Annotated in this window: 162 protein-coding genes and 2 pseudogenes (1 of these 164 running past the window's edge); 114 read left to right on the top strand and 50 right to left on the bottom strand. The window is 63.9% G+C overall.

Annotated elements, in window-relative coordinates:
• Positions 1–507, top strand: a 507-nt coding sequence (locus BRA1253DRAFT_RS16325; RefSeq protein WP_007596114.1) for an aldo/keto reductase, incomplete at its 5' end; no start/stop codon positions are given.
• A gap of 1,086 nt (positions 508–1,593) precedes the next feature.
• Here BRA1253DRAFT_RS16325 and BRA1253DRAFT_RS16320 read toward each other — a convergent pair.
• Both BRA1253DRAFT_RS16320 and BRA1253DRAFT_RS44485 read right to left on the bottom strand, forming a co-directional pair.
• Positions 1,594–1,977 carry a hypothetical protein gene (locus tag BRA1253DRAFT_RS16320; protein WP_007596113.1) on the bottom strand — a complete coding sequence of 128 codons (384 nt, stop codon included), beginning with the start codon at positions 1,975–1,977 and terminating at the stop codon, positions 1,594–1,596.
• A gap of 302 nt (positions 1,978–2,279) precedes the next feature.
• Positions 2,280–2,528: a hypothetical protein gene (locus BRA1253DRAFT_RS44485; protein ID WP_007596106.1), complete on the bottom strand. Its 249-nt coding sequence runs from the start codon at positions 2,526–2,528 to the stop codon at positions 2,280–2,282.
• 233 nt (positions 2,529–2,761) lie between these two features.
• Here BRA1253DRAFT_RS44485 and BRA1253DRAFT_RS44480 point away from each other — a divergent pair, with 233 nt between their 5' ends.
• From BRA1253DRAFT_RS44480 to BRA1253DRAFT_RS43615, 7 genes are all read left to right on the top strand, one after another.
• On the top strand, positions 2,762–2,941 hold the full coding sequence (locus tag BRA1253DRAFT_RS44480) for a hypothetical protein (RefSeq protein ID WP_007596105.1): 180 nt from the start codon (positions 2,762–2,764) through the stop codon (positions 2,939–2,941).
• Positions 2,942–3,012: 71 nt separating this feature from the next.
• Entirely contained in the window at positions 3,013–3,693 is a 681-nt protein-coding gene (locus tag BRA1253DRAFT_RS16310) for a response regulator transcription factor (protein ID WP_035993491.1), read from the top strand.
• 9 nt (positions 3,694–3,702) lie between these two features.
• Positions 3,703–5,127 (top strand): ATP-binding protein, encoded by a 1,425-nt coding sequence (locus BRA1253DRAFT_RS16305; RefSeq protein WP_007596103.1) that lies wholly within the window; start codon positions 3,703–3,705, stop codon positions 5,125–5,127.
• A 60-nt stretch (positions 5,128–5,187) separates the two neighbouring features.
• Positions 5,188–6,111 (top strand): RNA polymerase sigma factor RpoH, encoded by a 924-nt coding sequence (rpoH, locus tag BRA1253DRAFT_RS16300; protein ID WP_007596102.1) that lies wholly within the window; start codon positions 5,188–5,190, stop codon positions 6,109–6,111.
• A gap of 79 nt (positions 6,112–6,190) precedes the next feature.
• Entirely contained in the window at positions 6,191–9,373 is a 3,183-nt protein-coding gene (locus tag BRA1253DRAFT_RS16295) for an efflux RND transporter permease subunit (protein ID WP_007596100.1), read from the top strand.
• On the top strand, positions 9,370–10,641 hold the full coding sequence (locus BRA1253DRAFT_RS16290; protein WP_007596099.1) for an efflux RND transporter periplasmic adaptor subunit: 1,272 nt from the start codon (positions 9,370–9,372) through the stop codon (positions 10,639–10,641). The genes BRA1253DRAFT_RS16295 and BRA1253DRAFT_RS16290 overlap by 4 nt, the downstream gene beginning before the upstream one ends.
• Positions 10,642–10,652: 11 nt before the next feature.
• Complete coding sequence (locus BRA1253DRAFT_RS43615; protein WP_007596098.1) at positions 10,653–11,354, top strand: hypothetical protein; 702 nt, start codon at positions 10,653–10,655, stop codon at positions 11,352–11,354.
• A 39-nt stretch (positions 11,355–11,393) separates the two neighbouring features.
• On the opposite strand, the gene BRA1253DRAFT_RS16280 is transcribed toward BRA1253DRAFT_RS43615, so the two are convergent.
• The 4 genes and pseudogenes from BRA1253DRAFT_RS16280 to BRA1253DRAFT_RS16265 all read right to left on the bottom strand — a co-directional run bounded on the left by BRA1253DRAFT_RS16280 (position 11,394) and on the right by BRA1253DRAFT_RS16265 (position 17,706).
• Positions 11,394–12,602, bottom strand: coding sequence for an ABC transporter substrate-binding protein (locus tag BRA1253DRAFT_RS16280; RefSeq protein ID WP_007596097.1), 1,209 nt, complete (start codon positions 12,600–12,602; stop codon positions 11,394–11,396).
• A gap of 2,669 nt (positions 12,603–15,271) precedes the next feature.
• Positions 15,272–15,550, bottom strand: a pseudogene (locus BRA1253DRAFT_RS46215) (transcriptional regulator); the annotation flags it as partial.
• A 488-nt stretch (positions 15,551–16,038) separates the two neighbouring features.
• Positions 16,039–16,266, bottom strand: coding sequence for a hypothetical protein (locus BRA1253DRAFT_RS44475; protein ID WP_007596095.1), 228 nt, complete (start codon positions 16,264–16,266; stop codon positions 16,039–16,041).
• 174 nt (positions 16,267–16,440) lie between these two features.
• The gene (locus BRA1253DRAFT_RS16265) at positions 16,441–17,706 is read right to left on the bottom strand and encodes an ABC transporter substrate-binding protein (RefSeq protein ID WP_007596093.1); all 1,266 of its coding nucleotides are present in this window, start codon (positions 17,704–17,706) and stop codon (positions 16,441–16,443) included.
• An 811-nt stretch (positions 17,707–18,517) separates the two neighbouring features.
• On the opposite strand from BRA1253DRAFT_RS16265, the gene BRA1253DRAFT_RS16255 reads away from it, so the two are divergent.
• Complete coding sequence (locus BRA1253DRAFT_RS16255) at positions 18,518–18,799, top strand: hypothetical protein (protein WP_007596089.1); 282 nt, start codon at positions 18,518–18,520, stop codon at positions 18,797–18,799.
• A 115-nt stretch (positions 18,800–18,914) separates the two neighbouring features.
• Positions 18,915–21,767 (top strand): winged helix-turn-helix domain-containing protein, encoded by a 2,853-nt coding sequence (locus BRA1253DRAFT_RS16250; RefSeq protein ID WP_088940987.1) that lies wholly within the window; start codon positions 18,915–18,917, stop codon positions 21,765–21,767.
• Positions 21,768–21,876: 109 nt separating this feature from the next.
• Here the strand turns inward: BRA1253DRAFT_RS16250 and BRA1253DRAFT_RS16245 are convergent, their stop codons facing one another.
• Complete coding sequence (locus BRA1253DRAFT_RS16245) at positions 21,877–24,750, bottom strand: winged helix-turn-helix domain-containing protein (protein WP_245285933.1); 2,874 nt, start codon at positions 24,748–24,750, stop codon at positions 21,877–21,879.
• Between the two features lie 197 nt (positions 24,751–24,947).
• Complete coding sequence (locus BRA1253DRAFT_RS16240; protein ID WP_007596085.1) at positions 24,948–25,832, bottom strand: SDR family NAD(P)-dependent oxidoreductase; 885 nt, start codon at positions 25,830–25,832, stop codon at positions 24,948–24,950.
• Positions 25,833–26,183: 351 nt separating this feature from the next.
• Between BRA1253DRAFT_RS16240 and BRA1253DRAFT_RS16235 the strand changes: the two genes are divergently transcribed.
• The 9 genes from BRA1253DRAFT_RS16235 to cydB all read left to right on the top strand — a co-directional run bounded on the left by BRA1253DRAFT_RS16235 (position 26,184) and on the right by cydB (position 33,374).
• Positions 26,184–27,239, top strand: a complete 1,056-nt coding sequence (locus tag BRA1253DRAFT_RS16235; protein ID WP_007596083.1) for a catalase family peroxidase — start codon at positions 26,184–26,186, stop codon at positions 27,237–27,239.
• Positions 27,236–27,799 (top strand): cytochrome b, encoded by a 564-nt coding sequence (locus BRA1253DRAFT_RS16230; protein WP_007596080.1) that lies wholly within the window; start codon positions 27,236–27,238, stop codon positions 27,797–27,799. Before BRA1253DRAFT_RS16235 ends, BRA1253DRAFT_RS16230 begins: the two co-directional genes overlap by 4 nt.
• Before the next feature lie 63 nt (positions 27,800–27,862).
• Positions 27,863–28,363 carry a Dps family protein gene (locus tag BRA1253DRAFT_RS16225; protein WP_007596078.1) on the top strand — a complete coding sequence of 167 codons (501 nt, stop codon included), beginning with the start codon at positions 27,863–27,865 and terminating at the stop codon, positions 28,361–28,363.
• A gap of 218 nt (positions 28,364–28,581) precedes the next feature.
• Positions 28,582–29,247 (top strand): HdeD family acid-resistance protein, encoded by a 666-nt coding sequence (locus BRA1253DRAFT_RS16220; RefSeq protein ID WP_245285932.1) that lies wholly within the window; start codon positions 28,582–28,584, stop codon positions 29,245–29,247.
• A 3-nt stretch (positions 29,248–29,250) separates the two neighbouring features.
• A complete protein-coding gene (fdhD, locus tag BRA1253DRAFT_RS16215) occupies positions 29,251–30,087 on the top strand; it encodes a formate dehydrogenase accessory sulfurtransferase FdhD (RefSeq protein ID WP_035993483.1) in 837 nt (278 codons plus the stop codon).
• Positions 30,011–30,463: a YoaK family protein gene (locus tag BRA1253DRAFT_RS46210; protein WP_371261322.1), complete on the top strand. Its 453-nt coding sequence runs from the start codon at positions 30,011–30,013 to the stop codon at positions 30,461–30,463. The genes fdhD and BRA1253DRAFT_RS46210 overlap by 77 nt, the downstream gene beginning before the upstream one ends.
• On the top strand, positions 30,345–30,776 hold the full coding sequence (locus BRA1253DRAFT_RS45270; protein WP_245285930.1) for a DUF1275 family protein: 432 nt from the start codon (positions 30,345–30,347) through the stop codon (positions 30,774–30,776). Before BRA1253DRAFT_RS46210 ends, BRA1253DRAFT_RS45270 begins: the two co-directional genes overlap by 119 nt.
• Positions 30,777–30,975: 199 nt before the next feature.
• Positions 30,976–32,385, top strand: a complete 1,410-nt coding sequence (locus BRA1253DRAFT_RS16205; protein ID WP_007596071.1) for a cytochrome ubiquinol oxidase subunit I — start codon at positions 30,976–30,978, stop codon at positions 32,383–32,385.
• 2 nt (positions 32,386–32,387) lie between these two features.
• Positions 32,388–33,374 carry a cytochrome d ubiquinol oxidase subunit II gene (gene cydB / locus BRA1253DRAFT_RS16200; protein WP_007596062.1) on the top strand — a complete coding sequence of 329 codons (987 nt, stop codon included), beginning with the start codon at positions 32,388–32,390 and terminating at the stop codon, positions 33,372–33,374.
• Positions 33,375–33,457: 83 nt separating this feature from the next.
• Here the strand turns inward: cydB and BRA1253DRAFT_RS16195 are convergent, their stop codons facing one another.
• On the bottom strand, positions 33,458–34,705 hold the full coding sequence (locus tag BRA1253DRAFT_RS16195) for an oxalate decarboxylase family bicupin (RefSeq protein WP_007596061.1): 1,248 nt from the start codon (positions 34,703–34,705) through the stop codon (positions 33,458–33,460).
• Positions 34,706–34,954: 249 nt separating this feature from the next.
• Here BRA1253DRAFT_RS16195 and BRA1253DRAFT_RS16190 point away from each other — a divergent pair, with 249 nt between their 5' ends.
• Entirely contained in the window at positions 34,955–37,246 is a 2,292-nt protein-coding gene (locus BRA1253DRAFT_RS16190) for an FdhF/YdeP family oxidoreductase (RefSeq protein ID WP_007596060.1), read from the top strand.
• 14 nt (positions 37,247–37,260) lie between these two features.
• Here the strand turns inward: BRA1253DRAFT_RS16190 and BRA1253DRAFT_RS45265 are convergent, their stop codons facing one another.
• A complete protein-coding gene (locus BRA1253DRAFT_RS45265; RefSeq protein ID WP_245285929.1) occupies positions 37,261–37,974 on the bottom strand; it encodes a sensor histidine kinase in 714 nt (237 codons plus the stop codon).
• A 15-nt stretch (positions 37,975–37,989) separates the two neighbouring features.
• Here BRA1253DRAFT_RS45265 and BRA1253DRAFT_RS45260 point away from each other — a divergent pair, with 15 nt between their 5' ends.
• Positions 37,990–38,820, top strand: coding sequence for a hypothetical protein (locus tag BRA1253DRAFT_RS45260; protein WP_245285928.1), 831 nt, complete (start codon positions 37,990–37,992; stop codon positions 38,818–38,820).
• A gap of 31 nt (positions 38,821–38,851) precedes the next feature.
• On the opposite strand, the gene BRA1253DRAFT_RS16180 is transcribed toward BRA1253DRAFT_RS45260, so the two are convergent.
• Both BRA1253DRAFT_RS16180 and BRA1253DRAFT_RS16175 read right to left on the bottom strand, forming a co-directional pair.
• Complete coding sequence (locus BRA1253DRAFT_RS16180; RefSeq protein ID WP_007596058.1) at positions 38,852–41,995, bottom strand: efflux RND transporter permease subunit; 3,144 nt, start codon at positions 41,993–41,995, stop codon at positions 38,852–38,854.
• Complete coding sequence (locus BRA1253DRAFT_RS16175; protein WP_007596057.1) at positions 41,992–43,164, bottom strand: efflux RND transporter periplasmic adaptor subunit; 1,173 nt, start codon at positions 43,162–43,164, stop codon at positions 41,992–41,994. Before BRA1253DRAFT_RS16175 ends, BRA1253DRAFT_RS16180 begins: the two co-directional genes overlap by 4 nt.
• A gap of 27 nt (positions 43,165–43,191) precedes the next feature.
• Between BRA1253DRAFT_RS16175 and BRA1253DRAFT_RS42825 the strand changes: the two genes are divergently transcribed.
• Positions 43,192–43,614: a hypothetical protein gene (locus tag BRA1253DRAFT_RS42825; RefSeq protein ID WP_245285927.1), complete on the top strand. Its 423-nt coding sequence runs from the start codon at positions 43,192–43,194 to the stop codon at positions 43,612–43,614.
• Between the two features lie 266 nt (positions 43,615–43,880).
• Here BRA1253DRAFT_RS42825 and BRA1253DRAFT_RS16165 read toward each other — a convergent pair whose 3' ends face one another.
• Positions 43,881–44,222 (bottom strand): hypothetical protein, encoded by a 342-nt coding sequence (locus BRA1253DRAFT_RS16165; protein ID WP_007596049.1) that lies wholly within the window; start codon positions 44,220–44,222, stop codon positions 43,881–43,883.
• Positions 44,223–44,537: 315 nt separating this feature from the next.
• Between BRA1253DRAFT_RS16165 and BRA1253DRAFT_RS16160 the strand changes: the two genes are divergently transcribed.
• From BRA1253DRAFT_RS16160 to BRA1253DRAFT_RS16115, 10 genes are all read left to right on the top strand, one after another.
• A complete protein-coding gene (locus BRA1253DRAFT_RS16160; protein WP_007596047.1) occupies positions 44,538–45,323 on the top strand; it encodes an alpha/beta hydrolase in 786 nt (261 codons plus the stop codon).
• 98 nt (positions 45,324–45,421) lie between these two features.
• Positions 45,422–46,288, top strand: a complete 867-nt coding sequence (locus tag BRA1253DRAFT_RS16155; protein WP_007596044.1) for an MBL fold metallo-hydrolase — start codon at positions 45,422–45,424, stop codon at positions 46,286–46,288.
• Positions 46,285–47,931, top strand: a complete 1,647-nt coding sequence (gene mdcA, locus BRA1253DRAFT_RS16150; protein ID WP_007596043.1) for a malonate decarboxylase subunit alpha — start codon at positions 46,285–46,287, stop codon at positions 47,929–47,931. The genes BRA1253DRAFT_RS16155 and mdcA overlap by 4 nt, the downstream gene beginning before the upstream one ends.
• A 10-nt stretch (positions 47,932–47,941) precedes the next feature.
• On the top strand, positions 47,942–48,259 hold the full coding sequence (gene mdcC, locus BRA1253DRAFT_RS16145; protein ID WP_007596039.1) for a malonate decarboxylase acyl carrier protein: 318 nt from the start codon (positions 47,942–47,944) through the stop codon (positions 48,257–48,259).
• Complete coding sequence (locus BRA1253DRAFT_RS16140; protein WP_007596038.1) at positions 48,256–49,194, top strand: biotin-independent malonate decarboxylase subunit beta; 939 nt, start codon at positions 48,256–48,258, stop codon at positions 49,192–49,194. The genes mdcC and BRA1253DRAFT_RS16140 overlap by 4 nt, the downstream gene beginning before the upstream one ends.
• Positions 49,181–49,903 carry a biotin-independent malonate decarboxylase subunit gamma gene (mdcE, locus tag BRA1253DRAFT_RS16135; RefSeq protein ID WP_007596036.1) on the top strand — a complete coding sequence of 241 codons (723 nt, stop codon included), beginning with the start codon at positions 49,181–49,183 and terminating at the stop codon, positions 49,901–49,903. Before BRA1253DRAFT_RS16140 ends, mdcE begins: the two co-directional genes overlap by 14 nt.
• Positions 49,878–50,558 carry a malonate decarboxylase holo-[acyl-carrier-protein] synthase gene (mdcG, locus tag BRA1253DRAFT_RS16130; protein WP_007596035.1) on the top strand — a complete coding sequence of 227 codons (681 nt, stop codon included), beginning with the start codon at positions 49,878–49,880 and terminating at the stop codon, positions 50,556–50,558. The genes mdcE and mdcG overlap by 26 nt, the downstream gene beginning before the upstream one ends.
• Positions 50,555–51,436 carry a triphosphoribosyl-dephospho-CoA synthase MdcB gene (gene mdcB / locus BRA1253DRAFT_RS16125; protein WP_007596034.1) on the top strand — a complete coding sequence of 294 codons (882 nt, stop codon included), beginning with the start codon at positions 50,555–50,557 and terminating at the stop codon, positions 51,434–51,436. Before mdcG ends, mdcB begins: the two co-directional genes overlap by 4 nt.
• Entirely contained in the window at positions 51,433–52,383 is a 951-nt protein-coding gene (locus tag BRA1253DRAFT_RS16120) for an AEC family transporter (RefSeq protein ID WP_007596033.1), read from the top strand. Before mdcB ends, BRA1253DRAFT_RS16120 begins: the two co-directional genes overlap by 4 nt.
• Before the next feature lie 9 nt (positions 52,384–52,392).
• Complete coding sequence (locus tag BRA1253DRAFT_RS16115; protein WP_007596032.1) at positions 52,393–53,340, top strand: ACP S-malonyltransferase; 948 nt, start codon at positions 52,393–52,395, stop codon at positions 53,338–53,340.
• A gap of 203 nt (positions 53,341–53,543) precedes the next feature.
• Here BRA1253DRAFT_RS16115 and BRA1253DRAFT_RS16110 read toward each other — a convergent pair whose 3' ends face one another.
• From BRA1253DRAFT_RS16110 to BRA1253DRAFT_RS16080, 7 genes are all read right to left on the bottom strand, one after another.
• Positions 53,544–54,554, bottom strand: a complete 1,011-nt coding sequence (locus BRA1253DRAFT_RS16110; RefSeq protein WP_007596031.1) for a helix-turn-helix domain-containing protein — start codon at positions 54,552–54,554, stop codon at positions 53,544–53,546.
• 265 nt (positions 54,555–54,819) lie between these two features.
• Positions 54,820–56,112 carry an HlyD family secretion protein gene (locus BRA1253DRAFT_RS16105; protein WP_007596030.1) on the bottom strand — a complete coding sequence of 431 codons (1,293 nt, stop codon included), beginning with the start codon at positions 56,110–56,112 and terminating at the stop codon, positions 54,820–54,822.
• An 11-nt stretch (positions 56,113–56,123) separates the two neighbouring features.
• The gene (locus BRA1253DRAFT_RS16100; RefSeq protein ID WP_007596028.1) at positions 56,124–56,327 is read right to left on the bottom strand and encodes a DUF1656 domain-containing protein; all 204 of its coding nucleotides are present in this window, start codon (positions 56,325–56,327) and stop codon (positions 56,124–56,126) included.
• On the bottom strand, positions 56,324–58,228 hold the full coding sequence (locus tag BRA1253DRAFT_RS16095; RefSeq protein ID WP_007596026.1) for an FUSC family protein: 1,905 nt from the start codon (positions 58,226–58,228) through the stop codon (positions 56,324–56,326). Before BRA1253DRAFT_RS16095 ends, BRA1253DRAFT_RS16100 begins: the two co-directional genes overlap by 4 nt.
• 174 nt (positions 58,229–58,402) lie before the next feature.
• Positions 58,403–58,783 carry a response regulator transcription factor gene (locus tag BRA1253DRAFT_RS16090; protein WP_007596023.1) on the bottom strand — a complete coding sequence of 127 codons (381 nt, stop codon included), beginning with the start codon at positions 58,781–58,783 and terminating at the stop codon, positions 58,403–58,405.
• A 103-nt stretch (positions 58,784–58,886) separates the two neighbouring features.
• Positions 58,887–59,558 carry a response regulator transcription factor gene (locus BRA1253DRAFT_RS16085; RefSeq protein WP_007596020.1) on the bottom strand — a complete coding sequence of 224 codons (672 nt, stop codon included), beginning with the start codon at positions 59,556–59,558 and terminating at the stop codon, positions 58,887–58,889.
• Positions 59,555–61,465: an ATP-binding protein gene (locus tag BRA1253DRAFT_RS16080; RefSeq protein ID WP_007596018.1), complete on the bottom strand. Its 1,911-nt coding sequence runs from the start codon at positions 61,463–61,465 to the stop codon at positions 59,555–59,557. Before BRA1253DRAFT_RS16080 ends, BRA1253DRAFT_RS16085 begins: the two co-directional genes overlap by 4 nt.
• Before the next feature lie 459 nt (positions 61,466–61,924).
• Here BRA1253DRAFT_RS16080 and BRA1253DRAFT_RS16075 point away from each other — a divergent pair, with 459 nt between their 5' ends.
• Together BRA1253DRAFT_RS16075 and BRA1253DRAFT_RS16070 are read left to right on the top strand one after the other, a co-directional pair.
• Positions 61,925–62,776 (top strand): AraC family transcriptional regulator, encoded by an 852-nt coding sequence (locus BRA1253DRAFT_RS16075; protein WP_007596017.1) that lies wholly within the window; start codon positions 61,925–61,927, stop codon positions 62,774–62,776.
• Positions 62,773–62,982: a hypothetical protein gene (locus tag BRA1253DRAFT_RS16070; protein ID WP_007596015.1), complete on the top strand. Its 210-nt coding sequence runs from the start codon at positions 62,773–62,775 to the stop codon at positions 62,980–62,982. Before BRA1253DRAFT_RS16075 ends, BRA1253DRAFT_RS16070 begins: the two co-directional genes overlap by 4 nt.
• A 120-nt stretch (positions 62,983–63,102) precedes the next feature.
• Here the strand turns inward: BRA1253DRAFT_RS16070 and BRA1253DRAFT_RS40490 are convergent, their stop codons facing one another.
• The 3 genes from BRA1253DRAFT_RS40490 to BRA1253DRAFT_RS16060 all read right to left on the bottom strand — a co-directional run bounded on the left by BRA1253DRAFT_RS40490 (position 63,103) and on the right by BRA1253DRAFT_RS16060 (position 66,207).
• Positions 63,103–63,534, bottom strand: a complete 432-nt coding sequence (locus tag BRA1253DRAFT_RS40490) for an MFS transporter (protein ID WP_083869863.1) — start codon at positions 63,532–63,534, stop codon at positions 63,103–63,105.
• Between the two features lie 20 nt (positions 63,535–63,554).
• A complete protein-coding gene (locus BRA1253DRAFT_RS40485; RefSeq protein ID WP_051058431.1) occupies positions 63,555–63,797 on the bottom strand; it encodes a hypothetical protein in 243 nt (80 codons plus the stop codon).
• A gap of 1,003 nt (positions 63,798–64,800) precedes the next feature.
• Entirely contained in the window at positions 64,801–66,207 is a 1,407-nt protein-coding gene (locus BRA1253DRAFT_RS16060; protein WP_007596014.1) for a DHA2 family efflux MFS transporter permease subunit, read from the bottom strand.
• 197 nt (positions 66,208–66,404) lie between these two features.
• On the opposite strand from BRA1253DRAFT_RS16060, the gene BRA1253DRAFT_RS16055 reads away from it, so the two are divergent.
• Together BRA1253DRAFT_RS16055 and BRA1253DRAFT_RS16050 are read left to right on the top strand one after the other, a co-directional pair.
• Positions 66,405–66,713, top strand: coding sequence for a hypothetical protein (locus tag BRA1253DRAFT_RS16055; protein ID WP_007596012.1), 309 nt, complete (start codon positions 66,405–66,407; stop codon positions 66,711–66,713).
• A gap of 20 nt (positions 66,714–66,733) precedes the next feature.
• Positions 66,734–67,621, top strand: a complete 888-nt coding sequence (locus tag BRA1253DRAFT_RS16050; protein ID WP_007596009.1) for a sigma-70 family RNA polymerase sigma factor — start codon at positions 66,734–66,736, stop codon at positions 67,619–67,621.
• Between the two features lie 205 nt (positions 67,622–67,826).
• Here BRA1253DRAFT_RS16050 and BRA1253DRAFT_RS16045 read toward each other — a convergent pair whose 3' ends face one another.
• Complete coding sequence (locus tag BRA1253DRAFT_RS16045) at positions 67,827–68,354, bottom strand: helix-turn-helix domain-containing protein (RefSeq protein ID WP_007596008.1); 528 nt, start codon at positions 68,352–68,354, stop codon at positions 67,827–67,829.
• Positions 68,355–68,569: 215 nt separating this feature from the next.
• Between BRA1253DRAFT_RS16045 and BRA1253DRAFT_RS16040 the strand changes: the two genes are divergently transcribed.
• A complete protein-coding gene (locus tag BRA1253DRAFT_RS16040) occupies positions 68,570–69,307 on the top strand; it encodes an SDR family oxidoreductase (RefSeq protein WP_007596006.1) in 738 nt (245 codons plus the stop codon).
• A gap of 54 nt (positions 69,308–69,361) precedes the next feature.
• On the opposite strand, the gene BRA1253DRAFT_RS16035 is transcribed toward BRA1253DRAFT_RS16040, so the two are convergent.
• Entirely contained in the window at positions 69,362–70,255 is an 894-nt protein-coding gene (locus BRA1253DRAFT_RS16035; protein ID WP_007596005.1) for an SMP-30/gluconolactonase/LRE family protein, read from the bottom strand.
• A gap of 33 nt (positions 70,256–70,288) precedes the next feature.
• On the bottom strand, positions 70,289–70,948 hold the full coding sequence (locus tag BRA1253DRAFT_RS16030; RefSeq protein WP_007596002.1) for a GntR family transcriptional regulator: 660 nt from the start codon (positions 70,946–70,948) through the stop codon (positions 70,289–70,291).
• A 230-nt stretch (positions 70,949–71,178) separates the two neighbouring features.
• On the opposite strand from BRA1253DRAFT_RS16030, the gene BRA1253DRAFT_RS16025 reads away from it, so the two are divergent.
• The 9 genes from BRA1253DRAFT_RS16025 to BRA1253DRAFT_RS15990 all read left to right on the top strand — a co-directional run bounded on the left by BRA1253DRAFT_RS16025 (position 71,179) and on the right by BRA1253DRAFT_RS15990 (position 78,781).
• Positions 71,179–72,195 carry a TRAP transporter substrate-binding protein gene (locus BRA1253DRAFT_RS16025; RefSeq protein WP_007595999.1) on the top strand — a complete coding sequence of 339 codons (1,017 nt, stop codon included), beginning with the start codon at positions 71,179–71,181 and terminating at the stop codon, positions 72,193–72,195.
• 76 nt (positions 72,196–72,271) lie between these two features.
• Entirely contained in the window at positions 72,272–72,781 is a 510-nt protein-coding gene (locus BRA1253DRAFT_RS16020) for a TRAP transporter small permease (RefSeq protein WP_007595997.1), read from the top strand.
• Between the two features lie 61 nt (positions 72,782–72,842).
• Complete coding sequence (locus BRA1253DRAFT_RS16015; RefSeq protein ID WP_007595995.1) at positions 72,843–74,123, top strand: TRAP transporter large permease subunit; 1,281 nt, start codon at positions 72,843–72,845, stop codon at positions 74,121–74,123.
• 31 nt (positions 74,124–74,154) lie between these two features.
• Positions 74,155–74,649: a type II 3-dehydroquinate dehydratase gene (locus BRA1253DRAFT_RS16010; RefSeq protein ID WP_007595994.1), complete on the top strand. Its 495-nt coding sequence runs from the start codon at positions 74,155–74,157 to the stop codon at positions 74,647–74,649.
• Between the two features lie 14 nt (positions 74,650–74,663).
• Positions 74,664–75,320 carry a hypothetical protein gene (locus BRA1253DRAFT_RS16005; RefSeq protein WP_007595993.1) on the top strand — a complete coding sequence of 219 codons (657 nt, stop codon included), beginning with the start codon at positions 74,664–74,666 and terminating at the stop codon, positions 75,318–75,320.
• Positions 75,320–76,138, top strand: a complete 819-nt coding sequence (locus BRA1253DRAFT_RS16000) for a sugar phosphate isomerase/epimerase (protein ID WP_007595992.1) — start codon at positions 75,320–75,322, stop codon at positions 76,136–76,138. The genes BRA1253DRAFT_RS16005 and BRA1253DRAFT_RS16000 overlap by 1 nt, the downstream gene beginning before the upstream one ends.
• A gap of 29 nt (positions 76,139–76,167) precedes the next feature.
• On the top strand, positions 76,168–77,889 hold the full coding sequence (locus tag BRA1253DRAFT_RS15995) for an FAD-dependent oxidoreductase (protein WP_007595990.1): 1,722 nt from the start codon (positions 76,168–76,170) through the stop codon (positions 77,887–77,889).
• 159 nt (positions 77,890–78,048) lie between these two features.
• Positions 78,049–78,210: a DUF2934 domain-containing protein gene (locus BRA1253DRAFT_RS41555; protein WP_007595988.1), complete on the top strand. Its 162-nt coding sequence runs from the start codon at positions 78,049–78,051 to the stop codon at positions 78,208–78,210.
• Between the two features lie 283 nt (positions 78,211–78,493).
• Positions 78,494–78,781 carry a DUF2934 domain-containing protein gene (locus BRA1253DRAFT_RS15990; RefSeq protein ID WP_007595986.1) on the top strand — a complete coding sequence of 96 codons (288 nt, stop codon included), beginning with the start codon at positions 78,494–78,496 and terminating at the stop codon, positions 78,779–78,781.
• A gap of 276 nt (positions 78,782–79,057) precedes the next feature.
• Here BRA1253DRAFT_RS15990 and BRA1253DRAFT_RS15985 read toward each other — a convergent pair whose 3' ends face one another.
• Complete coding sequence (locus BRA1253DRAFT_RS15985) at positions 79,058–79,789, bottom strand: DUF3750 domain-containing protein (RefSeq protein ID WP_007595984.1); 732 nt, start codon at positions 79,787–79,789, stop codon at positions 79,058–79,060.
• Between the two features lie 121 nt (positions 79,790–79,910).
• Here BRA1253DRAFT_RS15985 and BRA1253DRAFT_RS15980 point away from each other — a divergent pair, with 121 nt between their 5' ends.
• Entirely contained in the window at positions 79,911–80,171 is a 261-nt protein-coding gene (locus BRA1253DRAFT_RS15980; RefSeq protein WP_007595982.1) for a hypothetical protein, read from the top strand.
• A gap of 168 nt (positions 80,172–80,339) precedes the next feature.
• On the opposite strand, the gene BRA1253DRAFT_RS15975 is transcribed toward BRA1253DRAFT_RS15980, so the two are convergent.
• A complete protein-coding gene (locus BRA1253DRAFT_RS15975) occupies positions 80,340–80,570 on the bottom strand; it encodes a hypothetical protein (RefSeq protein ID WP_035993475.1) in 231 nt (76 codons plus the stop codon).
• On the opposite strand from BRA1253DRAFT_RS15975, the gene BRA1253DRAFT_RS15970 reads away from it, so the two are divergent.
• Positions 80,569–83,679 carry a DEAD/DEAH box helicase gene (locus BRA1253DRAFT_RS15970; protein ID WP_035993472.1) on the top strand — a complete coding sequence of 1,037 codons (3,111 nt, stop codon included), beginning with the start codon at positions 80,569–80,571 and terminating at the stop codon, positions 83,677–83,679. The genes BRA1253DRAFT_RS15975 and BRA1253DRAFT_RS15970 overlap by 2 nt on opposite strands.
• A 3-nt stretch (positions 83,680–83,682) precedes the next feature.
• Here BRA1253DRAFT_RS15970 and BRA1253DRAFT_RS15965 read toward each other — a convergent pair whose 3' ends face one another.
• The 4 genes from BRA1253DRAFT_RS15965 to BRA1253DRAFT_RS15950 form a co-directional block, all read right to left on the bottom strand.
• Positions 83,683–84,954: a DUF892 family protein gene (locus tag BRA1253DRAFT_RS15965; RefSeq protein WP_007595978.1), complete on the bottom strand. Its 1,272-nt coding sequence runs from the start codon at positions 84,952–84,954 to the stop codon at positions 83,683–83,685.
• 142 nt (positions 84,955–85,096) lie between these two features.
• A complete protein-coding gene (locus tag BRA1253DRAFT_RS15960; protein ID WP_007595967.1) occupies positions 85,097–85,390 on the bottom strand; it encodes a hypothetical protein in 294 nt (97 codons plus the stop codon).
• A gap of 99 nt (positions 85,391–85,489) precedes the next feature.
• On the bottom strand, positions 85,490–87,727 hold the full coding sequence (gene glgX, locus BRA1253DRAFT_RS15955; protein WP_007595964.1) for a glycogen debranching protein GlgX: 2,238 nt from the start codon (positions 87,725–87,727) through the stop codon (positions 85,490–85,492).
• 19 nt (positions 87,728–87,746) lie between these two features.
• Positions 87,747–88,028: a DUF3606 domain-containing protein gene (locus BRA1253DRAFT_RS15950; protein ID WP_007595963.1), complete on the bottom strand. Its 282-nt coding sequence runs from the start codon at positions 88,026–88,028 to the stop codon at positions 87,747–87,749.
• A 276-nt stretch (positions 88,029–88,304) separates the two neighbouring features.
• On the opposite strand from BRA1253DRAFT_RS15950, the gene treZ reads away from it, so the two are divergent.
• Both treZ and BRA1253DRAFT_RS15940 read left to right on the top strand, forming a co-directional pair.
• Positions 88,305–90,116 (top strand): malto-oligosyltrehalose trehalohydrolase, encoded by a 1,812-nt coding sequence (treZ, locus tag BRA1253DRAFT_RS15945; RefSeq protein ID WP_007595961.1) that lies wholly within the window; start codon positions 88,305–88,307, stop codon positions 90,114–90,116.
• A gap of 63 nt (positions 90,117–90,179) precedes the next feature.
• Positions 90,180–91,037 (top strand): SDR family oxidoreductase, encoded by an 858-nt coding sequence (locus BRA1253DRAFT_RS15940; protein WP_007595960.1) that lies wholly within the window; start codon positions 90,180–90,182, stop codon positions 91,035–91,037.
• Between the two features lie 76 nt (positions 91,038–91,113).
• Here the strand turns inward: BRA1253DRAFT_RS15940 and BRA1253DRAFT_RS41545 are convergent.
• Positions 91,114–91,227: pseudogene (locus tag BRA1253DRAFT_RS41545) on the bottom strand (DUF892 family protein); the annotation flags it as partial.
• Positions 91,228–91,342: 115 nt separating this feature from the next.
• Here BRA1253DRAFT_RS41545 and BRA1253DRAFT_RS15930 point away from each other — a divergent pair.
• From BRA1253DRAFT_RS15930 to BRA1253DRAFT_RS15925, 4 genes are all read left to right on the top strand, one after another.
• Positions 91,343–91,537 (top strand): hypothetical protein, encoded by a 195-nt coding sequence (locus BRA1253DRAFT_RS15930; RefSeq protein ID WP_007595958.1) that lies wholly within the window; start codon positions 91,343–91,345, stop codon positions 91,535–91,537.
• A gap of 122 nt (positions 91,538–91,659) precedes the next feature.
• The gene (locus tag BRA1253DRAFT_RS43610) at positions 91,660–91,842 is read left to right on the top strand and encodes a hypothetical protein (protein WP_157158600.1); all 183 of its coding nucleotides are present in this window, start codon (positions 91,660–91,662) and stop codon (positions 91,840–91,842) included.
• Positions 91,843–91,861: 19 nt separating this feature from the next.
• Positions 91,862–92,098: a hypothetical protein gene (locus tag BRA1253DRAFT_RS43605; RefSeq protein ID WP_157158599.1), complete on the top strand. Its 237-nt coding sequence runs from the start codon at positions 91,862–91,864 to the stop codon at positions 92,096–92,098.
• A 79-nt stretch (positions 92,099–92,177) separates the two neighbouring features.
• Complete coding sequence (locus BRA1253DRAFT_RS15925; RefSeq protein WP_007595953.1) at positions 92,178–92,363, top strand: hypothetical protein; 186 nt, start codon at positions 92,178–92,180, stop codon at positions 92,361–92,363.
• A gap of 38 nt (positions 92,364–92,401) precedes the next feature.
• Here the strand turns inward: BRA1253DRAFT_RS15925 and BRA1253DRAFT_RS15920 are convergent, their stop codons facing one another.
• Together BRA1253DRAFT_RS15920 and BRA1253DRAFT_RS15915 are read right to left on the bottom strand one after the other, a co-directional pair.
• Positions 92,402–94,189, bottom strand: coding sequence for a peptide ABC transporter substrate-binding protein (locus BRA1253DRAFT_RS15920; protein ID WP_007595952.1), 1,788 nt, complete (start codon positions 94,187–94,189; stop codon positions 92,402–92,404).
• A 195-nt stretch (positions 94,190–94,384) separates the two neighbouring features.
• Positions 94,385–94,969, bottom strand: a complete 585-nt coding sequence (locus tag BRA1253DRAFT_RS15915; protein WP_035993465.1) for a TetR family transcriptional regulator — start codon at positions 94,967–94,969, stop codon at positions 94,385–94,387.
• A gap of 136 nt (positions 94,970–95,105) precedes the next feature.
• Between BRA1253DRAFT_RS15915 and BRA1253DRAFT_RS15910 the strand changes: the two genes are divergently transcribed.
• Positions 95,106–96,551 carry an MATE family efflux transporter gene (locus BRA1253DRAFT_RS15910; protein ID WP_007595950.1) on the top strand — a complete coding sequence of 482 codons (1,446 nt, stop codon included), beginning with the start codon at positions 95,106–95,108 and terminating at the stop codon, positions 96,549–96,551.
• 7 nt (positions 96,552–96,558) lie between these two features.
• Here the strand turns inward: BRA1253DRAFT_RS15910 and BRA1253DRAFT_RS43600 are convergent, their stop codons facing one another.
• Positions 96,559–96,771 carry a hypothetical protein gene (locus tag BRA1253DRAFT_RS43600; RefSeq protein WP_157158598.1) on the bottom strand — a complete coding sequence of 71 codons (213 nt, stop codon included), beginning with the start codon at positions 96,769–96,771 and terminating at the stop codon, positions 96,559–96,561.
• A 72-nt stretch (positions 96,772–96,843) separates the two neighbouring features.
• On the opposite strand from BRA1253DRAFT_RS43600, the gene BRA1253DRAFT_RS15905 reads away from it, so the two are divergent.
• The 9 genes from BRA1253DRAFT_RS15905 (at position 96,844) to BRA1253DRAFT_RS15865 (ending at position 105,898) form a co-directional block, all read left to right on the top strand.
• Positions 96,844–97,638: a MetQ/NlpA family ABC transporter substrate-binding protein gene (locus tag BRA1253DRAFT_RS15905; RefSeq protein WP_007595949.1), complete on the top strand. Its 795-nt coding sequence runs from the start codon at positions 96,844–96,846 to the stop codon at positions 97,636–97,638.
• 136 nt (positions 97,639–97,774) lie between these two features.
• Positions 97,775–98,809 carry a putative FMN-dependent luciferase-like monooxygenase gene (locus BRA1253DRAFT_RS15900; protein ID WP_007595948.1) on the top strand — a complete coding sequence of 345 codons (1,035 nt, stop codon included), beginning with the start codon at positions 97,775–97,777 and terminating at the stop codon, positions 98,807–98,809.
• 33 nt (positions 98,810–98,842) lie between these two features.
• Positions 98,843–99,466, top strand: coding sequence for a CMD domain protein (locus BRA1253DRAFT_RS15895; RefSeq protein WP_007595947.1), 624 nt, complete (start codon positions 98,843–98,845; stop codon positions 99,464–99,466).
• A 13-nt stretch (positions 99,467–99,479) separates the two neighbouring features.
• Complete coding sequence (locus BRA1253DRAFT_RS15890; protein WP_007595946.1) at positions 99,480–100,064, top strand: alkylhydroperoxidase domain protein; 585 nt, start codon at positions 99,480–99,482, stop codon at positions 100,062–100,064.
• 60 nt (positions 100,065–100,124) lie between these two features.
• The gene (locus BRA1253DRAFT_RS15885; RefSeq protein WP_007595945.1) at positions 100,125–101,282 is read left to right on the top strand and encodes an ABC transporter substrate-binding protein; all 1,158 of its coding nucleotides are present in this window, start codon (positions 100,125–100,127) and stop codon (positions 101,280–101,282) included.
• 13 nt (positions 101,283–101,295) lie between these two features.
• The gene (locus BRA1253DRAFT_RS15880; RefSeq protein WP_007595943.1) at positions 101,296–103,119 is read left to right on the top strand and encodes an ABC transporter permease; all 1,824 of its coding nucleotides are present in this window, start codon (positions 101,296–101,298) and stop codon (positions 103,117–103,119) included.
• Positions 103,119–103,952 carry an ABC transporter ATP-binding protein gene (locus BRA1253DRAFT_RS15875; RefSeq protein WP_007595941.1) on the top strand — a complete coding sequence of 278 codons (834 nt, stop codon included), beginning with the start codon at positions 103,119–103,121 and terminating at the stop codon, positions 103,950–103,952. Before BRA1253DRAFT_RS15880 ends, BRA1253DRAFT_RS15875 begins: the two co-directional genes overlap by 1 nt.
• Positions 103,949–104,689, top strand: a complete 741-nt coding sequence (locus tag BRA1253DRAFT_RS15870) for an ABC transporter ATP-binding protein (protein ID WP_007595939.1) — start codon at positions 103,949–103,951, stop codon at positions 104,687–104,689. Before BRA1253DRAFT_RS15875 ends, BRA1253DRAFT_RS15870 begins: the two co-directional genes overlap by 4 nt.
• A 177-nt stretch (positions 104,690–104,866) precedes the next feature.
• Positions 104,867–105,898: a HoxN/HupN/NixA family nickel/cobalt transporter gene (locus BRA1253DRAFT_RS15865; RefSeq protein WP_007595937.1), complete on the top strand. Its 1,032-nt coding sequence runs from the start codon at positions 104,867–104,869 to the stop codon at positions 105,896–105,898.
• 16 nt (positions 105,899–105,914) lie between these two features.
• Here BRA1253DRAFT_RS15865 and BRA1253DRAFT_RS15860 read toward each other — a convergent pair whose 3' ends face one another.
• The 3 genes from BRA1253DRAFT_RS15860 to BRA1253DRAFT_RS15850 form a co-directional block, all read right to left on the bottom strand.
• Entirely contained in the window at positions 105,915–107,426 is a 1,512-nt protein-coding gene (locus tag BRA1253DRAFT_RS15860) for an ATP-binding protein (RefSeq protein ID WP_007595935.1), read from the bottom strand.
• Positions 107,427–107,529: 103 nt separating this feature from the next.
• Complete coding sequence (locus tag BRA1253DRAFT_RS15855; protein WP_035993459.1) at positions 107,530–108,348, bottom strand: YkgJ family cysteine cluster protein; 819 nt, start codon at positions 108,346–108,348, stop codon at positions 107,530–107,532.
• A gap of 530 nt (positions 108,349–108,878) precedes the next feature.
• Positions 108,879–109,943: a ketopantoate reductase family protein gene (locus BRA1253DRAFT_RS15850; protein WP_007595931.1), complete on the bottom strand. Its 1,065-nt coding sequence runs from the start codon at positions 109,941–109,943 to the stop codon at positions 108,879–108,881.
• An 861-nt stretch (positions 109,944–110,804) separates the two neighbouring features.
• On the opposite strand from BRA1253DRAFT_RS15850, the gene BRA1253DRAFT_RS15845 reads away from it, so the two are divergent.
• Positions 110,805–111,887, top strand: a complete 1,083-nt coding sequence (locus BRA1253DRAFT_RS15845) for a hypothetical protein (protein WP_007595924.1) — start codon at positions 110,805–110,807, stop codon at positions 111,885–111,887.
• A gap of 77 nt (positions 111,888–111,964) precedes the next feature.
• Here the strand turns inward: BRA1253DRAFT_RS15845 and BRA1253DRAFT_RS15840 are convergent, their stop codons facing one another.
• A complete protein-coding gene (locus tag BRA1253DRAFT_RS15840) occupies positions 111,965–112,444 on the bottom strand; it encodes a MarR family winged helix-turn-helix transcriptional regulator (protein WP_007595922.1) in 480 nt (159 codons plus the stop codon).
• A gap of 506 nt (positions 112,445–112,950) precedes the next feature.
• Here BRA1253DRAFT_RS15840 and BRA1253DRAFT_RS15835 point away from each other — a divergent pair.
• The gene (locus BRA1253DRAFT_RS15835; protein ID WP_007595920.1) at positions 112,951–114,534 is read left to right on the top strand and encodes a porin; all 1,584 of its coding nucleotides are present in this window, start codon (positions 112,951–112,953) and stop codon (positions 114,532–114,534) included.
• Between the two features lie 1,204 nt (positions 114,535–115,738).
• Here BRA1253DRAFT_RS15835 and BRA1253DRAFT_RS15830 read toward each other — a convergent pair.
• From BRA1253DRAFT_RS15830 to BRA1253DRAFT_RS15815, 4 genes are all read right to left on the bottom strand, one after another.
• Complete coding sequence (locus BRA1253DRAFT_RS15830; protein WP_007595918.1) at positions 115,739–116,374, bottom strand: MarR family winged helix-turn-helix transcriptional regulator; 636 nt, start codon at positions 116,372–116,374, stop codon at positions 115,739–115,741.
• 840 nt (positions 116,375–117,214) lie between these two features.
• Positions 117,215–118,540, bottom strand: coding sequence for a flagellar protein export ATPase FliI (fliI, locus tag BRA1253DRAFT_RS15825; protein WP_007595917.1), 1,326 nt, complete (start codon positions 118,538–118,540; stop codon positions 117,215–117,217).
• 36 nt (positions 118,541–118,576) lie between these two features.
• Entirely contained in the window at positions 118,577–119,305 is a 729-nt protein-coding gene (flgF, locus tag BRA1253DRAFT_RS15820) for a flagellar basal-body rod protein FlgF (RefSeq protein ID WP_007595915.1), read from the bottom strand.
• 3 nt (positions 119,306–119,308) lie between these two features.
• Positions 119,309–120,097, bottom strand: coding sequence for a DUF1217 domain-containing protein (locus BRA1253DRAFT_RS15815; protein WP_007595912.1), 789 nt, complete (start codon positions 120,095–120,097; stop codon positions 119,309–119,311).
• Positions 120,098–120,239: 142 nt separating this feature from the next.
• On the opposite strand from BRA1253DRAFT_RS15815, the gene motA reads away from it, so the two are divergent.
• From motA to BRA1253DRAFT_RS15630, 37 genes are all read left to right on the top strand, one after another.
• The gene (gene motA / locus BRA1253DRAFT_RS15810) at positions 120,240–121,139 is read left to right on the top strand and encodes a flagellar motor stator protein MotA (RefSeq protein ID WP_007595905.1); all 900 of its coding nucleotides are present in this window, start codon (positions 120,240–120,242) and stop codon (positions 121,137–121,139) included.
• Complete coding sequence (locus BRA1253DRAFT_RS15805) at positions 121,136–122,074, top strand: flagellar motor switch protein FliM (RefSeq protein ID WP_007595903.1); 939 nt, start codon at positions 121,136–121,138, stop codon at positions 122,072–122,074. Before motA ends, BRA1253DRAFT_RS15805 begins: the two co-directional genes overlap by 4 nt.
• Positions 122,055–122,369 carry a hypothetical protein gene (locus tag BRA1253DRAFT_RS15800; RefSeq protein WP_007595901.1) on the top strand — a complete coding sequence of 105 codons (315 nt, stop codon included), beginning with the start codon at positions 122,055–122,057 and terminating at the stop codon, positions 122,367–122,369. The genes BRA1253DRAFT_RS15805 and BRA1253DRAFT_RS15800 overlap by 20 nt, the downstream gene beginning before the upstream one ends.
• A 76-nt stretch (positions 122,370–122,445) precedes the next feature.
• The gene (gene fliN, locus BRA1253DRAFT_RS15795) at positions 122,446–122,826 is read left to right on the top strand and encodes a flagellar motor switch protein FliN (protein ID WP_007595899.1); all 381 of its coding nucleotides are present in this window, start codon (positions 122,446–122,448) and stop codon (positions 122,824–122,826) included.
• A gap of 2 nt (positions 122,827–122,828) precedes the next feature.
• Positions 122,829–123,869 (top strand): flagellar motor switch protein FliG, encoded by a 1,041-nt coding sequence (locus BRA1253DRAFT_RS15790; RefSeq protein ID WP_007595897.1) that lies wholly within the window; start codon positions 122,829–122,831, stop codon positions 123,867–123,869.
• Between the two features lie 13 nt (positions 123,870–123,882).
• Positions 123,883–124,968: a flagellar biosynthesis protein FlhB gene (flhB, locus tag BRA1253DRAFT_RS15785; RefSeq protein WP_007595896.1), complete on the top strand. Its 1,086-nt coding sequence runs from the start codon at positions 123,883–123,885 to the stop codon at positions 124,966–124,968.
• Between the two features lie 85 nt (positions 124,969–125,053).
• Positions 125,054–125,434 carry a flagellar basal body rod protein FlgB gene (flgB, locus tag BRA1253DRAFT_RS15780; protein ID WP_007595895.1) on the top strand — a complete coding sequence of 127 codons (381 nt, stop codon included), beginning with the start codon at positions 125,054–125,056 and terminating at the stop codon, positions 125,432–125,434.
• 11 nt (positions 125,435–125,445) lie between these two features.
• Positions 125,446–125,862: a flagellar basal body rod protein FlgC gene (gene flgC / locus BRA1253DRAFT_RS15775; RefSeq protein WP_007595894.1), complete on the top strand. Its 417-nt coding sequence runs from the start codon at positions 125,446–125,448 to the stop codon at positions 125,860–125,862.
• A gap of 2 nt (positions 125,863–125,864) precedes the next feature.
• Positions 125,865–126,194 (top strand): flagellar hook-basal body complex protein FliE, encoded by a 330-nt coding sequence (locus BRA1253DRAFT_RS15770; protein WP_007595893.1) that lies wholly within the window; start codon positions 125,865–125,867, stop codon positions 126,192–126,194.
• A 15-nt stretch (positions 126,195–126,209) separates the two neighbouring features.
• Positions 126,210–126,998 (top strand): flagellar basal-body rod protein FlgG, encoded by a 789-nt coding sequence (gene flgG, locus BRA1253DRAFT_RS15765; RefSeq protein ID WP_007595892.1) that lies wholly within the window; start codon positions 126,210–126,212, stop codon positions 126,996–126,998.
• A gap of 13 nt (positions 126,999–127,011) precedes the next feature.
• The gene (gene flgA / locus BRA1253DRAFT_RS15760; protein WP_083869858.1) at positions 127,012–127,488 is read left to right on the top strand and encodes a flagellar basal body P-ring formation chaperone FlgA; all 477 of its coding nucleotides are present in this window, start codon (positions 127,012–127,014) and stop codon (positions 127,486–127,488) included.
• Positions 127,485–128,615, top strand: coding sequence for a flagellar basal body P-ring protein FlgI (gene flgI, locus BRA1253DRAFT_RS15755; protein WP_007595884.1), 1,131 nt, complete (start codon positions 127,485–127,487; stop codon positions 128,613–128,615). The genes flgA and flgI overlap by 4 nt, the downstream gene beginning before the upstream one ends.
• A 64-nt stretch (positions 128,616–128,679) precedes the next feature.
• Entirely contained in the window at positions 128,680–129,438 is a 759-nt protein-coding gene (locus BRA1253DRAFT_RS15750; protein ID WP_007595880.1) for a MotE family protein, read from the top strand.
• Complete coding sequence (flgH, locus tag BRA1253DRAFT_RS15745) at positions 129,439–130,134, top strand: flagellar basal body L-ring protein FlgH (RefSeq protein WP_007595879.1); 696 nt, start codon at positions 129,439–129,441, stop codon at positions 130,132–130,134.
• Positions 130,135–130,176: 42 nt separating this feature from the next.
• Entirely contained in the window at positions 130,177–130,620 is a 444-nt protein-coding gene (locus BRA1253DRAFT_RS15740) for a flagellar basal body-associated FliL family protein (protein ID WP_007595878.1), read from the top strand.
• On the top strand, positions 130,617–131,357 hold the full coding sequence (fliP, locus tag BRA1253DRAFT_RS15735) for a flagellar type III secretion system pore protein FliP (protein WP_007595877.1): 741 nt from the start codon (positions 130,617–130,619) through the stop codon (positions 131,355–131,357). Before BRA1253DRAFT_RS15740 ends, fliP begins: the two co-directional genes overlap by 4 nt.
• A 263-nt stretch (positions 131,358–131,620) precedes the next feature.
• Entirely contained in the window at positions 131,621–132,529 is a 909-nt protein-coding gene (locus BRA1253DRAFT_RS15730) for a flagellin (RefSeq protein WP_007595876.1), read from the top strand.
• A 267-nt stretch (positions 132,530–132,796) separates the two neighbouring features.
• Complete coding sequence (locus BRA1253DRAFT_RS15725; RefSeq protein WP_007595875.1) at positions 132,797–133,708, top strand: flagellin; 912 nt, start codon at positions 132,797–132,799, stop codon at positions 133,706–133,708.
• A gap of 304 nt (positions 133,709–134,012) precedes the next feature.
• Positions 134,013–135,644 (top strand): flagellar basal-body MS-ring/collar protein FliF, encoded by a 1,632-nt coding sequence (gene fliF / locus BRA1253DRAFT_RS15720; RefSeq protein WP_007595874.1) that lies wholly within the window; start codon positions 134,013–134,015, stop codon positions 135,642–135,644.
• The gene (locus BRA1253DRAFT_RS15715) at positions 135,641–136,348 is read left to right on the top strand and encodes a hypothetical protein (protein ID WP_007595873.1); all 708 of its coding nucleotides are present in this window, start codon (positions 135,641–135,643) and stop codon (positions 136,346–136,348) included. Before fliF ends, BRA1253DRAFT_RS15715 begins: the two co-directional genes overlap by 4 nt.
• Positions 136,349–136,354: 6 nt before the next feature.
• A complete protein-coding gene (locus BRA1253DRAFT_RS15710) occupies positions 136,355–137,704 on the top strand; it encodes a MotB family protein (protein WP_007595871.1) in 1,350 nt (449 codons plus the stop codon).
• Positions 137,701–138,903: a chemotaxis protein gene (locus BRA1253DRAFT_RS15705; protein ID WP_007595869.1), complete on the top strand. Its 1,203-nt coding sequence runs from the start codon at positions 137,701–137,703 to the stop codon at positions 138,901–138,903. The genes BRA1253DRAFT_RS15710 and BRA1253DRAFT_RS15705 overlap by 4 nt, the downstream gene beginning before the upstream one ends.
• The gene (locus tag BRA1253DRAFT_RS15700; protein WP_007595864.1) at positions 138,900–140,231 is read left to right on the top strand and encodes a flagellar hook-length control protein FliK; all 1,332 of its coding nucleotides are present in this window, start codon (positions 138,900–138,902) and stop codon (positions 140,229–140,231) included. Before BRA1253DRAFT_RS15705 ends, BRA1253DRAFT_RS15700 begins: the two co-directional genes overlap by 4 nt.
• Positions 140,182–140,763, top strand: coding sequence for a transglycosylase SLT domain-containing protein (locus BRA1253DRAFT_RS15695; RefSeq protein WP_007595862.1), 582 nt, complete (start codon positions 140,182–140,184; stop codon positions 140,761–140,763). The genes BRA1253DRAFT_RS15700 and BRA1253DRAFT_RS15695 overlap by 50 nt, the downstream gene beginning before the upstream one ends.
• A gap of 90 nt (positions 140,764–140,853) precedes the next feature.
• A complete protein-coding gene (locus BRA1253DRAFT_RS15690) occupies positions 140,854–142,089 on the top strand; it encodes a flagellar hook protein FlgE (protein WP_007595860.1) in 1,236 nt (411 codons plus the stop codon).
• Between the two features lie 34 nt (positions 142,090–142,123).
• Positions 142,124–143,602: a flagellar hook-associated protein FlgK gene (gene flgK, locus BRA1253DRAFT_RS15685; RefSeq protein ID WP_007595858.1), complete on the top strand. Its 1,479-nt coding sequence runs from the start codon at positions 142,124–142,126 to the stop codon at positions 143,600–143,602.
• A 3-nt stretch (positions 143,603–143,605) separates the two neighbouring features.
• A complete protein-coding gene (locus BRA1253DRAFT_RS15680; RefSeq protein ID WP_007595855.1) occupies positions 143,606–144,652 on the top strand; it encodes a flagellar hook-associated family protein in 1,047 nt (348 codons plus the stop codon).
• 67 nt (positions 144,653–144,719) lie between these two features.
• A complete protein-coding gene (gene flaF, locus BRA1253DRAFT_RS15675) occupies positions 144,720–145,064 on the top strand; it encodes a flagellar biosynthesis regulator FlaF (RefSeq protein ID WP_007595854.1) in 345 nt (114 codons plus the stop codon).
• Positions 145,064–145,474 (top strand): flagellar biosynthesis repressor FlbT, encoded by a 411-nt coding sequence (flbT, locus tag BRA1253DRAFT_RS15670; protein ID WP_007595853.1) that lies wholly within the window; start codon positions 145,064–145,066, stop codon positions 145,472–145,474. The genes flaF and flbT overlap by 1 nt, the downstream gene beginning before the upstream one ends.
• A gap of 12 nt (positions 145,475–145,486) precedes the next feature.
• Complete coding sequence (gene flgD, locus BRA1253DRAFT_RS15665; RefSeq protein WP_007595852.1) at positions 145,487–145,909, top strand: flagellar hook assembly protein FlgD; 423 nt, start codon at positions 145,487–145,489, stop codon at positions 145,907–145,909.
• Positions 145,906–146,172 (top strand): flagellar biosynthesis protein FliQ, encoded by a 267-nt coding sequence (gene fliQ, locus BRA1253DRAFT_RS15660; protein ID WP_007595851.1) that lies wholly within the window; start codon positions 145,906–145,908, stop codon positions 146,170–146,172. The genes flgD and fliQ overlap by 4 nt, the downstream gene beginning before the upstream one ends.
• 97 nt (positions 146,173–146,269) lie before the next feature.
• Complete coding sequence (gene flhA, locus BRA1253DRAFT_RS15655) at positions 146,270–148,351, top strand: flagellar biosynthesis protein FlhA (RefSeq protein WP_007595850.1); 2,082 nt, start codon at positions 146,270–146,272, stop codon at positions 148,349–148,351.
• Entirely contained in the window at positions 148,348–149,100 is a 753-nt protein-coding gene (fliR, locus tag BRA1253DRAFT_RS15650) for a flagellar biosynthesis protein FliR (RefSeq protein WP_007595849.1), read from the top strand. The genes flhA and fliR overlap by 4 nt, the downstream gene beginning before the upstream one ends.
• Before the next feature lie 5 nt (positions 149,101–149,105).
• The gene (locus BRA1253DRAFT_RS15645; RefSeq protein WP_035995241.1) at positions 149,106–149,525 is read left to right on the top strand and encodes a hypothetical protein; all 420 of its coding nucleotides are present in this window, start codon (positions 149,106–149,108) and stop codon (positions 149,523–149,525) included.
• Positions 149,522–150,001 carry a rod-binding protein gene (locus BRA1253DRAFT_RS15640; protein ID WP_007595848.1) on the top strand — a complete coding sequence of 160 codons (480 nt, stop codon included), beginning with the start codon at positions 149,522–149,524 and terminating at the stop codon, positions 149,999–150,001. The genes BRA1253DRAFT_RS15645 and BRA1253DRAFT_RS15640 overlap by 4 nt, the downstream gene beginning before the upstream one ends.
• A 42-nt stretch (positions 150,002–150,043) precedes the next feature.
• Positions 150,044–150,556 carry a flagellar biosynthesis protein FlgN gene (locus tag BRA1253DRAFT_RS15635; protein ID WP_088940978.1) on the top strand — a complete coding sequence of 171 codons (513 nt, stop codon included), beginning with the start codon at positions 150,044–150,046 and terminating at the stop codon, positions 150,554–150,556.
• Positions 150,553–151,011, top strand: a complete 459-nt coding sequence (locus BRA1253DRAFT_RS15630) for a hypothetical protein (protein WP_007595846.1) — start codon at positions 150,553–150,555, stop codon at positions 151,009–151,011. Before BRA1253DRAFT_RS15635 ends, BRA1253DRAFT_RS15630 begins: the two co-directional genes overlap by 4 nt.
• Positions 151,012–151,187: 176 nt before the next feature.
• On the opposite strand, the gene BRA1253DRAFT_RS15625 is transcribed toward BRA1253DRAFT_RS15630, so the two are convergent.
• Complete coding sequence (locus BRA1253DRAFT_RS15625; RefSeq protein WP_007595845.1) at positions 151,188–151,958, bottom strand: response regulator transcription factor; 771 nt, start codon at positions 151,956–151,958, stop codon at positions 151,188–151,190.
• 817 nt (positions 151,959–152,775) lie between these two features.
• On the opposite strand from BRA1253DRAFT_RS15625, the gene BRA1253DRAFT_RS15620 reads away from it, so the two are divergent.
• Positions 152,776–153,780, top strand: coding sequence for a hypothetical protein (locus BRA1253DRAFT_RS15620; protein ID WP_007595843.1), 1,005 nt, complete (start codon positions 152,776–152,778; stop codon positions 153,778–153,780).
• A 14-nt stretch (positions 153,781–153,794) separates the two neighbouring features.
• Here the strand turns inward: BRA1253DRAFT_RS15620 and BRA1253DRAFT_RS15615 are convergent, their stop codons facing one another.
• On the bottom strand, positions 153,795–154,373 hold the full coding sequence (locus BRA1253DRAFT_RS15615) for a MarR family winged helix-turn-helix transcriptional regulator (RefSeq protein WP_007595842.1): 579 nt from the start codon (positions 154,371–154,373) through the stop codon (positions 153,795–153,797).
• A gap of 426 nt (positions 154,374–154,799) precedes the next feature.
• Here BRA1253DRAFT_RS15615 and BRA1253DRAFT_RS15610 point away from each other — a divergent pair, with 426 nt between their 5' ends.
• Positions 154,800–156,089 carry an MFS transporter gene (locus BRA1253DRAFT_RS15610; RefSeq protein WP_007595841.1) on the top strand — a complete coding sequence of 430 codons (1,290 nt, stop codon included), beginning with the start codon at positions 154,800–154,802 and terminating at the stop codon, positions 156,087–156,089.
• Positions 156,090–156,201: 112 nt separating this feature from the next.
• The gene (locus BRA1253DRAFT_RS15605; protein WP_007595840.1) at positions 156,202–157,089 is read left to right on the top strand and encodes a dienelactone hydrolase family protein; all 888 of its coding nucleotides are present in this window, start codon (positions 156,202–156,204) and stop codon (positions 157,087–157,089) included.
• Between the two features lie 7 nt (positions 157,090–157,096).
• Here BRA1253DRAFT_RS15605 and BRA1253DRAFT_RS15600 read toward each other — a convergent pair whose 3' ends face one another.
• Positions 157,097–157,951 carry an SDR family oxidoreductase gene (locus BRA1253DRAFT_RS15600; protein WP_007595839.1) on the bottom strand — a complete coding sequence of 285 codons (855 nt, stop codon included), beginning with the start codon at positions 157,949–157,951 and terminating at the stop codon, positions 157,097–157,099.
• Between the two features lie 145 nt (positions 157,952–158,096).
• Here BRA1253DRAFT_RS15600 and BRA1253DRAFT_RS15595 point away from each other — a divergent pair, with 145 nt between their 5' ends.
• Positions 158,097–158,813 (top strand): HAD family hydrolase, encoded by a 717-nt coding sequence (locus tag BRA1253DRAFT_RS15595; RefSeq protein ID WP_007595838.1) that lies wholly within the window; start codon positions 158,097–158,099, stop codon positions 158,811–158,813.
• A gap of 66 nt (positions 158,814–158,879) precedes the next feature.
• Here the strand turns inward: BRA1253DRAFT_RS15595 and BRA1253DRAFT_RS15590 are convergent, their stop codons facing one another.
• Together BRA1253DRAFT_RS15590 and BRA1253DRAFT_RS15585 are read right to left on the bottom strand one after the other, a co-directional pair.
• Positions 158,880–159,287 (bottom strand): nuclear transport factor 2 family protein, encoded by a 408-nt coding sequence (locus BRA1253DRAFT_RS15590; protein WP_007595837.1) that lies wholly within the window; start codon positions 159,285–159,287, stop codon positions 158,880–158,882.
• 100 nt (positions 159,288–159,387) lie between these two features.
• Positions 159,388–160,872 (bottom strand): mannitol dehydrogenase family protein, encoded by a 1,485-nt coding sequence (locus BRA1253DRAFT_RS15585; RefSeq protein ID WP_007595836.1) that lies wholly within the window; start codon positions 160,870–160,872, stop codon positions 159,388–159,390.
• A 145-nt stretch (positions 160,873–161,017) separates the two neighbouring features.
• Here BRA1253DRAFT_RS15585 and BRA1253DRAFT_RS15580 point away from each other — a divergent pair, with 145 nt between their 5' ends.
• The 7 genes from BRA1253DRAFT_RS15580 (at position 161,018) to BRA1253DRAFT_RS15550 (ending at position 168,440) form a co-directional block, all read left to right on the top strand.
• A complete protein-coding gene (locus BRA1253DRAFT_RS15580; protein ID WP_007595834.1) occupies positions 161,018–161,827 on the top strand; it encodes a FadR/GntR family transcriptional regulator in 810 nt (269 codons plus the stop codon).
• A gap of 104 nt (positions 161,828–161,931) precedes the next feature.
• On the top strand, positions 161,932–162,891 hold the full coding sequence (locus tag BRA1253DRAFT_RS15575; protein WP_035969018.1) for a sialic acid TRAP transporter substrate-binding protein SiaP: 960 nt from the start codon (positions 161,932–161,934) through the stop codon (positions 162,889–162,891).
• 135 nt (positions 162,892–163,026) lie between these two features.
• Entirely contained in the window at positions 163,027–163,605 is a 579-nt protein-coding gene (locus BRA1253DRAFT_RS15570; protein WP_007595831.1) for a TRAP transporter small permease, read from the top strand.
• Between the two features lie 4 nt (positions 163,606–163,609).
• Positions 163,610–165,016, top strand: a complete 1,407-nt coding sequence (locus BRA1253DRAFT_RS15565; protein WP_007595829.1) for a TRAP transporter large permease — start codon at positions 163,610–163,612, stop codon at positions 165,014–165,016.
• Positions 165,013–166,062, top strand: coding sequence for an L-idonate 5-dehydrogenase (locus BRA1253DRAFT_RS15560; protein ID WP_007595827.1), 1,050 nt, complete (start codon positions 165,013–165,015; stop codon positions 166,060–166,062). The genes BRA1253DRAFT_RS15565 and BRA1253DRAFT_RS15560 overlap by 4 nt, the downstream gene beginning before the upstream one ends.
• Positions 166,063–166,075: 13 nt before the next feature.
• Positions 166,076–167,266, top strand: a complete 1,191-nt coding sequence (gene uxuA / locus BRA1253DRAFT_RS15555; RefSeq protein WP_007595825.1) for a mannonate dehydratase — start codon at positions 166,076–166,078, stop codon at positions 167,264–167,266.
• A 262-nt stretch (positions 167,267–167,528) separates the two neighbouring features.
• On the top strand, positions 167,529–168,440 hold the full coding sequence (locus BRA1253DRAFT_RS15550) for a lipase family protein (protein WP_007595823.1): 912 nt from the start codon (positions 167,529–167,531) through the stop codon (positions 168,438–168,440).
• A gap of 61 nt (positions 168,441–168,501) precedes the next feature.
• Here BRA1253DRAFT_RS15550 and BRA1253DRAFT_RS15545 read toward each other — a convergent pair whose 3' ends face one another.
• Positions 168,502–169,235, bottom strand: the 3' portion of a protein-coding gene (locus BRA1253DRAFT_RS15545) for a LysR family transcriptional regulator (RefSeq protein ID WP_007595822.1). It continues 205 nt past the right edge of the window; the window shows 734 of its 939 coding nt (coding positions 206–939); the start codon falls outside the window, past its right edge; the stop codon is at positions 168,502–168,504.

Here is a 169,235-nt window from a genome sequence, read left to right as displayed (position 1 = left end):
CTTCGTTCCGAAGGTGTGGTCGCGGGCATCGGGATCGGCGTCAACGAGGCCGAGATGTGCGTGCGCTTCGCGCAGGCCGGATCCTTCGAGGTGATGCTGCTCGCGGGGCGCTATTCGCTGCTGGAGCAGCCAGCACTCGAAGAGTTCATGCCGCTGGCGCTGAAGCAGGGCATCGCGGTGCTGCTCGGCGGCGTGTTCAATTCGGGAATTCTGGCGACGGGCGCCACCAAGGGCGCCAAGTACAATTATCAGGACGCACCGCCGCATATCCTTTCGAAGGTTGCCGAAATCCAGCGTATCTGCGCAGCTCATGACGTAGCGCTGCCGACGGCCGCTCTACATTTTGCGCTCGGTCATCCCGCAGTCGCGAGCGTGGTCCTCGGGGCGCATAATGCGCAGGAGGTCGAGCGCAACGTGGCAGCGCTGACCACCACAGTGCCAGCCGCGCTCTGGAGCGATCTCAAGGCCGCGTCCCTGCTGGAATCGGAAGCCCCTGTTCCGAGCTAGACCGGATGAACGCGCTTGAATCGGTACAAGGCGAGGACTCGGATCACCTCTCTCCGCGGGGGAGAGGTGATCCGAATGATACGGTCGGAATCGTGAATTTTTGCATCGATGCGCGGGCGCGCGTGGACCGCGTAAGAACGGCGGCTTCTGGCGGGCTATCAAGGCACGAGGCCGGGGGTTAAGCTGCCCTCCGGTAAGCGAACAGCGCCTCCACAGTAGTGGGTTTGGCACCGTAGCGGTCTCCCGCTACGATTTCCCCGAGCTTCGCATGTGCGGCTTTGACCTATGGGAGGACTACCCGTCGGGCAAAACACCCGCCACCCCGTCAACCCCTCCCCACAAAAATATTCCACTTTACCGAAATTCGGAATGACCGTATGTGTCGTCCATCCCGGCTCATTCTTGAGGGGCGATCTTGTGGTCGTCACGTTCGCGAGCCGGGCTTGCGATGGACGCGGCAGCGTTCGGGTGCAAGAGGCGTGGGGCAGGGCGGATTGCTCTCCGTGAGCCCAAGGCTTCGTTCCGACGAGCGGCGCTGCTAGGCTTCGTCTCGTCATCAGGTCGGCGGCAAGGTGCACAACGTCGTCGAAACCGGTGGTGAAATGGCGGGCCGTGCGTACGGTAAAACCGTGTGGTCCTGGCCGTCGTTGCTACGGTCAAGCCCTGGCGAATGCGGCATCTGCGTCAACCGGCGTGGTGTCGGTGAATTTCGCTGGGGTGAGGGAGGCCAGAACGAACTCGGCTCCCGGGAGAGCACGGCATAAGCCGTCCAACCATCGCGCAGGGAGGGCCGAGTGATTGGCTACACCTGTATGCTGCTGTGCGGTTCTTTTGCGCACCATCTTCGCGCAGCGGACCGCGGGTGCCAGCCGGCACCCGGCCTTCCCTGCGCCCTCTTGGACAAGAGGGTGGAGTGACCAAGCAAAGCTCGGGCGAAATGCGCCGCGAGGATGCGAAGCTATGCCTGTTAGGCCGTAGGATGGGTAGAGCACTTGCGAAACCCATCATGCTTCCGCGCGGATGAAACATGATGGGTTTCGCTTCGCTCTACCCATCCTACCAGCGCTGCTACAAGTGCGTGACTGGCTAGCTGCAGCTCAGCGGCACCGGCTGGCCGGGATGCAGCTCGTACCAATCATAGCAATCCGGACCGGCGCCGTAGAATCCATATCCGGGGCGGAAGCGGCCATCGCGGTGAAACGCGTGCTGGCCGAAGCCGCGGGTTGCGGCATGATCGCCGAAGCCTAGGTGCTCGCCGCCGAACCGGGCGCCGCCGCCGAAGCCGCCCTCGTGCCCCATGCCGCCGAAATGCGCGCCGCCGCCAAAGCCCGCATGTCCGCCGCCGAATCCGCCACCGCCAAATCCGCCGTGGCCGCCGCCACCACCACCGCCGCCGTGCGCGTCGGCCGTGCCGATGGCGAGCGTCGAGGCGAGCGCCGCTGTTGCCAGAATCATGATCACTCGTTTCATGGAAAACTCCTCTCGTGTTGAGCCCGGCCATCCCTGAAGCCCGCTTCCGCGCCGCGCGGTACGCGCGAGGCTGCTTGATGGCCGGGTGTGTGACGCTGGAGAGGTAGGAGCGCTGCGCGGCAATCCAACTGAATTCGAGGTCAGACATTGGGGTCAGACATCGTGCGCGCCGCGCACGAAGGTGATTGCGCCGCGCGTAGCCGCGACGCACGCAAAGGAGCGGGCTGACGAGATCAGTCCGCTCCCTGTCATTCGATACGCGTCCGGCCGGCGAAGTCACCCGGCCGGATGCGTTGGCGCGATCAGAAGAAGCTGCCGGTGCCGGGCTCGCAAGGCACGTTGTTGCCGGTCCACGGCGCGGTGGCGAAGGCGCCGACGCGCGGCGCCGGCACGCAGCCACGTTCGCCCTGATAGACCGGCGCGCTCGTTGCGACCGTGTCGGCCTCCATCGCGGGCTGCCGCACGAGGCGGTGATGCTCGCGTGCCATGGCGGGGCCGCCGAGCATGGCGGCCGCAATCAGTCCCATCGACAACAGTTTGGACGTGGTCATTCGCTCTCTCCTTTGATGACATCAGGCCGACCAAGCCGGCTGGTCGTCGAGGTGTGCGCGATCGGGCCCGATTCAAATGCACGATTTGCTCACCGCAATTCAACGGCCCGTGAGCCGATGTGACGTCGCAACCACGATCGTGCGAATCCATAACATCCGTTGTCCCCCGGACGACTGCGAGCGCGTCGAGCTCATATGTTCGATGCAGCGCAGTTCGGAGCGGAGCCCACAAGATGATCACGACATTGGCAACACGCATTGCACTGGCGCTGCTGGCGCGACGCGCAGCCTGCATCATGAACTGCAATTCAATGGCGCCCCATGCGCCGCAAGCCTATCCCGTACCGCAGCGAGTGGCCGGCAACAGGCGACATCAAGGCCGCGCGTTCGACGAGCACGGGCATCGCACATGACCCAACGCGTCGCCGAGCCCACGCGCCCCTACCGCGCGCCGAGACGCCGCGTGGAACGTGGAGCGAGGGTCATGAACCGGATTCTCCTGATCGAGGACGACGCCGAGACCGCCGAGGCGATTGTCGCCGAGCTTGCCGACCGCGGGTTCGAGGTGCATTGGTCCGCCGACGGCGTCGACGGCCTCGACCGCGCGCGCGTGTCGAGCCCCGATGCCATGATCGTCGATCGCATGCTGCCGGGAATGGATGGGCTGACCGTCATCGAGGCACTTCGCAACGACCAGGTCAGGACGCCCGTTCTCGTCCTGAGTGCGCTCGGCGCGGTGGACGACCGGGTGCGCGGATTGCGAATGGGCGGAGATGATTACCTCACAAAACCGTTCGCGATCATCGAGCTGGTCGCGCGGATAGAGGCGTTGCTGCGCCGTCCGATCGACAGCCGCGAAACCATCCTGCATGTCGGACCGCTCGAGCTCGATCTGATCGAGCGGACCGCGCGGCGCGGCGAACGCCGGCTCGAGTTGCTGCCGCGCGAATTCCGCCTGCTCGAATACATGATGCGCCGGAACGACCAGGTGCTGACGCGTGCGATGCTGCTGGAGGAGGTCTGGAACTACAAGTTCGTTCCGGCAACCACGAACCTGATCGACGTGCATATGGGCCGGCTCCGTCACAAGGTCGACGGCCCCGGAGAGGTGCCGCTCATCCACAACGTCCGAGGCTCCGGCTTCGTCCTGCGTTCGCGGCAATAGGGGCCGGCGATGCGTCAGATCCAGCTGATCCGCTCCAGCACGTTCCTTTCGGCCCTGGCCATGGCGGCCGGCTTCGCGCTGTTCGTGGTCGGCCTGTTCGCATTCATCTATTGGAAGCTCGACAACTATCTGGTCGCGCGATCCGATCGCATGATTACCACCCAGATTCACTTCATCTCAGACCTGTCGCCGGCCCATCGCATCAGCGCGATCGCGGATCATCTCGATCAGGATTCCAGGGGCGTGCAATACGCGGGACTGTTCGATGCCGCGGGCACCCGCCTTGCCGGCAACATCGACCACGTGCCGCGCGAGCTCGGGCTCGATGGAGCGGTGCAGGGCGTGCGCCTCGATCTCATCAAGTCGCCGACGGTGCACAATCCTGTCGTCAGGGTGGTTGGCAAGCGCCTCGACGGCGGCGATGTCCTGGTGGTCGGACGGAATGTCGATGAGACACGCGAGATCTCGAGCGTGGTGGGGCAGGCGCTGGCCCTGGGCCTGCTGCCGGCCTTCAGCCTCTGCCTGCTGGCCGGTGCCTGGCTCAGCCTGCGCGCCCAGAGGCGCGTCGAGGAGGTGAACCAGCGGGTCCAGCGCATCGTGGCCGGCGAGCTGCGCGAGCGGCTTCCGCAGGACGGGACGGACGATCCGTTCGCGCGGCTGGCCGGGATCGTCAACGGCATGCTCGACGAGATGGAGGCGATGATCAATGCGCTCGCCGGCGTCGGCAACGACATCGCCCATGATCTCAGGACGCCGCTCACGCGCGTCCGCCTGGCGCTGGAGCGCGGGCGCTCCCATGCGGCCACTCTGGAGGAGCTGCAGGAGACCATCGACAAAGCCATTGCCGGCATCGACCAGTCGCTCGCGATCGTCACCGCCCTGCTGCGCCTGACCGAGATCGAGAACAACCGCCGCATGGCCGGCTTTGGCGAGGTCGCGCTCGACGAGATTCTGCGGGAGGTGTGCGATGTCTACGAACCCATCGCCGAAGACAAGCGCGTGGGGCTCGGTGTCGTCATCGAGCGCGATGTGCTTGTGTGGGGCGACCGGGACCTGCTGTTCGAGGCGGTCGCCAATCTCGTCGACAATGCCGTCAAGTTCACGCCGTCAGGCGGTCGGGTCGAGCTGGCCCTGGAAGCGGACGACGACACTGCGCTGGTGCGCGTCAGCGATACCGGGCCCGGCATCAGCGAGCAGGAACGCGAGGCGGTGCTGCGGCGGTTCTATCGCTCCGACAAGATGCGCCATACGCCGGGCGTCGGCCTCGGACTGAGCCTGGTCGCCGCCATCGTCAAGCTGCACGACTTTCGGCTGATCGTCGGTCCCGCCCCTGGTGGACGGATCGAGATCCTTGCCTGGACCGGACGGATGGGCAAGGCCGCCACGCGCCGGTCGCGGACATTGCTGCGCGCAGACGCAGACCAGATGGGATGAGCCACATGGTCCACGATGCTTTCGAGATTGATCAGCCGGCCTGGAGTGCGGGAGCGACAGATGCAGACTAGCCACGAAGTGATGAGGATCAATCCCCCTGCGACGCCGGTCGCACCGGTGTCGGCGCCGTTCCTCAGCGCGTATTCCGCGGCCATCGGGCGCTACGACTTCCTTGAGCCCGGTCAGGAGCAGCAGCTTGCACGCCGCTGGCAGCAGACGAGGGACCGAAGCGCAGCAGACGCGCTCGTCACCAGCCATCTCCGGCTCGCGGCCAGGCTGGCGCGAGGCTACAAGGGATACGGCCTTCCGATGGTCGATCTGATTGCCGAGGCTAATCTGGGCCTCGTAATCGCAGCGTCACGCTTCGAACCCGGCCGCGGCGCGCGCTTCTCCACCTATGCGGTCTGGTGGATCAAGGCCGCCATTCACGAATACATCCTGCGGTCCTGGTCCCTCGTCAAGATCGGCACGACGGCCGCGCAGAAGAAGCTGTTTTTCAAGCTCCGCGGCGAGATCAGGAAAGCCACCGGCAGCGCGATGTCGGGGCTCACGCCTGACGTTGCCGAACTGATCGCCGGGAGGCTCGAGGTCACCGCGCGTGAGGTGATCGAGATGGACGCGCGGCTGCATGGCGACATGTCGCTGAACGTGCGCATCGGTGGCGAGGACAGCGGAACCGAGCTGGAAGCCTTGCTGGTCGACGGGGCGGGCGACGCCGAGACGGTGCTGGTCGATCACGAGCAGACCGAGCGGCGTGCCAGCGCCTTGCGTGTTGCGCTCGGTGGGCTTGCGGCGCGGGAACGTCGCGTCTTCGAGGCGCGGCGGCTGACGGAATGCCCCGTCACGCTCGATCGGCTGGCCCACGAACTCTCCATATCCAGCGAACGTGTCAGGCAGATCGAGATGCGCGCCTTTGCCAAGGTCAAGCGCGCCGTGATGCTTGCCGTGCAGGATGCGCCACGGGGCACCGCATGCAGCGTCTGAATTCGTTTTCATTTGAACGCAGGTCCGGCCGCTCTCATCTGTCCGACGATCCCGCGTAACTCCCTCCAGGCAGACCCCCATGGGAATTGTTCGCTTCGCGCTACGGCTTCCGCACACATTCTATGTGCTTGCTGCGCTGATCCTGTTCCTCGGCGGGATCGCAATCCGGTCGATGCCGACGGATATTTTCCCGGAGATCCGGATCCCCGTGGTCACCGTGATCTGGAGCTACACCGGCCTGTCCACGCCGGAGATGGAGCAGCGCGTCAGCACCTACAGCCAGTATTCGATCAGCGCCAATGTCAGTGGCATCAAGAATATCGAAGCGCAGACCCTCAACGGCCTCTCGATTCAGAAAATCTACTTCCAGCCGGACGTCAATCTCGATCTCGCGATCTCGCAGATCGTCTCGGGGACCAATGCCATCCGCGCCCTGATGCCGCCGGGGATCCAGCCGCCGATCATCGTGCAGTTCAATGCCTCGAGCGTCCCGGTGCTCCAGCTCAGTCTCCAGTCGAACAGCCTGAACGAGCAGCAGCTCTACGATTTCGGCATTTACCGCGTCCGCCAGCAGCTGGCTCCGGTTCCGGGCGTGACCCTGCCCACGCCTGCCGGCGGCAAATACCGCCAGATCATGGTCGACATCGATCCGAACAAGCTCCTGTCGCGCGGATTGACGCCGCTCGACATCGTCAATGCGGTGAACACCCAGAACCTGACGCTGCCGACCGGCACGACCAAGATCGGCGACACCCAGTACACCGTTCGAACCAATGCGACGCCAGCCACGATCCAGGATCTCAACATGATCCCCGTCAAGTTCGTGAACGGGGCCACGATCTTCCTGAAGGACGTCGCCCAGGTCCGCGACGGGGCCCAGGTCCAGCAGAACATCGTGCGCGAGGACGGCCACCGCGCCGTCCTGCTCAGCATCATCAAGAACGGAAATGCCTCCACGCTCGCTGTCGTCAACGGCGTCAAGGCGGCGTTGACGTCTATCCGCGCGGCGGCTCCGGCGGGGCTGAAGATCAACGAGCTGTTCGACCAGTCGATATTCGTGACCCATTCGGTCAATGGCGTGCTGCGCGAAGGTGCGATCGCCGCCGGCCTGACCGCGCTGATGATCTTGGTGTTTCTGGGATCGTGGCGGTCGACGCTGGTCGTCCTGATCTCGATCCCGCTGGCGATGCTGTCTTCGCTGATCGTGCTGTATTTCCTCGGCGAGACCCTCAACACAATGACGCTCGGCGGGCTCGCCCTCGCGGTCGGTATCCTCGTCGACGATTCGACGGTGACGATCGAGAACACGCACCGGCTCTGGACCGAGGAAGGCATGCCGTTGCCCGAGGCGACCCTGCACGGAGCCGCTGAAATCGCCATCCCGACGCTGGTCTCGACGCTCGCGATCAGTTGCGTGTTCACCTCGGTCGTGTTCCTGGAGGGCCCGGCCAAATACCTCTTCACGCCGCTCGGCCTGGCGGTGGTGTTCGCGATGTTGGCGTCCTACGGGCTGTCGCGAACGCTCACGCCGATCACCATCGGCCTGCTGCTGAAGGGCGAACGGCGTCATGGCGAGAGCGCGCGCCCGTCAGGCATCTTTGCGCGCGCCTCCGCTGCGTTCGAGCGCGGGTTCGAGCACCTGCGCGAGGGCTATTCCGATCTCCTGCAAAAGTTGTTGCGGCGTCGTGCCGTCGTGCCCGTCGTCGCCGTGCTTGTGCTGGCGCTCGGAGCCACCATGTTCGCCTATGTCGGCAGGGATTTTTATCCCGTCATCGACGGCGGCCAGATCCAGCTCCATGTTCGCGCGCCAGCGGGTACGCGGATCGAGCGTACGGAAGCGATCTTTCAGGCGGTCGAGGACAAGGTCCGCGAGGTCATTCCGGAAGGCGACCGGGCGTTGATCGTCGACAATATCGGTCTTCCGGCGCGGGCCTACAATCTCGCATTCACCGACGGCTCGACGATCGGAGTGAATGACGGCACCATTCTGGTATCGCTGAAGGATGGGCACAAGCCGACGGCGGATTACGTCAGGAAGTTGCGGCAGGTGCTGCCAGCGGCGTTCCCGGAGGACACCTTTTATTTCCAGGCGGCCGATATCGTCACGCAGATCCTGAACTTCGGGCTTCCCGCGCAGATCGATGTCCGCACGGTCGGTTACGGCAGCAACAATCTGGCCGTGGCCAAGGAGCTGCAGAAGAGCCTCGCGGCGATCCCCGGCGTGGTCGATGCGCATCTGCAGCAGGAGGTCGATGCTCCCGCGTTCTACGCCGACATCGACCGCACCCGCGCCGCACAGCTCGGCCTCAATGCGAGCACGGTGGCGACCAATATCAATGTCAGCCTCAGCTCGTCCGCGCAGGTCTCGCCGAATTTCTGGACGGACCCGACGTCAGGCATCCCCTATTACCTTGCGGTGCAGACACCCGAATACAGGGCTGATTCGCTGAACGCCTTGGGCAACACGCCAGTGTCGGCCTCGGCTGCCGCAAGCGGTCAGACGGTGCCGGGCTTGCTCAGCAATGTCGCGACGTTCAAGCGGGGGACCGTTCCCACCAATTCGAACCAGGCCAATGTCCAGCCGGTGTTCGACGTCTATGCGAGTGTCCAGGGCCGCGATCTCGGCAGCGTAGCGGCCGATATCGAGAAGGTGACGTCAGCCCTGCAGAAGCAGCTCCAGCCAGGCAATTCGATCCAGGTTCTGGGACAGATCCAGAGCATGCATCAGTCGTTCCGCGATCTCGGGATGGGACTGCTGTTCGCCGCTATCCTGGTCTACCTGCTGATGGTCGTGAACTATCAGAATTTTGGCGATCCCTTCGTCGTCATCCTGGCGCTGCCGGCGACATTTTGCGGCATCGTGACGATGCTGTTCATTACCGGGACGACGCTGAACGTGCCATCGCTGATGGGAGCCATCATGGCGATCGGCGTTGCCTCGGCAAATTCCATCCTGCTCGTGACCTTCGCGCGTGACGAGCAGTTGAAGGGGCATTCCGCGTTCCAGGCGGCGCTGAGCGCAGGCCGTACGAGGATCCGGCCCGTCCTGATGACCGCGGCCGCGATGATCGTGGGCATGATCCCGATGGCGATCGGCGGTCCGGGCGAGGAGCAGAACGCGGCGCTCGCGCGGGCGGTCATCGGCGGGCTGCTGTTCGCAACCCCGACCACCCTGCTGATCGTGCCGTATCTCTTCGCCATGCTGCGCAAGAGCAACGATGGCAAGCCTCGGCACGGCGTATTTGAGGAGCAACCGGAATGAGCGACGTTCGCGCAAGAACCGATGACGACGGTGCGAGAGATCGCCCCGGGGCGGAAAACCTCCGGGTTGTGGAGCTGCCGAGCAAGGGCGCACGATCCGGACGCCCTTATGGTGGGGCGCTGCTGGGCGGAAGCCTGCTCCTGCTGCTTGCGGGCGGTCTCGGCATCGGCGGCTGGCGGCACTACGAGGTTGCGCGTCAGGTGGCCGCCGTGGCCGAACAGGTTCGGACCAACATTCCGGAAATTCGGGTGGCGACGGTCAAGCCCAGCGGCGACATCATGAAGGTCAGCCTGCCAGCGACGACGACTGCATTCGAGGCGGCCAACATCTTCGCGCGGACCAGCGGCTACATCGAGAAGCGCCACGTCGATATCGGCGATCGCGTGAAGAAGGGCGATCTCCTCGCGGAAATCACCGCTCCCGAGCTGGATCAGCAGATCGCGCAGGCGCAGGCGACGCTCGCCCAGGACCAGGCTGCGCTTCAGCAGGCGCAAGCCAGCCGGGAGCTGGCCGACGTCACCAACTCGCGCGACAGCAATCTTGTCAAGCAAGGCTGGTTAACGGCACAGCAGGGCGACAACGACCGTCTCACCCTGCGCGCGCAGCAGGGGGCTGTGGGCGTCGCCCAGTCGAACATCACGGCGCAGGAGGCGCAGATTCGCGTTCTCCAGCAAGAGAAGTCCTACCAGCGTGTGGTGGCGCCGTTCGATGGCGTGGTCACGCAGCGGAACGTGGACAATGGCAGCTTGGTGCAAGCCGGCTCCACCTTCATGTTCACGATGATGCATTCCGATGTGGTCCGAACTCAGGTCTTCGTACCGCAGGACGAGGCTTTCGGAGTTGCCCCGGGCGTCGATGCGGACATCCGCGTTCCCGAGATTCCGGGGCGGACGTTTGCGGGCAAGGTCACGCGGATCGCAACCGCGCTGCAGCCGGGGAGCCGAACGCTGCTGACCGAGATCGACGTGCCCAATCCAGATGGTCTGCTCAGTCCCGGCATCTATTGCACCGTCGAGTTATCGATACCGCGCAAGACGCCATCAATGACGATCCCGTCCGACGCGCTCGTCTTCGATCAGAATGGCCTCCACGTCGCGGTCGTGCGGAACGGCACGGTCCACTTACAGCAGGTCTCGATCTCCAGGGATTTCGGCACCACGGTGGAAGTGCGCGACGGCGTGCAGCCCGGCGATCAGGTCGTGCTCAATCCTGCGGTCACGCTGGCAGAAGGCAGCAAGGTCACCGTTCGCAAGCTTGAGACGAGCTAGGGACACGAGAGATGATACGGTTCGCGTTTGCAATGATGGTCGCTTTCCTGCTCGGCTTCTCTCCGGGCCAGGCACAAATCGCAACGACCGGCAGCACCGCAATGGATCTGCCGACGGTGCCGGGCGCGATCGTGATCTCGCCGCTCAACAGTCCGGGGCCGTTTTCCGCAACGACTGTGCCGGGTGCTCCGGATACGACGCTGGCGCCCGTTCCGCTGGCGTCGGATCCGGTGACGCCGGGGACAGTGGTCATCTGCGCGCCGCCATCGTCATCGCTGTCGCCGGTGCCGGCGACTCCAGCTGTATCGCCCACGGGTCTTTCGCCTCCGGGCATCGCGGCTCCGATCCTGCCGCTCACGGGACAGAGCGGTAGCTCCATCGGGACGATTCCCGCGGCCGCTCCGGCGGGAACAGGTGCAACAGTGGCCTGCAGTTCAACGCCGGGAGGACAGGTGACCAGCGCTGCGTCTCTGCCGCTTTCGATTTCGCAAGTGCCTGCAAGCCCCGCGCCCGGCACGATCCCGGCGGACGCCAGCAACGCCGGCGGCACGGGCATCGACCCGAACGCCACCGTCGTGCCGAGCCCTAACAGCTCGGCTTGCGCTGAAGGGGTCTCTATGAACCTGGCGGAGCCCGCGACGGTGGTGCCGGCGAACGCCTCAGGCGCTGCGCCGACGCCGGGCGTATCGCCGATCCTGCCGCCGGGATGCTGAGGTGGACTTGCAGGGCTTCCGTGTCACCGCATTCGCCAGTCATATTGCCGGGCGCAACTTGCGGACTTCGGCATCCGGGGGAAGCACGCTTCCACCATCCCTATATTTCCAGTCTACCATGACGGCCTTGTTGCCCCTGACCGCGGTGCGACCGACGAATGTTCCCATCGTGCTTTGATGATCGATCGAACGCCAAATTGCCGGTCCAAACGGTGTATCGAAGCTGACATTGCCAAACCCATCCGCCATCGTTTCGGTATCGAGGCTCCCGAGCCGCTCGATCGGAGCCACGATGGAGCTGATCATGGCGTGACCGACCACGGAGCCCATGGTGGGAGCCTCGCCATATCGCGAGGAATACGCCGATGCGAATGAACTGTTGGCGCGGTCCAGGATCTCGGTCACGGGATAGCCGGTCACGATCCAACCTGTCGGCGCGTCCTCTCCGAGCGGATGGAGATATTCGGGTTCGCCTGTCGTGAACGACACGACATCTCGTCCTTCGAACAGGCCGCGATCCTTTCCCTGCCGGACGAATTTGGTGAGATCGGGCCCGAAGGTGATATTGAGGATCGCCTCGGGATTCTGCTGTGCGAGCGCGTTCACGACCACGCCGGCATCGATGGCAGCCAGCGGCGGCCATTGACTGCCAACGAACGCGACATCGGGGCGACGTTGGCGGAGAAGCTGCATGAACCACCTTACGGCCGACTGCCCGTACTCGTAGTTCGGAGCGATTGTCGCCCATCGTGTCGCCTTGAGTTGAGCGGCCTCCTCAACCAGCATCGCTGCCAGCATGTAGGTCGAGGGGCGGAGCCTGTAGCAATATCGATGTCCCCGCTCCCAGACGAGGGCATCCGTGAGCGGCTCGCTCGCCACGAACAAGACCCGGTTCTGCCGGGCGAAGTCGCTGATCGCGAGGCCGACATTCGACAGATATGCGCCAGCCAGCAGATCGACGTCGTTCCTGCGCACGAGCTCCTCTGCCGCGCGGATCGCGACGCTGGGTTTGCCTTCGTCGTCCCGGCTGACGACCTGCAGCTCGCGACCGAGAAGGCCGCCTTTGGCGTTGACCTGCTCGACCGCCAACTGCCAGCCGCGACGATAGGGCAGGGTGAACGCGGGGGCGCTGCTATAGGAGTTGATCTCGCCGATCCTGATCGGTCCCGTGCCCTGCGCACGGATGATGCCGGGCGAAAACACCGAAGCGCCGATGCCGCCCAAAATCTGTCGTCGAGAGACGTTCATCACGCAAGGTCCGGAAGATGGAGTGAAGGGCAGTGTCGGCCGAAAGGCATCGCAACCTAATGGCAGGTGCAGGATGGGAGCCGGTCGCCGTCGGATGTCGAAAGCGAGATGCCCGGTATTTCAGCCAGAGTGCGGGCAAAGGCGAGTGCGGGAAGGTCAATCTCCTGATCGAACAGCGCGCTCACCGGGCCCACAAGATCAAGGGCCGTCTGCTGACGGTTCGATTTCGCCATGATCCCTGCCCACGCAGCCGCAACTTTCAACTCGTAGAAGCGGCATTGCTGGTCCCTGGCGATGGACAGTCCCTCGGCGAACAGCACCTCGGCTCGCGAAAGATCGGATGGTCCGTTGGCCAGGAGAATCTCGGCCTTGATCCGCAATAGGTCCGCAAGGCACCACAATTGCCGGCCTTGCCGCGACATCGACAAGGCCTCTTCCACCGCGGCCAGGGCCTGCGCAGCCTCACCGATCGCGAGCAGGCCTTCGGCGAGCGATCCGAGAAACTCGGGATTGCGCATCAGCCAGCCGTTCTCGGTCCGCGCCTTCAGGCCGCTGCGCAGCAGCGCTATTCCGTCGTGATGCTTGCCTTGCAGAACCAGCAATTGTCCCTTCAGGCAGGACGTCCAGCTGGTCCAGAAAGCTATTCCCTCGCGCGTGACGAGTTCGAGAAGGGAGGATATCGCCTGATCGGCGGCGGCAAGATCATGCGTCATCAGCGCGATCGGGCAGACGGCATTGCGGAGTGCATAGGCGATCGCAAGCTTGTCCTTCTCGCGCCGGGCCTCCTCGAGGCACTCGGCGGCCAGAGATCTGCTCTGGGTGATCCTGCCCTGCAGCAGCAGGACGCGCGCCAACATCGCCTTGGCGAGGACACTCTGGTTCAGCAAAAACCACATCTGGTTCGCACCGCCGTTCAATCCGTGAGCCGAATGGTCCAGGGACAGCGTCAGCTCGCGTCGTGCATCCTCCTGCATTCCAAAGAAATGCGTGGCAGCGCCGATCAGGCGACGACCTACCGCCTCGTTGGCGGGATTTCCGGTGCGCAGCGCGATCTCGAGGTAGCGCTCGCCGACCTCCCTGGCCGCGGCATATTGGCCCGAGTTTAGGTTATAGCTCCACAACGTCCAGACCGCCTTGAGCTGAAGCTCGAGGTCGGACAATTCCTCAGCGAGCGCGAGACCGATGCTCAGCGCCGCCTTCATGCGATCCGCTGTTCCCGCCGTGTTGAGAAGCGCGAAACCCAACGCGACATAGAGCTGCGCCTTGAGCTTCGGAACGCAGGTGAACCCGGGACTGAAATGCGCAAGCGCGTGCTCGATCCGCGTCGAGCATTCCACGAAGGACAGCAACTGCATCCATACCGGAACGAATCCGGCCGTCAGTTCGATTCCAAGCGCGGTCTCTCCACCGGGCGAGAACGCCCAGTCGAGCGCGGCGTGCACGTTGCCGATCTCCTGAGCGAAACGGGAGATGTCGTCGGGAGCGGGAGAGGCATCGCCGAGCGGTGCGATGATCTGCCTGAGAAAGCCGGCCTGCCGCCTTGCCGCCCGTTCGACGAGGCCTGCCTCTGCGAGCTTCTCCAGCGCATAAGCGCGGGTGCTCTCCAGGAGCCGCCATCGTCCCTCGAATGAGGGGTCCAGCGACACCAGCGATTTCCCGACCAGATTGAACAGGGTTTCGATGACGTCCGACCGCGACAGAGTGTCTTCCATCATCGCACTGGCCGCATCGAGCGTGAAACCGGCCGGAAACACCGCGAGTTGGCAAAGCAGGTTCTGCTCTGCCGGGGCCAAAAGGTCATAGCTCCAGTCCAGGGTGGCCCGCAGGGTCTGGTGTCGCGGCAACTGGTCGCGGCGGCCGCCGCTCAGGAGCTCGAAGCGCTTGTCGAGACGGAGCAGTACGGTATCGACCCCGAGATTGGCGGCCCGGGCCGCGGCAAACTCCAACGCGAGCGGAATGCCGTCGAGGCGGCGACAGATGGCGGCGATCTTCCGGAGTTCCTCCGCGCCCGCAACGAAACCTGCACGCAGGGCCTGCGTTCGCGCGACGAACAGCTGCACTGCGCTTGCCCGCAGCAGCAAGTCGGGATCGTGCATCTCGGGATCAGGAACCGACAGCGCCGGAATGGCCGCAACATATTCGCCGTCGATGCGGAGGCCTTCGCGGCTGGTCGCGAGAACGGTGACGTTCGGACAATAGCGAAGCACTGCACTGGCGATCTGCGCGGCTACTTCGATCACATGTTCGCAATTGTCCAGGACAAGAAGCAGACGGCGCGTTCCGATGGCCTGCGCAATGCTTGCGGCCGAGGCTTCCTTGTCGCTCGAGGCGAGCTTGAGTGCACGGGCGCATGCGGATGCCGCAAGTGCCGCATCCTGCAGGGTCGCAAGTTCGACCAGCGCCACGGAATCGTTGAACGCGGGCGCGACGCTGCGCGCCAGCTCGATTGCCAGCTTCGTCTTTCCGATGCCGCCGGGTCCGACGAGGGTCACTGCCCGATAGGCCGAAAGCACATCGACCAATTGGCTCATGCAATCCTCGCGACCGATAAGAGGCGCACGGATACTCGGCAGGTTGCTTGAAAAGGGCACGTCGGCCGCAATCGTTACCGGCGCGGCCGCAGGGTGCTCCAGATGCCCGCTTCGCCAACTCCCGGCGAGCGTATAGCCGCGGCCCGAAACGGTCTTGAGGAGATTGCGATCCTCGCCGAGTGCCTTGCGGACGGCCGAGATATGGACCTGAAGCGTGTTGTCTTCGACGGTCAGGCCCGACCAGACGCTTCCGATCAGATCATCCTTGGTGACCAGGAGACCCGCGGAGCCGACCAGCCTCTCGAGAACCTCGAACGCGCGGCTTCCGATCGGCACCGTGACGTCGTTGTGCCTCAACTCTCTTCGTTGGCAATCGATATGCCATTGTTCGAAAGAGTAGGTGCGATCAACCGACATAAGGGGGCCCGTGATTCAATTCCGCCGTCGTGATCCGGGGGAAATCACGAGCCCGCCCCTTGAGGTCACCGATCCCTGGCATGGATTTGAAAGCGTCAATGCGGTTGGGTCTCCTACAGGGGAGATCGTCAGCGTGTCAAGAAGGCCCGCTCAGTCGCCGGGGCTTCGTTCATTATCAATGCTGACACCCGACACGTTGGTGATCGATACACGAATTCGTGACGACGTTCGGGCGCGTGTCAGAATGGAAAGGGTCCCTCGGAGGGAACCTGATGCCATCAAAGGAAGCATCATTTACTCGGCATCGCCGAGAATCGTCAGCGCAAGAACTCCGGAGCCCAAATGCTTCCAGGAGACGTGCACCAGTCGCAAGAACGGCGGCCTGGTCGTGAGCCGCCGTCCTTCCTTCCGCCGAGAGGTCAAAATCCGGAACGTTGAGGCGATCAACTTCCGGTCGGCGTCAACCGGACTTGCTCCGGTTCGCGAACTCAATAGCCCGAGGTGGGCTCGCAGGGCGGCCGGCGCCAGGGGGCGGTCGCGTACGCACCGACGTCGGGAGCACGGGCGCAGCCGCGCTTGGCGGAGGCCGGCACGCGCTGAGCCGACGCATAAGCCTCGACATTGGTACGCTTCGCGTTGCCTTCGCGGGCCATCGCGGGGGAGACAATCATGGCCGCGACAACGAATCCGGCCGACAAGAACTTCAGTGTCGTCATCGAACATCTCCTTGAGAAAGCGACGCCAAGAACGCCTCGGCCCGCACCTGAGACATGTGCATGCGTGCGCCGGATCCGCAGTATCGATCGAACGAACATTTTCCTCTTTGCACGAAGCCGTCGCGGTGCGTTGAATTCATACATCGACGGCTCATCCGACAGGAGGTTCGCGCGCTAGTTTGGTGAGGACGTCGCCTGGTCAGTGCGTCCATCCAGCAGTGGGCCAAACCATTCCCATCTTTCGCCGGTGAAGCGCATCATCCGGAGCTGCTCGATCGGACGAAAGTCCCTCGGTGATGTCTTTATGCGAACACCGGGAATGTAGGCTTCGAGGTCGAGATCGAGATCGGTGGCCACGCGCATGATCCTTTCGTGCGTGAGATCGTCGCCGCAACGCCTGATCACCTCCACGAGTGCACTCGACATGTTGAAGGCCACCAGCGGCCCGCTCTCCGATCGATCTGCCTCCGGATAGTATTTCGCCATGAACGCGCGAAAATGCTGCATGCCCGGATGGCTGTCCCACTGCGGATCAGTCACGTCCATCTGATACCCCGCGCTGAGAATTCCTTTCGCATTGTCCAGTCCGGCGGGCTTCAGCACCGCGCCGACCGAGACCGAGACGTTCGTCACGATGTGGATGGGATGCCAGTCCAGTTCGGCGAGCGTCCTGATCGCCTGCGCGGCGAATTTGGGTGTTGCGATGTCGATGAATATGTCGGGCGCAGCGGCCTTGATCGCGGCGACCTCGGAGTCGATCGTCGGGGTGCTGACCTCATATGATTGGCTGGCAATCACCATTTGCGCGTACTGGTCCTGCAGCACGTCCTTCAGGCCGAGCAGATAGTCGCGTCCAAAGTCGTCGTTCTGGTACAGGATACCGATCCTTGCCCCCGGATGGTGCCGCAGAATGTAGTCCGCATAGATGCGTGCTTCGGTTCGGTAGCTCGGTTGCCAGCCGATGGTCCACGGAAAGTGCTCGGGATCCGCCCAGCGCGATGCTCCGGTGATAACGAACAATTGCGGCACATGCCGGCTATTCATGTATTTCTGGATCGCTGCGTTGCTGACCGTGCCGAACGGAGCGAAGATCGCAAGCACCTCGTCGTCCTCGACGAGCCGTCGCGCTTGCTCGACCGCTTTGGATGGACTGTAGGCGTCGTCGTATGAAATGAAATTGATCTTCCGGCCGTTGATCCCGCCATTGTCGTTGACCATGCGGAAATACGCGCTCATCGTCCTGCCGATGATGCCGTAAGCAGATGCCGGGCCACTGTAGGGCATGATGTTGCCGATCCGGATCTCGGTGTCGCTTGCGCCGGGATCATATCGTGGCTCCGCGGAAGCGCTGCCGACTGCAAGCGCAGCGCAGGAGATGAAGAGCTTTCCCAGGCGCCACGCGTTGCCCGAAATCGAATAACCAGTCCTGCCTGCGATCAAGCGATGCCTCCATGGCGCTGCCGGTCTTTGCACATGCCAACCCTGACGAGGCGTGGCTCGGCCGCGCCCGCTCGAGGCGGCGGACGAGCGCGTGCAGCAGTCGGCGTAGCGACTATAGCGCGGACGGCGCTGCGCGCCCGGTTGCGGATGCTGAAGAACTGTTAAGTTTCGCAGTTTTTGGGTCGGCTATCCGAATCGATGCAATCGGCCCTGCCGCGAAGCCGGCAGGGTGCGCCGCATGGCGCGGTCGCACTCCCGGATTACGGGCACCATCATCCGCACCTGCAGAAAGCAGAATACTGGATTGTGGTATCTCGTCATCGATGCCAGTTGTGGTCGCGAAATTGGCCTATGCCGAAGACGGGCGCGGCACCGCCCGGCCGTTCGAGACCCATTCGCCCGGCGGGCGTCAGTGCGCCGCCATTCAGCACGTCGCGATCGGGGTACATCGATGCAAAGGCTGCCGGCTCCTGATCAGCGAAAGACCAGGCTGCGGACGCCGACGATATCGTTGCCGTTGAGAGTAGCGCCGCTGCGATTAGAATCTTGAATACACTCATAGCGATTCTCCATTGTTTGCTCCGTGCGGAGAGTCGCTTGGCGATGATCGCTGCTCGGCTGGTGGCGTTTCCGAAGTTTTTTTGATGAAAATGATCTAGGTCGTCGGAGCGGAAAGTCCCGGTGGATCTGCATCACTCCTGCGGGAAGAGTCTGTCACGATTGTCAGGATTCTCGCGCGTTTGTGCGTAGTCAAACGCGTCCGGTGTCCGTTTCTGGGAGGCGGATAGTTTGAATACCTGGAGTGTGAGCAATGAAATCATTTGCTGTTGTTTGCGTCCTCGCCTGCGTTGCGCTTTCGGGCACCGCGTCCGCCCGCGGCGGCATGGGATCGCATATGTCGATGGAGAGCGGCGGTGCGCTCGGGACGAGCGCCGCCGCGCCGGGCACGAACTCGCTGGGCACTGCGCTTTCGTCGTCCGACGGCGGTGGTCACGCGATGAAGGGGCCGTTGCTTGGCACAGACCAGACCATCGACAAGGAAGATGCCCGGCTTGAGAAGATGCTGGAAGGATCGATCTGCCGCGGCTGCTGAACGGCGCGCATTGCGAGACAGGGGCCGGCGGCCGCGCCGCCCGGCTACCTGTGTCTTTCGACGGGGTTGGTGCTAAGCTGGACTGAAAATGACGAAACCGCTTGGGGCTGTCCCAATGATGGCTGAGCCGGGCCAGCGTCCCGTCTACATTTGCGCGGAATGGGAAATCGATCTTGCCAGACGCGAATTGCGCTCGAACGGCGAACTCGTTCCGTTGGGGGGGCGTGCCTTTGAGATTCTTGCGGAATTGGTTCAGGCGCAGGGCCAGCTCGTCACCAGGGACGACCTGAAGGAGCGGGTCTGGCGGGGCGTCTTTGTCGAGGAGAGTGCACTTCGCGTGCATATCGCTGCGATCCGAAAGGCGCTCGGTTCCGACCGCGACATGTTGTCAACCAGCGTTGGCCGCGGTTATCGTTTGCTGGGAGCATGGCGGGTTCAGCATACGGACACCCCGCTACAATCTGCCGCAACCGGCCTGCTGCCGTCGATCAACATTCCCAGCGCATCATTCGATCTCATCGGCCGAACGGCTGCGATCGCACATTTGTGGCGGCTCCTGTCGGCCTATCGCATCGTGAGCCTGGTCGGGCCTGGCGGCATCGGAAAGACGTCGCTCGCGCTAGAGGTCGCCAGAACGCCGCCGCCCGGCTTTGTGGCTGACCGGTTGCTGGTCGAGCTGGCCCCACTGTCCGATCCGAAGCTCGTCTGCTCGGTCATCGCCAGTGTCCTCGGCACCAAGCTCGAGGGCGAGGAGATCTCGCCTGATGCCATCGCGCGCGCGATCGGCTCTCGGCCATTGCTGCTCATTCTCGACAATTGCGAACATGTCATCGACCCCGTGGCGCAGGTGGCCGAGTTGGTTGTCAGCCACTGTGCGGGGACGGTCATTGTTGCGACAAGCCGGGAGGCGCTGCGTATCGAGGGGGAACATGTCTACCGCGTGCCTCCTCTGGGCGTACCGCCTGAAACCTGGCACGAGCCCACTGACGCTTCCGCGTATAGCGCAGTGGAATTGTTCACGAGCAGAGCGAAGGCGCTGGGTTCGAGTTTTGTACCCGACGAGGAGAACATCGGCGCTATCGCATCCATCTGCCGCCGGCTCGACGGCATTCCGCTGGCGATCGAGTTTGCGGCGGCGCGCGCAGTCATGCTTAGCCCGCCGAAGATCGCGTCACTTCTCGATGACAGGTTCAAATTCCTGACGACCGGCCGGCGCACGGCGTTGCCGCGGCAGCAAACGCTACGCGCAACGCTCGACTGGAGCTACGACCTCTTGCCGGACGACGAGGCGTGGCTGCTCCGGCAGCTCGGCATATTCGCCGGCGAGTTCCAGCTCGATGCAGTGATTGCTGTTGCTGGCGAGAACATCGGCGATGTGACCGGCCAGCTTGCCAGGCTGGTGGCAAAGTCGCTCGTTCTCGCGGATATTTGCGGCGACAGCCCGCATTATCGTCTGCTGGATACGACGCGTGCCTATGCATTGGAGAAGCTGCGTGCCGGCGGAGAACATCCCGGCGCAGCCTACCGCCAGGCGAAATACTACTGCGGATTCTTTGCCAGCGCCGAAGCCGACAGCGAAGTGAGGCCGCAGGCGGAGTGGCTCACCCTCTATGGCCGACACATCGACAACGTGCGAACTAGTCTCGATTGGGCCTTCTCCCCCGGCGGGGACTCGCAAGTCGGGGCCGCCCTGACGGCGGCCGCGGTCCCGCTCTGGGTGCAATTGTCGCTGCTCGCCGAATGCCGCGAGCGGACCGAACTCGCTTTGGCGCGCCTCGATCCGTCGGCTGCAAACGCGCCGCGACTTCGGATGCAGCTGTCGGCCGCGCGCGGCTGGTCACTGATGTACGGTGTTGGCAGGGCCCGGGAGGCCGGTCCCGCCTGGGCTGCGACCCTACAGCTTGCCGAGCAGCTCGGTGACAGGGATTACCTGCTGCGCGCGCTGTGGGGGCTCTGCATCGATCAGTTCAATAACGGCGAATTCCACAAGGCGCTTGAATTTGCTAATCGCTTCGCGGAGGTCGTGGCCGATTCCGGCAATCCCGTCGATCGCATGATGGCCGACCGCCTTCTCGCAACCACGCTGCATTATCGCGGCGACCAGCGGCTCGCCTATCATCATATCGGCCGAACCCTGTCGCGGCTCTCGGAACTTGCGGCAAAGCCGCAGGTCATTCGTTTCCGGTTCGACCTGCGGGTCTCGACGCGCTATTTCCAGGCGCGGATCCTGTGGTTGCTCGGCCTCGCGGATCAGGCCTTGAGCGTCGTCGAGCACAACGTCGAGGAAGGCCGGACCAGTGGTCACGCACTCACGTTTTGCAGCGTCCTCGGCCAGGGTGCCTGCCCGATTGCGTTCCTGGCCGGCGATCTCGACGCCGCCGAGCGCTATTGTACGATGCTGCTCGAACACACCGAGCGACATCCGATCCGCCTGTGGAATCTGTGGGCGCGCGCCTTCAGAGGAATGCTGATCTCGCGCCGGGGTGACCTCGCGACCGGATTGCCCCTGCTGCGCAAGACGTTTGAGCTCGCGGGCGAGGCGCGCCACCTGCCGCGCTTTCTGCTTCCCCTCGGTGAACTCGCGGTATGTCTCGGCGACGCCGGCGAGGTATCGCAAGGCCTTGCGACCGCCGACGAGGCGCTCGCGCGATGCGAGGCCAGGGACGAGGGGTGGTACGTCGCCGAACTCTGGCGCATCAAGGGCGAATTGCTGCTGCTTCCCGGCGAGCACCGCTCGGCGATCGCCGCCGCGCAGGCCTTCGACAGGGCATTCGAGGTGGCGCGGAGCCAGGGCGCCTTGGCTTGGGAGCTGAGAACGGCGATCAGTGTGGCACGATTGAAAGTGAGCGAGGGGCATCCGGCCGATGCACGCCGTGTTCTCGCGTCCGCATACGGCAAGTTCACTGAAGGTTTCGAGACGGCGGACCTCCGCGACGCGCGTGCAATGCTGGCGAAGCTCGGATCGTAGGTCCTAGATGCCCCGGGAGCGGCATCCGATTCAACCAATCGGATGCCGGTGCAGCCTCGGCGAGCACCGCATCGGTCGGGGCAAAGGGCGCTTATGGATTAGGAGAGGGTCATTTGGCCGCAGACGCGTACGGGCGCGCCGGATTCAGCTCGGCAAGCAACGCTCTCGCCATCTTGAGGCTGCGCGTATCGAAGCCCTCGGTAAATCGCAGATAGACGGACGCAAGCATATCGTGCGCCTCCTGGCAGCGACCGCCTCGCTGCCATAGTCTCGCAAACCCGATCGCCGCGCGAAGCTCATAGCCCAGCGCTCCTTGATGACGAGCGAGGTCGAGCGCCTGCACGAAGGTCATCTCCGCCTGCGAAAGATCCGGATTGCTCTTGTGCATCAGCGCTTCAGCCCTTGCGCGCAGCATGTCGGGCATCTCCATCATGAAGTTGCAGTGCCGGGCCTGGACAATCGCCTGATCAATGGTGTCGAGGGCTTCGTCACCGTGACCTGTAGCCGACAAGGCATCGGCGAGGGACATGCGCAACCCTGCGACCGCACCGAAGCTCTGGCTCTGTAGCTTGTCGATCGAGCCTTTCAGCATAGCGAGCCCGATGCCGGTCTCGCTTCGGGCCAGCAGCGTAATCCCCTTCATCGCCTCGCCGACCATCTGGAGAATGGCGAGGTTGTGCCTTCGAGCCTCCACGACGAGCCTGTCGATGTGTTCTTCGCAATCCGCCAGATCGCCATTCCAGAAGAAGACGTCGAATGCCCATGCTAACGCTCGGCAGAACATGACCGGATGGTTCGTCGCGATCACGTCGGAGATCGCCCGGCGCACCATTTGCGCTGCTTGATCCGGATATCCCTGAAGCCAGAGGACGCGCGCAAGGGTGATTTGAGCGCGTTTAGGGTATTCGAGGGTGAGGCCGCTAAGGATGTCCCCATCCATGCCCGGATGACGCAACGCCGCTTCGATGTATGAGCGGGACTCAACGAACCTGCCGAGATATTGGTAGGAGATGCTGAGCAACACGCGCATGCGCGCGACGGCAATGGGATCGTTGCTGGTCAGCGCAACGGCTTCGCCGCGTTTGGCGGTGGCCAGTACCTCATCATATCTGCCGACGAACAATTGCAGCAGGTGCAACTGGTCGATCAAACGGATCTGCCCTTGCACGTCGCCGATCTTCTCGGTCAGTTCAAGCGCCCGGTTGAGATGATTAACGCCCACTCCGTCGAGCCGTCCCGTGAGCATGCGGGCGGCGCCCAGCGCAGTGTGAAGGACGAGACCCTGCCTGATGCTTCCATTGGTTTCATCCAGTGCTTCGATGGCGCGAGTGACCCAGAGTTCGCATTCCGCCAGGAGCGACAGCTTGAAAAACAGCGGAATCGATGCCGCAGCGAGCGCCACGCCGATTTTGCGGTCTCCCTGATCGGAGAAGCACCACGTCAGCGCGGCGCGGACGTTACCGAGCTCCTCGGCAACCGCCGAAAGGTCTCGGTTCGCTTCGCTCCCGATCCTTTCAAGGAGACCGCGAAAGTAGCAGGCGTGACGTCGCGAGATCGCGCCAGCGTCCCCGCTGGCGACAAGTTTCTCTTGCGCGTACGCCCGGGTCGAGTCGGCAAGGCGGTAGCGGGTTGGTTGCGAGCCGGTGTTCAGTGTAAGCATCGACTTGGCAACGAGGCCGTCGATGATCGCCAGGATCGTGTCGTCGTCCTCCGTGGCCGCGGCAATCGATCGGGCGGCGTCCAGGGTCATGCCGCCGACGAACACCGACAGCCGGCCGAGAATCACGCGCTCCGGTTCGGATAGAAGATTGTAGCTCCATTCGATGGTTGCGCGCAGCGTCCGGTGTCGGGGCAGTGCCGTGCGTCGCCCCTCCCACAGCAAATTGAGGTGCTGATCGAGGAGCTGGACCATCGCCCTCGCGCCGTATGCGCCCACATGGCCGGCGGTGAGTTCGATGGCAAGCGGGATGCCGTCGAGCCGACGGCAGAGGTTGCCGACGTCCGGGGCGTTCGCATCCGTCAGCGTGAACTCGCCGCCTCCTGCAGTCGCACGCTCCACGAAGAGTTTCACGGATGGGTAAGCGAGGGCGTTCGCGGCCGTCAGAACGGCCTTCTCCGGCGGGCTCGGGAGCGGCGGGAGACGGTATGTGAACTCGCCTTCGACGCGCAGCAACTCCCGGCTCGTGGTCAGGATGTGCAGCTCCGGGGCCGCCTGGTAGAGCCGCTCGGCCAGCGCCGCCGTTGCTTCGATGACATGCTCGCAGCAGTCCAGAATGAGCAGCATGCGCCTGTCGCGCAGGAATGCCGCCAGGCTGCTCGCCGGATCATTCGATCGCGCCGGCAGTCCAAGTGACGATGCGACGATCGCCGGCACCGGAGCGGCGTTGCCGGTTTCGCCGAGACCGATGAAGTGGACATGTCCGGCGAATTCCGCGAGCAGGGCGTGGCCCGCGGAAATGACGACCGTGGTCTTGCCGATGCCGCCGGGGCCGACAACCGTGACGAAGCGGTGGGCTCTCAGACTTTCCGAGATGTCCTGAATGGTATGCTCACGCCCCACCATCTGCCGGGGATGCGCCGGCAAATTGTGGACATAAGTCGGATTGGTCGACGCAGCTTGCCTCTGTTTGGGGCGTGAGACCGCGGCGACGAAGCAGTAGCCCTGGCCGGAGACCGTGCTCAGATATCTGGCGCCGGCATCGCCGTCTCCGAGTGCTTTGCGGAGTGCGGCGATATGGACACGCAGGCTGTTTTCCTCGACGTTGGCGCCCGGCCATGTCGTGGCTATCAGATCCGTCTTGCTGACGACGTTGCCGGCCTGCCGGACCAGCGCGAGCAGGATGTTGAACGCACGATCCGATAATCGGAGCGGGCTCCCGTTTCGTTCAATCCGCCGCTGCGAGAGGTCGAGGCGAAACGGCCCGAAGAGAAAGATCTCATGGGCGGACTCGTCTTGAGCGGAGCGGCCGGCTTGGGCCATCATGTCGTTGCTTTGCCAGCGGGGGACCATTTTCGGATATCAACCCGGCGCACGACTCGTCACGTTCTATGACTTGGAAGCACACCAAGACGTGTGAACGCAGTGGCCCTTAAACGGTAACATCCGGTAGTTTCGGGGTAAAGCATCGGGCTCTATCACTTTCGTCTGAGGCTTGGATGTGCGGCGCCACGATGCGCGCCTTATCCGATCAATGTCGGCTTGAGAATGTCTTCCAGTCCGATCCGGCGGAGCAGTTCCGCGCGGACGCTGTCGGCGACGGTGTCGACGGCTGCAGCCCCGTCGTCGTCCGGACCGAAATGAACGCGTAGCGGACGCTGTCCGAATGGCATATCGACGATATCGGCTATGGCGGTCGCGACGTCTTGCGGAGTTCGATCCTTCGCCGGAAGCTGCCCAAGTGCCGACAGCGCGATCTCGCTCAAATCGGCCGTCGGACCATCCGCGTATTCCTCTGCCCGAACGGTGTCCAGCGGCCGGCCGGAGCGAATGTAGTGGCCGGGCCCGAGCGCGCTGGGAACGACGATGGTTGTCTCGACACCCCAACGCGCGAGCTCGCCGGCATAGCCGAGCGCTAGCGCATCCAGGGCAGCCTTTGAGGAAGCATAGGCGCCCAGGAAAGGAACCGAGCCGCCTCGCGCGCTGCTCGACGAGACCCATATCAGCAGGCCATGGCCCTGCTTGCGCAACTGTGGCAACGCGGCCCGATTGAGCCGTTGCGCACTCAGCACGTTGGTGTCGTAGAGTTCGGCAAGCTGGGCCGGTGTAAAGGCCTCCGCCGGCCCGTAGAGGACCTGGCGGGCATTGTGCACGATCACGTCGAGGCGGTTGTTCTCAGCGACGATGGCGTCGATAGCCGAGTTGACGGAGGCTTCCGAGGAGACGTCGAACGCGATGGTTCGGAGGTCCGCGCCACGCTTGCCGTCCTCGGCTCCGCCATCCGCGCCGCCGTGCTCATCCACTTCCGGCATTGAAACGTAGACCGTGTGGCCGGCCTGTGCCAATTTCCTGCAGGTGCTTCGTCCGATGCCGTTCGCAGCTCCTGTGACGATGATCACTTTGCCCATTCGAATCCCAATCGCATTCCACCTTCCGCAAAGACGCCAGCGCCATCGCGACACGTTCGTCGTTTGGCGATTGATCCCTGGCCTTGTGCGAAGAGTTCCTGAAATACAGCCGGGCGCAAGACGGGTCTTTCGAGCCCGGCGGCTGATTTCCAGATCGCACGAAATATTTCGAGAAAGCCCGAAAGCGGATGAGGACGGGTCTCCCGCGGGCCGGGCAGGCTCGAACGTGCCTTCGCGAAATTGGCGTTGGCTTTCAGAAGATCGCGGCTGTGGCCGCCGGCTACAAGAGCCGCTCGGCAGAACGGGCCGTGTGACGCGTCTGTGTCAGCTCGCTCGTTACGAGGAGAAGCGATGAATCAATCAGGCAAACTGCCGCGTTCGGGACTCGGACCGCTCGTGTTGATAGCGGCCATCCTCGGAGGCGGGGCTGCGGCGTTCGCGTACACTGCGGGCTGGCTCTCGCCCGGGCGCCTGACGCCGGAGCAGATGATTGCGGCGCTGACGCCTCCGAGCGGCGCACCGCTCGGGCACCGGCGAAATCATGCGAAGGGGATCTGCTTCACCGGCATCTTCGAGGCCAACGGAAACGGCGTAGAACTTTCGCGGGCCAAGGTCTTCGAACGCGGCACGTATCCGGCGCTGGGTCGCTTCAATCTCGGCACTGCGGATCCGAACGCCGTGGATGCAACTGTCCGTGTGCGCGGTTTGGGATTGCAGATCGCCGCAGCGGATGGCGAAGAGTGGCGGATGGCCCTGATCAACCCGCCGTTCTTTGCAGTGTCCACGCCGCAGGCGTTTCACGACCTGTTGATCGCATCCGCCGAGAAGGAGCCGGAGGCGATGAAGATTTTCATCCACGCAAATCCGGAATTTGCCGCCTTCGCGACCTGGGCGAAGACGGCGCCCTGGACCACCAGCTATGCGGAGGAGCCTTACCACGGGCTCAACAGTTTCATCTTCACGAACGCGAAGGGCGGGGAGCACGCGGTGCGATGGTCGCTGCTGCCCACTGTGCAGCCCGTTCCGGTTTCGCAAGCCGAGCTGGAAAAGCGCGGTCCGGATTTTCTCGAGCAAGAGATAGTGGAGCGAATCAGGACCGCCGGCCCGCAGCGCTGGACCATGGTTACGACGGTCGCAGATCCCGGCGATCCGATCGCGGACCCGAGCAGGCCCTGGCCCGAGGGGCGCCGTAAGGTGCAGCTCGGAACGCTTGCCGTGCAGCGGATCGAACCCGAGCGGGATGGACCCTGCCGCGACATCAACTTCGATCCGACCGTGCTGCCGCGGGGAATCCGGCTGTCGGACGATCCTTTCCCGGCCGCGCGCTCGTCGGTCTACCGCAAGTCCTACGATTTGCGTGCGGCCGAAGCCGGCGACTATCCGCGAACCGAGTCGGCGAGGCCATGAGCAACGCTCCGCATCGTTTCGCCCTGATCCAGCGGCTGCTGCACTGGCTGATGGCAGCCTGTATCGTTGCCATGTTCTTCATCGGCGTCGGCATGGTGTCCACCGTGGCGCCGAAGTACTTGCCGCTCATCCTGATCCACAAGACGCTCGGCGTCACGCTTCTGGTCCTCGTTGTGATCAGGCTGGCGCTGCGGCTCCATTACGGCGCGCCGCCGTTGCCGGCAGATCTTCCGCCGGCGATCAAGCTGGGAGCAAGATTGTCGCATCGGCTCCTCTATGGCTTCATGATCGTCATGCCGTTGCTGGGTCTCGGCATGCTTTGGGCTGCGGCTTATCCAGTCGTCCTGTATGGCGGGATTCGAATTCCGGCGTTGCTGCCGCAGAGCGACCGCGTGCACACATTGCTATGGAATGCTCATTTTTACCTGGGCTTCGCGTTCTTTGCCCTCGTGCTACTGCATCTGGCGGCGGCGCTGTTCCACGCTTTGGTTCGCCGCGACGGCGTGTTCGGGACGATCGCACCCTTTCGACTGCGGAACAGGACGACGCCGGCGGAATGAGTGCTTCGCGTGCCGGCGAAATCCGCACCTCAAATTTCTAAACCTCCAGCAAGGATGACGACAATGACCAAAGCAGATCTCCAAAGCCCGACGGATCTCGGGGCCAATGCGAACCGGGACGTTCCAGCCGCGCTGAGAGCGCTGCTGGCTGATGTCTTCGCGCTGTACCTGAAGACCAAGAACTTCCACTGGCACGTGTCGGGTAGGCACTTTCGCGACTACCACCTCATGCTCGACGAGCAGGCCGAGCAGATCTTTGCCATGACCGACGACATTGCCGAGCGGGCACGCAAGATCGGCGGAACCACGCTGCGCTCGATCGGCCAGATCGCGCGCGAGCAGCGCATTCTCGACAACGACGCCGATTATGTCGAGCCGCAGGACATGCTGGCCGAGCTGCGCAGCGACAATCAGCAACTGACGCGGGAAATGCGCCGGGTCCACGAGCTCTGCGACGAATACGGCGATGTCGCGACCGCAAGCCTGCTGGAAAACTGGATCGACGAGACGGAACGGCGGATCTGGTTCTTGTACGAGACCGGCCGGGACGGCCCGAACTCGTAAGCACCTGGTATGGGATGCGGCCGCAAAGCGAAGCGGGCCGCCGCGCAGCGACGACGCGGAAGCGAGGGAGATCCTCGCGTCCGCGTATTGCTGTCTGATCGTCTTCGCATTGATCGACCAGGGCGCACGCCACGTACCCATCGGTCGTGAATCCCGCAGCAGCGTTTCACATCGTGCGGATGAAACAATGGCGCTGCATCCTCGAAAGATGACTGGACGTGGATCTCTATAGGCTTGACCGCATCCATGACCGGCAGGCCGGTCATACGTACAAGGGTCAAGCCATGACGGATATGTCGAACTCGAAGGCGTCGCTCGGAAGGGCCGTTCACGCGATCAGCGGAAAGGGGGGCTGGTTCGTTGCGCTGGGGGTCGGTGAACTGATCCTCGGCGGCATTGCGTCGGCCAATCTGATGGCAGCAAGCCTCGCTTCCGTGCTCGTCATCGGCGTCACCATGGCAGTCGCCGGGATCTTCCAGATCGTGCATGCCTGTTCGGTGCACGGCCTGCGCGGCTTCCTGTTCTGGCTGCTCGCCGGAATCGTCTATGCCGCTGCCGGAGCCGTCATTCTCTATGATCCGCTGCTCGCGTCGTTCACGCTGTCGCTCGTGGTGTGCGCCTTCCTCGTCGTTGCCGGTGCGACACGGATTTGGGCAGGTTTCCATATCCGGCCGGCGGCGGGCTGGCGCTGGGTCGTGGCAGCCGGCGTTGTGACGTTCTGCGTCGGCGCCATGCTGATTGCGGTCTTGCCCGCCGTCGGCCTGTGGCTGCTCGGTGCGATGCTGGTCGTCGATCTGGTCTTCCAGGGTTGGGGCTTTATTGCATTCGGGCTCGCGCTCAGAAGTCGGGCCTCGCGGCATTCGGCCGAACCGGCGGCGGTGTGAGCCATGATGACAGGGTCGACATTCACGCGGCACCGGGAGATCGCCTGGCGCAGCGGTCGCACGAAATCGACATCGCGGCTGGTTGCCGAGGAGAGCGCCATCGCGCTCACCTACAACGGATCGACCCATGCCGTGATGATGGGAACGCCGGCCGATCTGGAGGATTTCGGTGTCGGCTTTAGCCTCACCGAGGCGATCATCGATCGCGCAAGCGAGATCAGGAGCATCGAGCTGATCTCGAACGAACTCGGCATGGAAGTGCGGATGTGGCTTGGGGGGGACCGCGTGACGACCCTGGCCGCGCGGCGCCGCGCCATCAGTGGTCCGGTCGGGTGCGGTCTATGTGGCATCGAAAGCCTTGAACAGGCGCGTCGCACGCCATCGCGGGTCGGAGGCGATGCCATTGCCTTTCACGCGCGGGACCTGCTGAACGCCATGCATGCGCTGTCTCCGTTGCAGGTTTTGAATCAGCACACACGATCCGTTCACGCGGCAGCCTTGTGGCGCCCTCGCACGGGCATTGCCGTGATCAGGGAGGATGTCGGCCGGCACAACGCGCTCGACAAGCTTGCCGGCGCAATCGCCCGCGACGGCAAGTCAGCCTGCGACAGCGCCGTGCTGCTGACGAGCCGCGTTTCGGTGGAGATGGTGCAGAAGGCTGCGATGATCGGCGCGCCGGTCGTTGTGGCCGTTTCCGCGCCGACCGCGCTCGCGATCCAGACCGCGAACGAGGCGGGAATCACGCTACTCGCCGTCGCCCGCGATGACGGATACGGCGTGTTCACGCATCCGCGCCGTGTTCTGCTGCCTGACGAGGCCGCGCCGCGCGCCGGCTGCTGACTTCAGCGGACCCGCGAATATGGCCATGCAAACTGCAGCACTGGAGCCCCTGGCCGGGACAAGCGTCGAAGCCTGTGCGCCGGAACGATCGCTGCTGGTTGCCTCTGTGCTGAGCATGTCGGGCGGTTTCCTCGACGCGTTTACCTGGCTGTCACTCGGCGTCTTCGCGAGTTCGCAGACCGGTAATGTCGTCTTCCTCGGAATCTATGCGCTATCAGGGCAATGGCAGCGCGCGCTTCATCATCTTCTTCCGCCTCGTGGCCTTTGTCCTGGGAGCGTTGGTGGCGGTTCGCACCCGGGCGGCGTTATGTTGCCTCATCGGAGAGATCGTCTGTCTCGCCGCGACGATGCTGTTGCTTCATCGCGTTTCGGATGAGATCACGATCCTCGTCATCTCTTTTGGCGTCGCGCTGCAGTCGGCAAGCTTCAGACAGGTCGGTCACTGGAAATACCTCTCGGTCACGGTCACCGGCAACATGCTCCGCGCCATGGATCAGTTCGTTGCGGCGCCTGATCGCGATGCGGCGCGCGGCGCCGGAACCATGCTCACGCTCTGTTTGGCGTTCCTGCTAGGGGCGGCCGTCGGCGGTTGCGTGACGAAATGGTTGGGAACCTGGAGTCTCGCTCTGCCGATTGCATCGTCGGTGTACGTGCTCTGGCTCTGCCGCCAGCGAAGCCATTCGCGCTGACGTCGCGCTCGCTCGCTGCGGGTCGAGGCGTTCACCATGCCATTCGGCAAAAGGACGTTCCTTCGCGGAAGCGCATGGGCCGTCCCCGCGGATAAGCTCCCGGGTGCGGCCGCGGCCCTTAAGGTCGACAACATTCCGCAGCCGGCCGCACGCGCGCCGGCGGCCGCGAACCGGGCGTGAGCGAACGGGAGTCTATCCGATGGATCCGACGGCACTCCTCCTGTCGCGGCTGCAATTCGCCTTCACCATCTCGTTTCACATCATCTTCCCGGCATTCACGATCGGGCTTGCCGCCTGGCTCACCGTGCTGGAAGCGATGCACCAGTACAGCGGCAAGCCGGTCTACCGGACCCTGTTCGCGTTCTGGCTGAAGATCTTCGGCGTGGCATTCGGCATGGGCGTCGTATCGGGCGTGGTGATGGCGTTTCAGTTCGGAACGAACTGGAGCGTGCTCTCGAAGATGTCGGGTCCGATCCAGGGCCCGCTTCTGTCCTACGAAACATTCACCGCCTTCATGCTGGAGGCGGGCTTCTTCGGCATCCTCATCTTCGGCCGGCCCCGGGTGTCGCCGTGGTTCTACCTGTTCTCGACCGCGATGGTTGCGCTCGGAACCACGCTGTCGGCGTTCTGGATCATGGTCAACAACAGCTGGATGCAGGTGCCGACCGGCTACGTCCTGCAGAACGGCCAGTTTGTGCCTGATGACTGGGCGCAAATCATCTTCAATCGCGTGGTCTGGGTCCGGTTTCCGCACATGCTGCTGGCGTCCTACCTGACCGGCGCGTTCTGCGTGGCGGCGACCGGCGCGTGGTATCTGCTGCGGCGGACCTATCGCGCCGAGGCACATGTGATGCTGCGGATGGGCCTCGCGCTCGCGGCAGTGCTGCTGCCGGTCCAGCTCTTCATCGGGCATCTCGTCGGTGACTACGTCCACGACTACCAGCCGGCCAAGTTCGCCGCGATCGAGGCACGCTGGCATGACGAGCAGCCGGCCTCGGAGGTGCTGATCGCAATTCCCGATTCGAGCACCGAATCGAACAAATACGCGATATCGATTCCCGTGCTCGGCAGCATCATCGGCAGCATGAGCCTGACATCGAAAGAGGTCGGCCTGACCAGCTTTGCGCCGCAGGACCGGCCGCCGGTGACGATACCCTTCTTCGCCTTCCGCATCATGGTCGGCTGCGGTTTCGTGATGCTGGGGCTGGCTTGGCTTGGGACTTGGCTCGGCCTCAAGCATCGGCTCGATCGGAGCCGCCCCCTGCTGTGGGGCATCTTCCTCAGCTTCCCGCTGCCGTGGATCGCAATTCTCACCGGCTGGTACACCGCGGAAGTGGGGCGCCAACCATGGACCATCTACGGCGTGCTCCGCACTGCGGACGCCGTGACGCCGTTCCTGACCGCGTCGGCTGCGTTGGCTTCCCTGATCCTGTTCGTCGCGGTCTACGCCTTCATCTTTTCGTTCGGGACGTATTACATCTATCGGCTGCTGCGTGCCGGCCCGGCGGGACTCGGCGGCAAGCCGCTCCTCGCTCCCGTGCCCAATCGGCCGATGTCGCTCGCCGATCAGGTGCCGACCGCCCGCAGCTATCTCGAGGCAGGAGAGTAACCATGGTGATGTACTGGGTTGCCCTTCTTGCCATCAGCATTCTGATCTATCTCCTCCTCGACGGGTTCGATCTCGGCGTCGGCATGCTGTTCGGTGTGGCCGGCAGCGAGGCGAAGCGGCATGCCATGCTGAGCACGGTCGCTCCGGTCTGGGACGGCAATGAGACCTGGCTGATCGTCACGGGCGTGATCATGTGGGGCTCGTTCCCCGTGGTCTACGCCATGGTGATGTCGGCCCTCTATATCCCTGTCGTCGTGATGCTGCTTGGATTGATCCTGCGCGGCGTGGCCTTCGAGTTTCGCGGCAAAGCCCTCCGTTCGCGCTGGGTCTGGGACGTCGGTTTCGTCGCGGGTTCGTTCGCCGCCAGCTTCATGCAGGGCGCGATGGTCGGCGCTCTCGTCGAAGGACTTCAGTTCTCCAACGGCGATTATACCGGTGGAACGCTCGGCTGGCTGACCGCCTTTTCCGCCCTGTGCGGCATCGGACTCTGCTTCGGCTATTCGCTGCTCGGGGCCTGCTGGCTGGTGAGGAAGAGTGATGGTCCCGTTCGGGATGCCGCGCGGAGCCAGATCCCGCCGCTGGCGACCGGCGTCCTGGTGTTCCTGGTCGTCGTCCTTGCATATGCGCTTGCCGAGCATCTTCCGATTCTGCAGCGCTGGACCGACCGGCCCTATCTGCTCGTGTTTCCCGCGATCGGCGCCGGTGCGGCCGCGATGCTGGCCAAGAGCATCCTGGTCCATGACGATTATTGGCCGTTCCATATGGTCGCGCTGATCTTCGTGGCGGCTTTCGCCACGCTCGCTCTGTCGTTCTGGCCCTACATGATCCCGTTCGTCATCACGATCGACGAGGCCGCGGCGCCTCATGCAAGTCTCGCCTTCATGTTCTGGGGCGCCGGCCTGGTCGTATTCCCGCTGATGCTGCTCTATGTCGCCGTCGGTTATCGCGTTTTCCGCGGCAAGGCGGCCCCAGCGGCCGATCACCACTGACCGCTGCACGGCTCGAAAGGCGAACAAAAAGAAAGGCGCCGGTTTCGGCGCCTTCCTCGTTCTGGTCCCTATGTGGCTTTGCTTCAGGATTTGGGCATGACACCGGGGCTACTGTCCGGCCATTGGGCGATCAGCTTCTCGTCGATGTTGAAATGCTGGGCTACCAGCTTGGCCGGCGTGTGTGTCAGCCAGTTGGAGAGCGACACCTCCTCGTAGCGGGGCGCACGGAACACGCCGACGAACTGCAATTCGGTGTCGCCGACATTCTCGACATAATGGCCGAGATTGCGCCGGACATAGCCGATGTCGCCGGCCGAGAAATCCGTCGTCAGCGCGTTGGGGCCGGTGTCGAACACCGTCATCCGCGCCTTGCCTTTGATGTAGTACTGCCACTCGTCGGCGTTCGGATGCCAGTGCATCTCCCGGACCGCTCCCGGCGGCATCGTCACCAGCGCCGCGGCGACGGTGGTGGCCACCTTGAAGTTGCTGCTGTCGGCGACGCGGATGCTGCCGGCGGAGCTCTCCTTTACCGGCGCCGAACTGCCGAGCGAATGGATGAACGGATAGGGCGGTGCTTCGGCATGCTTGGCGACTGCGGCACGATCGGCGGCGAGATCGCTGGGCAGCGTGCCCTGGAAGATCCAGCGATTGTGCAGCGGGATCTTCGCGAAAGCGTCGGCGGGGACGCCGAAATTCTTCCCGAGTATCTCGGGCGGCGTATGGGCGAGCCAGTCCGTCACCAGCAGCGTGTTGAACTCATTGGCGTGGCCGTCGTCGAAACAGATCACGAATTCGCAACCATCAGGCCCCAGGCCTTGCAGCGAGTGCGGTGCGCCCGGTGGGAAATACCAGAGGTCGCCGGCCTTGAGGTCGCCGACATAGGGGCGCCCCTGCGTGTCGAGCACGGTGATGCGGCAGCTGCCGTAGGTCATGATCGCCCATTCGGCCGCCTGATGCCAATGCAGCTCGCGGATGCCGCCGGCGGACAGCCGCATATTGACGCCGGAGATTTCCTTCGAGATGGCGAAGTCCTCGACGGTGACTTGCCGTGCCCAGCCGCCATTCTGGATGCGCCTCGGCGCATTGTTGAACGAGGCCCAATCCATCGGCAAGCCACCGACGTCGGTCGCCGGCGGGCTTTGTGCGGAGGGGAATTGCTTGCCCAGTTCGGGATTCTGCGGACCGGGATCAGTCAGGCTTCCGGGGCTCTTGGCGTTGACGGCGCCTTGCGGCGGCTCGTCCGGATTGCCGAAGGTTGCGGCCTGCGCACTGGAACCGACCATGGCGGCGCCTGCCGCGGACATGGCCAGCAAATCACGTCGTGAAAACATCTTGGGTCGCTCCTGAAAACTGTCGAAAGCCCTCCCGTAGCGACGGGGCTCCGGCCGACAAACCTAGTTTCCGCTTGCCGCTTCTGCTTCCGCGAACGGCGCTGTTTTTGCCGGAATGCATGGCTGCTTCGGCCCGCCGCCCGGGATCGAACGTGTGCAATTGCGAAATTCGGCTTCGTTCTGAAAAGACGGCTCTGCCTGCGCGATCCTTAACTGAACCGGAGAATTGCCATATCGAGAGATATCGAGATGACCACGAAATCGGTTCGTCCCTATCGCGAGCCCGCCGGCGGCTGGGGCGCACTCAAGGCGCTCAGCGAGGCGCTTCTGGTGCAGCGGGCGCCGCTGAAAGGTGCAGCGACGCTCAGCCGGATGAATCAACCGGAGGGTTTCGATTGCCCCGGCTGTGCCTGGCCCGATCCGAAGCATACCTCGTCATTCGAATTTTGCGAGAACGGCGGCAAGGCGATCGCCTGGGAGACAACATCGAAGCGCTGCACGCCGGAATTCTTCGCCGAGCATACCGTCACGGAGCTCGCGGGCTGGAACGATTACGATCTCGAAATGGTCGGGCGGCTCACTCATCCGGTGGCCTACGACGCCGCATCCGACCGCTATCTCCCGATGGCGTGGAGCGATGCATTCGACATGATCGGTCGCGAGCTCAAGGCCTTGCCGGATCCGAACATGGCGGAGTTCTACACGTCCGGGCGGACTTCGAACGAAGCCGCCTTCCTCTATCAGCTCTTCGTGCGCGAATACGGCACCAACAACTTTCCCGACTGCTCGAACATGTGCCACGAGGCGACCAGCGTCGGCCTGCCGTACTCGCTGGGCGTCGGCAAGGGCACCGTGCTGCTGGAGGATTTCGACAAGACCGATTGCATCTTCATCTTCGGCCAGAATCCGGGCACCAACAGCCCGCGGATGATGACCAGCCTGCGTAATGCGGCACGCCGCGGCGCGTCCATCATCTCGTTCAACCCGTTCCGTGAGCGGGCGCTGGAGCGCTTCCAGGCGCCGCAGAGCCCGGTCGAGATGATCACGCTGTCGTCGACGGCGATCAGCTCAAGACTGTTCCAGGTGCGGGTCGGCGGCGACGTCGCCGTCCTCAAGGGGATCATGAAGATTCTGGTGGAAGCCGACGAGGCCGCTCGTGCCGCCGAGCAGCCGGAGATCCTGGACTGGGATTTCATTCGCGGCCACACCATCGGCATCGAAGCGCTGATCGATGATCTCAAGCGCACGCAATGGCCGGACATCGAACGTCAGTCCGGCCTGACGCGCGAGGACATGGAATATGCGGCCGGCGCCTATATGAAGGCCGAGCGCGCCATCCTCGTGTACGGAATGGGCATCACCCAGCACTGGCGCGGTGCGAACAACGTCCAGCAGATCGCCAACCTCGCGCTGTTGCGCGGCAATGTCGGGCGCGATGGCGCCGGCGTATGCCCGGTTCGCGGTCATTCCAACGTGCAGGGCGATCGGACCGTGGGAATCACGGAAGTTCCCAAGGCGGACTTCCTCGAGCGCCTGGAGCAACGCTTCGGCTTCAAGCCTCCGGCCGCGCCGGGACACAACGTGGTGACCGCGTTGGAGGCCATGATCCGCGGCGAGGTGAAGGCCTTTTTCGCGATGGGCGGCAATTTCGCCGCGGCCATTCCGGACTGGCAGGCGACGCGGGCTGCGCTTGGCAAGCTCGATCTGACCGTCCACGTCTCAACCAAGCTCAACCGCAGTCACCTGATCCACGGCCACGCCGCCCTGATCCTGCCGTGCCTCGGGCGCACCGAGATCGATGTGCAGCAATCGGGGCCACAGTCGGTCACGGTGGAGGATTCGATGTCGATGGTGCATGCGTCCGCCGGCCGCAACAAACCGGCATCGGAGCATCTCCTCAGCGAGATCGCGATCGTCGCCGGCGTCGCCAAGGCGACGCTGGGCGAGCGCACGGTGGTCGACTGGGACGGCTTCGTCGCTGATTACGACCGGATTCGCGATGCGATCGAGGCGGTATTCCCGATCTTCCAGGGCTACAACGCCCGCATCCGCGTCCCCGGCGGCTTCCATCTTACCTCGACGGCACGCGAGCGCATCTGGGCGACGCCGTCGGGCAAGGCGAACTTTTTGGTCTTCCCGGGTTGCGGCGAGGACCCGCCGCAGAGCGATCCCGATTTCCTGTGGCTCACAACCATACGCAGCCACGATCAGTACAACACGACGCTCTACTCGATGTCCGACCGCTATCGCGGCGTGTTCGGCCAGCGCGACGTGGTCTTCCTCAACGAATACGAGATGAGCAAGCGCGGGCTTGCCGACGGCGACCGCGTCGACCTGATAACCGCCTCGACCGATGGCGCCGAGCGGATCGTGCGTAACTTCCGCGTGGTAGCCTATGCCTTTCCGACCGGCTGTTGCGCGGCGTACTATCCGGAGACCAATCCGCTGGTGCCGCTCTATGCCCGTGATCCCCTGAGCTTCACGCCATCATACAAGGGCGTCCCGATCCGCCTGGTGCGTGCGGCCGCGGCAGGGGAATAGCGGCACCGCCGGAGTCACATATCCGCGTGAAGGTCGCAGCGCGGCGGATCGACGGGGATGGCGATGGGCAGCGTAAACCAGAACCGGGCGCCACTCGTACCATTGCTTTCAGCGCCGATCCGGCCGCCATGCGCTTCGACGATTGACCGGCAGATCGGCAATCCCATGCCCATGCCGCTGTCCTTGGTCGTGAAGAAGCTGTCAAACAGACGATTTGCATGCTGGGCGGCGATGCCGGGACCGTTGTCCTCCACCGAGCAGCACAATGTTGCGGCGTCCTGTGTGACCGTGCTGATGACGATCTTGCGATCGTCATATCCGGCCTGCGTTATTGCCTGCGCCGCGTTGATAGCGAGATTGACGATCACCTGCTGGAGTTGGGTGCGATCTCCGAGAACCAGCGGCGCGCCCGGATCGGGCCGGTGCAGGATCGTCACGCTGCGGGATTCCATCTCGTGTTGAAGGAAAAGAAGTGCTTCGCGGATGATCTCGTCAAAGGACAGCAATGCCTGCTCGGGGGCTTTCCGGGAGGCCATCCCGTGAACGCGCGCCACGATGTTCGCGGCGCGCTGGGTATCCACGACGATGTTCTCGATGGTCTTGCGGATCTCGAGGATATCGGGCGTGGGCCTGTTCAGCCACCGTAGGCCGGCGGCGCCGTTGGTGGCGATGGCGGCCAGCGGCTGATTGACCTCGTGCGCGATCGACGCGGTGAGCTCGCCGAGCATCGAGACGCGCGCGGCATGCGCGAACTCGGCCTGTACCTGCTGGAGCTTCTGCTGGGCGCGAATGCGTTCGGAAATGTCGATGGTAACGACCAGGCTTGCTTCGAGATTGTCAATGGGGCCGACGCGAGCCGTCGTAAAGAGAACGTCGACGATGCGGCCGTCCCACGTGACCATCTGGGTCTCTTCCTCGAAATTCGTTTCTCCGCGGAAGCGGGACTCGATAGCCCGGCGGAACGTATCTGGACGTTGCTTCCAGGTCTCGGCCATGGAACGTCCGACATAGCCTTCCCCGAAACTCTGGATGGCCCGTTCGTTGGCCTCCTGAATCGAGAGTGCGTCCATGCAGGTCCGGAGGAAATCGGGATGGCTATCGAGATAGAGGCCCAGATCGGTAACGCCCTCGGCGCGCAACTTTCGGAACAGCGCCATCAGCCTGCTGGTGTCGAGCTGCCGAAGCGCGATCGGCATCCGGCTGAACAAATGGCGGTAACGCTGCTCGCTCCGCTCCAGCTCGGCATGGGCCTTCTTCTGCGCGGTGATGTCCATGACCGCGCCGACGAGCGTCAGCGAAGCGGCCAGAAAAGCGGCGAAGGCAATCGCCGCGAAATTGTCTCCGAGCAGCGAGCAGGCGAAGGACAGCAAGGTCAAAACAAGGCTACCCCAAGCCCACAGCAGAATCCGATCCTGTATTGTGTGGATCGGCAGCAAACGGCGCCACCATCGACGAGGCTGTACGGGGTCGGAGCCATCCAGGCATTCGAGCGTCATGCAAAAGGTTTACCGCCCCGCCGGAGGCCGGTCTTTTGCCTTTTCGTCGGCGCTTTGTCAAAACGCACGAAGCTGTGATCGAGCTGGCATCATGCCGCCAGTTAACTACTCAAGCGGATTCATGGCGCAATCCAGTATCCGCTTCGCGCGTGGCTGGAGTGGATGTCTCGGCCGACCGCGGCTTGCGTCCGGTGAGCCAATTGCTGAGCCGGTCCAGATAGAGATAGACGACGGGCGTCGTGTAGAGCGTCAGGATCTGCGATAACATCAGACCGCCGACGATAGTGTAGCCGAGCGGCTGACGCAGCTCGGCGCCGGTGCCGGAGCCGATCATCAGCGGTACGCCGCCCAGCAGCGCCGCCATCGTCGTCATCAGGATGGGGCGGAAGCGCAGCGTGCAGGCCTGGTAGATCGCCTCTTCCGGGCTGAGCCCGTGCTGGCGCTCCACCTCGAGGGCGAAATCGACCAGCATGATGCCGTTCTTCTTGACGATGCCGATCAGCAGGATGATGCCGATGATGGCGATGACGCTGAGATCCACGTGGACCGCCAGCAGCAAGAGCAGCGCGCCGATGCCCGCCGACGGCAGCGTCGACAGGATCGTAATGGGGTGGATCAGGCTCTCATAGAGCACACCGAGGATAATGTAGATCACGATCAGCGCCGCGCCGATCAATAGCGGCGTGCCCGACAGGGAGGACTGGAACGCCTGCGCATTGCCCTGGAACGAAGCCGTTAGCGAGGCGGGCTTGCCGGTGCTCTTCTCGATGTTCTGGATCGCCGCCACCGCGTCGCCCAGTGCGACGCCGGGCTTCAGGTTGAACGAGATTGTCACCGAGGGGAACAGGCTCTGGTGATTGATCAGGATCGGCGCGGGCTTGATTTCGCTGTGAACCAGCGTGCTCAGGGGGACCTGCTGGCCGGTGGCCGAGTTCAGGTAGATGTCCTTGAGCGCTTCGGGGCCGTACTGAAAACGTGGGTCGACCTCCATCACGACATGGTACTGGTTCAGCGAGGTGAACATCGTGGAGACGATGCGCTGGCCGAATGCGTCATCGAGCGTGTTGTCGATCGTCGTGGGCAGGATGCCGAAGCTCGATGCGACCTCGCGATTGACGGTGACCTCCAGCCTCGGGCCGGCATTGGCCTGGTCGCTCGCGACGTCGGTGATGAGGTCGAGCGCGCGGAGCTTCTCCAGAAAGATCGCCGACCAGTTGGTGAGCTCGTTGGAATCGGCGTCCGTCAGCGTGTACTGATACTGAGTCTTCGACAGCCGTGCGCCGATGGTGATGTCCTGCGCGGCCTGCATGTAAAGCCTGATGCCCTGAATATGGGCGAGCCGAGGCCCTAGCCGCTCGATGATCTGATCGGCACTGGCCTTGCGCTCGGGCTTCGGCTTCAGGACGATGAAGATGCGTCCCTGGTTGAGCGTCGCGGTCGGGCCGCCCGGGCCGATATAACTCGCCACCGACTGGACCGCTGGATCCTTCGAGAGGATATCGACGACCGCCTGCTGGCGCTCGGACATCGCGGGGAAGGAGATGTCCTGTGCGGCTTCGGTGATGCCGACGATCTGCCCGGTGTCCTGCTGCGGGAAGAAACCCTTCGGTATGATGACGTAGAGGTAGCCGGTCAGCGCGATGGTCGAGAGCATCACCAGCAGCGTCACGAAGCGATGGCGCAACACGATTCGCAGGCCTCTCGCATACAGTGCGAGCAGGGCATCGAAGCCGCGTTCGAAGGCGAGGTAAAGCCGGCCGTGCTTCGCCCGCGAGTCGTCCTTCAGCAGGCGCGCGCACATCATCGGCGTCAGCGTCAGCGAGATGATGAGCGACAGCAGCAGCGCGGCGGTGATCGTGATCGCGAATTCCTGGAACAGCTTTCCGACGTAACCGCCCATCAGGAACAGCGGGATGAACACCGCGATCAGCGACAGGGTGATGGAGACGATCGTGAAGCCGATTTCGCTGGAACCTTTGAGCGCGGCCTCCATCGGCGTCATACCCTGCTCGAGATGGCGCACGATGTTCTCGATGACGACGACGGCATCGTCGACCACGAAGCCCACCGCGATCGACAGTGCCATCAGCGAGAGGTTGTCCAGGCTGTAGCCGAGCACGTAAAGCACCGCGAACGTGCCGACCAGCGACAGGGGAACCGTGATCGCCGGGATGATCGTGGCCCAGAAATTCCGCAGAAACAGGAATATGACCATCACCACGAGTGCGACCGTCAGCATCAGCGTGAATTGAACGTCGGAGACTGCGGCGCGAATGGTGGCGGTCCGGTCGGCGGCAATCGTCACCTTGATCGCAGGCGGAACGGAGGCTTGCAGTTGCGGCAGCAGCTTCTTGATGCGATCGACGGTTTGGATCACGTTGGCGCCGGGAACGCGCTGCACCGCCAGGATGATGGCGCGATCGTTGCCGTACCAGCCGGCCAGGAGGTCGTTCTCGGGCCCGTCGACCGCCGTACCGATGTCGCGTATCCGCACCGGTGAGCCGTTGCGATAGGCGATGATGAGGTCTTCATAGGCGGCGGGCTTGAGCAACTGATCGTTGGTGTTCAGCGTATAGGTAACGCGCGGGCTGTTGAGCGTGCCCTTGGGCAGGTCGACATTGGCGCCGGCGATCACGTTGCGAACGTCTTCGAGGCCGATGCCGCGCGCGGCAAGCGCCTGCGGATTGACGCGAACGCGGATTGCGGGTTTCTGCTGGCCGCCGATGCCGACGAGGCCCACGCCCGGCACCTGCGAGATCTTCGGCAGCAGGATGTTCTCCGCATAGGCATCGACCGTGGTCAGCGGCAGCGAGTCGGACGTCAGCGCGATCAGCATGATCGGCGTCTCCGCCGGGTTCACCTTCCGGATCGTCGGTGGGTAGGGGATATTCGGCGGCAAGAACGGGCTCGCGGCATTGATCGCGGCCAGCACGTCCACCGCTGCGCTGTCCACCGTGCGCGACAGCTCGAATTGCACCGTGAGCTGGGCCACGCCGAGCGCACTGGACGAGGTGAGCTGAGTGATACCGGGAATCTGGCTGAGCTGCTGCTCGAGCGGAGTGGCCAGCGACGAGGCAATCGTGCCCGGGTCGGCGCCGGGCAGTTGCGCCGAGATCTGGATGGTCGGGTAGTTGACGTTCGGCAGCGCGCCGACCGGCAACAGCGGATAAGCCGCAAGGCCGCACAGCAGCAGGCCCGCCATCAGCAGCGCGGTTGCGATCGGCCGCAGGATGAAGGGGGCGGAGATGTTCATGGGATTGCGTCCTGCACGGCGCTCTGCAGGTCGGCTTCACGCGCGGCCTTGCCGTGCAGCTCGAGAACGCGGCTGCCTTCCGTCAGTCGATACTGGCCGTCGACGACGACAACGTCACCGGATTTCAGGCCCTGGTCGATCAGGGCCTGGCCATCGGTGATCTGGGCGACGTGAACGGGACGCAAGGTAACCGTCCGGTCAGCGGATACGACATAGACATAGCTGCCGTTCGGCCCCTGCTGCACGGCCGAGCCGGCGACAGTGAGCGCATCCTTCTGAATCTCGAGCAGCAGGCGCGCATTCACCAACTGGCCCGGCCATAGCCGGTGCTCATGGTTCGCAAACACCGCCTTGAGCTGGACGGTGCCGGTCGTTCCCGCGATCTCGTTGTTGACCAGCAGTAGCGTGCCTTCGTCGAGCTTTGTCTTGTTGTCCTGGCTGTAGGCGATGACCTTCAGGGCGCCCTTTGCGGCGTGCTCCTGGATCATCGGCAGGTCTGCCTGCGGCAGGGTGAACAGCAGCGAGATCGGCTCGATCTGGGTGACGACGACGAGGCCATTGGCGTCGGTCGGATGAATGACATTGCCGACATCGATCTGGCGAACGCCGGTGATGCCGGGAACGGCCGACGAGAGGCGCGTATAGCTCAGCTGGACGTTGGCCTCGTCGATCTGGGCCTGGTCCGCCTTCACGGCGGCCTTGAGCTGCGCCACCTGCGCCGTCTGCGTCTCGATCAGTTGGGGGGTCGCATAGCCCTTGTCGCCGAGTTGATTGTAGCGGGAGAGATTGGCTTCGGCATTCGCGAGCTGTGCTTGGTCCCTGTCGCGATTGGCCGTCAACTGCTCGATCTGGGCCTCGTAAGGACGTGGATCGATCTGGGCGAGCAAGTCGCCGGCCTTGACGGCCTGTCCCTCGGTGAAGGCGATCTTGACGATCTGTCCTTGAATCTGGCTGCGCACGATGTCGGTGTTGTAAGCGATCACCGTGCCGATGCCGTGCAGATAGATCGGAACGTCCTTGCCCGTGACCGTGGCGGCGACCACCGGCACCGCAGCGGGCACGGGTGCGGCTGCCACGGCCGGCGATCGGTCGGTGCCGAAGAACCAGAAGCCCGCGCCGAGCATGATCGCAGCGAGAGTGAGGAGCGCAATGGTGAGGTTCCGTTTCACGGTGATGGTCCTTCTTGATCTCAGGGATTGCCGGAGCCGTCGATCGATGTCGTGCCGTTCAAGGACGTTGTGCCGTTCAAGGGCGTCGGGCCAGCCACCGGCACGGACGGACTGATTCCGGCGCCTCCGATTTCAGTGGCGCCCAGCGGAATTCCGACGCGGCCGACCGTCGATGTCGAGGGCAGGGACGGGACCGCTGCGGTGCTGCCGGCACAAGTGGTCGATGAGGTGCCGGACAACCCGCCGCCGTCGAACAATGCTCCGGTCGATGCGGCGTTGCCGGACCCGGCGCAGGCGCTCGTGCTTTGCGCAGGGTTGATCGGCGAGATGCCGGGCGTTACGATTTCGATCGATCCCAACGGAATGCCCACTGGCCGCGTGGATTGCGGGTTGAGCGGCGACGTCGCAAGCATGCCGGCGGGAGGCTGCATTCCCGGCGCCGTTGTTTGAGCGATGGCCGCAGCCGGGACCAGCCACAGCATGGCGGTCGCAAGCATCACACCGTTGTATGTTGAATATTGTTGTCGCATGGATGAAAGCTCCGGCCGACTGCGATCGAACAATAGGAAGCTGCGCCGGCGCGGGTATTTCCAGAACGCACGCCCTGCTGCCCGGCTGCACGACGACGAGGCGAATCCGGTGCGTCGTGCATCGCATTCTGTCTTGCGCGACCACGTTCGACGCATCGCCTCGCCGTTGGCCTGAGATAGCCTTCGCTATCTCAGGATGGCCCGGGCGTGCGCGATCTCCCGACTGCACGCGGCGAGGTCGCCGCCGCGATTGGCGGTGCGCGCGCGATCGAGCGAGTCGAGCGCCTCGGTGAAATCGATGCCATTGCCACCAGCTGCTTCCGCGAGCGAGCGGGGCGTGGGTTGATGGCCGCGCAGCGCGCTGAGGCTCTCCGGCTTCCAGCCGTGGGAGCCAGCGTCTCTTTCTATGGCCAGATCGAGCTGGGCCTGGGTTTGCGCGATGTCATCCGTGCAGGTTCCGGCACGAGCCGGCATTGTTGCGTACAGCAGGGCGAAGAGGGCCAAGCTGCACTTTGCGATGGATGTCATTGTTCGATCCTATGCTTGAATTTCGAGTGACGTCAGGAACGTTGCCTTGAATGACAGGGCGCGCATCGATCGTCTTTCGTGTACGAACGCCGGCCGTTCACGCTTGCGAGAGGTCATGTCATGAATGTCAGCGTACATAACGTGAGCCCCCAAAAATGCCTCGCTCAACGGGGCTACGTCCGGAGGATGTTCGAGCAGCGATCGTCGCAGCTCGCGTGTCCAGGCGTGCGAAGTGGCAAGGATAGTTGTTTGCGGAAATACGCAAGCAAGCCTTGAAATTAGTATCGCGTCATTCCAACCCGGAGTGATCCCGACATGAAACACATCAGCGCCAGCCTCGCCTTTGCCGCCGCTCTCTCCTTGTTCTCGGCCGTCGCCCCTGCGCGCGCGGAGCCCCTGAAGAACATCGTCCTGGTGCACGGCGCCTGGGTGGATGGGTCCGGCTGGAAGCCGGTCTACGAGATCCTGACCAAGGAAGGCTTCCGCGTCACCATGGTGCAGGAGCCCGAGACCTCGTTCGCCGACGACGTCACTGCGGCCAAACGTATTCTCGATCTGCAGGATGGCCCGACGCTTCTCGTCGGTCACAGCTACGGTGGCTCGATCATCACCGAGGCCGGCGTACATCCCAACGTCGTCGGTCTTGTCTACGTCGCCGCACATGCGCCCGACGTCGGCGAGGACGAATCGGCGCTGGGCAAGAAGACGCCGAGCGTGCTCGGGAAGACCGAAGGCGTCATCAAGATGACCCCCGACAAATTCACCTATCTCGATCCCGTGCAATTCCCGAAACTGTTCGCGCCGGATCTGCCGCGCGAGCGGGCTGAGTTCGTCGCGCGCTCGCAGGTCCCGGCCGCGACACAGGTCTTCAGCACGCCGCTGACGGCAGCGGCGTGGAAGACCAAGCCGAGCTGGGGCATCGTCGCCGGCAACGACCAGATCATCAGTCCGGATCTGGAGCGCTGGTACTATGAGCGCGCCAAGAGCCAGACCACTGTGATCCCCGGCGCGAGCCACTCGGTCTACGAGTCCCGTCCGAAGGAAGTGGCGGCGGTCATCGCCCGCGCCGCGCGCAGCATTCAGTCGCCGGTCACGCGCTGACCGTGCTTTTGCTGGTCCCGACGCACGACCGGCAGAAGGAAGGACGGCGGGAGTGACAGCACTCCCGCCGCCCCGAATATTCCATCCGGAGAATTCCCATGAAAATGATCGAGACGACCAGCTCCGCTCTGAACTGGAAGGTGACGACGGTGAAGCGGGCCGGACTCAGCCGCGACTTGCCGTCCGGCAATCCGGATTTGATGTGGGTCGCGAATTCGTCGACGCTGATCTACGGTGAGCGGGATGCGGTTCTCGTCGACACGTTCCTCACCGCCGGGCAGTCGAAGACGTTGCTGGACTGGGTCGTTTCGTGCGAGCGAAATCTGACCACGATCTATGTCACGCACGGGCACGGAGATCACTTCTTCGGCCTGGCGCCGCTGCTCGATCGCTTTCCGCATGCGAAGGCCGTTGCAGTTCCCGAGGTCGTCGAGGAGATGAAGGCGCAGCTTGCACCTGAAGCGCTCGATGGCTTCTGGCGCAAGCGCTTTCCGGGCGAGATCGCAGAGCGTCTGGCCGCGGCTGCGCCCCTCGAAGGCGAGCTTACGCTCGAGGGACACAAGCTCGTCGTCGTCGACATGGGACGAACCGATACGGCCCGCTCAACTGCTCTTCATGTCCCCTCTCTCGACCTGATTGTCGCCGGCGACACCGTGTACAACGGCATTCATCCCTATCTGGTCGAAACCGATACGCAGAGCCGGCTGGAATGGATCGCCGCGCTCGGCCGGCTCGATGCCTTGAAGCCGCGCTTCGTGGTGGCCGGACACAAGAAGCCGGACAACGACGACGAACCGCGCAACATCGCTGAGACCCGTCAATACCTGCTCGATTTCAACCGCCTCGATAAGGCGACGACATCGCCGCGCGAGCTTTACGAGGCGATGCTCGAGCTCCATCCCGACCGTGCCAATCCGGGATCGCTCTGGAGCGGAGCCAACGCCGCAAAGGAGCTGAGGTCGTGACGAGCTGGCAGAACAATCGAGCCGCGCGCGATGCGCGCATTGCGGCAGGAGCCGGCCTTGCCCGCGGCAAGGTCGTTGAAGCGCACGACGTCACGCGCCTGCTGGAGGCCGTGGTCCGATCGGGAGACCGGGTTTGCCTGGAGGGCGATAACCAGAAGCAGGCGGATCTCTTGAGCCGCGCGCTGCTGGCGGTCGATCTGTCCAAGGTCAACGATCTGCACATGGTGCAGTCGGGTGTGGTTCTGCCCGAGCATCTGGACCTATTCGACCGCGGGGTCGCAAAGCGGCTCGACTATGCTTATTCAGGACCGCAATCGGCGCGCATCGCGCGCATGCTGTTCGGCGGCAAGATCGAGCTGGGCGCGGTTCATACCTATCTCGAATTGTTCGCCCGCTACTTCATCGACCTTACGCCGCACGTCGCGCTGATCGCCGCCGTCAGCGCCGACCGCGAGGGAAATCTCTACACCGGCCCGAATACCGAGGACACCCCGACCGTGGTCGAGGCGACCGCGTTCAAGGACGGCGTCGTGATCGCACAGGTCAACGAAATCGTCGACACCGTTCCGCGGGTCGATATCCCGGCGGACCGTGTCCATTTCATCGTCAAGGCCGACAAGCCGTTCTTCGTCGAGCCGCTGTTCACGCGCGATCCGGCGGCGATCACGGAAGGCCAGATTCTGACAGCGATGCTCGCGATCAAAGGTGTCTATGCGCCCTATGGCGTACAGCGGCTCAATCACGGCATCGGCTTCAGCACAGCCGCGATCGAGCTCCTGCTGCCGACGTTCGGCGAGAGGCTGGGGCTGAAGGGCACGATCGCGTCCCATTTCGCGCTGAATCCCCATCCCGCGCTCATTCCGGCGATCGAGTCCGGCTGGGTGCGGCAGATCCACTCGTTCGGGTCGGAGGTCGGCATGGACGACTACATCCGGGCCAGATCCGACGTCTACTTCACCGGTTCGGACGGCTCGTTGCGCTCCAACCGCGCCTTCTGCCAGACCGCCGGTCTCTATGCTTGCGACATGTTCATCGGCTCCACACTGCAAATCGATCTGCAAGGGAACTCGTCGACCGTGACCACCTCGCGCATTGCAGGCTTCGGCGGCGCCCCGAACATGGGGGCGGATGCCCGCGGGCGACGCCATCCGAGCGAGCCCTGGCTGAAGGCCGGAGCAGAGGCCGATCCCGACGGTTCGGCACTGATGCGCCGCGGCCGCAAGCTGGTCGTGCAGATCGGCGAGACGTTCGGCGACAAGAACGTGCCGCTGTTCGTCGAGAAGCTCGATGCGATCGAGCTCGCCGAAAAGCTGAAGCTCGATCTCGCGCCGGTCATGATCTACGGCGACGACGTCACGCACATCATCACCGAAGAGGGCGTGGCAAACCTCTTGCTGTGCCGCACCGCGCAGGAGCGAGAACAGGCCATTCGTGGCGTTGCCGGCTACACCGACGTTGGCCGACGGCGGGACTACGGCATGGTCTCGCGCCTGCGCGAGCGCGGCGTGATCCGCAGGCCGGAAGATCTCGGTATCAATCCGCTCGATGCGGATCGCAGCCTGCTGGCGGCGCGCTCGATCAAGGATCTCGTGCGCTGGTCGGGCGGACTCTACGCGCCGCCCTCAAAATTCAGGAATTGGTGAGGGACCGACCATGGAAGATCTCAACTTTCAACACCAGGTTCGCGCGCGAGCCGGCGGCACCAGGCAACGCGCGATTGTCGGCGTGGTCGCTTCCGGAAATCTGGAAGTGCTGGTCGAGCGGAGCTTGCCGGATGCGGAATGCGTCGTGGACATCAAGACCGCGGCCATAGGCTTCGGAGCTGTCTGGAGCGCCGTGATCGGCGATTTCGTCGAGCGCTATTCGCCGGGCGGGCTGAAGTTCTCGATCAATGACGGTGGTGCGCGTCCCGATACGGTGTCGCTTCGGCTAGCGCAGGCGGTGCGATTGATCGCGGAGGCCGGCCAATGACCGCTCCGCTCAAGGACATCAGCCCGGCCGAACGGGCCCGCAGCACAAGCTTCTACGAGGCGTCGGCCCGCACGCGGCTGGACCTGCTCCTCGACGCCGGCAGCTTCGTCGAGTTCATTGGACCGGAGCAGCGCGAAGTCAGCCCGCATCTGAAGATATTCGACCTTCCCGAGCAGTTCGACGACGGCATCATCGTCGGTCACGGACGGCTTGATGGCTCGCCGGTGTTCGTCGCTGCGCAGGAAGGCCGCTTCATGGGTGGCGCGTTTGGCGAGGTGCACGGCGCCAAGCTGACGGGGCTCCTCCGCGCCGCGCGTCAGATCGGCTCGATCCCCGTCCTGATCCTGTTCGATACCGGCGGCGTCCGCTTGCAGGAGGCGAATGCTGGCGAGATGGCCATCGCCGAGATCATGCGCGCCTTGATGGAAGCCCGCAGCGCAGGCGTGAAGGTCATCGGCCTGATCGGCGGCAGGTCCGGATGCTATGGCGGCGGCGGCCTGATCGCAGGCTGTTGCTCCGCTCTCGCCGTCTCGGAGCCGGGGCGTATCGCAGTGTCGGGCCCCGAAGTGATCGAGACCAATCGCGGCGTCGAGGAGTTCGATTCCCGCGATCGCGCCTTGGTCTGGCGGACCATGGGAGGCAAGCATCGCCGTCTGCTCGGTGCCGCCGATGTCTTCGCCGACGACAATGTGCAGGATTTTCGCGAGGCCGCGCTGGAGCTGCTCGGCCTGGTCGGACCTTTCGGTCTCGACAGACTGAGGGCCGAGCAGCGGCGGCTTGCCGACCGGCTGCGTAGCTTCGGTGACTGCGGCGATGCCGTGGACATCTGGACGGCGGAAGGCATCGCGCATGCCGAGGCCGTTCCAGAGCTGCCGGCCGATCAGTTCATTGCTCTTGCCAACCGGATCGGGAGGACCAGCCGTGACGCTCGATAATATCCTCGCTTCGCTCTTTCCCGACGGCCATGAGGTGAGGAACGACAAGGGCGTCATCCTCGGCTCGGCGACGCTGCGATCCGGCGGCCGGATGCTCGTGCTTGGTGTTGCAGACCGGACGGCGTTAGGCGTCGACGAAGCGATCAGGCTGTCGGGCCACGTCCTGGAGTCGATCGACCGGGACTCCGGGCCGATCCTGGTGCTCGTCGACAGCGACAGCCAGCGCATGAGCAAGCGTGACGAGCTGCTCGGGTTGAACGAGTTCCTCGCCCATCTGGCGAAGGTGCTGATCCATGCGGATATGAATGGCCACCCGACCGTCGGTCTTCTGTATGGTCACTCGGCTGCGGGCGCCCTGCTTGCGACGGGCCTAGCGACGCGCGTGCTGGTCGGACTGCCCGGGGCCGATCCCGCGGTGATGGACCTGCCGTCGATGGCGAAGGTCACCAAGCTGTCGATGAAGGCCCTGCAGGAAAAGGCGAAGTCGACGCCGGTGTTCGCCCCGGGCCTGTCCAATCTCGCACAGATGGGCGCCGTTCACATGACGTGGAGCAATGCCAGGTCGCTTGCCGACCAGTTGGAGGCGCTGCTGGCCGGCATGCCGGCCGTGCAGGATCGGCGGGATGCGCTCGGCAAGGAGCGTGGCGGCCGGCTGAAGGCCACGGAGATCGCGGAGCGCGTTCATGACCTCGCCCTGCAAGCACGGTGAGCGTCCACCGGGTCGTCACGACCTGGTCTTCATCAGCCCCGAAGGCTGGCGCGCGATGCTGGACGCGCGCGACGACCTCGCAGCCGATTCCCTTCTCGCGCGCTGGCCAAAAATGCGGTGGCCAACGATCAGGCGACGCGCCCTGCCATGCGAGGCAACAGGCCTCGCGCTGGGCCTGCCCTTGCCGCCCTCTGCCGGCAAGAAACGGGTCTCTCTCGTGGTCGATATCGACCACGTCGCCTCGGTCGCGAGGCCGCCGTCGCTGCGGCAGGCGCGGGCCTACGCGCCGCGCAACTGGTGGCCGACGCTCGACCGGCTCGACGGGCTGGCGCTTCGCCATGCGGTGGAGGTGCGCGTGTTCGGCAGCCTGGCCTGGCAGGCGCTGACCGGGCTCGACTACGTCACCGACCGTTCCGATCTCGATGTCCTGTTCGAGTTTCACCGCGAAACCGACATCGATCGTTTCGTCGCCGACGTCGCTGCGATCGAGACTGATGCGCCGATGCGGCTCGATGGCGAGTTGATGGGCGCCGACGGCGCTGCGGTCAACTGGCGCGAATTCCACAGCGGCACCAGCGAGCTTCTGGTCAAGAGCCTCGCGCGCGTGGTCCTGCTCGGCAGGCATCAATTCATGTCGGGAGCTACGGGATCATGATCACCACGGCCGCAAGAGGCGTGGAACGGCCGGTTCTGCGCCGGGCGCAGATCGCGCCCGATGTCTCCGCGATCGGCGCCGTCGCCGCCGATTGCCTCGTCCAGGAGCTCGAAACCTGGCCGAAGCCGGGGCTGGTGAGCCATGTCGACAACGGCAGCCACGACGACATGGATGCGGGCACGTTTCGTCGCAGTGCTGCGGCCATCAGGCCCTACCTGCAACGCCTGGCCGATGCGGGCGCGCTTGGCTGCGGCATGGGGCGGCTGCGCATCATCGGCCTTGAAGCGGAGCGCGCCATGCTGGCGGCGACCGCGGGGGTCAACACGCACCGTGGCGCGATCTTCGGGCTCGGCCTGCTGTGCGCGGCGGCCGGCGCGAGAGCCGGCGGGTTGGTCGATCCCGGACTTCCGCTTGGCGCTGTCGTGGCGCGCCTGTGGGGCGACAGCATATTCGATGGTCCGGTGCTGCTGCACAGCCATGGCAGCGCAGCTCGCCGCCGCTTTCGTGCGGGTGGTGCACGGATGGAGGCCGCAAACGGATTTCCCAGCGTCTACCGGATCGGCTTGCCGGCCTTGCGCGGAGCGACGCCGATTGCGCTGGAAGATACGGAAGCCGCCCGGGTCGAGGCGTGCTTTGCGCTGATCGCATTCGTCGAAGACACCAACCTCCTGCATCGCGGTGGGCTTGACGGCCTTCGCTTTGCACATGACGCGGCGCGTCGCTTCATCGCTTCAGGCGGCGTCGGCGTGTCCGGCTGGCGTGCGCGGGCGCAGTCGATCCACGAAAGCTTCGTCGCCCGTCGCCTCAGCCCGGGTGGATCGGCCGACCTGCTTGCGATGACGCTCTTCGTCGACGCCCATGAAAGGCCGATTTCATGATGTCCAACGCGATCCTGATGGCGCTGGTGCCGGTCTTCTTCGTTCTGTTGCTGGGATACGCCGCCGGAAAATTCCATATCGTCGACAATCTTCACGTCGACGCCCTCAACGCACTCGTGATGGATTTTGCGCTGCCGGCCTCTCTGTTCGCGGCGACAGCCTCGGCGTCACGCCGTGAGATGATCGAGCAGGTTCCGCTCTTCCTGGTGCTCGGCGTGACGATGCTGCTGGTCTATCTCGCCTGGTATTTTACGGCGCGTGGGGTCTCCAAGGTTTCCCGGTCGGAAGCATCATTACAGGCGCTGACGATTGGCTTTCCGAATCTCGCCGGCGTGGGCCTTCCGATCATGACCTCAGTCGTGGGGCCGGCCGGCACTGTGCCGGTTGCCGTCGCATTGGCGGCGGGCTCGATCCTCATCAGTCCGCTGACCCTGATCATGGCGGAAATGGGCGCCGCCAAGGCTCGCGGCGAGCAAATGGCGGCACGGCAGGTCCTGACGGCAATTCGGCGTGCGATCACCAAGCCGGTGGTACTCGCGCCCGCGCTTGGCATCCTGTTCTCGTTATCGGATGTGAGCCTCGACGCGTTGGCCCGTGCAAGCCTCGCGCTGATTGGAAGTTCGGCTGCCGGCGTCGCCCTGTTCCTCACCGGAGCCATTCTGTCGGCGCAGTCGTTTCGGCTGGACTGGAAGGTCGTCGCTGCAACGGTGGCTTCGGACATCGTGCGCCCGCTGCTGGCAGTTGCGGTCATTTGCCTCATTCCGATGACGAAGGACGCGGCGAAAACGGCTATTCTGCTCGCCGCGACGCCGTCGGGCTTCTTCGGAATTTTGTTCGCGGTCAACTACCGGCTGGATTCCGCAAGGGCAGGGTCGATGGTCATCGCCAGCACTGGATTCAGCGTCGTGACCCTGGCGATTGCGATCGCGCTGCTCTTTCCCCATTAGGCCGCGGCGATGACGCTTGCGATCCTCTGCTCGGGCCAAGGCGGCCAGCATCGGGACATGTTCGCCCTCACGGGCGACGCGCCGGACGCCGCGCAGCTGTTTGCGCATGGGGCTGCATTGCTGGGTGGCAGGGATCCGCGCGAATTCGTCCGGAGCGAACCTGATGAGGCCCTGCACCGCAACCGTGCCGGCCAGATTCTCTGTACCTTGCAGCCGCTCGCTGCGGCGCGTGCGCTCGCAGATGTCATGCCGCATGGCGTCATCATTGCCGGCTATAGTGTCGGCGAAGTCGCGGCCTGGGGTGTCGGCGGACTGTTCGATGCGACTGCCACGCTCGATCTCGTGGCGCGCCGCGCAGAAGCCATGGATGCGGCCACGCGCGCCGGCGACGGTCTGATCTTCGTCCGTGGTCTTTCGCGAGACGAGATCGGTCGCCTTTGCGAACGTCACGGCGCGGCGATCGCCCTCGTCAATCCCGGCGATGCCTTTGTCATCGGCGGCGGCCGGGAGGCGCTGAGCGGAATTGCCGCAGACGCGCGGGCGATACGCGGCGCAAGGATCGTCGCGTTGCCGGTTGAGGTGGCCTCCCACACTACACGGCTTGCCGCCGCGTCCGCCGTATTTCGTGAGACTCTGCGCTTGGCACCGGTGGTGTTCCCGCCGGGAAGCGGTGCGCGCATTCTAAGCGGAATAGATGCCACTCCGGTTGTGTCGGCCAACAACGGTCTCGACAAGCTTGCCGCGCAGATTTCGCAAACCGTGCAATGGGCAGATTGCCTGCAAGCCTGTGTCGAAGCGGGCGCGACGGGGTTTCTCGAGCTGGGGCCGGGACATGCGCTCAGCAGGATGGTTGCCGAGATCGAGCCCGAGCTTCCGACTCGTTCGCTGGGCGATTTCAGGAGCCTTCACGGTGTCCGCGCTTGGATTGCGCGTCACCTGAGCGCCCAAGCGCGATAAATTCCGAAGAGACAATCGCGCTGCGCGGTGGAAAAAAAGGGGCCATCCTTGGGGGAGGACGGCCCCAAAATGCTCGTATGCCCAGGGAGGAGAAAGAGGCTCGAGCCGTGACTTGGGGGTCTCAGTCACCTAACACACACAGCATCGCCGATCGCGCGGCCAAAGTATTTCACGAACCCCTGTTATTTCTCATTTCGCATGATTCACGTGATTTCCGCGGGCAGCGCGTGGGACACCGTCATGCGTGTCGCAGCGGGATCGCCGAGCCTGGACGAAGCCGACGCGTTCCGGCTGGCGCATCGCCAGCGCGCGGGGGTTTCACCTGTGATCCGCTTGAAGACGGTCGAGAAATGCGCCTGGGTGCAGAAGCCGACGGTCAGCGCCACCTCGGCGAGGACCGTGTCGGAATTCGATAGCAGTGATTTCGCACGCTCGATGCGCTGATGCAGCAGGTATTCCCGCGGTCGGTATCCCGTCGCGGCACGAAACTGGGCCGCGAAGTGCATCCGCGACAGTCCCGCCACCCTGGCAAGGTCGGACAGGGTGATGCCGTGGTCGAAGTTCGTCCCGACATACTCCTCGACGCGCCGCAGCCGCCATTTCGGCAACGCATTGACTTTCGCGTGAGGGAGCTCGCGCCGGGCAATGTGCATTGCCAGCGTCCGGCCAATGCAGCGTGCGAATTCCCGGTCGGCAGAATGGCCGCGTTCGGTCAGTGCTTTCGCAAGCTGCTCGGCAAACGGGTCGCGGAGCAGGACGAGGTCGTTGAGGCCTTCCGGCGCGGCGGGGCCTGCTCCAGGCCGTAGAGGCGGAAAATAACTGCCGGCAGAGACGTGGAAGTGCAGGAAATCGCACGGCGCGTAGAACTGCGCACTGAGCCGCTGCGACGGTGCGCCGATATACAGCGTGCCTGCCGGCATGACGCCGTCGAAGACGGTGTGGCGGCCTCTGGTCAGTTTGACCCGTGTTGTTTTCAAGGCGATGGCCAGGAAGTATCGGTCGCAAGGCGTCGCGGCTTCTTCGTGCCTTATGCCTGTTTGGGTCGAGGTCCAGCGCGAGATCGTGATGTCGTCGGACGCGGTGCCGCCATGTTGGCCGGGCTGGCGCCACCTTCGTTCGAGGGGAAATGCGCGAGACTCTTGCGGGGAAGCCGATTCGCGGCGGCTGGGTTGATACGTCACCCGGGCGCCGGCCGCTTGCATATCAGTAAGCATCGTTCGTCCCCATTTCCTGGATTCGGCTGCCGTCGGGACGGCAGCAGAATGCAATTGGTCCATGTTCGAACGATAGGTGCGACCGCGTCGGAAGGCTCGTTAAGGAAGCTGAAGCGGTATTAGATTTTGCAAGTGCGAGCGGGTGCGACCGCGTGTCGCGAAAAATTCAATTGGAATCAAAGGGATCAAGTGCATGTGTGGAGAGAACACACCGAACGAGGGTGCATGCGGTACTGTCATGTCCGGCCGGCCGTCTTCGTCTGATTCAGGGCAGGCGTGGCGAGGCGTCGAGGCCGGGTGTGAGGCCCGGTGCGATGGCAGCCGCTGGCGGAATGGCGGGTTCGCGCGAATACGGAACCGCTTCCACCTCGGGGGGCTGCTGGGATGTGGCCTGAAGGCAGTTCGCGCGAGGCGGACGTCCCGCGCCGAACAGATCGGCGACGGGATTCACGAAGTTCGTGCGGAATCGCTCAAACCGGCTTTGGGTTTCGCTTGAGGGCTGCCGGATCGTCACCGTCGCCGTCATGCCGGAGACCAGCGGCACCCCCGGAGGCACCGTGTCGATGGCGACGCGAACCGGCACGCGCTGCGCAAGCCGAACCCAGGTGTAGATGGGATCGACGTTGGGCAAGCCTTGGGTGCCGGATGCGGCGTTCGACACGCTGACGCCGCGGGTCACGGTTTTCACATGTCCCTGAAGCGGCTTGGAGTAGCCGACGAGCTGTGCCTCTGCGCGATCGCCCACGCACACGCCCGCCATCTTGGTCTCTTCGAAATAGCCGTCGATCCAGAAACTGTTGGCATCGATGATGGAGACGTTGCTGGCGCCGGTGGTAGCATAATCGCCGACGCGCAGCAGGAGGTTGGTGACGTAGCCGTCGACCGGACTCGTCACGTTGGTTCGTTTCAGGTTCAATTCGGCCTGAGCAAGCTGATGCGCCGCCGCCTCATACGCAGCCTTCGCTTGCAAGGCATTGCCGGCGAAGATCTGCTGTTCCTCCGGCGTCGTTGCGAGGTTGGACAAGCGCTGACGCCGGTTGAACTGGGCCTGCTTCACTTCGAGATCCGCCGCACGCTGGTCGAGGACGGCCTTGCCGACATGGGCGGCCACCTCGAAGTCGAAGGGGTCGATGACGTAGAGCACGTCGCCCTTATGGACGAACTGATTGTCGGTCACCCGCAGTTCCACGATCTCGCCCGAAACCTGCGGCGCGACGTTGGCGACCTGGACGCGCACGCTGCCGTTCCGGGTCCAGGGCGCGGTGACGTAATGCTGCCAGGTCGCGAGCGATATCAAGACGGCGACCAGTGCAATGCCGAGGGTCGCAAGATGTTTGGCCGCGCCGTGGATGAAGCGGCGGGCGCCCTCGCGCAGCACCTTCGCGGAGGGAGCCGCCTGTTCCGGAGGTTTGACGCCGGCCGCGGCGTGATCGCCGGTGTCGCGCGCTACGGTCTCCGGCATGTTCGAACCGTCCACGGTGTCTGCGGCATCCACCGGCGCGTCGGTCGTTGGCTCGCCATGAAGCGGGGCGGCGTTGCGGGGCAGGGTGGCTTCCATGGCTTTTCTCCCTAGAAGAACAGTGCGAGCATGCCGAACATCGCCACGTAGAGGCTGAGTTCGGCCAGCGAAGGGTTGCTGAAGAATCTCGTGAAGCCGACGAAGCGCAGCAGCGGGCGCAGCATCAGGAACGCGAGCATCGCTGTTGCCGCATAGGAGACGATGGGGGCAATCAGCACGCCACCGATGACGAGTTCCCGATAGGTGTTCATCATGGTGATGTCCCTCGGCTGGAGCCGGTCGGAGATTGTGGCGGCATGAACGCCGCACTTGCCGCAATCAGCGCGGCGATGGCTGCACTGGTGGGCAGGTTGCTTGGCGCTCCCGCCTGGTGCAGCGCCCCGGCCGAAGCGAGGATCGCACCGCCGTCCCGCCGGACGAGGGCCTCTCGCGCGGCCTGCGCCGCTCCGGCGAGCGGGCCCTGGCCGACCCGGTCCAGTTCGGCACGGCAACGTCGCAGGGCGTCGGCCTTGTCGAAAAAATGCATGGCCGTGCCGGCGATCTGATCATTGATTGCGGAGGGGCCATTTGCGGTCACCATCTGTTCAATCCGCGCCGCGTCGCGAAAGGCGGCTTCCTCCGGCGCGAGATGCCGGGCTGGCCCGCTGTCGCGGCGGCTCAGCTCGCGCCGGACCTCTTCCAACAGCAGCCGAATGCGCCGGCCGCCTGACAAGGGAGGCAGCAGCAACTGCGCGGCAAAGACGAGGACGGACGAAAGGCAGGCAAAGAAGCTCGTCAGCAGAAACACCTCGGGGTCGTAGCTCTGCGGATTTGTCGGTGCGAGCACCGCGAGCGTGAACACCAGGACGAGACGGCCGAGGGAAGACAGCATCGGGCTCGGCAGCGAGACCAGCAGCGCGAGGCCGATGACGACAGGCGCAAGACCGATCGCCAGCAGCTGAAACTCGGACACCCCATTGAAGACGAGATACTTCAAGATGCCGGCCAGCACGCAGGCGATCGGCATCGCCATCACCGCCACCAGCGTGAAGCTGCGTGGCGCGGGCGAGGTTGAGCCGAGGCCTATGATCACGGCGACGAGTGAAAGGCAGAGCTCTGTTGTCGGCCAGCCCGCCAGCACGAAGAAGATTGCGATCAGCGTGAACGCGATCGCAGCCCGTGCGCCGGCTTCGGCCGCAATGCGGCGCGAACGATAGAGCGGTGCGTGCCATGCACGATAGGGACGCGTCCCTGCACGCAGCGCATCGAGGCTGCTGCGCACTTGCGCGTTCTTGCGGCTGATTTCGATCCGCAGCCAGGATCGGGAAATCGCGATCAGCCCGGCCGCATCCTGGTCCGGATCGTCACCATTCTGCGCCGGAGCGGACGTGGCGGAGAGCGCTGCCAGCATGCGGCCGAGAGAGAACGCGCTGACGAGATCGACCAGCGCGGAACGCGCGGCCGCGGCTCTTGTCGGGCCCACGCTCGATTCCGCCGCTAGGCTCGCGATGTCCGGGCGCAGTGCTGCGATATCATGCAACAGGCTCGCCGCAACGGGTGCGGATGGCGCTTGGCCGCGCTCGGCATCTTGCGCGAGATCCGTTACCCGCCGGTGCAGCGCCTCGATGCGGCTTGCCAGGGCCGGATGATAGTTCGGCGCGGCCAGAATTTCATTCACGAGCGCCACCGCGAGGACCCCGACGCTGATGGCCGCGCCCCGCGCGACGCCGGTCGGGAATACTTGCAGCGGGCTGTCGATCTGCTGAACGGCAATCAGCGCGACCGTGGTGCAGCAGAGAGACGCTGCATAAGCGCGATTGCCGTCGAGCATCCCGACGGCGTAGACGCAAAGGCCGATCCAAATGCCGAGCACCGCGAGCAGGAGACCGTCGGTTTGGGAAAACATGCCGGCGATCGCGATCGATGCCGCCACGCCGATGGCAGTTGCAAGCAATCGGTAGCCGGCCTTTTCCATGCCTTGACCGCGCGTGGGCAGTGCCAGGATCGCCACCGTGAGGGCTGACGACGAGGGCGATTCAAGCTCGAGCCAGAAGCTCACATAGAGGGCGAGAAGCATCGCGAGCCACACCCGCAGCGCAAAGGCCCAGGAGCTCGCCGGAAACCCGGCGAAGACCAATGGGCGCGCCGCGGCGGCAGCATCGGCATTGATTTGCATCGCGCGAGATCCCCATTTCCCTCGGCAGAACAGCCAGCCCCGCCAGTGCTGTGATACGCGCGCGAATATGAGGTGCGAGGGGCTCGCCGGTATTTCCGGTTCACCAACCTCGTTGCCGGATTGCACGTCGGGTTGAGGGAAAACGGCGCTCGTCCGCGCCAGCCGCGGGCCGGACTATTGCGGCCCGTTGCCTGCCAGCGCGTCTTCGAGGCAGCGGATGATCTCGTCACCGCTGGAAGGCTTGCCAAGATAGCAATGCGCGCCTGCGGCCATGACGCGCTGACGCACGGTTTCACTCGGAAACGCCGTCATGAAGATGATTGGAAAATGGCGGCCGGCGGCAACCAGCTGGGCCTGCAGCTCATCGCCTGTGATGACCGGCATCTGGACGTCGGCGATCATGCATGCCGGATCGTCTCCCTGCGCCTGCCGCAGGAAGTCCACGCCGGATTCGTAGGCCTGGGCCTCGTAGCCGACCGAACGCACGAGGCTCGCCAGCGATGCCCGAACGCCTTCGTCGTCGTCTACGATCGCAATCACCAAGCTTTTGGCCATGGGGGCGCCTTATCCTGGCCGCGGTGTTCCGCAAGGAAGAGCATCTCCCTCGGCGCGGCCGATGGCGCTTTATGCACCTGGGGCAGTCCCGCCGGAATTATACTCAGGTTTGGTCCGAAGTCCTGCGGGTCTGGGAAACTCCGAGCGCCTCGGCCTTGCGAACGAGGTCGGCGAACGACCGGACCCCCATCTTGCGCATGACGTTCCCGCGGTGGATCTTGACCGTGATCTCGCTGAGGCCGATCAGGGCGGCGACCTGTTTGTTCATCAGGCCGGCGGTGACATGGCCCATCACCTCGCGCTCGCGCGCCGTCAGGGTCTCGTATTGGGCGCGGATGTCCTCCTTGGTCGCGGCTTCGGCCCGGTGCTGCGCATCGCGTTCGAGCGCCGCGGTCACGGCATCGAGCATGTCCTGGTCGCGAAATGGCTTGGAGAGGAAATCGACCGCGCCGGCCTTCATGGCACGCACGGACATCGGAATGTCCCCATGGCCCGTCATGAAGATGATCGGATAGCTGATGCCCTGCCGGACGAGCTGGCCCTGCAGGTCGAGCCCGCTCACGCCGGGAAGGCGGACGTCCAGCACGATGCAGCCGGGGCCGTCGGGCAGCGAGCCTCCAAGCAGTTCGGACGGCGAGCCGTACAGGCGCGTATCGAGGCCGACCGATCGGAACAGGCTGTCGAGCGAGGCGCGGATGCCTGCGTCGTCATCAACGATGATAACGACCGAGTTGAGCGATTGGGCGGGCGATTGCGCGTGGTCTGGTCGTGTCATGGTCTGATGTGTTCTTGGCTGTATGGCAGTGTCAGGCGGAATGTCGCTCCCGCGCCCGGGGTGCTCTCGACCGACAACTCGCCACCGTGAGCTTCCACCGTCGTTCGGCAGATCGCAAGTCCCATGCCCATTCCGCCGCGCTTCGTCGTGAAGAACGGATCAAACAGGCGTGGCATGTCGTCCGGCCGGATGCCGGGGCCGCTGTCCTGCACCGTGATGGCGAGTCTCTCGCCGTCGACGGCGCTGGCGCGCAGCATGACGGTACGGGAACCGCGCTGGTCCGACATGGCCTGGGCGGCATTGACCAGCAGGTTGACCAGCACCTGCTGAAGCTGGATCCGGTCGCCGCGAATTGGCTTCAGGCCAGGCGTCGTCTCGACAGTCAGGACGACGTCGTCATTCGCGAGCTCCCGCGCGACCAGAAGGGCCGCTTCCTGGATGATCTCGGCGATATCGAGACTGTCCTGCTGGGCAGGCGCCTTCTTCAGGAAGGTGCGGATGCGGGCCACGACCTCGCCGGCACGGCGGCCCTGCGCGACGACGTGAACGATCGTGGCCGCGACCTCCTTCAGATCGGGCACGTCGCGCCGCAGCCATCGCAAGCCGGCCTCGCCGCTGGTGACGATCGCCGCCAGCGGCTGATTGACCTCGTGGGCGATAGAGGCGCTGAGCTCGCCGAGGGTGGCAACGCGCGCGGCATGGGCGAGCTCCGCCTGCGCCGCGAGCAACGCATCCTGCGCCTGCTTGCGCTCGGTGATGTCGACGACGAAGGCGAGCACGTTGCGGTCGCCGTCAGGCCCGGAGGGGAAGGTGATCGTGAACAGCACCGGAACCTTGCGTCCGTCGAGCCTGACGAGCTCGGTTTCGCCTTCGTAGAACGGCTCGCCTTCCGCGAACGCGATCAACGCGCCGAGGAAGCTGCGGTCGTTCTCGCCGAGAAGCAGGTCCACATTCTCGATAAAAGTCGAGGCGCCGTTTGCGCCTGCCATCTTTTGCAGGGCCGGATTGACGTCGGTGATTGCAGCGAGCCGGCGGGCATGCCGGACGAAACCGGGATGCCGCGCCAGATGGTCGCGCAGGCTGGCTCCCGCGGTATCCAGCGATTGCAGTGCGGTTCGGAGTTCGCTCCAATCCTCTTCGACGACGCCGATCCGGCTTGCGTCGAACATCCGGCGGTATCGCTGTTCGCTTCGCACCAGCGCGTTGTGTGCGGCCACGCGGTCGGTGACGTCGGTGTGCGTTTCAAGGACTCCGACCGGCTTGCCAAGACGGTCGTGCTGCAAGGCCCATCGGGCATCGACGGTGAGCGCCGCGCCGTCTTTCGTTCGTTGCTGCACGCGGCCTTCCCATCGACCGGTGCCCACCAGGCCCGCTTCGATGACCTCGCGCCGGTCGGGATATCTGGTTTGCAGGAGCGCGTCGGCGAGCTGCCCGACCGCCTCGTCGGCAGACCACCCGTAGACCTGCTCGGCCGTCTTGTTCCAGAAGGTGATCACGCCGCCGCGGTCTCTGACGAAGATCATGTCGTGCGAGAGGTTGAGCAGGCGGGCCTGCGCGGCGAGGCGCTTCGTTGCCGCGTGATTTTGCAGCGCCAGCAAGGTCGTGATCCCGATTGCCGCGAGGCTCACCAGCACACGAAGGGCGGGTGAGGCGATGGTCCGCAGATCGTGCGACAGGAGATAGGCTGTTATCGTCAGGACGACGCAGCCGGCCGCGGCAACGATGGTGTCGTCGCGCCGGTTGGTCTTCGCCGCGAGCAGGATCGCCACGATATAGAGAACCGCCACGGCGCCCTCGAGCGGCGTCAGGACGTCAACCAGGAAAACCGCAAAGGCGAGGACGGCGGACAAGGACCGCAAGCCGGTGCGGCTCTTGGATGAGCCCGTGGTCAGATCATGACGCGTCATCGTCACTTGCAGTCGTTCTTCTCACATCAGCTATCAGCGCGTTGATGCCGCGATTTGATCGCGTTCACAACATCCACCCGCGCGATTTTCGTGCTCTCGTGGAAGACCTGTCGCGCGCTCGATGCGGTGAAACCGCCGGCAAGCGGCATTCCCCGGAAAAACCAGGGAGCTCGCGTGGTCCCGCCGGCGGATGGTGCGCAGAAAGCGCGTCAACTTACCGCAGGCGTCGCGCCGCAAGTTGTGCCCGCAGCCGCGATCCCGCTGAGACGTCGCATCGGTGCGCTCACCCGACGAACAGGTCGTGATCATACCTAGGTATGACGCGGTCAACCCGAGAACCTATAGACGCACCCGCGGGTAGAATGGATCGCGCACACCGCCGAATTACTCTCCTCCCATGGCATTCGGGCAAGCCGGTCAGGCCAGGCCGGATCGAAAACGGGACAAGGAGATTCGACGATGTCGCTGCAGATGTCACGCTCACAGGCGATCAAGGATCATGACGTTCGCGCGATCGATATCTCGGCAATCGATCGCGATCGGCTTGGGCTATCGAAACTCCCTGACCGGTTCGACGAAGGCGGAACAATGCTGTCTTTCGTCCATCTGGACATGGCCCTGGCGGTCGAGCATGCGGCGGACGCCGGACGTTCTGCCGCTCGCGGGCCCCGCTTCAGGCTCTCCGCAAAACTCCTTGCACCGCCGCCTGCCGAGAGCGAACGGGCCTTCGCAGGAGGAGAAGCCGCTGATCCGGTGATGCGGCGCCTGTCCGATGCGCTCGCGGCGACCGAGGCCACGCACGATACCCATTCCGCCATCATGGCCGACGCCCTGCGGCTTGCGATCCTCACCCGGACGTTCAGTCGGCAGGCTCCCAGCGCACGGGCCGAGCTCGATCAGGCCGACGCCATTCGCGAGGGGGATGCTGGAAGGACCGTACGGTCGCTGCAGAATTGGCGTCTCAGGCGCGTCCTGCAATATGTCGACAAGAATCTGACTGCAAAGATAACGCTTCAGGACATGGCCGCCGTCGCCGGCCTGAGCAGGATGCATTTCGCCGGGCAGTTCCGTGCGGCCGTCGGCGTGCGACCTCATGAATATCTGCTGAGGCGCCGCATCGAGCGCGCCCAGGAGCTGCTCAAGCAGGCCGAAATTGCGCTCGTGGACATCGCCCTGACCGTGGGTTTCCAGACCCAGGCGCATTTCACCACGGTGTTCAAGCGCTTTGTCGGCGATACGCCGTATCAATGGAGAAGCGCTTATCTCGCGCAAATTATGCCGCTGCCGTGCGCAGGAGCGGGTCCGTCATGATCAACATTGGCATTCAAGCCCTGCTCCTGTCGCACGCCAGTCTTCATTTGACGCTGACGCATCATGAATTGATGGAGATGATCGAAATTCTCCGTGCTCTCGGCAATTCGTACCGCCTCGCTGCGTCAGAGCCGGGAAGCGGTTTTCTCTATGGACGCCTCGCCTTCAACTTCTGTCGAGGCGCTGTGATGTGGGCCGCGCGGTAGGCGGCACTTCGGTGGCACCCCCGCGTCGGGTATTTACGGGAGCGACTGTTTGCTGTGCGCGCCCATATCATTCGACCCTTGTGCAGACCATCAGGCTCCGGATTGTGAAGAGGATATGCCTTATTCAGATGCCTTGGCGAACTGCGGCACCTTGGTCTCGGATTCCGCCAACCAGATGCTCGCAAGCAAGACGGTCGCTGCCAAAGCCGCTGTCACGCCGAGCAAGAATTGCCAGCCCGCCTGCTGGAGCAGCCAACCGGATAGAAGCGCGCTGATGGCGGTTGATAGGAATACTGTTTGATCGTGCAGCGCTTGAGCCTTGGCGCGCTCTGAAACGTGATAGTTTCCGGTCAGAAGCGTGCTTCCGCCGACATAGAGAAAATTCCAACCAACCCCCAGCAGCACCATCGAAACCCAGAATGCACTCACGCCAGTTCCAAGAAGTGCGGCCGCGGCAGCGCAAGCGAGCATCAAAAGCGCGCCGAGCCGGATGATCGTGGTCGAGCCTGCGCGCTTGATCAATGCCCCCGTCGCCAAGGACGGGGCGAACATTCCCAAGGCATGCCATTGGATCAGAACGCAGCATCGGCATATGTGTGATGATGGGAGATCATCGCGATTGGAGCCGATGTCATCAGCATATTCATGCCTGCATTTCCGAACGCACCGCTGAGAACGGCCATGATGAACCCCGGCTGGCGCGCGATCTGCGAAATCGGGCGGCTTTCGGTTTGCTCCGACTCATCGTGGGATGGCAGTAAATTCAGACGAGCCTGAACCATCAAAGCGACAAGCGCCAGGCAGGCGAGAAACAAGTATGTCCCTGCGAACTGGACCGCAAAAGCCGCCGGCTACAAGACTCATGGGTTTGTGGAGAGGCAGCGACGCAAGCTGTTCTGGTGCGCTTCGATGGAAAGCCAGATTTGTCGTTCGAGCGGGTAGGTTAAATTGGTGGGCTTTTCCGTTCCTTTGGCCAACTCTCGCCTGTCGAACCGACGGTCTGTCTCGCAACGCTCCAGCCCTGTGTCGCCCCCTGTCAATCCGCTCGCGCAAAAATATTCCGCTTTACCGAAATTCGGAATTGGCGTATGTGTCGGCCATCCCGGCTCATTCTTGAGGGGCGATCTTGTGGTCGTCACGTTCGCGAGCTGGGCTTGCGGTGGACGCGGCAGCGTTCGGGTGCGAGTGGCCAAGGGCAGGGCGGATTGCTCTCCGTGAACCCAAGGCTTCGTTCCGACGAGCGGCGCTGCTAGGCTTCGTCTCGTCTGTAAGTTTCCGGCTCCGTCGACAGGGCTGGAAAAACTGCGGCGAAATGGCGGGCCGTGCGTACGGCAAAACCGTGTGGTCCTGGCCGTCGTTGCTACGGTCAAGCCCTGGCGAATGCGGCATCTGCGTCAACCGGCGCGGTGCCGGTGAATTTCGCGAAGGCGAGGGAGGCCAGAAGGAAAGTTCGGCTCCCGGGAGAGCACGGCATAAGCCGTCCAACCATCGCGCAGGGAAGGCCGAGTGATTGGCTACACCTGTATGCTGCTGTGCGGTTTTCCTGCGTGTGCTTTTCGCGCAGCGGACCGCGGGTGCCAGCCGGCACCCGGCCTTCCCTGCGCCCTCTTGGCTTAGAGGGTGGAGTGACCAGGCAAACCTCGGGCGAATTTCGCCGCGAGAACGCGAAAACGTGTCCTGCGGGTTGCAATGCGTGTCGGAGGACTGCGATGTCTTCCACCAGATGTCGTTTTCATTTTAGAACGACGCTTCATGATCAGAAAGAAGCGTGACGGCACAAGCCGCCAGCCCGATAACGAAACTCCAGTGTTGTCAGCCTCACGCATCTTGCGGCGCGGCTGCGCCGGCGGTCCGTCGCCGTGCCGGCAGGAAAAACCCTGCAATCGCGCCGGCCAGCGACAGCGTTGCGGCGAGGCTCATCGCCGCGGCAAATCCGCTCTCGAAATGAGCGGCCGAATCGACCCCGCCATGGGCCGAGAAGTTCGCCACCAGCGCGGCGATGCCGAACATGCCGCCGAGGAAGCGGCCCATGTTGAAGATGCCGGACGCCTTGCCCATTTCGGCCACCGCGACCGAGCTCAGGATGGCGTTCTGTGCTGCCGGCATCGCCATCGAGACACCGACGCCGGCCAGCACCAGCGGCGCGACCAGAGCGGAGTAGGTAACCGCGGAGCTCACGATCTCCGCGATCCAGCCGAGGCCGATCGCCTGCATCAGCAATCCCGTCACCACCAGCGGCCGCTCGCCGAACCTGTTGACGACCGCGCCGGCGATCGGGGCGGTGACGAACAGCGTCGCTGTCCAGGGGAGCAGGCGAAGTCCGGCGCCGAAGGCGTCGAAGCCCAGCGTGGTCTGGAGGAACTGCGGCAGCAGGAACAAGACGCCATACATCGCGGCGTAGAACAGCACGCTTGCGGACATGCCGGAGGCAAGCGCCCGCGATGAGAACAGCCGCATCGGCACCATCGGCGCGGCCGCGCGCAATTCCCAGAGCACGAAGCCGGCCGTGAACACCAGGCCCGACATCAGCGTGGCGATGATTTCGGCGCTCGCCCACCCCACGGCGTTGCCGCGCAACAGGCTCCACACCCACGCCAGCGCCGCCAGCGCAACAAGCGCCAGTCCGGGGATGTCCAACGCGGCGGCCGGGCCGAAGCTTTCGCGCAACCGTGCCAGCACCAGGGTGATCGCGATCAGGCCGATCGGCAGGTTGATCCAGAACACCCAGCGCCAGCCGAAATGTTCGGTGATGAAGCCGCCGATGGCGGGGCCGATGATCAGCGCGCAGCCGGTGATGCTGGCGAAAATGCCGAGCGCGCGGGCGCGCTCCTCGCGGCCGAACGTGCCGCTCAGGATCGCCATGGCCAGCGGCATCACCAGCGCAGCGCCGGCGCCCTGCAGCGCGCGGGCGGCGATCAGCGCGGTGGCATTGCCTGCGAGCGCACAGGCCGCCGATGCAACGACGAACAGGGCGAGCCCGGCCGCGAACATGCGGCGGCGACCGAAGCGGTCGCCGAGCGCGGCACCGGTCAGGAGCAGCACGGCAAAGGTCAGGTTGAAGGCGTTGACGGTCCATTGCAGCGTCTCGACCGGGCTGCCGAATTCGGCGCGGATGGTCGCGAATGCCGTCGTGATGATCATGGCGTCCAGCGCCATCATGAAGGATGCCAGCGCGGTGACGCCGAGCACCCAGTTCTGCGCGGCGCGATTGGTCGGGGTCTGCATCGCCCTCTCTCCGTGTGTCGCGCCAGCCTGTCGCGGCGCGTTCTGCGGGCTAGACGAGGGCTGAGCGGCAAAGGATGCGCCCAAAAATAATTGTTTCCGGGCCGCATCCTTCGCCGGTCGGCAAACGTCCTAGGGGTGATGCGGCCATGTGCGCGATTTTGAGCGAACCAGGTCGCGACATGAGCAAGGAGCGCGCGATGAGAAGGACGTTGATCAGGTACAAGGCTAGGCCGGAGCTGGCCGATCGGAATGCTGAGCTGGTTTCGGCCGTATTTGCCGAATTGAAGGCGGCCGGGCCGGACGGTGTGCGCTATCTGACGCTGCGGCTGGAGGACGACACCTTCATCCATCTTGTCGAGGCCGCGGCCGCGGACGGCTCGAGCCCGATCCCGAAACTCAAGGCATTTCAGACGTTCCAGGACGGCATCCGTGACCGCTGCGCGGAGCCGCCGCTGGTTCGTGATGTGAGGATTGTCGGCAACTATCGTATGCTGGACGAGTCCTGAGCAGGCGAAGCGGAGGAGCAATGGCGCCAGACCCCCTGGCCACCGTCGATGTCGAGGCCCTGCTGGCGCGGATGCGGCCGAAACTCCATCGCTACTGCGCGCGCATGGTCGGCTCGGTCATCGACGGTGAGGATGTGCTGCAGGATGCGCTGATCAAGGCGATGGAAGCGCTGCAATCGGTCACGCCTGTCAATATGGAGGGCTGGCTGTTCCGCATCGCGCACAACACCGCGCTGGATTTCCTGCGCCGCCGCAACCGGCAGGAGGCGCTGCATTCGGCCGAGGAGGTGGAGATGATTGCCGACCGGCTCGATGATGTGGAAAGCCGCCAGATCGCCGCGACCAGCCTGCGCACCTTCATGCGGCTGCCGGTGGCGCAGCGCTCCAGCGTGATCCTGATGGACGTGCTCGGCTGCTCGCTTGCCGAGGTCTGCGACATCATGGATTTCAGCCTGCCGGCGGTGAAGGCCGCGCTGCATCGCGGACGCACGCAGCTGCGTGAGTTCGCCGGAGAGCCGGACGACGTGTCGCAGCCGGGCCTGTCGGAAGCCGATCGGACGCGGCTCAGCGCCTATGTCGGCCATTTCAACGCTCGCGACTTCGACGCGATCCGCGCCATGATCGCCGACGACGTCAGGCTCGAGCTAGTCAACCGCACCAGGCTGAAAGGCAAGGCTGAGGTGTCGAACTATTTCGGCAATTATTCGAAGGTCAGCGACTGGCACCTGGTGACGGGGCAGGTCGAGGGACGTCCCGCGATCCTGGTGTTCGATCCGAACGAGCCAGCCGGGCGGGCGAAATATTTCATGCTGCTCGACTGGTCCGCCGGCAAGCTCGCCACTATCAGGGATTTTCGTCACGCAGCCTATGTTATCGATGGTGCGGAGTGCGTGGTGGATAGAGGGTGAACTTGCCTATGTGCTTTTCGCGCAGCGGACCGCGGGTGCCAGCCGGCACCCGGCCTTCCCTGTGCCCTCTTGGATTTGAGCGGGTGAGTGATGAAGCAAAGCTCGCGCGAAATGCGCCGCGGGAACGAGAGTTCATGTCCGTTTGAAAGATCGGTCGCACCATTTCCAGGGATATGTCGAACGTTGCTCGCGCTACGCAGCCATCTCACGCGGCGCTGCGGTGGGCCTTTGTCTTTGCCCTTGTCTCTCGCTTTGCCTTCGGCTTCTCCGGCGCCGGGGTGCGTCGAGCACCAGGGCCGGGGTGGGTATGAATCTCCTTGGCCAAAAGCGGCTCGCCGCATTCGGAGCAAACCATGACCGGATCGAAGTCCTTGCCGCATTTGCGGTGTTGATGCAGCAAAGGTCGTCCGCGCGCGTCGACCATATGAGTGTCGCCCCAATGCACGATCGCCATCATGATCGGATAGAGATCGAGCCCCTTCTGAGTGAGGATGTATTCGTGCCGCTTGGGCGAGTCCTGATAGGGGATACGCCGCAACACGCCTTGCCGGACCAGCTTCTTCAGCCGCTCGGCGAGCAGGTGGCGCGTGATTCCGAGCGAAGACTGAAAGCCCTCGAAACGGCGTGTGCGCAGGAAGCATTCACGCAGGATCAGAAGGGTCCAGCGGTCGCCGATCACGCCGATGGTTCGGGCCATCGAACACGGCTCGTCCTCCAGCTCACCCCATTTCATTCCAGATCTCCACTCTGCCCGCGGCTTCCGCGCGAATATCGTTCAGGAAGCCTTTGGTTCAGATACCATTCTAAATCGGTACCTACTGCGAGACAATGTCTTTGCTAGAGCACAAATTCTACTCGAATTGACAGTTCGGTTTTAGAACTGTAAGACAATCTGCGGTCCGAATTATGATCCGACGACCGGATCCAGACCTGACCGGGAGAAGTCCCATGCAAAAGAGAAACGCGACCGTGGCCGTGATCGGCGCCGGTGATTTTATCGGCAGCGAGATTGCAAAGAAGTTCGCCTCCGAGGGCTTTACGGTGTTTGCGGGACGCCGCGACGGCGCCAAGCTCGAACCGCTCGTCAAGGAGATCGAACAGGCCGGCGGCGAAATTCACGCGTGCGCGCTCGACGCGCGCAAGGAAGACCAGGTCATCTCGTTTCTCGGCGATGCCGACAAGCATGCCCCGCTCGAGGTTTGCATCTTCAACGTCGGCGCCAACGTCAACTTTCCGATTCTGGACACGACCGAACGGGTGTTCCGCAAGGTCTGGGAAATGGCTTGCTATTCCGGCTTCCTCGCCGGCCGCGAGGCCGCGCGCCTGATGCTGCCCCGTGGCCAGGGCAACATCTTCTTCACAGGTGCGACGGCGAGCTTGCGCGGCGGCAGCGGCTATGCGGCCTTCGCCAGCGCCAAGTTCGGCCTGCGGGCGGTCGCGCAAGCCGCGGCGCGCGAATTGGGCCCGAAGAACATTCACGTGGCGCATCTGATCATCGATTCCGGCGTCGACACGGAATGGGTCCGGCAACGGCGGATCGAGGCGCTCGGTCCGAACGCGCTGGACAATCCCGACCTCCTGATGCCGCCATCGTCGGTCGCCGAATCCTACTGGATGCTCTATCAGCAACCCAAAAGCGCCTGGACCTTCGAGCTGGAGATTCGTCCCTTCGGCGAGAAATGGTAGCGAAGCCGGTTCACGACGGCCCGTGCAAGGGTTCTGAATGAAGAGGGTTCAGGATCAATTGCCGAAGCGGTGTTCTGGAAGTCCCTGTGCGATGCCCTCAATGGCCAGAACATGACCCGCTTGGGGTTCGCGGCTCAATTGCTCACGATCTAGAAACTTTCGCGCCGTCGTCACGAACAAGGTCTTCAGATCGGCTCCGCCGAAGCACACGCAGGTCGGATTGGTCGCCGGCACCGGAATGACGGTGTCGATCCGGCCGTCCGGCCGATAGCGCACCACCCGGCCGCCGGAGAAGAATGCGGTCCACAATCCGCCGGCGACGTCGATACAAGCGCCGTCGGGCCTCTCCCCGGAGGCGCTGTAATCCGCGAACAGCCGCTTGTTTCGGATCACGCCGTCATCGAGATCGAAGTCGAACTGCCAGGTGCGGTATCGCCTCGTATCCGTGAAATAGAGCGTGCGATTGTCGGGTGAGAACGCGATGCCGTTCGTTACGATGACATCGCCGAACATGCGCATCGTCCGGCCGTCGGCATCTACGCGATACAGCGCCCCGTTCGGTCGATGCAGCTGGTTGTCCATGGTGCCGATCCATAGCCGACCCCGGGCGTCGACGCGCCCGTCGTTGAGACGGTTGTCGGGGCCGCTTTCGACCTCGCAGAGCTGGCCTGGAGGACGGTCACTAGGCGAGTGGCGATAAAGCCCCAGATCCTGCGCGAGCAGGTGGGAGCCATCCGCCGTCAGAGCCTGACTGCCGAGAAAGTTGCATGCGTACGGAACAACCTGATGAGCGCCTGTCGCCGGATCGAACGATTGATGCAGCCGTCGGTCGATGTCGACCCACCACAGCTTGCGGGAGCGGTCGCACCACAACGGCGTCTCGCCGAGGATATCGCCCGCGGCGACCGCGGTCTCGGCCCGATGTGCGGGGATCATGTCGATGGTCATCCCGATATCCGACTGCAGCCGCGAGCCGGGCGATCAGTCCTCGTTCCAGGAGGCGAGGGCGTGCGCGACGCACCCGTTGATGTGCTCGGTGAGCACGGTTTTGGCGCCTTTGATGTCGCGCTTGAGGGCGCATTCGAGCAGCGCCTTGTGCTGGTTGATCGTCTCCGCGCCGCGGTAGCGCAGCGCATAGCGGAAATATTTGTCGAACACGACCGCATGGGTCTGCATCAGCTCGCGCGAACCGCAACTCGAGATCAGCGCCTGGTGGAATTCGCCGTCGTAGCGTTTGCGCAGCTCGGGATCGTCACCCTCCTTGAGGACGGTGCGTTCGGTGGCCGCCAGCTTGTGATGCGCGGACACCACGCGGCCCTCCCACTCGACGTCGCCGGCACGAAACGACTCGGCCATCGCGTGATGCTCCAGCAGGATGCGCAGGCCGGCGAGCTCACGCAGGTTCTGGATGGAGATCGGCGCCACCTCGAAGCCGCGCTGGCCCTCGGCAACCACGAAGCCCTCGGAGGTCAGACGATTGAGGATCTCGCGCAGCGTGGAGATGCTGACCCCGTAGTCCTCCTTCATGGCGTCGAGCTTGAGGCGTCCGGATGGCGTGAGCACTCCGAAAATGATGTCGGCCCGGATGCGCTGATAGCCGCTGTGGCCTGCCGACAGGGGCCGTTCCTCGACTGACGTCATGCCTTCTGATCCCGCCTGTCCCGATCGTCGGCCACTTCGGACGCGGCCGAACCATCAATGTTGCCAGCACTATAGCAGATTTCAGATGTATGATGTATGACAAATCATCATATGAAATAGATATCGTCATTTGACACGGAAATATATGTGTGATGTCTAAATAGGCTGAGGGCACGAAAAATATAATGGCTTAAGCCGCCGGTCGTGCCCGGTCGAACAGGGAGGAAACGATGAGCTTGTTGGTACGGGCGCTGTCTGCGACGGCGATCTGCGTGGCGCTGACGGTCGGCGCATCCGCTGAGGACATTCAGGAGCGCACGATCAGGTGGGGACACCTGAACAACACCGATCACCCCGTCAGCGCGGGGGTGCAGAAATTTGCGGAGATCCTGCTGGCGAAGAGCGGGGGCAAGATGAAGATCCGTGAGTTCGCGGCCTCGCAGCTCGGCAACGAGCTGCAGCAGCAATCGGCGCTGCGCGGCGGTACCCAGGAAATGCTCTCGGCCTCGACGACGTCGCTCGCAACCGTCGTGCCGGAGTTCGGCCTCATCGACTTTCCATTCATCGTGAAGACCATCGAGCAGGCCGACGCGCTCGGGACCGGAAAATTCGGCACGTCAATGCTCGATACGCTGCCGTCGAAGGGGCTGATCGGTCTGGGCTATTGGGGCCTCGGCTTCCGCAACGTCACCAACAGCACGCGGCCGATCACCAAGGTCGAGGATTTCAACGGCCTCAAGCTTCGCGTCATTCCGAACCCGGTCTACCTTGAGACCTTCGGATCGTTCAAGGCCAATCCCGTTCCGATGGCCTTCGGCGAACTCTACTCGGCGCTGGAGACGCGCACCGTCGATGGCGAGGAGAACCCTTTTACGGTCATTCTCTCCAACAAGTTCTACGAAGTGCAAAAGTACGTTTCCGCCACCAATCACACCTTCACCCTGAACATCATCCTGGTGAGCAAGGCGTTCTGGGACAAGCTCTCGCCGACCGAGCAGCGCCTGATGCGCGAGGCGTATGAGGAAAGCCGAGGCTATCAAAAGGAGCAGACACGCCTTCAGACCGAAAAGGCGCTGTCGGAATTGCAGGCCAAAGGCATGCAGTACAACACCGTCGCGCCGGAAGAGCTCGATCGCATGCGCAAGACGGCGCAGCCGGTGGTCGACAAGATTGCCGCCAATCTCAAGCCGGACGCGGTTAAGCTCTTCAACGACGAGCTCGATCGCATCCGCAAGGACGTGAAATAGTCGACCTCGTCAGCATGCAAGACGCAGAGCCGTCCAGTCGGCCGGCTCTGAATCCGACTTTGCCCGGACGGCACGTATGGCGCGATTTCTCGACCTGTATTGCACCCTGCTGAAAGGCATCATCGCCGCATTTCTCGCGGTGATGGTGGTGCTGGTGTTCGGCAACGTGGTTCTGCGCTACGGCTTCAACTCCGGTATCGCGATTTCCGAGGAGCTGTCGCGCTGGCTCCTGGTCTGGCTGACTTTCCTCGGTGCGGTCGTGGCAATGCGTGAGCACGCCCATCTCGGCGTCGATAGCCTTGTGCGGATGCTGCCGGCTTACGGCAAACGCATCTGCTTCATCGTCAGCTACGTCCTGATGCTGTTCGCCGACTGGCTTCTGCTCTCGGGAAGTTGGCGGCAGACGATCATCAATCTCGACGACCGCGCGCCGGCGACCGGCCTGTCGCTCGGCATCTTCTATGGCGTGGGCGTGATCTTCGGCGTTTCGGCCGGCGTGATCCTTCTCTACGATCTGTTCCGCGTCATGTCCGGACAAGCCAGCGAAGCCGACATGGTGGCCGTCAGGGAATCGGAGGAGCACTGATGCTGTCTCCCAATATCGTGTCGCCCGGCGCTCACATCCTGAAAATCTCCGGGATCACGCCATGACGATTGCCGTCTTCACTTTCTCGCTGCTCGGCGCCATGGCGCTGGGCATGCCGATCGCCTTTGCGCTGATCGTCTGCGGCGTGGCCCTGATGAGCACGATCGACATGTTCGATGCCCAGATCGTGGCGCAGAACGTCATCAACGGCGCAGACAGCTTTCCACTCATGGCCATTCCCTTCTTCATGCTCGCCGGCGAGGTCATGAACAAGGGCGGTCTGGCCAAGCGAATCGTCAATGTTGCGCTCGTCGCAGTCGGACATTTTCGCGGCGGACTCGGTTACGTCACGATCCTCGCGTCCTGCATCCTCGCGTCGCTCTCGGGCTCCGCGGCGGCCGACGCCGCAGCGCTGGCTGCGCTGCTGGTGCCGATGATGGTGGCGGCGGGCCACAAGAAGTCCTATGCGGCGGGTCTGGTGGCGGCCGGCGGCATCATCGCGCCTGTGATTCCGCCCAGCATCGGGTTCGTCATCTTCGGTGTCGCCGCGGGCGTGTCGATCTCGAAGCTGTTTCTGGCCGGGATCGTCCCGGGGCTGCTGCTCGGGGCTGGGCTCTGCCTGGCCTGGTGGTGGGTGGTGCGCCAGGAGAACCTGACGCCCCCGCCAAGGGCATCGCTCTCGGAGATGGTAAAAGCCGTGGTCGACGGCTTCTGGGCGTTGATGCTCCCGGTCATCATCATCGTCGGCCTGCGCTTCGGCATCTTCACGCCGACGGAAGCCGCAGTGGTCGTCGCCGTCTATTCGCTGTTCGTCGCGACCTGCATCTATCGGGAATTGAAGCCGTCGCAGCTTTATGAGGTGTTTGTCTCCTCGGCCCTGACGACGAGCATCGTGATGTTTCTGGTGGCAGCGGCGCTGGTATCGTCCTGGCTCATCACCGTGTCCGAGATTTCGGCACAGATCGTCACCCTGCTGAAGCCTTTCATGGGCAACAACACGCTCCTGATGCTGGCGATCATGGTCGTGGTGGTGATCGTGGGAACGGCCCTCGACATGACGCCGACCATCCTCATTCTCACGCCGATCCTGATGCCGATCGTCAAGGCAGCGGGCATCGATCCCGTCTACTTCGGCGTCCTCTTCATCATCAACAATGCGATCGGCCTCATCACGCCGCCGGTCGGCATCGTGCTGAATGTGGTTTGCGGCGTCTCGAGGATCAGCATGGAGGACATCATCAAGGGCGTCTGGCCCTTTTTGATTGCACAATTGATCGTCCTGTTCGCGATGGTGCTATTCCCGGGACTGGTGACGATCCCGGCCAAATGGTTTGCCGGCTAGACCCGTCGGCAACAAAGGAAGGACAAGCGAAATGGCCGCAAGGATCATGATCCTCAACGGACCCAATCTCAATTTCCTCGGCATCCGCGAGCCCCACATTTACGGCTCGACGACGCTCGGGGAGATCGAGGCGAGCTGCCGCGCGCTGGCCGATCAGCTCGGCGTTTCGATGTCGTTCCATCAATCGAACATGGAGGGCGAACTGGTCAATCTGATCCAGTCCGCCCATGGCAACGTGGAAGCCATCATCATGAATCCCGCGGCCTATTCATTCACCTCGATCGCGCTGATCGACGCGCTGAAGATTTTCGAGGGTGTGAAGATCGAGGTGCATATCTCGAACATCCACGCGCGGGACGAGCTGCACCGCCACTCGATCACGTCGAGTGCCTGCACGGCTGTCATTTGCGGCCTGGGTCCCTATGGTTATCTCGCGGCGATGCTCGCGGCGGTCCAACGGCTGGGGCAAATGCCTGCGACCATGGCACCGGCTCTGCGCGGGCTTCCGGCCGGCGGCAAGGCGTAGGCATGGAGGGCGGAATGCGCGGCACGGGATTTCTCGCCATCTGGAGCGACGTCGAGGCTCACGACCTGACCGACTACCGACACTGGCTGACGCGTGAACACACGACCGAGCGCGTGACGACGAAGGGCTTCCTGGCATCGCGTGTCTTCCGCGCGGCAAGGGACGACATCGACCGCTTCTTCATTCTGTATGAGCTGGAGACGCCGGAGGTCCTCGACGGCGAGGCCTATCTGGCGCGCCTCAACGCACCGACGCAATGGTCCCAGCGCATCATGCCGAAGCTCGGCAAGTTCATGCGGGGCGGCGGCGTCATGATCGCGCGGGCGGGGCGAGGCGAGGGCGCATCGATCGTGGCGCTCCAGATCGAAACGCTGCCGAAGGATCCCCAGGGTCTCGCTCAGGCGTTCGTTGCGTGCGACGGGATTGCCGCCGTGCAGATCGGCGCGACCGACGAGGCGCGGACATCAGTGCGGACGACGGAGAAGGGCATGCGGAAGAATGAGGGCTTCTTCGCGGGGCTTTTGCTGATCGAGGCGCTCGACGTCGCCTCGTTGCAGGCTGCCTTGCGGCGGGCGAGCGAGCTTGCGCCCGACGTCATGGTCGGGGCGAGCGAGCCGGAAGTTTATCAAAGCATGTTTGCGCTCGACGCCCGTATCGCGGATTTCGGCTGATGACAACGTTCTCGCTCGCCGCGTTGACCGTGCTCGAGCTTGCGCCGCCCGAGATGATCGAATTGGCGGCGCATTGCGGTTACGAAAAGGTCGGGCTCAGGCTGTTGCCCGCCACGCCTGGCAGTGTTGCCTATCGCCTGATGGACGATGCGCCGCTCCTGCGGGAGACGCTTCGGCGGTTGGAGTTGACGGGGGTGTCTGTCGCCGATCTCGAGGTCGTTGCGTTCAGACCGGAAACCGAGATTGCCTCGTTCACGCCCTTCTTCGAGGTGGGCGCGCGCCTCGGCGCCAAACACATCCTCGTCGCGGCCTACGATCCGGACCTGGCGCGGTTTTCGGATCGCTACCAGCAATTTTGTGAAGCGGCAGCAAGCTATGGCCTGACCTCCGACCTCGAATTCATGCCCTGGACCAGCGTTCCGGACCTGAAGACCGCAATGCGGATCGTCGGCGACGTCGATCATCCCGGTGCCGGCATTCTGGTCGATGCACTGCATTTCGATCGGTCGCAATGTTCGCTTGCGGACCTCCGCGCTATCCCGGCGCAACGCTTTCACTACTGGCAACTTTGCGACGGCCCGGCCGAGCGCCCGGCGACCACGGAGCAGCTCATCCATGCCGCTCGCGAGGAGAGGATGTTTCCGGGCGAGGGCGGAATAGACCTGATGGGGCTTGCAAGCGCGATGCCGAATGATCTGACGATCAGCATCGAGGTTCCGACCGTTCAGCTGGCCAAGAGCGTCGACGCCGCGACGCGAGCACGCCGGGCGTTGGCGGCAGGCAGAGCCGTTGTCGAGCGGGTGCGCAGCGAGAGGTGAGAATTTCGGGACGAGAAGGGTAGTGCGGGATGTCGCAAGCCGATCGCTCCTGGGACGTCGAGACCGATCTTCTGGTCGTCGGGGCGGGTGCCGCCGGCATGACGACGTCGCTGGTGGCCGCCCTCGAAGGGCTCGACGTGATCCTTTGCGAGAAGTCGGACACGGTTGGCGGCACGACCGCGACCTCCGCCGGCACCATCTGGATTCCGGGCAATCGGCAGGGATTGCTTGCAGGGATCTCAGACTCCACCGAGGCGGCGCGGGTCTATCTTGAAGCATTGCTCGGCGAACACGCCGCGGACGCGCGTGTGGATGCGTTCCTCCAGACGGGTCCAATGATGCTCGATTATCTCGAGCAGAGGACGAGCGTACGGTTTGCGGCGCCGCCGGTCCATCCCGACTACAAGAATCTTCTAGGGGCAGCGATCGGTGGTCGTGCTCTCGGCGCCGTTCCGTTCGACGGCCGCAAGCTTGGCAAGGACTTCGAGCGCATAAGGGCCCCGCGGCGAGAGTTCATGGTCCTCGGCGGCATGATGGTCGGAAAGGCGGACATCCCGGCGTTGCTGGCGCCATTCCGCAACTGGACGAATTTCAGGCATGTCGTTGGTCTGCTCGGTCGGCATTTGCTTGATCGACTTCGCTACAACCGCGGAACGCGTCTGATCATGGGCAACGCTCTCGTCGCGAGGCTGTTTGACAGCCTTCGTCGTTCCGGCGTGGATCTGCGATATGAGACCGAGCTCACTGAGCTCATCCGTAATGGCGACGCAGTCGTCGGGGCCGTTTTGTCATCGCCCTCAGGAGCATTGGCGATACGTGCCCGCAAGGGCGTGGTGCTGGCAACGGGAGGCATCGGCTGGAGCCGCGAGCTTCGCGACAGGTTTTTCCCCGAGGCCGCGCGCCGATTTTCACTCGCGCCTTCGTGCAATACCGGGGACGGCCTGCTCGCGGCCGAACGCGTCGACGCGGTGATTGAGCGTAATTTCGATAGCCCCGCCTTGTGGATGCCGAGCTCGGTCATGACGCAGGCGGACGGCTACGTCTCGGTATTTCCGCACATTATGCTGGATCGTGCCAAGCCAGGACTGCTTGCGGTGAACAAGTCGGGCCGCCGTTTCGTGAATGAAGCCGACTCCTATCACGACTTCGTGGAAGCGATGTTGCGATCGGACTCGTCTTCGGTATTGGCAACGCCAGCTTTCCTGATTTGCGATCGCGCCTTTATCGGCGACTATGGCATTGGTCTCGTTCATCCCGGGACGAGGGATTTGGACAAATTTCTCAAGGCTAAATATTTGCTGGCGGGCGAAACGATTGAAGCACTGGCCGAAAACATCGGCGTCGATGGCGGCGAGCTTGCTCAAACGATCGAGCGATACAATCGCTATGCCGAGAGCGGTGTGGACGAAGAGTTCGGCCGCGGTTCAAGCGAGTTGAACCGGTTCAATGGTGATCTCCGGAACGTGCCAAACCCGTGCCTGCGGCGGGTCGGTCCTGGGCCATACTATGCCGTCGCAGTATGGCCGACGGATCTCGCTAGCAGCGCCGGCTTGTGCACGGATTCAACCGCCCGCGTCTTGTCTAGCCCTGGGACCGCCATACCCGGACTCTACGCCGTCGGTACCGATTCATCCTCGATCTTTCGAGGCACTTATCCGGGCCCGGGCACGATGATCGGGCCTGCGATGGTATTCGGATGGTGCGCGGCAATGCATGCCGCGGGCGCTTCAGCTCAGGACGAAGGTAACTGAAAGCCGGATCGTTCGCCGCTCAGGGCTAGGAACTCTGCGCACCATCGAGGCTTGACTCAGCGGGCCAGCGTCGCCGCCGATTTGCTGGCCTGCACGGCCCCGCCTCCAAGCCCCCATACCCCCCAGGGTGGGGCCGTGTCTCTCTTCGCAGGAGATGCAATGCCGGAGCCGACCGATCACGACATCAGAGAACGCGCGCACCGCTTGTGGGAACAGGCGGGCAAGCCGGAAGGCCGCGAGGAAGAATTCTGGCATGCGGCCGAGCAGGAGTTGCGCAACGAGGACAAGTCGAACCCCATGCGGACGCCGGATACGCTGTGACCGACAAGAGATGCCCATTCTGCCACGGTCTGGGATGGGTCTGCGCAAACCATCCGCTCCGCGCCTGGAGCGAGGAACTGGGCGGCTGCCGCTGCGGTGAGGGAATGCCCTGCACCTGCAACACGACGGAAGATCCCGAAACAAGGGCGGTGGTCGTCGAAGCGGACACGACGTGGCACTAGCAAGACCTGGCATTGAAGGCGGAACAGAGCCTTCCAGCAGGAATTGAGGTTGTGAGCAGCACGGGCTGCGACGCAGGCCCGTGGCTACGGCGGGGTTTGCGGTGGACGAGCGGCAAAAGATAGAGCACCAGATCGAACTCGCAACGCGAGCGGCAGCCCTTGTCAAAGACGAAACCACCGTCCAGCGATTCAGGACGTTCGCCGAGGAGCTGAAGCAAAAGCTGCTTCGCATGATGCGGCGCGGAAAGGTGCGAGCGCGCGCCTACGAACTCTGGGAGCAGGCCGGTCGCCCGGTCGATCGGGACGTGGAGTTTTGGCTCGAGGCCGAACGGCAGATCGACGAAGAGCGCGATCAGCGGAGGCTCTCGGATTCCTCAGACAAACGGTAGAGGTTCCGTAGCCACATCGGCAGCGAACAAGCTTCGGCCGCGCGTTCCCTGGACAGAGAAAAAGCCGCCGAGTTCTTCACCTGGCGGCTTCAAAAGTCCGTAGCTGTCGGTCGCCTTTCCAGCCTCGTGCGTACCGCCGTTACCTTGTTTGCGGCCATGCAAGTTCAGTTTAGGCCAAGGCGCTCGATTCTGCTGTGACCTGAAGCACACATTGAAAAGACAATGTCGGGAAGCTTGGGAGGGCACCGACTTTGATGGGATTGCCCCGCCATGGCGCTACGCGCCGGCCGTGACACCCAGGCGGCCTATGCCTGGAAGCTTCAGCGCGGGGCGGCGGATGTCGAGGCCGAGCACCGCGCCGAGGAAATTGATCTCGACCCCTTCGACCCAGCCGATGGTCATGCCGAGATAGCCCGACAGCGAGGCGTAGAGCCCGGTGCCGGACGCCGTGATGCCGGCCCAGCGTCCGCTGTAGGGAAAGTCCTTGCCGATGGCGGTCGGCGGCAGCACGGCGCGCAACTCGGGAACGGCGTCAAGCGCCGCCTGCACGAAGGTGTTGGAATTCGGCCCCGGCCAGGCGCTGTAGTCGCCATAGGCGCGGAACTTATAGTTCTCGATGACGGTGCGGATCTTCGGAATCAATGCTTCTGCCCGCGCGCCGTCGACCGCCACGACCGTTTCCGGCATCGCGCCGAACCAGCGGCCATCGGGCGCAAAGCCGTTGCTGCGAACAGGGTCGCCCCAGGCCGTGTAATCGTATCGGCTGTAGGTCGCGGCGCCCTTCTCCTTGACGACGATCCAGGTATGGACAGCAAAAATACTGCGCCAGCGCACCGTGCGCGCGGCGAACACGCGGATCAGCGCGTCCGGATTGGCGGACGCGGGCGGCAGCAGGCCGGCGCTGGAGCGATCCGCCGTCTGCCAATTGCCGCGGCCGTCGCCGCGCAAATAATAGCGGCCGGCCGACACGGCGATCGGCAGGAAGATCAGCAGCAGGAACAGAATCAAGGATTTCCTCAAGGGCAAACGGCGGTCAGGCGGGACGATGCCACCAATATAGTTCGCAAGGCACGCCGCGCCAGCGCTCTCCTGCTCTTGCATTCGGATGGTGCGGCCATATGTTGCGTCCATGAGGAAGTTGTCGCTCGTCGAGGACCAGGCCATCCAGGCGCGAATCGCGTACATCGCGGGCGCCGAGATTTTCGATCGCCTGTTCGCCGGCATCCGGTTCGACGAAATCGACGGCAATCTGCTGTTTGCCATTGCCAGCGACGAAGACTGCGCGGCCGAGATCGAGGATGAGTTCTCGCACCAGCTCGCTGTGGTCGCAACGCATATCCTCGCGCAAAGCGTGGATGTGGTCGTAGTGCTGCCGAAGGTCCTGCAATAGCCCGCTAGCCCGCTAGCCCGCTAGCCTTCTGGCCGTCCAAGGCGCTTGCCTTCACGCTCTGTCTCTGCTTTTCAACGCAATTGCAAAATTGTAATGACGTCATTGGGCGCTCAGGCCCGAGGCGCGTTATCGACGGAGCTCAACGGGAGGGCTCGTCGTCGCTCGCCTCTATTTGCGAAACAAAGTTGGATACACATTGGCGCCCACCAGGAAAGCCCGGGCCACGACCGGCGCGATAAAGACACAAAGCGAGAGCTCAAAAAGCAAAGGCTCGCTAAGCAAGAGCGCGAAAAGCAAGAGCACGAAGAGCACGAGTTCGAAAAGCACGAGCTCGACAAGCAAGCGTCCGGACAAGAGCGCCTCGCGTTCCGCGGTCGCCTCCTCATCGCCGCTCGGCATGCTGGCGCTGCATCTGCTCGAGCAGTGGGAGAAGTCCGACGGCCTCGTCTTCCTCTGCGACGACGAGAGCAGGGCGGAGCGGCTGGGCGGCGTGATTCACGCTCTCGATCCCTCGGTCGACGTGCTGGTGTTTCCGCGCCTGAACACGCTGCCCTTCGACGGCCTCGAGCCATCCCGCGAGATCGCGGGACGGCGCAGCTCGGTGCTGCGGCGTCTCGCCAAGGCAAAGAAGCCCGTCTTCCTGGTGTCGACCGCGGAAGCCATCATGGAACGGCTGCCGCTGCCGGCGAGCTGGTCGCGGTCGAGCCTCACGCTGAAGGTGGGCGCGCCCTATTCCGGGCCCGAGCTGGAGACGCGGCTGGAGGCTCTCGGCTACGATCTCGACGAAGAGGCGGAGTATCCGGGCGGCGTCCTGTTCCACGGCAAGACGTTCGAAGTGTTTCCCGCCGGCGCGCTCGCTCCCTTCCGGATCGAGCATTCCGGAGACACGATTCGCAAGATCGTCGCGGTCGATCCGATCGAGCACGAGGTCGTCTACGAGACCGCGGAATTGATCATCGATCCCATGTCCGAGCGGATCGCGCTGGGAGCTACGCGCGGACAGCGGGCGACGCTGCCTGATTATTGCAGCCGCGCGCGGTGGATCGCGGATGCCGGGGTATCGACCCACGCCGAGAGCTGGCAGGCCACGATTGAGGACGCCGCCGGCCGCAGGGATGCGGAGCGCGAGTATCTGGGGCAGGCGGATTGGAAGCAGCTGAAGAAGCGCATCAGCGTGCTGCCGCGCAAGGCCGCCTTCATCTCGACTCCGGAGTTCTCGAAGCTGGCCTCGCCGCGCAAGGCGCTTCGCGCCTTCGTCGCCGACATGCAGCGCGGCGGATCGCGGCTGCTGTTCGTCGCGGCCGTCGAGGACGACCTTCGCGCGATGGAGCGCATGAGCGGCATCAAGGCGGAGCGCCTGGCCGATTGGAGCGAGGTGGCGAAGGCACGGAGCCGCGAAGGCGCGCTGCTGGCCGATTTCGACGCGGGGTTCATTGGCGCCGGCCGCAAGCCGCTTGTCGTCGTGACCGCGTCCGACGTGCTCGGCAGCCGGGCCCATCATCCCCAGCCGATGGCGCGCGCATGGAACCCGGCGTTCGATCATCCCGATGTGCCCGAAAAGGGCGCCGCCATTGTCCATCTGCAACGCGGGCTAGCCGTGCTCGATGGCTTGCAGACCCTCGATATGGGCAAGGGATCGCGACGCGAGATGATCAGGCTCAAATTCGCGGGCGACAATGCCGTGCTCGTTCCACCGGCCGATCTTGCGGTGATCTGGCCCTATGCCGGCGAACCCGGCAAGCTGACGCTCGACAAGGCGGACGGCAGCAGCTGGTGGGCGCGGCGTACCGAGGCGGAAGCGGAAATCCAAGTCGCCGCCAAGGCGCTCGCCAAACACATCAGCCAGCGCCTCCGCCGTCGCGCACCCAAACTGGTGCCACCGGGGCCGGCTTATGAAAAATTCGTCGCACGGTTCCCCTATTTCACGACAGCGGACCAGGGCCAGGCCATTCAAGACGTCCTCGACGATCTTGCGGCGGGCCATCCCATGGACAGGGTGATCTGCGGTGATGTCGGATTCGGCAAGACCGAGGTCGCGCTGCGGGCGGCGGCCGCAGTGGCGCTGTCCGGCAAACAGGTGGCGATCGCGGCGCCGACCACCGTGCTGGCGCGGCAGCATGTCGAAACCTTCCGCAAACGGTTCGGCCCTCTTGGGATCGAGGTGGGAAGCCTGTCGCGGGCCAGTTCAGGCCCGGAGACGCGAGAGACCAAGGAGGGGCTGCGGCGCGGCACGCTGAAAGTCGTGGTCGGCACACAGGCGCTTGCGGCAAAGGACGTGAAGTTCGCCGACCTTGGCCTCGTCATCATCGACGAAGAGCAGCATTTCGGGGCGGCGGAGAAGGCGAAGCTCTCAGGCCTCGCCAAGGGGGCCCATTCGCTGTGGATGAGCGCCACGCCGATCCCGCGCACGCTCGCGGCGGGTCTTGCCGGCTTCAGGGACCTCAGCGTGATCGCCTCGCCGCCGGTTCATCGCCTTCCCATCGTGACCAGGATCGCGCCGCTGTCCGACGCTGCCATTGCCGCGGCGCTGCTGCGCGAGCGCAGGCGGCACGGTCAGAGCTTCCTGATCTGCCCACGCATCCAGGATCTGGAGCCGATGCTGGCGCGGGTGCAATCGGTGGCGCCGGAGCTGCGCATCGTCTGTCTTCACGGCAGGTTGCCCGTGGACGAGATCGACGACCGCATGATGAGTTTCGTCGACGGCGAGGCGGACGTGCTGTTGGCGACCAATATCGTGGAAAGCGGGCTCGATATTCCGCGCGCGAACACCATCGTGGTGTGCTGGCCCGAAAAGTTCGGGCTTGCGCAGCTGCATCAGCTCAGGGGACGGGTGGGACGCGGCGGCACGCGCGCTTTTGCCCATCTGCTGACGGAATCGACCTCAGAGCAGTCCGAGAAACGTCTGGCGGTACTGGAGGAGTTCAGCAAGCCGGGTGCCGGCTTTGCGATCAGCGAGCGCGACCTCGACCTCAGGGGCGCCGGCGATCTGTTCTCGGAACAGCAGTCCGGCCATGTCCAGGTGTTCGGACCGGTGCTCTACAGTCATCTGCTGAAGCGGGCGTCCGAGCGAGGCAGCGACGCCGGCGCCGATCTGTGGGTGCCCGATCTCAATATGCCGTTGGCCGACATGCTGCCTGAGGGCTACGTGCAATCGGAAGCGGTCCGGCTCGAGATCTATGGCCGCGCTGCCCGATGCCGAAGCGACGACGATCTGGAAGATCTGGAGGAGGAGATCTCGCGTCGTTTCGGTCGGTTGCCGCCGGAGGCCCGCGACTTCTTCGCATCCGCCAGGCTCCGGATCGATTGCAAACGGCGCGGCATCGTCAGGCTCGATGTCGGGCCCGAGGCGGTCGCCGCGACGTTCCTGCCGGGGCGGCTGCGGAAATCCAGAGGAAAGTCGCAGACGGGAGCGCTGCAGCGCGACGGCGACCGCGTCGTTCACGCCGGCCGCCGCGACGCGGATCCGTTCAGCCGGGTCGAGGAGTTTCTCGACCTGCTGGACGGCTAGGGATCATTCGGTCTGCTCGACTGCCGCGGGCATTTTCGCCACCGACATCAGCGAGCGGGCCACCTGGTTGAGGAGCTGATCCGCGTTCTCCTCCTCCGCGAGTGATTTCGACAGCAGGGCGACAACGGCGCTGTGGCGAAGCTGCTGGGCGAGGTTGCGCGCCGTGGTATAGCCTGCGATCTCGTAGTGCTCGACGCGTTGCGCCGCGCCGATCAGCGCGAGGTCGGCCGCCGCGTCCTCCTTGTCCTCACCCTCGGCCATGATCTCCTGGCCCTCCTCGACGAGGCCCATCATGCCCTTGCAGGGCTTGGCGCGGGCGGATTTGCCGAGCATCTCGAAGCATTCGTTGATGCGCTCGACCTGTGCTTCGGTCTCCGCCAAGTGCTGCTCGAACAGCTCGCGCAACTGGTCGAAGCGGGCGGCCTCCGCCATCTTGGGAAGCGCCTTGGTCAATTGCTTCTCGGCATGCAAGATATCGCGCAGCTCGTTGATGAGCAGATCGCCGAGACCCGCTTCGTCGGCCGGCGGCGAGCTCTCGGTGACGATGGCCGAGGCCGGACCCGGTTCGCCCGCCTGGATCGCCGGCGACTCCGTGAAGACCCAGTCGCCGCCCTCGTTCCAGGGGCCGCGCGTGTCGATCTCGCCATGGTCGCCGGCGCCGGTGGAATCGTTGAAGAACTGGTCGACAAGGCCGGGCGTCGGGGCGATGCGGCCGATGCTGAAGGCCGGCTTGCCCATGCTCTCGAGCGCCAGCGCGAAGGCCTTCATGTGCGTGATCTCGCGGGTCATCAGGAACTGCAGCGCGTCCTTGCTGCCGGCGTCGTCGCAGAAATTGATCAGCCGCTCATAGACGATCTTGGCCCGCGCCTCTGCGGCGATGTTGCTGCGCAGATCGACGTCGAGCTCGCCGGTGATCTTCAGATAGTCGGCGGTCCAGGCATTGCCCTGCGAGTTGAACAGATTGACTCCGCCGCCGCCCGCGATGGCGATGAGGGGATCGGCTTCGGCCGCCTGGCGGTCGAACTTCGAGGGCTTGAGATGCATCCGCGCCAGCGTGCCCACCACTTCCAGATGACTGAGCTCCTCGGTGCCGATGTCCATCAGCAGGTCCTTACGATCGGGATCCTCACAGTTCAATCCCTGGATCGAGTACTGCATCGCGGCGGCGAGCTCGCCATTGGCGCCGCCGAACTGCTCCAGCAGCATGTTGCCGAAGCGCGGATCCGGCTCGTCGACGCGAACGGTGAACATCAGCTTCTTGACGTGATGATACATGGCGGGACTCTCGGATTGGGAGGGCAGGAAAAGAAGATGTCTTCCGAACGGGCGGCTTCAGTGTTCGTTCCTAGCGAAACGACCTGCGCCGATCAGGCGCAGGTCGTTCAAAGACGATCGGCAGGATTGTGGACGTACTCGCTCAGCGTTGGTCCGGACGCTTGGCGGGCGGCCCGCTCTTGTTGCCCGGTGCGCCCTGAATATGCGCCGGGTCCTGCGATTGCACGGCGGTGTTGCCGGTGGAGTTTGTCGAACTTGATCCGACGGTTTCACCGGGCTTGGCGGCCGGACCGTTCTTGTTGCCGGGCTGTCCGGCAATGCCGGCACCCGAATTCTGCGCGCTCGGCGCGGACGAAACGTCAGGCTTGCTGGCCTGCGCCCAAGCTGCACCAGGCAGCGCAAGAGCGGCGAGGATAACGGCACCTGTGAACTTCATCTCGGTGTTCTCCGACTGATGCCCCATCTACTCGAACGCCGGTGACCTGCGTGCGTTCCCTATTCAACTCGAAAGCATCGGCTCGCCTGATCGTGGCGACTATCCCGGCAGCGGCGCCTCCACGACGTCGAGCAGCGCTCCAAGGCCCTGGCGCAGGCGGCGGGTGGCGATGCTCTCGGTGGCGAGACCGAACACCACGAGGGATCGCCCGGTCATCACATAAACATGCCCGAAGTCGAACGCGGGCATCTGCCCCTCCGGTTGATTGGTGTCGATCAACCCGACCCAGCTGCGTCCCTCGGCGACGGCGGGCAGGGTGAAATGGACGACGTCGTGATGAGCATTGTAGATCAGCAGCATGGTTGCGTCCGAGCCGCGGCGCTTGATGCCGGTCTCCTGGGCGCGGCCGTCGAGCAGCAAAGCGAAACATTTGGCGTTGCCGTCCTGCCACTGCTCCGTCGTCATTTCCTCTCCGGACGGCGCGAGCCACGTCACGTCCTTCACGTCCAGCTCTTCATTGTGCGAGCCGACCAGGAAGCGGCTGCGGTAGAGAATCGGAAATGCCTTGCGCGTGGCGATCAGCTTTCGGGTGAATTCGCGCAGGCTGCGGCCGTTCGCGGTGATGCCCATCCAGTCGAGCCATGTGGTCTCGTTGTCCTGGGCGTACGCGTTGTTGTTGCCGTGCTGGGTGTGTCCGAATTCGTCACCGGCAAGCAGCATGGGCGTGCCGTGCGACAACAGCATGGTTGCCAGCAGATTGCGCTTCTGGCGCTCGCGCAGCGCAATGATGTCCGGATCGTCCGTCGGTCCCTCGGCGCCGCAGTTCCAGGAGTGATTGTTGCTGTGGCCGTCGCGATTGTCCTCGCCATTGGCTTCATTGTGCTTGTCGTTGTACGAGACGAGATCGTTGAGATTGAAACCATCATGTGCGGTGACGAAGTTGACGCTGGCCCACGGCCGGCGGCCGCGCTTGTTGAAGAGATCGCCGGATCCGGACACGCGCTTGGCGAAGTCCGCGATCGATCCCTCGTCGCCCTTCCAGAAGGCGCGCACCGTGTCCCTGAACTTGTCGTTCCACTCCGCCCATCCGGGCGGAAACTGGCCGACCTGATAGCCACCCGGACCGATGTCCCAAGGCTCGGCGATCAGCTTGACGCTGGAGAGCACGGGGTCCTGGCGGCAGGCATCGAGAAAGCCGCCGCCTTCGTCGAACCCGTAGGGCTCCCGTGCCAGGATGGTGGCGAGGTCGAAACGGAAGCCGTCGATCCTCATCTCGGTCGCCCAATAGCGCAGGGAATCCGCGACGAGTTGCAGCACACGCGGGTGCGACAGGTTCACAGTATTCCCTGTACCGGTATCGTTGATGTAGTAGCGCTGCTGGTCCGGCAGCAGGCGGTAATAGCTAGCGTTGTCGATGCCCTTGAAGGACAGGGTCGGGCCGAGCTCGTTTCCTTCAGCGGTGTGATTGTAGACGACGTCGAGGATGACCTCGATGCCATGGGCGTGGAACTGGTTGACCATGGCTTTGAATTCGTTCGCGAACGGCGTCTTGAGGTAACGTGGCTCCGGCGCGAAGAAGGCGAGGGAGTTGTAGCCCCAGTAATTGCGCAGGCCTTTCTCAACCAAATAGCTGTCGTCGACGAAGGCATGGATCGGCAGCAATTCTGCACTGGTGATGCCGAGCGATCGCAGATAGGCCGGGACCTCCGAATGCGCGAGGCCGGAGAACGTGCCGCGGTCTGCGTCGGGCACCAGCGGATGCAGCTGGGTAAAACCCTTGACGTGCATCTCGTAGACGATCGTCCGCTCCCATGGCACTTCCGGCTTGCGCGCGGCGCCCCAAGTGAAGGCCGGGTCGATGACGCGGCATTTCTGCATCAAGGACGCGCTGTCGCGTTCGTCGTAGGAGAGATCCTTGTCGGCATGGTCGAGCTGGTAGCCGAACAGCTCCGGTCCCCAGCGCAACCGGCCGACCAGCTGCTTGGCGTAAGGATCGAGCACGAGCTTGTTGGGATTGAAGCGGTGTCCCGCGTCGGGTTCGTAGGGGCCGTGAACGCGATAGCCATAGATGGTGCCGGGACGGGCCGCGGGCAAATAGCCATGCCAGACTTCGTCGGTATATTCCGGGAGTTCGATCCGCTCCAGTTCGGTCTCGCCGTCGTCGTCGAACAGGCAGAGTTCGACCTTGGTGGCATGGGCCGAAAACAGCGCGAAATTGACGCCGAGCCCGTCCCAGGTGGCGCCGAGCGGAAACGGCTTGCCCTCGCTGATGCGGGAGCGGCGCAGGCTCGAGGCCGCCCGCGTCAGGGCGTCGTCTGGATGTACTGTTTGATCCATCGGTGCCCCGAAAAGTCGTTCAAGAATTTGGTGGGATCGCCGTCACTTCCGTCGTCGCCTGCTCGCCGACGGTCGCCGAAGCGATCACGGCGGCAGGAGGCGCATCGTCCGGCTTGGGCAGCGTGGTTGCCCTTTGCAGCGCCGCCTCCTTGCTGATGGCCGCAATCGAGTTGCCGGTCCGCTCGACGATGCTGATCAGCTCCGCATCTGACAGTCCGAGACGCTTTCTGACGAGCCGCACCTGAGTACGGTCGGCAAGATCGAGCTTGTTGCGGATCGGCTGTGGCTTCGAGCGGCGCATGGCGGAAACTCCCGTGTAGAATTGCAACCGTCGCCGAGGCGATTCCGTTCCCTGTTTGCAACAGTGATCTTCCCCAACCATCGTCGCCGCACCTCGGCCCAAAAGTGCACACAACGCGCACGGCGCATCAGTGTGGTGCCGGCCTGAGGAACGAATGCCTCGATCTCGGCTTCTCCCGTCCAGAGCATGCTCAAGCGATCGCAAAATCGAGCCTCGCGAAGCGTGCTGTTACTTCCAGCCACGCAAAGGCGACCAGGTTTGAGTCACAGATTGGGAATGGCCGGGCAAGCGCGACACCACGGCCCTCGATGCCTCGATCACGGGGTCTGCTTCAATCTCTGGGCGCCGACGGCGCAATCGGTCGAATTGCTCGAAGCCGGCCGGCCGCCACTCCGGATGACGCGCGACCACGATGGCTGGTACCAGTGGTTGAGTCCCACCGCGCATGTCGGCACGCGCTATCAGTTCAGGATCAACGAAGACCTGGTCGTTCCCGATCCCGCCTCGTTCTTCCAGCCAGACGACGTCGGGGCGCCGAGCGAGGTGATCGACACCGCGACGTTCCGGGACTCGGTGCTCTATCCCGGCCGCCCCTGGGCGGAGGCCGTGATCTACGAGTTGCATGTCGGCACCTTCAGTGAGGAAGGCACCTATGCCGGCGTCGAGAAGAAGTTGCCCTATCTGCGCGATCTCGGCATCACCGCAATCGAGCTGATGCCGCTCAATGACGTCCCCGGCCGGCACAATTGGGGCTATGACGGCGTGCTGCTGAATGCGCCAAATGCACGCTACGGCAGGCCGGAAGACCTCAAGCGGCTGCTACGCGCGGCGCATGCCCTCGACATATTGGTCTACCTCGATGTGGTCTATAACCATTTCGGGCCGCAGCTGAACTATCTGCACCTCTATGCGGAAAGCTTCTTCACCACGCGCCATAGCACCGGCTGGGGCCCTGCCGTCAACCTCGAGGGACACGACGGCGCGTTCGTGCGCGAGTTCCTGATCGAGAACGCGTTGATGTGGCTGCGCGACTACGGGTTCGACGGCTTGCGGCTCGATGCGGTTCACGCGCTCAAGGACGATTCCGACCGCCATTTCCTGATCGAGCTTGCCGAGACGGTTCGCAGTCAGCTGCCGGGCCGACGCGTGCATCTGATGCTGGAGAACGAGGCCAATCAGGCCCGCCTGCTCGACCGTGCTCAAGGGCGAACCCGGCTCTATGACGCGCAATGGGGCGATGATTTTCACAACGCGCTCCACGTCCTCTTGACGGGTGAGGACGAAGGCTACTATCGCGCCTTCGCAGACAGGCCGCTTGAACATCTCGCGCGAGCGCTCACCGAGGGCTTTGCCTATCAGGGCGAAGTCTTTCCGCTGCATGACGAACCGCGCGGCGAGCCGAGCGCGCATCTGCCGCCTGAGGCCACCATCTTCTTCGCCCAGAACCACGACCAGATCGGCAATCGCGCGCTCGGGGAGCGGCTTTCCGCGCTGGTCGGTCCGGAGAAACTGGATCAGGCCATGGCGCTGGTTCTCTTGAATCCGCACATTCCGATGTTGTTCATGGGTGAGGAAGCCGCGGCCGAGACACCGTTCCTGTTTTTCGCAGACTGGTCCGGCGAAGCTGCCGAGCTGACACGGGAAGGGCGGCGTAAGGAGTTCGCGCACTTCAGGGCGTTCTCGACGCCCGACATACGCGCCAGGATTCCGGATCCGTGCGATGAAAAAACCTTCGCGGCATCGAAGCTCGACTGGACCGGCATCGACCGCTCTCCCGCCAGCGCCAGGTTTCGCAGCCTAACATCCCGATTGCTGAAGATACGGCGCGAGAAGATCGTTCCGCTGATCAAACGGGGTTTCCTTTCGGCTCATTGCAAGTTGCTGGGGGAGAACCAGCGTAAGGGCGGCCTGGATGCCCGTTGGCGGACGGCGAACGGAGACATCTTGCAGATCGTCGCCAATTTCGCGGACGGCGAACTGCCCATGCCGGCGCTGGTTGCGGGCGAGAGCCTATGGCGATTGGGCGCCGCCGACGCGCCAGCCCTGTTGCGGAGCGACATCATCGTAAGGCTTGGCCACGAGGCGTGATGGAACAGCGAGGAACGCTTCCGAAAGCTTTCCGTTAGCGCAGTGAATCTCTGGAGCCGCTTCATGACCGACTATCCAAAGCCGCCTTTTCCGCCGCAGCAGCAATCGATGCCCGGTTCGACGCGCGCGATGAACCCGCGACCGGATCATGGCGAGGAAAGTTACAGGGGCGCCGGGCGCCTGACCGGAAAGAAGGCAATCATCACCGGAGGCGACAGTGGCATCGGCCGCGCGGTCGCGATCGCCTATGCCCGGGAAGGTGCCGACATCGTCATCGCCTATTTGAACGAGGACGAGGATGCCGCCGAGGTCAAGACGCTGGTGGAGCGCGCAGGACGCAAGGTCGTCCTGATCCCCGGCGACATCCGCAATCCCGATCATTGCCGCGCGATCATCCAGCGCACCGTCGAGGCGTTCGGCGCAATAGACATCCTCGTCAACAACGCGGCGCATCAGGACACGTTCAAGGAGATCGCTGACATCAGCGACGAGGAATGGCAGCGGACGTTCGAGACCAATATCCACGCCATGTTCTATCTCACCAAGGCTGCGGTCCCCCACATGCGCCCGGGAGCGGCGATCATCAACACCGCGTCGGTGAACTCCGACATGCCGAATCCGACTTTGCTGGCCTATGCCACGACCAAGGGCGCCATTCAGAATTTTACCGGTGGGCTCGCCCAGATGCTGGCGAGCAAAGGCATTCGGGTCAATGCGGTCGCCCCGGGTCCGATCTGGACGCCGCTGATTCCGTCGACGATGGCGGAGGACACTGTGAAGAACTTCGGCAAGCAGGTGCCGATGCAACGGGCCGGCCAGCCGGCCGAACTCGCGACAGCCTATGTCATGCTCGCCGATCCGCTATCGAGCTACACATCGGGAGCGACCCTGGCGGTCACCGGCGGCAAGCCGTTCATCTGACCGAACGTGCGACGAGAACGTGGCAGCCCTGCGAGCAGGGCCGCCACGCCCAGCACGTCTTCACCAGTACGCCTCGACCGGCGACGAGGTCCTTGTTTGTCGCCTTATCGATCATCTTCGGCAGCGCCTTGAGGATCTGCTGTTCCGCGTAATAGATATCCTGCAGCCCGTGCAGCAGCAGGTCTTCCATCGATTTGATGTCCTTGGTGAAGAATCCCGTAAACGACGTCTCCTTGTCAATGATGGAACTGGAACGCCGCACAGCTGCAGCTGTTCCATTCCCGTGACCAGATCAGGAGAGCCGAATGAGCGATGGAGCGGATCATCTTGCGAGCCTGCTCGGACGAGCGGCGATGGACGTCTGGGGTGACATGCCCCGCGACATCCAGGAAGCGCTGTTCGAGACCGCCATGAAGGGACGGCCAGCGGAGCGGGAAGAGCTCGCGCGACTGCTGCACGAGCGGCATCCCCGTACGCTTCATCCGGTGCGGCCTGGCTGAGCCGTTGCAGGAACGATCGGGCAAGAAGCCGATTTGTAAAATGGGCGAGGCGCGGCGAATGGGATTGGACGAAGCCCGCGAGCCGTAGCTCCGCCCAGGATCAAATCGGTGAGTCGATCGGCGTGACTGAAATGATGATCGGAAAATGGTACGACCCGATCTCCCAGAGATGGATCGTGCCGCGTGAAACGCACCCGGTGGCGGGCCACTCGCAGTCCGACCCGGAGAAGGGGCTCGAAGCCCGCAAGCCGGCCGAGGCGCAGCGGATCTGGGACCTGTTGGTCGATTGCTGCGCGCGCGGGTGATGTCCGAGCCGCACCATCATTGGCTTCTGCTGTCGGCAATTCACAGAGTGATGACATAGACCGCGAAGGCAATGATGAGCGCCAGGCTTACGACGGCAGTGCTGATCAATATCTTGCCCATGGCGCGTCCGTGCTGTCTCGCCGCGTCAATGTAACAGCCGTCATTTTCGTTCCGGACCGGCAGCTGAAGGCAGCTCCGACTGTTCACATGTGCACAGAGGGCGTCGGCACCAAATGGCTTGACTATATCATTTGATGCAGACATGGCTGCGCTCGCTCTTATCATCGGCCATGCGGAAAGGCACCGCATGGTGCCATGACATGGAGACCCGATCGTGCACAGGCGGCGTCGCGTTCAGCAAACCACCACGCTTCAAGAGCGGCTTGCAGAGTTCACCAGGACCATCCGCGAAAAGGCCGAGGCGTTGCCCGACGGCAAGGAGCGGGATGAGCTGATGAAGCGGCTGAGAAGCGCCGACACTGCGTCAAACCTCGACCGTCAATTCGCCGGCAGGGATTGAGCTCGCAAGGATTGAACTGGCAATGGAGCTGGAAAGCGTCAGCTGCGGTACCAACTCGCCAGATTCCAGGTCGTGACGTCCCAGCCTGACATGTCGACCGTGAGATTGTTGACCCCTGCGTTGACGATGTTGCGGGATAGAAGCGGCAGGAACACGTTGGCCTCGCAAAAAATTTCGTCGACCTTGATCAGCAGCGCGGCCCGCTTGACCGGATCGAGCTCGTTCTGGGCGGCCTTGTAGGCCTTGTCGGCCTCGGGATCGGACCAGCGCGAGACGTTGCGGCCGAGCCATTTGTTGTCCTTGTTGGAAATCTCCCAGGAGACGCATTGGTTCAGGAAGCGCTCCGGGTCGGGCTGCGGCTGCGTCGTGTTGTACATCTCCATGTCGGCATAGAACTTCGAGTAGGTGTCGGGGTTGCCGACGTCGGACGAGAAGAACACCGATGCCGTGACCGCCTTGATCTCGATCTCGATGCCGGCCTTCTGGCAGGCCTGCTTGATGATGGCCTGCGTCTTCTGACGCGGCGCATTGGTCGAAGTCTGGAAGACGAATTTGAGCTTCTTGCCGTCCTTCTCGCGGATGCCGTCCGCGCCCTTTGCCCAGCCGGCGTCATCCAGGACCTTGTTGGCCTTGTCGACGTCGAACTCGTATTTCAGCTTGGCCGACTTGAACTGTTTGGGTGCGTTGACGAAGCTCGCGGTGGCGACGCCGCCGCGCCCGTAAATGAACTTCTGGATCGACTCGCGGTCGATCAGCAAGTTCATCGCGCGGCGAACGGCGGGATCGGACAGCGTCGGGTGCTTGGTCTTGGGGCTGGAGCGCTCGCCGTCCACCTCGGTCCACGGATCGGTCGTGTTGAGGATGATGAACTCGACATTGCCTGACGGCGTGACGTCGAGCTTGCCCTTGCCGCTGGCCTCCATGCGTTTGAGGACCTCCTCCTCCACTTGCATGTTCCAGGCGTAGTCATATTCGCCGGTCTGCAGCACGGCGCGCGCCGCGGATACCGCATCGCCGCCGCCCTTGATTTCGAGCGTGTCGAAATGCGGCTGGTTCTTGACGTGATAGTCGGGATTGCGTTCGGCCCGGATCAGGTCGCCCGGCTTGAACTCGACGAATTTGTAGGGACCCGTGCCGACCGGCTTCAGATTGCCGGGCGCTTCGCGCGACTTCGCGCCGACATAATCGCCGAAATGATGCTTCGGCAGGATCGGACCGACCGAGCCGACGAAGGGATCGGCCCAGAACGGCGTCGGCGCCTTGAACAGCACCTTGATGGTGTGGTCGTCGATCTTCTCGACCGTGATGTCCTTGTAGGAACCCGTGGTGTACGCCGCGGTCGCGAGATCCGAGGCGTATTGCCAGGTGAAGACGACATCGTCGGCAGTGAAGGGCTTGCCGTCATGCCACCTCACGCCCTGTTTCAGTTTCCAGGTCACGCTCAGGCCGTCCGGCGAAAGGCCGCCGTTCTGCTTGGATGGAGCCTCGGCCGCGAGGCAGGGGACGAGGTTGCCCTCCTTGTCCCAGCCGGCGAGCGGCTCGAAGAAGACGCGCGAGGCGATCTGGTCCTTGGTGCCGAGCGCGAAATGCGGATTGAGCAGCGTCGGGGCCTGCCAGAGCAGGATCTTGAGCGGGCCGCCGCCGCCGGCCTTGGTCGGCTTGTAAGGCAGCGTGGCGTCCGCCATCGCCATGTCATTCCAGACCAGGATCTGGCTCGCGACCGGCGCTGCGATCCCGATCGCAGCCATCGTCTGCATGAACGAACGTCGCGATAGCTTGCCTTGCTTCACCTCAGCGATGGACTTGCGGATTTCGTTCTCGTTCATCGGATGATCCCCACTTCACAGACAAGTCGTCACCGGCCAAGGCCCATCATGTTTCATCACGGGCGAGGCGGCAATGCCGACAGGGTGAGAAAACCCTGCGGCGAAATGACGAACGTAGGGGACGGCAGCTATGGCTGCCAAGGGGCGCTAGCTGGATCGCCGCGCGAGAGACCCAAGGCGGCGATCCAATGCGAGCTAGGGGAACCGCCCATTCGCAAGCGCCAGCGCAGCTCCAACCGCGTTCTCGAGAATTTCCTCCGACAATTGCCTGTCGCTCACCGCGCGCGACAATTGCAGCGCGCCGACCATGGTTGCGTAGACCGAAATCGCGCGTCGTCGACGCTCCGCAACCGGACCTTCCGGCATCTGCGCCGCCATCAGCGCGATGATCTCCGACGTCTTCTCGGTGAAGGCATCACGCGTCGCCTTGGGATGTCGGGCGATTTCGGCGACAAGGGCTGCGGTCGGGCAACCGGCGCCCGCGCGGTCGCGATGGCGCGGGGAGAGGTAGTCGCGGATCGTTGCCTCGAGCGCGACGCCGTTTGCAAGATTGTCCTTGTGCCTCTGCTCGCGCCGCTCCAGGGCGTCGATCAGCACCGCGCGTACCAGATCCTCCTTGGAAGCGAAATGCGTGTAGAAGGCGCCGTTGGTCAGGCCCGCTTCCGCCATGATGCCGGCGAGGCCGACCGCGGCGATGCCGCTCTCGCGGAACTGCGAAGAGGCGACGTCGATGATGTGCCGCCGCGTCGTGTCCCTGTGTCCCTTGTCGTAGCGCGCCAATCCCGCCTCCTGCGCGACCCCGCCACAAAATCGTGAGGCCGGGCCCATTGCATTATGATCATAATAATACATTATGATCATAATGCAATGGGCGGCCGATCGGCGGCGGCCCTTCGGGACCCCAGGGATCGAACCCATGTCAGTCGAGGATGCCGCCGCGCCGGCCTTGTCCGCCCCGCAGATCGTGGCTCGCGCCACCGCTCCGCTCCGCCAAGTGGCGGCATCAACACCAGGCGCGGCCGAGCAGCGGCGCGCAGCGCTGCTGACGGCGCCGATCCTGCCGACGCTGCTTCGGCTCGCGCTGCCGACCGTGACCGTCCTGGTGGCGCAAACCGCGGTCAACATCGCGGAAGCCTATTATGTCGGCTTCCTCGGCACCGATGCGCTGGCCGGTGCGGCGCTCGTGTTCCCGATCTTCATGCTGATGACCATGATGTCGAATGGCGGCTTCGGCAGCGGCGTTGCCTCCTCGGTCGCGCGCGCGGTCGGTGCCGGCCGCCGCGACGATGCCGAAGCCGCGTTGTTTCATGCCGTGGTGCTCGCGATGATTGCCGGCGGCGTGTTCACGCTCGGCGTCATCGTCGGCGGTCCGCATCTCTACCGCGCCCTTGGCGGCGCCGACGGTGCCCTCGCTGCGGCCACCACCTATTCCAACTATCTGTTCGCCGGCGCCATCCCGGTCTGGATCGTCAATCTCCAGGCGGCGGCGCTACGCGGCGCGGGCAATGTCAAGGTGCCCGCGCTGGTGACGCTGGTCGGCGCGATCGTGACGATTCCGGTGTCGCCGGCGCTGATCTTCGGTCTGGGACCGATCCCGCGGTTCGGCATCGGCGGCGCGGGCATCGCCTTCGGCCTCTATTACGGCGCGGCGATGCTGTTTCTGCTGCGCTACATGGCCTCAGGCGCGACCGGCCTCAAGCTGCACATCGTGCCGCTCCGCGCAAAAATCTTCGGTGACATGCTGAAGGTCGGCATTCCCACCGCCTTCAATGCGGTGCTGACCAATCTCACCGTCATTCTCGTCACCGGCGCGGTCGGCCTGTTCGGCACCTCCGCGCTCGCCGGCTACGGCATCGCCTCGCGGCTCGACTACATCATGATCCCGCTGCTGTTCGGCATCAGCACCGCGACGCTAACGATGGTCGGCGTCAACATGGGCGCGGGACAGACGGCGCGGGCACGTCGCATTGGCTGGATCAGCGGCGTTGTCGGCATGGTTATGACCGGCACGATCGGCCTTTTGGTGGCGATCTTCCCGACGGCCTGGCTCAATCTCTTCAGTCACGATGCCGAGGTGGTGGGCGAAGGCATGACCTACTTGCGCATCGTCGCGCCGGCCTATGTCGCACTCGGCTTCGGCTTCGTGACGTCGTTCGCCGTGCAAGGCACCGGCCGCGCCATCGGCCCGCTCGCGTCTTCGGTCGCGCGCATCCTGATCGCGGCCGGCGGCGGCTGGATCGCGGTGGCAAGCTTCGGCGCCGGCATGGCGGGGCTCGCCACCATGGTGACGGCATCGCTCGCCGCCTATGCCGTGATCTGCGTCCTGATCATGCTGTCGCCGTCGACCTGGCGGTCCGAGTAGGCGCAGATCATCTGATGCTGGCAACACCGACAACCAGCACCGAAATCCCGGCTGGATTGCCTGCTGCTATCTCGCCGCCATTTTCGCTCTCCGGCTGTTGTTGCGCCGTGATGCCCGTCACGCTTGCGCAGAGCATTCCTAATCTCTGTAAATTCGTTTCGCGATTGGTATCGAATTGAGAAGGTGTCTGCCGCTGCCGGCATCCAATATGGATTTCCATTTCATTGATTTCGCCACATAGAGAAGCGAATACGGTTCCAGTCGTTGCCGCTGAGTCATGGAGACCAAGATCATGGAGACCAAGATGTCGTTTCGCCTCCCCCTGATCCTTTCTGCCGTCCTCGTCGTATGGTCGGCGGGCGCCTCGGCCGAGACCATCAAGATCGGCGTGACGCCGGGGCCGCACGCCCAGATTTTCGAGGCCGTGAAGCCGATCGCCGCCAAGCAGGGTCTCGACATCCAGCTCATCGAATTCTCCGACTACGTGGTGCCGAATGCCGCGCTCGATGCCGGCGAGATCCAGGCCAATTCGTTCCAGAACCAGCCTTATCTGGACAACCAGAAGGCGGACCGTGGCTACAAGATCGAAGCCGTCGGCCTGACCGTGAATTTCCCGATCGGCGTCTATTCCAAGAAGCACAAGGCCTTCGCCGACATCCCCGAGGGCGGCAAGGTCTCGATCCCGAACGATCCGACCAATGGCGGCCGCGTGCTGCTGCTGCTGCGCGACAAGGGCGTGATCAAGCTGAAGGACGGCACGGGCTTCAAGCCGACGGTGCTTGATATCGCCGAGAATCCAAAGAAGCTGAAGTTCATCGAGGTCGACGCGGCGCAGGCGCCGCGCGCGCTCGACGACGTCGACGCCGCCGCGATCAACACCAATTATGCAACCCAGGCGGGCCTCGATCCCGTCAAGGATCCGATCCTGCGCGAGGACCCGAAGGGTCCCTACGTCAATCTCATCGCCGTTCGCACGGTCGACAAGGACAAGCCCTGGGTCAAGGTGCTGGTAGACAGCTATCACACGGCGGAGGTGAAGGAGTTCGTCCTGACCAAGTTCAAGGGCGCGGTACTGCCGAGCTGGTAGGCAGTCTGCCCAGCCAAAGTTCAGCTCAGGGCGATCCCGGCGGGCAGCCTTGCGTACGAGCCCTGCGCAATGCCCGCTTGTCTGGAGCTGCGGCAACCGACATCATCGGGGCCCATCCTCGTCCGACAGGGGTCGTATGAAACGCTTAGCAAACCTGAAACGCCTGGGGTTTTTCACACGGCTTCTCGACGAGGCCCCGCCCGCCGACCGATATCGCTTCGCGGCCGAGCAGATCGTGCGCGCCGAGAAAGCGGGCCTCGATTCCGCATGGATCGCGCAGCACCATTTCCACGAGCGCGAGGGCGGCCTGCCGTCGCCCTTTACTTTCCTCGGTTACGTCGCAGCCCAAACCTCGCGCATCCGGCTCGGCACCGGCATCGTCACCTTGCCGCTGGAGAATGCGGTGAGGGTGGCGGAGGACGCCGCGGTGCTCGATCTGCTCTGCAATGGTCGCTTCGAGCTCGGTGTCGGCACCGGCGGCAATCCCTCGGCCTTTGCCGCCTTCGGCCTCGACAGCGCCCAGCGCAACGAGATCTTTGCGCGCAATCTGGAAATCGTCCGCACGGCGCTGACGGGCAAGCCGCTCGACGGTGGCGACACGCTCTATCCGCAGCGGCCGCAATTGGACAACCGGATCTGGCAGGCGACGTTCTCCGTTGCGGGCGGCGCGCGTGCCGGTAAGGCGGGCGATGGCCTGTTGCTGTCGCGCACCCAGCCTCGAACCAAGGAGGCGCCGAAGGCAACGCTGGCCGAGATTCAAAATCCGGTCATCGATGCCTATCTTGAAGCACTGCCGCCGGGACGCGAACCCCGCATCATGGCCTCGCGCACCATCTTCGTCGCCGACGACCGCACCGAGGCGCTACGCCTTGCCGATATCGGGCTGCGGCGCGCGCTGCCGCAATTCCTCAAGGGCGGCCACGCCAAGCCGGGCGAGACGCTCGAGGAGATGATCGCAGCGTTCGACACCCATGTCGGCGCGGCCGACGACGTGATCGCTTCGCTCCGCGCCGACGCCACGCTGGAGCGGGTGACCGATCTCGTCTTCCAGGCGCATTCGGTCGATGCCCCGCATCCCCATATCTTGCGCTCGATCGAGCTGGTCACGGAGAAGGTCGCGCCGGCGCTGGGCTGGACCCGGACGGCGGCGGATGTGGCGCTGGCGGGCTAGTTGCGACACCAGAGAATTGTACGAGGCTGAATGATGGCTACGAAGGATATCATCGACGCGCTCGCTGGGATTGAGCCGGGATCGGCCCTGGACGGCATTCGCGCCAAGCGCGTGCAGGCGCGTGACAATGCGCAGAAGAGCTATCTCTCTTTGTTCGAGCCGATCGATGCCGGTGATGTCTCGCTTGTCGAGCGGGCGGCAGTCGCGTTCTTCGTGATCGGTCTTCACCGCGAGCCGACTGTAGCTGCCTTCTATCGGGCGAAGTTAACTGCGATCGCCGACGGTGCGCGCCTGATTGAGGCAATCGAGGCTGAAATCGCGCGGGGCGAGACTTCGGGCCCTTACGGCGCCTTTCCGGCCGGGCCGCTGTCGGTCGAGAACAAGGCCGGCCTGGCCTACCGCGTCAGCGCGGAGCGCAAGACCGATCTCGGGGACCGGCTCGTTGCGGCGTTCGAGCATGCGCATCTGCTGGTGTTCCGCCCGCGCGATGCGGCCGTGGCCGACATGAAGGCGCTGCTCGCTGCCGGCTGGTCGAACACCGGAATCGTCACGTTCTCTCAGCTCGTTGCGTTCCTGTCGTTCCAGGTGCGCGTCGTCACCGGACTGCGCGTGCTCGGCGCCTCGCTTGGCAGCGCAAACGCTGCGGGCGGCGCCTAAGGAGATCGCAATCATGAGCGCTGCAAACAACGTCAATCCGCCCGTCGTCTTCACCCAGGATGAACTGGGCTGGGTGTCGTGGATCGATCCGCTGCCCGAAGCCGAGCTGACCGAGCGGCATTTCGCCGGCCTCGTCGATCGCTCTCGTTCCAAGTCCGAATATTTTCGACTGCTGGTGCGCGATCCCGAGGTGCTGGAAGCCCGCACCAAGACTGACAAGGACATCTTCTACAACGTTGCCGACGGCCTGCCGCGCGCCGAGCGCGAGCTGGCGGCGGCTGCGACCTCGCGCTACAACGGCTGCATCTACTGCGCCTCCGTGCATGCGCGTTTCGCCAGCACTTATTCCAAGCGCCGCGACGATGTGCAGCGGCTGCTCGAGGAGGGCGTCGGCGCCGATCTCGGCGAGCGCTGGAATGCGGTCGTCAAGGCCTCGGTGGCGCTGGCTGCGACGCCGATCGCGTTCGGCCCCGACAATATCGATGAGCTGCGCTGCGCCGGTCTCGACGATGCCGAGATCGTCGACGTCATCAACGGCGCGTCGTTCTTCAACTGGGCGAACCGGCTGATGCTGTCGCTCGGCGAGCCCTCGAAATAGCCAACCTCACCGGCATGGAAATTGCTGGTTGTTTCAACACCTGACAGGATGGAGCCGTCCATGAGCAACATCGATCGTCGTACCCTGGTCAAGGGCTCGCTTGCCGCCATGATGGCGGGAGCAGCCTTCTCGCGCGCCGCGCTTGCGCAATCGTCCGAGCCGATCTTGCTGGGCGTCAGCGGTCCGCTGACCGGGCCGAACGCGCAATATGGCACGCAGTGGAAGCAGGGCTTTGATCTCGCGCTGGACGAGATCCAGGCAGCGGGCGGCATCAACGGCCGCAAGCTCGCCTATAGTTTCGAGGACAGCCAGAGCGACCCGCGCCAGTCGGTGGCGATCGCCCAGAAGTTCGTCTCCGATCCCAGGATTGTCATGGAGCTCGGCGACTTCTCCAGCCCCGCCTCGATGGCGGCCTCGCCGATCTATCAGCGCGGCGGGCTGGTGCAGTTCGGGTTCACCAATTCGCATCCCGATTTCACCAAGGGCGGCGACTTCATGTGGAGCACCTCCGTCAGCCAGGCTGACGAGCAGCCGCTGCTGGCGGCTTATGCCGTGAAGCGTCTCGGCCTGAAGAAGCTCGCCGTGCTGCACCTCAACACCGATTGGGGCCGGACCAGCCGAGACTATTTCGTCAAGGCCGCGAAAGAACACGGCGCCGAAATCGCCGTCACCGAAGGCTACATTGCGGAGGAGCGCGACTTCCGCTCCACGCTGGTGCGGGTCCGCGACGCCAATCCGGACGGGCTGATCCTGATCTCCTATTATTCCGACGGTGCGCTGATCGCGCGGCAGGCACGCCAGGTCGGGCTGAAGCAGGTGATCTGCGCCGCAAGCTCGGTCTACTCGCCGAAATTCCTGGAGCTCGGCGGCGAGGCCGTCGAGGACGTCCACGTCGGCACGCGCTACTTCCCGGAAGACCCGCGCCCCGAGGTGCAGACGTTCATCGCGGGCTTCAAGAAGAAGTACAACGGGGTGGAGCCCGACGCGTTCAACGCTTACGCCTATGACGCGATGAACATGGCCGCCGCCGTGGTGAAGATCGGCGGCACCGACCGGCGTGCGATCCGCGACGCCTTCACGAAAGTCAAGGACGTCTCGAGCGTGATCTTCGGCAAAGCGACGTTCGACGTCGAGAGCCGGCGCGTCAAGGGCGCCATGAACGCCGAGCTCGTCGTGCGCAAGGGCCAGTTCGCCCTCTGGGACGGCAAGCCGACCTGAGGGGATCTCCTGCGTGTCTTCCTGGCTCGACTACACGATCAACGGGCTGATCGTCGGTAACGTCTACGCCCTCGTTGCGGTCGGGCTCGCGCTGATTTTCGGCGTCAGCCGGCTGATCAACTTTGCGCAAGGGTCGATCTACCTCGTCGGCGCCTATATCGGCTGGGTCGCGGTGGTGCAGCTGCACACGCCGCTGCCGCTCACCATCATCGTGGTCGCGGTGGCGGCAGCGCTGGTCGGCCTGATCATCGAACGGTTCGGCCTGCGTCCGCTGCAGAACTCGGTGCGCATCGCGCCGCTGCTGGCGACGATCGGCATCAGCTTCGTGCTCGATCAGCTCGTGATGCTGACCTTCTCGCCCAATCCGCGCGCGCTGCCGAGCCAGTTGCCGGATATCCGCTTCCAGATCGGCGGCGGCACGATCGGACCGCTCGATCTCCTCATCGCCGGTGTCGGCCTCACCAGCGCGTTGCTGCTGTTCGTGTTCCTGCGCTACAGCAAGCTCGGCTGGGCCGTGCGTGCCACCGCGCAGGACCGCGACGCCGCGATGCAGATGGGCGTCGACGTCAATCGCGTCAATCAGGCGGTGTTCGGCATTGCGGCTGCGCTCGGCGGCGTTTCCGGCCTGCTGGTCGGCATGTATTACAACCAGATCGACACCGCGATGAGCCTGCAGGCGACGCTCAAGGGCGTCGTTGCCGAAGTCGTCGGCGGCGCCGGCAACGTGCCGGGCGCGGTGATCGGCAGCCTGCTGCTCGGACTGGTCGAGAGCTATGGCGTCGCCGTGTTCGGCACCAGCTACCGCAATCTGTTCGCATTCCTGCTGCTGGTCGTGGTGCTCGTGCTGCGCCCGAACGGTCTGTTCGCCAGCGCACGGCAGGCGCCGCCCGAGCCGCTCACCGGCACTTTCATTGCGCCGAGCCGCCCGGTGCGTATTCCGCGCTGGGCTCTGCTGATCGCGACCGCCGTCTTCGCGATCCTGCCGCTGTTGCCGGTGTCGTTCTACGTGCTCCAGACCCTGATCAACGCCTGGCTGCTCGGCATGCTCGCGCTGAGCCTCACCCTGGTGGCAGGCACGATCGGCCAGGTTTCGCTCGGGCACGCCGCGCTGCTCGCGATCGGCGCCTACACCTCCGCGCTGCTGTCGCTCACGTTCGCCGTCCCGGTTGGCCTTGCCATCATCGGCGGCGGCCTGATGAGTGCGGCGCTGGGCACGGCGCTGATCTCGCCGTCGTTCCGGCTGCGCGGGCATTATGTGTCGATCGCGACGCTCGCGATCGGCGAGATCGTCTCGCTGGTGATCCTGAACTGGGAGAGCGTCACGCGCGGGCCGATCGGCATCTCCGGCATTCCGCCGCTGTCGCTGTTTGGCTATGAGCTGGTCAGCCCGATTTCGATCTACTGGTTCAGCTTCATCGTGATGGTCGTGCTGGCGCTGCTGCAGGGACGCCTGCTCGGCTCGCATCTCGGCCGCAGTTTTCGCGCCATCCGCGACGACGACATCGCCGCGCGCGCCTATGGGCTCAGCCTGAATCGCTACAAATCGCTCGCCTTCATCTTCGGCGGCTTTGCCGCCGGCGTCAGCGGCGGCATCGCCGCGCACCTCTATTCCTACATCAACCACGAGACCTTCAACACCCAGCAATCCATCCTGGCGCTGACTGTGGTGATCCTCGGCGGCCTCGGCAATGTCGTCGGAGCGATTCTCGGGGCGGTCGCGCTGGTCGGCCTGCCGGAAGTGTTCCGCATTGCGGCGGAGTATCGCATCCTGATCTACGGCATCGTGCTGCTGCTGCTGGTGCGGTTCAGGCCGCAGGGCCTGTTGGGGACGATGTGATGAGCACGACCATGCTGTCCCTGCGCGGTCTGACGCGGCGTTTCGGCGGCCTCACCGCCGTCGACGCCATCGATCTCGATCTCGCCAAAGGCGAACTCGTCAGCATCATCGGCCCGAACGGGGCCGGCAAGACGACGCTGTTCAATCTCGTGACCGGGCTTGATCTGCCGGACGCCGGGACGGTTCGCTTCGAAGGTCAGGACATCACGGGTCTCTCGCCGGAGCGGCTGGCCGCCGAAGGCATCGCGCGCACGTTCCAGCTCGGTCGCGTGTTTGGCAATCTCAGCGTCATGGACAACGTCTTGATCGGCGCCCATACGCGGCTGCGTGCCGTCAAGCCGGCCGTGCCGCTGATCGGCCCGCTGCTGGAACTGGGTCTGGCGCTGCTGCGCCCCGCCAGCGTCAAGGCCGAGGAGGAGCGGCTGCGCGAGGAGGTGAAGGTCATTCTCGCGCGCTTCGGTGAGCGGCTGCTGCCGCGCATCGACCAGCCCGCCTACAGTCTCTCCTACGCCAACCGCCGCCGCGTCGAGATCGCCCGTGCGCTCGCCTTGAGGCCGCGCCTGCTGCTGCTCGACGAGCCGACCGCCGGCATGAATCCAACCGAAACCACGGAGATGCAGGGGCTCGTCGCCGAGCTGAAAGCCGAAGGGCTGACGATCTTGCTGATCGAGCACAAGCTCGAAATGGTGATGCGCCTCTCCGATCGCGTCATCGTCATGGACGAGGGCAAGAAGATCGCGGAAGGCCCGGGCGAAGCGGTGCGCGGCGATCCCAAGGTGATCGAAGCCTATCTCGGCCACGGCCTGACGACGAAGCAGGAGAGCGCCGCATGACGAACCCGCCTCCCGATGCGCTGCTGACGCTCACCGACGTCAACACCTTCTACGGTCAGGCCCAGGTGCATTTCGACCTGTCGATATCAGTTCCGCGCGGCCACATCGTCTGCCTGCTCGGCGGCAATGCCAGCGGCAAATCGACCACGATGAAGATCATTTTGGGCCTGGTGAAGCCGCGCTCGGGCGAGGTGACTTTCGACGGTGCCTCGCTGCTCGGACTTACCACGCCGCAGATCGTCCGCCGCGGCATCGCCTCGGTGCCGGAGGCGCGACGGCTGTTCGCCGACATGAGCGTGCGCGAGAACATCCTGATGGGTGCGTTCGTGCGCAACGACCGCGAGGCGATCGCGCAGGATCTCGACAAGATGCTCACGCTGTTCCCGAAGCTCGGCCAGCGGCTGTCGCAGCGCGCCGGCTCGCTCTCGGGCGGCGAGCAGCAGATGGTCGCGATGGCGCGCGCGCTGATGAGCCGTCCCAGGATGATCGTGATGGACGAGCCGACCATGGGCCTGTCGCCGCTTTACGTGGACCGCGTGCTGGAGCTGATCCGCACCATCAACCAGGAGGGCGTCTCGGTCTTCATGGTCGAGCAGAACGCCAGCCTCGCGCTCGAGATCGCGCACGAGGCCTATGTGCTCCAGACCGGCAAGATCGTTCTCTCCGGCTCCGCCCGCGCGCTGAAGGACGATCCCCGCATCCGCGATGCCTATCTCGGCGGCTCCGAGGCCGCGTAAGGGGTCCGCTGTCGTCTCCTCCCTCCCGCAAATCCGCATATGCGATCATCGGGTGGAAGTCGAGTCTGGCCAGTATGACCACCTTATGAAAAGATCATACCGCTCGTGCGATGGGCGTGCGCAGTGGACCGAATGATTGACGTGACGAGATTATCTTTGCGGGCGGTCGAGCCCGGAATGGTGCTGCTGTTCGGCGGGCTGATCGCGGCCAACATCGCGGCGTGGGCCTGGGCCTTCGCGGCGTTTGGTGACCGGCCGACGGTGATGGCGACCGCGCTGCTCGCCTGGGTGTTCGGCCTGCGCCACGCCGTCGATGCCGACCACATCGCGGCCATCGACAATGTCGTGCGCAAGCAGATGCAGGCCGGCGGCGCGCCGCGCAGCGTCGGTCTCTATTTCGCGCTCGGCCATTCCACGATCGTCGTGGTCGCGACCATGCTGCTCGCGCTCGGCGTCGTGACCCTGGGTGGCGACAGCCTGCTCAAGGAGATCGGCGGCTTCATCGGCACGTCGGTCTCGGCGCTGTTCCTGCTGGTGATCGCGGCCATCAATCTCGTCATCTTCGCCGGCCTGTGGCGGACGTTTCGCACCGCACGGGAGCAGGGCATTCACGACGCCGAGGGCCTCGACGCCCTGCTCGCCAGTCGCGGTCTCCTGGCGCGGCTGCTCGGCCCGATGTTCCGCCTGGTGACGAAACCCTGGCACATGTATCCGCTCGGCTTCCTGTTCGGGCTCGGCTTCGACACCGCAACCGAAATCGGCCTGCTCAGCATCTCCGCCGGCGAAGCCGCGCGCGGTGCTTCGTTTGCCGATGTTCTCGTTTTCCCCGCGCTGTTCGCGTCGGGCATGGCGCTGGTCGATACCGCCGACTCCGCGCTGATGGTGAGCGCCTATCGCTGGGCCTTCGTCGATCCGCTGCGAAAGCTCTGGTACAACCTCACGATCACAGGAGCTTCCGTGGCGGTGGCGCTGTTGATCGGGGGAATCGAGGCGCTCGGGCTGATCGCGGACCGGCTCGGCCTGTCCGGCGGCGCGTGGGCACTGGTCGACGCGCTCAACGACTCGCTCGCCAATGTCGGCTTCGCCGTGGTCGCGCTGTTCGCGGTCGCCTGGCTCGTCTCAGTCGTGCTCTATCGGCGCATGTTTGCAGTTGAGCGGCGGCGCGCGGCCGATGCGCTGATCGGCGCCGATGTCACCGAAGCGGCCTGATCGACAATCCGCTGGCTCAAGCCGAAGCCGCGCTCGGAGCCTGCTCCGCGGGTAAATCATCAGCATTGGGATCGCCCGGCGCGGTGGCCCAGGCCAGTTCTACCAGCGTCACGATCCGGCGGCCGGCGCCGTCGAGCTGGCAGACGATCAGACCCTGCTCTTCCATGTAGCCGAGCAGGCGCTGCGCCCGGCGCAGGGAGTGCGAGCCGTAGGCGCGGGCGATGGCGGCGTCGCCGGGACACGGCCAGCCTTCTTTCGCCGCGCGCGCGATCATCATGAACACGCCCTGCATGTCGTCGGGAAGGATCGAGGCGCGGAGCGACACATCCTGCCAGGCGTCGTCCTCGGCATGCTCGGCGCCGAGCCCGGCGCGTGCGCGCGTCAGCATGCGGCGGAATTCGGTGAGGTCGGGCACCGCCGAGCCGAGGCCCTCGATGCGGCAGCGGACCACGAACTCCTGGTACAGCACGCCGACCGCGCGGAAACCGGCGTCGGGCGCGGCGAGCACGGCACGAAGGGTCCGATCCACGCGCTCGCGCCGTTCGGCGAGCTCCTCGGCGCTGACCGGAACCTCGATCATTTCGGGCCCGATCTCCGGTGCCGCAGCCTTGGCGGCGCGGAGCTGCTCGAGCAGATCGGGCGCGGGCCGGCGCTGCGGCCGGCTCGCATCGGGCGGCGGCGCGGCCAGGATCACGTCGCGCATGTTTTCGAGTGCGGCTTCGGGCATCGGCATCAGCCGCGGCGTGGAATTGCGCGGCTGGGTTTCGGTCGCGCCGATATTCAAACGCAGGGGCCGTCGCGACAGCGCGGGGCCGAGCGCCATGAATTGTCCGCGTTCGAGATCGCGAAACGATTCGGCCTGCCGCCGCTCCATGCCGAGCAGGTCGGCGGCGCGCGCCATGTCGATGTCGAGGAAGGTGCGGCCCATCAGGAAGTTGGACGCTTCCGCCGCGACGTTCTTGGCGAGCTTTGCCAGCCGCTGGGTCGCGATGATCCCGGCGAGCCCGCGCTTGCGGCCGCGGCACATCAGATTGGTCATCGCGCCGAGCGAAAGCTTTCGCGCTTCGTCCGAGACTTCGCCCGCAACCGCAGGCGCAAACAGCTGCGCCTCGTCGATGACCACCAGCATCGGATACCAATGGTCGCGGTCCACGTCGAACAGCCCGCCGAGGAAGGCCGCGGCGCGGCGCATCTGGTTTTCGGCGTCGAGCCCTTCGAGATTGAGCACGGTGGAGACGCGATGCAGCCGCGCGCGCTCGCCGGCAACCTGAAGGCCGCGTTCGGTGTGATCCTCGGCCTCGATCACGAGATGGCCGAAATGCTCCGCCAGCGAGACGAAATCGCCTTCGGGATCGATGATGGCCTGCTGCACCCAGGGTGCGCTCTGCTCCAGCAACCGTCGCAGCAGATGCGATTTGCCGGAGCCGGAATTGCCCTGCACCAGGAGGCGGGTCGCCAGCAGTTCCTCGAGGTCCATGGCGGCCACAGCGCCCGCCGTGGTCTGCCCCATCTCGATTGCAACCGTCATGTCCCGACTCAAGTCCTATCATTCGCGGACAGGGACTTAACAACCCGGTCGCGGCGCGTCGAGCACCATGGCGGAAATCATGCGTTGTTGCCCACGGCGGAGTTCAGGCGTGATTCGATTGCCGTAGAAGTGCGGGCCGATAGGGCGCTTGCGGATCGTCGTCCTCATCGGAAGGAATGGCGCAGGAGCCGAATTCCTGCCTGATCCGCTCGAGCTCGGCGATACGCTCGTGCAGCCGCTGCAGATGCTCCGGGGATGTCGCCCGCCAGAATCGAAATGTGTCGGCGGTGAGCGGCATGAACGCAGTGCCGAACAGCGTTGGCTCGGGAACGACGGTGCGCCCGAGCAGCAGGAACCGGTCGGCGCCGGAGACGACGAGCGTCGCGTAGCCGCGATTTCCGATTCGCTTGATGCCGTTCAGCGACCATTCGGCGAGCTTGCTGAAATAGGGCTCCTCGCGCCAGCGATCAGGGCAATGATCATCGACGGTGACGTTGACGGCGTCCTGGCTGAAATGCACGATGATGCCCGACTTCGCGGGAAACCAGTGGTCGTCGAGATGGCCTTGCAGCCAGGCGCAGACGAATGAACGGCACATCTGGGGACGGCGCTCGTAGATGGTGCAACCCGTGCCCGTCTGCCAATGCTTGCACAGCTGGTTCACCGGCTTGTCGACGGCGGCGACTTCGAGGATGTCGCAGCAGGCATTGCACGAGCCGCATTGCCGGGCAGGCTGGGCTGTCCTGGTCGGGCCGGTTCCGCGAAAACCCTGGCCGTCGCGGACCAGCAACTTCTGCTTCTCCAGCGCGTTCAACGCACGTTCGATTTTGAGACGGGACAGTCCGGTGGCGTCGATCACGCCCTTCATCGTCGTCGCGCCTGCCTCTACTGCGCGGACGACGCTCAGCATCGCCTGGTCCATTGCTTCTTTTTCTTCGATTTTTCTTGTCTGGATCCGAACGCGGGGACTGCAAACCGTGTCTGGAAAAGCTGTAAAAGACAGCTGCCTTGCAAAGCTATGTTACTCAGGCACATCCGCCAGACAAGACGGCGAGCCTGGCGCGCGCGCATGCGGCGTTTGCGCAAATGAAGGATCTCGTCCGAAGCGTGCGACCTCGTTCGAGCGCGCGGCGGACAAGGATTGTGCGCTTTGGTTCAGTTCGAGCGGAAATGCCGCATTTTCACGCTGCGCCACGTCTAGAAATGACGAGCCACATGGGCTCTGTGTCATTCAGGCGTGATATTTGCGGTAAAAACAGGAGGGAACTGAAAGCGACACGATCGCGTGATCGATGACTCGCGATCACTCCTGTTGAGTTTGCGTCACACCAGGAACAGTGCCGCGCGCGATCATTTGCGTGAGAGCATGGTGGCAGCCCCAGGCGCGACGCTCAGCCCCGGTGTCTTGGGAGCGTAAGCGCCGACGCGTCCGATCGCGAATGGAAGCGCCCGTTACAGCGCGCCCGATCCGCCCTGCACGATCTTCTCGTTGAGCTTCAGGTCCACGGTCTCGACAGTGCGGTCGATCTCTGCATTGGGCGCGCCGAGCTGATGCGAGATCAGCTTGACCAGCAGGTCGACGCGCTCGATGAAGGGCGCGCCGCCAGCCACCGCGCGTGCGGCCGATGACGGCTTCAGCAGGCTCTCGGCAGCCTTGGCGTATTTCGCGAACGGTACCTGGTCCTGCGGATCGGCGCCGAGACGCCGAGCGATGGCGTCGACATGCTCGTAGATCGTCTGCGAGCGCGCGAGATCGCCGTGCACGGCGTCGCGGATCGACTGCGGCTCGTGCGGCGTGATGCAGCGGTAGTTGCCGGTCAGCAGCATCGACCATTTCGCCAGCGGCACGAACAGAGAATCGAATACCTTCAGCTTCACCGGCACGTCGTGGCCGTCCAGGGTCACCGCGTCGATGTCGGCTTCGAGCTCGCGCAGCACCTTGTTGTGCTTCTCGTCGGCGAACACGGATGCCTTGAAATTCGTGGGCAGACCGACGTGAAGCACGTTCGCAGCCTCTTCCGGCGGACGGAACGCCTGCGGGTCGGGCGAGCACAGGGTCACCAGCCCGGGCTCGAAGCGCTCCCACACCTGCGCATTGGTGTAGGCCTCCTCGAGATCCATGTCTGCGAGCGAGGGGATCCGCTTCAGATAGGGCAGCGGCGGCATGTTCATGATCGACAGGCACGGCAGCTTCGCCGCGGCGATCCTGACCATGAGAACGCGCACCGTGTGGTTGGTGTATTGCGGCTCCTGCATCGCAAGGCCGACCATGTCGTAACGGGACAAGTCCACATTGGCCGGCGTCACGGCGTCGAGCTTGCCGGGCAGGTCGCGCGAGAAGATGGCGCGGTGAACCGCCTCGTCGCGCAACTTGATGCGCACCTCGGTACCCTCGCGGTTGATCAACTCCGCGGTCTTGGCGCGGCAGACCAGGGTCACGTTGTGCCCCGCCATCAGCAGCTTCGTGCCCAGCAGGGAGCCGTAGGAAGCCCCGAGAATCAGGATGTTACGCGCCATGTCTCGTCCCTTTGACAATTTGTGCGATTTTTGAGCCCCGGCCGTCATCCGCGGGCGAGTTTGGCCGGCATGTAAGGCAAAGTGCGTGGGGATGGCAACTGGGATAATGGATACAAGGCACGGAAGGCTCAGCAGGCGGCCCGGCGTGTTGCTTGACGCCGAAAGCGCGACGGCGCCTCACCGGCGACGGGTTCTGCATGTCCATGAGTTGCTCAAATAACTGGCTTACCGAAGTAAGAAATGTTGCACGCCTCAATCGCCCGGGCTCGCCCAGAACGCGATCATACCTCGTCACGTCTCGCGCGCCGGGTGCGGATGAGCGACATCGAGGATTTCGTCGCGCGGGTTTTCCTGCGACGTCGACCGCGGGAAAGTCCCGTGGCGAAGGGCGTCGGCATCGATCAGGCGGCAACCCGCCGCATCTTTTGTCGCTGGCGTGATTGGTGGCACGGCGGATCGGCGTCATCAGGAATTCATGATGGAAGCCGACACAGGCGATGCCTTCTCCCTCGTTAAATGAGCTCCAATTTTAGTCGTCCACCGCAACAAAAAACTGCAAACGCGGAACAGCAAAAAATGGCAGAGTGGTGCGGGGCCTAAACTGTGTATCAGCAACGGAGCTGAGACGTGACGATTGAGTTGGAGTCGGCGTGAGACTTGCTTTGCGACCGGTTCGTTCGGACTGTAGTCCGTCTGGTCCAGTGCCCCCGCCCGCGAAGGGAAAGCGGAACGATCATCGGGACGGCAGACGCAAGCGCGATCACGCACGCGTGATATCGCATCGAGCAGACATGCAGGGCGTTGCGCTGACAGCGCTGCGCCGAGTCCAAGCAACCGCCGACGCGCCGTTCGGGGACTGTCATGGAACATGATCATTGGCCTCACGGCACGTGCGACGGCGCCGGTCGAAGCCTGGCGTGCTTGCGGAAACGCGCGTCCGATTTTTTCGAAAGCTTGTCCGTCGCCGAACTCGTGCGCGAGGCGCACAGGCATCGGTGGATTTCGGACTGGTTGAGGATCTCAGGCGAGTACCGGATCTTCGCCGAATCGGTGCGCGCAGCCGGTTCAGCTCAGATCGCGCGGGAAGCGTGGCTGTGCTCGCTGACGGCCCTTGAAGTCGCGAGGAACCTGTCTTGGCCCGGAGATCCCGGGAGTACCGACCTCGTAGACAAGGTCGGACTCAGCCTGAGGGGCTTCGAGGAGGACGCCGGTTCGGCGATCGAGCGCGTGGAGATCGACTGCTTTGATCAAGGCTCGCTTGCGGGCTACTTTCTGCCGGCGTTCCCCGATCGGTCTTTCGCACCCGCGGTTATCTGTGTCAGCGACGAGGACATCACCCTGGGCTCGATGATGAGCAGGCTGTTGCCGGCCTCCGGGCGACGGAACATGTCACTCCTGCTCGTTGATACCGGCAATTCATCCGGTCGCAGCCCCTTCAAGCCGGCGCATATTCTGCAATGCTGGCTGGATTACCTGGAAGCGGTTCCGGACGTCGATTCGCAGCAGATCGCGGTCTACGGCGAGGGGGCGGCCGCCAGTCACGCATCCCGTCTTGCCCTCCTGGATCGCAGGATGGCTGCCGTCGTGGGCGACGGCGGCATTGCGACGCCGGTCATGCGCCGGGCATCGCTGCGCTGGATGATCGGCGTCGAGCAGACGGTCCGTGACGGGACCTCAACGGGTTCGTTGCCGCCGTCGCGTCGGATCCCTTGCCCACTTCTGATGGTCGTCGGGAGCCGCTCAATGGTTTGGGAGGAGGATGCTCTCGAACTGCAAGCCGGCTATCGGCAGGCCGGAGCCGATTGCGCGACCGTCGTGCCGAACTGCATTCCGCACCCCCTGGGCGAGGTCGAGAATTTCATCGCGGTGGACGATTTCATTTTCGAATGGCTCGACAGCAAACTCGGAATTGCCCCCCAGCTGGGCTCTGTGACCTACCTCTGAGCCGCGCAAGAGATTGGGAAGGCGAGAAGAGATTGGGGATTGATCGAGGCGCACGTTCCGCGTCTGAGGTCAGGGGGTCAGGAGGCGTCGATGGCCAGCAACCGTGCGGCCAACCGGGCATTCTTCGCAATCGTTGCGAGCGCGGCATTCAGATCGGCCAAGGTCTTCTCGTCGAGCTCGTTGAACATGGTCGAGTTCAAGGCGAGCTTTCTCTTGGACAGCTTTTCGATCTCCGAGGTCGCCTTTGCGGTGAGCGACATCAGGACGTAGCGTGCGTCGTCTGCTGCCGGCCGTCGCGATAGGAAGCCGCCCTTTTCGAGGGCCTTGGTCTGGTTGGTCACGAAGGCCGGGTGGACCCGCAGCTTGTTTGCGATGTCGATTCCGGCGACACCTCGCCCCTGGTCCAGTTCAGTGATTGCCATCAGGATCAGCCACTGCGGCTCGGTAATGCCCAGCAGTCCGGCCCAGCTGGTGTGGATGTCCTCCAGCTGGGAATGAATTTCAACGACGTTCCAGATAAAGTCCGTAATCGCCCTGTCGAGTTTCTTCTCGATCATGTGGCTCCCTCCCCATTTGTTCTATGAGCCATCTTTAATGGGATATCTTGGAAGCGTCTCGAAAATCGCGCGCCGACGACAGGGAGATACCGCGCAGCTGAAATCACAGGACAAATTATTGCTTGCAAAGAACAATTAATTTTATTATCGATTATCGTACTCTATTTCGCTGCTCTTGACCCGCTCGATGGACAGCGATGCGAGACCTCCAAGAAGCCCTCGGGATGCCCCCTGAGGGCTTTTCTTGTTTGGTTATATGGAATCTTCGCTACCAAAGCCGCCGCTGTTGCTCTTAAGCCACATCCCGGCCGGAACTGTCGATTCATCAAATCAATAAATTGAGGCAGTTGTTTTTATAAACTATATGTGAAGCCACGACGGAGGGGGGGCACCTCGCTGTCGTTTCAGTCCGGACCTTCGTGCGGATCTGAATTGATCGAAATTGAGAGGGTAAAGCGGCGTCCACCGAGGACCCGAGCCCCCTGAACCGACCTGGAGGTTTACTAATGAAGTTGACGAAGACACTCTTTCTCGGCTCGGCTGCCGGCCTGATGGCCGCCTCCGGGGCGTTCGCAGCCGATCTTCCCGTGAAGGCCAAGGCGGTCGAATACGTGAAGATCTGTTCGCTGTACGGCGCCGGCTTCTACTACATCCCGGGCACCGACACCTGCATCAAGCTCGGCGGCTACGTGCGCGCTGACGCGAACTTCAACACCAACTCGGACTTCAATCCGAACCAGGGCGGCACTGCCGGTGCTCGCAACCGCCTGATGAACTACTACACCTTCCGCGCTCGTGAAGACCTCAACATCGACACCCGCACAGCGACCGAATACGGCGTGGTCCGCACCTTCTTCGACGGCGTCTTCACCTGGACGAGCGGCAACTATACCCCGACCGGGTCGGCAACGGGCGCAACCCAGTACAGCGGTACGCTCGGTCTCAACGCTGCCGGCACCGGCCTCGTTGGTTCGAATGGTAGCGGCTCGGTCAACGGCACCGACGGCAACACCTCGGGTGGCGCACTCGGCGTGTACTACGCCTTCATTCAGTTCGCCGGCTTCACCATGGGTAAGGCCGTGTCGCAGTTCGACGCGCCCTGGACCAACTATCCCGGCAACATCACCGACAACCTCGTCGGCGGCAGCGGCACGGTCACTGGTGTCAACCAGTTCACCTACACCGCCGACTTCGGTCAGGGCATCACGGCGTCGTTCTCGGCTGAAGACGTCTCGGCCTACTATCAGGCCGGAAACGTCAACATGACCGGCGCGACCGCGGGCGGCATGATCGGCGGCTCGTACGGCACCAACGCGATCGGCGGCACTCGTTCGCCGAACCTCGTTGGTACGGTCCGTGTCGACCAGGCCTGGGGCCTGTTCCAGGCGTCGGTGGCCGCGCATGACAACCACGTCGGTTATTACGGCGCGACCGAGCCGACCGGCCACCCCGACGACAAATGGGGTTGGGCGGTTCAGCTCGCTCTGTCGATCAAGAACATCCCGACCGGCGCGGGTGACACGATCAACATCCAGGGCGTCTACACCGACGGTGCGACCCGCTACAACTTCCAGAATCTGTCGGGCAGCAGCTACGCGCTGTACGGCAATTCGGGCATTGCTGGCTCTTACGGCAGCATCGGCTTCGCCAGCGCTCCCGATACGGTGTTCGTGACCGGCAGTTCGCAGGAAACCGTCAAGACCTGGGGTTTCCGCGGCGCTTACACCCACAACTGGGATCCATACTGGAACTCCTCGCTGTACGGTGCCTACGCACAGGCCCAGTTCGGCACGCTGGCCAAGACCACCCTCTGCGGCGCCGGCGGTGCTGGCGGCGTGTTCGGCGGCCTGGCCGGTGTGACGGGTTGTAACCCGGACTTCGCCATCGGCCAGCTCGGTGTCGTCACCCGCTGGACCCCGGTCAAGAACCTGACGTTCTCGGCTGACGTCTCCTGGACCCACCTCGACCAGAAGTACTCCGGTACGGTTGGCCTCGTCCCGAACGTTATTACCGCTAAGCCGGCCGCGGTTTACGAACTGAAGGACCAGGACTCGATCGCCATGATCCTCCGCGCTCAGCGCAACTGGTAAGATCTGTCGAAACACATGAACGAACACCCGGCGGGAAACCGCCGGGTGTTTTTTTTGCGCAAAGCAGATGATGTAGGACGGCGAAGCCCCGGTGCCCGGATGGAGCGCAAGTGCGATCCGGGGCCGCTCGCGCGGTGTCTGGCACCTTCCCGGATTACGCTTGCGCTCCATCCGGGCTACGGGACCGCGCCTGTGTCGCTCCTCTGTCAATCGTTGGCCGCAAAAATATTCCACTTTACCGAAATTCGGTTTTGGCGTATGTGTCGCTCATCCCGGCTCATCCTTGAGGGGCGATCTTGTGGTCGTCACGTTCGCGAGCCGGGCTTGCGGTGGACGCGGCAGCGTTCGGGTACGAGTGGCTAAGGGCAGGGCGGATTGCTCTCCGTGAGCCCAAGGCTTCGTTCCGACGAGCGGCGCTGCTAGGCTTCGTCTCGTCATCAGGTCGGCGGCAACGTGCACAACGCCGTCGAAACCGGTGACGAAATGGCGGGCCGTGCGTACGGCAAAACCGTGTGGTCCTGGCCGTCGTTGCTACGGTCAAGCCCTGGCGAATGCGGCATCTGCGTCAACCGGCGCGGTGCCGGTGAATTTCGCGAAGGCGAGGGAGGCCAAAGAGAACTCGGCTCCCGGGAGAGCACGGCATAAGCCGTCCAACCATCGCGCAGGGAAGGCCGAGTGATTGGCTACACCTGTATGCTGCTGTGCGGTTTCCTTGCGCTACATTTTCGCGCAGCGGACCGCGGGTGCCAGCCGGCACCCGGCCTTCCCTGCGCCCTCTTGGAAAAGAGGGTGGAGCTACCAGGCAAAGCTCGGGCGAAACGCGCCGCGAGGACGCGAAGCCGTGTCTGCGGCTACACACTCCCTGTCATCGCCCGGCTTGACCGGGCGATCAGTATTCCGAGACAGTTTATGACTGAACCGAGAAGCCGCGGCGCACTGGATTCCCCGCTTTCGTGGGAATGACAGTGGTGCTGGGAGGACGAAGCTGCCGCCTCATACGTCGTCATTGCGAGCGCAGCGAAGCAATCCAGTCTGCCGCCGCGGAGGGATTCTGGATTGCTTCCGCCTTCGCTAAAGCTTCGGCGGACACGTCGCTGCGCTCGCAATGACGGTTTGACGGAGTGTGCGCCACATTTCGTTCTCGCCAACGCTGCGCAATCTTCCGCAAGTAGCGCAGAATCCGCGCGCGGAAATAACGCGTGCCTTACCCTTGGTTCGCGACGCGCGCGCGGTCGAGGTGCTCCTCGATCTTGGGACGGTCGCGGGTGCGCTCGAAACTGGTGCAGAGCAGTTCGGTCTCCTCCAGCGAAACCGGCGCGCGATACAGCCGGCACATGAATTCGGCCGTTGCGCGTCCCTTGCCGGTACCCGGCCCGCGTTCGGCGAGAAACATGCAGTCTCGGCAGATGCTGGCATCGAGCCGCTGATGCGCCGCGTCGAGGTGATTGAGGATCTCGCGCAGCGAATCGCGCAGCCTGACGCACTCGTCGGGTCCGAGCGCGGTGACCGCGTTCAGCACGTGATTGATCGGATCGTGCTGGCTCAGGCACTTCTCGCCCTGCGCAGTGACGTGCAGCACGACAGAACGCTTGTCTTCGTGCGACGGCTTTCGCACCAGGAAGGATTTGCCCTCCAGCGTCTTCACGATCTGCGATGCAGTGGCCCTGGTGGCGCCGATGAAGCCGGCCAGCGCGGACGGCGTGCGCGAAAACCTGTTGGCGCGGCCGAGGAAGCGCAGCGCCATCCATTCTCGATCGCGCAACCCATGCTGATTGCCTTCGAAATACCAAGCCCTCGCCGCCTGAACCAGCAGCTCCACGGCTTCTCTTGCCAATGGCATGAATTCCTACCTTGCCCCGGGAAAAACGTTTGCGGCGCCCCGGAGCCGCCTTCGATCGTTGCGCACCAGCCGTTCGCGAGAAGCTGCAGCACCGGCAATGTCCGATACATGCACCGTGCTCTTCTCTCGCATGAAGGCACGGACTGCCCGGGGCCCGACCCGGACCGATGGGCATTGCAAGCTATGGCGCGGGAAGCGGTGTTGCTGATGGTATGCCATTCGCGGCGTCGTCGCACGGGAGCCCGAGTAGCCGTCGCCAGCAGACGATGGATCGGAGTAGTTCAACCGAAGCCCCTAAGGTTCAAGTCACACGCAGACGTTTCTTATCTTCGACGAAACGATGAATGAGCTTCTCAACAAAATCAAGTAGAGACCCTCTCGGAGACAGGATGTCGTCGCAGGCGAATGTAACGTTCAAGACAATCTCGCGCTTCGGGGACACATGATGGTGAACGCAATACGCTGTCCCACCAGCAACATGCACGCGACTATGCGACAGTTTTATTGCACGGCCCATTGTTGGCAGTCGTTGATGCAAGTTGATCGAAGCTTGTGCACGACGACGATGTGCCTCGGCATGTCATCCACAACTTGTGCGTTCTGCCAAGAATTGTCCGAGGGAACTCACAGGAAGTACACGCGGCGGTTGTCCGGGCCGGAGGATGGAGTCGCATTCGGCGCGGCTGCCTCACCCGAACGGTGGAGAAGATCACGGCCGAAACCGGAGACGGTCGCGCAGGCGCATGCGCTGTAAGCGTGGCGGCATGCGCAATCGCCTGTCGAAAACAACGAGCAAGGTGCGATCGCGGGCGCCTCGCGGCCGACCCAAGTTGAGACTTGCTAGTCGCCCTTGAGCATATCCCGCAGTTCGCGAAACGGATCGGCGCTTGGCGCAGCCGAGGCGTCCTGCCTCATCGCGCCGTAGATTCTCGGAACCATGTCGACCGCCTGATCGAGCCCCGAATCACGTCCCGTTTGGTATCCGCCCATCAGGCGAAGGTCGCGCGTGTCCTCGTATTTGGCGATCATGGCGCGCAGCTTGCTCACCAATTCGCGCTCTTCGGGATCCCAGACGTTATGGGCGAGGCGGGAGACCGAACCCAGAACGTCCACCGCCGGGTAGCGCGCCTGGTCGGCGATGTGCCTGGAGAGCACGATGTGTCCATCGAGTGTGCTGCGGATGGTATCGGCGATCGGCTCGTTGTGATCGTCGCCGTCCACCAGCACGGAGAAAATCCCGGTGATCGTCCCGGACCCCTCCTCGCCGGGGCCGGCGCGCTCCAGAAGGCGCGGCAGATCGGTGAAGACGGTGGGTGCGTAGCCGCGTGCGACCGCGGGCTCGCCGGCGGCGAGCGCAACTTCACGGGCTGCGTGGGCGAAGCGGGTGATCGAATCGACCATGAGCAGGACCGATTCGCCGCGGTCGCGGAAATATTCGGCGACCGCCATGGCCGTCTTCGGCGCCAGTCGTCGCATCATCGGGCTCTCGTCTCCCGTCGACACGATCGTGACGGCGCGGTGACGATCGGCGCCCAGCACGTCTTCGATGAACTCGCGCACCTCGCGGCCGCGCTCGCCGACCAGCGCCAGCACGACGGTGTCGAAGCCCTGACTGCGGGCGAGCATCGCAAGTAGCGTCGATTTACCGACGCCGGAACCGGCAAAGATGCCGACGCGCTGGCCGGCGCAGATCGGGGCGAACAGGTCGATGACGCGTACGCCGGTGCGCAGCGGCTTGTGGACTCGTGCGCGCTTCATGGCCGAAGGCGCCTCCGCCTCGGCCGAGACCGGACGCGATCCCGGGGTGAGAGGGCCCTGTCCGTCCAGCGGCGCCCCGAGCGCGTTGATGACGCGGCCTTTCCAGCTCGGATCCGGGGCGAAGGACAGGGGCGGCATCCGGTAGGCGACCGAGCCGAGGCCGCCGGCGAACTGCCGGTCGAACGGCTTGGCGATGATGCCTTCGCTGTCGATCCGCACCACCTCGCCGATCTGGGGCTTGCCGCCGGAGTTGACGCCGATCAGTTCGCCGAGCCTGACGAAGCGCGACAGGCCGGAGACGCGGAAATGTGTCGACGCGATCTCGGAGATCGCGCCGCTGACGCTTGCCAGGGGAGTGCTCTGCTGAAGCTCCAGCAGCGCCCACTCAAGTTGCCGAAGAGCGTTCAAGGAAACCGTCCAACCTCATTGCGCGCGGAGCGCAGTCTATTTGCCGGGTTCGCCCAGCGTCCGGATTGCGTTCTGGAGCGAGCTCTCGGTGCCCTCGATCATCGAATTGGTGCCGTCGAAGGCGCGCGAGGCCGCGATCAGCTTCGTCAATTCCATCATCGGATTGGCGCCGGAGCCCTCGACATAGCCCTGCTTGAAGCCGTCGCGGGAGAAGTCGGCGATGGCTGTCGCAGGCCGGTTGGGCGTGACGCCCGAATTGCCGTAGCGGTCGAGATTGGCGTCGGCGGGAATGTTGAACAGGCCGATGGTGCCGATTTCGTTGTTGTCCTGGGTGATCGCGCCGCTGCGCGCGATCGAGACCGGTCCGCCATTCGGATCGAGGGTGATCTGCGCGCCGCCGGAATCGATGACCGGGAAGCCGGACACGGTCTGAAGGTCGCCGTTGGCGGCGATCTGGAGGCGGCCGTCGCGCGTATAGACCGTGCCGTTCGGACCGGCGAAGGCGATCCAGCCCTGTCCGACCACGGCGACGTCGAGCGGGTTGCCGCTCTCGGTGATGCTGCCCATCTCGCGCGAGATGATGTTGTCGCCGGGCGAGGAAAAGGCGACCGGGTTCGCGCCCGCCTTGGACAGCACCGTCTCGAACTTCACCACGTCGGTGCGGAACGCCGCCGTGTTGACGTTGGCGACGTTGTTGGCGATCGTCTGGAGGCGCTTTTCGAGGGCGACCTGCGCCGACAATCCTACATAGAGGGCCGATTGCATGACTTACCTGTTGAACTTGATGTTCTGAAGTGTCGTGAGCACGTTGCTATCCATGCTGATCGACGGTGCGGCGCCGCCGATCAGGACCAGCGCCGGGTTGGTCGAGGTGTCGCTCTGGGCCTGGGTCGCATCCCACATCGCCGCGAAGCGCTGCACGAATTTGGTGACCTTGGCCGGGTCCTGGAAATCGGTGAGCTTGATCTTGCTGGTGATCATCTTGGCCTGGGCATCGATATCAGCCGAGCTGATCGTCGATGGCAGCCCGAGCGCCGTCTGGACCACTTGCGTCATCGCCTTGTCCGCGAGGATCTGGTAGGAATTGGTGATCGTGGAGGCCTTGCGCGTGAAATAGAGCGCCAGCCGCAGGCCCTCGTTCTGGTCGCCGGCCTTCTCCTCCATCGTCTGCGTGACGTATTGGGTCGCCGTGCCGGCCGTGGCGGCGGCGGTTTGTGTCGCCTTGTCGCCAAGGGCGGCGAAATTGAACGCGGCGGCGAATTGCCGGTAGCGGGTGTCGGTCAGCTTGTTGGCGAAGGTCTTGTTGTCGGCGATACCCTCGGTCAGCACCTTGCGCATGAACGCCTTGGCGTAGGTCATGTCGCTGAGGCCATATGCCTTCATCGCGTAGGAATAGAGGCGATAGTCCTTCAGGAAGTCGTCGATGGTCTTCACGTTGCCGATGTGGCTGAGGAAGTAATCGGTATCGCGGCTGACATCCGGCTGCGTCGCGACCTGTGTCAGCGACTTGCCCATGTCCTTGGTCAGTCTGGTGTAGTCCGCGATGGTGGATAGCATGACCCGCGCCCCTCTGGCCGCTCTCGCGACGTCGTCCCAAGCTGCCGTGAATCGCTTGCGCGAGGCTGGCGAGGGGGAAGCCAGCCTCGCGCAAGGCTCGCCGACTAGATATTCCCGATGGGATCGGTGATGGAGCGGCGCGTTGGGCAGTTTCGTGGGGATCGTCATCACGGTAGCGGCACTGCTGGGCGGATTCGCCGCCATGGGCGGGCATCTGGGCGTGCTCATGCAGCCGTGGGAGTTCGTGATCATCATGGGCACCGCGGCCGGCACCTTCATCATGGCCAATCCCTGGAAGACGGTCGCGGATACCGGGCTTGCCTGCGTGCAGGCAGTGACGGGGGCGGTGCCCGGCCAGCGCTACTATCTCGATCTGCTCGGCGCGCTGCACGCGCTGATGCGGGAGCTGCGGGGCAAGGGCCGCAACGAGGTCGAGGCGCATATCGACGATCCCGCGTCCTCCGAGATCTTCAAGGCGTTCCCGAGCGTGCTCGGAGATCCGTCGCTGCTCCAGTTTATCTGCGATTACGTCCGTCTCATCATCATGGGTAATGCGCGAACGCACGAGATCGAAGCGCTGATGGACGAGGAGATCCACACCATCGTGAAGAGCAAGCTGGCGCCCTACCACGCGCTGGTGGTGGTCTCGGAAGCTCTGCCTGCGCTCGGCATCGTCGCCGCGGTGCTCGGCGTCATCAAGGCCATGGGCGCACTCGACCAGTCGCCGAAGCTGCTGGGCGGCTTCATCGGCGCCGCCCTCGTCGGCACTTTCGCCGGCATTTTCCTGTCCTACGGCATCATTTCGCCCTTCGCGATGAAGGTGAAGATGACGCGCGAAAAGCGTTGCCGGCCCTACATCATCGTCAAGCAGACGCTGCTGGCGTTCATGAACGGCGCCATGCCGCAGATCGCCGTCGAGCACGGCCGCAAGATGATCGCGAGCCCCGAGCGGCCCTCGATCGACGTCGTCGAGAACGAGACGATCGCGGGGCCCAAGCCGGTCGTGACCGAGGTTGAACCGAAGGCTGCGCGCGCATCATGATGGAAGCCCTCGACGTCGATCAGCGCAAGCCGCTGCCGAACTATCTGCTGGACGCCGCCGGCATCTCGATCGAGCGCATGCCGATGCTCAATGTGATCTTCGATCGCATGGCGGCATCGTGCACGGACAGCCTGCAGCCGATGGCTGGAACGCCATGCTATTTCTCGGTCAACGGCATCACCAACGACCGTGTCGGCGACATCGTCAAGGACTACGAGGCCAACGCGGTTGCGGCCGTGCTCTATGCCGAGCAGTGGGACTCCCGCATCATCATCATGCTCGACCGCGACTTCGTGTTCACGATGGTCGAGGCGATGTTCGGCTCCGATGGCGCCGAACCGCCGCTCGACGTCGAGCGCAGCTTCTCGAACATCGAGATCCGCCTGGTCCAGGCGCTGTTCGAGCGGTTCGCCAAGGCGCTGCAATCCGCTTTCGCCGGCACCTCCAACGTCACCTTCCGCGTCGAGCGGGTCGAGACCGCCATGGCGTCGCTGGCGATCGGGCGGAGCGGCAACATGTCGATCTGCGCGAACATCATGCTGCAGGCGCTCTACCGCGGCGGTCAGATGTTCCTCATCATTCCGCACTCCGCGCTCAACCCGCTCAGGCAGAAGCTCGCGACCGTCGTCGTCAGCGACGGCCGCGCGGCCGATCCGCGCTGGCGCGAGCAGATGGAGACCGAGGTTCACCGCACCGAGGTGACGCTGAGCGCCGTGCTGGACGAGAAGATGATTTCGCTCGGCGACGTTGTGAAGTTCCAGGTCGGACAGGTGCTCGAGCTCGAGGCCACGCCGCGCACGCTGGCCCGGCTCGAGAGCAACAACCAGGTGCTGTTCTGGTGTCAGATCGGCCAGCTTGATGGCTATTACGCCATGCAGGTGGCAGATCCCGTCGATCAGAAACGGGAGTTCGTCGATGATATCCTATCTCGTTGATGCCGTGCTGCTGATCGCGCTCGCCTTCACCAGCATGCGGGTGACCCGGATGCATCGTGAGCTGGCGCGGCTGCGCAGCTACCAGGGCGAGTTCTCGACGATCGTCCAGGAGACGGCGGGCACCTTCGACACGGTCATCACCGCGGCGCATGATTCTACCGCAAATCTCGGGCGGCTCGCCAACGTGCTGAGCACGAAGATCGATCAGGCCAACGAGGCGATCGCGGCGCTCGATGCGAGGAGTGGGCTCGGATCCGCGGCGACCGCGGGCGGCGCCGACGTGAACAAGCATTGAAGCCGAAACCGGCGGAATAAATACGGTCGGAACGTCGCGGCGCTCCGGGAGTGGAAATACCAAGAGGCGATACCAGATGGCGCAATCCTTCGATTATGAGTCAGCATCGGCGTCCGACGAGGGGCATACCGAGACATCTCCGCTGGAGCGGCTGGCGGAGATCGCCGCGCGCACTGCGGAGGAGACCGGCAAGTTCGCCAATGTCGATGCCATTCTGCGCATTCCCGTGACCATGCAGGTGGTGCTGGGATCGGCCACCATTCCGGTGGCAAATCTGATGAAGCTCGGCCGCGGCGCGGTGGTTCCGCTCGACCATCGGGTCGGCGAACCCGTCGACGTCGTCGTCAACGGCCGCGTCGTCGCCCGCGGCGAGGTGGTCGTGGTCGAAGAAGACAATTCCCGCTTCGGCGTCTCGCTCACCGAAATTGTCGGGCCGTTGGGACAGGGTGATACCTGACCATGGCGGCACAGGTCGGCATGGCTCCCATCAAGCAGCGAGGCGTTGCCACGCTGGGCGGGACGGAGAAGGTCGCGGCACTCCTGCTCGCCATGGGCCGGCAGGCGGCCGCGAGCGTGCTCGCGCAGTTCGAGCCGCAGGATATCCGCACCGTTACAAAGGCCGCGGCCGAGCTGCGGCCGATCACGGCGCAGGAACTCGAAGCGATCGTCGAGGAGTTCGCCCAGCAATTCTCGATGGGCGCCAACATTCTCGGCACCCTCGGCGGCCTGGAAGCCGTGCTCGGCGACGTGCTTCCGGCCGACCAGGTCTCGGCCATCATGTCGGACCTGCTCGGCAATTCGAGCCGGTCCGTGTGGGACCGCGTCTCGTCGGTGTCGGAAAACTCGCTGGCAAGCTACCTGTCCAAGGAGCATCCGCAGACCGCGGCGCTCATCTTGTCCAAGGTCAAGCCGTCCTGCGCCGCCAAGGTCATGAGCCAGCTGCCGTCGAGCCTGCGCAACGAGCTGATGCGGCGCGTGCTCAGCCTCAAGCCGATCGTCGACGACGCCCTGAGGGTCCTCGAGAAGACGCTGCATGAGGATTTGACGCTGAACTTCGCCCGCAACCTCGGCGCGGACACTTATGCCCGCGTCGCCGACATCATCAACAAGATGGAGCGCGGACACATCGAGGACATGCTCAAGAGCCTGTCGGAGAAGCGGCCGAAGTCGGCCGAAGTGCTGAAGGAGCTGCTCTTCACCTTCGACGACGTGACCAACCTGACGCCGAAGGCGCGCACCATGATCTTCGACCAGGTGCCGACCGATCGCATCGTCATCGCGCTGAAGGGCACCGACAAGCACTTCCGCGAGATGATCCTGTCCTCGGTCGCCTCGCGCGTCCGCCGGGTTGTCGAGCACGAACTCGCCATTGGCGAACCGTCGAACCAGCGCGACGTGCTGGAGGCGCGGCGCGTGATCACCGACCTCGCGCTCGACCTCGCGGAAAAGGGCGAAATCGAGCTCAACCCCGAGCAGGAGGATGAGCTGGTCTTCCGCTGACCGCTGAACCGGCATGGCAGAAACAACCGATCAGGAGAGCAAGACAGAAGAGCCGACCGAGAAGAAAGTCCGCGATGCGCTCGAACAGGGCAAAATCCCGGTCTCTCGGGAGGCTTCCATCTTCGCCTCGATGGCCGCGCTGATGGTGATCCAGATGTTTCTGATCGGTCAGGGCGTGCAGCAATTGACGCCGATGCTGACGGGCTTTCTCGATGATCCCGACGGTTTCCCTCTCAGCACCGGGGCCGACGCCCTCAATCTTCTTACCGTGGTAGGCCTTCAGGCATTGCGATTCCTGGTGCCGCTAGTCGTCACTCTGTCGGTGTTCGGGCTGGCAGCGTCGCTGTTGCAAAATGCTCCCAGCCTGGTGCTCCAGCGCATCACGCCGGACCTTTCGCGAATCTCGCCGCTCAGCGGCTGGAGCCGGCTGTTTGGATCGCAGGGCCTTGTCGAGTTCGCCAAGTCGCTGTTCAAGCTCGCCGCGGTGACTATCGTCGTCGTGTTCGTTCTGCGCTCGTCGGAAGCGAAGGCGTTCGAGGCGATGTACACTGATCCGGTCGCGCTGCCGGAGATGATTCTCAATATCGCCATGCGAATCGTCTCGGCGATCTGCATCGCGACCATCGTCCTGGTCGCGGTCGATCTCGCCTGGGCGCGCTTCCACTGGCGGCGCGAGCTGCGCATGACGCGGCAGGAGATCAAGGACGAGCACAAGCAGGCCGAAGGCGATCCGCTGATCAAGGCGCGCCTGCGCTCGCTGGCGCGCGACCGCTCGCGCCAGCGCATGATCGCCTCCGCATCGCGCGCGACGTTGGTGATCGCGAACCCGACGCACTTCGCGATCGCGCTGCGCTACAATCGCGAAGAAAATCCGGCGCCGATCGTCGTGGCCAAGGGCATGGACGTGATTGCGCTGAAGATCCGCGAAGTCGCCGAGCAGAACCGAATTCCGGTGATCGAGAACAAGGCGCTGGCGCGCGCGCTCTACGAGGCGGTTCAGGTCGACCAGGTGATTCCGGCGGAGTTCTTCCGGCCGGTCGCCGAGATCATCTACTTCCTGCAGTCCAAGCAGACGCCGCGGTCCGAGAAGGTCCAGTAGAATTCCGAGGACGGCGTCTGTTCCATCAGCCTGACGAAAGCTTGCGACCCTAAGGTTACACCGTCTGAACCAGAATGGTGCTGCCGTGGGACCGCTCTATCTCTTCGAACTCGCATCGTCGCAGGCGCGATACCTCGAGCTCCGCCAATCGACGATCGCCACCAACGTCGCCAACGCCAACACGCCGGGCTTCAAGGCGCGCGACGTCGAACCCTTCAACAAGGTGCTCGACGGCATGCCAGTGAGACTGGCGACCACGTCGCCGTCGCACCTGCAGCTCTCCCCAGGCGAGAGCGACACGCGGGCGACCGCGAAGAAGGACAGCTGGGACGTGGTTCACTCCGGCAATTCCGTCAGTCTCGAGCAGGAAATGATCAAGGGCAGCGACGTCAGTCGCGACTACTCGATGAACTCGGCTATCGTGCGGTCGTTTCACCGCATGCTGCTGTCGAGCGCGAAGACCTGAGGTGAACTGACATGCTGGACTCACTGCAATCCTCGTTGACGGTCGCGAGCTCCGGGCTCGAAGCGCAGTCGACGCGCATGCGCATCGTCTCGGAGAACCTCGCCAACGCGACGTCGACGGGGCGTGCCGCCGGCGCCGATCCCTATCAACGCAAGACGATCACCTTCGATGCAGCGATGGACCGCGCCTCGGGCGCGCAGCTGGCGAAGGTCAAGGAAATCGGCGTCGACACCACGCCGTACCGCGTGGAGTACGAGCCGGGGCATCCCGCTGCCGACAAGGCCGGCTACGTCAAGCTGCCGAACGTCAACATGATGATCGAGATGGCGGACATGCGGGAAGTCAACCGCTCCTATGAAGCCAATCTCCAGGTCGTGAAACAGGTGAGGTCGATGCTGGGCATGACCATCGACCTGCTGAGGAGCTGACAATGCTTGAAGCAATTTCATCCACGGCGATCTCAACTGCGCAGGCGGCGAGCCGCGCGACCGAGGCGCAGGCCATCTCGCCGGCGGCCACGCCCGCGATCCAGTCCGGCGGCGACGTCGGATTCGAATCGGTCATGAAGCAGGTGACGACGGACGCGATCGGGACGCTGAAGGCGGGCGAGGCGGCCTCGATCTCGGCGATGCAGGGCAAGGAATCGACGCGGCGCGTCGTGGAGGCACTGATGTCGGCCGAGCAGGCCTTGCAGACGGCGGTCGCAGTTCGCGACAAGGTCGTGCAGGCCTATCAAGAAGTCGTTCGGATGTCGATCTGATCAAGGAGTGACGCTGTGAAATCGCTTGCTATCGCGGCCACGGGCATGAACGCCCAACAGACCAACATCGAAGTCATCGCGAACAACATCGCCAACATCAACTCGACGTCGTACAAGCGGGCGCGTGCCGAGTTCACCGATCTGTTCTACCAGATGGACCGCATGCAGGGCGTTGCCAACACCAGCGGCTCCTCGCCGATTCCGGAAGGCGCCAATCTCGGCCTCGGCGTCAAGTCGGCGGCGATCCGCAAGCTGCACATCCAGGGCGCGCTCACGCAGACAGGCAATCCCTACGACATGGCGATCAACGGCCGCGGCTGGTTTCAGGTGCTCGGCCCGAACAACGAGGTGCAGTATACCCGTGCCGGCTCGTTTAACACCAATGCCAACAGCCAGCTCGTCACGACCGACGGCTATCTGCTGGATCCCGCCATCACGGTGCCGCAGGGAACGGTCCAGGTCACGGTCAACCAGACCGGACAGGTGTTTGCCAAGCTGGATACGGAAGTGAACCCGAGGCAAATCGGCCAGCTCAACCTCGCCAATTTCGCCAACGAGGCCGGCCTCGAACCGCTGGGCAGCAATCTCTATCGCGAAACCACGGCGTCCGGCACGCCAGTCGTCGGGCTGCCCGGCGATTCCGGCTACGGCAAGATCAACCAGCAATATCTCGAAGCCTCGAACGTCGACCCGGTCAAGGAAATCACCGAGTTGATCTCTGCCCAGCGTGCCTACGAAATGAATGCCAAGGTCATCCAGGCCTCGGATGAAATGGCCCAGACGGTCTCGAAGGGCATGCGCTAGTTCCGGTGTATCCATGTTGAACAGGATGGGCTCGATCATGCGCGGGTTGGCCGCCGTGCTGCTGGTTCTCGTCTCGGCGCGTCCCGCCGCGGCCGAGGAGAAGCGGCTTCCCGTGCCGGCCGTCTCGATCCGCGCCGGCGAGCTGATCCGTGACGACATGATTACCGAGCGTGCCTTCGCGCCGAACGTGCTCGGCGTGGCCATGTTCATCGAAGGACGCCAGGTCCTGGTCGGCCGTATGGCGCGTCGCGCGCTGCTCCCCGGCCAGCCGATCCCGACCAACTCGGTGGAGGATCCCTGGACGGTCGCCCGCGGCGCGATGGTCAAGGTCGTGGTCGAAGACAGCGGCCTGTCGATCGTGACCTACGGCGCAGCGATGCAGTCGGGTGCGCCCGGCGCGCTCATCCCGATACGAAATACCGATACGGGCGTGATCATCAGGGGCGTCGTCCAGCCGGACGGCACCGTCAAGGTCGTGGACGGGTCATGACCAGAGTCCTGCTTGCGCTCGTCCTGCTCGTTTCCGCCGCCAGCGCCCAGGCCGCCGTCCGCATCAAGGACATCGCGGACATCAAGGGATTGCGCGAAAACCAGATCGTCGGCTACGGCCTCGTCATCGGCCTGAACGGCACCGGCGACACGCTCCGCAATGCGCCGTTCACGGAGCAGTCCCTGCAATCGATGCTCGAGAACATGGGCATCAATGTCCGGAACGAGACCACGAGCACCAACAATCCGCCGCGTCCGACGACGCTGCGCACGCGCAATGTCGCGGCCGTGATGGTGACCGCGGACCTGCAGCCCTCGATCGGTGCGGGCGAGCGCATGGACGTGACCGTGTCGTCGCTCGGCGATGCGACCTCGCTGCTCGGCGGCACCCTGGTGATGACGTCGCTGCGCGCGGCGGACGGTGCGGTCTACGCGGTGGCGCAAGGCGCGGTCACGGTCGCCGGTTACAGCGTGGGCGGTCAGGCCCAGAACGTCAGCCAGGGCACGCCGACCGCGGGCCGCATTCCGAACGGCGCGCTGGTCGAGCGCGAGGTGCAGGGTAGCCTCCACGAAATGGAGTATCTTGTGCTGGAGCTCAAGAACCCCGACTTCGTCACCGCAACGCGAATCCTCGACGCCATCAATCGCTACGCGGGCGGACGCTACCGCGCGCAGATCGCCTTCGAGCGCGACTACCGCACCATCGTGCTGTCGAAGCCGCGCCATATCGGACCGGTCCGCTTCCTCGCCGAAATCGGCGAGCTGACCGTAGAGCCGGACACGCCGGCGCGGGTCGTGATCAACGAACGTACCGGCACCGTGGTGATCGGACGCGACGTACGGATATCGACCGTTGCCGTGACGCACGGCAATCTGACGGTCCGCGTCACCGAGCTTCCCGTGGTGTCGCAACCGGCGCCCTTCTCGAAAGGGCAGACGGTGGTCGTGCCCCAGACCGTGGTCGAGGCCAACGAAGCCGGATCGCAGGTGGCGATCCTGAGCGGCGTCGATCTCCAGCGCCTGGTGCGCGGCCTGAACCAGATCGGCCTGAAACCATCCGGCATCATCGCGATCCTCCAGGCGATCAAGACGGCCGGCGCCCTCCAGGCGGATGTCATCGTGCAATGACGCGTAAGCGCCGTGCAAGCTTGGTCGCTCAATGCTCTCTCGACCGAGAATCGTACGCGGGCCGATGTTGAAGCTGGATCATAAAGCCAAACTCCTCCTCTTGGTCGCGGCCTCCGCGCTCGCGAGCGCTTCGCCCGTTCTGGCGCTGGATGAGGCCAAGCCGTCGAAGCCGCTCAACCTGCTGTCCTTCGCACGCGCCCGCGCGCCTGGCCCGCAGAAGCCGATCTCGTCGATCCCGAGCGACAATGCATCGATGCGAGCGACGGCGTGGGCAGCCGAAGATTCGGGACCCGCGACCACGGGTGCCGTGCCGGCCTCCGAGAAGCCCGCGCCGGCAGCCACAGCCGCGCCGCGACCGGCCAAGCCTGGCAGCGTCACGGCGCCGCCGAAGCCGGTGCCGCCCCCGGCCGCTGCAACCGCGGACAACGAAGTCGCCCTGTTCTGCAGCAATGTCGCCGACCCCGCCGTCGATGCAAGGCTGGCCTGGCAGCTCAAGGAGCTGGAGAAGGCCGAGAACCAGCTGCGCGAGCGGATCGCCGAGGTCGAGGCCAAGCGCGCGGAATATGAGAAGTGGATGGCATTGCGCGACGACTTCCTGAAGAAGGCCGAAGCGAGCGTCGTCGAGATCTACTCGCGCATGAAGCCGGATGCCGCCGCAACCCAGATCGCCGGAATGGCAGACGAGACGGCTGCGGCCGTGCTCGCAAAGCTCAGCCCGAGGAGCTCGAGCGCAATCTTCAACGAGATGGAGACGGGGCGCGCGGCGCACCTCGCCGATCTGCTCGGCGGAATGCGTCGCGTGGATGACGGAAAGACCAAATAGATGAAGAACCTGATCCTCATCCTGTCGCTGTTCTCGCTTGCCGGATGCGTCACTGTGCCGGCCGAGGTCCTGACTGGCCCGCGATTGTCGCCGGTCGGGAGCGGGCTGAGGACGCAGGCCGATCCGATTCCCGTGACGCCCCGTATGCACTCGCCCGTCAGCTATCGCTCGACCTGGGACGATGGCACCGACCTCTACCGCGATCCCCGCGCCCGGCGCGTTGGCGACGTCGTGACGGTGATCATCTCGATGCAGGACAAGGCCAAGCTGGACAACAAGACCGGCCGCTCGCGAGATTCGCAGATCAAGTTCGGGCTCGACTGGCTGATGGACGTTGCGGGATGGCAAGACAAGGGCTCGACGAGCGCCAACCTCAACACCAACACCCAGATCAAGGGCAACGGCCAGATCGACCGCACAGAGGATATCAAGCTGTCGATCGCGGCCATCGTCACCGACGTGCTGCCGAACGGCAATATGATGATCAGCGGCTCGCAGGAATTCAAGGTCAACACGGAAATGCGCGTGCTCAACGTCGGCGGCATCGTGCGTCCACGTGATATCTCGAGAACCAACACGATCTCCTACGAGAAGATCGCCGAGGCACGCGTGGCCTATGGCGGTCGCGGAAATCTCTCTGACGTGCAGCAGCCTGGATGGGGACACCGGATCTATGACGCCGTGGCACCGTTCTGAGATGCGCGACCGTCGGGCCGCGTCGCGGGGGCAGGGGACGTCATGCGCCTGATTGCAGCCATCCTGGTGTTGACCCTGATCGCGATCGGTGCGGGCGCGCTTGCCGGCCTGCATCTGTTTGCGGCCGCCGAGCGCGTCGCCGATGCGAAGAAAACCGCCACGCCGCCGCCTCTTGCCTCGAGCTACGCCGGCAGCGCGCGGCTCAGGAAGCTGTCCCCGATCGTGACCAATCTTGGCGCGCCGGCCAACAACTGGGCCCGCATCGAAGCCTCCATGGTGACCGAGAGCATGAGCGACGAGGATGCCGGCATCCTGGCGGCCCATGTCAGCGAGGACATCGTCACCTATCTGCGGTCGGCGACGGTGGCGCAGTTCGAGGGATCGCGCGGGCTTCAGCACCTGCGCGACGACCTGACCGAACGCGCCAATATCCGCTCCTCGGGCAAGATCCGCGAATTGATCATTGAGACGTTGGTGATTCAGTGAAACTGAGAGTCCTGCTGCTTGCGTTGCTCCTGGTCGTGCTGCCCGAAGTGGCACTGGCCCAGATTCCGGACCTCAATTCGCTGCTGCCGCCGGGCAACGGCTCGACCAGCGGCCGGATCATCCAGCTGATGGCGGTGATCACGGTGCTGTCCGTGGCGCCGGGACTGCTCATCATGGTGACGAGCTTCACGCGATTTGCGGTGGCGCTGTCGTTCCTGCGGGCCGGTCTCGGCCTCCAGACCACGCCGGCAAATCTGGTGCTGATCAGCCTCGCGCTGTTCATGACCTTCTACGTGATGGCGCCGACCTTCGACCGCGCCTGGGAAACCGGCATCCAGCCGCTGATGAAGAACGAGATATCGGAGGAAGAGGCCTATCTGAAGATCACCGATCCGTTCCGTGAATTCATGCTGGCCCATGTTCGCGACAAGGATCTGCAGACGTTCGAATCGCTGGCCGCGGAGAGCTTCCGCAGGAAGTTCGACGACAAGCGCGTCGACATGCGCGTCATCATTCCGGCCTTCATGATTTCCGAGCTCAGGCGCTCGTTCGAAATCGGATTCCTCATTATCCTGCCGTTCCTCGTCATCGACATGATCGTGGCGACGCTGACCATGTCGATGGGCATGATGATGATGCCGCCGACGATCCTCGCACTTCCGTTCAAGATGCTGTTCTTCGTGCTGATCGACGGCTGGAACCTGCTCGCCTCCGGGCTAGTGCGGTCGTTCTCGTAACGGCAACGAGCGCCAGAGGGATGGTTATGGTTAGCGAGAAGTACCGCCCTATGGTTAGCAATAGGTACTGTTAACCATCTGATTTTACAGCGTAATTCAAGCCGATCTTAATCTGCGCGCAAGATTCGGCGTGTTAGCAATGCGGCACGGCGGGTTGGACCCACCCATATCAGTCCAAAGGCATGATGCCGCCCCTCCGTACCGGTGAAAGCCCGGTATGTCCCCTCGTGAAAATGTAACGCGTACATAAAGGGACATTCGCAATGTCAAGCCTGCTTACGAACTCGACCGCCATGACCGCACTCCAGACCTTGCGGTCTGTGAGCTCGCAGCTCTCCACCACGCAGACCCGCATCTCCACCGGCCAGCGCGTCTCGACCGCCTCGGACAACGCTGCCTATTGGTCGATCGCGACGTCTATGCGCGCCGACAACGCCGCGCTCTCGGCGGTCTCCGACTCGCTTGGTCTGTCGGCCGCGACCGTCGACACCGAATATACCGCTCTGACCACGGTCATTGGCGACAAGGACTCCGGGCTGACCAAGCTCCAGTCCCTGCTGGTCGAAGCCAAGACCGCCGGTATCGACCGCAGCAAGATCCAGGCCGACGTCACCCAGATCCAGCAGCAGATGAAGGCGACAGCCAGTGCGGCGACCTTCAACGGCATCAACTGGCTGAGCACGACCGCCACGACGCCGACGACCTTCAGCCTCGTGTCATCGTATTCGCGTATCGGCGGCACGCCCACCATCGGCTCCATCACCGTGACGACCGCCAACTACTCGCTCTACACCTCGGCGCAGGGCGGCATTCTGGACACGGCTGGTTCGACCGCTCCGTCGATCGACACGATGAGCATCTCCGCACTGACCGACTCGGCAGCTGACCAGACCACGCTCGATGGCTACATCGCGCAGGTCACCGCTGGCATCAACTCGGTTGCCTCGGCCGCCGCCAATCTCGGTGCCGTCAAGAACCGCCTCTCGACCAACACGGACTTCGTGAAGTCGCTGATGGACTCGGTGGACCGCGGTATCGGCCAGCTCGTCGACGCCGACATGAACCAGGAGTCCACCCGGCTGTCGGCCCTCCAGGTCCAGCAGCAGCTTGGCGTGCAGGCGCTCTCGATCGCCAATAACAGCAGCCAGAGCATCCTGTCGCTGTTCCGCTAAACCTCGAACCATCCGGGGAGGGCCGCGCTTCTCGTGAAGCGCGGCCCTTTCGCTTGGCCGTGACGTCGCGCGCCGTAATTTCGGCTGCCCTGTTGCGGTCAAGACACAGGGCCACAAGCCCCGCACAAGCTTCGTGGGCTATCGTCGCCGTTACGACAGGTTGGGCCTTGACGCTTTTGCGCAGCCCAAAGGCATGACGCCGCCCTGCCGTACCGGTGCAAGTCCGGTATGTCCCCAACTCAATCCAATCTCCAAAGGGACATCAAAATGGGTTCTAGCCTCCTCACCAACTCGTCTGCAATGACCGCGCTGCAGACCCTTCGCAACGTCAGCTCGCAGCTCGCGACGACGCAGAACCGGATCTCAACCGGTATGCGTGTTTCGACCGCCTCAGACAACGCCGCCTATTGGTCGATCGCGACGTCGATGCGCTCCGACAACGCCGCGCTTTCCGCGGTTTCCGACTCGCTCGGTCTGTCGGCTGCGACCGTCGACACCGAATATACTGCTCTGACCTCGGTCATCGGCGACAAGGACTCCGGCCTGACCAAGCTCCAGGCGCTGCTGGTCGAAGCCAAGACCGCTGGTATCGACCGCACCAAGATCCAGGCTGACATCACCCAGATCCAGCAGGATATGAAGCTCAAGGCCAACTCGGCGACCTTCAACGGCATCAACTGGCTGAGCACGACCGCCACGACGCCGACGACCTTCAACCTGGTGTCGTCGTACTCGCGCGTCGGCGGTACGCCCACCATCGGCTCCATCACCGTGACCACCGCCAACTACTCGCTCTACACCTCGGCGCAGGGCGGCATTCTGGACACGGCCGGTTCGACCTCTCCGTCGATCGACACGATGAGCATCTCCGTGCTGACCGACTCGGCGGCTGACCAGACCACGCTCGACGGCTACATCGCGCAGGTCACCGCCGGCATCAACTCGGTGGCCTCGGCCGCCGCCAATCTCGGTGCCGTCAAGAACCGCCTCGCGACCAACACTGAGTTCGTCAAGACCCTGATGGACTCCGTGGACCGCGGTGTCGGCCAGCTCGTCGACGCCGACATGAACGCGGAATCGACCCGGCTTCAGGCGCTCCAGACCCAGCAGCAGCTCGGCGTTCAGGCGCTCTCGATCGCGAACCAGAACAGCCAGAGCATCCTGTCGCTGTTCCGCTAGGCCGCGGCTTCGAAAACGACCGTGCTCCTCAGGGAGCACGGTCTCCGCCATGAACGGCGGATCTGACGGCACACGACGTGCTCACATCGACCTCCTGACGCCACCTTCCAGGCAACATGCCGTCGCCGATCGCACCGCGATGCGACCGGACGTCCGCTTGTTGCCGACGCGCGCGATTGCGTCACTCAGTCTCTTGTAAAATTGCAACGCCTCGCCTGCGAACCGACACATTCGTGGTCTCGCGCAACCTTCAGACAAGGTTGGCAGCAGAGTGTCCTCTACGTTCGCATTGGTATGAGGTCACATGCTGTTCAGTCGTGCGCAGATACAGCAACTGCTCAACAATCTGCTGGAGCTTGGGCCGCGACGCCTGATGGCCTTGGGATTGATCGGTTTCGCCGTTCTCGTCACCGTCGTGGGCGGCGCCTATTATCTGAGCCGGCCTGAATTCGAAACGCTCTATACGGGCCTTTCCCGCGAAGACGTGACGCGCATGGGTGCCGCGCTGCGCGAGCAAAACATTACCTTCGACGTCAACACCGCCGGCGACGCGGTCTCGGTGCGTCCGAGCCAGACCATGCAAGCGCGGATGCTGCTCGCCGAGAAGGGGCTGCCGACCAGCGCAAATTCCGGCTACGAGCTGTTCGACAAGATCGGGTCGCTGGGTTTGACCTCGTTCATGCAGGAGGTCACCAAGCTCCGGGCGCTGGAAGGCGAAATCGCCCGCACGGTGCAGTTGATGAAGGGCGTGAAGGCGGCGCGGGTGCATATCGTGATGCCGGTGCGGGGGTCGTTCCGCGCGACGCAGCAGCCGCCTTCGGCATCGGTCGTGCTGCGCACCGACGGCGCGATCGAGGCACGCACGGCGCAGTCGATCCGTCATCTCGTCGCGGCGGCCATTCCGGGCATGACTCGCGACAAGGTCACGGTGCTGGACGCCGACGGTTCGATGCTGCTTGCCGAAGAGGACGAGGCGACTGCTGCTCCGACCAAGATGGCGAGCCTGCAGAAGACGGTCGGCGGGATGGTGCAGGAGAACATCCGCAAGGCGCTGACGCCGTATCTTGGCCTCGACAATTTCGAAGTGAGCGTTGCATCGCAGCTCTCCACCGACAAGCGGCAGATCAACGAAACCGTCTACGATCCCGAAAGCCGCGCCGAGCGCTCGGTCCGGAATGTCCGCGAGAACGAGAAGTCACAGAACGCGGATCGTTCGCAGCCGACCACGGTGCAGCAGAATCTTCCCGACCAGCAGGTGAACGCCGGCGGCACCAAGAATTCCAGCGAGGACAAGACTCGCCGCGAGGACGTCACCAATTTCGAGGTCTCGTCCAAGACCACGACGACGGTGAGCGACGGCTATTCGGTAAAGAAGCTGTTCATTGCCGTGCTGGTGAACCGCGGGCGGCTCATTGCCGACCTCGGCGACAAGAGCAACCAGGCCATCGTCGACAGCAAGCTCGCCGAGATCAGCCAACTCGCGGCCACGGCCGGCGGGCTGGATAAGGCGCGCGGCGACCAGATCCAAGTGACGGCCGTCGATTTCATCGAGGGCTCGCGCGAACTGGCGCCGGTGCCGCCGATCAGCTTCGTCGAGATGATCAACAAGCAGCTCGGTAGCGTCATCAACGCGGTCACGATCCTGGCCGTCGCTTCGATGCTGGTGTGGTTCGGACTTCGTCCTGCAGTCAACGGCATTCTGACCCATCGCGCGGCGCAGGAGCAGACCGAGGCGGCGGAAGCTGCCCAGCTCGAGGCGGCCGCCGGCGCCCTTGCATTGGCGGACAGCGAGGAGAGCGAGCTCAACCTGGTCGAAGACCTCGAAGGCAAGATGCAACGAACGCCGCAGAAGCGGCTGGAGCAGATCGTCCGTCTCGATCAGATGCAGGCGGCAGCGATCCTTAAAGACTGGATGCGACGCGAGGAGGCGGCATGAACGCGGCAATCGGAAAGCTCCTGACGCAATTCGACGCGAACGGGCGGGTCAAATCGCCTCCGCCTCCACCGCCGCCCAAAATCCAGGATGTGCTGACGAGGCCGAAGGAAGCCCGGCGCGAGCCTCAGCCGCAGTCCCAGACCCATTCGCAACCGCAGTCGCAGCCGCAGCTTCAGTCGCCGCCTCCGGCGCCGAAGGCGGAAGCCCCGGCGGCCAATCTCCTGGACGATGCCTTTCGGCGCGGGCATGCGGCCGGCGTCGCGGAGGGCGAGTCCAGGATCGCCGAGGAAAGAGTGCGCAGCGCGATCCGACTCGGCGAAGAGCGGGCCAAGTGGTCCGACCAGCAGGCGGTGGCGGTCGTCAGCGGCTTCGAGACGGCTTGCCGCGAAATCGAGACCAACATCGCGAGCTCCGTAGCGCGGATATTGCTGCCGTTCCTCGCCGATGCGGTCCGCGACAAGGCGATCGGGTCGCTGGTCGAGCAGATTGCGGCGCTGACCGGCAATTCGCCGGTGCCGGTGTTCAAGGTCACCGGCCCGAGCGAACTGCTCGACCTGGTGAAGACGCAGCTCGGGACGGCCCGACGAACGGGCTTCGAGTATGAGGCCGCCGATACTTTTGAGGTTCGCGTCGTGGCCGACCAGACCGTGATCGAGACGCAGATCACGGCCTGGAGCGAGCGCCTGAAAGAGGCGCGCCGGTAGTCCGTCATGAATGAGGTCAAGTCAGAACTCGTCATCATCCGCCGGCGGAGCGCCTTCGACGACGAGAAGCCGCACGGCGGCGTCTGGAAGATCGCCTATGCGGACTTCATGACTGCGATGATGGCGTTCTTCCTGGTGATGTGGCTGATCAATGCACTCAACCAGGATCAGAAGCAGGTGGTCGCGAGCTATTTCAATCCGATCAAGCTCGCGGAGAACGCACCTGCCCCGAAGGGGCTCAAGGATCTCTCCAAGAAGGAGCCGTCGTCGTTCGACGGCCAGGACGGCAGGCGCCAGCCGGGAGGACCGAGCGAGGAACGTCGCGGTGACTCTCCGACGGCCGAGAAGCCGCCCTTCTACGAGGAGAAGGTCCTGTTCCGCGATCCCTATACGACGCTCGCCGAGATCGCCAGCAGTGCGAACCAGGCCTCGGGCCAGCGTCGCGCCGGCGCTCTGACGTCCGCCGAAGAGGATGGCCTCAAGGGAGGCGACGCCTACCGAGATCCGTTCGATCCCGGCTATTGGAAGCTTGCGCCGCAGGCGGCCAAGGATGCCGATCGCATCATCGAGGGCGAACCCAAGCGCAAGCCAGAGCCCGAGTCCAAGTCGAATGCGTCCACGCGCGACACGGCGTCCGGGACAGGCCAGGGCGAGCCGCAGGCACGCCGAGCCAGGCAGGACGATGCCGGCGGAAGCGTGGCTCCGAACGGCGACGCGTCGTCCGGAAGCCTGTCGCCTCTGCTGCCGCCGGGGCCCGCGCCGTCGCTGTTCTCACGCGAAGGGAGCGCGCAGCCGGGTGCCCAGACTGGTAATCAAGCCAATGCCGCCGCGCAGCCGCGTCCCAACGATGCGACGAAGGAATCCGAGCCGCGCGACACGGCTCAGGCCCAGCAACTAACGGTCAAACAGCTTCAGTCGGCGATCGCGGATGCGCTGTCGGACGTCAAGGCCGGTGCGGGACCGGTGGCCGAGGTGCGTCAGGTCGAGGAAGGCCTGCTGATCAGCCTAACCGACGATGCGAACTTCGGCATGTTCGCGGTCGGCTCGGCTGAGCCGCGGCCCGAACTCATCCGTGTGATCGACAAAATCGGCCCGCTGCTGACAAAGCGTCCCGGCGTGATCATCGTCCGCGGCCACACCGACAATCGGCCGTACCGTTCGGAGACCTACGACAACTGGCGGCTGTCGACGGCCCGTGCGCAGATGGCCTATTACATGCTGGTCCGCTCCGGCGTCGATGCGCAGCGCATCGAGCATGTCGAGGGTTATGCCGATCGGCGGCCGAAGCTTCAAAACGATCCCGCGGCTGCGCAGAATCGCCGGATCGAGATCATGGTCCGGGAGAAGCGTCCTTGATCTGGCCTCTTCTCCGCGCCGCGCTGCTGATGCTGCTGCCGTTCACGGCGGCAGGCGCGTTCGCCGAGCCGGCACCGACGCCAGCCCCGGCGGCATCGACATCGAGCGAGCCGTATGAGCTCGTTCGGGCGTTGCAGACCGTGCAGGACGGCATCGCCAACGGCGATAGTGCGGCACACGGTAGCCACGGCGCATTGATCCGGCAGATCGGCGAAAAATTTCTCGCCGCCGATCCGGGCGTGTGGAGTAATTCGCAGAACGGCCAGGCCGCCGTCATCTATCTGCTCAGCGGCGGCGCACCGCAAATCATCCGCAAGCTGCCGCGAGACAAGCTGAACGTCGATGGACGGCTGTTCGATGGCGCGCTTGCCTATGTCGAGGGTCGTCAGGACGAAGCGCGCGAACTGCTCAAGGACGTCAAGCCGCGGACGATTCCGTCGGGCCTGGGCGGACAGCTCGCGCTGGTCCAGGGCGCGCTGTTCGCACGCGCCGAGGCATCGCTTGCAATCGAGCGTCTGGATGACGCGCGCCTGCTCTTGCCGGGCACATTGGTGGAGGAGGCAGCCCTGCGGCGAGAGATCTTGCTGGTCGGGCAAGCCGAGGATTTCGACAAGTTCGAGTTCCTGGCGCTGGCTTATATCCGGCACTACCACAACTCGGTCTATGCGGGGGACTTCTGGCAGCGTTTTTCCACGGGTCTGACGCAGTCGAGCCTCGCGCTCGACGAGCGTCGGTTTGCGCGGATCAGCACTTTGCTGGAGCAGATCGACCGCGCGAGCCGCCTCAAGCTCTATCTCGTGATCGCGCGCACCGCGATGGTGCGCGGAGGGCTGGCCGTGACCCGGCTTGCCGGCGAACGCGCGCTGGCACTCAGCGCCGATGCCTCGGCGGAGCGCGAGCGGGCGCATTTGTTTCGCGGCGTGTCGCGGGCGCTCACCGACGAATATGACGGCGGTTTCGCCGAGTTGAAGGCGCTCGACCGGTCGAAGCTGCCGGAGCGCGACATTCCCTTTCTCAATGCAACGGTGCAGCTCGCACTCGACGTTCGCAAGCCGTTCGCTGGCGGATCCGCCGCCGCAGCCGACAAGCCTCCGGTCACGCCGGCGCGTCTCGACCTCGCGTCGTCGACCGCAACGCTTGCTCGCGCGCAGAAGCAGCTCGGCGAGCTCGAACTCCTCACCAGGGATCGCCGTCCATGACGAAGCTCAGTGGAACCTCCGGACAGGTCTTTTCGGGTCTCGCCGAAAGCCTCAACATGCGGGGCACATCGCGCTCCGGCAAGAGCGCCGGGGCGAAAGCGCCGGCGGACTCGTCCTTCAACGATCTGCTGCACACCGTCTCGAATCTCGCGAAGCGGGCGCTCAACGACGGGGGCAGCGATACGGCCGTCAAAGCCGGAACGCTGCGGACGCGCCTGGCGCACCAGAGCGGGAAGGACAACGCGAGCGACGAGGAAGAGCCCGGATCCAGCGAGAATCTCACCGAGAAATCTTCCGACAAAAAGGTCGACAAACCCTCCGGGAAACATGGACTTCTCGATCATACCGAGCACACCGACGTCCAGGGCCGATCGAGCATTGCCGGGATCATCGGGCAGGAGAGCGTCGCCGGGCCGCAGGTCGTGATGCCGCAGATGCAAGCACCGGCCGGCGACAAGAAGGGTGCGTCCGGGCGCGACGAGCGGTCTGCCACGACGAAGTGCGACGTTCAGGCCATGGGCACGTCGAAGGCGACAGCCGAGCTCCCATCTCCGGTGGCTCCAGCCGCCGCGCATTCGCAGGCCGCGACTTCGCACGCCGGAGTTACCGACCAGGCGTCATCGCGGGAAAGCAGTGTGCCGCCGACGGCAACGGCACCCGGCTTCGAGGCCATCGCGGCCAATGTCGAGCGTGCCGCCAAGGCTTCGGCGCGGGATGCATTGCCCGGAACGACCAAGGTCACCGTGGTCCAGCAGGAGACCCATCTGCCGCCGGCGCAGTTCAACGCTCCGCAGCAGGTTGCCAACGCTGTCGTCGCCGAGCTGAAAGAAGCTCCGGCACCGACGGCCTCCGCAGCTCCAGATCTTACCACGTCCCAAGCCAATGCGCCGGATCAGCCGCTCAAGATCCTGACCATCAATCTCGAGCCGGCCGCGCTCGGCAATGTCACCGTGCGCCTTCGTCTCGTCGGCAACGAAGTGTCCGTCCACCTCGCCGCCGAGCGCAAGGACACGAGCCAGATGCTGGACCAGCAGCGCGATTCGATCCGCGACCTGATGCAGTCGGCGGGCTACGTCGCCGATGTTGCACCCGTCCAGCACGGCTCGCTGGATGGTTTCCAGAGCGGCTCCGGCCAGTCGCAGCCGCAGCTTTCGGGCCAGCAACAGCCCTCGTCGCAGTCGCAAGGCACGTTCGACGGTACCAGCAATTCGTCGGGACAAGCGGACGGCGGCGCGAAGCAAGCCCGACAGGAGCGCCAGTCCAACCAGGAGACGCGTCATGACCAAGACGTGGCGCCGCAGACTCGTCGCGGCCCTGTTTATCTGTAACGCCGGCGCTGCGGCTGCAGCAACCGACAATTCGCGCCCGTGCGAGCGCGAGATGGCGCGTGCGTCCCAGCAGCACGGAATCCCGCTCGGCATTCTCTACGCGGTCGGCCTGACCGAGACGGGGCGGCGCGGCGCACTTTATCCTTACGCGCTCGGCGCCGAAGGACAGACCGTATTCGCCAAGGACATGAACGACGCGATCGCCAACTTTGAAGCCATGCGAGCCAAGGGGATCAAGCTGATCGACCTCGGCTGCATGCAGATCAACCATTACTATCACGGCGATAAATTTGCCTCGGTGCGGGCGATGTTCGATCCCGCAGGGAATGTCGACTACGCCGCACGCTTCCTGAAAGAGCTGAAGCAGCGCGAGGGCAGCTGGACCATGGCAGTGGCCCGCTACAATGCAGGCCCCAACAACCAGCCGGCACAGAAGCGCTACGTCTGTCACATCGTCGCGCATCTCGTCTCCAGCGGCTTCGGCGCGTGGACCGACAAGGCGCGCTCGTTCTGTCAGCCCAAGACGGGCTGACGACAGGAAGTTGTGCATGGCTCCTTACCATCAGCCCCGCGCAAGCAAACCCCATCATTGTAATTACAACCTACTTAAGGAGCCCAATCCATGAGCCTCTACGGCATTATGCGTACCGGTGTTTCCGGGATGGCCGCGCAATCCAACAAGCTGTCGACGGTTTCGGACAACATCGCGAACGTCAACACCACCGGCTACAAGCGGGCTTCGACGGAATTCTCCTCGCTGATCCTGAAGAGCGGTTCGGGCAATTACGATTCCGGCGCGGTCGAGACCACCGTCCGCTATGCCATCAGCGATGCCGGACATACGCAATTCACCACATCGAGCACGGACCTTGCCGTTCAAGGCAACGGCTTCTTCGTGGTATCGGACGCCACCAACACGCAGCAATTCCTGACGCGGGCCGGCTCGTTCGTCCCGGACAGCCAGGGCAATCTGGTCAATGCGGCCGGCTACTACCTCCTCGGCCAGCCGGGGAAGGTGACCAATTTCTCGCAGAACAGCCTGTCGGGAATGCAGATCGTGAACATCGCCCAGGTCTCGCAGGTGCCCGTGCCATCGACGGCGGGAACGCTCACCACCGGCAATCTGGATCCGACGGCAGCACCCATTGCCGGTCCGCCCGGCCCGGGCGCGTACTCGTCGAAAAGCTCGATCGTGACCTACGACAATATCGGCCAGGCCGTTAAGGTCGATCTCTATATGTCCCATACCGCGAATGTGCCGGGCGTGTCGGACACGTGGCAAATCCAAGCCTACGACTCGACGACGGGCGCCACGCTCGGCGCGACCGGCGCTTATACCTTCGACACGACGACGGCCGGAAAGGGCGCGCTGGCCGCAGCGAGCGCCACGACGCTTGCATTTCCGGTCACCAACGGCGCGACCGTGACCCTCGACTTGTCGAACATGACGCAGGTCGGCACCAACTTCAGCTTCAAGGCCACTGTCAACGGTAGCGTTCCGTCGGCCATCGACAAGGTCGACGTTGACCAGAACGGGTACGTGACCGCCGTGCTCAAGAACGGTCAGCAGCTGACGCTCTACACGCTAATGCTCGCCGACGTGGCGAGCCCTGATAATCTGACGCCCGAGCCGGGCAACGTCTATTCGACCAACCAGAATTCGGGGAACGCCCAGGCCGCGAATGCCGGCACCGGTGGGCTTGGCACGATCCAGTCTGAAGCGCTGGAAGACTCCAACGTCGATCTCGCGGACGAGCTCACCGGGATGATCGAGGCACAGCGCGGCTTCACCGCGAACTCGAAATCGTTCCAGACCGGCGCTGACCTGCTCGACGTCGTCGTCAACCTGAAGCGCTGAATCCTTCAGCGCTCATCCCGGCCAAGAGTAGACCATGTCCCTTACCGCTGCTCTCGACTCAGCTCGCGCATCGCTCATGGCGTCGGGCATCCAGTCGTCGACGATCTCGCGCAACATCGCCGGTGCCAGTGCCGCCGGCTATTCGCGCAAGATCGCCGTATTGGACACTCTCCCCGGGGCCGGCGTTTACGTGGCGGCGATCCAGCGCGCCGCCAGCTCGGGGCTCTACGACAATGTCTTGACCGCAACCTCGACGTCGGCCAAGCAGAGCGCGATCCTTGACGGTCTCCAGAAGATCGCATCTGCCACGGTGGACGATCCGGAACTCGACCAGTCGCCGACGGCGCAGCTCAATGCGCTGAAGAAGGCGCTGCAGCAATATGCCAACGCCCCGGACAACACCACGCTGGCGCAGGCAGCGGTGACGTCCGCCAAGGACATGGCGACTGCGCTCAATCAGGCGACTCTGACCGTGCAGTCGGCCCGTGAGGGCGCGGATGCCGACATGCAAACGTCGGTTCAAAACATCAATCGGCTGCTCTCCCAGTTCCAGACCGTCAATACCGCGATCGTGAAGGGGACGATCTCCGGCGACGACATCACGGACTACCTCGACCAGCGCGACAGCATCGTCTCGCAGATGTCGCAGGAGGTCGGGGTCTCGATGTCGATCCGTCCCAACGGCGACGCGGCGCTCTATACCGACAGCGGCGTCGTGCTGTTCGACAAGATAGCGCGGACGGTGAGCTTTGCGCCGACGAACGCCTATACGGCCGGCACCACCGGCAATGCCGTCTATATCGACGGTGTTCCGGTGACCGGCGCCAATTCCGTGATGCCGCTCAAGTCCGGCAAGCTAGCTGGCCTGGCCCAGCTGCGCGACAACGATACGGTTACGTACCAGAGCCAGCTCGACGAAATAGCGCGTGGCCTCGTCGACGCCTTCAAGGAAAGTGACCAGTCGCCTGTTCCGACGCTGCTCAACGTTCCCGGTCTCTTCACCTATCCCGGCGCGCCGGCGATTCCGGCGAGCGCCACCGTCTTGGTGGGCCTCGCTGGTACCATTTCGGTTGCTGCATCGGTCGATCCGGCCCAGGGCGGCAATCCTAATCTGCTGCGCGACGGCGCGATCAGCGGCAACGTCGCATACCAATACAATACCGCCGGCAATGGCGGTTACTCGGCCCGGCTGCAGCAGCTCATCGGCGCCATGGATGCGTCGCAGCCGTTCGATGCGACCACGCAAGGCAAGCCGAACGGCAGCTTGATCGATTTCGCGTCGTCGTCGGCGAGCTGGATCGAAAATCAGCGCAAGACCGCGGACTCCAACGTCACCTACCAGAAAACGCTGCTCGACCGCAGCACCGCGGCGCTGTCGAACGTCAGCGGCGTCAACATGGATGACGAGATGTCGTTGATGCTTCAGGTCGAGCGCACCTATTCGGCCTCGTCGAAGATCATCTCGACCGTCGACGAAATGTTGCAGAGCCTGCTGGCTGCCGTGGGAAATTAAGCCATGATGAGCGCGAATTACATCTCGACTTTGATGCTGTCTTCGTCGTTGAGGTCCTCGATCACCAACAATCAGGCCGCGCTGGCCAAGGCTTCGAAGGAAGCCACCACCGGCCGCTTCGCCGATGTCGGCCTCGAGCTTGGTGCCACGACGGGAGGCGACGTCACCCTGCGGGCGGATTTGAGCTTCGCCGATCAGCTCGTCGATACCAATGGGCTCGTCGCGGGGCGACTGGACATCACGCAGAGCCGGATCACCCAGCTTGGATCGACCGCGACGGACTTCCTCAAGGACCTGATCGCGGCGCGCAGTACCGACGGCGGCGGGCGCATCATCCTGCCACCTGCGTCCTCCAACCTCCAGGATCTGATTGGCGCGCTGAACGTCTCCTATAACGGCTCGTCACTCTTTGCGGGCATCAACACGCAGAACACGCCGATCACGGCCTACACCGCGGGCTCGGCCAGCAAGAACCAGGTCGACGCCGACTTCCTTGCGACCTTCGGCTTCTCGCAATCATCGCCCAGCGTGAACACCATCACTCCTGGCCAGATGCAGACCTTCCTCGACACCACCTTCGATGCCGAGTTCGCGAGCCCGGCCTGGAACACCAATTGGTCATCGGCGACCGACCAGGTCATGCAAAGCCGCATCTCCACGACCGAGATCGCCGATACCTCCGTCAGCGCCAATCAGACAGGCTTCCGCAAGCTCGCCGAGGCCTACACCATGATGGCGGATCTCGGGAACGCGAACCTGGACCAAGCGACGTTCCAGGTCGTCGTGGATAAAGCCATCGGCCTTGTCGGAAACGCCATCACGGACCTTGCGACCCTCGGCGGCGACATCGGCACGGTCCAGCAGCGGATCACCTCCGCAACCGACAAGCTCAAGACGCAGCAGGATATTCTGAACAATCAGATCGTCGGTATAGAGAAGGTCGATCCGACGGAAGCCTCCGTGAGGGTCAACACCTTGCAGACGCAGATCCAGACGGCGCTTGCGCTCACCTCGCAGCTCCAGAAGATCAGCCTCATCAACTATCTCTGAGTCCAGCTCCTTCGTAAGGCGCGTAACCCTTGTCTTGTTGTTCGGTCTCCTGCGCAGAGTTGTCCTGATGACGTTTGAAGCCTATGAATCGGTCGTCGACGAGAGCGGCTATGAGGCGCGGGGCCGCGAGCGGCAGGCGCTCAGCCTCGGCATCGACCGGCTCGAGCGGATCCAGTCGGACCGCTTCAGCCTCGAGGATCTGGTCGAGAGCCTGCTCTATGTGCGGCGGCTGTGGACGATCTTCATCGAGGATCTCGCGCATCCGGAAAACGGACTTCCGGAAAAGCTGCGCGCCGACATCATCTCGATCGGCCTGTGGGTGGTCAAGGAAGCCGACCGCCTTCGCGAAGAAAAGTCGAACGACGTTATCCAGCTCATCGAAATCAACCGCCTGATCCGAGACGCACTTTGATGAAGATATCCTTGCGTGCGGGCGAACGGGTCTACATCAACGGCGCGGTGCTGCGCGTGGACCGCAAGGTCTCCGTCGAGCTCGTCAACGACGTGATGTTCCTGCTCGAAGGGCAGATCATGCAGGCCTCCGACGCCACCACGGCGCTGCGGCAGCTCTATTTCATCGTCCAGCTCATGCTGATGAATCCGACCGACGTCCGCGATGCTTCGGCTCTCTACGCGCAGCATCACGCCGCCCTGCTCGCGGTGTGCGAGAGCCAGGAGATGCTGGTCGGGCTTGGCACGGTCGACGACCTGGTCGGAGCGACCCGTTACTTCGAGGCGCTCAAGCGGATCCGGGCACTGTTTCCAGTGGAGCAGGCCATCCTGGCCGGCGCCACGATCGATTCCCCATTCGAGGCTGCCTGACAGGAGAACTACATGAACGTCACCAGCGCGACCGATAGCACCAGCAAGTCGTCCAGTTCGACCAGCTCGACGACGCCGAAGTCGAGCACCGGCGTCGACTACAACACGTTTCTTCAGCTCCTCATCGCGGAGATGAAAAACCAGGATCCGACCAATCCGATGGATACCTCGCAATATATGAGCCAGTTTGCGCAGCTCTCGTCGGTCGAGCAGGCGATGCAGACCAATACCAAGCTCGACGCTCTGCTGTCTTCGCAGTCGCTGTCGCAGGCCGACGGGCTGATCGGAAAGACCGTCAGCTTCACGGACGCGACCGGAGCGAGCTTCAGCGGCAAGGTCGCTTCGATCTCCATCAACAGCGACGGCTCGGTCGCGACGCTCGAGAACGGCACGAAAGTCGCGATCGGCCCCGGTCTCACGATCAGCCAGTCATGAACGAACGGGATGCTCTCGACATCGTCCAGGCGGCGATCTGGACCATCATCGTCGCCTCCGGGCCTGCCGTCGGTGCCGCGATGCTGGTCGGCACCATCATCGCGCTGATCCAGGCGCTGACCCAGATCCAGGAGGTGACGCTGACCTTCGTTCCGAAGATCATCGTCATTCTCGTGGTCGTTGCCGTCTCCGGCTCCTTCATCGGAGCCCATCTCTCCACCTTCACCGAGATGGTCTATTCGCACATCGAGCACGGCTTCTGATCCGGACGGTCCCGGCCACCTCTGCCGCCCCTGCCACCACCACCCCCGCGTAAGCTTTGCACGGCAGATTACGGGCCGGATCCTCTGCCGGTGACCCATGTCCGATACGTTAGCCGCTAGCCTGCCGACCCCGCGACGATTGGGCGCCGATGCCTTTTTCGCAGGCGGCATCGTGGCCATGCTCACGATCCTGTTCCTGCCCATACCGCCGATCCTGATCGATCTCGGCCTCGCGTTCTCGATCGCGCTCTCGGCACTGATCCTGATGGTCGCACTGTGGATCCAGCGGCCGCTTGATTTTTCTGCCTTCCCGACCGTGCTCCTGATCGCGACGATCCTGCGGCTTGCGCTCAACGTCGCAACGACCCGTCTCATCCTGTCGCGCGGCGGGGAGGGGGAAAACGCCGCGGGCCATGTCGTTGCCGGTTTCTCGAAGTTCGTCATGGGCGGCGACTTCGTCATCGGCCTGATCATTTTCGCGATTCTGGTCACGGTGAACTTCGTCGTGATCACCAAGGGCGCGACGCGTATCGCCGAAGTCGGCGCCCGTTTCACTCTGGATGCCATCCCCGGCAAGCAGATGGCGATCGACGCGGATCTGTCCGCGGGCCTGATCGACGACAAGGAAGCCCAGCGCCGGCGCCGCGAGCTGGAAGAGGAGAGCGCGTTCTTCGGCGCCATGGACGGTGCCTCGAAATTCGTTCGCGGCGACGCCGTCGCCGGTTTGATCATCACCGCGATCAACATTTTCGGCGGTATCATCATCGGCGTGACGCATCACGGGTTGACGCTGGCACGCGCCGCCGACGTCTACACCAAGCTGTCCGTGGGCGACGGTCTGGTAACGCAGATGCCGGCGCTGATCGTGTCGCTGTCGGCGGGCCTGCTCGTCTCGAAGGGCGGCACCCGGGGTTCGGCCGAGCAGGCCGTGTTGCGGCAGCTCGGCGGCTATCCGCGCGCGGTGTCGGCCGCCGCGTTGATGATGTTCGTGCTCGCCTTGATGCCGGGGCTGCCGACGGCGCCCTTCCTGCTGCTCGGCGGCGTCATGGCCTTCGTCGGGTATTCGCTGCCGAGGCGGCAGGCAGCCCTGAAGCAGAAGGAAGATGCGCGCAAGGCCGACGAACGCGCCCAGGTCGATGCCAAGGAATCCGTCAAGGAATCGCTCAAGACCGCGGAGATCGAGCTGGCGCTCGGCGGTCACCTCTCGGTGCATCTGCTGGGCTCGCGCAACGAACTGGCGCATCGCGTGGCCAAGATCCGCAAGAAGTTCGCCAAGCAGTACGGCTTCGTGGTTCCCGAGATCAAGCTCACCGACAATCTGTCGATCGATCCCAAGGGATACCAGATCCGGATCCACGACACCCGCGTCGCCCAGGGCGAGCTCCGGCTCGGAGAAGTGCTGGTCCTCGTCGACAAGGACGGCAAGCCCGACGTTCCCGGCGAAGAGGTGATCGAGCCGGCCTTCGGCATGAAGGCGCTGTGGGTGACGGACGCGTTCACCGACGAGGTCAAGCGTCAGGGCTGCAAGCCGGTCGACAATCTGTCGGTGCTGCTCACGCATCTGAGCGAAGTGATCAGGGCCAACCTCGCCCAGCTGCTGTCCTACAAGGACATGCGCGGCCTGCTCGACCGGCTCGATCCCGAATACAAGCGCCTGGTCGAGGATCTCTGCCCGTCGCAGATATCGTATTCGGGGCTGCTGGCGATTCTGAAGATCCTGCTGGCCGAGCGCGTGTCGATCCGCAACCTGCATCTGATCCTCGAAGCCATCGCCGAGATCGCGCCTCATGTGCGGCGCTCCGAGCAGGTGGCAGAGCATGTGCGTACGCGTCTTGCCCAGCAGATTTGCGGCGATCTCTCCGACAACGGCGTGCTCAACGTCGTCCGTCTCGGCAACCGCTGGGATCTCGCGTTCCACCAGAGCTTGAAGCGCGACGCCAAGGGCGACGTCGTCGAATTCGACGCCGATCCGCGCCTGATCGAGCAGTTCGCGACCGAAGCCAGCGCCGCGATCCGCAAGTTCACCGAGAACGGCACCAGCGTGGTGCTGGCCGTGACCCCGGAAGCGCGTCCCTACGTCCGGATGATCCTGGAGCGGGTCTTTCCGACACTGCCGATCCTGTCGCATGTCGAAGTCGCGCGCAGCACCGAAATCAGGGCCCTCGGAGCCATATCGTGATCAGCGGCCTCACCGACAGCGTGCTGGTGACGTTCATCGTGTTCTGCCGCATCGGTGCTTGCCTGATGCTGGTCCCCGGCTATTCCAGCGTCAATGTTCCGGCCCAGGTCCGCTTGTTCGTCGCGCTCGTCACGACGTTTGCGCTAACGCCGATCCTGGCCGCCGTCCTGAAACCGCTCACGGACAACGTGGCGCCGCTGTCGCTCGCGCTCCTGATCTGCTCCGAACTCGTGGTCGGAGCCGTCATCGGGCTCGGCGGTCGCGTGTTCTTTCTCGCACTCCAGACCATGGCCACCGTGATGGCCAGCGCGATCGGGCTGAGCAACATCCCGGGGACGCCGGTCGGCGACACCGATCCGGCGCCGGCCCTGGTGCCGCTGATCATGACGTCGGTCACGACGCTGTTCTTCATGACCGACCAGCACTGGCAGGTCCTGCGCGGGCTGATGAACTCCTACGACGTCTGGCATCCCGGCGACCGGCTCGGCGGCAGCATGCCGCTCGACCAGCTCGTCGGCCGGCTATCGGAGGCATTCGTGCTGACGCTGCGGATCGCCAGCCCTTTCATCGTCTATTCGGTCGTTGTCAACCTGGCGGTCGGCCTGATCAACAAGCTGACGCCGGCGATTCCGGTCTATTTCATCTCGGTGCCCTTCGTGCTGTTCGGCGGCTTCCTGCTGCTCTACCTCACCAGCGACGAGATCCTGAGGCAATTCATGCTCGGCGTCTCATCGTGGCTGGCGGAGTGATCGCCATGACGTCGCGCGCGGACAAGCTCGGCCGGATGGTCTCGCTCGTGAAGCTCCAGCTCCGGTTGTCAGAGTGGCAGCTCGCGCAGCTGCGGCAGCAGGAGCGCAGCTTGCAGGACGAACAGGAATGGCTGGTCGGAACTCTCAACGAGGGGAAGCCGCCGGCGGGATCATCGAGCGAATCGATCGCGCGGCGCCTGACCAGAACCAGCGTCGGCGCGCGCGCGATTCAGGCCCAGGCCTCGCAGCAGCTCGACCAGGTTCGCGCGGAGAGCCGCCGTGTGAAGCAGTTCGAGCAGGTCGCGAAGGCGGCGCTCGCGGACAAGCTTCGCGACGTCGAGAAGCGATCGCTCGAGGAGATGACGGGAACAAGCCTCACCGTGCGCGAGTGGACGCCACGGCCAGCCAATCGGACCAAGACATGATCGTGACCGCGACACCCGACCTCGTTCTCGACGTCCTCGACGCCGCCGATCCCGTGACGCAGCGCGCGGCCACAGCGAAGCTCGACGCGCTCAAATCATCGGACACGGATTTCGCCGCCACGATGGATGCGGAGGTCGGCAAGGCCAAGGCGGTGGCTGCCGATCAATCCGCGACGAAGCTTTCGGAACCGCAGTCGGGTGCGGTGAACGGAGCGCCGGTGCAGGTGATCAAGGCGCCGGCATCCGGCGAGGTGTACCGCAAGTTCGAGGCCTTCATCCTCCAGACCTTCGTCGAGACGATGTTGCCGAAGGAGTCGGAGGAGGTCTTTGGAAAAGGCACGGCCGGCGGCGTCTGGAAGTCGATGCTGGCGGAGCAACTTGGTGCTCAGCTGGCAAAGGGCAAGGGCATTGGCATTGCCAAGCAGCTCGCCGCCGCGCATCCGGCGGGGCCGGATGCTACGGGCAAGGCCGGATGACGATCCGGGAATGGATGACAGAAGTTGAAGGGTGACTTTCCTATGCAGGCACAAGAAGGCGCGGCGGCCATGGTGATGGAACAGCCGGCCGTGGACACCGAGGCGACGACGATGGCAGCCGTGTCGGGCGATGGGCTGTTGCCCGTCCTGCTGCCGAATGTCGGTGGTGAGGTGGCGAACGACGGTGCGGACCCGGCGAGATCGGACGAGGTACGCGGCCTGTTAGCCGCGATCCGCCGGCTCGAAGCCATCGTCGAAGAGGAGACGGCAGCGCTCGCGACGGGCAAGAAAATCGACTTCGACGAGTTCAGCGCCCGGAAGAGCCGGAGCATGCTGGAATTCGTCCGCCTGATGCGGGCACGAATGCACCTCGGCGGCGAGGTCGAGATCACTGAGGAGATCCAGCGGCTGCGCGAGAAGCTCGAGCGAAACCGTTCCATCCTCGAAATGCATTACGATGCGGTGCGCGAGGTCGCGACCATCATAGTCAAGGCCATCAAGGACGCCGAGTCGGACGGCACCTATACCGGTCGCGCAGCACAGGACGGAAAATGATCAGACTCGTGCTAGCCGGGCTCTGGGTATGCATCCTCACCGCGGGAACGAGCTACGCCGTGGCCTATTGGAAGGAAAATGGCAGCCTGCTGCCGGCAAAGGACGAATACCTTGACGGGCTGCAGTACCAGAAGACGCGGGCGCTGAGCGTGCCCATGGTCGAGGGTGGCAACGTTCAGGGCTACATCGTCGCGCGCTTTGTCTACACCGTTGAGGCGCGAACCATGCACCAGCTCAACGTGCCGCCCGAGCCGTTCGTCGTCGATGAAGCCTTCCGCAGGATCTATGCCGACGACCGCCTCGATTTCAGAAAACTCGCTCGTTACGACCTCTCCATCCTCACGACGGCCATCAAGCAGCGTGTCAACGAGCGAATGCAGGCCGAAGTCGTCCAGGACGTCCTTGTCGAGGACTTCAATTACGTGTCGAAGGAAGAATTCCAGCAGAAGCCCTAGGGCATTATCGGTTCTGATTGAATCGGAAGCGAGCCTCTAGAATTATACTTAGACGCGAGCCGCAGCGCCGGTACTGCCGCGGCTCTGTTCGCCGTTGACGTCGCCGAAACTATAACGGCCATCTGCGAAGATGGTTCGCAGAGGCCGTTATCGGTTGCGTGGCAGCGCCCTGCCGATCAGTTTCCGGCTGGATACGCCACTGGGGCGGTATGCGCCCTGTTCAGCAGGATGCCGACCTCGTCGAGCTCCTGCATCGGCACGTCGATGGTTTCGCCGGCCGGGATGTCGAGGCGGTACCCGACGTAACGGCGGGCCACGATCGCATCGAAGCCGAGGCGGTCGCGGAGTTTCTTGCGCAGCTTGCTGACGTGGCTCTCGATCACGCTCTCGTCGAACGTCGCTTCGAAGATGCCGTAGACCGCGTTGAAGATCTGCGTCTTGGTGACCCACTTGCCGTGGTTGCTGACCATATATTCGAGAATGCGCAGTTCGCGGCGGGGCAGGGTGAGAGCGTGGCCAGCGATCTCGGGGTCACGTCCGTTGAAGAAGACCTGGATCCTGGTCTCGCAGGGCCGCGGCAGTTCCCCGACCCGGCGGCGCGCAATCGCGGCCGTTCGGGCGAGGATCTCGCGGAGGTGAATCGGCACGTGGACGACGTCGTCGACGCCCGATTCGAAGAGCTCCAGCGTGTTCTTGAGCATCTTCTGGCCGCTCATGGCGATGATGGGAGCCGAGGAGCGCTTGCGCATCGCCCGCGGCAGGCTTCCGCGGGTGTCGCAATCCCCGAGGAGGAAGGCGTCCACCGCGGCCAGATCCGATTCACTCGCAGATTGCAGCCAGTCCCAGAATTCTCCGGAGGAGAAGCCGATCGACGATACACCTTCGCGAACGAGCCCTCCGACATAGCTGTTCGTGACGCTCTCGCGATCATCAACGATAATATACATCAGTTTTTCGCCCCTGTTTCGCACTTGTTACGGCCGGTTGGTTGTTGTGATGCCCGGCTCGGCAACTGTGCTGTTTGACGATATTCCTTCCCGCGAACCGTTATTATGGTTTCGATATTCGCGGGCAGCCCTACGCATTCAGTGCCTGCGTCTCGCAGGCCTGCTACTTCGACTCGATACTGAACGCTTACTGCGTGAGGCTCGGCGGGTGTCTTGCGGATCACCTCGCGGAGCGGATTGAGAAAGCGACCTAGAACAGTTGCGCCAAGTTGCTCATGCGTCCGAACGCCACTGTACTTTGTCGATCTCCTCGCTAACTGGCGAGAATCACTTGAGTAGGACCGTAACAATTGCCGATTCCCGATCAAGCGTGCGCAACTAAGCGTTTGCTACACGTGCTTGATGCTGTTGATTCGTTTCGAGTTGTTTCTTTGTATGTTCAATCGCATCAGTTGATTTGGAATTCGAACTAGTTTTGCACCTTGGCGGTTCTAAAGTTCCGCATCCCCGTATGATTACAGCTATTTTGGGCGGTGCTGCGCTTCATGCAAATTGAGGGATTTCAACCCCGGATTGACTCCCGTCATCGTCTTTCCACGTGCGACAATTCGACTCATGTATGGCGAGGCGACTCCAGCTTGGCGAAATCTTGGCGAGGGTGTGTCTTTCGAGTCGCACTCTCGCCACGTGCGTGACGCGTTTGACTCATGTGACGTCGCACCGCGCGTGATGAAAAGTTTTGGATGCGCACGTTTCAGGCAAGCTTCGGCAAATAACGTCACCGTTCGACAGATCGAACCGAACGGAGCATTCTCGCATGTTGTCCGATGGACAAGCTCGTCCCAACGCGACCGCGGATGTCTCCGCAGCGGCGAAACCGGCTGCGGAGACGCGCGATGCCAAAGACAATGCGGCGCCGACGGCCAAGCCTTCTGCAAATACCAAGCTTTTTGCAAACACCAAGCCTTTTGCAAATACCAATCCTTCCGCGACTACCAAGCCTGCTGCGAACACCAAGCCTGCGCCGGCAGCAGCGAGTGATGAAACTCTGGCGAAAGAGGCGCTCGAGGGTCTGAAGCGTATTCGCGCCAAGGCGCGCCTCGACAAGATGGCAATCCCCAAGCCTACGCCCATCGTGATCAAGCCGGCCGTGATCGTGGCCAAGCCGCCGCCGCCGCGTCCGACATGGGTCGCGCCGCTCGCGACATTGGCGGTCGCTGCGATCCTGGTCGTCTGTGCCTGCACCGGCGTGATCGCCTATTTCGCCATGCAGCCCGCCCAGAACAACGTCGCGGCCAATACTGAGATCAGGAATCTGCGCGAGACGGTGGCACAACTGCGCAGGCAGGTGTCGGGCGTGTCCGACAATCTCGACGGCCTGCGCACCGCGGTCGATCAGTCGAGCAAGGCGACCAATGACCGTTTTGGCCGTTTTGGCGAGAATCTGGATCGCATCGAACGGGTGAGCTCGTCCTCTACGGTGAAGCTCGACAAGCTTGCCCAGGTGCAGGCCCAGGCTCCGGCGCCCGTCGCTTCACAGCCAATGCCGATGATGGCCTCGGCTGCTACGCCCGAGGTCACGGGATCGGTAGCACCGTCCGAGCGCATTTCGGCTCCGCGCAAGACGGTCAAGGGCTGGTCAGTCCGCCAAGCCTATGAGGGGATTGCGATCCTGCAAGGCCCGAACGGCGTCATCGAAGCGGTGCTGGGACAGCAAGTGCCCGGCCTTGGCCGCATCGAGGAGATCAGAAACGAGAACGGACGTCTGGTGGTCGAGTCCAGCGGGGGCGTCATCTATTCGTCACGCAAGGCGACGCCCTGATCGAGGGCCGCCTTCTATTTACGGTGATGCTCGAAACTGGTGCATAGCAGATCGACCTCCGCCTCCGCGATCGGCGCGCGAAACAGGCGGCAGCTGAACTCGGCGGTCGTCCTGCTGTCCGTGGTGCTGCGATCTTCGCGGAGGAAGATGCATCGCTTGCAGACGTCGGTATGGTGCCGCTGTTCGGCTGCGTCCGACTGATCCAGCACGTGGCGGAGCGCGTCGCGGAAGCCGACCTTCGCCTCATCCTCGAGCACGCCGATGGACTCGATGAGGACGTTGACGGGGTCGCGCACCAGGAACTTCTTGCCCTGTTGTGTCACGCTCAGCATCACTGACCGCTTGTCCTGGGCCGAGCGCTTTCGCTCGAGATAGCCGAGCCGCTCCAGCTCGCCAATGATGAACGAGGCGGTGCCGCGCGTGGTGCCGACGTAACTCGCGAGCGCCGACGGCGTCCGGGAAAACCGGTTGGCGCGGGAAAGGAAACGCAGCGCCATCCACTCGCGGTCGCGCAAGCCGTGCTTGGCGCCTTCGAACCACAAGATACGGGCGACCTGTTCCAGCAGTTCGATCGATTCGCGAGCCAAGTTCATTTCAATTCCAGGTCGGATAAATCTTGATTCAATTGAGCTTTTGGTAGCGCAATCCTGGCGGCTGATAATGAAGATCCCGAGGGATGCGGAACCTTCCGACCGTGGAACTAGAGTGTCACGAAGAAAGTTCGAGTAAATCGCCCGGCTCAACTCTTCTGAAAATTTCAGTCAAATGACCGCGGCTTTGCGTGCAAATTCCGCTAGCGCGGGATGTGCGTGCGGCACGATGTGTCGTTGCGACTACCGCAAAGCCCATTTGTTGCGCGATGCGCCTCGAATTGCGCGAGCGGACGGGGCGGCCGCAACTGGGGCAGCGGAAAAGGGGACGGGGGAACCACCGTTTTCGGTTAATGAATGTTGCGTTGCAATGCGGCCAGGCGGTTAAATCGAAATAGGATCGAGCCCGGGAATGCCAGAGTGTCGTCCGTGATCGAGCAAGTGAAGCCGTTCAGCGTCAAGCGCGCAGCATTGGCCGCCACCGTCGGCAACATGCTCGAATTCTACGACTTCATCACCTACAGCTTCTTCGCCATCCAGATCGGCCATACCTTCTTCCCGACGGGAAGCGAGTACGGCAGCCTGATGCTGTCGCTGGCGACCTTCGGCGCCGGCTTCGTGACGCGGCCGATCGGCGGAATCGTGCTCGGGATCTATTCCGACCGGATCGGCCGGCGGCCTGCCATGCTGCTGAGCTTCGCGCTGATGGGGCTATCGATCCTGACCATCGCGCTCACGCCGTCCTATCAATCGATCGGCCTTGCAGCGCCCGTCATCGTGATCGCGGCGCGTATGGCGCAAGGCTTTGCTTTGGGCGGGGAGGTTGGACCGACCACCGCCTATCTGATCGAGATCGCCCCGCCCCAGCATCGCGCGCTGGTGGTGGCCTGGCAGCCGGCGAGCCAGGAGATCGCCGCGACCGCGGGCGCACTCGTCGGCGTCATCCTGAGCAGGACGATGGCGCCAGAGATGCTCGACGCCTATGGCTGGCGGGTGGCGTTTCTGATCGGAGCGGTGTGCCTGCCGTTCGGGTTCTGGATGCGCCGGACGCTGCCCGAGACGATCCCGCAGGCCGAAGCCGGTGCCCGCACCGTCGAGCACACCAGTCATCTTTCGCAGGCGAGACGGCACCTTGGCGTCATCGGACTTGCACTGATGATCCTGGCAAGCGGCACGATCTCGACCTACGTCACCCAATATATGACGACCTATGCGCAGAACACGCTGCATGTGTCGTCGACACTGGCTTTCGCCGTGTCGCTGGTCAGCAATGGCATCCAGTTTGTCGGTGCGCTGGTCGGGGGCTGGCTGGCAGATCGTCTCGGTCGCAAGCCGGTGATGATCTGGCCGCAGCTCGCAACGCTGCTGCTGACCTACCCGACCTTCCTGTGGATCGTCCATGCCCCAGGCGCGTTGTCGCTCCTGGTTGGTTTCGGTGTCCTGTCCGTCATCGGCTCGCTGCCGTTCACTGCGTTCTACGCGACCTTCACCGAGGCGCTGCCCCAGAGCATCCGCGGCGGTGTGTTCGCGACCGTCTATGCGGTCGCGATCGCCAGCTTCGGCGGTACGGCGCAGCTCGTGGTCACCTGGCTCCTCCACGTCACCGGCAATCCGCTGGCGCCGGCCTGGTACCTGCTGCTTGCGGCGATCGTCGGACTAGTCGCGATGAGCCTCATGCCCGAGACTGCGCCAGTGAAACAGCGTCAGAACAAGACCTGAAAACAAGTCCTGAAAGCGGCGCGCTCGCAGGCTGGTGATTTGCGTTTCGCTGGCAATTATTGGCGAATGCGCGCCTGACAGATCAGGGCCGCACATCAGGAAGGATGAACCCATGAGTATCGAGACCACCATGACATCCGACGTCGTCGGGCTGACCAAGGTCGCCCCGGTCTCGCGCCGCGGGTTCATGAGCGCGACGGCGGCCGTCGCCGCCGGCTACACGCTTGCGGCCGGGCCCGTGCGCGCCGAGGCGATCACGACCGACACCGGCGGCCTCCAGACCGGGGACGCGAAGATCAAGGTCGGCTCCGAACAGATGCCTGCGTATTTTGCCCGCCCCGCCGGCAACACCAAGGCGCCGGTGATCATCGTGGCGATGGAGATTTTCGGCCTGCACGAATACATCAAGGACGTGACGCGACGCCTCGCCAAGCTCGGCGCATTCGCGATCGCGCCCGACTATTATTTCCGCAAGGGCGTCGATTTGACCAAGGTCACCGAGATCAAGGACCTGCTGCCGATCGTCAATGCCAAGCCGGACGCCGAGCTGCTGTCCGATCTCGACGCGACCGTGGCGTGGGCGGGATCGCAAGGCGGCGACACCGGTAAGCTCGGCATCATCGGCTTCTGCCGCGGCGGACGCACCGTGTGGGAATATGCCGCCCACAGCGGCACGCTCAAGGCCGGCGTCGCCTTCTACGGTCCGCCCGTCGATCCAGCCAATCCGCTGTGGCCGAAGAGCCCGATGCAGCTCGCGCCCGAGATGAAGGCACCGGTGCTCGGCCTCTATGGCGGCGCCGATACCGGCATTCCCGTCGCCCAGGTCGAGCAGCTCAAGACAGCCTTGGAGCAGAACAAGAAGACGGCCGAGTTCAAGATCTATCCGGAAGCGCGGCACGGCTTCCATGCCGACTACCGCGGCAGCTACCGCAAGGACGCCGCAGAAGATGCCTGGAAGCAGGCCCAGGCCTGGTTCAAGAAGTATGGCGTGTTGAGCTGACGCTTGGTCATGATCCTCGTTCCCCCGCTTGCCACAACGCATCGAGGGCGTGGCGGTAGGTCGGATACGCAAGCGTGACGCCGAGCTTGCGCTTCATTTTCGCGTTGGAAACACGAGCGCTGCTGGCATAGAAGCTGCGGGCCATCGCCGACATCTCGGCGGTCTCGAACGGCTCTTCCGGCGGCGGTGCAACGTTCATCAGCTTCGCCGCGTAAGCGATCACGTCCTGCGGCGGTGCCGGCTCGTCGTCACAGACGTTCCACGTGCCGCCGCTCGGATGATGAATCGCGGCCATGATCGCGCTTGCGATGTCGTCGACGTGGATGCGGTTGAACACCTGTCCCGGCTTGATGATGCGCCGGGCCGTTCCAGCGCGCAGCGTCACCAGTGCGTTACGGCCGGGGCCATAGATACCCGCAAGCCGCAGGATCGCGGCGTCGCCACCGGTCGTGTCGGTCCATGCCTGTTCCGCCGCGACCCGCATGCGCGTGCGGTCGAGGCCGGCCTGCGGCGGCGTGCTCTCGTCGACCCAGCCGCCGGCGTGATCACCATACACGCCGATCGTGGAGAGATAGATGATCCTGCGGTCGCCGCCCGCCGCAAGCAGGCCGGAGAAGGTCGCGATGGCGGGATCGCCACTGCCGCCGGGCGGGATCGAGACGAGAAGGACATCCGCGTCGCGCATGCGTTCGACCGTCTCGCGTGCCGGAATGCTCCCGGAGAAGGCGTGTACCTCGATGCCGGCGAGGTCGCCCCGCTGCGCGGGATCGCGCACCGTGCCGGCGATATGCGAGAAGCCGCCACCGAACAGGCGGACGAAGTGCCGGGCACTGTAGCCGAGACCCAGGATAAAGAGCCGCATACGTCTTCCTTGCAGGTCGGAGTTCCCGTTCGCGCCGCAGCGCGCCCTCCGCTCATAAGAGATTTTTGGGTCCGGCAAAAGATATTGCGATTTGTCCCGCCCGCCCGTGCAGGCGATGGTCGCTCGTCGGAGGGACGCATCGAACATGCAGGCAGAAGCGCCCGCCATAATGGTATCTGACGCGGCTGAGCTGGTCCGCCGCGCCGCCGCGCTGATCTTCGATGTCGACGGCACGTTGGCCGAGACCGAAGAGCTGCATCGGCAGGCCTTCAACCATGCCTTCGCCCGCCACGGTCTCGACTGGCAGTGGGACCGGGCCGTCTACAAGGACCTGCTGCGGGTCACCGGCGGCAAGGAACGGATCCGCGCCCACCATGAAAGGCTGAGGATCGCCGCGCCATTATCGGATGTGGACATCGCGGAACTCCACCGCATCAAGACTGCGCATTTTGCCGAACTGGTCGAGACCGGCTGCTGCCCCTTACGGCCCGGGGTGACGGATCTGCTCGCTGCTGCCAAGGCGCGCGGCCAGCGGCTCGCGATCGCGACGACCACGTCACACGGCAATATCGATGCGCTGCTGTCGCGGGCCCTGGGAAAAAGCTGGGCCGCGGATTTTGATGCGATCGTGGCCGGGGATGACGTGCGGCATAAAAAGCCTGCGCCGGATGTCTATTTCGAGATCCTGGCGCGGCTGAAGCTCAACGCGTCCGACTGCATCGCGATCGAGGATTCCGCCAACGGCCTGATCGCGGCCTCACGAGCGAACATTCCCGTGCTCATCACCAGAAGCATGTTCTTCTGGGACGACGATTTTAGCCAGGCGCGGGTCGTGCTGGATGATCTGTCCGGGCTCGGGTGAGGCCAAAACAAAAAAACTGAAAAACAACCCCATGCACAGTAGAATGTGCCTGCGGGCCGGACGCCCTCAATGGACGCGGTGGCTCGCTCTATCGTCCTCAGCTTGCTCGACAATCTGCGCGATCGGGCTCGACTGGTGGTGCACCAGGCGCCAGTCGTTGCCGACGCGCCGGAAATGGTTGGCCGCAGCCAATGCCGTGCCGTCGACGATCTCGATGCAGAGCACGCGCGCGCTGTCGCCATCGACGATGGCCTGCGGTTCCGCGCACACGATCTGCGGCCGTTCCGGGCTCTGCAGGATATCGCGCCAGCTTCCGATCACCGTGGCCCGGCCGATGATGGCCGGCCAGCCGGGATGAATGCAGGAAATGGCGTCATCGTCCGCCCACATCCGCTCCATTTCGTCGAAATCGCCGGTCGAAAAGGCGGCGTAGAACGCTGCGTTCGCCGCGATCACCTTGCTGTCCTTTGCCATGCCTCTCGGGTGGGGCAATGACAGACAAAAATCAAGCAAGACTTCCGTCGACTTTCCGTTCGATCTGGACCGCAATGCAGCATTGCTGCCCGTTTTGTGGTCACGCGGAGACCAGAGTCTCCACCGCCCGCCGCGCGCCGTCCTGGTAGAGTCGGCCGAGTGCTCCGGTCACGGCCTCGCGCAGGCGCGGCTCCGCGCCCAGCGACCCGAACACTTTTCCGACGCCGAGCAGCGCAGGCGCCAATCGTTCGGCGACGGGACCTGCCTCGCGCGCCAAGCCAGCGAATTCGGCGGCGAGCGGATCGCGCACGTCGATGGTGCGGCCGTTCTCGTCGAGGCCGGTGACGTAGCGCATCCAGCCGGCCACCGCGAGCGCATGCGTCGCGATCGGCAGGTTGCTGGTGAGACGATCCTGGATCGCGCCGAGCAGGCGCTGCGGCAGCTTTTGCGAGCCATCCATCGCGATCTGCCAGGTGCGGTGATGCAGCGCCGGATTGGCGAAGCGCTTGAGCAGCGAGGCGCGATAGGCGGCCAGGTCTGCGCCGGTAGGCATCGTCAGCGTCACCGCGGCCTCTTCCATCACCTGCGCGGCGAGGCGCGCGAAATGCGGATCCTGCATGGTGTCGGCGATGGTCTCGTGGCCGGCGAGATAGCCGAGATAGGCCAGCGCCGAATGGCTGGCGTTGAGCAGCCGCAGCTTCATCAACTCGAACGGCTTGACGTCACTGACGAGCTCGACACCCGCTGCGGCAAGATCGGGCCGCCCCGCCGTAAAGCGATCCTCGACTACCCATTGCGTGAACGGCTCGGTCATGACGGGCCATGCGTCGCGCAAACCGAGCGCCGACGAAACCGCATCGCGGTCACCATCCGTCGTCTCCGGCACGATGCGGTCGACCATGGTCGAGGGGAAGGCCGCCGTATCTGCGATCCACTTGCCGAGATCCTTCGAGCGCAGCGCGGCGAATTGCGTCACGATCCGCTGCACGGTGTGGCCATTGGCGGCGAGGTTGTCGCAGCTCAGCACGGTGAACGGCGGCGCGCCCAGGGCCCGCCGGCGCGCCAGCGCAGCGACGATGAAGCCGGGAGCCGAGCGCGGCGCGTCGAAATTGTTGAGGTCGTGCACGACATCAGGATGCCTCTCGTCGAGATCGCCGGTCTGCGGCGTGTGGCAATAGCCTTTTTCGGTGACGGTGAGGGAGACGATGCGAATGGCGGGATCGGCCATTCGCTCGACCAATCGTGCCGGGCTTTCGCGCGCGACCACGCTGTCGAGCAGCGCACCGATGATGCGGTGTTCGGTGGCTTCGGCCGCACGGACGGCAACCGTATAGAGATGATCCTGCGGGGCGAGGGCGTCGCGTGTGTCAGGGCTGCGCAAGCTGGCGCCGACGATGCCCCACGAGGTGGCGCCGGCCGCAAGGCAATCGTCGATGACCACGGCCTGGTGGGCGCGATGAAACGCGCCAAGGCCGAGATGCACGATGCCGGGCGTGACCCGCGAACGGTCGTAGGCCGGGCGGCGGATGCCTTGTGGCAGCCGGTCGAGATTGGCGCGGCCAAGGCGCGTTGGATCAAGGCGCATGGTCGTCTCTCCCCTTGTTTGGCCGCTGCTTGACATGGCGCCTGTCCTCGGTCAATGCTGCGGTCAATTGGTAAGACCAATTTTCCAAAATTGGCGGGCCGCGGGCAGCGAGAGCTGCCGGCATGACCCTTTCGGGAGGACCAGCGTGCCGCTGGAAGCTGTGGAGGCGAGACGGCTTTATCGCCAGGTCGCCGATCAATTGCGAAGCCTGATCGACAGCGGCGAGTACGCGGTCGGCAGCCGCTTGCCGACCGAGCGCGAACTCGCCGAGCAGCTCAAGATATCCAGGCCGACGGTGCGCGAAGCCCTGATCGCGCTCGAAGTCGAGGGCCGCCTCCGCATCCGCGTCGGTTCCGGCATCTATGTGATCGAGCCCGCGGCGGTTGCGGCGACCGCGCCTGCGTCCGTCATCGAGGGCCCGTTCGAGCTGTTGCGTGCCCGCGAGTTCCTGGAAAGTGCCATCGCCGAAGAAGCCGCGCGCGTGGCGACGAAGGACGACGTTGCCCGTATCGATGCGTCCCTTGTCGCGATGGAGAATGTAGAACACCCCGGCGAAGCCTCGATGGTCCACGACCGCGCCTTCCACGTCGCGATCGCCGGAAGCCTCGGCAATGCCGTTCTGGTGCGCGTCGTCGGCGAGCTGTTCGACCAGCGCCTCAACCCCTATTTCGCGCAGCTTGCGCATTATTTCGAAAGCCCGGGCACGTGGCGCACTGCGCTCGACGAGCATCGCGCGGTGCGCGACGCGATCGCGGCGCACGATCCCGGGGCCGCGCGCGATGCGATGCGCGATCATCTCGCGAGATCCCAGGAGCGCTTTGCGCAGAACTTCGGCGCCGAGAAGGTGGCAGGACCGTCGTCCGGGCGGGTGGCGCGATCGACGGCAAAGCCGTCAAGACCGCAACGTGCGCCGAAGAAGAAGCGAGTCACGAGCAGCAGCGCGCGACCGCGATGAGATTGTGCGGCCCGCACCCGCGTCGGGGGCGGGCGGACAAGAAGCAGATTTAAAAGAAGCAGACTTGAAAAATGGAGGAAAAGTCAGTGTTGAAAAAGATGACAATGGTGCTGGCGGTCTCGGCCGCGGCGATGATTGCGACGACTGGCGCCGGCATGGCGCAGACCAAGCTCAAATGGGCCCATGTCTACGAGACCTCGGAGCCCTTCCACACCGCCTCAGTGTGGGCCGCGCAGGAAATCGGCAAGCGCACCAATGGGCGTTATGCGATCGACGTCTATCCGGCGTCGCAGCTCGGCAAGGAAGCCGACATCAACCAGGGCCTCTCGCTTGGCTCGGTCGACATCATCATCTCCGGCTCGAGCTTTGCGGCCAAGAGCTTTCCGCCGATCGGCGTGACCTATTATCCCTACACCTTCCGCGATGCCGATCATCTGCTCGCCTACACCAAGAGCGACATCTTCAAGGAGCTCACCAAGGGTTACGAGGACAAGAGCGGCCACCACATCCTCGCGGTGACCTATTACGGCGTGCGCCAGACTTCGTCGAACAAGCCGATCAAGACCTGTGCCGACCTCAAGGGCCTCAAGATGCGCGTGCCCGACGTGCCCGCTTATCTGGCGATGCCGCGCGCCTGCGGCGCCAACACCGCGCCGATCGCGTTCGCCGAAGTCTATCTGGCGCTCCAGAACGGCACCGTCGAGGCGCAGGAGAATCCGCTCACCACGATCGAGGCCAAGAAGTTCTACGAGGTGCAGAAGCACATCGTGCTGACCGGCCACATTGTCGACCATCTCAACACGGTGGTGGCCGGTGCGCTCTGGAAGAAGCTCAGCGACGAGGACAAGAAGATCTTCACCGACGTCGCGCAGGAAGCCGCCGCCAAGGCGACCGCGGAGATCAAGCAGAATGAGGCCAAGCTGGTTGCCTTCTTCAAGGAGAAGGGCCTGACCGTGACCGAGGTCGACAAGAACGAGTTCCGCGACACCGTTCTGAAGAACGTCGCGTTCGAGACGTTTGGCTATCGCAAGGCCGACTGGGAACGCATTCAGGCGGTGAAATGACGACGTAGTCGTCATCCCGGGGCGGTCCGCAGGACCGAACTACGGTGCGCAATCGCGCACCTGAGAATCTCGAGGTTCCGGGTCTGGTGCTAACGCACCATCCCGGAACGACGTGATCAGTTTGAGGAGCAACCCATGTCCACCGCCGAAACGCACCGGCAGATCACCGCGGACGAGATCGCCCACACCTTCGAGGAGGAGGCGGCACCCAAGGTCGATCTCGGCATCTACGCTTTCGAGGACTGGGTCGCGCTGGCGATCTTCTGGGTGATGGCGCTCGCCGTCTTCCTGCAGTTCTTTACCCGCTACGTGCTCAACGACAGCTACGCCTGGACCGAGGAGATCGCGACCTACTGCTTGATCGGCGTGGTCTTCATCGGCTCCTCGATGTGCGTGCGGCTGTCGCGGCACATCCAGGTCGATCTGATCTACCGCTATCTGCCGCATGTCGCGGCGCGCGCTTTGTCGACTGTCATTGATCTGATCCGGATCGTCTTCTTCGGCTATGCCATCAAGCTGGTCTGGGTCTACATCCAGATCATCGGCGACGAGTCCATGACCACGATCAATCTTCCCAAGGACTACGTCTATTACGCCGTGCTTGCCGGCTTCGTGCTGATGTTCGTCCGCTCGGTGCAGGTGGCCATCCAACATTTGCGGCAGGGCTACTCGATCCTCGAACGTCCCGGCGCCTACGACGGTTTTGAAGGGTAATCCCATGTTGCTGTTGCTTGGAGGCTTTCTCATCCTGATGCTGCTCGGCGTGCCCGTGGCGATCGCCATGGCTGCGTCGTCGCTGCTCTACATCCTGGTCAGCGGGGTGACGCCCGACGTCACGCTGGCGCAGCGCATGATCGCCGGCGTCGAGAGCTTTCCGCTGCTCGCCGTGCCGTTCTTCATCCTGGCCGGCAATCTCATGAACATTGCCGGCGTCACCGGGCGCATCTACAAATTCGCCGTCGCGCTGGTCGGCTGGATGCGCGGTGGCCTCGGTCACGTCAACATCATCGGCTCGGTGATCTTCTCCGGCATGTCCGGCACCGCGATCGCGGATGCTGCCGGCCTTGGCACCATCGAGATCAAGGCGATGAAGGATCACGGTTACACCACGGAATTCTCCGTCGGCGTCACCGCGGCGTCCGCCACGCTCGGCCCGATCATCCCGCCGTCGCTGCCTTTCGTGATCTACGGCATGATGGCGAACGTCTCGATCGGCGCGCTGTTTCTGGGGGGCGTCATTCCAGGCGTCGTGCTGACGCTGCTCATGATGGCCACCGTCACCTACTTCGCGCACAAGAACAAATGGGGCAGCGATACGCCGTTCTCCTGGCCGCAATTGGGATCGGCGGGGCTCGAGATCCTCGTCGTACTGAGCTTCCCGATGGCCGTCTGGCTTCTGACGGTCGCCGGCCTCTCCACCAATTGGGCCGTTGGGATTGGCCTGGTCGCGCTGCTCGCGCTCGACTGGTACTTCGATTTCTCGGCGGTCATGGCCTTGATGGCGCCGGTGATCCTGATCGGCGGCATGACGCTGGGCTGGTTCACGCCGACGGAGGCTGCCGTCGCCGCCGTGATCTGGTCGCTGTTCCTTGGCCTCGTGCGCTACCGCACCATGACGCTGAAGACGGTGGCGAAGGCGACCTTCGACACCATCGAGACCACGGCCTCGGTGCTGTTCATCGTCACCGCTGCCTCGATCTTTGCCTGGCTGCTCACGGTGTCGCAGGCAGCCCAACTGCTGTCGGACTGGATGCTCGGCATCACCCATAATAAATGGGTCTTCCTGGCGTTGGCCAACGTGCTGATCCTGTTCGTCGGCTGCTTCATCGACACCACGGCGGCGATCACCATCCTGGTGCCGATCCTCTTGCCGATCGTGCTCAAGCTCGGCATCGATCCCATCCATTTCGGCCTGATCATGACGCTGAACCTGATGATCGGCCTGTTGCACCCGCCGCTCGGCATGGTGCTATTCGTGCTGGCACGCGTGGCAAAGCTCTCGGTCGAGCGCACCACGGTCGCGATCCTGCCCTGGCTGGTGCCGCTGATGCTCGCGCTGATCGCGATCACCTACATTCCCGAACTGACCCTCTGGCTGCCAAAATACATGGGACTTTCCAAATGACCTCCACTGCTCTCGCCGCAACCCTGTTCGGCCCCGAAGATTTGCGTATGGTCGAGCATCCGCTCGACAAGCTCGCTTCAGGCATGGTGCGCATCCGCTTCGGCGCCGGCGGCATCTGCGGCTCGGACATGCATTACTTCCGCCACGCCCGCACCGGCGATTTCGTCGTGAAGTCGCCGCTGGTACTCGGCCACGAGATCTCGGGCGAGGTCGTGGAGATCTCCGGGTCTGCCGCCAATCTGAAGCTCGGTGACCGCGTCGCCGTCAACCCGTCGCGCTGGTGCGGCCATTGCGTCGCCTGCCGCGAGGGCCGGCCGAATCTGTGCGAGAACATCTACTTCATGGGCTCGGCGTCGAAGACGCCTCACATGCAGGGCGGCTTCGCCAACTACTTCGACGCCATCCCGGCGCAGTGCGTCAAGATTCCCGATCACGTCTCCTATCAGGCGGCAGCGCTCGCCGAGCCGCTCGCGGTCTGCCTGCACGCGGTCGCGCGCGCCGGTAACATCGAGGGCAAACGCGGCATCATCTTCGGTGCCGGCCCGATCGGGCTTCTGACCATGCTCGCCGCGCACCGCGCCGGCATGGCCGACATCACGGTGGCCGACATCGCGCCGGCGCCGCTGGCCTTTGCGATCCGGCTCGGCGCCTCTCACGTCGAGAATGTCGCAGCCGGCGAGGAAGGCCTGAAGGCGCAGGCCGCGTCGCGCCCGTACGATGTCGCTTTCGAAGTCTCAGGCACGGCTGCAGGCCTTGCCAGCGCGATCGGTATCGTCAGGCGCGGCGGCGTTGTGGTGCAGATCGGTAATTTGCCGGGTGGCCAGATTCCGGTGCCGGCGAATGCGGTGATGGCCAAGGAGATTGACCTGCGCGGTTCGTTCCGCTTCGGGCTCGAGTTCATGACGGCGGTGGAGCTGATTGCGGACGGCAGCATCGACGTGCTGTCGCTGGTCACCGCCGAGCGGCCGCTGTCCACCGCGCCGGACGCGCTGCGGCTGGCGCTCGACCGCTCGCAGAGCGTCAAGGTCGTGCTGACCGCGAACTGATTGGAGAGGCCGCATGATGCTCGAAGGATGGCGCTGGTACGGGCCGGACGATCCGGTCTCGCTCGATGATGTCAGGCAGGCCGGCGCGAGCGATATCGTCTCGGCGCTGCATCAGGTGCCGATCGGTGAAGCCTGGACCCGCAAGGCGGTCGAGGAGCGCAAGAACTTCATCGAGAACGGTCAGCCCGGCCGCTCGCAGCTGACCTGGTCGGTGGTGGAATCGATTCCGATCCCCGACGACGTCAAGCGTCTCGGCGGCAAGGCGACGAAGTCGATCGAGGCATGGATCGCGAGCCTGGAGGCGGTGGCCGCCTCAGGCATCAAGATCATCTGTTACAATTTCATGCCTGTGGTGGACTGGTGCCGCACCGATCTGGAGTGGGAATTGCCGAACGGCGCCCGCGCGATGCGCTTCGACCAGGATCGGTTCGCGGCGTTCGAGCTGCATATCCTCAAGCGCCCCGCCGCCGTGCAGGACTATTCACCGGAGCAGCAGGCGCGCGCCAAAAAGCTGTTCGACGGGATGAGCCAGGCTGACATCGATTATCTCGTCATGGTGATCGCCAGCGCGCTGCCGGGTTCGACCACCGAGCCGATGACCATTCCGCAATTCCGCGACCGGTTGGAGACCTATCGCGACATCACGCCAAAGATCCTGCGGCAGCATCTCGCCGAATTCCTGGGCCGCGTTGCGCCCGTCGCCGAGCAGCTCGGGGTGTCGCTGACGCTGCATCCGGACGATCCGCCGCGTCCGCTGTTCGGTCTGCCGCGCATCGCCTCCAGCGCCGAGGATTACCAGGCGCTGTTCGACGCCGTGCCGTCGAAGGCCAACGGCATCTGCCTGTGCACGGGATCGCTCAGCGTGCGCCCTGAGAACAATCTCCCCGCCATGGCCGAGCGCTTCGGCCCGCGCATCGCCTTTGCACATCTGCGCGCGACCAAGCGCGAGGCCGACGGCCTGTCGTTCTACGAGTCCGATCATCTCGACGGTGACGTCGACATGGTCGCTGTGCTCAAGGCGCTGCTGAAGGAGAACGCGCGGCGTTCGCCCGACCGGCAGATCGTGTTTCGGCCCGACCACGGCCACCGCATGCTGGACGATCTCGCGGCGACCAAGCGCACCAATCCGGGCTACACCGCGATCGGTCGCCTCCGCGGTCTCGCCGAGCTGCGCGGCGCAATCCGCGCGATCGAGCATCAATAGGGGCCAAAGCTCTATCCGCACCGTCATTGCGAGCGCAGCGAAGCAATCCAGAATCCCGCCGCGGAAAGACTCTGGATTGCTTCGCTGCGCTCGCAATGACGTGGAGGAGAGGTGCCTCGTCTCAACCTTGTCCTCTTAAGCGCGACGGCAGAATACGTCCCGGGCACGCGCACAGATTGTCAAAGTTCCAGCCATATGCGAAGGTAGCGCCATTCCGTTTTCGATCGACGCATTGCAGCAATAAGCCATTTAGGAGCTTGATGTGAGCATTCTGGTCGAACTTCCTCCCGATCAATATGACCGACGGGCATTTGCAAAATTCAACGAGACATCAACCGGCTTTGATCTCGACATCGCTCGCGCGATGATGTGGATGTCGCAACTCGCCTACGAGACCCATGTGCCGGACACGATCAACAGGGTCTCTCCGTTCTTTGATCTGTCCGGTGTCAAGCTGCTGAGCCAGCCGGCGCATTCGACGCTGCCGCTGACCGACACGCGCGGGATCATCGCGAGCAAGGGCGACGCAACAATTGTCGCCTTCGCCGGCACCGACCCGCTTCATCTCCTGAACTGGGTCAGCGATTTCACGCTTGGCCGACCGAAGGCGCCCGTGCACCAGGGGTTCGTCGATGCGGCGGCAGCCGTGTGGGACGACGTGAAGAGCGCACTGGCGGCAGCGCTGGCGCGCAAATCACCGATCTTCATCACTGGGCACAGCCTCGGCGCCGCGATCGCGGTGGCAACGGTGGACTTCGCGCGGGAGCAGCTCCAACTCGCGGATGCGCAGATCTATCTTTACGGTTGTCCGCGCGTGGGCCGCGACGATTTCGCCGCATTCTACAACGGTACGTTCGGCAGGATGACCTATCGTCTCGTGCACGGCACCGACATCGTCCCGACCGTGCCTCCGCCCGGGCTTGGCTTTCATCACGTCGGCCGTTATCTCGCCTGTGCACGCGGCGCCAAATTCAGCGCCAGCCAGCTCACGACGAATGTTGGTTCGGATGAGCCAATGGCGAATGCTGGAATTGGTGAGCAGGTCCGCAATCTCCTCAGCGGCGTATCCGAGAACACGCGGTCGGATGTCGTCGGCAGGCTTACGGTGCTGCTCCCGGCGGGCATCGGCGATCACCTGCCCGATCGTTACTGTGCCGCGCTGACACCCGCCTAGACTCCGGTTTTGACGCGTTTTCTTCACGCGAGCCGGTATATCCACTTCGCCCGAAAACGCTCTAGTAGCACGCAGCCATCGCGCCGAGCTTTGGATAGAGCCGGTCGATCGCGGCGATCTCGCTTTTCATCTGGGCGGTGATCCAGTCGCGGATCTCGGCGGCGATGGGGCGCATCGGCCGGTTGCGCGGTGGCAGGAATTCGCAGATGCGGCGCGTCGTGGTGAGCGTGTCGGACGCCGGCACCAGCGCGCCCGTCAACAGCCAGTGCGAGGCGACCGTCAGCCATCCGAGCGCGATACCCTGGCCGAGCAGGGCGGCCTGCATCACGACGGCATAGTCCGTGAAGCTCAGCGCCTTGGCCGCACCGCGACGCCCGGTGAGAAGCGATGCGTAATCCGCGGCCCAGTCGCCCGGCGTCTCGGCGAGCCTAATGATGGTGTTGCCCTCGGCGGGATCGGTTTCGCCGAGATAGGCAGGGCTGCACATCGGCAGCATGACCTCCTTCATCACCAGCGTGCCGCCGGATGACGGCTCCTCGCGATCGCGGAAGCGCATGCCGAGGTCGACATTCTCCACCGGCCCGCGCAGCGCGCCGGAAATGAGCTGGAAGCGCAGATCGACCTGCGGAAATTGCTTCTGCAGCTTGTCGATGCGCGGCATCAGCCAGTGCGTGGTGAAGGCGGAGGAGACCGACAGCGTCACCGTCTCGGTGCCCTTGCGCCGCCGTTCGATTTCCACGAGTCCGCTCTCGATGCTGCGAAAACCTTCGAGCACGCGGCGATACAAGAGTTCGC

Origin of the sequence: Bradyrhizobium sp. WSM1253 (genome assembly GCF_000244935.1) — a bacterium.
In the GTDB taxonomy this organism is placed as follows: Bacteria; Pseudomonadota; Alphaproteobacteria; order Rhizobiales; family Xanthobacteraceae; genus Bradyrhizobium; species Bradyrhizobium canariense.
The sequence above is the reverse complement of the archived record's forward strand: the minus strand, read 5'-3'. Positions and strand labels throughout refer to the sequence as shown.

Coding starts and splice junctions, on each gene's coding strand:
- BRA1253DRAFT_RS15975 (WP_035993475.1), bottom strand. CDS start 80,570: ATGCCGAGCGGCGATGAGGAGGCGACCGCGGAACGCGAGGCGCTCTTG.
- BRA1253DRAFT_RS16240 (WP_007596085.1), bottom strand. CDS start 25,832: ATGGGCAAAGTGATCATCGTCACAGGAGCTGCGAACGGCATCGGACGA.
- BRA1253DRAFT_RS15920 (WP_007595952.1), bottom strand. CDS start 94,189: ATGAACGAGAACGAAATCCGCAAGTCCATCGCTGAGGTGAAGCAAGGC.
- BRA1253DRAFT_RS15905 (WP_007595949.1), top strand. CDS start 96,844: ATGGAGACCAAGATGTCGTTTCGCCTCCCCCTGATCCTTTCTGCCGTC.
- BRA1253DRAFT_RS16115 (WP_007596032.1), top strand. CDS start 52,393: ATGACGCTTGCGATCCTCTGCTCGGGCCAAGGCGGCCAGCATCGGGAC.
- BRA1253DRAFT_RS16155 (WP_007596044.1), top strand. CDS start 45,422: ATGAAAATGATCGAGACGACCAGCTCCGCTCTGAACTGGAAGGTGACG.
- BRA1253DRAFT_RS15870 (WP_007595939.1), top strand. CDS start 103,949: ATGACGAACCCGCCTCCCGATGCGCTGCTGACGCTCACCGACGTCAAC.
- BRA1253DRAFT_RS15615 (WP_007595842.1), bottom strand. CDS start 154,373: ATGAACTTGGCTCGCGAATCGATCGAACTGCTGGAACAGGTCGCCCGT.
- BRA1253DRAFT_RS15630 (WP_007595846.1), top strand. CDS start 150,553: ATGATCAGACTCGTGCTAGCCGGGCTCTGGGTATGCATCCTCACCGCG.
- BRA1253DRAFT_RS44475 (WP_007596095.1), bottom strand. CDS start 16,266: ATGACGACACTGAAGTTCTTGTCGGCCGGATTCGTTGTCGCGGCCATG.
- BRA1253DRAFT_RS16290 (WP_007596099.1), top strand. CDS start 9,370: ATGAGCGACGTTCGCGCAAGAACCGATGACGACGGTGCGAGAGATCGC.
- BRA1253DRAFT_RS16075 (WP_007596017.1), top strand. CDS start 61,925: ATGTCGCTGCAGATGTCACGCTCACAGGCGATCAAGGATCATGACGTT.
- BRA1253DRAFT_RS15645 (WP_035995241.1), top strand. CDS start 149,106: ATGACGTCGCGCGCGGACAAGCTCGGCCGGATGGTCTCGCTCGTGAAG.
- BRA1253DRAFT_RS40490 (WP_083869863.1), bottom strand. CDS start 63,534: ATGTTCGCCCCGTCCTTGGCGACGGGGGCATTGATCAAGCGCGCAGGC.
- BRA1253DRAFT_RS15635 (WP_088940978.1), top strand. CDS start 150,044: ATGCAGGCACAAGAAGGCGCGGCGGCCATGGTGATGGAACAGCCGGCC.
- BRA1253DRAFT_RS15600 (WP_007595839.1), bottom strand. CDS start 157,951: ATGCGGCTCTTTATCCTGGGTCTCGGCTACAGTGCCCGGCACTTCGTC.
- BRA1253DRAFT_RS15790 (WP_007595897.1), top strand. CDS start 122,829: ATGGCGGCACAGGTCGGCATGGCTCCCATCAAGCAGCGAGGCGTTGCC.
- BRA1253DRAFT_RS15890 (WP_007595946.1), top strand. CDS start 99,480: ATGAGCGCTGCAAACAACGTCAATCCGCCCGTCGTCTTCACCCAGGAT.
- BRA1253DRAFT_RS15710 (WP_007595871.1), top strand. CDS start 136,355: ATGAATGAGGTCAAGTCAGAACTCGTCATCATCCGCCGGCGGAGCGCC.
- BRA1253DRAFT_RS16305 (WP_007596103.1), top strand. CDS start 3,703: ATGCGTCAGATCCAGCTGATCCGCTCCAGCACGTTCCTTTCGGCCCTG.
- BRA1253DRAFT_RS45265 (WP_245285929.1), bottom strand. CDS start 37,974: ATGCTCGGCGAGCTCACCGCGTCGATCGCGCACGAGGTCAATCAGCCG.
- flhA (WP_007595850.1), top strand. CDS start 146,270: ATGTCCGATACGTTAGCCGCTAGCCTGCCGACCCCGCGACGATTGGGC.
- BRA1253DRAFT_RS16090 (WP_007596023.1), bottom strand. CDS start 58,783: ATGGCCAAAAGCTTGGTGATTGCGATCGTAGACGACGACGAAGGCGTT.
- BRA1253DRAFT_RS15965 (WP_007595978.1), bottom strand. CDS start 84,954: ATGTATCATCACGTCAAGAAGCTGATGTTCACCGTTCGCGTCGACGAG.
- BRA1253DRAFT_RS16195 (WP_007596061.1), bottom strand. CDS start 34,705: ATGTTTTCACGACGTGATTTGCTGGCCATGTCCGCGGCAGGCGCCGCC.
- BRA1253DRAFT_RS43600 (WP_157158598.1), bottom strand. CDS start 96,771: ATGGAAATCCATATTGGATGCCGGCAGCGGCAGACACCTTCTCAATTC.
- BRA1253DRAFT_RS16045 (WP_007596008.1), bottom strand. CDS start 68,354: ATGAAATGGGGTGAGCTGGAGGACGAGCCGTGTTCGATGGCCCGAACC.
- BRA1253DRAFT_RS15575 (WP_035969018.1), top strand. CDS start 161,932: ATGGTGCTGGCGGTCTCGGCCGCGGCGATGATTGCGACGACTGGCGCC.
- BRA1253DRAFT_RS44480 (WP_007596105.1), top strand. CDS start 2,762: ATGATCACGACATTGGCAACACGCATTGCACTGGCGCTGCTGGCGCGA.
- rpoH (WP_007596102.1), top strand. CDS start 5,188: ATGCAGACTAGCCACGAAGTGATGAGGATCAATCCCCCTGCGACGCCG.
- BRA1253DRAFT_RS15620 (WP_007595843.1), top strand. CDS start 152,776: ATGTTGTCCGATGGACAAGCTCGTCCCAACGCGACCGCGGATGTCTCC.
- treZ (WP_007595961.1), top strand. CDS start 88,305: ATGGCCGGGCAAGCGCGACACCACGGCCCTCGATGCCTCGATCACGGG.
- BRA1253DRAFT_RS15940 (WP_007595960.1), top strand. CDS start 90,180: ATGACCGACTATCCAAAGCCGCCTTTTCCGCCGCAGCAGCAATCGATG.
- glgX (WP_007595964.1), bottom strand. CDS start 87,727: ATGGATCAAACAGTACATCCAGACGACGCCCTGACGCGGGCGGCCTCG.
- BRA1253DRAFT_RS16255 (WP_007596089.1), top strand. CDS start 18,518: ATGAAATCATTTGCTGTTGTTTGCGTCCTCGCCTGCGTTGCGCTTTCG.
- BRA1253DRAFT_RS15625 (WP_007595845.1), bottom strand. CDS start 151,958: ATGTATATTATCGTTGATGATCGCGAGAGCGTCACGAACAGCTATGTC.
- BRA1253DRAFT_RS15700 (WP_007595864.1), top strand. CDS start 138,900: ATGACGAAGCTCAGTGGAACCTCCGGACAGGTCTTTTCGGGTCTCGCC.
- flgC (WP_007595894.1), top strand. CDS start 125,446: ATGCTGGACTCACTGCAATCCTCGTTGACGGTCGCGAGCTCCGGGCTC.
- BRA1253DRAFT_RS16005 (WP_007595993.1), top strand. CDS start 74,664: ATGCGCGGCACGGGATTTCTCGCCATCTGGAGCGACGTCGAGGCTCAC.
- BRA1253DRAFT_RS16140 (WP_007596038.1), top strand. CDS start 48,256: ATGACCGCTCCGCTCAAGGACATCAGCCCGGCCGAACGGGCCCGCAGC.
- BRA1253DRAFT_RS15770 (WP_007595893.1), top strand. CDS start 125,865: ATGCTTGAAGCAATTTCATCCACGGCGATCTCAACTGCGCAGGCGGCG.
- BRA1253DRAFT_RS15830 (WP_007595918.1), bottom strand. CDS start 116,374: ATGCCATTGGCAAGAGAAGCCGTGGAGCTGCTGGTTCAGGCGGCGAGG.
- flgA (WP_083869858.1), top strand. CDS start 127,012: ATGTTGAACAGGATGGGCTCGATCATGCGCGGGTTGGCCGCCGTGCTG.
- flaF (WP_007595854.1), top strand. CDS start 144,720: ATGACGTTTGAAGCCTATGAATCGGTCGTCGACGAGAGCGGCTATGAG.
- BRA1253DRAFT_RS16030 (WP_007596002.1), bottom strand. CDS start 70,948: ATGACGTCAGTCGAGGAACGGCCCCTGTCGGCAGGCCACAGCGGCTAT.
- BRA1253DRAFT_RS16000 (WP_007595992.1), top strand. CDS start 75,320: ATGACAACGTTCTCGCTCGCCGCGTTGACCGTGCTCGAGCTTGCGCCG.
- BRA1253DRAFT_RS16160 (WP_007596047.1), top strand. CDS start 44,538: ATGAAACACATCAGCGCCAGCCTCGCCTTTGCCGCCGCTCTCTCCTTG.
- BRA1253DRAFT_RS16190 (WP_007596060.1), top strand. CDS start 34,955: ATGACCACGAAATCGGTTCGTCCCTATCGCGAGCCCGCCGGCGGCTGG.
- BRA1253DRAFT_RS15695 (WP_007595862.1), top strand. CDS start 140,182: ATGACCAAGACGTGGCGCCGCAGACTCGTCGCGGCCCTGTTTATCTGT.
- BRA1253DRAFT_RS15605 (WP_007595840.1), top strand. CDS start 156,202: ATGAGTATCGAGACCACCATGACATCCGACGTCGTCGGGCTGACCAAG.
- flhB (WP_007595896.1), top strand. CDS start 123,883: ATGGCAGAAACAACCGATCAGGAGAGCAAGACAGAAGAGCCGACCGAG.
- BRA1253DRAFT_RS15800 (WP_007595901.1), top strand. CDS start 122,055: ATGATATCCTATCTCGTTGATGCCGTGCTGCTGATCGCGCTCGCCTTC.
- BRA1253DRAFT_RS15845 (WP_007595924.1), top strand. CDS start 110,805: ATGGAACATGATCATTGGCCTCACGGCACGTGCGACGGCGCCGGTCGA.
- BRA1253DRAFT_RS16225 (WP_007596078.1), top strand. CDS start 27,863: ATGACCAAAGCAGATCTCCAAAGCCCGACGGATCTCGGGGCCAATGCG.
- BRA1253DRAFT_RS45260 (WP_245285928.1), top strand. CDS start 37,990: ATGCGCGAACTCGGCCTGTACCTGCTGGAGCTTCTGCTGGGCGCGAAT.
- BRA1253DRAFT_RS15690 (WP_007595860.1), top strand. CDS start 140,854: ATGAGCCTCTACGGCATTATGCGTACCGGTGTTTCCGGGATGGCCGCG.
- fliF (WP_007595874.1), top strand. CDS start 134,013: ATGCTGTTCAGTCGTGCGCAGATACAGCAACTGCTCAACAATCTGCTG.
- BRA1253DRAFT_RS16015 (WP_007595995.1), top strand. CDS start 72,843: ATGACGATTGCCGTCTTCACTTTCTCGCTGCTCGGCGCCATGGCGCTG.
- flgF (WP_007595915.1), bottom strand. CDS start 119,305: ATGCAATCGGCCCTCTATGTAGGATTGTCGGCGCAGGTCGCCCTCGAA.
- BRA1253DRAFT_RS15725 (WP_007595875.1), top strand. CDS start 132,797: ATGGGTTCTAGCCTCCTCACCAACTCGTCTGCAATGACCGCGCTGCAG.
- BRA1253DRAFT_RS15595 (WP_007595838.1), top strand. CDS start 158,097: ATGCAGGCAGAAGCGCCCGCCATAATGGTATCTGACGCGGCTGAGCTG.
- BRA1253DRAFT_RS15750 (WP_007595880.1), top strand. CDS start 128,680: ATGTTGAAGCTGGATCATAAAGCCAAACTCCTCCTCTTGGTCGCGGCC.
- BRA1253DRAFT_RS16230 (WP_007596080.1), top strand. CDS start 27,236: ATGAGCAACGCTCCGCATCGTTTCGCCCTGATCCAGCGGCTGCTGCAC.
- BRA1253DRAFT_RS15835 (WP_007595920.1), top strand. CDS start 112,951: ATGAAGTTGACGAAGACACTCTTTCTCGGCTCGGCTGCCGGCCTGATG.
- BRA1253DRAFT_RS15640 (WP_007595848.1), top strand. CDS start 149,522: ATGATCGTGACCGCGACACCCGACCTCGTTCTCGACGTCCTCGACGCC.
- fliQ (WP_007595851.1), top strand. CDS start 145,906: ATGAACGAACGGGATGCTCTCGACATCGTCCAGGCGGCGATCTGGACC.
- BRA1253DRAFT_RS16110 (WP_007596031.1), bottom strand. CDS start 54,554: ATGCTTACTGATATGCAAGCGGCCGGCGCCCGGGTGACGTATCAACCC.
- flbT (WP_007595853.1), top strand. CDS start 145,064: ATGAAGATATCCTTGCGTGCGGGCGAACGGGTCTACATCAACGGCGCG.
- BRA1253DRAFT_RS15930 (WP_007595958.1), top strand. CDS start 91,343: ATGAGCGATGGAGCGGATCATCTTGCGAGCCTGCTCGGACGAGCGGCG.
- BRA1253DRAFT_RS15680 (WP_007595855.1), top strand. CDS start 143,606: ATGATGAGCGCGAATTACATCTCGACTTTGATGCTGTCTTCGTCGTTG.
- BRA1253DRAFT_RS16180 (WP_007596058.1), bottom strand. CDS start 41,995: ATGAACATCTCCGCCCCCTTCATCCTGCGGCCGATCGCAACCGCGCTG.
- BRA1253DRAFT_RS16010 (WP_007595994.1), top strand. CDS start 74,155: ATGGCCGCAAGGATCATGATCCTCAACGGACCCAATCTCAATTTCCTC.
- BRA1253DRAFT_RS15970 (WP_035993472.1), top strand. CDS start 80,569: ATGCTGGCGCTGCATCTGCTCGAGCAGTGGGAGAAGTCCGACGGCCTC.
- BRA1253DRAFT_RS15860 (WP_007595935.1), bottom strand. CDS start 107,426: ATGACGGTTGCAATCGAGATGGGGCAGACCACGGCGGGCGCTGTGGCC.
- flgD (WP_007595852.1), top strand. CDS start 145,487: ATGAACGTCACCAGCGCGACCGATAGCACCAGCAAGTCGTCCAGTTCG.
- BRA1253DRAFT_RS16020 (WP_007595997.1), top strand. CDS start 72,272: ATGGCGCGATTTCTCGACCTGTATTGCACCCTGCTGAAAGGCATCATC.
- BRA1253DRAFT_RS15590 (WP_007595837.1), bottom strand. CDS start 159,287: ATGGCAAAGGACAGCAAGGTGATCGCGGCGAACGCAGCGTTCTACGCC.
- BRA1253DRAFT_RS15565 (WP_007595829.1), top strand. CDS start 163,610: ATGTTGCTGTTGCTTGGAGGCTTTCTCATCCTGATGCTGCTCGGCGTG.
- BRA1253DRAFT_RS15910 (WP_007595950.1), top strand. CDS start 95,106: ATGTCAGTCGAGGATGCCGCCGCGCCGGCCTTGTCCGCCCCGCAGATC.
- BRA1253DRAFT_RS16095 (WP_007596026.1), bottom strand. CDS start 58,228: ATGCAAATCAATGCCGATGCTGCCGCCGCGGCGCGCCCATTGGTCTTC.
- BRA1253DRAFT_RS15865 (WP_007595937.1), top strand. CDS start 104,867: ATGGTGCTGCTGTTCGGCGGGCTGATCGCGGCCAACATCGCGGCGTGG.
- BRA1253DRAFT_RS15980 (WP_007595982.1), top strand. CDS start 79,911: ATGAGGAAGTTGTCGCTCGTCGAGGACCAGGCCATCCAGGCGCGAATC.
- BRA1253DRAFT_RS16035 (WP_007596005.1), bottom strand. CDS start 70,255: ATGACCATCGACATGATCCCCGCACATCGGGCCGAGACCGCGGTCGCC.
- fdhD (WP_035993483.1), top strand. CDS start 29,251: ATGATGACAGGGTCGACATTCACGCGGCACCGGGAGATCGCCTGGCGC.
- BRA1253DRAFT_RS15885 (WP_007595945.1), top strand. CDS start 100,125: ATGAGCAACATCGATCGTCGTACCCTGGTCAAGGGCTCGCTTGCCGCC.
- flgI (WP_007595884.1), top strand. CDS start 127,485: ATGACCAGAGTCCTGCTTGCGCTCGTCCTGCTCGTTTCCGCCGCCAGC.
- BRA1253DRAFT_RS15585 (WP_007595836.1), bottom strand. CDS start 160,872: ATGCGCCTTGATCCAACGCGCCTTGGCCGCGCCAATCTCGACCGGCTG.
- BRA1253DRAFT_RS15815 (WP_007595912.1), bottom strand. CDS start 120,097: ATGCTATCCACCATCGCGGACTACACCAGACTGACCAAGGACATGGGC.
- BRA1253DRAFT_RS46210 (WP_371261322.1), top strand. CDS start 30,011: ATGACGGATACGGCGTGTTCACGCATCCGCGCCGTGTTCTGCTGCCTG.
- BRA1253DRAFT_RS16085 (WP_007596020.1), bottom strand. CDS start 59,558: ATGACACGACCAGACCACGCGCAATCGCCCGCCCAATCGCTCAACTCG.
- BRA1253DRAFT_RS15875 (WP_007595941.1), top strand. CDS start 103,119: ATGAGCACGACCATGCTGTCCCTGCGCGGTCTGACGCGGCGTTTCGGC.
- flgK (WP_007595858.1), top strand. CDS start 142,124: ATGTCCCTTACCGCTGCTCTCGACTCAGCTCGCGCATCGCTCATGGCG.
- BRA1253DRAFT_RS16025 (WP_007595999.1), top strand. CDS start 71,179: ATGAGCTTGTTGGTACGGGCGCTGTCTGCGACGGCGATCTGCGTGGCG.
- BRA1253DRAFT_RS16310 (WP_035993491.1), top strand. CDS start 3,013: ATGAACCGGATTCTCCTGATCGAGGACGACGCCGAGACCGCCGAGGCG.
- BRA1253DRAFT_RS16165 (WP_007596049.1), bottom strand. CDS start 44,222: ATGACATCCATCGCAAAGTGCAGCTTGGCCCTCTTCGCCCTGCTGTAC.
- BRA1253DRAFT_RS16320 (WP_007596113.1), bottom strand. CDS start 1,977: ATGAAACGAGTGATCATGATTCTGGCAACAGCGGCGCTCGCCTCGACG.
- BRA1253DRAFT_RS41555 (WP_007595988.1), top strand. CDS start 78,049: ATGCCGGAGCCGACCGATCACGACATCAGAGAACGCGCGCACCGCTTG.
- BRA1253DRAFT_RS16245 (WP_245285933.1), bottom strand. CDS start 24,750: ATGATGGCCCAAGCCGGCCGCTCCGCTCAAGACGAGTCCGCCCATGAG.
- BRA1253DRAFT_RS16105 (WP_007596030.1), bottom strand. CDS start 56,112: ATGGAAGCCACCCTGCCCCGCAACGCCGCCCCGCTTCATGGCGAGCCA.
- BRA1253DRAFT_RS16295 (WP_007596100.1), top strand. CDS start 6,191: ATGGGAATTGTTCGCTTCGCGCTACGGCTTCCGCACACATTCTATGTG.
- BRA1253DRAFT_RS16050 (WP_007596009.1), top strand. CDS start 66,734: ATGGCGCCAGACCCCCTGGCCACCGTCGATGTCGAGGCCCTGCTGGCG.
- BRA1253DRAFT_RS15740 (WP_007595878.1), top strand. CDS start 130,177: ATGCGCCTGATTGCAGCCATCCTGGTGTTGACCCTGATCGCGATCGGT.
- BRA1253DRAFT_RS16235 (WP_007596083.1), top strand. CDS start 26,184: ATGAATCAATCAGGCAAACTGCCGCGTTCGGGACTCGGACCGCTCGTG.
- mdcC (WP_007596039.1), top strand. CDS start 47,942: ATGGAAGATCTCAACTTTCAACACCAGGTTCGCGCGCGAGCCGGCGGC.
- BRA1253DRAFT_RS16040 (WP_007596006.1), top strand. CDS start 68,570: ATGCAAAAGAGAAACGCGACCGTGGCCGTGATCGGCGCCGGTGATTTT.
- BRA1253DRAFT_RS15850 (WP_007595931.1), bottom strand. CDS start 109,943: ATGGCGCGTAACATCCTGATTCTCGGGGCTTCCTACGGCTCCCTGCTG.
- BRA1253DRAFT_RS16100 (WP_007596028.1), bottom strand. CDS start 56,327: ATGATGAACACCTATCGGGAACTCGTCATCGGTGGCGTGCTGATTGCC.
- cydB (WP_007596062.1), top strand. CDS start 32,388: ATGGTGATGTACTGGGTTGCCCTTCTTGCCATCAGCATTCTGATCTAT.
- BRA1253DRAFT_RS15560 (WP_007595827.1), top strand. CDS start 165,013: ATGACCTCCACTGCTCTCGCCGCAACCCTGTTCGGCCCCGAAGATTTG.
- BRA1253DRAFT_RS15840 (WP_007595922.1), bottom strand. CDS start 112,444: ATGATCGAGAAGAAACTCGACAGGGCGATTACGGACTTTATCTGGAAC.
- BRA1253DRAFT_RS15995 (WP_007595990.1), top strand. CDS start 76,168: ATGTCGCAAGCCGATCGCTCCTGGGACGTCGAGACCGATCTTCTGGTC.
- BRA1253DRAFT_RS15730 (WP_007595876.1), top strand. CDS start 131,621: ATGTCAAGCCTGCTTACGAACTCGACCGCCATGACCGCACTCCAGACC.
- BRA1253DRAFT_RS43615 (WP_007596098.1), top strand. CDS start 10,653: ATGATACGGTTCGCGTTTGCAATGATGGTCGCTTTCCTGCTCGGCTTC.
- BRA1253DRAFT_RS15805 (WP_007595903.1), top strand. CDS start 121,136: ATGATGGAAGCCCTCGACGTCGATCAGCGCAAGCCGCTGCCGAACTAT.
- flgH (WP_007595879.1), top strand. CDS start 129,439: ATGAAGAACCTGATCCTCATCCTGTCGCTGTTCTCGCTTGCCGGATGC.
- mdcB (WP_007596034.1), top strand. CDS start 50,555: ATGATCACCACGGCCGCAAGAGGCGTGGAACGGCCGGTTCTGCGCCGG.
- BRA1253DRAFT_RS16280 (WP_007596097.1), bottom strand. CDS start 12,602: ATGAACGTCTCTCGACGACAGATTTTGGGCGGCATCGGCGCTTCGGTG.
- BRA1253DRAFT_RS15855 (WP_035993459.1), bottom strand. CDS start 108,348: ATGGACCAGGCGATGCTGAGCGTCGTCCGCGCAGTAGAGGCAGGCGCG.
- mdcG (WP_007596035.1), top strand. CDS start 49,878: ATGACCTCGCCCTGCAAGCACGGTGAGCGTCCACCGGGTCGTCACGAC.
- BRA1253DRAFT_RS44485 (WP_007596106.1), bottom strand. CDS start 2,528: ATGACCACGTCCAAACTGTTGTCGATGGGACTGATTGCGGCCGCCATG.
- BRA1253DRAFT_RS16250 (WP_088940987.1), top strand. CDS start 18,915: ATGATGGCTGAGCCGGGCCAGCGTCCCGTCTACATTTGCGCGGAATGG.
- fliN (WP_007595899.1), top strand. CDS start 122,446: ATGGCGCAATCCTTCGATTATGAGTCAGCATCGGCGTCCGACGAGGGG.
- BRA1253DRAFT_RS15895 (WP_007595947.1), top strand. CDS start 98,843: ATGGCTACGAAGGATATCATCGACGCGCTCGCTGGGATTGAGCCGGGA.
- BRA1253DRAFT_RS15950 (WP_007595963.1), bottom strand. CDS start 88,028: ATGCGCCGCTCGAAGCCACAGCCGATCCGCAACAAGCTCGATCTTGCC.
- BRA1253DRAFT_RS16205 (WP_007596071.1), top strand. CDS start 30,976: ATGGATCCGACGGCACTCCTCCTGTCGCGGCTGCAATTCGCCTTCACC.
- BRA1253DRAFT_RS16120 (WP_007596033.1), top strand. CDS start 51,433: ATGATGTCCAACGCGATCCTGATGGCGCTGGTGCCGGTCTTCTTCGTT.
- BRA1253DRAFT_RS16060 (WP_007596014.1), bottom strand. CDS start 66,207: ATGCAGACCCCGACCAATCGCGCCGCGCAGAACTGGGTGCTCGGCGTC.
- BRA1253DRAFT_RS16070 (WP_007596015.1), top strand. CDS start 62,773: ATGATCAACATTGGCATTCAAGCCCTGCTCCTGTCGCACGCCAGTCTT.
- BRA1253DRAFT_RS15570 (WP_007595831.1), top strand. CDS start 163,027: ATGTCCACCGCCGAAACGCACCGGCAGATCACCGCGGACGAGATCGCC.
- BRA1253DRAFT_RS16055 (WP_007596012.1), top strand. CDS start 66,405: ATGAGAAGGACGTTGATCAGGTACAAGGCTAGGCCGGAGCTGGCCGAT.
- BRA1253DRAFT_RS15715 (WP_007595873.1), top strand. CDS start 135,641: ATGAACGCGGCAATCGGAAAGCTCCTGACGCAATTCGACGCGAACGGG.
- uxuA (WP_007595825.1), top strand. CDS start 166,076: ATGATGCTCGAAGGATGGCGCTGGTACGGGCCGGACGATCCGGTCTCG.
- BRA1253DRAFT_RS15900 (WP_007595948.1), top strand. CDS start 97,775: ATGAAACGCTTAGCAAACCTGAAACGCCTGGGGTTTTTCACACGGCTT.
- BRA1253DRAFT_RS16080 (WP_007596018.1), bottom strand. CDS start 61,465: ATGACGCGTCATGATCTGACCACGGGCTCATCCAAGAGCCGCACCGGC.
- BRA1253DRAFT_RS15960 (WP_007595967.1), bottom strand. CDS start 85,390: ATGAAGTTCACAGGTGCCGTTATCCTCGCCGCTCTTGCGCTGCCTGGT.